The following is a 186034-nucleotide window of genomic DNA, read 5'->3' as shown; positions in this document are numbered from 1 at the left end:
CCCCGTCAACCGCGTCGACAACGCATACGGTGACAGAAACCTCATCTGCACATGCCCTCCAATGTCAGAATACGAAGAAGCCGCAGAGTAATACACAAACAAAAACCCGCCGGACTACCGGCGGGTTTTTCGCTCATCGGAAACCTCTGTTCCGATTCGATCCCCTTTAAGATGTCGTTTTTAACGGTCGATGGGTCTTTTTCGCTTGCTGCAGGTGCGAAGGAGCCATACCCCTTTCCGTGGGACACCCCTCCCCAACGAGGGGCGTGTATCTGGAAGGGTAATACAGATGACAATCGAACAACCGGCGACGCGGCCGGCGAATCCGCGTTTTTCTTCGGGCCCTTGTGCCAAACCCCCCACATTTGATCTGACCAAACTGGCGGACGCTGCCTTGGGTCGTTCGCATCGGGCTGCGGTCGGCAAGGACAAGCTGAAGGCAGCCATCGAAGGCACGCGTGAGATTTTGGGTATTCCAGCGGATTATCGCATCGGCATCGTACCTGCCTCAGACACCGGTGCGGTTGAGATGGCGCTGTGGTCGCTTCTGGGTGAGCGCAAGGTCGAGATGCTGGCCTGGGAAAGCTTTGGCGCGGGTTGGGTGACCGATGTGGTCAAGCAGCTGAAAATCGACGCGGATGTGAAAACTGCCGATTACGGGCAAATCGTCAATCTCGCGTCCGTCGATTTCGCCAATGATGTAGTGTTTACTTGGAACGGTACCACCTCGGGTGTGCGGGTTCCGAATGGCGACTGGATTGCCGATGATCGTCAGGGTCTTACGATCTGTGACGCAACCTCGGCGGCCTTTGCGATGGACTTGCACTGGGACAAGCTGGATGTGACCACGTTCAGCTGGCAGAAGATTCTGGGTGGTGAGGCGGCTCATGGGATGCTGATTCTGTCGCCGCGTGCGGTCGAACGCTTGGAGAGCTACACCCCAGCATGGCCCCTGCCCAAGATTTTCCGCCTGACCAAAGGTGGCAAGCTGATCGAAGGCATCTTCACCGGGGCCACCATCAACACGCCTTCGATGCTTGCGGTTGAGGACTACCTTTTCGCGCTGGATTGGGCGCGATCCGTCGGTGGCCTTGAAGGACTGATTGCCCGCGCGGATGCCAATGCTGGCGCCGTGCACGCGTTCTGCGACCAGAATGGCTGGATTGCAAATCTGGCGGAAGACGCGGCGAACCGGTCCAATACCTCGGTCTGCCTGAAGTTTACCGATGCGCGTATTCAGGATGGCGCGGCTTTTGCAAAGGCCGTGGCCAAACGGCTCGAAGCCGAGAACATCGCACTAGATATAGGTGCCTATCGCGATGCCCCAGCGGGTTTGCGCATCTGGTGCGGTGGTACGGTCGAGACCTCGGATATCGAGGCGATGTTGCCATGGCTCGCATGGGCCTTCGAGACCGAGATCGCGGCGCAGACTGAAGCTGCCTGATGTTATTGCCGGGCCACCCAAGGCCCGGAGCTTCCATACAATTCAAGGACCAAAGATATGGCCCCCAAAGTACTCGTATCTGACAAGCTCAGCGAAACCGCCGTGCAGATCTTCCGTGATCGCGGCATTGATGTGGATTTCATGCCCGATCTGGGTAAGGACAAAGACAAATTGGCCGAGGTGATCGGTCAGTATGACGGGCTCGCCATCCGTTCGGCCACCAAAGTCACGCCAACCATTCTTGATAAAGCCGACAAGCTGAAGGTCATCGGCCGTGCAGGGATCGGCACCGATAATATCGACAAGGATGCGGCTTCAAAAAAAGGCGTGATCGTGATGAACACGCCGTTTGGAAACATGATCACCACAGCCGAACATGCCATTGCGATGATGTTTGCGGTTGCACGGCAAATTCCCGAGGCCAGCACCTCGACCCATGCGGGCAAGTGGGAAAAGTCCAAGTTCATGGGGATCGAGCTGACCAACAAAACACTCGGCGTGATCGGCGCGGGTAATATCGGCGGCATCGTTTGCGAGCGTGCGCTGGGGCTAAAGATGAAGGTTGTCGCCTATGATCCCTATCTCGGCGAAGAGAAAGCCGCGCAGATGGGAGTGGAAAAGGTTGAGCTGGATGAACTGCTGTCGCGTGCTGATTTCATCACTCTGCACGTGCCTCTCACTGATCAGACTCGCAATATCTTGAGACGTGAGAACTTGGCCAAAACCAAGAAAGGCGTGCGCATCATCAACTGTGCTCGTGGCGGGCTGGTTGACGAAGACGCGCTGGCCGAGGCGTTGCAATCGGGCCATGTGGCCGGGGCAGCCTTTGACGTCTTTAGCGAAGAACCCGCCAAGGATAACGCGCTGTTCAATCTGCCCAATGTGGTGTGCACACCTCACCTTGGCGCTGCAACGACCGAAGCGCAGGAGAACGTGGCATTGCAGGTGGCCGAGCAAATTTCGAACTACCTGCTGACCGGCGCGGTAGAAAACGCGCTGAACATGCCCAGCGTTACGGCGGAAGAGGCCAAGGTCATGGGGCCGTGGATCAAGTTGGCTGGCCATTTGGGCAGTTTCATTGGTCAGATGACGGACGAACCGATCAAGGCGATCAACATCCTTTATGATGGCGTTGCGGCCGAGATGAACCTGGCGGCGCTGAACTGTTCGGTGATCGCTGGGATCATGAAGAAATTCAACCCAGAGGTGAATATGGTTTCTGCCCCGGTCGTGGCCAAAGAGCGGGGGATTCAAATCTCGACCACCAATCAGGATAAGTCCGGAGCCTTTGAAGGCTATATCAAGGTGACCGTCGTGACCGGGAAACGCGAACGTTCGATCGGGGGAACTGTGTTCAGTGACGGCAAGCCGCGCTTTATTCAGATCAAAGGCATCAATATCGACGCCGAGGTTGGCGCCCACATGCTTTATACCACCAACGAGGATGTGCCAGGCATCATCGGTGCCTTGGGGCAAACTATGGGCACGCATGGTGTGAACATCGCGAACTTTACCCTTGGTCGTGCTGAGGCGGGAGGCGAAGCGATCGCGCTGCTGTACGTCGACGAACCAGTTCCGGCTGAAGCGCGCGCGCAGCTGGCGGAAACCGGTCTGTTTACCCAGATCAAGCCACTGGAGTTTGAGGTGGCCTGAGTGTCGATGTTGAATTTCTGAAACAGATTGATGCCCGGGCTTATGCAAGGCGCGGGCATCGCCTTTTCAAAGAGTCGTATTTGCGTCAGAAGTGCAGCAATCGCAGATGCCCGAGGGGAACCAGATGACCAACCCGATCTACGCAATCGGTGATTTGCACGGGCGTGTGGACGAGTTTGACCGCGCATTGTCGCTGATCGAGCGCGATGGTGGTCAGGACGCCGAAATCGTGTTTTTGGGTGATTACGTCGATCGAGGCCCAGACAGCAGGGGCGTCATCGACCGTTTGATCGCGGGACGTGATGCAGGCAGGCGTTGGGTCACCCTGCTGGGCAATCATGACCGGATGTTTTCGTGGTTTTTGGAGGATGTGCCACGTCATGATCCGCATATGTTGGTGGGGTATCATTGGCTGCACGAGCGGTTGGGTGGTGTCGAAACACTTCAAAGCTATGACGTGTTCTTCGATCAGCAGACGCGCCTAGAGGATCTACATGCCATTGCACGGGGCGCGGTTCCTGTGGCGCATAGGATGTTTCTGCAGGGGCTCGTGGCCATGCATCAAACGCCAGAGATTGCGTTTGTTCACGCAGGCATCCGGCCCGGAATACCGCTGAGCGAACAACGGGAAAATGATCTGGTGTGGATCAGGCAAAGCTTTCACAATCACCGTGGCCCGCATCCGAAGCTTATCGTCCATGGACATACGCCTGTGGATCAGGCGACGCATTATGGTAATCGCATCAATCTGGATAGCGGTGCAGGGTATGGCCGCCCGGTAGGCGTCGCGGTGTTTGAAGGTCGGGATTGCTGGTTGCTGACGGACAAGGGCCGCGTTGCGCATTTGCCCTGACGATCAGGACTGTGTGAACAGGTCTTTGCAGCGGTCACGCAGGATGTTTTTTTGCACCTTGCCCATTGTATTGCGCGGCAGTTCGTTAAGCAGGATCAGTTGGCGGGGATGTTTAAAACGGGCCAAAGCACCCTGTATCGTATCCATGATCGCTTCGATATCAGGCGTCTGACCGGGGGTCGGAACCAGAATGCCAACCGGGGTTTCTCCAAAATCCGGGTGGGGTACGCCGATCACCGCGCTCTCTAGCACGCCGGGTTGTTCATCCAGCAGCAGCTCGATCTCTTTAGGGTAAATGTTGTACCCGCCTGAGATGATCAGGTCCTTCCCGCGTCCGACGATGTGGACATATCCATCCTCGTCGATCCGTCCCAGATCACCGGTGATGAAGAACCCATTTCCGCGCAGTTCGGCGGCGGTTTTTTCGGGCATTTGCCAATAGCCCTGAAACACGTTGGGGCCGCGTACTTCGATGATCCCGATTTCACCACTTGGCAGAGTCTCCCCCGATTCAGGGTCCGTGACCTTCAATTCGACATCTGGCAAGGGAAATCCAACGGTTCCTGCGCGGCGCTCGCCGTCGTATGGGTTTGACGTATTCATGTTGGTTTCGGTCATTCCGTAGCGTTCCAGAATGCGATGGCCGGTCCGGTCTTCGAATTGAACATGCGTGTCTGCAAGCAAAGGTGCCGATCCTGAAATGAACAGCCTCATATCCTGCGTCAGCTCCCGCGTGAACCGTTGGTCGCTCAGCAGCCGGGTGTAGAAGGTTGGTACGCCCATCATCGTCGTTGCTTGAGGCATCAGACGCAGCATGTCGTGTAGGTCGAATTTCGGCAGAAAGATCATCGATCCACCCGAGGCGAGCATGACATTGGTCGCAACAAACAGCCCATGGGTGTGAAAAATCGGAAGTGCGTGGAGCAGCACGTCGCTGTTGGCAAACCGCCACTCGTTTACCAGAGTCTCCGCGTTCGATAACAGATTGGCTTGCGTCAGCATCGCCCCTTTCGAACGTCCCGTCGTGCCCGAAGTATAGAGGAAAGCGGCCAGATCGTCCTCGGTCCGGCGGACCGGTTCAAAAGCAGGAAGCATCCCTAAGGCACGCCGTGTCAGGCTGCCCGAACCGTCCGCGTTCAGCGTCTCTAACCGGGCGTTGTTCTTTTGTGCAATATCAGCAAGCCCAGCCTCGTTGGTCGCGTCGCAGACCACCAGAGATGCGCCGCTGTTTTCGATGAAATAGCTCAGCTCTTGCGTCGTATAGCCGGTGTTCAGTGGAAGAAAGATCAGCCCGGCTTGCGCGCAGGCGGCATAAAGCGCCAGTGCTTCGGCGGACTTCTCCACCTGCACTGCGACACGGTCGCCCGGTTCCAGTTCCAGTCCGGTCAGCGCATTGGCCAAACGGGCTGCCGTGTCCAGAAACGCGGCATGGGTCAGTGTCTGACCATCGGCGAGATGCAGAAACGGCGTGTCCTTGCCCGCATGAATGCCAAACAAACGATCATAAAGCGGGTTGCCCATCCCGGTTTCCTTTCCATCCGACGCTGGAACTCTGTCTCGTAAATGGCAGGGGGTAAAGCCCGGAAAATCAGAATTCGGTGGTCATCCGGTAGCCCGCTGCAAAGTACATTTTGGCGAAGGTCACCGGCTGACCTTGCAGCCATGTGATGCGCTCGGCCGTAAAGACGGGCTCACCTTCGGGCACGTCCAAAAACCCAGCCAATGTGCCGTCGGCCCGGCTGGCCAGAAAGGTCAACTCGACATTTGTGAACGGGACAGTTTGCACCAGCCAGTCATTGGGACCAACGCCAGAGAAATCGGCCTGTTCCACTTGCGGTACGCTGTCGATCACGATCCAGCGGTCCTCAAACTGAAACGGTGTGTTGGTGGAAAAATGCATGCATCGCACATGCATGACTCGCTGATCCACGCGCAGGGCCAGACGAGCCGTCAGCCAATCGGGAGCGGTCTGTGTTTCATGCGATACCAGCGCATAGCGATAGGTGCCGCCCGCAGCTTCGATCTCATCACGGACCAGTGGAATGGTGAATCGTGCCTGACGCTGCGGAGCGCTGAGAACCCGGGTGCCTGCCTTTCGACGCCTTTCCAGAAACCCTTCATCCGCCAGTTCCCGCAGCGCACGGTTGACTGTGGTGCGGGTGCACGAAAATTCCACCGCAAGCTCTTGCTCATTGGGAAGCAGGGCATCCGGTTGCCATTCGCCGGATCGGATGCGTTGCAGGACGGTTTGCTTAATGTCTTTGTAGCTGGTGGTATCGCTGGTCTGGGTCATGATTCAAAGGTCCGCCAGCAGGTCACTCATCGCCGCGCGATAATTGATCAGGATCGCATCGCGGGCGATGTGCCGCCCGCCGCACACTTGATGTCGCCCGGCAGACCACAAATCGGACACAGTTCCGTCTGGCGCCGCAAAGCAGAGCCCGTCAAGCAGCTGATCGTCGCGCAGACTGCACAGAGTTGGGTGGCTGCGATCGATTGCTACCAGATCGGCAAGGTGACCCACAGCTATATTTCCAGCCGCGCGCCCAAGGGCTTGCGCTCCACCTCGTGCGGCCCCGGTATAAAGAGCCTGACCAACCGATCCTTCGCCGCGCACCAAAACCGTGCGCGCTTTGTCACGCAACCTTTGGGAATATTCCAGCGTCCGCAACTCCTCAGGCAGTGAAATGCGTACATTCGAGTCTGATCCGACACCAAAGGCACCTCCGGCGTCGGTATAGACAGCCCCATTGAAGATGCCATCGCCCAGATTGGCCTCGGTGATCGGGCAGAGACCGGCGACCGCTCCGGATTGGGCGAGGGCGCGGGTTTCATCTTCGGTCATGTGGGTGGCGTGGATCAGGCACCAGCGCTCGTTCACGTCCGCGTTGTTCAACAACCAATCCACCGGACGCTGACCCAGAGCGGCCTCGACATCCGCGACCTCCTTCTCTTGTTCCGAGATATGGATATGCACCGGGCCGTTAGGAGTTGCCTTGAGCACCTGCTGCAGGTCATCCGGTGAGGTCGCGCGCAAGGAATGCGGCGCGATGCCAATCTGACTATCTGCGTGGGGCAGAAGTGGTTGGCACTCTTCAGTAAGCTGCAAAAACCGATCCACATCATTGCTGAAGCGTAACTGACCACCTGCCAGCGGCTCTTGTTTGACGCCGCCATAGGTGTAGAGCACGGGCAGATGCGTCAGGCCAATCCCGGTTTGGCTTGCTGCCGAAAAGATGCGCTGGCTCAGCTCGGAAAGCTGCGTAAAGGGCGCACCGCCGGGTTGGTGGTGGACATAGTGAAATTCCCCGACCGAGGCATACCCGGCCTCCTGCATTTCCATGAAAACCAGTGCAGCGATGGCTTCGATGTGCTCTGGGGTGAGGCGATTCAGAAAGCGGTACATCAGGGTGCGCCAGGTCCAAAAGCTTTCGCGCCCGGCAGCGCGGGTTTCGGTCATACCGGCCATGGCGCGCTGAAAGGCGTGGCTGTGCAGGTTGGCCAAAGCGGGAAGCAGGACATCGACACGGGTGTCGCTTGGATGGGCGTCTTTCCCGTGTTCCAGCTTCGTGATCCGGCCGTGTTCGATTTCAACCCGAAGATCGCTAACCCAGTCAGAGCCTAACAGGGCCGTTTTGGCATGAACCGTCATCGCAATTCCATTTTGTGTAGACTTTATGAATTTACCCGTATACGAAAAAATCAAGCGCAGGGGGAGCCCAAAAGAATCGCCATGACAAAAAAAACCGTTCTTTGCTGTAAACAGGTGGCCACCATGGGGGGCGACCAGCCCTATGGGATGATTGAGGATGGCGCGATAGCCGTCGAAGGATCACAGATCGTCTGGGTGGGCAGTCAATCTGAAGTTCCAGCAGCTTATGCTAAATGGCAGCGTGTTGATTACGGTGACCGACTGATCACGCCCGGGCTGATTGATGCCCACACCCATGTAGTATTCGGCGGTAACCGCGCGGTAGAGTTCGAGATGCGCCTAAACGGAGCGACCTACGAGGAAATCGCGCGCGCGGGCGGGGGCATCCTGTCGACCGTAAATGGGACGCGGGCGGCAACAGAAGATGAGTTGCTTGCAGGCGCTTTGCCACGCGTGGATGCGCTGTTGGCCGAAGGGGCCTCCTGCATAGAAGTAAAGTCTGGCTACGGTTTGGATTCCGAAACCGAGCTTCGCATGCTGCGCGCCGCACGCTGTATCGCGCAGGAGCGGCCCGTTCGGGTTAAGACCAGCTTTCTGGGCGCACATGCCACTCCGCCGGAATATGCGGGCCGCGACGATGCCTATATTGATGAGGTCTGCATCCCGACCCTGCGCGCGGCCCATGCCGAAGGGCTGGTGGACGCAGTGGATGGGTTCTGCGAAGGCATTGCCTTTGATCCCACACAGATCGAACGGGTTTTTGTTGTCGCGCAAGAGCTTGGCTTGCCGGTGAAGCTGCATGCTGAGCAGTTGTCTAACCTCGGCGGGGCAAAGCTGGCGGCAGCCTACGGGGCTTTGTCCGCTGATCATATCGAGTATCTGGACGCCGACGGTGTTGCCGCCATGGCCACCGCCGGAACGGTTGCGGTCCTTCTGCCCGGCGCATTCTACACGCTGCGCGAGACGCAGATGCCGCCAGTTGAGATGTTGCGGCAGCAGAATGTGCCAATGGCGCTGGCGACCGATTGCAATCCGGGGTCATCACCGCTGACCTCTCTGCTTTTGACGATGAACATGGGTTGCACCTTGTTTCGCATGACACCCGAGGAAGCCCTGGCAGGTGTCACCCGCGTCGCGGCCCGCGCTTTGGGTCTGGATGATACGGGCATGATCGCACCCGGTTTGCGTGCTGATCTCGCTGTTTGGGACATCTCCCATCCGGCCGAACTGTCCTATCGCATCGGTTTCAACCCGCTGCACAAACGTATTTTTGGAGGTGAGGAATGACTCCCCTACCGCTCACTCCGGGCCAGGTGTCGCTGGATCAATTGGCTGAGATTTATTGGACCGAGGCCGCGATCTCGCTGGATGATGCCTGCCGACCCAAGGTAGATGCCGCTGCGGCTCGTATAGCGCAAGCCGCCGAAGGGACTGAGCCCGTCTATGGCGTGAATACCGGCTTCGGTAAGCTGGCGAGCCATAAGATTGCGGCCAAGGACACCTCGACCCTGCAGCGCAACCTGATCCTCAGCCATTGTTGCGGGGTGGGCCCTGCGGTGCCGCGTCGTCTGGCACGGCTGATGATGTCGCTCAAGCTGCTGTCCTTCGGGCGCGGAGCGTCGGGGGTTCGCTGGGAGCTTGTCGCATTGTCGCAACAAATGCTGGCCCGCGGTGTGACGCCCGTGATCCCGGCGCAGGGTTCGGTCGGCGCGTCAGGTGATCTGGCGCCCTTGGCGCATATGACCGCAGTGGTGATCGGGGAGGGCGAGGCAGAGGTAAACGGCACCGTCATGCCGGGTGCGGAGGCTTTGAAAACAGTTGGGCTAGAGCCGATTCAACTTGGCCCAAAGGAAGGTCTTGCGTTCATCAATGGGACACAATTTTCGACCGCCTTTGCGCTGGCCGGTTTGTTCGAAGGCTGGCGTTCGGCGCAAAACGCGTTGGTGATATCGGCGGCGTCAACGGATGCGATCATGGGCTCCACCGCCCCTCTGCAGCCCGAAATTCACGCATTGCGCGGCCATCGTGGACAGATCGAGGCAGCAGCGGCGATGCGGGCCACTTTGGACGGCTCCGAAATCCGCGAAAGCCATCGCGATGGGGATACGCGGGTTCAAGACCCATACTGCATTCGTTGCCAGCCTCAAGTGACCGGCGCGGCGATGGACGTGATCCGACAAGCTGCCGCAACACTGGTGATCGAGGCCAACGCGGCCACCGACAACCCACTGGTTCTGACCGATCCGGATGCCATTGTCTCGGGTGGGAACTTCCACGCCGAGCCGGTAGGCTTTGCCGCCGATATGATCGCACTGGCCCTGTCCGAAATTGGAGCAATCGCGCAACGTCGGATCGCGCTGATGGTCGATCCTGCGCTCAGCTTTGATCTGCCAACATTCCTGACGCCAGAGCCAGGGCTGAACTCGGGCCTGATGATCGCCGAGGTCACTACGGCCGCTCTGATGAGCGAAAACAAGCACCTGGCCAACCCCTGCGTGACAGACAGCACGCCCACATCGGCCAACCAGGAAGACCACGTCTCGATGGCTGCCCACGGGGCGCGGCGGCTGAGCCGGATGGTGGATAATCTGAACTATATTTTGGGGATCGAACTGCTCTGTGCCTCACAAGGCATCGAGTTCCGTGCGCCTCTGGCTACCAGCAAGTCGCTGATCAGCGTCGTTGGGCGTTTGCGCGAGGATATTCCGTCGCTAGGCGATGATCGCTATCTGGCACCCGAGTTGGAAACGGCGAAGTCGTTGGTCGAAAGCGGCGCTGTTCTACAGGCGGCTGCTCTGACTATGCCGGAGCTGTCGTGATGCAGGTTTTCAGTATTCAGAGTGGCGATGGGCCTATCGTTCTGGGGCAGCCGCATGGCGGCACGTTTGTACCCGACGACATCGCCGCGCGACTGAATGCGAACGGGCAAATTTTGACGGATACGGATTGGCACATCAACAAGCTCTACGATGGGTTGGTGGCCAATGCGACGGTCGTGCAATCTCATATCCACCGTTATGTGATCGACGCCAACCGAGACCCTGCGGGCGCATCATTGTATCCGGGGCAGAACACGACAACATTGGTGCCATTGACCGATTTTGACGGTCAGACGATCTGGGCAGAAGGGCAGGAGCCCTCAGCCGATGAGATTGAAGCGCGACGCATCGCCTACCACGCGCCCTACCACAACGCGCTTGAGCAAGAGCTTGAAAGGGTGCGTGCAAAACACGGGGTGGCGATCCTGTTTGACTGCCACTCGATCCGCAGCAAGATCCCGTTCCTGTTCGAAGGTACCCTGTCGGATTTGAACATCGGCACCGATGGCGGTGTGACCTGCGCCCCCGGCATTGAGGCTGCAGCCTATGAATTTTCGCATTCCTCCCCCTACAGCACCGTCCTGAACGGGCGGTTCCGAGGGGGCTGGACGACCCGCCACTATGGCCGCCCGAATGAAGGCCTGCACGCGATCCAGATGGAGCTGGCGCAATCCACCTATCTTTCCACCGAAACCCCTCCGTGGACGTTTGACGACAAGAAAGCCGAAGGCCTGCGTCGCTGGTTGGTGGATATTCTCGACGCCATCCAAGACACTGCATTGGAGCTTTGACATGACCGATCCTCGCAAGAATACCCGCGATATCTATCCGCCCACCGGCCCCGAACTGAACGCAAAAAGCTGGGTCACCGAAGCGCCATTGCGGATGATGATGAACAACCTGCATCCGGATGTGGCCGAAAACCCGCATGAGCTGGTGGTTTATGGAGGCATCGGTCGGGCGGCGCGGACATGGAACGATTTCGACCGGATCGTCGCAGGGCTGAAGGATCTCGAAGAGGATGAAACCCTGATTGTCCAGTCGGGCAAACCGGTGGCGATCATCCATACTCATAAAGATGCACCGCGCGTTCTAATCGCCAACTCGAACATCGTGCCGCATTGGGCCAATTGGGATCATTTTAACGAGCTCGATAAGAAGGGCTTGATGATGTACGGCCAGATGACGGCTGGGTCGTGGATCTATATCGGTACGCAGGGCATCGTTCAGGGCACCTATGAGACCTTTGCCGAGGCAGGTCGTCAGCACTATGGCGGTGACCTTACTGGCAAGTGGATTCTGACCGGTGGTCTGGGCGGCATGGGTGGCGCACAGCCTCTAGCAGCGGTGTTTGCCGGTGCCAGTTGTCTGGCAGTTGAGTGCAATCCAGACTCGATCGATTTCCGCCTGCGCACCAAGTATCTCGACGAAAAAGCCGAAACGCTGGACGAAGCGCTTGAGATGATCGACCGCTGGACAAAGGCGGGCGAGGCGAAATCTGTGGGTCTGCTGGGCAATGCGGCGGAGGTGTTCCCCGAGATTTACGCGCGGATGCAGGCCGGTGGCATGCGCCCCGATATCGTCACTGACCAAACCAGCGCCCATGACCCGATCAATGGGTACCTACCGATCGGTTGGAGCATGGCACAGTGGAAGGACAAGCGAGAGACTGAACCTAAGTCGGTTGAAAAGGCTGCCCGTGCGTCGATGAAGCAGCATGTCGCTGCGATGGTCGACTTCTGGAATGCGGGCGTTCCGACGCTGGATTACGGCAACAACATCCGACAGGTGGCTCAAGACGAAGGTCTTGAGAACGCCTTTGCGTTCCCTGGATTTGTCCCCGCCTATATTCGCCCGTTGTTCTGCAAAGGCATCGGCCCGTTCCGCTGGTGTGCCTTGTCTGGTGACCCCGAGGATATTTACAAGACTGACGCCAAAATGAAGGAATTGTTCCCCAAGAACGAGCACCTGCATCGCTGGCTCGACATGGCGCAAGAACGCATCGCGTTTCAGGGTCTTCCGGCACGTATTTGCTGGATCGGCCTTGGTGATCGTCATCGCGCCGGATTGGCCTTCAACGAAATGGTGGCCAATGGCGAGCTGAAAGCGCCAGTTGTCATTGGGCGAGACCATCTGGACTCGGGCTCGGTCGCCAGCCCAAACCGCGAGACCGAGGCGATGCTGGATGGCTCAGACGCTGTGTCGGACTGGCCGCTGCTGAATGCGCTGATCAATACGGCCAGCGGTGCGACCTGGGTTTCGTTGCATCATGGCGGCGGCGTGGGTATGGGCTTTAGCCAGCATGCAGGTGTGGTGATCTGTGCAGATGGCACCGATGATGCCGCACGGCGCCTGGAGCGGGTGTTGTGGAACGATCCCGCCTCGGGGGTGTGGCGCCACGCGGATGCGGGGTACGAGATCGCCAAAGACTGCGCCCGCGAACATGGGCTGCGGCTGCCAGGTATTCTGGGCTAGATCAAACTGCCTCTGGCGAAAATGCTGCACCTGCGATATCTCGCGGGTGTGCAAATCGGAGGCCTGACATGTACGTAGCCACTTTGCTGACCAACCCAGCGACCCCTTCGCTGGAGGCAACGCTGGTCGAGTCGTTGCGGAATGCTTGGGGCGGGGGTGAGGCGAATTGGCTGTGTCCCGATGAGGCGGCTGAGATTTTCTTGCCAGAAATTCCCGACAATCGCTGGGACGTATGGGCCGACTTGCAGCAGATGGGCGTCGACCTGGTCGTGCAAAAAGCCGAAGGTCGCCGGAAAAAGATGCTGTTGGCTGATATGGACAGCACCATGATCCAACAGGAATGCATCGACGAACTGGCTGATGAGGCTGGTGTGGGCGATCGCGTCAAGGACATCACCGCGCGCGCGATGAATGGCGAACTGGATTTCGAAGGTGCGCTGACCGAGCGCGTCGGCCTGTTGAAGGGGCTAGATGAAGGCGTGATCGGCAAGGTTCTTGAGGAACGGATCACGCTGATGCCCGGCGGTAAGGCCTTACTTTCCACGATGCGTGCGAATGGTGCCTACGCCGCTTTGGTATCGGGTGGTTTTACCGCTTTTACAGCCAAGGTCGCCGAAGAGCTTGGGTTCGATGAGAGCCGGGCGAATACATTGCTGGCAGAGGATGGAAAGCTTACCGGCTACGTGAAGCGGCCCATACTGGGGCGACAGGCCAAAATCGAGGCATTGGAGCAGATCACGGCCAGCCTTGGCATTTTAGAAAGTGATGCAATCGCTGTTGGTGACGGTGCCAATGATCTTGGCATGTTGAGCCTGGCCGGAACGGGTGTTGCGCTGCACGCGAAGCCCTCGGTCGCTGCCGAATGTGATGTCCGCGTAAATCACGGCGATCTGACGGCGTTGTTGTATCTGCAGGGCTACAGCAGGTCAGAGTTTCACGGCCTCTAAAAGGCTTTCTTTAATTTAACGTATATGTTAAATAAGGTCATGAACACGCTTCTGGCCACATTCTCCGCTTTGTCCGATGCCACTCGGTTCTCGATTGTCGAGCAACTGATGGACGATGGCGAGCTGCCCGTCGGCGACCTGATTGAAGGCAAGGGTATGTCAGGGGCTGCGATCTCGCGTCACCTGAAGGTCCTGCGCGAGGCCGGGTTGGTGCAACAACGGGTGCGCGGCACGCAGCGGATGTATTCGGTGCAGCCTGAGGGTCTACGCGCAATTGCCGAGTGGACGATTTCGAAACGACAATTTTGGGAAAGCAGCCTCGACCGTTTGGGCGAACTTATTGAAAAGGAGAACTCATGGCCGAGCTGAAACTGGAACGAGATTTTCCCGTCAGCCCCGAGGACCTGTTCGCATGGGTCAGCGACGGCGCAAAACTGCTGCAATGGTGGGGCCCCGAGGGTCTGCATGTGCCGGAACATGATCTCGATTTTTCGCGCATTGGTCCGTGGTATTCGGTGATGCAGAATGGCGAGGGCCAGCAATTCAAGGTTTCGGGGCACGTCACCCATATCGATCGGCCAAAATCGGTTGGATTTACATGGGCATGGCACGACGATCAGGATCAGCGCGGTGCCGAAAGCCATGTGACCTTCTCGGTCACTGCGACCGACAGCGGATCACGGCTGGTGGTCGATCATCGCGAGCTTGTTGATGCCGAGTCGGCCACGAACCACAACGAAGGCTGGACGTCTTCGCTGCGCAAGCTCGAAGCACTTTGCACATAGGTTTTCATCAGAGAGGAGCGATATGCCCCAATATTTGTTTGTTTATCACGGGGGCCACACCCCAACCGATCCCGCCGAGGTCGAGGCGACCATGGCCGCCTGGGGTGCATGGTTTCAGGACATTGGCGGTTCGCTGGAGATTCCCGGAAACCCCGTGGGTCAATCCTATACTGTCAGCAGTGGCGGGGTCGAAGACAATGGCGGCGCCAACCCGGCCTCGGGTTTCACGGTTGTAAAGGCGGATAGCATCGAAGCCGCAACTGCGATGGCCAAGGGCTGTCCGATGGTGGTGAACGGCTCAGGCTCGGTCGAAGTGGCCGAGGTGCACGAGATCGAGATGTAGCCCTACCCGGGGAATCCCGGCGCAGGTTTGATCACGCCGCATTCCAGCCCGCGACGGCTGTATTGTATGGCGTTCATGAATTTGCGGGTGGCCGGGTGATTGGCCGCTAGCACGCCCAAGTTTACCAGAATGGCCGCGATGGCGCATTCGCTGGCGCGGGTCGTGCCGTCCGTGATTTTCAGCGCAATACCCATTCTCTTCTCGGGAATGATGGCGACAAAAACGGCTTCGGCGCCTGTTTTGATCGCCACACGACCATGCATCGCGCGCATTAATTCGGTACAGGCGCGGGTTTCTCCGGCGACAAGTTCGGGGTGCTTCACCATCGCCGCCGTAAGCTGCGATGCTGCTTCGCTGGAGCGGTCTGACCGGTCAGCGGCTGACGCAAACCATGCCATTGATCGCGCAAGTCCCACCAGGGACGTCGCAAAATTCGGGGCTGAGCAACCATCGATCCCAAAGGTTGGGCTCGTCTCACCTGTGGTCTCTTCGATGGCAGACAGGCAGGCCTGCTGAACCGGGTGATCGATTTCAAGATATTCAGGCCCGGCCCCCATATGCTGGGCCAAAGTCAGGAATCCGCAATGCTTACCTGAGCAATTATTGTGTATTTGACAGGGCGTATCGTCCGCCAGGACCAGTCCGTCTCTGGCTGCCATGTCAGCGGGTTCCTGCGGGCCGCAGCGCAGATCGGGCTCGGACAGGCCGAGGTGATCGAGCCATGCGGACACGCGATCGGTATGGATATGCGCCCCGTTATGCGAGGCACAGGCCAGTGCCAGATGTTCGCTGTTCAAACCGTATTTCGCCGCCGCACCCGAGGTGATCAACGGCAGGGCCTGGATCATTTTGGCCGAGGATCGGGGGTAGATTATCGCGTTCGGATCCCCCCAACTGCGCACGATCTGACTACTATCGTCACAGATCACTGCGTGACCCAGATGCAGGCTCTCTAATAGCGATCCGCGCCAGAGTTCTGTCATCGGTACGGCTTGTGTCATGTCCACCCCATAAATCATGCGCAAAAATCTGCCAATCGCCCTTTCGCCTGTGGCGAAACCTGCGTTAGTGTGTGTATGTCGACAATCATCGGAATACGCAACTGAACAGACGAACCGGCAGGGTTCGCACGCATGTCCGATGGGTATGAGGTATTAGGTCGGGCTAGGAGGCTGGACAGATGGGACTAAAGCTCGTTCGCGTGATCGCGGGCCTGTGTATGGCAGGAATGGCGACAACGGCAATTGCTCAGCAGGCGACCAGTACGAACCGCGTCGCGGCAAAGACCGATTGGAGCGTGTTTGTCGAAGAAGACCCCACCGAATGCTGGAGCGTTTCCGCGCCCAAGGAAACAGTGAACACACGCGGTGGCCGCGTCGTTTCCGTGCGGCGCAGCGATATCCTGCTGTTTGTGTTCTACCGCCCAAATGCTGAGGTCAAAGGGCAAGTGACCTTTACCGGCGGCTATCCGTTTGCCTCTGGATCGACTGTCAATCTACTTGTCGATGGCAGCGAATTCGAACTGTTCACGGATGGCGAATGGGCGTGGCCTGCAACCGCCTCGGACGATGCCAAGATCGTCACGGCTATGAAGCGCGGAAGCGAAGCCGTGCTGACTGCCCGTTCGGAACGTGGAACACAGACCAAAGATACGTTCTCATTGCTGGGTTTCACGGCCGCGATCGAAGACGCTGAAAAGCGCTGCACGAACTAAAGTGCACACAGATATGACCTCGAAACCCCGCTATCCGGCGGGGTTTTCTACGTATGGGTAGATCTTTTGGGTTTATTGGAAATTTATCCAACGTCAGAATGTGTTTTTGATCCGTGTCAAAGCCGACTTCTCGAATTTCTGAACTAATCAGTTTAGATCAATTTGAGGAGTTGGCAATGAATCCAAACAAATATCTGTCCGCGCTTTTGGTGGCGTCTGCGGCGATCCTTGCAGGATGCGAGAAGGAAGCGGAAACTTATCCAATTACGGGTGAGCAATGTGGACCGGAAGATCCCGTAAAAACTCTGGATGCAGAAGATTGCTACATCCCACCTGCAGTAAACTGACAAAAATGGACCGCTGAGGTTTCTGCCTTGGCGGTCCAACTTGATTGGGCGTGGGTTTTGATCTGTGATAGACAGGTGTCTCTGTCAGGAGGATCGACGGATGCGATGGGCTATTGTTTTTCTACTGTTTCCCATGTCCGCAGTTGCGGACCCAACAATGGAGTGTATCGACGCCGGATCGCAGGTTGAGATTGGGTCTTGTGTTTCGGACATGGAAACGCGCGTGAATGCCGCGATAGACTCCAGCTATTCCTTGGCACTTGGCGCTGCAAAAGAACTGGATGACGTCACCGGTCGCGCTGTCGCCACGCCCGCGCTGGAGGCATCGCAAAACGCGTGGACAGCTTATCGCGATGCACAGTGCGAAGCGGTGAGTGCGTCGTTTGGTGGTGGATCAGGCACCGGCATTGCCATAACTGCGTGCCGCGTTGATCTTGGGCGGGCACGTGTTGACGAATTGCTGCGCTATGCAAATTGATGCACGATTTCTTTTGATCTTTGTGCGCGTTCCTATATAGAGGCGCATCCCAAGCCAGAATCCATTGAGATAGCCACATGTCGCCCAAAGCGCCGATCACTCAAGATGTCATGACCATCCCCCGCAAATTGCCCGAGGGGAAGGTGAACCTTGTTGGCCTCACCCGTGATCAATTGCGCGATGTGCTGATTGAGCATGGTACACCGGAAAAGCAGGCTAAGATGCGCACGGGCCAGATCTGGCAGTGGATCTATCAATGGGGCGTGCGCGATTTTGGTGAGATGACCAACCTCGCCAAAGCTTATCGGGCACAACTTGCCGAGAATTTCGTAATCGAAATCCCCGAAGTCGTGACCCGTCAGGTGTCCGAGGACGGCACACGCAAATACCTGTGTCGCATCGCGGGAGGGCACGAAGTAGAGGTCGTCTACATCCCCGAAGAAGATCGCGGTACGCTGTGCATCTCGTCTCAGGTCGGTTGCACGCTGACCTGCTCATTCTGTCATACGGGTACACAGAAACTGGTGCGCAATCTGACCGCGGCAGAGATCGTCGGGCAGGTCATGATGGCGCGGGACGATCTTGAGGAATGGCCGACACCCGGTGCCCCCAAGGACGAGACACGGCTGTTGTCGAATATCGTGCTGATGGGTATGGGCGAGCCGCTCTATAACTTTGAAAATGTCCGTGACGCGATGAAGATCGCCATGGACCCCGAAGGGATTTCCCTGTCGCGCCGACGTATTACCCTGTCGACTTCGGGTGTGGTCCCTGAAATTGAACGTACGGCCAAGGAAATTGGCTGCCTATTGGCGATCTCGTTCCACGCCACAACCGATGAAACCCGCGACGTGCTAGTGCCAATCAACAAGCGCTGGAACATCGAAGAACTGCTGCAGGCACTGGCTAGCTACCCCAATGCCTCGAACTCCGAGCGAATTACGTTTGAATACGTGATGCTGGATGGCGTGAACGACAGCGATGAGGACGCGCATCGACTGATCGAGCACATCAAGCGCCATAAGATTCCGGCCAAAATCAACTTGATTCCGTTCAACGAATGGCCCGGCGCGCCTTACAAGCGTAGCTCGAACAATCGCATCCGAGCCTTTGCCAATATCATTTATCAAGCGGGTTATGCCTCACCCATCCGCAAAACGCGCGGTGAGGATATCATGGCTGCCTGCGGGCAGTTGAAATCGGCCACCGAACGCGCCCGAAAATCGCGCAAGCAGATTGAGGCCGAGGCTGGCCTGAACCGCTAGATTCCGCAGATTGTCCGCCACTACGATAAACTTAATAAATTGAATGCTGTTTTGGCATTCAGAATTTGCTATGTTTAAGGGGCATCTGCTCTGGTTGGGGGGTCACTAGCAAACACAAAGTGGTGAAGTTGCTGGGGCGGTGCTAGCAACACTATTTAAGGCCGCTATCATTTTTCGAACTTAATGCGGCATTTCGGCGAACTGATCAGTCAGGGAGGCCATAGAATGATTACAAGACACCTGCCGATCGTTAAGATCGTGCTGTTTATTGCGGTGTTGGGGCTTATTTCTGTTGCGGGAAATGCACAGAACAACGATCAGGATGCTCATCTGGCCATTGAAAACCCGGCTAATCTGTCCAAGGAAGATGCTCAGGCTCATTACAAATCTCTGTCCCGGCGCATGGAACGAGGCTATGCCGCAGCCCAGTTGGACGTGCTTTTGAACTATCAAGCCTGGCCGCTTTTCAACGATGCGCCCTATATCTCGGCCACCCATGGGCAGCGCTATGTCAACAGCTACGCCAATCGCATGGCGCATAATTACGGAACCTTGCAGGAAGGTGAGGTTTTGCCTGTGGGCTCGGTTCTGGCCAAAGACAGCATGACCGTCACCGATGAGGGTAACGTGCATCCGGGTGCCTTGTTCGTGATGGAAAAACTACCGGCGGGTACCAACCCTGAGACAGCAGATTGGCGATACATCATGGTGATGCCGGATGGTTCGCTGTTTGGCGACACGATGGGATTTCGCGCGTCCGAGGTCGATTACTGCCATGTCTGCCACGAGGCAGTTGCTGACAGGGATAATACGTTTTACGTGCCTGAAGAGTATCGCGTCGAGAACTGAACTTCAGCTTGCTGGTAAGGTCAGTTCGGTGGCCTCACGGCGGCTAAGTTGCTCACCCTGCTTGCGTTTGGACAGAACCTCGCGTGCACGCGCGTATTTCTCATCCTGCCAGAAGATCAAACAGCCGTTGCAGCCTTTGCCGCAACACCCTTCGGTTCCGATGCGATTGGTTTTGAAGCGGCGTTTGTTGCCGTCTTCTCCGATTTTCTCAATCAGTTCATCGCGACGGCGCGCATAAGCTTTGGCGTTGTCAAGACCCGAGGTTTCCAGCCCTTGCACCAGCTTGTCGAACCGAATGCGGCTCCAGTGTTCGTCGGTCAGGGCGCGTTCCTTGCGCAGAACCGAGTAGACTGGGAAACGCGCGCGTAGATCTTCGATATCCTCGTGATCGAACAGCGTGAATGGTACGCGGATGATTGTCTTGGTGCTTCCATGCACCACGTCTAGTCTCGCGCCATCTTGGGCGCGTTCGAAGTTATAAACCCGTAACAACACGGTATCGCGTGAAATCGGAGAGACGAAGTCTAACACATCCCCAGGTTCCAGCTTGTTTTTCACCTCGACTAGAAAGGCATCCTCGGTCACTTCAGTGACGATTCCCGCATATTCCCACTGCGCGATAGACGCGGTGTGCTCGTAATCATGTGCGTAGTTTGTCAGTCGGCCTTCGTGGAAGGCAAGCGTGTAGCCTCGGTTCCCGACGGTTTCGAGTTCACGCATGTAAGGTTTCGGGTCCCAGTTCTCGGGGTCGGCGTGATAGTCGTCAATGGCCATACGATAGGCCCGTGCAACGATGGCGGCGTAGTATTCCGACTTGCCGCGCCCTTCGACCTTCAGGCTGTCGACGCCGATCTTCAGGTATTCATCCAGTTTCGGCATGATGCACAGATCGCGCGAGTTGAGGATGTAGGACCCCCGGTCATCCTCTTCGATGGGCATTAAATCGCCGGGGCGGCAGCCTTCTTCCAACAAGAACTCGAACAGGTCGGCGTTTTCGTCGGTAATGCGCAACTCCTGATGCGTACCGTCTTTCAGACGCAGTTTCAGACCATAATTCCAACGGCAGGAATTGGCACAGTTGCCTTGATTGGCCCCGCGTTCGGCCATGAAGTTCGATAGCAGGCAGCGGCCCGAATAGGTCATGCACATGGCGCCGTGGACGAAGGCTTCAAGCTTGATGTCGGGACATTTCTCGCGGATTTCGACCAGTTCGGGGTAGGAGACTTCGCGGGCCAGTACCACAAGCTCAGCCCCTTGATCCTGCCAGAACTTCACCGAAAGCCACGAACAGATATTGGCTTGCGTCGAGATATGCAGCGGCAGTTCCGGTGCCCGTTCGCGGACGTATTGGAACACGCCGGGATCAGCGATGATTAGCCCGTCGGGCTTCACCTTGCGGACGGTGTCGACGTATTCATCCAGCTTCGGGATGTCTTTATTGTGCGAGAACAAGTTCAGCGTCAGGTACGCGCGCCGGCCATGGCTATGGCAAAATTCGACCCCCTCGATCACCTCTTCCAGCGAGAACTCGGACTTTGTGCGCAGCGACATATCCGGTGTGCCCAGATAGACCGCATCCGCGCCATACAGGATGGCGAGTTTCAATTTGCGCAGATTGCCTGCAGGCATCAGCAATTCGGATCTGAACTGGGTCATAGGGATACCGGGCTAAGGATCAAGGGCGTGTTCTACGCCAAAACCCCTGTGCCCAAAACCCCGTTACCTGCGACGGAATCGCGCTGTGCCGATGACCTCGATCAGTTGTTTTCGAACAGGTTCTGGTTGCGCCTCGACCGCGTTTAGCACCTCGCGCAATTCGGCGCGCAGCCCATGCATCTGGTCGATAAGCGAGATCATCATCGACAGGGCATCGGCCTCCATGTCGTACTGGTCATGCAGTTCGCATGCCAGTTCCAGTCGGGCAACGTCGATGCGCTGATATCGCAGCCCTTGCTCCGATTGCTCGGGGATCACGATCTCAGCTGCCAGATATTCGGTAAGGCGATCCGAAGTCAGGCGGGCGATGGTTTCGATCAGTTCGGCTTCGGTCAATGTACGGCTCATGACGGCATTCCTTTGCGCGGATCATAGCTGTGGGTTTCGCGCCATGTCTCCATGAATTGCTTCAATTCATCGTCTACCTTGTCTGGCATTGCGACGGTCAATTCGATGAACTGATCACCCCTATCGGACGAACCGCGCTTCTTGACCCCTTTGCCACGCAGGCGCAGGGTTTTGCCGCTGCTGGTCCCTGCAGGGACACTGACATTGACGCCCCCGTCGATGGTGGGCGCTTGGACCTTGCCGCCCAGTACCGCTTCGTCAATGGTGATGGGCAAAGTAATGTGGATGTCATCGCCCTGACGGTCAAACACCGGATGATCCGCAACCGAGATGGTGACCAGTGCATCCCCGGGAGGGCCTTCGCCATATCCCGGTGCCCCTTTGCCACGCAGACGGATGGTTTGACCGGTCGTGATGCCCGCCGGTATCTTCACCTCAATCCGGTTCCCATCCGGTAGGGTCAGCTTTTGGCTGGCGCCGAATACGGCATCCAGAAAACTAATCTGCAGTGAGTAATTCAGGTTGTGCCCTGGCGCGTGGAACTCTTGTGTTCGTTGGCCATAACCACCCCGCCCGCGCATGAACTCGGCGAAGATGTCGGACATGTCGTCTTGCTCGGTCGAATACCCGCGATAGGGGTTGCCTGCAGCTTCGGCATAGTCCCGATAATATTGCTGCTGCGGACGTTCCTGACCCGACGCATCAATTTCGCCATTGTCATAGCGTTTGCGCGTTTCGGGGTCTTTTAACAGGTCATAAGCGGCGGCAGCGGCTTTGAACTTGGCTTCGGCTTCCGCATCACCCGGCTTAAGGTCCGGGTGACACTCCTTTGCGATTTTCCGATAGGCTTTCTTGATCTCGGCATCGCTGGCGTCTTTGGCGACACCAAGAACGGTATAGGGATCGTCGCTCATATTGCCTCTCGTTGATGTAGGTATGGTCTGGCCTTGATGAAGGTATTTTATCATGTGATTTCAACAGGTCAAAAAACCTTCGGAGTCGAATTACCTCGCAAATTCTGGTTGTTCTGCTAATATCTGCATGTTTCGAAGTGTTGATTGTCGGAGATCACCTTATGTCGCGCAGAATAAAATCCGCTCTCGCGTTACTAGCCGGGAATGCCATCGGGTTGTTGCTTGCTTCGCTGCTGCTGGCGGGCTTTGCAATCAAGCCGATCTCGTTCATCGTTGTAGTGATTGTCTTCACGCTGGTTCAGGTTGTGGCCGAACCGCTGATCCTGAAGCTGGGCGAGAAGAAGGCCCCGGCGCTGAAAGGTGGGATCGCACTGATTGTCACATTTGCGGGCTTGCTGGTGACCGATCTGATAACAGCGGGGCTAACAGTTGGAGGTATTTCCAACTTACTGGCAGCGACTTTGCTGGTATGGCTGGGCGCGTTGATCGCCAGCATCGTGCTGCCAATCTACGTGTTCACCGAGCTGCGTGAACCTAAGAAGAAATCATAACGCGTTCAGGCTGGCCTCGATCGCCCGCCACAGTTCTTCTACCGGCTCGCACCCGACAGACAAGCGGATAAAGGCAGGGTCGACCGCATCGCCCCAGCGGGCACGCCGCTCGGCTGAGCTGTGGACACCGCCGAAGGATGTGGCAGGGCGCAACAGGGGGCAGGCGTTGATGAACTGTTCGGCTTTCGCCTCAGACTCCAGCGTGATTGTCAGCAGAAAACCGAACCGAGCGGTTTGGGCAGCCGCCAATGCGTGTGATGGATCACCGGGCAGGCCGGGATAGCGAATGTGTTTCACGGCCGGGTGCGATGCCAACCGTTCGGCTAGAACTTGCGCCGAGTTACACATGCGATCAAACCGCACATCCAGCGTTTCAAGGCCACGGTGCAACAACCACGCCTCGTGCGGCCCAGGTATCGCACCTGAAACGCGGCGCCATTCCTCTACGCGTTCCATGATTTGCGCATCGCGGCTGGCGATATGGCCCATCAGCAGGTCCGAATGCCCGCCCATCGCCTTCGTATCCGAACTCACCACCACATCGACGCCAAGGTCCAGTGGGCGTTGGCCCAATGGTGTCATGGTTGTGTTGTCGGCAATCGTGATGCCACCAGCCTCGCGCACGGGCCTGGCGATTGCTGGCAGATCAAGCATATCCAGACCGGGGTTCGATGGGCTTTCCGAGAACACGACATCAATTCCATCAAAGCCACCTTCGGCAAAGGCAGTAGTTGGGCGTTCGACGATTGAAACGCCTAGATTCGACAGGAACCGGTCGGCCAGAAGCCGGGTCACATAATATCCGTCGGATGGGATCAGCAAACGAGACCCTGCTTTGACCGTGGCAAACAGCGCAGCCGAAATCGCCCCCATGCCAGAAGGAAAGCTGAGGCAAGGCGCGTTTTCGAGATGCGACAGGACGTGCTCCAGGTGAACCCAAGTCGGGTTGTCGACTCGGCCATAACTGGCGTGACCGTCTGGATCACCCGGCAAATGAAACATGCTGCTTTGGGTCAATGGCAGGGCCACAGGCTCGCCCTTGTCCAACGCGTTTCCGCGCAGGTGGAGCATCTCGCCGGTCTTGGGTCTAGTCATAGTTCAGCGTCCCGGAATTTGGTCACGCGGGGGAGCGGGCTCCCAGTTCTCGATAATCTCGACCGCCTCCTGCGCGGTGTCGACAAAGCGGAACAGGTCCAGATCTTCGTCTGAGATGGTGCCCGCGTCCGCCAGCGCCTCCCAGTTGATGACTCTCTCCCAGAACTCACGCCCGAACAGCAGGAACGGAACGCGTTCCATCCGTCCTGTCTGGATTAGGGTCAGGGATTCGAACAACTCATCCATGGTGCCGAACCCGCCCGGGAAAATAGTGATGGCGCGGGCGCGCATCAGGAAGTGCATTTTGCGGATAGCAAAATAGTGGAAGTTGAAGCTGAGATCAGGCGTTACATACAGGTTCGGGGCCTGTTCGTGCGGCAGCACGATGTTCAGGCCGATCGAACAGCCACCCGCATCCAGTGCACCGCGATTACCCGCTTCCATTACGCCGGGTCCGCCGCCGGTGACGATCACATTCTCACGGCAGCCGGTCTGGTTCGATTTCTCTGTCATCAGGCGCGCAAACTCGCGCGCCTCATCGTAGTATTTTGACAGCCCGGCCAAGGTCTCAGTCCGCGCCGTGTGTTTCTGGGCTGGTTCCGGGATGCGCGCACCGCCAAACATGACGATAGTCGAGGTGATCTCACGCTCGGTCATGATCATCTCGGGCTTGAGCAACTCCAGTTGCAGGCGAACGGGGCGCAGCTCATCCCGGCACAGGAAATCATCATCAGCGAAGGCAAGTCGATAGGCCGATGACCGCGTCTGCGGCGTGTCCGGCACTTCGCTTGCGGTCGAGCGGTCGGTCTGTGCGTCGCGAAAGGGGCTGAGGCGATCTTCTCTCATAAACGGGGTTCCCTGCTTGCGTGTTTCCAAAACAGCTATAGGGTTCGCGGGAAGAGTGCCAGTCACGGAAAGACAAGAATGGATTGGAAAAGTGAAATATTGGCAGCGCGGGATCGCATTGCCGGACATGCACAAATCACACCTGTGATGCAGAGCAATGCGCTGGGTTATCCGCTCGAGTTGAAGCTGGAGCATATGCAACACACTGGCAGCTTCAAAGCGCGCGGCGCGTTCAACACTTTGCTCAGCATGGATGTTCCTTCGGCGGGCGTGGTGGCGGCATCGGGTGGCAACCATGGAGCGGCTGCGGCTTATGCGGCGCATGCGTTAGGTCATCCGGCGAAGATTTTTGTGCCCGAGCTTGCAGGACCGTCGAAGATTTCCCTGATCGAACGGATCGGAGCCGATCTGAGCGTGGTTCCGGGGGAATATGCCAACGCTTTGACCATGGCTCAGGCACATGAGGCTGAATCTGGTGCAATGCAAATCCACGCCTATGACGCGCCCGCAACTGTTGCCGGGCAAGGGACGTGTTTTGCTGAATGGGACGCGCAGGGTTTGCAGGCAGATACAGTTCTGGTTGCTGTCGGTGGCGGCGGCCTGATTGCTGGGGCGCTGGCTTGGTTTCAGGGTGCGCGCAAGGTTGTGGCTGTCGAGCCGGAAACCTCCTGCGCGCTGAATGCTGCCTTGGCAGAAGGTGAGCCGGTTGATGTTTCGGTCTCAGGCATTGCAGCGAATGCGTTAGGCGCACGTCGAATTGGCGATATCTGCTTCGGTCTGGCACAGGGGATGACTTCGGTTTTGGTTCCCGATGAGGCGATAGCGCAGGCCCAGCAGACATTGTGGCAAGCTCATCGAATTTTGGTGGAACCAGCTGGGGCGGCAGCCATGGCTGCGCTGATCTCAGGTGCATATCAGCCCGAACCAGATGAGCGGGTTGCGGTTCTTATCTGCGGTGGGAATATTGCGCCGGACCCCCTGGCTGATTGAATTAACTGCTTGTGGAAACACGTTGTGAATTTTATCTATAATTTATGACTGCAACCATTGCCGACACGATATATCAAGCGCTGAGCCAGAAGATCATAACTGGCGACCTTGCCGCCGGTGAGAAGTTGCGTCAGGACCATATCGCGCGCGACTTTGAAACCAGCCATGTGCCGGTGCGCGAAGCGCTGCTGCGGCTTGAGGCACATGGATTGGCCAAAAGCGAGCCGCGAAAGGGCATGCGTGTCACTGCCTTGGACCCCGCCGAAGTGCGTGAGGTGATCGAAATGCGTGTCGCGCTTGAATCTCTGGCATTGCAGCATTCAGCGCAAAACATGACCCCAACCGCACTGAAATTAGCTGATCGGGCGCGAAAAGACTGCGATGAGGCTGACAGTATGCCGCAATGGGAAGCGCGGAACAGAATCTTTCACCGAGCTATCCTGACGCCATGCGGCCTACCTCGCCTGTTGCATGCGATTGATGATCTGCATATTGCCAGCGCGCGGCATCTGTTCGCGCACTGGCGACCAAAATGGATGCAGCGGATCGATACGGATCACGCGGCTATAATTCAGGCGTTAAAAAGCAAAGATGTGTCAGCGGCGACATCGATTCTGGTGCGCCACATTCGCCGCGCAAATTGAATTATTTCAGGCAGTTAAGTGCTATTTTTTCACCGCTGAAGATTTCACTTGATTTTTAATAGATAAAAATGATGATCATGAGTCAACTGGTCAATAATTATCTATAAAAGGAAACACAATGAAAACCATGCTGCGATCCGCCTTGCCGACTACCGGTGCGCTCAGCCCGGCGGGACAGATCATCCGTGTCGTGATGGGCATCCTTCTGCTGACAGCCAGCGCAAAAGTCCAAGTGCCATTTTGGCCGGTGCCGATGACCCTGCAGGTCGCTGCCGTCATGGCGATTTCTGCAGCTTTCGGGATGCGCCTCGGATCCGCAACTGTGATTGGCTACATGGTGGCTGGAGCCGTCGGTCTGCCGGTTTTTGCCGGGACACCCGAAAAAGGCATCGGACTGGCCTATATGATGGGCGGCACTGGTGGCTATCTGCTCGGCTTCGTTGTTGCCGCGGCCATCGTCGGATGGGTGGCGGATAATCTGCGCAAGCTGTTTTTGGTCCCGGCCATGTTAGCTGGACTTGTAGCGATCTACGCTCTGGGTCTGGGGTGGCTGGCCCAGTTTGTACCTGCGGACAAAGTGCTGGTTTACGGTTTCAGCCCGTTTATCGTAGGTGATCTTGTAAAGATCGCGTTGGCGGCCGTTATGGTGATTGGCCTGCCAACGGGTTTGATGCAGAAAATCCGCGGGTCGCAAGCGGATGCTTGATACCGGACAGGACATCCGCAGCAACTGGACCGTGGATGAGGTGGAGGCGCTACTGCGCCTCCCGCTGCTGGATCTGGTTGGCCGTGCAAACACCATCCATCGGACGTATCACGACCCGGAAGACATTCAGAAGGCCAGCCTGCTATCGATCAAAACCGGCAGCTGCCCGGAAGATTGTGCCTATTGCCCTCAATCCGCGCATCACCGCGAGGTCGAACTGACCAAAGAGAAATTGATGGACCCCGGGCATGTGGTCTCGCTGGCGAAACGGGCCAGGGATGCCGGGGCCGAGCGGTTCTGCATGGGGGCCGCGTGGCGCCAAGTGCGGGATGGGGAAGAATTCGACAATGTTCTGGAAATGGTTCGGGGCGTTCGCAATCTGGGGATGGAAGCCTGCGTGACACTGGGTATGTTGAAGCCGCATCAGGCCCAACGACTCGCCGACGCGGGACTAACTGCCTACAATCACAACCTTGACACCTCGCCGGAGTTCTATGGTGAGATCATCGGGACGCGCACCTATCAGGATCGGTTGGAAACACTCAGCTATTGCCGTGACGAAGGTATCGATCTGTGTTGTGGAGGTATCATCGGCATGGGTGAAAGTCTGCGGGATCGTGCTTCTCTATTGCAGGTTCTAGCGAGTTTTGACCCACATCCCGAAAGCGTTCCAATCAATGCTCTGATCCCGATTAAGGGCACTCCGCTGGAGCAACGAGAGAAGGTGAGCATCTTCGACCTGGTGCGCATGGTTGCGACCGCACGAACCACCATGCCAGCAACCCGCGTACGCTTGTCGGCGGGCCGGTCTGACTTTTCGACCGCAGAGCAGGCATTGTGTTTTCTAGCCGGCGCAAACTCGGTTTTCTACGGAGATGTTTTGCTGACCGCACCCAATGCCGGAACGCAAAATGACAGGGACATGTTTACAGTTCTTGGCGCAATAGCAGAAGATTGACGCATGTAGGGTTGCTTGCGTCGCATTGCGCCATGGTTTCACCTTGCGTATAGGCCACATCAACGTGAACAGATTCTCTAGGGAGACGCCTATGTCAAACGCGCAACTGGAAGCCGCTATCGAAGCCGCCTGGGACATGCGTGATACGATCACACCGGCCACGACGGGCGAGCAGCGTGAGGCCATCGAGGATACTCTGAATGCGTTGGACAGCGGTTCATTGCGCGTTGCCGAAAAGCAGGCAGATGGCAACTGGCACGTAAACCAGTGGGCTAAGAAGGCCGTTCTTCTGGGGTTCCGTATCAAGGATATGGAGATCCAAAATGGCGGCCCGCAAGCCGGTGGCTGGTGGGACAAGGTCGACAGCAAGTTCGCCGGTTGGGATGAGAACCAGTGGCGCGCTGCAGGTTTCCGGGCGGTGCCCAACTGCGTCGTGCGCAAGTCAGCCTATGTTGCACCCGGTGCGGTGTTGATGCCGTCATTTGTGAACCTGGGTGCTTATGTGGACGAAGGCACCATGGTCGATACCTGGGCAACGGTCGGCTCTTGCGCACAGATCGGAAAGAATGTGCACCTGTCGGGCGGTGTTGGCATCGGCGGAGTGCTGGAGCCAATGCAGGCTGGTCCCACCATCATCGAAGATAACTGCTTTATCGGTGCCCGTTCCGAGGTTGTTGAGGGCTGTATTGTCCGCGAAGGCTCGGTTCTGGGCATGGGCGTATTCATTGGCAAGTCGACCAAGATTGTCGATCGCGAAACCGGTGAGGTTATGTATGGCGAGGTTCCGCCCTATTCAGTGGTTGTTGCAGGCTCGATGCCGTCCAAGAACAACGTCAGCCTGTACTGCGCGGTCATCGTGAAACGCGTTGATGAAAAGACGCGCTCGAAAACCGGGATCAACGATCTGCTGCGCGACTGATCCTGAGCTGTTTATTTAAGATTTGGCCGCAGAATAGATGCTGCGGCCAAATCTATTATTGCTTGGGCATCAACCCTAGCACTGTCTGTTGAAAGAAATCTATTGCGGCCTCGCCGCCAGCGCCTATGGCGAGGGCGCCCACTTCGAAGCGCGGAGACTGCATGGATTTTTGCATCTTTTCGCAAACCCAGACATCTTCGGTTTGGAAATCGCCCGTTTCCAGCGGGTGTTTGGTCCAGTGCGAGGATTTTATCAGCCCTGTTTCGGCATCGTACCCGGGAATGTCAGCCGCGCGGTGCGTGTAAGTAAACCAGCCCTTAGGAGACCAGTTCCGCACCCTTAATCGCATCCTGTTTGCGCTTATGGGTTCCATCGTTGAAATCGAGAATCCCCAGGGATTGGGCGTCAGGATCGTGGTTGGGAACAGCATGTAGACCCCGCCATACCCCGGAGTTTCAGCATTTTTGACGGTTTTCAAACCTGAACCTTTGGCAGAGTTTTCAACGAATTGCGGAATCCTGTGTTTCACACCTTCGCGCTCGGTCGACCACCAAATCATATTTTGACCAAACACCTCCCACAGGTTTTTGTCATGGGTCGGCCCTCCCAGCGTGTCTTTGTGCAGATAGGCGAGATGATAGCCATCAATTGCGTTCTCGAAGAAGACCTTCCAGTTGCAGTCGATTTCATAAACCACGTTGTCGGGATTTTCCTGCAGCTCGGTCGAGTTCAGATCATGCGGCCAGGGAACCTGATCCAGCCCGCTCAGCCATTTGTCAAAATCCGCATCCGGGTCAGGATTAACGAAAACAAGATTGCGAAATACGCCCACAGCCGCCCCAAAAAGCGCATTGGATTTCTTGTCGAGATCAGGAAAGCACTCACGCTGGGCAGGAACTCCGCGCAAAGCACCGTCCAGATTGTAGACCCAGTTGTGATAGGGGCAGACAATGGTTTTGCCTGCATTGCCGCATCCTTCCAGAAGTTCTGTACCACGATGGCGGCAAAGATTGTGAAACCCGCGTAACTCACCATCGGCGCCTTTGATGACAATCACGGAATTTGCTCCGGCTTTGATCGTGCGAAAATCTCCGGGTTCAGGAAAATCCATTGTCACACCGGCAAAGGTCCAGCAGCGGCTGAAGATATGTGCTTGTTCAACCTGAAACCAATCCTCTGAAACATAGGCTTCTTGCGGTAGTTGGTTTTTCGGTTTGTCGGGTAGCGATGCCGGGGCTTGCATGTCACTTCCTTAGATTGTCAAAAATGATAATTGTCATTATTGACAATAATGTGATTTGTCCAGTATCCAATTTCAAGATTTCGACCGAGGGATAAGGCGGGCAGATGAAACCTGGAAACAGCCTAAGGCATCACAAATGGATGACTATCGCGGCTGTGCTGGTGCTGTTGGCATCAACACTGGCGGGGGTATATGCGATCTGGGGCGTGGTTTTTGTGTACTGGGGCGTTCTGGCAATTCGATCAGGGCAGGCCTTTCTTGTTGAAGCTATTGAGCGCAGAGAGAACCCGGTTTTATTCTGGGTGCTAACGGCGATGTGGTTCGGCTTCGGAGTACTTTACATCCTGACGGACCTTTTCCCCACTCAGACCGCCTGAATGATTAACTCATGCCCAGAACCAGTTTGAAAGATGTCCGTACGCAGGAAATACTGAGCGCATTTACCAGATGTGTCGCGCGTTATGGATTGGATGGCTCAACACTCGCCCGTATCTCTGAAGAAGCGGGGATCGCGCGGCCTCTGCTTCGTCACTACCTTGGCAATCGCGAAGAAATGATCCAGCGCCTGCTGGACCATGTTCTGAGTGATTTTGCTACGCGGACAAAAACCTTCTTCGATATGTTGCCAGCAACAGGGCGCATTGATGCTTTGATCGAAGCGTTGTTTGGACGCGTTGATTATTCTTCTGAAAGCGCCGCCGTTTTTGCGGCTTTGGTTGCGGCCTCGGAGCGGCACAAAGAAATTCGCCAACCCCTGTTGCGCTTCGTATACGAGTTTGAAGACCGTATCGCTGCTGAGATCCGCGCTGAGAATACAAGCGCTGATCCGAATCTTGTGGATGTCGCGGCTGCAGGGATCACAGCGATTTACTTCAATACAGATGCGGTAATGCCCTTGGTTCCAAAGGAAGGGTGGCGCGACAGGCAGCGCGCAGCCGCATTGGTTTTGCTGGAAGCGGCCTGCCAGAGCGGTCGGACCTGAGTTGACCCACACTCTGGGTCGGCGTATTGCGAGCCTCATGCAAAAGCAAAAGAAACCTTCGCGTCAGCAAGTCTATACTCTTCTGGTTCAGATTGGCCGGAAGGATGGAGATGGTTTGCCAAAAGACGCGACCGGAGCCGCGCTGATGTGCTTTGCCAGCGGTGTGGATGAGGCAGAAGCCGTGCGTGAAACGGTGGCGATTCTAAAACAAGCCGATACCGCTCCTCTGGATGTCACCGGCTACGGCACGCTTGCCGAGCGTGAAGCGCAGGGGCACGATATCGATCCGGATGAGCGGGCATTGATGCAGCGGGCGCTGGACGAAAACGCCGTCATAGTTGCGCAGATGACGCCATTCTTTGGAGACGAGAGCCCGGCTTAGTTTCGCGCTCCGAACCATTTGCGGTAGATTTCATCATAGGTACCGTCTTCGCGAAGAGAGAGAAGCGCCTGGTTGACGTCTTCAACCAAAGGCGAACCGGTTGGGAAGGCGATGCCATAATTTTCGCGTAGGAAAATCCCGCCGGTCATACTTGCCGTTCTTCGACCCTCATGACTGGCGTAATAGGACAGAATGGGCGCATCGAATACGACTGCATCCAGATCCTTGTCTTTGAACGCAGCCAGCATGTCCTGAAGGTCGGCATAGCCCGTGAACTCGATCTCGCGGCGGTTCAGAAAGTTGGCTGCTGTTGAATCAGAGATGGTTCCGACTTGCTTGCCATAGAGGTCATTAACCGAATTCACGCTGCCGGTGATCGCATCTACAGTCATCACCGATGTGATCCGGGCCGTAAACACCGATACGATGAACAGCGAGGAAACCACCAGCACAACCCCCAGAATGCGCCCGAACGGCGTGCGGGGCATCCGCTCTTCAAATCCGCCATTAACCACGAGGTTGAGCGCCCACCAGAAGGAAGGGAACCAAGCCTCATTCAGTTTCCGGTCAAAATAGGGCTGCGCGCGTTTCTCGAAACTCCACATCAGCATGCCGCCGCCCAGAAGAATGGCAAAGGCCAGACCAATGGCGATGAACAGCTCGCGCGACAGCAGGGCGTGCAGTAAAGACGGTTGGCGCGCTGCCTCGGACGGAACCATGATCTGTAGCCCGGCTTCAAAGATGGGCTGCGTAAAATCCATGCGGGTTTCACGCATGGCGGTGATCGAAATATTTGCGATGGCCAGATCGGCTGAACCATCCTGAACAGCCCCCAGCATTTCGCCAAAGCTCTCGACACGGTTGATCGAATACTCCCAGCCCAGCGATTCAGACAATGCTGCCAGCAGGTCCATCGAGAAACCGGTCTGGGCGCCATCCTCGACAAACGAGAACGGAGGGCGGGTCACAGTTGTAACTGTGAGGGTCTGAGCCTGGCTTTGCTGCGCGAGAGTCGCGAAAGTCAGGCAGATCAATGCGAAGAAGACGCGCTTCATTTGGAATCACCTGTTTCGCGGCCCTCTAACCTAGTTCGGGGCAACGCGGCAAGGCAGCCGCAGGGTCAAGGCTCATGTTTTATTGGGGTGCTAAAATCGAAGTCTTTGGATTTTGGATTGGAAATCTGACTATTCGGGGTTGGCAAGCTGGGCAATTCGTTGAATCTGTGCACGAACACCGGCATCCATCAGAACAAGAGGCCCGTTATGACCGATCCAGTTGAGCTGACCGCAAATCTGATCCGTTGCCCTTCGGTCACACCCGAAGAGGGTGGAGCACTGGTTTTACTACAACGTGAACTTGCGGATGCAGGTTTTGAATGCACCCGTGTTGATCGCGGAGGTGTCAGCAACCTATTTGCGCGTTGGGGGAAGAAAGGGCACGCTCGCAGCTTTGGCTTCAACGGCCACACAGATGTTGTTCCGTTGGGTGATGAGGCCGCTTGGACTGCGCCCCCATTCGGAGCAGAAATTCGTGATGGAGTAATGTATGGCCGTGGTGCAACGGACATGAAATCGGGTGTGGCGGCCTTTGCCGCAGCAGCCATTGATTTTGTGCGCAATACGCCTCCGGATGGTGCGGTGATTCTGACAATAACAGGTGATGAAGAGGGTGATGCGGTCGATGGCACTGTCGCCCTGCTGGATCACATGGATGCGACGGATGAGCGGATGTCGGTCTGTCTAGTAGGGGAACCAACCTGTCCGAATAAGATGGGTGAAATGATGAAGATCGGTCGGCGCGGCTCGATGTCAGCTTGGTTTACCGCGACCGGGGTGCAGGGGCATTCTGCTTATCCGCACCGGGCGAAAAACCCATTGCCAGCAATGGCGCGGTTGATGGATCGGTTGGCCAGTCGCGAGCTGGATCAGGGGACCGACCACTTTGATGCCTCAACATTGGCTGTGGTGACGATCGATACGGGCAATCCAGCGACGAACGTCATCCCGGCGCAATGCTCTGGAACAGTGAACATCCGGTTCAATGACCTGCACTCGGGCGCCGGCCTGAGCGACTGGTTGAAATCCGAGGCTGAATCAGTTGCCAAGGCGTTTGGAGTTGAAATCGAAACCAAGATCAAAATCTCAGGTGAGAGCTTTCTGACTCCTCCGGGTCCGCTCTCGGATCTGGTAGCGCGCGCCGTTGAGGCAGAAACCAATATTTGCCCCGAGCTTTCAACCACTGGCGGCACTTCGGATGCCCGGTTCATCAAGAACCATTGCCCAGTGGTCGAATTCGGGCTGGTCGGGCGCACGATGCATCAGGTTGATGAGTGCGTTGAGGTGGCACAAATTCATCAGCTCAAGGCAATATACGCGCGTATTCTATCGGATTATTTTTCCTGATTGATGCAAAAGACTTTGGTCATCATGGTGAAAGAGCCACGTCCGGGGCGGGTGAAAACCCGTCTGGGACGCGATATTGGCATGGTCGGTGCGGCTTGGTGGTTTCGACATCAAACGCGGTCACTTGTCCGACGCCTGCGCGATCCGCGCTGGCAGATTGTTCTGGCGGTTACTCCGGATCGGGAGGGGATGAACAGCCGTGTCTGGCCAGTCGATCTGCCGCGTAAGCCGCAAGGGCGCGGAAATCTCGGTGATCGTATGGGGCGGATGCTGCGCGGTGCCCCCGATGGGCCAGTATGTTTGATCGGTGCAGATATTCCGGGGATTACACGCGGACACATCGCGCGGGCCTTCGGCGCATTGGGCCGGGCTGAAATCGTGTTAGGGCCAGCCCCTGACGGGGGCTATTGGTTGGTCGGTGCGCAGCGTTACAGCGCGTTGCCGTCAGGGATGTTCAACAACGTGCGCTGGTCGACTGAGAACGCTTTGGCCGACACGCTGGATTCGTTAAAGGGACGTCGGGTGACGTTGTTGGATCACCTTCGCGATGTGGATACCGTGGCCGATCTGCACGGCTAACCCGACAGGCCGCTTTTTGGTCATGACGCGGTCGCATGCCCGTGCTAGGCCAAACTCATGACACGCATTCCGACCAAGCAAGAGGTCCTCGATTGGATCTCGGCGAACCCTACCCTGACCTCGAAACGTGATATCGCCAAGGCCTTTGGCATCAAGGGCGCAGATCGGATCGACCTGAAGCGCATCCTGAAGGAACTTGAGGCCGAAGGGCATCTGGAAAAGCGCAAGCGCAGCTATCGTGATCCTGACCGCCTGCCGCCGGTCAGCGTGTTGCAGGTCAAGGCTCCGAACGTGGATGGCGATCTGTTTGCGCGGCCGTTGGAATGGCACGGTGAGGGGGTCGAGCCCATCATTCTGCTCATCACCCGCGCCAGCGATCCGGCATTGGGCGAGGGTGACCGCATTCTGGCCCGGCTGACCGTCGTGCACGAGGAAGACCACAATTACGAGGCACGTCTGATCCGCCGTATCGGCACCAACCCACGCAAGGTTGTCGGCATCTTCCGCAAAGGGGCCGAGGGTGGCCGGATCGTACCTATCGACAAGGCTGGTTCCACTGAATGGCTGGTCGCGGGCGGGGCAGTTCTGGGCGCCAAGGACGGGGAGTTGGTCGAGGCCGAGCAGGCCGGACCCAAGAACCGCATGGGCCTGCCACGGGCGCGCATTGTTGAACGGCTTGGCGATCCGACCGCGCCCAAGGCTGTCTCATTGATCGCCATCCACCAACATGGCATTCCTGACGATTTCCCGGACAAGGTGATTGAAGAGGCCGACAAGGCCAAACCTGTTGGCCTGAAAGGGCGCGAAGACCTGCGGGATATGCCCTTGCTGACGATCGATCCTGCGGATGCACGGGACCATGACGACGCCTGTTATGCGCACGCAGACGATGACCCGAAGAATAAAGGTGGCCATGTGATTTGGGTCGCCATCGCCGATGTGGCCGCCTATGTGACACCCGGTACGGCGCTGGATTGCGAGGCGCGCAAGCGGGGCAACTCCAGCTATTTCCCGGACCGCGTGGTGCCGATGCTGCCGGATCGCCTATCCGGCGATCTGTGTTCCCTGCACGATGGTGTGCCGCGCGCTTGTATCGCGGTTCGGATGCAGATTGATACCGAGGGTAATAAGATCGGCCACCGGTTCGTGCGCGGCCTGATGCGCTCTGCCGCCTCGCTGAACTATACCGAGGTGCAAGAAGCGATCGATGGCAATCCGAACGACCGCACCGGGCCGTTGCTGGAGACCGTTCTGAAACCGCTCTATGCCGCCTATGCAGCATTGAAAAAAGCGCGGGCGGAGCGCCAGCCGTTGGAACTGGACTTGCCTGAACGTAAGATCGTTCTGAGCGACGCAGGCGAGGTGACCAGCGTCGCGTTCCGTGACCGGCTGGATGCGCATAAGTTGATTGAGGAGTTCATGATCCTCGCCAATGTCGCCGCCGCTGAGACCCTGATCTCCAAACGCCGCCCGCTGTTGTTCCGCGTCCACGAAGAGCCCGCACCTGAGAAGCTGGAAAGCCTGAGAGAGACGGCGCAAGCAGCAGGTTTGAATCTGGCCAAAGGGCAAGTGTTGCAGACCCGCCACCTGAACGCGCTGCTGAATGCTGCCGCGGGTACCGAAGATGCCGAGCTGATCAACCTAACCACTTTACGGTCGATGGCACAGGCCTATTACAACCCTGAAAACTTTGGACATTTTGGACTGGCTTTGCGGAACTATGCACATTTCACCTCACCCATCCGCCGCTATGCGGACCTGATCGTGCACCGCGCGCTGATCACGGCCCATGGCTGGGGCAAGGACGGATTGACCGAGGAGGAAATCGCGCGGCTGGAGGAAACGGCCACCCATATCTCGGATACCGAGCGCCGATCCATGATGGCCGAGCGCGATACGACTGATCGCTATTTGGCGGCCTATCTCAGCGAGCGGGTCGGCAATGAGTTCACCGGCCGTATCAGCGGCATCGCGCGTTTCGGGGCCTTCGTGAAGATGGACGAGACCGGAGCGGACGGTCTGGTGCCCGTGCGCTCGATAGGGCGTGAGTTCTTTCATTTTGACCGTGAAGCCGGGACGCTGATGGGTTCGGATACCGGCCTGATTATTGCCATTGGTCAGCGTGTCACCGTGCGGCTGACCGAGGCAACGCCTGTAACCGGCGGATTGGAATTGGAACTGCTCTCTATCGATGATCAAGCCCTGCCACGAGGACGCGGTCCAACCAAACGCGGGTCGCGGCGCAAGGCGGTCAGCACCAAGCGCAAGAAGGACAAAATCAAGCGCAAGGTCGAACGCAAACGCCGTCAGAGATGATAGGTTAGCGCGCGCGCAATCAGCCAGCCGTGGCGTGTGGGGTCGATCTGATCAGTCGTATTGAACAGAATGGCGCGATTGCCATCGATCTGATCCTCACCGGGAAAAGCGGAAGTGAAATCCCCCATCAGTCTGCTCTGGCAGTGCACGAACAACGCAAACCGAGCGGCTTTGTGTCCGCCGAGTCGGATCGTTGATCCCTTGGGTGCCAAATAGGCTGGCTGCCCCCACCGCAACGCTTCTTCCAGCGGCTGAGCCCGCGGTAGCGAGGCCGCAGTTTCGAAAATCAACTCGCGCAGCATAAGTGCTCCTGCGCGAGTTTCTTCTGGCAGCGCCTCGTAGGCTGCGGCGACTTTTGCATCCTCAAAGGGTGTCATAACAATGGGATCGCCTGTTCCATTCGATCGATATAACTGTTGAGCAACTTATCCTGTTTGATCCGGCGGGTCAGGGGGGTGTCAGACGGTGTCGCGCGCATCGCGGCCAGCATTGGACCGACGCTCATGTCCGCCGAGGTCGGTTCCTCGCCCATCAGGTAGGGAGATTGCCAAAGATAGGTCGATATCGCTTCAAGGTCGCGCTCTAACCGGTCCTGTCGCTCGGCGGGTGAGAAACGGGAAACTCCTTGAAAGGCCAACCCTTTGACAACGGATTTACGGATTGAGTTCGAAACCGGCTTGCGGATCAGTGCTGGAATGACTGTGAAGAACGTATCGCGCAGGATTGGCCAGACCTCATCATTGGCCCAACGATCCTGGACGACATGGAAGTAAAGATGTTCCTCGGCCATGCGGATTAGGGTACGGGATTGGGCTTTTTGCAGGCCATTTAAACCGGCATCGAAATCTGCACCCTGAGACTCGAGCCACTCGCGGATCAAGTCGCTGTCGGGGATCAGGCGCTCGGGTGTGCGCAGAACCGGCAGTTTCTGATGCGGCATCTTGCGGGGGTCCAAAAGGTCGGACCGCTGCCAGCGCTGTCCTGCCCGTTGAAGCATCAGGGCGGTTTTCACACAGAACGGGCTGGCACTGAACAGGCCGAACGCAGAGGGGAAAGTAAGAAGGGTCAGCATCATCAGCTCCATAATTGGGATGTCCGAGGGATACGCCTGACTAATGACAGTTTCTGACATTAGGTTTAGGTTAGTGTGCAGTATGTCTCGTACCACTCGCCTGTTTCAGTTAATGCAAGCCCTGCGTTCTGGCCCATCACCCAGAACGTCGGTCCAGCTGGCACAGGATTTGGGCGTTTCACCGCGTACAATACATCGGGACATCGATGCTTTGCGTGCTCTGGGGGCCGTAATAGACGGCGAGGCCGGGTTTGGGTTTACCCTGATCGAAGATGCAACTTTGCCACCACTGGGTTTTACCAATGACGAGCTTGAAGCGTTGGTATTAGGTCTACGAGAGGTGCAGTTGATTGGCGATCCGGCGCTGTCTGATGCGGCAAGCGAGGCCTTGCGAAAGCTGCAGGGCCGGTTGCCGCAGCGCCAATCCCACCGACTAAGCCATGCGGTTCTGACTGCCACGCGGTTTGACAGGCCAGCGGTGCCAACAATTGATGTTGCAGTCCTGCGCCAAGCAGCATGGGACGAACGCGCAATTGAGTTTGCTTATACCGATGCCAAGGGCGCGGAAACCCGGCGTCGGGTCAATCCACTAAGTATTGTCTACATGGATCGCGCCAGCGTTCTGCTCAGCTGGTGTCACTTGCGCGAGGATTTTCGCGTTTTCCGGCTGGACCGTATGCAAGACATGGATGTGTCCGACGAAAGTTTCCGCCCCAAGCGCGTGTCGTTACTGCGAGAGGCGATTGCCCGCATTCGTGCTGAACGCGAGGCACAGGAACAGGAAAGCTAATTTTCTACATTTTGAGAAATACCGATTGTGCGCTATCATTGAACCTGAGCAGTAATCAGGAATAATCGGAATGCGTAAGTGCGTAGGTGGCGTCATGACCGCCGCATTATGGGCATCCATCGTGCAGGCGGATACAACAGACAAATCAATACGGCCTCTGGCCCGACCATTGGTCGACAATATTCAACTGGCTTCGGCAGACGTGATGGTTTCGGTAAGGCCAGTATTGCGTCCTGAGGTCGAACATTATCGCGTATCTGCCGAAGGGAACGCGCGCTTTCAGGCTTGGCTTGGAGCGTTTCGCGAGCGGGCCCGCGCTCAAGGAATCTCGGCCCGGACGCTGGACAGAGCATTGGCCGGGGTGACCTATGACAGCAACATCATCAAACGAGATCGCAATCAGGCTGAGTTTTCAAAACCGATCTGGGAGTATCTGGATTCGGCAGTTTCAAAAACGCGGATTTCGAATGGACGCGCGGGCTTGGACCGGCATCGGGAAACTCTGACGCGGATAGAGGCGCAATATGGCGTTGAAAAAGAGGTTGTCACCGCTATTTGGGGGCTCGAAACCTCGTTCGGAACCTATCGGGGTGGCAAGCAAACTATCAGATCGCTCGCGACACTGGCCTTTGATGCACGGCGGGCGAGTTTCTTTGAATCCCAGCTTATCGCGGCCCTTCAAATCCTGCAGTCCGGGGACGTGGATGCTGTGAATATGGTCGGCAGTTGGGCCGGAGCGATGGGGCACACGCAGTTCATGCCGACCTCATTTCTGGATCACGCAGTAGATTTCGATGGCGATGGGCGGCGCGATATCTGGTCGGATGATCCAACTGATGCTCTGGCGTCAGCCGCCGCCTATCTGGCAAAGCATGGATGGACCAAAGGCCAACCATGGGGGGTAGAGGTCAAGTTGCCATCCGGCTTTGATTATGCAGATGCAAGACGAGACGTTACACTGACGCCGTCAGAATGGGCGGCCCGAGGAGTTCTGGCGCACACAGGCCAGGTGGTGCCCGACTATGGAAAAGCGGCAATTCTGTTACCAGCGGGCGGCCGTGGTGTTGCTCTGATGATTTTCGACAATTTCAAGGTGATCGAAGCATACAATGGTGCCGATGCTTATGTGATCGGGATCGGGCATCTGTCTGACCGAATTGCAGGCGGTGCTCCGTTTCAGGCCGAATGGCCACGTGGAGATCGCGTGCTGAGTTTTACCGAAAAGAAAGAGTTGCAGCGTCGGTTGACGCAGGCTGGGTTTGATACTCAAGGGATTGATGGTCGCACCGGACCGAATACGATCAATGCTGTCCGAGCGTTCCAGGTTGCTCAAGGGCTGGTTCCGGACGGGTACCCGTCGCTTAGTCTGCTGGAGCGGATGCGTTGAAAGTAAGGGCGGACCAAATGGGCCGCCCTTTGATCGTTATTAGGACGCGGATTTCATCAATCCCCTGTTGTTGATTTCTTCCAATGCTTCGTCCAGCGATTTGTTAATACGCACAAACATCTCATCGATGTCCTCGGGCGTCAGGATCAGGGGTGGCGAGATGATCATCCGGTCGCCCACGTGGCGCATGATCAGGTTGTTCGCAAAGCAGCGGTCGCGACAGATATACCCAATCGTGCCGGGTTCAGACGCAAATTTGGCGCGGTTGGATTTATCCGGTGTCAGCGCGATTGACGCCATCATTCCAACGATCTTGGCTTCGCCGACCAATGGGTGATCAACCAGTGCCTCCCATTTCTTCTTCAGATAGGGGGCCGCGACATCGCGGACATGGTCCACAATTCCTTCTTCTTCCAGAATGCGCAGGTTTTCCAGCGCAACCGCAGCAGCAACGGGATGGCCGGAATATGTGTAGCCGTGGTTGAATTCGGTATTGCCGATAACTTCGGCGATTTCATCATTTACAATAGACCCACCGATAGGCGCGTAGCCCGAGCTGAGGCCTTTGGCGATGGTCATGATGTGTGGTCTGATGCCGACAGTTTGTGACCCGAACCAATTCCCAGTCCGACCAAACCCGCAAATCACCTCATCTGCGATCAGCAGGATATCGTATTTGTCGCAAATACGTTGGATTTCCGGCCAGTAAGTGTCTGGCGCAACGATAACACCACCCGCACCCTGCACTGGCTCGGCGATAAAGGCTGCGACGCGGTTTTCACCAAGCTCTAGAATGGCCTCTTCCAATTCGCGTGCGCGGGCGAGGCCAAACTCTTCAGGGGCGAGGTCACCACCTTCGGCCCACCAGTTTGGTTGGTTAATGTGGTGAATATTTGGAATCGGGATGCCGCCTTGCGCATGCATTCCGGCCATACCGCCCAGCGATGCGGATCCGACCGAAGAACCGTGATAGGCATTCTTGCGGCTGATGATGATATTCTTGTCCGGCTGACCTTTCTCAGCCCAGTAGGTGCGAACCAGACGGATATTGGTGTCATTGGCCTCGGACCCGCCAGCGGCGAAGAACACGTTGTTCAGATCTCCGGGTGCAAGTTCAGCAAGCTTGGCGGCCAGTGCGATGGCCGGGATGTGGGTCGTTTTGAAGAACGTGTTGTAATACGGCAGTTCGCGCATTTGACGGGCGGCGGCGTCGGCCAGCTCATCGCGGCCATAGCCGATATTGACGCACCAGAGCCCGGCCATGGCATCCAGAATCTCTTCACCTTCGCTATCGGTCAGATACACGCCTTTGGCGCGGGTGATTACACGTGCGCCTTCCTCACCCAGCGATCCATTTGCCGAGAACGGGTGAATGTGATGCGCCGCATCCAGCGCCTGCAATTCGGCGGTGGGCATGTGATTGGTGATAGTGGACATCGGCGATTCTCCTACAAGCGTGATTGCAGGATAGAATATGATCAAATTTTACACTGTCAATCGAATCGCTGCATTCTAGGTGCCGGGCAGGGCATCGCCCATCATTCCCATACCTTGCTCAATGTCCTGTGCCGTTGCCAAAGCGGCCTTCTCCGCATCCTTATTGCGCAGTGCGACGATGATATCCTTATGTCTATCGGGTAGGCTTTGGGTGCCGAATCGACCGCAAACAATCCGCAATGAAGGGCCGAATCTCAACCACAGACGTTCGGCCAGGTCGACCAGAATCGGGGCATCGGCATGTGAATACAGGGCTTGATGAAAGGCGTGGTTTAATCGCAGATATCCGCCAACATCCCCATCTGCAATCATGAGGTCGAGCCGTTGATCCAGCTTCTCCAGATCGTCAATTTCGGTCGACGAAATGTTCCTGGTGGTACGCCTTGAAAGCTCTGTTTCTATTGATATTCTTGCAAAAATCATCTGTTCGATATCATTGGCAGATAATAAGGGCACGCTGACCCGTCGGTTGCCTTGAAAGATCAGGGCGCCGTCAGAAATTAGGCGTCGTATCGCCTCGCGCACCGGGGTCATGCCTACGCCCAACGAATCAGTCAGACCCTGAATCGTTACCGGCTGTCCTGGCACAAGATCACCAAACAGGATCTGCGATTTCAGAGTGCGATAGACCTGTTCATGCGCAGGGCGTTTTTCTTCATCATCCCGCTGTGTGCTCGCCTTATTTTTGATCAAATCCAAATGGTTTACCTCAATCCGCGCGTTTCTATCTTGTCTGAATTTACACCTGTTCCGACCATAGGTGAAACCACTGCAAAACGCAAAACTTGATCAAATCCAAAAAAAAGTGAAAATAGCCGCATAATCGCAGGGAGAAGACTATGAAACTAAAAACGCTGGGGATGACAGCGATCGTCGCATTGGGGACTTCGGCCGCTTTTGCCGAAGAAGTGCGCGTCTATAACTGGTCCGACTATATTGACGAGGAGTTGCTGAGCAAATTCGAAGAAGAGACAGGCCTGACCCTGATCTATGACGTGTTTGATAGCAATGAGGTTCTGGAAACCAAAATGCTGGCCGGTGGGTCAGGTTATGATGTGGTTGTGCCTTCGGGGACGTTTTTGCAACGCCAGATTCAAGCTGGCGCGTTCCAGGAACTCGACGCAGCCAAACTATCGAATGCAGGAAACCTGTGGGATGTGATTCAGGAGCGCACCGCAGGGTATGACCCCAACAACGCTTACTCGATCAACTACATGTGGGGAACCACCGGCATCGGCTTGAATGTTGACAAGGTCAAAGAAGTTCTGGGCGACGATGTTGCGCTCAACAGCATGGATCTGGTTCTGAAGCCAGAAAACATGGAAAAGCTGGCCTCGTGCGGTGTCCATTTCTTGGACGCTCCGGCAGAGATTATTCCGATGGTGCTGCAATATATCGGCGAGGACCCGGATAGCCATGACACGGACGTCATTGCGAAAACCGAAGAGGTCCTGACCGGTGTGCGACCTTATGTTCAGAAGTTCCACAGCTCGGAATACATCAATGCGCTTGCCAACGGCGACATCTGCGTGGCAGTCGGTTGGTCAGGGGACATTCTGCAAGCTCGGGATCGTGCCGATGAGGCAGAAAATGGTGTGGTCATCGAATACCATCCATTCGCGGAAGGCTCGCTGATGTGGTTTGACCAGATGGCGATACCTGTTGATGCACCAAATCCGGAAGGCGCACACAAGTTTCTGGACTTTATTCTGGATGCCAACAACATGGCTGCCGCGTCGAACTATGTTTACTACGCCAACGGTAACAAGGCTTCGCAAGAGTTCCTGGAAGAGGACGTAATCGGCGATCCGGCGATCTATCCGGATGATACGACGATGCAGAATCTCTATATCACCACGCCTTATCCGGCAAAAACCCAGCGGGTGGTGACTCGTCTCTGGACCAAGGTGAAATCAGGCACCTGATCTGATTGATGCGCAAGGCAGACAAACTGCCTTGCGCCATATTTATCCTGACCGATTACCGGGGGCCACTTTGAACACTGAAGTCTTTGCGCCGTGGGACGACCCGCAGGCGAAACCCTTGATCCAGTTCCAAAACGTCACCAAACGATTTGGCGCATTCACCGCAATCGATAACCTTTCGCTGGATATCTATGAGCGTGAGTTCTTTGCTCTGCTTGGTCCGTCGGGCTGCGGAAAGACCACGATGATGCGGATGCTGGCCGGTTTTGAAACTCCGACCGATGGCCATATCCTTCTTGGGGGTCAGGATATCGATCCGATCCCGCCCAATAAGCGGGCGGTGAACATGATGTTTCAGTCTTACGCCCTGTTCCCTCATCTGAGCATCTGGGACAATATCGCTTTTGGTCTGCGTCGGGACAACATGCCCAAGCGCGATCTGGAAGAACGAGTTGAAGAGATGCTGCGCCTGACCCGGCTCGAGCAGTTTGCGCGCCGTAAGCCGCATCAGATCTCGGGCGGTCAACGCCAACGCGTGGCGCTGGCCCGGTCATTGGCCAAAGCGCCAAAACTGCTTTTACTCGACGAACCCTTGGGGGCGCTGGATAAGAAGCTGCGTCAAGATACCCAATTCGAGTTGATGGACATTCAGGAAAAGACCGGCACGACCTTTGTCATCGTGACTCACGACCAGGAAGAGGCGATGACCGTTGCCAGCCGAGTGGCTGTCATGGATCAGGGCAAGTTGATGCAAGTGGCGACACCCGATCGCATCTATGAGACACCGAATTCCGTCTATGTCGCTGATTTTATCGGCGACGTGAACATCATCGAAGGGCGTGCCACGGCACAAGGGGATGAAAGATATCAGATCGATTGGGCCGAGGGGCAGCCTCCGCTCACAGCCTCAACTGCAACCCAATTGTCCAACGGGCAGGGCTGCCATCTGGCGATCCGCCCCGAGAAAGTCGCCATTTCAGCCGAGCGTCCCACAGATGCGATCAATGCGATCCAGGGCAAGGTGCATGACATCGCTTATCTGGGCAACCTGTCGACTTATCATGTTGAGCTGCCAAACGGCACGATCATCAAAGCACAAACGGCGAATACCCGTCGTATCTCGCGCCGCTCGTTTACTTGGGAAGACCCGGTCTGGCTGTCCTGGACAGCGACTGCCGCAGTCTTGTTGGAAAACTGATGCGTCGCGCTGTTCTGATCGCCATTCCCTATGTCTGGCTTCTGGCGCTGTTTCTGGTGCCGTTCTTTATCGTTCTGAAAATCTCACTTTCGGACACCGCGCTGGCCATTCCACCTTACACGCCGACATTGGATTTCTCTGAGGGCTGGACAGGCATTAAGAACTTCTTCAGCCAGCTTGATCTTGAGAACTTCGTTTGGCTGACCGAGGACGATCTATACTGGAAAGCTTACCTTTCCAGCGTCAAAATCGCCCTGATTTCAACAATTCTTACGCTGATTGTCGGCTACCCGATCGCCTACGCGATGGCGCGCGCGCCTGAAGAATGGCGGCCTACATTCATGATGTTGGTTATCTTGCCCTTCTGGACGTCATTCCTAATCCGGGTCTACGCGTGGATGGGCATTCTCAGCAATGAAGGTTATCTGAACCAACTGCTGCTGTGGACGGGCATTATCTCAACCCCGCTGACCATTCTTAACACCAATACGGCGGTCTATATTGGCATCGTCTACACTTATTTGCCCTTCATGATTCTGCCGATTTACTCGTCTCTAGAACGTATGGACGGGTCGCTGATCGAGGCCGCCGAAGACCTTGGGTGTTCGCGCATGCAGGCTTTCTGGTTGATCACAATCCCTCTGTCACGCCCGGGTATCATCGCGGGTTGTTTTCTTGTGATGATCCCGGTGATCGGTGAGTTCGTGATCCCGTCGCTTCTGGGTGGCTCCGGAACTCTGATGATCGGTAAGGTTCTTTGGGAAGAGTTCTTCTCGAACCGCGACTGGCCGGTCGCCAGTGCGGTGGCCGTGGTTTTGCTACTGATCCTTGTGATTCCGATTGTGCTGTTCCAGCGCAACCAGCAAAAGCAGACGGAGGCTGAACAATGAGCAGACTCAGCTGGTTCAACACGGTGTCGCTGACGTTGGGGTTCGCGTTCCTGTATATCCCGATGATCATCCTGATCATTTTCAGCTTCAACGAAAGCAAGCTTGTCACGGTCTGGGCCGGGTTTTCGACCAAATGGTACGGAGAGCTGGTTCAGAACGAGGCGTTCCTTGACGCGGCATGGGTTACAGTGCGGGTCGCTGTGTTCTCGTCGACTTTGGCGACGATCCTTGGCACGGCAGCGGCATATGTTCTGGTGCGTGGCGGGCGGTTTTTTGGACGCACGCTATTCTCGGGGATGATCTACGCCCCTCTGGTGATGCCAGAGGTGATAACAGGCCTGTCTCTGCTGCTGTTATTCATCGGGATCGGGTTGGATCGGGGGATCCTGACCATCGTTCTGGCTCATACGACATTTTCCATGTGCTTCGTTTCGGTTGTCGTCTCTTCGCGCCTTGTTACATTTGATCGGTCGCTGGAAGAGGCCGCGCTGGATTTGGGGTGCTCGCCGGCGCAGGCTTTTCGTCTAGTGACGTTGCCGATCATTGCGCCCGCCGTGGTTTCCGGCTGGTTGTTGGCATTTACCTTGTCGCTTGATGATCTAGTCATTGCGTCCTTCACCTCAGGACCATCCGCCACGACACTTCCCATCAAGATTTTCTCGGCTGTGCGTCTGGGTGTCAGTCCAGAAATCAACGCGTTGTCGACGCTTATGATCGCTGTGGTAACGGTGGGTGTCATCACCGCATCATTGGTGACCAAACGCGCGATGATGCGGCAAAAGCAGGATGAACAAGCCGCGGCGCGCACCGAATGAAGCGGATCTTTTCGGATTACGCCTACAGTGCGGCCCCTCGTTCAGGATGCTGGTGGGACGAGACGATCGCGGCACCTGATTGGCCCAAGCATCAAGGAGACTTGAAGGTCGATGTTGCCATTATTGGTGGCGGTTTCACGGGCATTTCTGCAGCGCTGCATTTAGCGAAAGAGGGCGTATCGGTTGCTGTGTTCGAGGCGAACTCTCCGGGCTGGGGCGCGTCAGGGCGAAACGGAGGATTCTGCTGTCTGGGTGGTTCGAAGCTCAGTGAAACCACTCTCAGACGTCGTTACGGTGCGATTGAGGCAGCAGGATATTCTCAGGCTGAAAAAGACGCAGTGTCGTTGGTTGCCGATCTTCTGGCGCGTCATGAAATCGATGCGGACAGGCACTCGCGGGGTGAAACTCAACTGGCCCATTCCAAGCGAGCGATGGCACGACTACGTCAAAGCGTCGCCTCAGAAGGCCAGCTGCATGAGCAGCATGAACTGGCAGATTTAGGGTTGGAAGGCGCGTTCTTTGGCGGATACACAACGCCTATAGGTTTTGGTTTGAACCCTCGTAAGTACCTTTTTGGTTTGGCCAACGCAGCGCAGACTGAGGGTGCAAAGTTGTACCAACACAGCCCGGTTCAGAAGATATGCAAAATCCCGCAAGGCTTTGATCTGCATACCCCCACCGGTCATGTTCGGGCTTCGAACGTGCTAACCTGCACAAATGGGTATTCCAGCGAGGATTTACCCCAGTGGATGGCTGCGCGCTATATGCCGACGCAATCGACGGCTTTTGTCACACGCGTTCTGTCCCAAGACGAATTACAGGCTCAAGGCTGGACTTCGGATCAGATCGCATATGACACGCGCAACCTGCTGCATTATTTCCGGTTGATGCCCGATAGGCGGTTTCTGTTCGGAATGCGTGGGGGATTGATGTCGTCACCCCGTGCCGAAACGCGCATTCGGCAAAAGGCGTTGCAGGATTTCAGACGCTTATTTCCTGCGTGGGCCTCGATTGACGTTACGCATATCTGGTCCGGTATGGTCTGCCTGTCCCGCGCCCTCGTGCCCTTTGCGGGTCCGGTTCCGAATCAAGCCGGGTTGTTTGCGGGCTTTGCATATCACGGCAACGGCGTCGCTATGGGGACATATTGCGGGCGCGCTCTCGCCCGGATGGTCCTCGGGCAACCAAGTGAGCTTCCTTTGCCGATCAAGCAACCGCCAGCCCGTTTTCCATTGGGAAGATGGCGTCGTGCCTTGATGCCGCCAGCCTATGCATTGCTTGGGCTTGCAGATCTACAAGGCTTGGACTTCCAATTCAAAGGCCCGAACATATTCAGGTGATCCGTTTTCGACCCGCCACAGACAATATGCCGCCATTCGCCAGCCATACCAAGAGCGCAGAGATAAGTATCGCGCAGTAACTTGGTGCCGATCATAGGCGGCTAGAAAGCTCGTTACCTCCGCCTCCGACAGAGGTGCACCGCGATAAAGCTGCTGCATCGCGGGCGATAAAAATATCGCTAAGTCTTCGCATGGGTCACCCGAGGCCGGACATTGCCAGTCGATTAGTGTCAGCCCGGCTGATGATTGCAGAATGTTGCCCGCCACCGGGTCACCATGGATCAGACATCGCTCGGCAAGAGGTGGTATTTGCCCCCGCGGTTTCAACGCGATCAGCCGCTGCGTCTCAGCGTTCTGGCAACTGCGCAAGATTTGCTCAGCATGGCATCTCAAATCCTCGCTGCCATTGCAGCCAGCGGGAAGGTTCAGATTTATCGAAAGACTGTGTAGTCGCCTTAGCAGAACAGCGACGTTCTCGACGCCTTCGCGCCATGGAATGCCTGGTGCATGATCGTAGTAAACCCAGCTCGCCTTCTCGAAAGACCCGGTTGCCCGAAGATTGGGCACGAAGCCGGTGCTGTTGAGTGCGCGCAAGCAGTTCGCCTCAAGTCTAGCGTCGTTGCGAAACAGCGGGTTCTGAAACGGTGTGCGATACAGCTTGAGGACCGCGTCGCTGTGATCCGACAGTACCTTCCACACCTGATTTGTACGCCCACCGTACAGCACCTGGAATTGGGCTAGAACATCAATCAGCCCTTGAGAATGTAGCTGGGCAACCAGCTTTGGCGGAGGTGGGATTTGGTCAGACAGGGAAGTTACCAGATTGAGCAGCGAGTCGATTTTGCCAAGCTTTGACCTGCGCCGCCCAACAGATCAAGCACCTGTTCGGATTTGAGTAACCTCATTCACAGGTACTTCTGCCCCGCTTTCAAGCGTTAACATGACCTCACCGTCACCAACTTGGGCCTCAACAACACGGCCAAAAGCTGCGGTGGGGGTTTCGGCCAGCAATTTGTCTCCCTTATAGCTCGCGAGAGACGCAGAGTAACTCCCTGCCAGAAACGCAGGGCCGGTACTGTCAACACCGTGCCATTCGAATTCTGTTTCATTGACGGGTACGGTAATTCGGTCGACCACGTCGCCCTGCGTGTTGCGGATGACCAGTTCAGCTCTGGTTGCATCAGGAGCTGCACTGGCAAAGAGCGTAACAGGCTGGTTTTCAAACTGAAATGGTGCGGCAACTTGAACATCCATACCAACCCAACTGGCAAGCTGATTCAGATTGACCGATCCCAACGTCAAAGCCAGACCAGATAAAAGTTCATTTGCTTTGACCTGTTGTTCGACCATCGAAAACTGCGCGAGCTGCGAGGCGTATTCTGACGAGTCCAATGGTTCCAGCGGATCCTGATTTCGTGCCTGTACCGTCAGCATGCGCAGGAATGTCTTGAAATCCGACGTCAGAGCAGAACGTTGCGCGTTGCTGGGTACACCTGAGGTGGCAATTGGGTTTGCGGTTGAACTCGACGGGGTGATCATCGCTCAAAGCCTCACATCAAGGCCACCACGCGGGCCGGATTGAACTATCGGTGCATTATGAGTCTCATCAACAGCGACCTCCGATGTGTCAGAGAACTGCTGCGCCTCGGGATCTTTTTCTTGCTCTGCTGTGTTACCGGACAGGCCCAGATCAAGTGACATACCTTGGTATCCAAGTTTCTCGAATTCAGCGGATAACAGCGTGATGTGCCGCCGCATCAAATCAAGCGTTTCTGGCCGTTCCGTCATGATCATCAGATGCAACCCGTCTTCACGGTTGGTTAATGTGATCGAGACGCGGCCCAGTTCCTCGGGGTTGAGGGCGATGTCTACGCCCTGAGCGCCAGGCCTTGCTGAGATGACGGCTGCCAATTGGCCCGCAATGGCGCGGGCATATTCGGCGCGATGGGGTATAAATGGTGTTGTGCCCATGGTTTCCCGCTGGATGGGCACAGATGTCGCTTCCTTTAGTGTTGGCATATCGAGAATCTCGTAGTCTGTTACGGGTTCGCGGATTGTATCTGCGGGAGTTATTTTTGTGGCTTGGGTCGATATCAGAACACTAGTGGCGCTAGCTGTTTGCTGCTGCGAGACTGCTTTAAGTACCGACGCGATCGGTGTGTCTAAATCCGGGCGGATGCCGACTTCGGCCGAATTTCGAGACTGAATTTGGCGTGCATTCGAATTCGGGCTGATCTCGGACCGACCTAGCGTCTGTGTGAGCATCCGTTTTTCAACTTTATCGGATTTTTGTTCCGGCGCTGGCGGGATTTCGGACGCTGCCGGGGCGGTCGAACTTATTGCTGTCGACCTATTTGTCTGATCGGTTGGTGAAGTGGATATGTTCTGATTAGACACTGGTCCTACAGCAGGCGAGGGTACTGCTATTTCCGATTGTCCCGGCACTTGCAATTCGCCGTCCGCAAGCGTCAACAGTTGCGGAGACGCAGCCTCGGGATTTGGCAACTCCTCATCACCGTTTTGGGATAGTGGTTCCTCATTAGTTCTAACAGAGTCGTTGATTTCGACATCCGGCTGTTCTTCTACTACGACTTTCTGTTTTGAAATTGTTTGCAAGCTCTCAGGATCGTTCAACTCGACCTCTTCGTTCATGACGTCCTCAAAGGCCCGAGCTCCCTTGTTCTCTCGCGCACCCCCGTGCGGGGCATCGGATTTGCTTCCTGTCGTGGTTGAGGCCGTCAAAACGGTCAGCGGGTTGGACATTTCATGCTCCGGCTGTGTTTGCCTGATCCGGACTCTGACCTCAGGAAGTTACAATTATTTTAACTGCTTTCCTGTTTGATCATGAAAGTTCGAAGCAATTTACGGAGAATCCAATGTCGATATCAGCAATTGGAGCAACGACGCCGGCCGCTCAAGCTTCAGATAAGCTTAGAGCTGCCTCAATCGAGCTTGAGGCAACCTTTCTCGCCGAGATGTTGAAATCCGCGGGCCTTGGGCAGGCGCGGAAATCGTTCGGAGGAGGCGCAGGTGAAGACCAGTTTTCTTCCTTTCTAATTCAGCAGCAGGCCCAGCAGATGGCCCGCGCTGGTGGAATTGGCCTGTCAGAGGTTCTCTTTAATGCAATGATGGAGAAGGCCGATGGATGAAAATCCGATAAAGGCGTTGGAAGATCTGCTGGATCAGGAGCGTAAGGCATTGATAGGCGGCGATCTTGACGACCTGAACCGATTGGCACCTGAAAAAGAAGACCTAATTGATGCTCTCAACGGCCTGAAAGTCATTGATAGCGACGACCTTGTTCGTGTTCAGATGAAAGTCGCGCGTAATCAGGCACTATTGACCAGTGCAGCCGAGGGCATCCGCGCCGTTGCTGAACGCATGTCGGAACTGCGTCGCGTGCGTCAGGAGTTCAGTACTTATGACGCGGCGGGTCAGCGGAATGGGTATTCGGTGCGCTTGCAGGCAAAGCTGGAGAAGCGTGCATAAGGCTGGGTTTGATTCAAATCCAAAGCTTTGGATTTATTCGTCTTAGCACTCCGTTAGGGGATCAGGGTCAAAGTTGGGATTGCACCTGGAACAGCAGGTGGCGCGAAGGCCACAGGGCGCGACGCAAAGGTCAGAACGACGGAATGCCCGCCGGTTCGGTGGGTCCAACATGGGCGTCGAAGGCGCTCGAACGCAAAGAGGATGACAAATATGTCCAGCATTCTGACGAACAATGGCGCAATGGTTGCGCTGCAAACTCTCAAATCCGTAAACAAGAACCTGGCGATGACGCAGAACGCGATTTCGACCGGTAAAGATGTGGCGACGGCCAAGGACAACTCTGCCGTCTGGGCTATTTCCAAAGTGATGGAATCGGACGTTAAGGGTTTCAACGCCATCAAAGACAGCCTGGCGCTGGGTGAATCCACAGTGGCAGTTGCACGGAACGCTTCGGAAACGGTTACAGATCTGCTGAACCAGATGAAAGGCAAGATTGTTGCGGCACAGGAAGACAATGTCGACCGTGGCAAGATCAATGACGATGTGACGGCATTGCGGGACCAGATCGCATCGGTCGTAGGCGCGGCGCAATTCAATGGTCTAAACCTAGTCGATGGGTCGGCAGGTACAGCATCCATTCTTGCGTCGCTGGACCGTGATAGCGCTGGAAACGTAAATGCATCATCAATTTCGGTCGCGAGCCAGGATTTGTCGACCGGCGGCTATGCGTCGAAGGGGGTTCTGGCGGGGTCGGATAACGTAACCACCGACAATGATGCAGCCGGGTTCACAATGGATAAGTCCGGTGGTTCGGGTGATATCGTTATCGACAGCTCGACTGACAACTTTGCTGCTGGTGACCAGGTGTCGATTACCATCGGTGACAAAGTTGCTTCCTATACGGTTCAAGCTGGAGATCTGGACCCGTCGGGCACCTACGACTCAGCTTATACTGATGCGATTGTCGCAGTTGGGTTGAAGAACCAGATTGATGCCTTGGGTATTACCGGTGTGGCTATCGACTATGACTCCAGCGCGGCGGGTACGCTCTCATTCGTTACCGGGACTGCGACAGCGGGTGCTGACGCAGATCGCGATGTGACCGTTTCGGCGCAATTCACCAATGCCGGAGCAGGCGGTTTAGGTGCGTTGTCGTCGATTGACGTATCGACCGATGCAGGTGCCGCGGCAGCATTAGGAACCATCGAGACACTGATCAACACCGCGATTGATGCATCGGCCGCATTTGGTTCGTCGCAGGGCCGGATTGAAACCCAGAAAGAGTTCATCTCGAACCTGGCGGACTCGTTCAAATCCGGTATTGGCTCATTGGTCGACGCCGACATGGAAGAGACGTCGGCCCGGTTGCAGGCTCTGCAGGTGCAACAACAGCTGGCGACGCAGTCTCTTTCTATTGCGAACCAGGCTCCGCAGTCCATCCTGTCGCTGTTCCGCTAATTCAGGAACTCAGCCGGGGCGCGCGCGCCGTGCTCCGGCCTTAACTGCCCGCTGATGGATAATCGGAAGGATTTCAAGTGACTCCGCAAACGCTCGCCCAACGCGCTTATGCGCAATCTGCTGCACCGACGCGAACGCCCCGGGATACGGAATATGAGGCGATATCCAAAATCACACATCGCCTAAAGTCTGCGTCGGCACGCATGGAAACGGATTTTACCGCCTTCGTCCAGGCATTGCATGAAAACCGCCGGTTGTGGAGCGTGTTGGCGACCGATGTTGCGGATGCTGATAATGCACTGCCGAACAATCTGCGGGCTCGAATATTTTATCTCGCTGAATTCACGGAACAACACAGCAGTCAGGTGTTGGGAAATAAAGCGACAGTAGAGCCGCTGCTTGAAATCAACATGGCAGTCTTGCGAGGACTGCGTCAAATGAGGGGGAATTGATGGGCGGTCTGGTGCTAAAGCTTGCTCCAAAAGAGCGGGTTCTGATCAACGGCGTCGTCATTGAAAATGGTGACCGCCGCAGCAGATTTTCCATCATGACACCGCAAGCCAATGTTCTGCGTCTGCGCGATGCAATTCACCCTGAAGAGGTGAACACCCCAGTGCGTCGTGTTTGCTATGCAGCACAGCTTGTGCTGTCTGGTGACACAAAACCCGATCAGGCGCGTCAGCTGTTGCTGCGACGCGTAGAGGAGTTAAGCCAAGTCTTTACAGATACCGATAGCCGCCGGGTGTTGGCCGATGCCACAGAAGCGTTGGTGGCTGAGCAATACTATAAGTGCCTAAAAGCGTTGCGCTCTCTATTGCCACGAGAAGAGCGGTTGATGGCGTATGAGCAATGACCTTTCAACCGGTTGTACCCACCGGTGGAATTGTGGGCTGGCGATTTCTTCAGCGGACGTATGACGCGCAACTGCAAAGTTTTTCGAACTCGTCGATTAATGAGCGTGAGACAGCGTATTTTCTGAAAAACATAGGAAATGTTCGCTCGGCTGAAGATCTGGTTGCTGATCGTCGCTTGCTACAGATCGCCTTGGGCGCTTTTGGCCTCGAAGATGATCTGAACAATCGGTTTTTCATTCAAAAGATCCTGTCGGACGGTACTCAGGCGGAGGATGCATTGGCGAATAGGTTGGCTGACAAGCGATATCGTGACTTTGCAAAAGCTTTTGGATTGGGGCCGGGTGAGATTCCCAAGACGAGTTTGGTCAGCGCGATGGAGAAGATCGCCGAAGATAATCTGACCGCTCGGTTCGAAATATCGGTTGGTGAATCCGATGAAACGATGCGTATCGCATTATTCACGCAGCACGCCTTGCGCGAGATAGCTCAACAAGGTGGAAGTGAGAACAGAATATGGTTCGTCCTTATGGGATTGCCACCGTTGCGCAATATGATGGAAACGGCATTAGGCCTGCCCAGATCATTTGCACAGTTGGATTTAGACAAACAACTTGAAGTCTTTAAGGATCGGTTGCATCGCGCCACCGGATCCTCGGATCTGGCGCAATTTACGGATATAGAAGCCGTCGAAAAATTGACAGATACCTATCTGACCCGCAGCCAGATCGCGCAAATCCAGAGTGTAACTTCACCTGCACAGACGGCTTTGATCCTGCTGGGTGGCGGGTTTTGATACTAAATTCCGGATCTCGGACGGAGTTCGATCTGGGTCAGAAATCACCAAAGCTCTGAAGCGTAAATTCGAATGTGGTAAAGACCAGGCTTCGGCAGCTAGGTGTTCAGATCTTTTGACGCGTCGTGTCCGCTGACAATATAAGTATCCGGTTAGATATCTGCAGAAGCTTGCAGTGCAAAAGAACTAATCGGTTGCGAAACGTTGTGCAGCTTGATCTCTCCCAATGGAATGGCCTGTTTGCAGGCGGGCTCGATATCGTGGGATACAACGATTCTGTGGCCAGCTGTTTTGCCATATTCCCCTAGTCTGGCGGCGATATTGGCCGCTTGTCCGATCACCGTAAAATCCAGCCGTTCTTGTGAGCCTACATTGCCGTAAGTAACACGACCATAGGCGACGCCTATTGAGCAGTCGCAATGATAGTCATTTTCGCCGTTGCGCAGCTCAGACAGTTTCTCGACGATCTCAATCGCGGAGAGCTGCGCGTTGGTCCGGGCATTAGCGGCGTCGTCCCCCGCCGGGAAAACAGCTAGTACCGCGTCGCCGATGAATTTCAACACTTCTCCATCATGGTCGTGCACGATCCCCGATACTGTTTCGAAGAACGCGTTCAGCAAATCGATGTATTCATCGCGGCCCAACGTCTCTTCGAGCGCGGTTGACTTGCGCAGATCACAGAACATTATGGCCGCATCGATATCATCGCCATCACCTCGGCGGATTTCACCGCCCAAAACCCGAGCGCCCGAGCGTTTGCCCACATAGGTCTCAAGCAGAACCTGAGCGTTTTCACGCTGCATGAAGACCTCGTAGAAGCGCGCGATTACGGAAGAGCACTCAAAAACCAGGCCAAGGTTTTCTGTTGTGAATCCATCTGGGTGATCACTGGTCAGAGTCAGGACGTTTATTCGCCCATCTGAAAAGGGTAGTGGCATGGCAACATAGTCTGTTGCCCCTTTCGCGCGCAGATCTTCGATGATCGGAAAGCTATTATGTGGATTGTCGTTGTTCAGGCGTTGGCGCACGCCGCCCAGGCCATTTGAGACGTGGCGCAGGGGGCTATTGGTAAAGGCAGGGTGATCGTGGATCTCGTAGGTCGGGGTGTGGGTCGAAATCTCGGCTGTGTCCTTTTCCCAGATGTAGTGTTTGCCTGCGATCAACGGGTGCAGCGACCAGACCAGGATGCTAAGGCGTTGTATTGCGATGCCGTGTTCCAGCATTTTCTCGGCCAGTGCTTTGGTGAAAGCATCAGGTGTTTCGATATCCGACGCTCCGCGCATCAACCAGTCGATCAAAGGCCCGCTGATGTTGCCGTCATCGGGTTGCCGAAGTTGGTTTTCTCCAAGGTCGATCCGCGTCGCCGTGTTGGGCATAAAGCCGATATGTCCTTGAATGGCTGCGCTTTCGGGAAAGGCATCTTCATAGGCCCAGATCGAATTTCTCAAGTGTTCTTCCGGCAGGCTGATGTCGTGATAAGTTGCGGTGCCCTTGAAGGGGCAGAATGTTTGCAACTCAGTCTCGGGGCTGAGTTCCACGCACAGATCTTCACGCGGGATGTAAACTGCAGGGGGCAGCCGCGTTTCATACATAACCTTGGCATTATGGCTTTCGGCTAGCAGGATATCACCACGGTAGATCGCAATCCGCCCTTTTAACGGTTCAACCGAAATACCATAGCCTTTGACATTTGGTGTGGCATGGACGTTCATCTGCAACCTCCCCTGGCCAAGCCCTTATATGATGGGCCTTCAAGGTGACGATTCCAAGATGTGTACACAGATTTTACCGCGGTGAAGCAGTCAGACCATCTGAATAACGTCTTTTTCGATCGACAACATGTAGCCTTTTTTTGCGATATTTTTCACCAGCAATTCACTGACCATCTGATTGCCGAGTGCGTCCCTTAGGCGTTTGATGCGGGTGGCACCAGCGGCTTCTTCGCAATCGATCACGTTCCGCCCTGAAATCATGGCTTCGATCTGCGCACCGGACAGAACTTCGTCATCCAGCCGGGATTCGGCTAGTACCGATAGGGTTTCCATTGCTGCGGGAGTCAGCCTGAAATCCATGTTGTTGAGGTAGACAGTGTTTTCCTCCCGGCTGATTAGCAGAGAGGTCACCTGAATCCCGGTCCGTTCAATCTGCGCCATGCGGCGATTCAGCAATACCAGCATAACCAGAAATACCAACGCAGTGATCAGCATCGCGGTTGCAAATACCAACAGGACAAAAATCACCATCCTATAGCTGGACAGCGTATCGGCGAATGCTGTGCCGGATTGGGCCAGTATTTCCAGCAGGCGGATTTCGGATTGTGAGGTCAGGTCAGACTCGACAAACAACCGCTCGACACGCGCGTTGAAAGCGTTCGCATCCGGTAGCGTCCAGAACAGGAAAACCGCTGCAGTCACCAGGATCGCGACGATTGCCGCTATCCCCAGACCAACCAGCCGAACCCCCGAGCGGCGTGCTTCAGTAACGGAGATAGAATTTTCCGGCATTGGCCTTCCTTTGATCCAATCCATTCGCCTCAAAAACGGTCATCACGTTCAGCAGGGTCCAGCCGTTTGATTTCAGCCGCTTTGCGACTTCGTTCCGGGCCGAGCCCTTATCGCAGCTTGAGACCTGCATAACGCCATAGTGCAGGCGCAAGGGATTGTCCTGCTTGGCTTTGTAGTCGGCAAAGCAATCTGCCGCGACGGCCTGCGACCCAACCGATATCAGGGCCGTCAGAGCCAGAGAAGAGAGGATCTGTTTCATGGGCTGCATCCTGCGCATGGGTTGGGCGGATATTCAATAACCTCAGGGGTTTTGAGGTGCTGATATTGGATAACAGATTGCCGTTATTGCTTGTCTGAAGGGGGAGGTCGCAATGTCGGGTCATCAGTTTTGCGGTCGTTAACAGGCCTGCCCCATTATCCGAAAGGACACGTATCATGCACCGGAAGTTCATTGCTCTGATCATCGCAACCGCCGTCGCCATCACCGGGATCTCAGCGTCACAGGCACGCGCGGCGGATACCCGAGATATTCTCGGCGGATTGGCTGCAATCGCGATCATAGGTGCTGCGGTCAACCACTATCATCAAGAGAAAAAGCGCGACGAAGAGGCAGAACGCCGCAAGCGTCATAAGAAGGCGGAAGCCAAGGCGAAGAAGGCCAAGAAAAAACATGCTGTACGCCCGTTGCCAAAGCGGGTGGCCCGTTATGATCTGCCGCAGCGCTGCCTGCGCACGTTCAATGCCTATTCGAGCAATCGTCCCTTGCTTGGGCCGAACTGCCTTAAGAAGCACTATAAACATGCCGATAGCCTGCCACACCAATGCAAGGTTGGTTTCTGGAATGGTAAAAGGGTAAAACGGGCATACGAACCCGCCTGCCTGCGCCAGAAAGGATACCGCGTCGTTTACCAGTAACCGGTTTCGAGCAGGAGTGGCGCCACAGAAGCGCCACGCGGGAGAGGGTGGCGCAAGCTGCCCTCTTCTTTTTTCTTGCGCCCGGCAAGGAAACGCGGTTTGCCAATTATATGACGACACCTGATTTCGAACTCGAACGGGCTTTGCTGGCGCGCGGATACACCCGAATTGCCGGGGTGGATGAGGTTGGGCGTGGTCCATTGGCCGGGCCGGTTGTTGCGGCAGCGGTGGTATTGAATTCGCAGGATATTCCGGACGGGCTGAACGATTCCAAAAAACTGACGGCCAAACGTCGCGTTGGTTTGGATGAGACATTGCGCAAACGGGCAGAGGTCGCGGTGGCCGAAGCCACAGTCGCCGAGATAGATGAGCACAACATTCTGCGCGCCTCACATCTGGCGATGGTGCGTGCGGTCGCGGCGCTCGACCCTGCACCGGATTTTCTGCTGATCGATGGAAACCTGATCCCGCGCGGGATGAAACTGCCCTCGCAGGCAGTGGTGAAGGGCGATGCACGGTCGGTGTCGATTGCGGCGGCGTCAATCATCGCGAAAATCTGGCGTGATCAGTTGATGGTGGATTTGGCGCAACAGCATCCCGGCTATGGGTGGGAGGCAAATGCCGGATATCCGACAAAACAGCACCGCGAGGCGCTGCAAAATCTTGGCGTGACCCCACACCATAGACGTTCGTTCAAACCGGTCCACAATATCTTGTATCAAGAGTAAATTGTAAGTTGCTGATTCAAAAAAGAAATTGACGGCGAATCATCTTTGACTCATCCTTGTCCCAACCAAATGAGCGCAAAAGCGCCGTGGAACTGAGGCAGTGATATGACCACAATCAAGACGAAGGGCGCAACCGCGCTCCCTTTAAACACGATTCTATCCGGGGACTGCATCGAGGTGATGAACAGTCTGCCCGAGGCGTCGGTTGATCTGATTTTTGCGGACCCCCCGTATAATCTGCAGTTGAAAGGCCAGTTGCACCGGCCAGACAACTCTCAGGTCGATGCGGTCGATGATCACTGGGATCAATTCTCAAGCTTTGGCGCCTATGACCAGTTCACGCGTGAATGGCTGAAAGCGGCGCATCGTTTGCTGAAGCCCAATGGTGCGATCTGGGTGATAGGGTCTTATCACAACATTTTCCGCGTGGGTTCCGCCCTGCAGGATGCGGGCTATTGGATTCTGAATGATGTGGTTTGGCGAAAATCGAACCCGATGCCGAATTTCCGCGGCAAGCGCTTCACCAATGCGCATGAGACGATGATCTGGGCCTCCAAACGTGAGGGTGCGAAATACACGTTTAACTACGAAGCGCTGAAAGCGCTGAATGAAGGCGTACAGATGCGCAGCGATTGGGTGCTGCCGATCTGCACAGGGCATGAGCGCTTGAAGGATGAAAATGGCGACAAGGCGCATCCGACACAGAAGCCAGAATCACTGCTGCATCGTGTTTTGATTGGCTCGACCAATCCGGGTGATGTTGTGCTCGATCCCTTCTTTGGTACTGGCACCACGGGTGCTGTCGCGAAAATGCTTGGGCGAGAGTTCATCGGTATCGAACGCGAAGAAAGCTATCGCAAGGTGGCTGAAAAGCGCATCGCCAAGGTCCGTAAATTCGACCGCGAGGCGCTGGAAGTCAGTGCCAGCAAACGCGCCGAGCCACGCGTGCCATTTGGCCAATTGGTCGAACGCGGCATGCTGCGTCCGGGTGAGGAGCTTTATTCCATGAACCAGCGCCACAAGGCCAAGGTACGCGCAGATGGGACGTTGGTAGGCGACAACGTCAAGGGCTCGATCCATCAGGTCGGCGCGCATCTGGAGAATGCGCCCTCCTGCAATGGCTGGACTTACTGGTGCTTCAAACGCGATGGCAAGACTGTGCCAATTGATGTGCTGCGTCAGCAGATCCGATCAGAGATGCATAGCTGATTTACTCAATACCGCCGGTGCCTGTGGCCTGACACAAGGCACTAAGCCTTGCCCCGCCGTTTAGGCGGGGTCTTTTGTTTTCCTCTATAGGATGATTGCATAGCGTAGCCCCTGACAGCGCATATGGGAGACCGATGCAATGACCGAGACAACCGCCAGTCAATCTCGTCTGAGCAGACTGTTCTTCACGCAGCCGGACAATTATGACCTAGACAACAAGTACACCGAAGCCGCGCTGGAACGAAATAAGCGTGAGGGTTTGGAGCTTGCAGTTCGGGCGCGTTGGATCGCAATGGCCTTTACAGCACTATTGCTGATTTACCTGAACCCCCACTGGGAGGTTCTCTGGTACCATTTCATTCTGTTGCTGATCTGCGCCAATGGTTGGCTGATCCGACGTGCGGGGCGCGTTGGTCAATCCCGAACAGAGCTATTTTTGATCTTCATTGATCTGCTGATCATGACACTGGGTATGATCGTTCCTAACCCATTCAGCGACGACGTGCGGCCGCTGGCAATGCAGTACCGGTTCGACAACTTCCAGTATTTCTTCATCATTCTGGCTGCAGGAACTCTTGCCTATTCCTGGCGTACCGTCATCGCGATTGGAACTTGGACGGCGTTCATGTGGACAGCAGGTTGGGTGATTGCATGGTGGGTCTCCATGCCGATACCGGGGATCAGCGAGCGCGTATCCGAGGCCTTGGCAGGTTATCCAGACGTCGCAGAATTCATGGATCCCAACAGTTTCATGCCGACGCTTCGTATTCAGCAGGTGATTGTTTTTGTCATGGTTGCAGTGACGCTTGGTGTTTCGATGCGGCGCCTCAATCGCTTGTTGATGTCGAATGCCGGGCTTGAACGTGAGCGCGCGAACTTGTCGCGCTATTTCTCTCCGAATGTGGTTGATGAGCTCAGCCAGAACGATGAGCCTTTGAAGCAGGTCCGCAAAGAAGACATTGCGGTTCTTTTCATCGACATCGTTGGGTTCACCAAATTTTCTGCGGGGCGCGATCCGTATGAGGTTATCGAGGTCTTGCGCGGGTTCCATGCGCGGATGGAGACAGAGGTGTTTCGCCATCATGGAACGCTCGACAAGTATCTTGGAGACGGATTGATGGCTACGTTTGGCACACCGTTGCCAAGTGAATTGGATGCGAGCAATGCATTGGCTTGTGCCCGGTCGATGGTCGATATGATCGACCGCTGGAATATTGATCGCAAACGCGCCGGCGAGGCAGAGATTCAGATCGGAGTAGGGGTTCACTATGGCTCAGTTGTCCTGGGTGATATCGGAGCGAACCGGCTGGAGTTCGCCGTGATAGGTGATGCGGTAAATGTTGCTGCAAAGCTTGAGGCCATGACGCGCGAATGCGCTGCCCGCATAATTGTCAGCGATGCATTGCGCACCCAAGCGTTGCAAGAAACACCGAACTCAGAAGACTTGATGGCAGGATTTGAACAGCGGCCGGATCAGACGGTGCGAGGTGTCGCCGCCCCGATGGATTTTTGGGTGCTCCAAAAATAGGGGCTCCCGCCTGTCAGAACCGCATCAAAGATGCGATCCTTCCTGTTGGGCGGAGCAGCACGCTGGCGCGTGCTGCGGTTAGGTGCGAGGCAGAGGGTTCTGCGCCTTGTTATAGGGCTGCCAGTCGGCGATCTCGGGATAGTATTTACGTCGCCACGCTCGGACCTTGGGGTTCATGATGCGTCGCCACAATGGTGGGATCATCGCAGCAATTGTCATGACCGGATACCCATATGGCAGTTGCGGGGCGGCGTCCTGAGAATGGTGTTGCAGCAAAGGGAACCTGCGGCTTGGTTTGTAATGGTGATCCGAATGGCGTTGCAGGTTGATAAGTAGCCAGTTCGACGCTTTATGCGACGCATTCCACGAGTGGCGCGGGTGGACGTGTTCGTACTTCCCGTCGCCAAGATATTTGCGCGTCAGGCCGTAATGTTCGACATAGTTGACCAATTCTAGCTGCCAGATCGCGGTACCTGCCTGCAGCAGGAACAAGCCTAGCCCGGCCCATCCTCCGAGCAGGTACGCCAGAAGCAGCATGGTCGATTGCAAGGTCCAATACCGCCAGAAGGGGTTCGTGGAAGCTGTCCAGGGGCAGTCTTTGCGGGCCAGTTTATTCGCTTCGGCGTGAAACGCCGATTTTAGACTTTGGCGCAGGACGCGCGGATAGAAACGGTGGAAGCCTTCGTTGTAGCGTGCGGTCACAGGGTCGCGTGGGGTGCCAACATAGCGGTGGTGGACCAGCAGATGTTCGGACCGGAAATGGGAGTAAAGCACCATCGACAGCAGGATATCCCCCAGCCATCGTTCCAGCTTGCCTTTCTGGTGCATCAACTCGTGGCTGTAATTGATTCCGATCGTGCCTGAAATAACGCCCATGCCGAAGAACACGCCGATTTTTTCGATTGTGGTCAGTCCCGTTGCGCGGGTCGTGTACCAGATCAGTCCGTAAAGCGTGAGGAACTGCACCGGAGCCCATGCTTTGGTCAGCCAAATATACCAGTCCAGCTCTTCATCTAGCGCATCCGGGTCGGCATTTTCCAAGTTAAGCCCCGTCAGTTGATCCAGCACAGCGAAGGCCCACCAAGTTGAAAGAGGCACAAGCAAGACCCACCAACCACCAGCAAAAGAAGTCATCCAAATGAGTGGGACCAGCAGGTATGAGACCCAAAATGGAACGGCAGATTGCCAGCGAGAGAGGGTGTCAGATGCAATCATCTTGGGGCTCCAAAACGTTGCCCGAACAGTAGACCGCTCTTTATGTTTTGCACAGCGGTCTATTGGCCGCGCCAGAGATCGAAACCCTTGCGCATAACGGTGGGTAAGTCGCTGGGTTTGAACTGGTGTTTGTCCATGATCATAAGATCGTCCGGAGTAAACCCATCGGGCAGTTTGGTCGTCCAGATACGCAGGATCAGGTGAAAATGGGTGAAAGTGTGCCGCACTTCGCCCGGTATTTCTTGCCAACGCGCCGGGAACGGAGGATTTTCTACAGGCGCGTCGGACCAGTCCGAGCCCGGCCAGCCCAACATGCCGCCCAGCAGGCCTTTGTCGGGGCGGCGTTCCAATAGCAGAGCGCCATCACTGCGTTGGGCGATATAGATATGGCCCAGCCGTGTAGGTTTCGGTTTTTTGGGTGTTTTTTGCGGTAATTCTGCCTGCGTACCCGCAGCCCGCGCCAGACAGGGCGCATAGAGTGGACAAATCCCGCAGGCTGGAGATTTAGGAGTGCAGATCGTCGCGCCTAAATCCATAACCGCCTGAGCATGATCCCCGGGCCGCAGAGGTGGTGTCAGTGACGCGGCCTTTTCTTTCAACAGGGGTTTTGAACCAGGCAGGGGATCGTGAATGTCAAATAACCGCGCCATGACTCGTTCGACGTTGCCGTCCAAAACAGTCTCGGATTGATCAAATGCAATCGCTGCAATAGCAGCAGCGGTGTAGGGCCCAATTCCCGGCAGTTTCAGTAATCCGTCGTATCTCTCGGGGAATCGACCATCATATTCAGCAGCGACAACGCGCGCGCATTTCAATAAGTTGCGCGCGCGGGCGTAATAGCCAAGGCCAGCCCACTCGCCCATGACCTGATCGTCTTGGGCCTGTGCCAAGGCTTTGACAGTGGGCCAACGGGTGGTGAATCTGATGAAATAGTCGCGCACAGCGGCTACGGTGGTCTGCTGTAGCATAACTTCGGAAAGCCAGACCCGATAGGGATCAGGCATGACACCGGCGGCGCGATCCACCGGGCCAATGCGCCACGGCATTTCCCGCGCGTGGCGGTCGTACCAGTCCAACAGCGTCTTGCTCAGGTCGATTTCGGTGCAGTCACGCAAGTTTTATGTAACTCCCTGTCGGGTTTCACTGGCGCACAGGTCGCAGCTTATTACAATAGTCGCGCAAGAGTTGGAAACCAGATGCAACGCAGACGTTCTTCGACCCGCGGGTTCAAGCGCACCGCCACTTTGCTGAATGACCGGATCAGGCAGGCCGGGGAAAGCCGGGGTTTTGCCGTCTCGCGCCTTTTGACCCATTGGGCCGAGATTGTGGGCCAGGACATCGCGTCGATCGCCCGGCCGGTGAATGTAGGATACGCCAAGGGCGGATTTGGGGCGACGCTGACGGTGCTGACAACCGGACCGCAGGCGCCAATGCTGGAGATGCAGAAAGAACAGCTCCGTGACAAGGTGAATGCCGTCTATGGCTACAACGCGATCAATCGGGTACGTATCACCCAGACCGCGCCGACCGGATTTGCCGAGGGGCAGGCGAGTTTCGATCATAAACCGAAACACACAAAACCTGTTGTTTCACCAGAAGTTGCAGCTGAGGCCGACAATGTGTCGCGCGCAGTTCATGATGAAGATTTGCGTGCAGCCCTTGAACGATTGGGCCGCAACGTTTTATCCAGACAGAAACGCTAAGAAAGGGCTGAGGAATGAGCCGGATTGCAACCGTAATATGTGCGGCTGTCGCCGTAGCCGCTGGCGGCTATTGGCTGACAACGTCGAGTAATACGATCCCTTCGAACCCGCTTGTCGGTACCGCCGAGGCGCAAGAGGCGGATCTGGACACGTCAACCATCGTTGAGATGGTGCAGGGGGCGGAAGACGCGCCAGTCGAGATCATCGAATATGCATCATACACTTGTCCGCACTGCGCGAATTTCCATCAGGGCGCGTATAAGCAGCTCAAGAAGGACTTCATCGACACGGGCAAGGTCAAGTTCACCTACCGCGAGGTGTATTTCGACCGCTATGGCCTTTGGGCATCGATGGTGGCGCGGTGTGCGGGCCCCGAGAAGTTCTTTGGCATTACCGATCTGCTGTATGAAGGTCAGTCCGAATGGACTCGCGCCGGAGGTCCCGCCGAAATCGTTGACGAGCTGCGCAAGATTGGTCGTCTAGCAGGTATCGACAATGATCAGCTTGAAGCCTGCTTGCAGGACGGCACCCGCGCGCAGACTCTGGTAGCCTGGTATCAAGAGAACGCTGAACGTGATGGAATTCAGGCGACACCCTCGTTCATCGTGAATGGCAAGAAGGTTGATAACCAGTCTTATGACGACTTCAAGAAGTTGATCGAAGACGAGCTGGGCAGCTAATCCCTGTTGGGCCAGCCTGTATCGGGCTGGCCATTCGTTCAGGGTGAGGGCGCGACTTTGGTTAACATCGCTTTGACCATTTCATCCTGATTGATGTGTAGCCGGACCGGAAGTGTCAGGACCTTACTTCGGAACGCCGCAGGTAAGCGCACGGCGTCCTTCTCGGTCGTAACCAATTGGGCGCTCAACGCTTTAGAGTCCTTCTCCAAGCGGCTCATAAGGGCGGTTGTCAGCGGCTGGTGATCGTCCAAAGCTTCGGCGCGCAGCAGTTTTGCGCCTTGTTGCCGCAGAGTTTCAAAAAACTTCTCGGGGTATCCGATGCCTGCAAATGCCAGAACAGAGGTATCGCTCCAGTCCATTCCGGTTTGCAGCGGTCGCATCTCACCCGTGGCGTGGGGCACCGAAAGGGCGTGGCTCCATCTTTCAGCGAAAATCGATTGCGCCTCGGAATCGCCAAGGGACAATACAAGATCAGCTCGCTTCAACCCCGCTTCCACAGGTTCTCGCAAGGGTCCGGCAGGAAGGCACAGCCCGTTGCCAAATCCCCGCGCGGCATCCACCACGATGATCGAAAAGTCTTTGTTGACGGAGGGATTTTGAAATCCGTCATCCAGTACAATTGCGGTCGCGCCCGCAGCTGCGGCAGCCTGTGCTCCGGCGGCACGATCCTTGGCAACCCAGACTTCGGCGAATGCGGCCAACAAAAGGGGTTCGTCGCCCACCTGCGCCGCGGTGTGTTTCCTTGGGTCAACCTGTACTGGGCCTTCCAGAGATCCACCATGTCCGCGGGTGACAACATGAGGCTGGTGCCAGATGCCCCTAAGACAATCCAGTACCCATATTACGGTTGGCGTTTTTCCGGTGCCGCCCGCGTTCAGGTTGCCGACGCAGATTACCGGTATCCCCGGTGAGAGGCTCTGCCCGCTCGCCACGCGGCGGGCTGTCGCGGACGCGTAGATGCGGCCGAGTGGTGCAAGTAATCTGGCCCGCAAGTCCAACTGATCGGGGGCCGAATTCCAGAAATCAGGGGCGCGCATGGTGGGCCCTCCGCCGGTCCAGCGTGTCTTGCACCATGTCGATCAGTTGATCCGCCTGTGGCGCGCCTTCGGTTACAATCTGCCAACCGGCCAATGCCATGTCTGCGGTACGGTCCGGAGCCAGCAACTCGACTACGCCATCGCCCAACTCAGTCGCCGATTTTATGGTTATGGCGGCGTTGGCTTGGTTCAACCTATCATAAAGGACCTGGTAATTGCCGACATGCGGGCCATTAATCACCGCCGATCCCAACGCGACTGCAATTAACGGGTCTTGACCACCTGCGTTGCGTTCCAACGAACTGCCCATGAATGTCACGGCTGAAACACGATGCCAAAGGCCCAGATCTTCGGGTTCTGATGTCACGATGACTTGCGTTGTATCCTCAATGGCATGACCTTCGTCCCAATTAGCGCATCGCAAGTCCATCGCCTCTAAACGTTTGTACAATGGCGCGGCCTCGGATGCATCGGCCACGTGTAGGACCATAGCAAGACGCGGTAACAATCGTAGTGCCTGGCGATGTGCACTGAGTACCGAAATAAACTCCTTGGCCTGAACCCACGCGGCCAGCCAAACTGGCCGACCGGCCAGAATGTGGTTGGTCTCGATCAATTCATCCTCGGGCCAAGGGGTTGGGTTGGGGCTGATATGAAGAGGAGGTTCGACCAAAATTTTTGCCGAGTTGACCCCCAACCTCCGGATTTGGCGTGCTGTTTCATCATTTGTGGTGAGGATGGTCGTAAAGCAATCCAGCGTATAACGGGTAATATCCGGGAGCCAACGCCCACCTCGCGCCGTCTTCACTTCAACCAATGCCTCAAGCAGTACGAGCGGGATTGACCGTTCCTGCGCACGGGTAATGATGTTTGGCATTAATCCACCGCCGAACCAAAGTCCCATATCGGGGCGCCAATGGTCCAGGAAAGCTCGTGCGGCACCGGTGTGTTCGGCCGGGAGCTTTAGAATTTGGCAGCTGCACTCTTCCCATTCTCCGATATCGGCGTCGGGAGGCGCTGTTAGAAGCAGCGACAAACCCGGTCGCGCGGACATCAAGCGGCGACAGAAATCATCAACGGCGCGCAGCCGGTATGGTGTGCTGACATGCACCCATAAAACTTCTCCCTCGGGACGCGCTATACCTGCAAAACTGGTGTTCTTGGGAACACCCCAAGAAAGGACCCGATAGGCCGCCAGGCTGAGAGATCGTGGTTTACTCATGCTGAGATGCCGATCCCGCGTGGGTCCAATCTGGAACGAAGATTTTCATGTACCTCTGAGCCCGCCGCTACAACGCCATTCAGGCGAGGGTGAGCATTATTGAACCGTAGTGGATGCCCTAACCGATCTGTACAGCGTCCGCCCGCCTCACGCAGGATAAGATCACCGGCGGCGATATCCCATTCCCAGCTGGGGCGCAGGGTCAGCATTCCGTCGAACCGTCCTTGTGCAACCAATGCCATCCGATAAGCGAGTGACGGCCGGTACACTCGGCGAAAGTCCGGGACAGCCTCAGACAGCCAATGGCGCGGATCAAGATTAGGTTTTGCGGCCAGAATCTCGGCGTCGGACAGCTGCACCCGCCCAGAAACGTATATGGGTCTGCCATTCAGCGTTGCGCCTTGCCCTTTTGCGGCGGCATAAAGCAGATCGCGCATTGGCAGATAAATGACCGCTGCCGTTACCTCCCCCTGCTCAGACACGGCCAGCGAATGCGCCCAGGTGCGTGATCCTTCGGCAAAACTGCGGGTGCCATCGATGGGGTCAATGACAAAGACCCGATTACGGGTCAGGCGATCAGGTGAATCCTCGGTTTCTTCGCTGAGCCAGCCGTAGTCCGGGCGGGCAGCCTGCAGTTCACGCTCGAGCATTGCATTGACGGCCAGATCAGCTTCGGTAACCGGTCCTGCGCCTTTGGGTTTGTCCCAGCGCTGGGCGTCAGGGCCCGAATAGCGCGTGGCGATCTTTCCCGCCTCAAGCGCGGCGTCGATCAGCAGGGACAGGTCAGTTGCCGGCAAGGGTCATCCCTTCAATCAGCAGCGAGGGCACAACGCGCGACAGGTAAGCCCGCGCATCGTTGGCAGGAATGATGCGCATCAACATGTCGCGCAGATTCCCCGCGATGGTGCATTCGTTGACAGGGTGCGTGATCTCACCGTTTTCGACCCAAAAACCCGATGCACCGCGGGAATAGTCGCCGGTATTGGGGTTGATGGTCGAGCCAATCATCGACGTAACCAACAGCCCTGTCCCCATATCGCGCAATAAGTCAGCACGTGTTTTGTCGCCCGGCGTCAGACTAAGGTTCCAGTTGCTGGGTGAGGGTGGCCCGGATACGCCGCGCGCGGCGTTCCCGGTAGAGCTCATTTCCAGTTTGCGCGCGCTGGACAAATCCAGCGTCCATCCAGTCAGCACGCCATCCTCAACGATAGCCCGCCTGTGTGTTGCAAGGCCTTCGGCGTCAAATGGGCGCGAGCCGGAGATGCGCGGGCGATGCGGATCCTCGATCAGCGACAGGTGTGACGGCAGAACTTGCTGCCCTAGGCTTTCCTTCAGCCAAGAGGCTCCGCGTGCAATAGCGGCGCCATTGCTGGCCGCCAGCAGATGGCCGATCAGGGACGAAGAAATACGCTCGTCGAAGACGACAGGGAAACTGCCGGTCTGCGGTTTGCGCGCACCCACGATCTGAACCGCGCGCTCACCCGCTGTTCGGCCAATCTCGGCCGGGCTGCGCAGATCTGACTGAAAGGTACGGCTGTCACCGTCATAGTCACGTTCCATCCCCGTGCCCGCGCCGGATATGGCAACGCATGAGGTTGAACGGCTGCTGCGCATGTAGCCACCCGAAAAGCCGTTTGTCGCGGCAAGATGGACCCGGTGAGTGCCATAAGCCGCCGCCGCGTCAGAAACCTGCGATACGCCCGCAACTTCCAACGCCGCTGCTTCGGCAGCCAACGCGTCCTGCATCAGAGCTTCGGCGCTGGGTTCAGGGGCCGTGTCAAAAAGTTCCAGTGCATCCATGTCCCAGTCGGTGATCAACTGGTCGGGTTCAGCCAAACCGGTAAACGGATCCTCCGGGGCTTCCCGGGCCATGGCAACAGCCCTTTCGGCCATCGCTTTGAGGGTCTCGGGACGGCTGTCTGAAGTGGAAACGATCGCCTGACGCTTGCCCAGAAAAACCCGCAGCCCCAGATCGGTTGCTTCCGAGCGTTCGGCATGTTCCAGCGCACCACCACGCACCTCGACAGAAACGGATGAACCATCAATAACAATGGCATCGGCCGCTTCGGCGCCAGCCCTGCGGGCTGCGTCCAGCAGTTCGTCGCTGATGTTCTGAGGTGTTCGGGTCATGAGGCCTCCGGTCTGGTTATACTGGACCTAGCCTCGGATCGTTCGTCCCGCAAGGCCTGCAGCACAATAGCGTAATGTGCCTCAGGCGGGAAAGGCCACGATTGCGGCCTTTCCCCATATGTTGATCACTTGATACGCTGACCGTTGGCCAGAATCTGTCCGTCCTCGGTGAACTCAATATTCGAATTCAACGTGTCGGGTTCTTCGCCTGGAACAGCCATCAGACCCATCATCATACGGGCACCCAGCGCGTCGTTTTCCGAGACAAAGCCCATGCCGATCAGCTTGTCGAGCAGAGCATTGGCCCCAACAAGTTTCAGATTGGCGACGCCCGACGGGGCGGGTAGACCATCAAACTCTTCGGTGTTGGAATTGTCGAACGTGAAGTCTCCGTTCCCGGTCAACTCTGCCCCGACCAGCGACACAAGCAGTTCGTTGATCTTCATTGAATGCAACTCGCCCGGAACCACATCAGATGTCTCAAGCTCTTCCACTGCTTCTGGGTCCATGAAATCAACCAGAACCTTGGCGGTGCCGGTCGTATCCAACGCAATGGTTGCCGGATCACGGGGCAGCGCGCCTGCAGGGTCAAACATGCTCCACAAAATGTCGGACATGGTGAAATCGGTCAGGTTTATACCAAACCCGAAGGGCTGGATCTCTTCCGACGCCTGAACGGGGAACTCAAATTTCAGCCCGGCATTGGCCATTGCCATTTCGATCGGGAACGGCAGGTCGGCCGTTGTGACCGCCAGCTTCGTGCCGTTCTGCGCAAGATCGTAAACAAGTCTCTGGGCATCGATGCTGCCGGTAAATCTGCCACCCTCGGAACTGCTGCTCAGCGAAAACGGTTCGCCCTCGGATGTACCCGCCATTTCGGTGCTACCCGAGGCATAGGTAAAGGTCCCTGACGCGGCAAACCCTGCCTTATAGATGTCTTCAATACTTGCGACATCCATGCCGGGTGGGATGATTGTATCACCGTTAAATTTCAGGTCATCAAGCTTGCCGCTGATCCGGCCCGTATCTTCGCTATCAGGCTCGTTAAAGGCGACGTCATAGGACAGACTGCCAGCGGTAAGTTGCTGCTCTATATTGCGCTTCTCGTTGATTTCCATCCGGGAAGCGCCAGCAATATCGTTCATCTGGACATTCAGGGCCAACATGTCATCTGGCGCAGTCTCACCGTCGAATTCCATCGAGTCCAGCGTCAGAGACAGGCTGTTCGCCGTATAGTCGTAAGTCATATTTTCGGGAGTACCCGACACGACCATTTCCAGAGCGTCATGAGAATAGACCAGATCGGCCGAGAATGTCTCCCCCTCAGCCTCACCCGAAATTGTCATTGGAAAGCTGGCAGGGAACCCGATATTGACAGTGCCGTCGCCATTCTCGGTCAGCGTCATCTCGGGGATGACCATATCAAATGTGCCTTCGGTATCCGGAATCGCCATTGCCATCGTCATGTTCGAGATGGTTGTGACGCTGCCCGATACGCTCTGCTCACCCGTTACGTCATAGCCCATCCCGCCCAGATAGGCCTGCCAGTCGGACCAGACATCATCGGCTGTTACATCTGCAAATGCGCCGTTTGTGGCAACGGCATATGCCAAAGCTGCACCGCAGCTGCGGCGAAGGAAAACAGTCATAAGAGAACCCTTCTTGATCAATTTGACGGCATCGTCGTGCCTGTAGCGATCAGCGTCAAGGGGGAAGGGGTGGACCAATTCCCCATTTGCGGGGTACGAGTTAAGACAATTTCAAATGCAGGGATTTAAGCGATGCATATGCAAGGGAAAACTGTACTGATCACTGGGGCCAGCCGAGGTATCGGCGCAGAAGCCGGGCGCGTTTTTGCCGCAGCCGGGGCCCATGTGGCTCTGGTCGCGCGCAGCCGTGATCAGATCGAAGCGCTGGCTGCGGCGCTGGGTGAAAATGTGATCGCATTGGCTTGCGATGTCAGCGATTTTGCGCAGGTAGAACAGACAGTTGCCGACTGCATTGATCGGTTTGGTGCGCTGGACGTGCTGATCGGGAACGCGGGTGTGATCGATCCGATTTTTCATCTGTCGAACGCGGATACACAGGCTTGGAGCCATGCGATCGATATCAATCTAAAAGGTATCTTCTATGGAATGCGCGCGGCTTTGCCCATCATGCGGGCGTCAGGCGGGGGCACGGTTTTGACCGTCTCGTCCGGCGCGGCGTCTAATCCGGTGGAAGCCTGGAGCCACTATTGCGCCTCCAAAGCTGGTGCCAAGATGTTAACGGAATGCGTGCATTTGGAAGAGGCGCATCATGGCATCCGCGCCATGGGCTTGTCGCCGGGGACCGTGGCCACCGATATGCAGCGGGTGATCAAGGCCAGCGGTATCAACCCGGTCAGCCAGCTGGATTGGGACGATCATATCCCCGCAGATTGGCCGGCTCGGGCGTTGATGTGGATGTGTTCGGCGGATGCGGATGAGTTTTTGGGGACCGAGATATCGCTGCGCAATGAAGAAATTCGCAAACGAGTTGGTCTGACGTGATTGATCTGACCCAAGAAGACGGGTTGTGGACGGTCACGTTGAACAACCCGGAAAAGGCCAATGCACTGACTTCAGCGATGCTGGGTGAATTGGTCCACATCGCAGAGACCGCAACTGAGGCCCGCGCGTTGATCTTGACCGGCGTAGGCCGGGTTTTCAGCGCAGGTGCAGATCTCGAGGAAGCGCGGGCGGGACTTGCAACCTCAGATCTGTGGGAACGACTTTCGGGTGCGATTGCTGCGTTGCCCTGCCTGACGGTGGCGGCGCTCAATGGCACGCTGGCGGGTGGGGCCAACGGTATGGTTCTGGCCTGTGATCTGCGTATCACAGTTCCGTCAGCCAAGTTTTTCTATCCAGTCATGAAGCTGGGTTTTTTGCCGCAACCCTCTGATCCGAAACGGATGGCCGCTTTGATTGGCCCATCCAGAACTAAAATGATCTTGATGGCCGGGCAAAAGATCTCGGCCGAAGAAGCGTACAACTTTGGGTTGGTTGATCGGGTTGTCGAGGCCGATCTACTGATGCCCACCGCGCGGGAGTTGGTAGCAGACAGTCTGTCTGCTGACCCAGCAATTGCAGCTGGTATCGCCGGATTGTGCCCATGAGAATGGCTGCACTGCGCTTGCGAGTGACAGATCCGGATGGGTTGGCCGCGTTCTATCGTGATGCGCTTGGTATGTCGGTTCAGGCCGAAGGTGCCAATCGCCGCGTGGGATACCCCGGCTTGGATGCCGATCTTTTACTGATGCCGGGTGGCGGCGGCTACCGCCACGACCGTGGTCAACGCTATTGGAAGATTGGGATCACGCTGCCGAATGTTGATCTTGCAGCGGACATCCTGCACCAGAAGGGTATCGCGGTCAGCGCGCCGGGACAGTTTTTGGACATTGGCTACATGTGCCATCTGAGTGATCCCGAGGGGTTTGTTATCGAACTGCTGCAGCATGATTTCGAGGGTAACCGACCCGACGAAGCCGCCAGCCCGGACACCCCATTTGCCGAGGCCCACATTGGTCAGATCACCTTGCGGACTGGTGACATCGCCGCTGAAGATGCGTTTTGCCGATCCCAGGGAATGACTTTGCTATCTATGCAAGATGTCGAACCTTACGGCTTTGATCTGCATTTCTATGCGTTTACAGCCGACGCGCCTCCTAACCCCGATCTCTGGGCAGTCGAGAATCGCGAATGGCTGTGGAAGCGCCCCTACACGACGTTGGAGTTCCAACATATCCCAAGTGCTCGGTTTGCGCCGGTGCCGGATTATCTTGGGATTGAGGTCGAAGGATTGGCAGATCCACAAGAGGATGCGTTTGGTGATCCATGGCTTCCGGGTGGTTAACGTCCACGCCGTTTACCGGGCACCTTTGAACGAAAACCCGGTGGGCGTTTACGCACCCAATCCAGAAACTTTTCCAGCCTTGGGTGCGTGCGCAGCGAATCGACCGTGTTGTAGTCGCGCGCCAATTCGGCCTCGGTGAGTGTTGCATGTACTTCTTTGTGACAGATCTGATGCAATAAAACGGTTGGCCCGCCCTTGCCTCCTTTGAGCTTTGGGATCAGATGGTGCAGGCTACCACCCCCTTCAGGGATCGGGCGGTTACAGAGCGGGCAGATCGGATCAGAATTTGCCATGAACTAACTTTGCGCCGAAGCGTGCATTGGGCAAGAGGGACACAATGGCGCAAACCGTTGTCATAGGAGCAGGACCAGCGGGATTGATTGCTGCCGAGCAACTTGCTGCTGCAGGGCATGAGGTTCTTGTGGCCGAAGCGAAACCTTCGGTGGCGCGCAAATTTTTGATGGCAGGAAAGTCTGGGCTGAACCTGACCAAAGACGAACCCTTTGAGACTCTTATTTCCGCATATGGGGAAGCTGCGAACTGGCTGCATCCGATGATCCAAGCGTTTGACGCGCAGGCGGTCATGTCTTGGGCCGGTGGTCTGGGGCAAGAACTTTTCACAGGTTCAACTGGCCGTGTATTTCCCAAAGCGATGAAGGCATCGCCCTTATTGCGGGCGTGGTTGACCCGACTTGATCGGGCTGGTGTCGAGATCAAAACCCGATGGCGTTGGAAAGGTTGGCAAAATGGTGCGTTGGTGTTTGCAACGCCCATTGGGGCGCAGTTTTGCACCCCAGACGCGACTATATTAGCGCTCGGCGGCGCCAGTTGGGCGCGGCTTGGATCGGATGGGGCATGGGCACCTTGGCTTGTAGAACAAGGTGTCAGCGTGGCCCCGTTCGCACCTGCAAATGCGGCTCTATCAATCGATTGGAGCCCGTATATGCAGCCTCATTTTGGTGCGGCCCTAAAGTCGGTGAGATGGTGGGCAGGTCAATTTCAAAGCCGAGGTGAGGCGACGATTTCCGCAAAGGGCCTGGAAGGTGGGGGACTGTATTCTCTGACGCCGGCACTTCGGAATGGCTTGCCGCTTTTTGTGGATCTGGTTCCGGATGTTTCGAAAGATGCGCTGCATGAGCGATTGAGTGCGAAGAAACCCAAGGCGACTTTGTCGCATTGGCTGAAGAATGGTTTGCGCCTGTCTTCGCAGAAGGTCGCTTTGTTTCATGAAATGACCAAAGGCAGCGATTTGGCACCTTCGCATTGGGCTGAGACCCTGAAGAACCTGCCTTTACACCATTCTGGCCTGCGCCCGATGGATGAAGCGATCTCTACTGCAGGTGGAATTGAGCGTCATGCTCTGAATGAAGGCTTGATGCTGACCGCTTTACCTGGCGTATTCTGCGCAGGCGAGATGCTGGATTGGGAAGCACCAACTGGCGGTTATCTTCTGACCGGCTGTCTGGCGACGGGTCGATGGGCTGGGCGGTCGGCAGTTGAATGGTTGAACCGCTAGGCTTCAGCCGGATCTGGCCAGCATTGCCAAGCGGATCATGGCCCTCTCCACCAGCGCCATTGCTGGTGCGGTTTGGCCAGCCGAGCGTAAGGACAGGTCAGTATCGGTCAGAACCGTTAATGCGGTCTGCAATTTCTGTGCCCCCCAACCCTGGGCTTGCCGTAAGATCCGATCGCGCCGTTTGCCATAGACCGGAGGGCGCAATTTGCCGATTCCATGTGCCGCCCCGCCTGGATCTGACGCACAGGCATAAAGAGTCCGGAAATGTCGCGTGGCACCGATACACAAGGTTACCGCGTTGGTACCCTGTGCCTGCAACCGCCGGATCAGCGGCCCGATCTCTTGCGCGCGGCCTTCGGCGATAACGTTCAACACATCATCCAGAGCAGCCTCAGTCGACCTTGGCGCGCATGCCTCGATATCTTCTATCGTCAGTTCGCTTGTGTCGCCACGCTTGTAAAGTGACAGTTTCTCAACGGTTTGCGTGAAATCACCGGGGCTCAGCGCCATGGCGAGCTCGCTGAGGGCCGACATCGAATCACGTGGAATACTTTGCAACCCGGCTTGCGCTAGAATTCGTTCCACCTCGGCCCGAGAGGGTGGATCATCATAGATACCAACGGCGTACGCTGCCGGGTTCGCCTCAAACGCTTTGCGGATTTTTGAGCTGGGTTTGAGCTGACCAGCGGTTACAACGATTTGTGCGTCGCCATGATCCCAGTCTTCCAAAGCGGCGAGAATCGCAGGCGCTGCCACATCTGTCGTGTCTTCGACAAATACCGCGCGGGGTCCGGGAAAAAACCCGACCGCCTTTACTGCGTCCAGCAACAAGGCCGGGTCGCTGCGCAGCTCACTTCCAGGGATTCGGGTCAGGCGCATTTCTTCTTCCGCGCCGGGTCCAAGCAGGGCGGCCAGTACCTGTTGGCGTTTCAGGGCAACCCGCATGGCGTCCGTGCCGTAGATCAGCAGACCCGCATTGCCCTCATCCGGCTTGGCAAAATATCCCTCAGCCTCGCGCGGGCTCAGCTTCATGCGGACAGGCCCGGTGTGGCATATAGACGATTTACGATCTGATCGGCCAGGATCACCATCAATCTCTCGGTCGCGTCGCGTTCATCAGCCAATGTTGAGACGGTCGAGCCAGCGGCAGAATAACCGACGAAATCTGTGACCCGTCCAGAGGCAAGGACCTGCCCGGTCGCGTTGGACTTCAACTCGTATCTGGCATTGCCATCAATCGTATAGCGATTGGTTTCATTTGCCGTCGTGATCGAGGCCCGGCGGGTGACCGTCGAAACCCCGACATCGAGTTTGTATTCATTGCCGGAGGTCGCGCTTCGGCCCAATTTACGCTCCAGATTTTGGACAAGCAGAAAACTTTCGACCGTATTCGGTGCTGATACCTCGACCTTGCCATCCAGAGCCGAGCCTGATCCTCCGGGCGCATAGACCGGCTCGAACCCGCAAGCGGCAAGCGCGAGCGGCATCAACAGCAAGGTTCTGCGATCAAACGACGACATTTACGATTCGGCCCGGAACAACGATCACTTTTTTCGGAGCAGCGCCATCCAGCGCCTTTTGCACAGCTTCGGTGCTGAGCGCGATTTTTTCAACCTCTGCCTTGTCCATGTCTTTCGGAACGCTGATTTCTGCACGGCGCTTGCCGTTGATCTGAATGGGCAGGGTGATGGTGTCATCGACCAGCATCGCTTCATCGGCCACAGGCCACGGTGCTGTTGCGACCAAACCTTCGCCGTCCAGCATCTGCCAAAGCTCTTCTGACAGGTGAGGGGTCATGGGCGACATAAGCTGTGCCAGCGTTTTTGCGGCCTCGCGCTTGGCTGCGGTGCCCGCCTTTGATTTCGCCAGCGTGTTGGTGAAGGCATAAAGCTTGGCGATCGAGGCGTTGAAGCCGAAGGATTCGACGCCGCCTGACACATCGTGAATGGCTTTGTGCATCTCGCGCAGTAGCGCTTCGTCCTCGGCATTGGCGGCCACGTCCGACCCGACGATTTCCGATGCGATCCGGTGCACCCGGCTCAGGTGCTTGAACGCGGCTTCAGCGCCGGACGCGGTCCATTCCACGTCACGTTCGGGTGGCGAATCGGACAGCACGAACCAGCGCGCGGTATCGGCACCGAAGGCCGAGATGATGCTTACCGGATCAACCACGTTTTTCTTGGATTTCGACATCTTGGCCGAGGGGATGATCTCGACCTCGGTGCCGTCGGCCAATTTGCCGTCGGTCACATCCTCGGGCAGGTGATAGACCGGTCGGCCCTTAGCATCGCGCGTCTGGTAGATCTCGTGCGTGACCATGCCTTGCGTGAACAACGCATTGAAGGGCTCGATGGCTTTTTTCGGCAGGTGGCCAGTGATGTTCATCGCCCGGGCGAAGAAACGGGAATAGAGCAGGTGCAGAATCGCGTGTTCGATCCCACCGATATACTGGTCGACATTCATCCAATACTCGGCTTCGGCAAGATCGGTAGGCGATTCCGCGCGCGGCGCAGTGAAACGGGCGAAATACCACGACGAATCGACGAACGTGTCCATCGTGTCGGTTTCGCGCTTGGCCGGTGCGCCGCAGGACGGGCAAGGGGTGTCACGCCAGTTGGGGTGACGGTCCAGCGGGTTGCCCGGGATCGAAAAGTCGATTGGTTCGCCGTTGCCACCGTCATAGGGCAGCTGAATCGGCAGATTCTCTTTCTTCTCTGGCACGGTGCCGCATTTGTCGCAATGGACAACGGGAATCGGACAACCCCAATACCGCTGACGGCTCAGACCCCAGTCGCGCAGGCGGTACTTAGTGACGCCTTCACCCCATCCTGCTTTTTCGGCGAAATCGACCGTCGCGTTAATCGCCTCATCACCGGTCGCCTCGGTCAGACCGGCAAAATGTTTCACCCAGCGGACCTTTTCGGTCTTAGGCGGCACAAAGGCGATTTTGTCGACCGGTGTGTCACTGTCCAGTGCGAAGAACGTGTCGATCACCGGCAGGTCGTATTTGCGGCAGAAATCCAGATCGCGCTGGTCATGGGCCGGGCAGGCGAAGATTGCTCCGGTGCCATAGTCCATGAGGATGAAGTTGGCGATCCAAACCGGCAGCTCCCAGTTCGGGTCCAAAGGGTGCTTGACGCGGATGCCGGTGTCGTAACCCAGCTTTTCGGCCGTTTCGATGGCTTCTTCGGTCGTGCCACCCTTGCGGCATTCGGCAACAAATTCAGCAACTTCGGGGTTTTCGGCCTCAAGCTGCTTGGCGATCGGGTGATCAGGCGAGATGCCTACAAAAGATGCCCCCAGCAGCGTGTCGGGACGAGTCGTATAGACGGTGATAGGCTCTTCGCCATCGGTTCGTTCGAACCCAAACTGAAGGCCGCGCGACTTGCCGATCCAGTTTTCTTGCATCAGGCGCACCTTAGCGGGCCAGTTGTCCAGCGTGTCTAGCGCGTCGAGTAGCTCCTCGGAATAATCCGAGATCTTGAAGAACCACTGTGTCAGTTCCCGACGCTCCACTAAGGCGCCCGAACGCCAGCCACGGCCGTTTTCCACCTGTTCATTGGCCAAAACGGTCATGTCGACCGGGTCCCAGTTCACTACGGCGTTCTTGCGGTAGACAAGACCGGCCTCAAGCATATCTAGGAACAGCGCTTGCTGTTGGCCGTAGTATTCCGGATCACAGGTGGCAAATTCACGGGACCAATCGATCGACAGACCAAGCGGTTTCATCTGCCCGCGCATGTCGGCGATGTTGCCGTAGGTCCAGTCTTTAGGGTGGCCGCCGATTGCCATCGCGGCATTTTCGGCTGGCATTCCGAAGGCATCCCAGCCCATCGGATGTAGCACGTTATGTCCGGTCGCCAGTTTATGCCGCGCGATCACGTCGCCCATCGTATAGTTGCGCACATGCCCCATATGAATGCGGCCTGAGGGATAGGGGAACATTTCAAGCACGTAGTATTTCGGCTTGTCCGCCTTGTGGTTGGCGGTGAAGATTCCGGCCTTGTCCCAGGCCTCTTGCCATTTTGCTTCGATTTCGTTGGCCGAGTAGCGCGACATGGTGCGGTCCTTCGTGAATGAAAACGCCGGGCATGAACCCGGCGTTGTATTATTGTGATTTCTTGCGGGTTGCTAGAACTTGTTGTCAGCAATCCGTAGCTGACGGGCCCGGGATAGGATTGCATCCTCAACCGCGCGAGAGGTTGCCGCACTGACCGGGGAACCGCCACTGGTTTGAAGCGCTACAGAAAGTGAGCGCGCCTCGAGCGCTGGATCACTAATATGTACCGTTGCGCGATACGACCGCCCGCCGCCGGGCGGCCTTCCGTAACCGGTAACGATCACACCTGTAAACGGATCAACCTCTTCAATGGGCAGGAAATTTAGCACGTCCAGGGACGCGGCCCAAAGATAGCGGTTTACCTGCGTGACCTGCTCGGATGTGTCCGGGCCGAAGATGTCCCATATCGTCGTACGATTCGGATCATTCAGCTCACGCTCTTCTGACGAGCTGCCGTCGACGGTCAAAACGCTGGCGTCTCCTGGCGGCAGTCGCCCACGACTACAGGCAGAGACAGTCGCCGTCACCATGATCAAACCCAGAATCGTTATCAGGCGCATCGTTGGAAGGTCCTGTTTTACTTGTTTTGTACTGTTTGAATGTCACTCCTAGACAAGGAGTGGTGCTGCAACAAGCCTATTCTTTACATATGGGCGTGAGTTGCCCACAGGACCTGGCGGAAAATCGACTGTGGCATCCTTGCACCAATTCGATCTGAATGACGGCAGAGCGTTTATGCCAAGCTTGCGCAACCGGGGTAAAAAAAGCGAAACGATGTCCGTGCTGAGACGCGTGCTTTGCATGTGTCGAGTAGAAATATCTTTGAAACCGAGGGAAACAAGATGAAAAAAGTTCTCTTCGCATCGACCGCTCTGATCGCAACCGCAAGTGTTGCAGCGGCCGACGTTAAATTCAGCGGTTATGGCCGCTTTGGTATTGGTTACCTGGAAGACCGTACCGGCACCGTTGATTCGATTGATGGCGGCACCGCTTCTGGCGTTGACACCGACAACACAATCCTGATCTCGCGTTTCCGTCTGAACATCGACGGCACCGCAGAAACCGACGGTGGTGTTGAGTTCTCGGCTCGTGTTCGTCTGCAAGCTGACGAAAACGCCGGCAACGGCGAAGCAGGCACAGCTCAGCTGAGCGGCGCGCGCTTCTCGGCAATCTACGGCGGTCTGCGTGTTGACGCGGGCAACGTATCGGGTGCCTTCGACAACCTGGCAAATTACTACGGTAACGAGCCTGGCCTGGAATTCTTCATCGGTCAGTATGCCGCTGTTGACTACAACTTCCTGGCATTCTCGTCGACCGGCGCAGGTTCGAACGCTGTGTTCTTCCAGTACGCAGTTGGCGATTTCGCCTTTGGCGCGTCGTATGACCAAGCCACTTTTGCTGAAACCGCAACTGCCGGTGCAGACACCGACAGCGGCGACCGCTGGGATATCAGTGCAACTTACACCTTCGGCAACGTAACAGCCGCTCTGGCCTATGGTCAGACCGACCGTCCGTTCGGTGGTGAGAAAGACACTCTGACTGTACTGACCCTGGGTGCTGACTTCGGCGACTTCAACGGTACCCTGTTTGTAGCTGACGATGACGTTGCAGACGATGCGCGCAACGGCACCGCGTATGGTTTCTCGCTGGCCTACAACTTTGGCGCGGCGACCACTCTGACCGCCGCATACGGTGACGGTAGCGCGGACGACGATGTCCAGGCGTACGGCATTGGCTTCATCCATGATCTGGGTGGCGGTGTGTCGCTGAAAGGTGGCCTTGGCCAGTCACGCTCCGGTGATGGCGACGAGCGCGTTCGCGCAGACTTTGGTGTCAACTTCAACTTCTAAGTTGATTTGAACCGCAAGGTTTAAGGGCAGGTCTTCGGACCTGCCCTTTTCTTTTTCGTCTACATGATGTTTTGCTGCAGCAAACGCAAAATGAGAGGCCGCATGTCGCTGCAAGATATCACCGACCGTATCGCAAAAGCGGAATACGCATCCGGGCGCGCCACTGGGTCTGTAAAGTTGATCGCGGTTTCCAAGGTTCAACCCAACGATCGGGTCGAAGCCGTTTTGCAACAGGGCCATCGGTGTTTTGGAGAGAACCGGGTTCAGGAGGCAGCGGGCAAATGGCCCGCGTTCCGGGAAATTTATCCAGATGTCGATTTGCATTTGATCGGACCGCTGCAGACCAACAAGGCACGGCAGGCGATCGAGCTTTGCGATGCGATCCATTCGGTCGACCGGCCCAAGCTTGCGAAAACGCTGGCGAGATTGGCGCAAGAGATGGGCAAGTGCCCGGATCTGTTCATTCAGGTCAATACGGGTGAAGAGGATCAGAAGGCAGGCGTACTTCCACTTGATGCGGACACATTTATCTCTGAATGCCGAGGCCTTGACCTGACCATTCGTGGATTGATGTGCATACCACCGGTCGAAGAAGAACCCGCGCTGCACTTCGCGCTTTTGGCAAAAATAGCCGAAAGGAACGGGTTGGACGGGTTATCGATGGGGATGAGCAGCGATTTCGAATCCGCAATTGCCTTGGGCGCGACTCACGTTCGCGTCGGATCAGCCATCTTTGGTGCGCGCGTTAAGCCTGAGGAATAATCAGCCGATTACCCGGTGCAATCTGCCGCGCGATCCATCGTAGATGGTCGCGCCGGAAGGCGATGCAGCCTTCTGTGGGATAGCGCGGTCGTCGCCACTGATGCAGGAATATGGCCGAACCTTGACCGGGTATCGAGTCAGGGTAATTCCAGTCGGTTATAAGTATCAGATCGTACAACGGATCGGGACGACGCAGTTTTTCGTGGCTGTAGCCGTGAGGCGCATGAACCAGATGATTATAGGCGGTGTCTTCTACGTCGTCTGACCATAAATCGTTTGTTCCGATAGGGCGCGCCCAAGAAGCGGGCCGCGACATTCGGTCAGCGCGGTAGAGCATCCCGACAATATGATGTGCGCCCACAGGTGTAGCCCCATCACCTTCCCGTTTGGTTCGACTCAAAGATCCCCTGCCTATCGCACAGGGGAACATGCGCCCCAGAAACCGTATGCCCCGAGGTGTTAGAACCAGATCGCGTGGTGTCACAGTAAATGACCCGATTTCGCCGCTTTGGTTGCAAGATATGAGCGGTTGAAATCGGTTTCGCCCACCTTCAGCGGAACGCGTTCAGTGACGGCGATTCCGGTTCGCTCCATCATCGCGATCTTAGCGGGGTTGTTGGTTAGCAGACGCACCGAACTGAACCCCAGAGACTTCAGGATGTCAGACCCCAGTCGAAAATCCCGCTCGTCATCTTCGAAACCCAATCGATGATTGGCTTCAACCGTATCAAAGCCCTGATCTTGTAAAAAATAGGCGCGCATCTTGTTGGCGAGTCCAATGCCGCGGCCTTCCTGATTCAGATAGAGCAGTACCCCCGCACCTTCGGCGCCCATCTGAGTTAGAGCTCCGCGCAATTGCGGACCGCAGTCGCATTTCAGGCTGCCCATAAGATCACCGGTAAAACAGGCTGAATGCAGCCGAGCGAGGACGGGTTTGTCTCGGTTTGGACGTCCGATCTCAATGGCGTAGTGTTCCTCTCCGCCGTCTTCAGGGCGGAATACGTGCAGGCGACCAGCCTCTGACACTTCCATCGGGAGACGCGCGGCGACGACAGGGTGCAACGCGCTTCGATCGGTTAGATGTGGTGCCGCGCGTGCATGATCGATACGGGTAAGCCCATGCGTTGTTGCAAACTCATGGCTCTCATCGATGGGAACAACCACAGTCGCGGGTAGAAGTTGGGCCGATTTGGCCAACGCAATCGCGATCCGGTGCAAATTTGCGCTGCCCTGCCGCTGGGTCATCAACGGCCCTTTCATGGGCGCGTTCAGATCGTCGGAGGGGTCTGCGACCGCCTGGACCCAGCTTAGCTCGGCATCCGCAGGGATCATGACCCGGGCCAGATCGCCGTCATACGCGCGCGCTTTTAGTGTTTCGGCGCGCCGCATTGTAATGGCCACAACCGGTTCTCCACCAAGGGTACGCAAGTCTGCCAGTCTCTGCGGGCTCAGCGTTTCCGTGGCGAACGCAAGAACACCGAATCCCAGTTCATCCGTTAGAACGACAGGAACGCCCATTCGCAGGTCGGCCCGCGCCCGCGCCAGCAGTTCAGTTATGTTGGGGACGAGACTCATGTATGTTACCCTATAACGATTTGTCTTTCTCCTACCCTGATCAATGGGAAATGTGAAACAATTCCTATGCGACAGACACGAGGCCGTGAGGCGACTGCAGTATATCTTGCTGATTGCATTCTCCGTACGCAAGTGATGGAAAAGGCTTAGGAGGACCGGACATGGCTCAGCTCAAGAAAATCCTGCTGGTGGATGATGACGAAGATTTGCGCGAAGCGCTCAGCGAGCAACTCGTGATGACCGAAGATTTTGATGTGTTCGAAGCATCAGATGGTCAGTCCGCAATGGAGCGTGCACGCGAAGCGATTTATGATCTGGTTATTCTAGATGTCGGCCTGCCCGATACCGATGGCCGCGAGCTGTGCCGCCTGATGCGCAAGCAAGGTGTCAAAAGCCCTGTACTGATGCTGACCGGGCACGACAGTGATGCCGATACGATCCTTGGCCTGGATGCAGGTGCAAACGACTATGTCAGCAAGCCTTTCAAATTCCCGGTTCTTTTGGCACGCATTCGGGCCCAACTGCGTCAACACGAACAATCCGAGGATGCAGTATTTGTTCTTGGCCCCTACACCTTCAAGCCAGCGATGAAGATGCTGATGACCGAAGATGATCGCAAGATCCGTCTGACTGAGAAAGAAACAAACATTCTCAAGTTTCTCTATCGGTCGACCGATGGCGTTGTCGCGCGCGATGTCCTGCTGCACGAAGTGTGGGGTTATAACGCCGGTGTTACGACGCACACATTGGAAACACACATCTACCGTCTACGTCAGAAGATCGAACCCGACCCGTCAAATGCGCGCCTTTTGGTCACAGAATCGGGCGGATATCGCCTTGTTGCTTGACTAATGGTGGATTGACTTGGATCAAAGTGATACCCTGTAGGTATCTTTAGATTACTCCCAACCCGCGCATGTCCGGGTTATGACATGCACCTCCCTGTTGGACTGCCGGGCCCCATGGCCCGGCTTTTTTTAACGCTCAGCCAATTGATCGCCTGAATTCTACTATGTTGTCACGATCAGAGATTGAGATGAAACTGACCTTTACACGCCTACCCGAGGTTGATCCGCAAGATATTCTTTCGCACATGTCTGATCCTCGCTTGGCTGAACATTTGCCTCTGTTAACAAGCGGATGGGACAACGTAGCCGTCGTCCAATTTGTTCAGGTCAAGGAAGAGTACTGGGTGCGTGACGGGCTTGGGCATTGGGCAATATTGCAGGGCGATACATACATAGGTTGGGGTGGGTTCCAAAAAGAAAGCGACGAGTGGGACTATGGTTTGGTTCTGAGGCCTGAATATTTTGGATTAGGCTCGCGGATCACGCGACAGGCAATTGAATTTGCTATTGCGGACCCGCGCATCCCGTTCGTGACGTTTTTACTGCCTCTATCGCGTCGAAAATTGGGGGCTTTGGCACGGTTGGGTGCGCATTATGTCGGTGAGATTGAGTATGAGGGTGCGAAGTTCAGAAAGTATCGTATTAAAACGGGCTAGGAGCCCAATACATGCTGTTTCGCGCAATGGGATCTGATTTGTCGGTCTTTTCCCATGGCGCCGCCTACAGGCGCGCGCTAACCTGCGCAGATCGAGACAAAGGAACTTTCCGATATGCCCTTTACCCTTGCCACATGGAACATCAACTCGGTCCGCCTGCGTGAGCCTATCGTGCTGAAATTGCTGCAGGAAGAGGCGCCGGATGTCCTATGCCTGCAGGAATGCAAGTCGCCGGTCGACAAGATCCCGACAGAGGGATTTGCCGAGCTTGGCTACACGCATATGATCGCGCGGGGGCAGAAGGGCTATAACGGTGTCGCCATCCTGTCCCGGTTACCGCTCGAGGAAGTGGGGGATAAAGATTTCGCGGGATTGGGTCATGCACGCCATATCGCGGGTCGGCTGGAAAATGGTGTGACCATCCATAATTTCTATGTTCCCGCCGGAGGTGACGTCCCGGATCGCGAGGTGAATGAGAAGTTTGGTCAGAAACTGGACTACCTGACCGATATGCGGGACTGGTTCCATGCAGAGAAGCCGGAAAAGTCCATACTGGTTGGCGATTTAAATATTGCCCCGCGCGAAGATGATGTCTGGTCGCACAAACAACTGCTCAAGGTGGTTTCGCATACGCCGATCGAAGTTGAAGCGCTGGCCGAGACGCAGGATGCGGGTGGCTGGGTCGATATTACCCGGCAGGATATCCCCGAAGGGCAGCTTTATAGCTGGTGGTCCTACCGGGCGCGGGATTGGGACGCGGCAGATAAGGGGCGCAGGCTGGATCATGTCTGGGCCACGCCTGATATCTCGAACGCTGGCCATTCCAGCCGAGTTTTGCGCGATGCGCGTGGATGGGAGAAACCAAGCGATCATGCGCCGGTTTTTGCGACATTCGACGTCTGATTGATGTAAAAACGCTCGACTCAGCCCTTGGTTTCTGAACTGCGGGGCTGCATATAGAGCGCAAATACGAACCTGAGAGTAAATACCATGGATCTTTTGAACGGCGCAGCCGGCCCTGATACCACTGATCTGATCAAGGATGGGACCGAGGCCACTTTCATGGCCGATGTGGTCGAAGCCTCGCAAGAGATGCCGATCATCGTCGATTTCTGGGCTCCATGGTGCGGTCCTTGCAAAACGCTAGGCCCGGCACTGGAAGAGGCGGTGACCGCAGCCAAGGGCGCGGTCAAGATGGTCAAGATCAACGTGGATGAGGCTCAGATGATCGCGGGCCAGTTGCGTGTGCAGTCGATTCCGACCGTCTATGCCTTTCATAAGGGGCAACCAATTGACGGATTTCAAGGCGCCTTGCCGGGGTCTGAGATCAAGGCATTTATTGATCGCGTGATCGAAGCCGCAGGTGGTGAGAGCCCCGGTAATCAGCTGGACGATGCGGTTCAGGCCGCAGAAGAAATGTTGACTGAAGGGGCGGCCGTTGACGCGGCGCAAACCTTTGCGGCTATTCTGGGCGAGGATGCCAACCACGCTGCAGCTTATGGCGGGCTAGTACGGGCGCATATCGCGCTGGGTGATCTTGATCAGGCTGAAGCCATCCTCAACGGTGCCCCGGCCGAGATTTCAACTTCGCCCGAGGTTGAAGCAGCCCATGCGCAGCTCGAACTGGCTAAACAGGCGGCGGATGCTGGGCCGGTTGGTGAATTGACTGCGGCGGTTGAGGCTGAACCTGACAACCATCAAGCCCGATTTGATCTTGCGCAGGCCTTGCATGCCAACGGTGATGTTGAAGAGGCGGTCGCTCAATTGCTCGAACTGTTCCGCCGCGATCGCGAATGGAATGAGGGCGCGGCCAAGGCTCAGCTCTTCACGATCTTCGATGCGCTCAAGCCCAATGATCCGATCGTGTTGAACGGACGGCGCAAGCTCAGCTCGATGATATTTGCCTAAATTCCGATCAGGGCTACACTCGTCTACATGATGCACCCCGCTGATCTGCCGGAAACGGTGTCTGTGTTTCCTCTGCCCGGAGCGCTGCTGTTGCCGCGCTCGCGCCTACCGCTGCACATTTTTGAGCCGCGCTATCTCCAGATGCTGGATGACGCTCTGAAAACGTCCGAGCGGCTGATCGGGATGGTGCAGCCGAACACCTGTCAGGGGGACGAGACCAAGCTGCATCAAATCGGTTGCGCTGGCCGCATCACGCAGTTTTCCGAGACTGAAGATGGTCGCTATCTGATCACTCTGACTGGTATATCGCGTTTTAGGGTCAAATCAGAACTGGACAGTTTCACCCCTTATAGGCGCGCCTCGGTGTCGTGGGATGGGTTCGACCGTGATTTGGGCAAGGCCGAAGTGGATGATGGTTTTGATCGAAACAGGTTCCTAAAACTACTGGAACGGTTTTTCTCATCGCGCCAGTTGTCGACCGATTGGGACACGATGAAAGACGCGGACGACGAGCTTTTGGTCAATTCGCTGTCGATGATGCTCGAATTCGATCCTGAGGAAAAGCAGGCCCTGCTTGAAGCCCCCTGCCTGCGTACCCGGCGCGAGACCTTGGTGACATTGATTGAGTTCGCCATGCGTGGCGGATCGAATGAGGAACATTTGCAATGAGCACACCCGAACACGCATTTGATCGCCACATGCTTGAGGCGTTGATTTGTCCGCAGACGCACACGACGCTGCACTATGATGCCGAGCGGCAGGAACTCGTTTCCAAAGCCGCCGGGCTAGCCTTCCCGATCCGCAATGGTATCCCGGTGATGCTTGTGGATGAGGCGCGCGAACTGGACTAAATCGGGCGCCCTTGCAGCAGTTTCGGCAGATCACCGGTCAGCCCGGCTGCCTCGCGCACAAAGCCCCGGCGCAGCCCGGGCAGAGATCCGACAATGCCCATACCGATATCCCGGCCCACGCGGAGTAGAGGGTTGTCGTTTGAAAACAGCTTGTTGAACACATCCGTCGCCATTGCGAGCGAGGCGGTGTCGAACCGACGCCACTCCTGATAGCGCTCCAGTACCAGCGTTGATCCGATATCTTCGCCACGTCGGCCAGCAAGAGTCAGGACCTCGGCCAAGGCCCCCACATCGCGCAGTCCCGCGTTCAGGCCTTGCCCGGCAATGGGGTGCATGCCGTGGGCGGCGTCTCCAACCAAGGCCAGTCGATCCGCTATGAAGGAATTGGCAATTGTCAGGTTCAGCGGATATGTGAACCGGTCGCCTTGCAGGTGGATGTCCCCAAGGAAATCACCAAAGCGCGGGCGCAGGATCTGCAGGTAATCTGCCTCGGGCAGGGCATTGATCTGTTTGGCCGTCTCACTGCGTTCGCTCCACACGATGGAACTACGGTTCCCGGTTAGAGGCAGAATCGCCAGCGGGCCGGGGGGCATGAAGAATTGATGGGCAATTCCGTGATGGGGCAGTTCGTGTTCTATGGCGCAAACCAAAGCAGTCTGGCCATAGTCCCATCCCGTGCGCTTTATCCCAGCGCGCATTGCAGTCCCGCTGCGACGACCATCACAACCGACCAAAAGATTGCCAGACAGAGTCGAACCATCGTCTAGCGTCAGCGTCGCTCCGAGTGCTGTGATGTCCTGAGATACAACCGTTTTGCCGCTGATTTCAGTGATCCTGGCATGCTCGGCCATGGCTTCCAGAAAGGCGCGCCGAAGGTGACGGTCTTCGACCATATAGCCCATTGGACCTTCTTCGATCTCAGCATGATCGAAATGCATGAAGAACGGGGAAGGTCCACCACCGGCGTGGCCGTCGGTAACCTTGATCTCCAGCATCGGCTGGGCGTGCTCTTCCACCTTTTCCCAAACGCCGATTGCGTCCAGAAGACGTTGCGAGGCCAGCGCCAGTGCGTAAGCACGCCCATCAAAGGCCGCGTTCTTGCGCACCTTCTCTGCCAGAGCATCAACTACGGTGACTGAATGCCCGGTCTGAGCCAGCGCCAGCGCAAGAGCGGGGCCATTCAGGCCACCGCCAACGATCAGGATGTCGGATCTGTGTTCCATGTGCTGCAATATGCGTGCCCATTCGGGATTGTCCATGTGCGGTCCTGTCGCTACCGTCCGGACACGGAGTTAACTGGAGGGGACCGGATGCAAGACTGGCTGACCATGACGGCATGTGATTTGGGCCGTGGTATCGGAATGGGGCAGATCGATCCGGTAGAGCTGACCGAAACCTACCTGGCGGCGATTGACGCTCACCCTCATCGCGATCGCATTTACGCCTGTGTTACCCACGATCGCGCCCGCGCCGAGGCACAAGCAGCGCAAGAGCGGGTCAAACTTGGCCTGCGTCGATCATTGCTTGATGGAGTTCCGATCAGCTGGAAAGACCTGTTTGACACGGCAGGCGTCGGAACCGAGGCAGGTTCGGCCCTGCTAAAAGGCCGCGTGCCCGATTCTGACGCGCAGGTGGTACGGAACGCGACCGCGATGGGCACGGTCTGTTTGGGTAAAACGCATATGAGCGAATTGGCGTTCTCGGGTTTGGGCCTCAACCCTGTGACGGCCACACCTCCGTGTGTGAACGACGAAGAGGCCGTACCCGGAGGTTCATCCTCAGGGGCAGGGGCCTCGGTAGCATGGGGTCTTGCAGCTGGCGGTATCGGATCAGACACAGGCGGATCGGTACGCATTCCTTCTGCATGGAACGATCTTGTGGGGCTCAAAACCACGGCGGGGCGCGTTAGCCTCGAAGGCGTCGTACCGCTTTGCCTGAAATTCGATACGGTTGGGCCTTTGACAAGGTCTGTTGAGGATGCCGCTCATATGCTGGCTACGCTGGAGGGCACAGCCCCGGCTGATCTGCGCGGGGCCTCTTTGAAAGGTCGCCGCTTTGCTGATTTGCAGAACGTGGCCAAAGATGATCTGCGCGAGGCACCTGCCAAGGCCTATGATGAGGCGCTAGTGCGTCTGAAAGAGGCCGGGGCCGAGATTGTTCCGCTTGAAGTGCCCGAGTTGAACGATGCGATGGGACTTTCAGGTGTGCTTTATACGACCGAAGCCTATGGTCTGTGGCGCGACCTGATCGAAGCGAACCCTGAAGCGATGTATCCCGAAATCCTGGAACGGTTCCGCATGGGCAAAGCATATACCGGCCCGGATTACGTGGCTGCCTGGTCAAAGCTGACTGCCTGCCGTCAGGCCTGGGACGCGGCGACCGCCGGGTTTGACGCGGTGCTTGCGCCGACGGCGCCGATCCTACCGCCCAATCTCGACCGGCTGATGAATGATCATGACTACTATGTCACTGAAAATCTCTTGGCCCTCCGAAACACAAGGATTGGAAATCTGATGGGGCTTGCTGCGCTGACTCTGCCCACGGGAACACCCGGTTGCGGGCTGATGATGCTGGGCTATCCGGGGTCGGAAGAGGCCCTGTTACGGCTCGGATCAGCCGCCGAAGGTGCTTTGACCTGAATGCCACAATCCCCTGATTCGGAACCTCTTTGTCTGGACGAGACCCGGGTCGATCTGTAATCTGCCAAGAAACGGGGCGCAAAATGACCCCGATATTGAGGCAGTATGATGAATTACCCCGAGCGGTTTTCGAACCTACCGGAATATGCATTCCCGCGTCTGCGCGCCCTGTTGGATCATCATCAACCGGGTGGCGATATCGTTCACATGACCATTGGCGAGCCCAAGCACGATTTCCCGCCCTGGGTAACCGACGTGATCATGGAAAACGCCGCCGGATTTCAAGGCTATCCGCCAAACGAGGGCTCGCCCGAATTGCGCGCTGCAATCGCTGACTGGGTCAACCGCCGCTATGGCGTGTCGATGGATGCAGATACCAATGTGATGGCTCTGAACGGCACCCGCGAGGGGTTGTACAATGCCGCGATGGCACTGTGCCCTGAACAGAAGAACGGCCAGCAGCCGATCATTCTGTGCCCTAACCCATTTTATCAGGTCTATATGGTCGCCTCGATCTCGGTCGGAGCGCAGCCCTATTTTGTGTCCGCAACCGCTGCGACCAGCCATTTGCCAGACTACACCAGTTTGCCCGAAGAGGTGCTGAATCGCACGGCCGTCGCCTATATCTGTTCACCCGCGAACCCTCAGGGGGCGGTCGCATCGCGAGACTATTGGGCTGAACTGATCCAATTGGCCGAGAAATACGATTTTCGCATCTTTGCCGATGAGTGTTACTCCGAGATCTACCGCGACACCGCTCCGGTCGGTGCGCTGACCGTTGCACAGGAGCTGGGTGCTGATCCCGAGCGGGTTACTCTGTTCAACTCACTGTCCAAGCGATCAAATCTGGCCGGATTGCGGTCCGGGCTTATCGCGGGTGGGCCTGAGACAATAAAACAGGTCAAGCTGTTGCGCAGCTATGCAGGTGCCCCCTTGCCTGCACCGTTGCAGGCCGCCGCTGCCAAAGTCTGGGCCGATGAGGTGCATGTGCAGGAGAACCGCGCTCTCTATCAGGAGAAATACGCCATCGCGGATGAGGTCTTTGCAGGTGTGCAGGGTTACATGCCGCCTGAGGCCGGGTTCTTCCTGTGGCTGCCGGTCGAAAACGGCGAAGAAACCGCATTGAAGCTTTGGCAGGAAACCGGCGTTCGGGTTCTGCCGGGCGCATATCTTTCCCAAGGTGATCCGGGGCAAAACCCGGGCGAGCAATTTATCAGGGTCGCTATGGTGGCCCCAAAAACAGAGATGAAGCGCGGGTTAATTACACTCCGCGACTGCGTCTATTCGTGAGGTACGAGGGCAAAATGGCATCATTGAACGCGCGCAACCGTGACCCGCTGCTGGACAGCACCACGCAAGCCGCCATCGAACGGCGCAGTAAGGAACTGATCGGGATCGCTCTGATCTTGTTGGGGCTCGCAGCCGCCGCGATGGTATGGTCCTATACGCCTGACGATCCGAACTGGATGGTATCGACCGACGCACCTGTGCAGAATTGGATGGGGCGCATCGGGGCCTCGATCGCCGCACCGTTGTTCATGATCGTGGGGTGGGGCAGCCTAGGTGTCGCGCTGGTATTGGTCACATGGGGCGTGCGCTTTGCTGGCCATTTTGGCGAAGATCGCGCCATTGCCCGTTTGATTTTTGCTCCGATCTGGATTGCAGTTCTGGCCGTATACGCAGCGACGCTGGTGCCGGGGGCTGAGTGGCGCGCTACGCATAGCTATGGGTTGGGCGGTCTGTTTGGTGACACGGTGATGGGCGCTTTGTTGACGCTGTTGCCGATCTCTTCCCATTTTCTTGTCAAGCTGATGTCGCTCGCGATGGCGGTTGGGATGCTGGCGCTGGGCGTTTTCGTGTTGGGTTTTACCAAAGTCGATGTGCGCAATGGTTTCCGGGCCTTCTTGTTGGGGCTGGTCATGGCTTATGACTTGCTGATGAATGCGCTGGGCCGAGGGGCGACCGCGACCGCGCAGGCCGCGCGCGATCGAAAGGCGCAGTGGGCCGAGCGTAAAGCAGAACGCTCAGTAGCGGTGCAGGCGGATTTTGATGATGATCTGGCCTATGCAGATCCTGTTTTTGAAGACCCTGAGCCTGAAATTCAGGAGCCCGCAGCTAAGACAGGTCTTCTGGCGCGGATGCCATCGCTGATCCGCCGCCCCGAACCGATGCCCGAGCCCGAGTTGATCGAAAACGTCGCTGTCGAAGGCTATTACGATATGCCCGGCGAGGATCGTATTCGGTCCAAGATTTCGGCTGCGGTACGCAATCGTAAGGTCGCGGCAGGGGAGCTGACGCCTGAACCTGATCCGAGCCTGCCATTGACCAAAGGGCGGGGTAGGGGCCCGGATCCGCTGATATTGAACTCTGGCGTAGCAGATGACTTGCCACCTGAGCCTCCGATGACATCTGCCGGTTTGCCGCCCGAACCGCCGATGACTGCTGGTTCTGAGTCGTCTTATTTGGCCCAGGATAATTTTGTGGCCGAACCGGACTATGAAGACGAGGCAGTGTTTGAGGATGCTCTTGAACATGCGCCGCAACCACGACAGGCGGTTAAGATACCGGTGGCAGAACCGCGTAAGCCCGTAGTGGCTCAGCCGGTTCGCCGCACTCCCCCGCCTTCGCGCCGGGCGCAGGCCGAGGCGCAGCCGACACTTTCATTTGAGGAGCGGCATTCCGATTTCGAACTGCCACCGCTGGGCTTGTTGTCTAACCCGGCCAGCATTCAGCGTCATCACCTGAGTGATGAGGCGCTGGAGGAAAATGCGCGGATGCTGGAAAACGTGCTGGATGACTATGGCGTCAAGGGTGAGATTGTAAGCGTCCGCCCCGGCCCCGTGGTCACCATGTACGAACTTGAACCGGCTCCGGGCTTGAAAGCCAGCCGTGTGATTGGTTTGGCGGACGATATTGCGCGCTCGATGTCGGCCCTGTCGGCGCGGGTGTCGACTCTGCCGGGGCGTTCGGTGATCGGTATCGAACTACCCAATGAAAACCGTGAAATGGTGGTGCTGCGCGAAATCCTCGCCAGCCGGGATTTTGGTGATGGCAATCACGCCCTGCCACTGGCGTTAGGCAAGGATATCGGCGGTGAGTCCGTGGTGGCAAACCTCGCGAAGATGCCTCACCTGCTGATCGCGGGTACGACTGGCTCAGGTAAGTCAGTGGCGATCAACACGATGATCCTGTCTTTGCTGTATAAGCTGACGCCAGATGAATGCCGCCTGATCATGATTGACCCGAAGATGTTGGAACTGTCCGTTTATGACGGTATCCCGCATCTGCTCTCACCCGTTGTGACTGACCCGAAAAAGGCGGTCGTGGCCCTAAAATGGGTCGTGGGCGAGATGGAGGATCGCTATCGCAAGATGTCCAAGATGGGCGTGCGCAACATCGCGGGCTACAATGGCCGCGTGAAGGACGCACTGGCCAAGGGAGAGATGTTCAGCCGCACGGTCCAGACCGGATTCGACGATGAATCTGGTGAGCCGATGTTCGAGACCGAGGAATTCGCGCCTGAGGCAATGCCTTATATCGTCGTCATCGTCGATGAGATGGCCGACCTGATGATGGTCGCAGGTAAAGAGATTGAGGCCTGCATCCAGCGTCTGGCACAGATGGCGCGTGCCTCAGGTATTCACTTGATCATGGCCACGCAACGCCCCTCGGTCGATGTGATCACCGGCACGATCAAAGCGAACTTCCCGACACGGATTTCATTCCAGGTAACTTCGAAAGTCGACAGTCGCACCATTCTGGGCGAGATGGGCGCCGAACAGCTGCTGGGGCAGGGCGACATGCTGTATATGGCGGGCGGCGCCAAGATTACCCGTTGCCACGGCCCGTTTGTCTCAGATGAAGAGGTCGAGGAAATCGTCAATCACCTGAAACAGTTCGGCCCGCCGGATTACATGAGCGGCGTAGTCGATGGCCCGGCCGAGGAAAAGGCTGACAATATCGACGCCGTTCTGGGCTTGAATACCGGTGGTAACACCAACGGAGAAGACGCCCTTTATGATCAGGCGGTGGCGATTGTGATCAAGGATCGCAAATGTTCAACCTCGTACATTCAGCGGAAACTCGCCATTGGCTATAACAAAGCGGCGCGGCTTGTTGAGCAGATGGAAGACGAAGGCGTTGTTTCCGGGGCAAATCACGTAGGCAAACGTGAAATCCTCGTCCCCGAGCAATAGGATATTTAATAACAAGGGCAGAACGCTTATCTGGGGCGTATGAAACAGATTGCTTTTGCCCTTGCTCTGACACTGGCCGCACCTGCCGCATGGGCGGCGGACAAGCTGCCGCTGTCGCAGATCTCTAACTATCTGAATCAGTTGAAAACGGTTCAGACCACCTTCACGCAAGTAAATGATGATGGCTCGTTGAGCACCGGAAAGCTGTGGTTGCAGCGCCCGGGTAAGATGCGGTTTGAATATGATCCGCCAAATGACGCGGTGGTTTTAGCACGGGCCGGAACGGTGCAGATATTCGACCCCAAATCGAACCAACCGCCCGAGCAGTACCCTTTGAAACGTACTCCGCTGTCTCTGGTCTTGGCGCGCAATGTCAATCTTGCACAAGCCAACATGGTTGTGGGTCACGACTTTGACGGAACAGCTACGATTGTCACGGCTCAGGACCCCAAGAACCCTGAAAGCGGCCGGATCGAACTGATGTTTACTTCCGATCCGGTTGAGCTGCGCAAATGGGTGATACACGACAACGCAGGCAGTCGGACGACCGTTCTGCTTGGGCCTCTGACCGAGGGGGGGACCCTCGATTCAAATGTATTTTCTAACAAAGCCAGAATCGGGTCAAGCAATCGCTGACCCGACAGGTTCAATATCGGCAATTCGCCAACTGGGCCTGATACAGCTCTGCGCGGGCGTCCACATCACTCGCCACATTCAGCAGCCATGACTTGCTGTTGTAGCTGCCGCGCGCGTAACCCGTATGACCTTCGTGATAGGCCAGATACTGGTTGCGCGTGTCGCTGGGGTGGATGCCGTTCCGCTCATAGCTTTTGTTCATGTACCAGCCGATGAAATCTGACGCATCGCGAATACGATCCCGCTTGGCGCGGCGTTTTCCCGTTTCGCGCTGATACTGCTCCCAGGTGCCATCAAGCGCCTGGCCATAACCGTAGGCGCTGCTTTGACGACCCATAGGAATAACACCCAGCACATATTTGTGCGGGGTGCGTGCGTCGTGCCTATACCGGCTTTCCTGGTAAATCGTTGCCATCTGAACGTGGACCGGAACGCCCCATTTGCGCTCGGTGCTTTTGAAGGCCTTGATATAGTCGGGCTTTTCGCGCGCAATGCTGCACGCGTCATTCAGTCTGCTTGGCGGCTGCTTCGACCCGCCACCACAGGATGCCAAAAGCAGCACCCCGAAGAGTACGAAAAGAAATCTGCTCATGTGCCTCGTGCCTTTTTTTCTTTATTCTAGCGCAGATTGAGCATTTTGGAAATCACAATCGTTACAGAATAATAGCGAGAATTAGAGGTAGTGCTGCAACAGACAACATCGTCGAGACCATAACCATGCCGGCAACGGCGTCGGAATCAGCCTTGAACCTTTCCGCCAGCAGGTATGATGTCACGGCGACTGGCGTGCACATCTGCAAGACCAACACTCCAAAAGCCACAGGCCCCAACCCAAAACCGGCGGCAAAAGCCCAGCCGAGCCCGAAGCACACAGAAAGCTTGAGCAGAGAAAGCCAAATCGCCTGTTGCAGTTTTTGGGTTGTCAGTCGGGCAATCGCTACGCCAAGTGTAATCAGCATCATCGGAATTGCCATCTGGCCCAGCAATTCCAGCGTGTTGGTCAGAAACAGAGGTGTTTGCCACCCGCGCCAAAGAAATAAGGCCCCCAGCAACGTGGCCCAAACCATGGGTTCGCGCAGAACCTTGCCAAATGCTCCGCGCCCGGCGACCAGATAGATTCCGTAGGTGAATGAGAACAGAGCGGTCACTGCCAAAAAGATCACCGCATAACCCAATCCTGCCTGACCAAATGCAAATATGCAAAGCGGTAGCCCAAGATTGCCGGTATTTCCAAAGATAAGCGGTGCCAGATAAGTGCGTTGCTCCATTCCGGTCATTCGCACAAAGGCCCAAAACACTGCTGCCAGCGCGATATGGGCCGCAATTGCCGCTATAGTGAACCGGGTCAGATCCCCACCCGGAATATTGGTCTGCATCAGGGCGACAAAAATCAGACTGGGCACCGCAAGTGTGACCGCAAGACGCGTTACAAACTGTAGCCGATACTCAAATCCAAGCCTAACCCATGCGAACCCGATCCCAGCCAAAAGGAACACAGGGGCCACGATTTCGAACACTGTCAGTAGTAGGTGCACAGACTGTTTCCCCGAATTTCCACTCAATGATTGGCTTTTCCACCCGAAAAGAGGTAGTAACCTCTTTGGGGGCCGAAACAATGTTAAAGACACAAGCTAAGTACCGCCTGGGACAGGTGGTTCGACATAAAAGACACCCTTTTCGAGGGGTAATTTTTGATGTCGATCCGGAATTTTCGAATTCAGAAGAATGGTATCAAGCCATCCCCGAAGATAGCCGCCCTCTGAAAGATCAGCCGTTCTATCACCTGCTAGCTGAAAACGACCAATCCTTCTATGTGGCTTATGTTTCAGAACAAAATCTGATCGAAGACCAATCGGGTGAGCCCGTTGATCACCCCGACATCCCCAATATGTTCGGCCCGTTTCAGGACGGATCATACCCGTTACATTTTCAGTTGAACTGAATTCAGTAGCTGTATTGTAAGTGCTTAGTATCCAAGAGCGCAGCCGTCTTTACGTGGGTCACTTGCACCTATCAAGATGCCTGTGTCACAGATTCGAATGGCTTGCGCGCCCCCAAGGGGTGTTTCCAGAATTTCAATGATGTGCCCCATATCGGATAATTGTTGTTTGATTGGGTCAGAATAGCCGCGCTCCATTTTTAACACACCTCCATCCGCAAACGCGCGGGGGGTGTCTATGGCCTGCTGCATCTCCATCTTGAAATCCGTCAGGTTTGATACAAGCCGGGCATGGCCGGTCGGTTGATAGGCACCACCCATGACGCCAAAGGGCATCGTTATCCGGCCATTTTCACGCAAAAGGCCGGGAATGATGGTGTGCATAGGACGCTTCCCACCTGCCAACTCATTCGGATGTCCAGGTTCAAGATTAAACCCGGCCCCCCTGTTCTGCAGCAATATTCCGAACTTCTCGGAAGCAATGCCCGACCCGAACCCATGGTAGATCGAATAGATCAGCGAAACCGCCATGCGATCCCGATCTACAACCGTGATATAGACGGTGTCCTTGTGTACGGATTCAGTTAGAGGGGCGGCTGCGGGCATAGCGCGTTTCGGGTCTATGAGGGCAGCCAGGCTTGCAGCGGTTTCTGGGGCAAGGAAATGCGCCATCCGGCTGCTATGATCGGGGTCGGCAATGAACCGGTTGCGGGCGTCATAGGCCAGTTTGGTGGCCTCGGCCTCGATATGCACCCGCTCGGCCCCCAATGGGTCGAGTGCTGCCAAATCAAAATGTTTCAGGATGTTTAGCAAAAGGATTGCGGTGGCGCCCTGACCGTTTGGAGGATGTTCGTACAGATCGACACCTGCGTAATCTCCACGAACAGGCGACGCTTCGTCACTCTGAACCGCCGCGAAATCTTGTACTGTGTGTGTGCCTCCAAGTTCGGACAAGACCGCCAGCATGTCTTCGGCAATCTCACCTTTATAAAACGCGTCATGCCCGTGTCGTGCCACACGGCGCAGTACCTCTGCCTGGCCCGGTGTCCGAAAAATCTGACCGGTTTGCAGGGGTTTGCCATCCTTCAGATAGTGATCCCGTGCGGCACCTTGCAGGGTCGCGGCGCTGTTTTGCCAATCAAAGGCTACGCGCGGCGCAACTGGTACGCCAATTTCAGCATAGTGGATGGCCGGTCGCAGAATCGCTTCCAGCCCCAATCGCCCCTCCGATTGTGCCAATCGGCAAAAGGCCTCAACGGCGCCAGGAATAGTCACCGCATCGGCGCTGGTCAGAGGCACGGAGCTTAGTCCGCGATCTCGCAATGCCCCTGCATCAGCATCCGCCGCGGCACGACCTGAGCCGTTTAGTGCGCGCACGGTGTTCTCACCTGCGCGGTTATACAGAACAAAGCAATCGCCACCCAAGCCGGTCATCTGTGGCTCGCAAATGCCCAAAAGCACAGCACCCGCAATGGCGGCATCCATCGCATTGCCACCTTGTTCAAGAATGTCCAAAGCTGTTTTGGCAGCCAGTGGATGTGATGTGGCACACATTCCTTCGGTTGCCAGAACTTCAGACCGTCCGGGCTTGTGCAGATCGCGCATAGCGTACCTCTTCCTTAATCAGGCCGAGATTAGGGCTTGGGATAAAATTGTCCAACAATTTCAGGAAGGAGGTTCCTCGGCGCCGTTCACTGGGTGGGGGCTGTGACGCTAGGCGCCGAGGGAAGCTATCTGAGCTACCCCTTGTTTATGATCTTTGTTTGCGGCGCGACAATGGTTCGATCTGGGCGTTATTGTGGCCATTTGGTGCCGATCAGCGTGGCGTGTCAAAGTTGAAGCGAAGGTAGAGCAGATTAACTCCGTCTTTGCGCTCATACTGAATGTCGCTGCTAAGTCGGTGAATCAGGTACCAGCCAAAGCCGCCTTCAGGAAGGTTCTCCAAATCTGTGTCGACGGGTGCCGGTTGGCTGCTTGGCACACGCAAACCGGGCATTGGATCGCCGGAGTCAAAAATTTGGACTATCAGTTCTTTTGCGCACAAAGAGCAATCAATTCTAATGTCAGTCGGGGAGATCTCGGCATAGGCGTGTTCAACCACATTGTTTATGGCTTCGGTGAGCGCAATTCTAACATCGTCAGCTTTACTTTCTGGCAAGCCGTGTTTTGCCAGTCGAGCACTTAAAATAGCTATCCCTTCGGAGGCCTGACCCTGAGTCGCAGGAAAGCTCAAATTGAGACAATCTTGTTTGCAATTGGCGCCCACGGCGATTTACTCCTGCCGGTCGTCAATCCGCCTCTGCGCATATCGCTTCATCCAGCGAAGCGAACAACCTGAAAACGGTGTCCATACGCGTAAGACGAAACACTTTTTGAACAATCGGGCGCGGTTCTGCCAAGTCCAGGCGTCGCCCGTCGCCCAGTTGTTTCATTGAGGCGACAATGGCCCCCAGGCCACTGGAGTCTATGAATTCTACCGATGACAAATCCAGGACAATTCGTTTCGCACCGGTTTGTGTTTCTGCCCGCATGTCTTCTTTGAATTGAATCGCCATTGCGGCATCTATGCGGTCGCAGTGAACGGATATTACTTGTGTCTCGCCGGTCGTGTCGCTGCTGAGCCCCATGGTTAACCGCCCTTCGTATTGCAATTTGATCGTAGAAATACGCTAGACGGTAATTCTTACCATTCGGTATCCATGCTCGGGAAAGCACGAAGGAGATTCCGGATGAACGAAGTTGTGATCGCGGGGGCCGCACGCACGCCAATGGGTGGATTTCAGGGAATGTTTGACGGCGTCACTGCTGCGGATTTGGGTGGTGCTGCAATCCGTTCCGCGTTGAAAGGTGCAGGGGCTGAGACCGTTGACGAAGTGCTTATGGGCTGCGTCCTTCCAGCGGGTCAGGGCCAAGCCCCTGCGCGCCAAGCGGGATTTGCGGCAGGGTTGGGTGAAGAGGTGCCCGCCACAACGCTTAACAAAATGTGTGGCTCCGGCATGAAGGCCGCAATGATTGCGTTTGACCAGATCGCTTTGGGCCATACTCAGACAATGGTCGCTGGCGGGATGGAGAGCATGACTAATGCACCCTACCTTCTGCCCAAGATGCGCGGCGGGGCACGGATCGGGCACGGGCAGGTGGTTGATCACATGTTTCTGGACGGGCTTGAGGACGCCTATGACAAAGGCCGCCTCATGGGCACTTTCGCCGAAGACTGCGCCGAATCCTACCAGTTCACGCGCGAGGCGCAGGACGAATATGCTCTGCGATCGCTTTCGAACGCTCTGTCAGCGCAGGAAAATAATGTCTTTGATCAAGAGATTACCTCTGTCTCGATTCAAACCCGCAAGGGAGAGGTCGTGCTGGATGCAGATGAGCAACCACAGTCGGCGCGGCCCGAGAAGATACCCACGCTGAAACCAGCCTTTCGCAAGGATGGAACGGTAACGGCGGCCAATTCTTCTTCGATCTCGGATGGTGCAGCCGCCCTTGTGCTTGCTTCGGCTGAGGCGGCTGAAAAGCAGAACCTGACCGTGCGTGCGCGAATCCTTGGTCACGCCAGCCATGCTCAAACGCCGGGGTTGTTCACAACTGCTCCGGTCCCGGCCGCGCAGAAATTGTTGGATCGTATCGGTTGGAAGAAAGAGGATGTCGATCTGTGGGAAGTCAACGAAGCCTTCGCTGTAGTGCCCATGGCCTTCATGCACGAAATGGGCTTGTCCCGTGAGATCGTGAACGTGAATGGCGGCGCATGTGCGCTTGGTCATCCGATTGGCGCCTCCGGGGCCCGGATCATGGTTACGCTGCTCAACGCGTTGGAAAAACGGGACCTCAAGCGCGGTGTCGCGGCAATCTGCATCGGTGGCGGAGAAGGGACGGCCATAGCAATAGAACGCGTTTGACGCTTTGACTTTTTGCAAATACTCCGGGGAATTGGCGGCAGCGCCCGCAGTTCCCCGGATGCAAGGTCCATCAACATGACAGCCGATTACGACACACTCGCCAAAACCATTGCCGCCTTGACCGAAGGTGAAACCGACGAGGTTGCGCTGATGGCCACGGTGGCATGCGAAGTGCATCACTCTGACGACCGTTTCGACTGGACAGGGTTTTATCGCGTGACCGAGCCCGAGGTATTGAAAATCGGACCCTATCAAGGTGGGCACGGCTGCCTTGTGATCCCTTTCGAACGGGGCGTTTGTGGCGCGGCTGCCCGGACAGGGCAGACTCAATTGGTCCCGGATGTCGACGCCTTCCCGGGCCATATTGCCTGTGCATCTTCCACACGATCCGAGTTGGTGCTGCCCGTGCGGGATGCTAACGGAGACGTTATCGCAGTGTTTGATATCGACAGCGATCAACCTGATGCGTTTACCGAGGATGACGCGGTTGCGCTTGGCTCCGTTCTTGCGGATGTTTTTGCGCGCTAGGAATCTGCATCTATTGCAATAGCGCCCCGAGGTCGTGAGAGACGATCAGATAGCAAAGCCCGGCGTGACACGCGGTAATGGCATAAAGCCACGTAGAAAATCCGCGCTTGCGTGTCTTGTGTTCAAATATCCAGCGCCCAAGAAGCGCAGCCAGACTGCCGCCCAGAGCTGCCAACCACAACAAGCGCCGCTCAGGAATGCGCCGCTTTCTGCGGCGTGCACGCAACTTGTCCCAACCAAAGATCAATATGGTTAGGGCGTTAATGGCCCAAAGATAGATTACGGCAATCCACATGGACCGTGCATAGCCAACTATTTTTGCGGACCCAAGTGAAAAAATGCTTGGAAATTTCACCGATTCGAGGCACCGTGAAAAAGTAAGAAAAAATTTCACGCCAACTCGGAGCGCAAATTGAACTCTCAGGCCCCCCACAGCGCAACACTCGGTGCCGACCTGCGCGCGCTGCGTAAGGCGCGCGGGTTGACGCTGACAGAAATCGCTAATCGATTGGATCGGTCCGTAGGCTGGCTCAGCCAAGTCGAAAGAGACATGTCCGAGCCTTCAATCTCGGATCTACGACAGATTGCCGAGTGTTTAGGCGTGCCGATGTCGATGCTGTTTGCTCATTCTGCAGCCCCAGCGGATGAGCAAGGATATGTCGTGCGGGCCGGATCACGTCGTCCGATGGGCTCGGGTGAAGAAGGTCTGATTGAAGAATTGCTTTCGCCTGACCTGACCGACGATTTCGAGATGGTGCATTCAACATTCGAGCCGCATTCGCAGATGCAGACGCCAGCAAACCGGCCGACACAGGAAGTCGGCTATATGGTGTCAGGCCGTCTGGAACTGACGATTGGTACGCGCAGTTTTCAGGTTGGTCCTGGTGACAGCTTCCGGATCAAGTACGAACCCTACACATGGTCCAACCCCTTTGACGAACCCGCGGTGGCCATCTGGGTCATAGCGCCTCCGGTGTACTGATGAGTTTTGAAGCCTGGACCATATTCGCTCTGTTCTGGGTGGTGTTTGTGACCACTCCGGGGCCGAATGCGGTCAACTGCATCTCAAATGGTATGAGCCTGCCATTAACCAAAGCTATGCTGGGCGTGCTCGCCATTCTGACACAGGCAAGCGCGTTCCTGATCCTCTCGGCAGTGGGGATTACTGCGTTGATTGCCGCATCGCCAATGGGGTTCTTTATCGCCAAGTTGATCGGGGCCGGGTTTCTGATCTGGATGGGCGTTCGCGGTTGGATGAACGCTGCGAAGCCTGCTCCAGCTTCTGAGCGTCCGGCGCGGCATGTTTACTTTCACGCGTTGGCCGTCGCCACGATCAACCCCAAAAGCATCGCCGGATACCTTGCGGCGTTTTCGCAGTTTGTGCAGCCGGATGTACCCATCTGGCAGCAGATGGCTGTGATCATGCCGACGGCACTGGTCATCACGACACTCAGCTATACCGGGTTCACCTTGCTGGGGGCACTGATGGGCAAGGCCGCACTGGGGGCGGTGTTCAATATCTGGGTACGCCGCGTGATGGCGACCTGTTTCATCATCTATGGCGTTTTGCTGGGGGCCAGCTCTACGCCGACAGCGAGGGGATAAAGACATGCATACCGGTTCCTGCCTTTGCGGCGCGGTCGCTTTTGTTGTTGACGGAGACCTCACGCCACCAAATGCCTGCCATTGCGGGCAGTGCCGCAAACAGTCGGGGCATTTGTGGGCCTCGACCGTCACGCATCAGGACAATCTCAACTTTACCGCCAGCGAAACGCTGGGCTGGTATCGCGCCTCTGACATTGCCAAGCGCGGTTTCTGCCGCGCTTGTGGCTCGTTCCTCTTCTGGCAGCACAATGACGAGGACACGATCGCAATTTCCGTGGGCTCATTGGATGAGTCGACCGGGTTGAAACTCGCCCAGCACATCTTTGTCGCGGACAAGGGCGATTACTATGACATCAAAGACGACCTGCCCCAGCGGGCACACTAATAGGGAACCAAACACATGAGTGATTTTCCAACCAAGGCCCGTGTGGTCATCATCGGCGGTGGCGTTGTCGGCTGCTCATCGCTTTATCATCTGGCCAAGAAGGGCTGGACGGATTGTGTTCTGTTGGAAAAGAACGAGCTGACGGCAGGCTCGACATGGCACGCAGCGGGTAACGTGCCGACCTTTTCGACCTCGTGGGCGATCATGAACATGCAGCGCTACTCGACCGAGCTGTATTCGCGCCTCGCGGACGAGGTCGACTATCCGATGAACTATCACGTTTCTGGGTCGATCCGACTGGCGCACAGCAAGGAACGTATGCAGGAATTCGAGCGCGCCATGTCCATGGGCCGCTATCAGGGTATCCCGATGGAGATGTGGACGCCGGAGGAGGCCAAGGAACGCTATCCCTTCCTTGAGACTCATGATCTTGAAGGCGTGCTCTATGACCCGACCGATGGCGACATCGATCCGGCGCAGCTGACCCAGGCTCTGGCCAAAGGCGCGCGCGATATGGGGCAGAAGATCATCCGCTTCTGCCCGGCAACAGGTGTGACCCAGCATGATGACGGCACTTGGACCGTGCATACCGATAAGGGTGACATCGCCTGTGACTATGTGGTGAACGCCGCTGGTTACTATGCCCAGCGCGTAGGGGAATGGTTCAAACCTTTTGGCGGCCGCACCGTGCCCGCGATGGTGATGAGCCACCAGTACCTGTTGACCGACGAAATCCCCGAGATTGAAGCGTGGTCAAAAGAAAGCGGCGGCAAGCTGCCGCTGCTGCGCGATGTGGATATCTCATACTATCTGCGGCAGGAGAAGAACGGCTTCAACCTTGGTCCCTACGAACCCAACTGTAAGGGCCACTGGATGACCGAGGATGACCCGATGCCCGAGGATTTCAGCTTCCAACTGTGGAACGACGATCTGGACCGCATCGAAGATATCGTCACAGATGCGATGGAGCGGGTGCCGCTGATGGCAACCTCGGGCGTTGGTCGTGTCATCAATGGCCCGATCCCCTACGCGCCGGACGGCTTGCCTCTGATTGGCCCGATGCCGGGTGTGTCAAACGCGTTCGAGGCTCATACATTCACCTTTGGCATCGCCCAAGGTGGCGGCGCTGGCAAGGTGCTGGCCGAATGGATCGTCGATGGTCACACCGAATGGGACATGTGGGCCGTCGATCCACGTCGTTACACCGACTACACCGATCAGGATTACTGCAACCAGAAAGGCATGGAAGTCTATGGCAACGAATACGCCATGCACTTCCCTCATCACGAATGGCCCGCTGCGCGCGACAAGAAGGTTTCACCCGTGCACGCCAAGGTCAAGGAACTGGGCGGCGTCATGGGGGCCTATAACGGCTGGGAACGCGCCAACTGGTTCGCGCAACCCGGCGACGACACCTCTCTGGAGGCTACACATACTTGGGGACGTTCAGGCCCATGGGAACAGCGGGTCAAAGAAGAATGCGAAGCCGTGCGCGATCACTGCGGCGTGCTGGATCTGCCCGGGTTCTCACGGTTCTGGATACAAGGGGATGGTGCGGATGACTGGCTGCGAGGCTTCTGCACCGGAGGTATACCCAAAGCCGGGCGCATGAACCTGATCTATGTCTCGGATGAAAGAGGGCGCATTCTGACCGAATTGTCCTGTATCCGTCTGGCTGAGAACAACTTCGTCTTGATCACCGCCGCGACGGCGCAGTGGCATGATGGGGATTTGATCCGGAATTCGGTGCCCGAAGGTGTGACTGTTCGCGAAACCACTACCGAGCGCGATACGCTGATCGTGACGGGGCCGATGTCGCGGAATGTGTTGTCCGGCATCACGGATGCGGATCTGCAGCAAGGTTGGCTGACCCATCAGTTTGCCAAAGTTGCCGGGCAGGAGGCCTTTCTGATCCGAGTATCTTTCGCGGGCGAGTTGGGCTGGGAAATCCACGCTGAAAACGATGCGATGCCAGCCATCTACGAAGCCGTGCTGGCTGCCGGGGCCAAACCCTTTGGCATGTATGCGCTGAACTCTTTGCGGATCGAGAAAGGTTATCGCGCTTGGAAGGGCGATCTGAGCACGGATTACTCTTTGCTTGAAGGTGGTTTGGGTCGTTTTGTCAAACTCGACAAGCCGCAGGATTTTGTTGGCAAAGCGGCCATTCAGAACGAAAAGCAGCAAGGCGTTAAGAAATCCTTTGTCACTCTGATCGTGGACGCTGGCGAGGTCGATGCGCCTTACATGTCTTGCATCTGGAGCGGCGATGAGATCGTGGGTGAAACGACCTCAGGTGCGTGGGGGTATCGCATCGGTGCTTCCGTCGCGCTTGGCATGGTGCGTGCAGATCAGGCCGTGCCAGGAACTGAGCTGGAGGTTGAAATCTACGGTCAAAAATGCCGTGCTGTTGTGCAGGAAGACCAACCGCTTTGGGATCCTTCGAATGAACGGTTGAGGGCCTGACGACATATATAGAAAGGAACACAAATGACCCGGCAGATGCATGGCGTATATCTGAATGGCCACGGTGGACCCGAGGTGTTGGAATGGCGGGACGACATCCCGGTTCCAAACCCTGATCCGGGGCAGGTCCTGGTCCGCGTTGCCGCTGCCGGGGTGAACAACACTGACATTAATACGCGGATCGGCTGGTATTCCTCGGACGTCACGGGTGCAACGGATGCGGTAGATCAGCAGGTCGAAGCAGGTGGTTGGGGAGGTGCGCTGCACTTTCCCCGGATCCAGGGTGGCGATCTTTGTGGAATTGTCGAAGCGGTTGGTTCGGGTGCGGCGTTCAAGCCTGGTCAGCGGGTCACTTGCCCGATCAATTTGCCGCGCCCGGTTCCTGGCCGACCACAGGGTTTTATCGTGCTCGGTTCAGAAATTGACGGGGCCTTTGCCCAATATTGTCTGATGGAAAGTGATGACCTGTACGACGTGACTGACTCGCCTTTGTCTGACGTTGAAATTGCCGCGGTTCCCTGCGCTTTTGGTACGGCCGAAGGCCTGCTGACTCGTGCCGGTGTCATCGCAGGTCAAAAAGTGCTGATCACAGGGGCGTCGGGCGGTGTGGGCCTTGCCGCCGTCCAGCTTGCAGCGCTGCGCGGGGCGACGGTCTGGGGCGTTAGCAACGCCGCCAAGTCTGAGGTGGTCAAGTCACAGGGCGCAATCGGGACTTTTGAGCGCGACGCGGCTTTGCCGGAAGACATGTTCGATGTCGTTATAGATGTGGTCGGAGGTCCGGCTTGGCCAGATCTGATACTTGCGTTGAAACCCGGCGGCCACTATGCCGTAGCTGGCGCGATCGCAGGTCCCATTGTCAGCGCGGATTTGCGGGATATCTATCTGCGCGACATCACGATCCATGGGTGCACCTATCAGCCACCGGACGTTTTTGACCGCCTTGTTGCATTGATGAATGCAGGTCAGATCAAGCCCTTGGTCTCAAAGACCTATTCGTTGCGCGACATTGTTCAGGCGCAAGAGGATTTCCTGTCCAAGACTTTGCCCGGAAAGCTGGTTCTGGTGCCGTGAAAGAGGGAATAAATGGCTGATATTACGCTTTTGGATGGTTCGATCGGGCAGGAGTTGGTGAAGTTGAGCGGTGACAAGCCGACGCCACTTTGGTCAACACGCGTGATGATCGACAAACCCGAACTTGTGGCGGAGGTTCACGCCGCCTATTTCCGCAGCGGTGCAACGATCGCTACGACAAACACCTACGCAATACACCGCTCACGTTTGGTTCGTGAGGGGATCGAAGATCAGATGCCCAATCTCATTGACGCTGCCTTGTCACAGGCCGAACTGGCGCGCTGTGGCACCAGCGGGCGGATCGCAGGCGCGCTTGGCCCGTTATTGGCCAGCTATCGGCCCGATCTGAACCCCGACCCCGCAGATGCCGCCGCGAAATTCGCCGAGCTGGCTGCAATGATGTCGGACCGGGTCGATTTTTTTCTGATCGAAACAGTATGCTCGGTGCAGGAAGCCGAAGGTGCGCTGCGTGGAATCGAGAACTGTGGGAAACCCGTCTGGCTTGCCCTGTCGGTTATGGACGAGGACGGAACCCGCCTGCGTTCAGGTGAACCACTGGGGGACATTGCCCCTCTTGTTACGCGCTATGCACCCGAGGCGTTGCTGATCAACTGTTCACGCCCCGAAGCGATTCCGGCGGCTTTGGATGTCATCGCAATGTTCGATCGCCCGTACGGGGCCTATGCCAACGGATTTACAGGCATCACAGATGGCTTTCTGGAAGATGCCCCGACGGTTGATGCCTTGGAGAGCCGCCATGACCTGGGCCCTGATGCCTATGCACGGCACGCGATGGGTTGGGTGGCGCAGGGCGCTACGATCGTTGGTGGTTGCTGCGAAGTCGGGCCGGAACACATCAAAACCCTCGCCGAGAATTTACGTGCGGCCGGACACAAAATCGTCTGAGGGACCTAGATGCCTGTCCGGACCAAATCTGACCAACAGCAGGATCGCGTCCAGTACCATTTTGACATTCTGGTTGCGTCGGGTTTCGTATTGCTCGAACTGGCCTCGCTGGTTGAGGTTTTGCGCTTGGCGAACCGTGTGTGTGCCCACCCGCCGTTCACGTTCACTTATCAGTCGCGACAAGGAGGGCCGGTGGAAAGCAGCAGCGGAGCAACAGTATCGACCGACACTGTCCCGGCGCAACCGAATGCGAATTATCTGTTTGTAATCGGAAACTCAGACCCGGATCAGCCCGAACTTTCTCTTGGCCGTGTCGTGCGCGACTATACGTTTCGGGGCGCCCAGGTATTTTTGTTGGCTGAAGCTGCAAGCCGGTATATCGACGAAAATAGCGCCGATCATATGGCAACCCATTGGGAAAATGCCTCTTTCCTGCGCGAACGTGGTGCTCGGTTTGAGGCCAAGCTATCTATCGCCACCGAGCAAGGTTCGGTTGTCACCTGTGCCGGCATGGAGGCAACCACAGATATCGCGCTGGCCGTGATTGGGCGGCATATCTCGGGTGCGGCCAAGATGACGGTTGCCGACATTATGCTGCATGAAAACATCCGTGACTTTTCATCCATGCAACCTTTTTCCGGCGCCCGGATAACGGCCACTGGTGACGAGAAATTGGACCAGTGCATCAAGCTGATGCAGGCAAACATCGAGGAACCTCTGCCGATCAAACAGATCGTTGACATATTGCACGTATCGAACCGCTCTCTTGAGCGAAAATTCAAAGCAATTTTCGGAACCACGCCGAACGGTTTCTACCGGGAAATGCGACTGGCCAAAGCTAACAACCTGCTTCTGAATACGACGATGAGCGTGCGGGAAATCGGGCTGGTTTGCGGTTTTCCAAACGGATTTTCATCCGTCTACAAAAGTTTTTTTGGCATCACACCGTTTGTTCTGAGACGCCAGAAAAGACGCCCGGAATATCGGTGATTTTTGTATTTAAGCTGACGCTTTTGATGCTTTTATTGTCGATCCTTCGTGGCATTTTGCAGAAAACCTGAATCAGCGGAGACGTCAGGATGGTTGATCTTCCCACCAAGGCCCGAGTGGTCATCATCGGCGGCGGCGTCATTGGATGTTCGGTTGCGTATCATCTGACCAAGAAAGGTTGGGGCGATGTCGTTCTGTTGGAACGCAAGCAACTGACCAGCGGTACGACATGGCACGCGGCGGGACTGATCGCGCAGCTGCGCGCGACGGCGAACATGACCAAACTGGCCAAGTACAGCCAGGAACTATACGGCTCGCTTGAAGAAGAGACCGGTGTTGCCACTGGGTTCAAGCGCTGCGGATCGATCACGGTCGCTTTGACCGACGAGCGTAAGGAAGAGATCTATCGTCAGGCCGCTATGGCCCGCGCTTTCGGGGTTGAGGTCGAAGAGATCGGCAATGACCGTGTGCAAGAGCTGTATCCCCATCTTAACCTGGAAGGGGTTAAAGGGGCAGTTTACCTGCCATTGGACGGGCAAGGTGATCCGGCAAATATCGCTCTGGCTTTGGCCAAAGGCGCGCGTCAGCGCGGTGGTATCGTCAAGGAACGCGTGAAAGTCACCGACATCGTCAAGCAAGGCCGTCAGGTGACAGGCGTTGATTGGGTCGCAGATGATGGCAGCGCTTCGGGCCATATCGAGTGCGACATGGTGGTGAACTGCGCAGGGATGTGGGGCCACGAGGTTGGCAAGATGGCAGGTGTGAACGTACCGCTTCACGCTTGCGAGCATTTCTATATCGTCACCGAGGGGATCGACGGTCTGACCCAATTGCCCGTGCTGCGCGTGCCGGACGAATGCGCCTACTACAAAGAGGATGCAGGGAAAATCCTGCTGGGTGCGTTTGAGCCGAATGCCAAGCCCTGGGCAATGAACGGCATCCCTGACAGTTTCGAATTTGACCAATTGCCTGAAGATTTCGACCATTTTGAACCGATACTCGAAGCAGCCTGCAATCGGATGCCAATGCTGGCCGAGGCCGGGATTCACACGTTCTTCAATGGTCCTGAATCCTTTACACCGGACGACGCCTATCATCTGGGCCTCGCACCCGAGATGGACAATGTCTGGGTCGCGGCCGGGTTCAACTCAATCGGTATTCAGTCGGCGGGCGGGGCTGGCATGGCACTGGCCGAATGGATGGATTCGGGTGAAAAGCCATTTGATCTGGGCGATGTGGACATCAGCCGCATGCAGCCCTTTCAGGGTAATAAAAAATACCTCTTTGAGCGTTCGAAAGAAACGCTTGGCCTGCTTTACGCTGACCACTACCCCTACCGCCAAAAGGCTACCGCACGGGGCGTCCGTCGGACACCATTTCACCATCATCTGCTGGAACAGGGTGCGGTCATGGGCGAAATTGCCGGGTGGGAGCGCGCCAACTGGTTTGCCAATGACGGACAGGAACGTGAATACCAATATAGTTGGAAGCGTCAGAACTGGTTTGAAAACGCGGCCGCAGAACACCGCGCAGTGCGCGAAAATGTAGGCATGTACGACATGTCGTCCTTCGGCAAAATCCGTGTCGAAGGACTGGATGCCGAGAAATTCATGAACTATATTGGTGGCGGCGATTATTCGGTGCCCAATGGTAAGATCGTCTATACCCAGTTCCTAAACCGCGCTGGTGGTATCGAAGCCGACGTGACCGTCACGCGCCTGACCGAGACGGCTTATCTGGTCGTCACCCCAGCGGCGACCCGTCTGGCGGATCAGACCTGGATGATGCGTTATGCGGTCAATTTCAACGTCGTCGTCACGGATGTCACCTCAGGCGAAGGCGTTCTGGCTGTCATGGGGCCAAATGCCCGCGCACTTCTGGAAAAGGTTTCACCAGCGGATTTCTCGAACGCGACCAACCCCTTTGGCACCGCGCAAGAGATTGAGATCGGTATGGGCCTCGCCCGTGCCCACCGCGTGACATATGTGGGCGAGCTTGGGTGGGAGATCTATGTTTCATCCGACATGGCGGGTCACGTGTTCGAAACGCTGCATGAGGCCGGTCAGGATATGAACCTGAAGCTTTGTGGTATGCACATGATGGACAGCTGCCGTATCGAGAAGGGCTTCCGCCATTTTGGCCATGACATCACCTGTGAAGATCACGTGGTCGATGCAGGATTGGGCTTTGCCGTCAAAGTGGATAAGGGCGGTGATTTCATTGGGCGTGAGGCGGTTATAGCCCGCAAAGAAAGCGGGCCTCAAAACCGTTTGGTCCAGTTCAAGCTGACCGACCCCGAGCCGCTGTTGTTCCACAATGAGCCGATCATACGCGATGGAGAATATGTGGGGTATCTCAGTTCTGGCAACTATGGGCATACACTCGGCGGCGCGATTGGTCTGGGCTATGTACCCTGCCAAGGCGAGAAAGCGGCAGATGTTCTGGCTTCGAGCTATGAAATAGACGTTTGCGGCGTGAAAGTGAAAGCTGAGGCATCACTCAAACCGATGTACGACCCAAAGTCCGAACGCGTAAAAGTATAGCCAAACTGTCGGGGCGCTGTGGCGCCCCGAATTGTTTGTTTGGCCTGCCTGTTTCAGATGAAACATATCAGGATTCCTGATGACCGGCTTCACAGTTTTGATGGTTCCCAAGCCCGTCTGATTTGCCGTAGAGAAATACAGTATCAGTCGGAGACCCATCGTGGCAGAGACCCCTGTAACGCCAAACAACACGGATACACCCAAAGGGCTTTTGCTGGCCGTATTGGCCTATGTCCTTTGGGGCTTCCTGCCGCTGTACATGAAGGCGATGGAACATATCGGCCCGATAGAGGTCGTTGCACATCGCGTCATCTGGTCGGTTCCGGTGGCTGGGTTGCTGTTGGTTGCGCTTGGGCGTACCGGTGATCTTAAAGCTGCACTTCGCAATCCGAAGATGTTGGGCATGGCAGCGCTGACTGCGGCTTTGATTTCGGTGAACTGGGCGATTTATGTTTGGGCGATTTCATCTGGCCACGCGCTGGATGCGGCACTTGGCTACTATATGAATCCTTTGTTCAGTATTGCGCTCGGGGCGATCCTGCTACGCGAACCCTTAACCCGTACACAATTGGTCGCAGTCGGGCTGGCCGCATTGGGCGTGTTGGTTCTAGTGTTTCAAGCCGGAAGCCTGCCTTGGGCTGCTTTGGGATTGATGGTCAGTTGGGGATTCTATGCATTCTTCAAACGCTCTCTTCCGATTGGACCCAATCAGGGATTTTTGCTTGAAGTCCTGATCCTGCTTATCCCGGCTTTGGCCTATGTTACATGGTTGGGCGCAAGTGGAACGGGGCATTTTGGGGCGGCTGCGTCAGACACTTTGTTGCTGGCAGGTGCGGGTATCGTAACAGCCGTACCCTTGTTGATCTATGCAAACGGGGCAAAACTGGTACGCCTGTCGACCATGGGCATATTACAGTACATCGCGCCCACTATGATCTTTATCACTGCGATCACCCTGTTCGGAGAACATATTGACCAGGCAAGAATGATTGCCTTCCCTTTGATTTGGTCCGGGTTGGTCGTGTATTCGATTCCGATGATCCGGCAGATACGGTCTCAGGCCTGACGAATAAGTCGAGTGATTTCGGCAGCCCAGATCGCATAGGTTTTAGGGCTTGGATGGTACCCATCCGGGGCGGCGAGGGACGGATCGTCGGGCAGATTCAATGACAGATGGGAAACCTGCGGGAAACCAGCAGCGACCTTTTGCAATCCTCGGTCCAACCGCGCGGCCTGTTGCCCCAATACCCATGCCAAGGGCTGAGGCAAAGCTGGGAATCGCGCCATCTGGGGAACGGCCGTCACGATTACATTTCGGGCTCCGATTCGCCCGGTCAGCAAGGCCAGAAGGCGTGATTGCTGATCTTCAAAGCGTTGTGCGGTCACGGCACGGGTCACGTCATTCACGCCAAGGGCCGTCACCACCACATCAAATTGGTCTTTTAGTCTCTGCAATCGGTCGATTGTATCTTGCGTGGTATATCCGGTCGTAGCTTCCAACCGCCATTCTACGGTGTGGTGTGTTGCCAGTAGGCTGACCAATTGCCCCGACAGCGCTTGTTTTTGCGTGCCTGCGCCTACACCGGCGGCCGAGCTGTCCCCGGCAATCAACAAGCGCAATCGTGGACCGCGCCCTTCACGCCCTTCGCGAGGACCTTCTGGTTCAGGCAGCAAGCGAGCATTGCGTCGCACAGCGTGGCCCTGAACAGCCAGTACGGGAAATAACGGGACGCGGAGAATTTGGTCCGCAGCAACAGGGAAAGGCATCTTCAGTTCAGCGCATCCTTGAATTTCAGAAAACGCGCATCTTTCATGACCCGCGCCATCATGGCTTCACGCAGGGCGCCGACACTCTTGTAAGGGCGCATGACAACTTCGAAATCTTGAATGAGGCCATCTGCGTTCAAAGTGATCAAATCAACCCCGACTGCGTCCAGATCTCCGACCTTGCATTGAAACTCCAACGCCCAATCGTTGCCGTCACCCATGATCCGGCGATACCGAAAATCCGAGAATACCTGACTTACATGACCCAGAACCGCCGCAACCGGTTCGCGCCCTGTCCAGGTGCTATAATAGGTTGGGGGCAAAAACCGCACGTCCTCTGCCAGCAATTCGTGGATCAGGCTTTCATCGCCTTTGGCGACAACGTCCTGCATTCGTTTGATCGTCGGGTGCATGCCATGTTCCTTCTTGTTGACCCGAGAGTTGCTGAACCGTTTCGTTCAGGCAAGGACGACGTTGCGGGAGGTGACGTGCTGGGATAGGCAGGCGCGCATGAGCGAGACCTATGATCCCCCGCAAACACCTCTGGACGTGCTGTATGAAGACACACAGTTGATCGTGGTGAACAAGCCATCGGGTTTGCTGTCTGTGCCCGGACGGGGGGAGCATCTGGCCGATTGCCTGCTGACCCGTGTCAAGGCCGCGTTTCCTCAGGCTCTGCTGGTGCACCGTTTGGATCGGGACACATCGGGTGTCATGGTTTTTGCCCAGACACCGCATGCGCAGCGACATCTGGGGCTGCAGTTTGAAAACCGTCAGACCCGTAAGACCTATATCGCCCGTGTTTGGGGACAGGTCGAAGCGAAAACGGGGACTGTGGATTTGCCTTTGATCGTTGATTGGCCCAATCGCCCACGCCAGATGGTGTGTCACGATACGGGAAAGCCAGCGATCACCGAATGGCGTGTTGTAAAATACGAAGGTCAGTCGACCCGTATCCGTCTGTTTCCCAAAACCGGGCGATCGCATCAATTGCGTGTACATATGCAGGCGCTGGGCCATCCGATCCTAGGTGATCCATTTTACGCGGACGGCGCAGCGCGCGATTTTCCGAGGCTAATGCTGCATTCCGAAGAATTGCGACTCAAAAACCCAGAAGGCGGTGTATCAATGAAATTCCGCGCTCCAGCTGAGTTTTAAAGTTAGGCGGTGCTAGTCCACAGCATTTTCAGATTACCTAAAGAAAACCGCTTGGTACGCTTGATGGGTCGCGCGGCTTTGCATTCTCGGGCAGCAGCCAGTTCGCGCTCGATTTCGAAGCCGCGTAATACGTGATCCTGAGACCAGCGATCCAACTTCAGGGTCAACATGATGTGATTGTCGAGGTAAGGCATGGGCAATCTCCTGATTGGTGTTTGACCTATCTTCGCTCAACACTCCTGACACCACCTTGTCAGTGGGGTGTGCTAAGTTGTCAGCAGATCGCAAGGAGCTTCTGATGCGTCGTTCAACCCGTCTGTTCGAAATCATACAGATTTTGCGTGCTGCCGAGACACCTGTGACTGCCGATGCGCTGGCTGCAAAGCTCGAGGTGTCGGTGCGTACTGTCTACCGTGATATTGCGGCGTTACAGGCGCAGCGCACGCCCATCGAAGGTGAGGCGGGTGTCGGATATCTGATGCGGCGGGGATATGATTTGCCGCCACTGAATTTTGACGCCGAAGAGGTTGAGGCCCTTTGGGTCGGTCTTTCGATGTTGGCGCGTACGGGCGACAGCACCTTGCAGCAAGCCGCAGACAGGGTGTGTCGCAAGATCGAAGCGTTACGGGTTCCTGCGGATTGGCTGCAGGTTGCTCCATGGGGGGCTCCTATGGATGATCCTGAAAAGGGCTGTGTGCCAGTCGTAAACTATCGAGAAGCGATCAGGGCTGAACAAAAGATCCGCATCACCTATGTGAATTCGGAAGGTGAACGCAGCGAACGAACGGTGCGACCCGTTGCCCTGATCTACCACATAGAATGCACAATGTTGGCCGCCTGGTGTGAGCTGAGAAATGGGTTCCGCCACTTCCGCACCGATCGGATTTGGGCCTGCGAATTGACGGAAGATCACTTTTGTGGGCAGGGAGAGCCATTGCGCGCGATCTGGCAGGAGCAAAATCACTGGAGCGACCCTGTCGGAGCGGCCTAAATGGCGAGTATTCGCCGATCTCACCCAATTGTTGCTTGAGGCCCATTGTTCTCACCATGTTATACTGCGCGCAACGAGGCAAACCCGGTGAACGGGTACGTGAGCAGAAGGTGAATTTATGACGATTTCCAAATGTGTACTAACAGCCGGGCTGTGTTCGGCGTTTTTTTTGGCTGCGTGTACCGACCCCGCCACTCTATCCGTGCAAGAAGATCCCAATAAGAATGCGAAACAAGGCGCATTGCTTGGGGGTCTGATCGGTGCGGGTGTGGGCGCAATCGCTAATGATTCAGATCCGTTGCTGGGGGCGCTGGCCGGCGGTGCGATCGGTGCCGCAGGCGGTGGCGTGATCGGCAACCAGCTTGACCGACAGGCGGCTGAGTTACGGCAACAGCTGGCCAATGACGGCATCACTATCGTCAACGCGGGTGACCGCCTGATCGTTACGGTACCGAATGATATCACCTTCGATACAGATAGCTCCACCGTGCGTCCGGCCCTCCGCGCCGATCTGGTGAAGGTGGGGCAGAACCTGGTTAACTACCCGAACTCGAACGTGCAGATTATCGGTCATACCGACAGTGACGGAGAGGCGTCATACAACCTGGGTCTGTCCGAGCGTCGCGCGAATGCTGTCGCCGATATTCTGCAGGCCAACGGTGTCAGCTTTTCCCGCATCACGACCGTGGGGCAGGGTGAAAACAATCCGATTGCGTCGAACCTGACACCGGAAGGAAAAGCCCAGAACCGACGGGTTGAGATTGTGGTCGTTCCCAGCGGCAATACCTGACCGGATGTTTAGCGCACAGTGACTGCGCGTCACGTGGGCTTTGGTTCAGGATCATCCCGGTCTAACAAGAGGGAAACACCACAGCGGAGTTTCCCCATGTCCGAACCGATCCTTCTTGGCCTTTCCGGCTCACTGCGAAAAGATGCCACCAATCGCAAACTTCTTCGCGAGGCTGCGCGTTTATTTGATGCCGGTACGTTCATCGAGGCAGATTTGAATCTGCCTCTTTATGACGGCGATGTTGAGGTTGGTGAGGGTATCCCCGAAGCGGTACATGTGTTGGCTGATCTGATTGCGCAGGCTCATGCGGTGATCATTTCGACGCCGGAATACAACAAGGGGCCCTCGGGTGTTCTGAAAAACGCGCTGGATTGGGTTAGCCGGACCAGCGGCAGGCCTTGGATGGATAAGCCTGTGGCAGTGATGTCTGCTGCAGCCGGTCGTGCCGGCGGTGAGCGGGCTCAGATGATCCTGCGGTCTTTCATGGTTCCTTTTCAGCCTCGCATTCTGCAGGGGCCTGAATTGCATTTGGCCGACAGTTCCAACGAATTCGATAGTGAAGGACGATTGTCTAATGAGCGCTACGAAAACACACTGAACGCGCTGATGAAGAAGCTGCGGGCCGAAGCCGGGTTTTGAACTTCAGCCCAACCTTTTTTGCATGGTAATTGAGGTCGGCCGATCAAAGCCCGGATGGGCCGTCTCACCGGTCTTTGAGAATCCAAGCCGGGCAAAAGTCGCGTGGTTTTCGACAAGCTCAACCCTGGACTGTAGTTCCAGTATGTCAAACCCGTACCTGCGTGCTTGGACCTGAGCTTGTTCGATTAGTATACGGGCCAGACCGCGATCGCGCTGCCGAAGGTCTACAACCAGTTTGCTAAGATATAATCGACCCGGTTTGGGTGTCAGAAAAACAACAGCGTCGGGGCGGTCTCCGATCAACCAAATCTCGCCCTCATCGATCTGCCTGCGCAGACTGTCCAGAGTTAGGCGGTGCATTGAAGAAGGCGGATCAATACGACCTTCCATGTACGCAAAGCTTTCACGGATCAGGCGTAATATCTCAGGCAGCATATGGCTGTCGCGGTTCAGTCGTCTAGGTTTAGGGTATGCGGCGTTCACAGCGACGCCTCGGGGCGAAAACCATCTGGAATTGCATCGCGATTGTCGAGAATCAGATCGGCGATGACCTCAGCTACCTTCGGGGCCATGCCAAAGCCGATTTTGAAGCCACCATTGGCGATAAATTGTCCTTTGTGCAACGGATGTGCACCCAGCATTGGCGTGCGGCTCTTGCTGCGCGGGCGAACACCGGCCCAACGCTCAATCACCTCGGCCCCGTGCAACACCGGCACTGCCCGCATCGCACGATCCAGCAGCTCTTCCAATGCCGCATCCGTGCTGGTTGGGTCATCATACTCACGCTCGGACGTTGAACCGATGGCGAGTGTGCCATCCGTATGGGGTACAAAGTGAATAGCATCAGCAAACAGCTGCGGGACGGCACCCGCATCAAATCGCAATAGCGCCGCCTGTCCCTTGACGCCATTACCGACTGTTTTGCCAAATGCTGCGCTGAGTTCCAGCAGGCCTGCAAGCCCTGTCGCGTGGACGACTTGCCCTTTGTCGGGAGCATCTGTGGTGACCTCGACTCCCATTACCGCGAGCGCCGCAACCAATGCGGCGCAGGCACGCCGAGGGTGCATGCGCGCACTAAGCGTATCATGAATAACAAATCCTGTCGGGCTGGGCGGGCACCACGCGCCGATCTTTTCCAACGCTCTGACGTTCCAGTCGGCTTGTCCCTGCCAGAGTTCCTTGGCCGTCAGTTCGCGTGCGCGGGCCAAGTCCAATGTCCGAGCGTCTGCAATGGGTTGCAGCCTGCCAAGCCGCGCGTATCCTGGTGACACCCCGCCTGTGGCCTCGACATGCTTCCAGAACGGTTCGGCCATGATGAGGCTTTCGAACTGAAACGCTTTTTTAGCGTTCCAGTTTTCGGGGACGTGTGGGGCCAACGCGCCGACCAAGCCGCCGCTGGAGCCCGCCCCGGGGCCAAAGGGATCAACGATCTGGACTTTGGCGCCGCGTCTTGCGCAGGTCCAGGCGATCGATAGGCCAAATATCCCTGCGCCGCGCACCGTCACATCGACCATTGCCAATCCCCTTTTCCTTGTTCAGTGTCGCGCCGCTTAGCTACAGGATTCCCCGATGGCAGACCAGCGTGCCGAACTCACTTGGACAGAGGATCAGATTCCGGTCTCTGATCGGTTCGATGATCCCTACTACTCGTTGCAAAACGGGTTGGAAGAAACGCGACATGTGTTTCTGGCGGGCAATGACCTGCCTGCGCGCTTTGCACCGGGATTTCATATCGCCGAGCTGGGCTTTGGCACCGGGCTGAACCTGTTGACCGTCTGGTCGGCCTGGGAAGCAGCGGGTCAGACCACACCTCTGCGGTTCACGAGTTTCGAAGCCTATCCGATGGCGCCCGATGATATGGCGCACGCTTTGGCGGCCTTTCCCGAGGTGACGCCGTGGGTTGAGCGCTTTCTGAATGCCTGGAATGGGCAGAAATGCGTGCTGGATACATTGCATCTTGAGGTCATGGTCGGAGATGCACGTCAGACATTGCCCAATTGGGATGACACTGCAGATGCGTGGTTTCTGGATGGCTTCTCACCGGCGAAGAACCCCGAACTGTGGGGCGCTGACCTGATGCAGCAGGTTGCTGATCACACGGCCCAAGATGGCACTGCGGCAACGTATACCGCCGCCGGTTTTGTGCGTCGCGGTTTGTCTGATGCCGGGTTCGAGGTGACACGCACCCCCGGTTTTGGTCGCAAGCGGCATATGACGCGGGCGGTGAAGACATGAGTCAGAAAAACAACGTTAACGCTGGCATTGCCTTGATGATCGCAGCAACAATTGTCTTTGCGTTACAGGACGGGATCTCACGGCATCTGGCGGGCACCTACAACACCTACATGGTTGTGATGATCCGGTACTGGTTCTTTGCTGCTTTCGTGATTGCCGTGGCTGCAAGGTCAGCCGGGGGACTGCGGACGGCGGCGAAAACCGAGCAGCTCGGGCTGCAGATTTTCCGTGGCCTTTTGCTGGCCGGTGAGATTTGCGTGGCAGTTTTCAGTTTCACCATCCTGGGGCTTATTGAAAGCCAAGCGGTGTTCATCTGCTATCCGCTGCTAATAGCCGCCCTCAGCGGCCCTGTTTTGGGCGAGAAAGTCGGCTGGCGCCGCTGGGCCGCTATAGGTGTCGGTTGCATCGGCGTCCTGATAATCCTCCAGCCCGGTGCGGGAGTGTTCAACCCCTGGGCCGTGGTGCCATTGATCTCGGCATTCATGTTCGCGGTCTACGGCCTTCTGACTAGGTACGCTGCACGGCGCGACAGTACCGCGACCAGCTTTTTCTGGACCGGCGTGGCTGGCGCAGCCGCAATGACGGCTGTTGGAGTGTGGTTCTGGGAACCGATGGCCAGAACCGACTGGCTATGGATGGGTTTGCTCTGCATCACAGGCGCGTTGGGGCATTGGCTGTTGATCAAATGCTATGAGATGGCCGAGGCCAGCGCAGTGCAACCTTTCGCCTATTTCCATCTGATGTGGAGCGCCATTCTGGGCATCACGATCTTCCACGAAACGCTGCGCCCTGAGGTGGTTCTGGGCGCAGCAATTGTGATTGCCGCGGGTCTGTTCACCCTATGGCGCGAAAGACGAAAGAGTCGAGCCGGTTAACTCCTGTGAGAATGGCACCGGGAGCGCTGGCTGACCTAGCCGCGCGCGATAGACCGGCAGGCTTTCAGCGACGCGCATCACATAGTTGCGCGTTTCCTTGAACGGGATGGTTTCGATCCAGTCGATCACGTCCACCTGACCCCGACGCGGGTCGCCGTAGCGTTCCATCCACGAGATTGGACGCCTTGGCCCGGCGTTGTAACCAGCGGCCATCATCACAACATTTCCGTTAAAGTCCTCGGCCAGTGTCGCAAGATAATTCGCCCCCAGTTTGGCGTTATACTGCCAGTCCGAGGTCAGACGCCCTGTCTTGTGCCCGCCAAGAATGCCCAGATCCTGCGCCACAAGTTTGGCAGTGGCTGGCATGACCTGCATCAATCCGCGCGCGCCAGCGCCGCTGATAACAACTGGATCGAACTCGCTTTCACGTCGGGCAATTGCAAGTGTCATCTCCTTCGCCATGGGCAGACCCATATCAGCCACCGGATGCACCGGGTAATATGCGGCAGGCAAAACCATGCCGGTGGTCGCAGCTCGTTTGGCGATCATAACGGCCAGATGCGGCTCATTCAGTTCGATTACGAGATCACCTAACTGAGCGGCTTGCGTTTGATCAAGGCTCTCTACCAGATGGGTCAGGAACCGCTCAGACAGGTTACCCTCGCCAGCGCGCAGCAATAGCAACCCAGCCTCAAGCACGCTGGAGTCCGCAAACGCGGCCTGTTTCCAATGCGGTGCACGGCGCGGATTAGCCAATTCGCTGTCAAACGGACGGCCGATCTGCTCTGCAGCGAGCAATCCGTAGAACGAGGTCTGATATTTTGCGCCTTCTGCATAGGCCTCGTGCGCCTTGTCCGCATCCCCTTGCGCCGCGTAGGCACGACCCAGCCAATATCCACCGCGACCCTTCGAGATCGGCGATCGCACCGCTCCCGAGAAATTCTGGAAATGCCGCACAGCTGTGGCCGGATCATTCAGTTTGCGCAGGGCCAGAAATCCGGAAAGCCATTCCAGATCTGCATAGCCATAGCCCATTTCAGGCGTCATGTGATGATTTGCAGCAATCGCATAGGCGCGCTCTGCATCACCGGTACGCACCTCGAGTCGCGCCAGCCGACGCCGGCCTTCCGCCCATTTGTCAGGCTCGCCCAGCGACTTTGGTCCGGTCGAACGCGTCAGCATCAGATCAATGGCACTGTCGTCCAGTTCCTTTCGATCCCGCCACACGAAACGATCAAAGGCCAGACCGGGATCCTTGGCCAGTGCCTTAGGTACGGCAGCGACCTTGCTATCCACGCCGTTCTGGCGTTTTTGCAGGGCAATACGGGCCTGGGCCAGTTTGCGATAGTCGGCATCGACAAGGGGCAGCATCTGCCCCGCACTGACCAAATGCCCGTCCCACAGCATCCGGTCCAACCGCGCCTCGTGATGCAGTTTCAGGAGTTTGCTAAAGTTCTCCAGGTAGCTCTTTTGCAGACCTGACCCCATCGGCATTGTCCGCCACGCCGTTACAATGTCGGCTTCGGCCTCACCGTTGCGGCCTTTGCTTTTCAATGCCACGGCATAGTTCAACGCGCCTTCGGCGGTTTGCGGAGGCATCCCCTCGTAGAAATTCAGAACCCGATCCGGATCGGCTGCGGTGAACGATGGTTCGCTCTTACGGCGCAGCCAGGCCAGACCGGGCCAATCCGGACGCCGCTCCAGAAATACCAGCACGTCACCAGAGCTGCCAAAACCCTCGCGCAACCAATGCCAGACAATGATGTCCCGCGCCACCGATCCACGTTGACCTGCCACGCGCAGCGCGGCATTCCAGTCGCCCTTGCGCATCTCATAGAGCCCCGCGCGCAAATCCTGCGTCGCATCCGCCCGTGTGGCATGCGGCTGTAGCACCAACGCCAGAATCATCGCTATTCCAAGCGACAGAATACGTCTCATCCCTTGCATTCCCCAACAAACCAAGGATACAGCCATGCAGGATAAACCTTGCGCCGCCGGGATCAACTCACAAACCCTCAATCGTGACGGACCGGTGCGCAAAAACACCTAAGGAGCGTTCCATGTTTAAAGGCTCAATGCCAGCCCTGGTCACCCCGTTCAGCAACGGCGCGTTGGACCTGGATACGCTCAAACACTTGGTCGAATGGCAAATTCAGCAAGGTTCGACCGGACTGGTACCGGTTGGTACGACCGGCGAAAGCCCGACGCTCAGCCATGAAGAGCATGAAACGGTGATTGCCGAGGTGGTCAAAGCCGCCGCAGGTCGCGTACCTGTCATCGCTGGTGCCGGGTCCAACAACACGGTCGAGGCCATACGGTTCGTTCAATTCGCACAGAAAATCGGTGCGGATGCGGCGCTGGTTGTAACACCCTATTACAACAAGCCGACCCAGAAGGGGCTGCTGGCGCATTTCCAAACTCTGCATGACAGCGCCGATATCCCGATCATCATCTACAATATTCCGGGTCGTTCGGTCATCGATATGACCCCTGCAACGATGGGTGAGCTTGCAAAGCTGCCGCGCGTCATCGGGGTAAAGGACGCGACCGGTGATCTTGCGCGCGTCAGCCAGCAGCGCGCGAGCTGCGGGGCCGATTTCTGTCAGCTGTCCGGGGAAGACGCGACAGCACTGGGCTTCAACGCTCATGGCGGTGTTGGTTGCATTTCTGTTACGGCGAACGTGGCCCCGAAGCTCTGCGCCGAATTCCAGCATGCTACGTTGGCAGGCGACTATACAAAGGCTCTGAATTATCAGGACCGGCTGATGCCGCTGCACGAAGCGATCTTCATCGAGCCTGGCTTGGTCGGCGCAAAATACGCGCTCAACAAACTTGGCCTATGCAGCACCGAAGTGCGTTCGCCTTTGACCGAGCTGGAAGACAGCACCAAAGCCGCTATCGAAGCCGCAATGGCGCATGCTGGACTAATCTAAAGTCAACACACAGAATCGAAAGGGCGGCCTCGAAGATCGAGTGCCGCCCTTTTCAATTCGGGATACAAACTTCATCTGGCTAAAAATATCTCGGGGGAGGCGCGGCTTGCCGCGACGGGGGCAGAGCCCCCATCAGCGCTTGCCGTAGTACAACCCAACCACATGCTCTGCTTGTGCAAAGAACAACCAGCGTGAAACTGCGACGCCAGCCAGATGTGACATGACAGCAAACAAAGCCAGGATGTGTTTCAGGACAACGCCTTCAGCCGGAAGGATAAGCAGCAGGATCGGCAAAACGAAGGCCAGCGCGAAAGAGATGGTCCGCAGCTTTTGCGCGTGTTTACGCCCGACCACATGCACAAATTCCCGCAGCAGATAGTTTGTACCGGTATGTGGCGGCTCGAACGAACGCACCGTGCCACGATTGCCAAGGCCGGTTGCGGTGCCCAGATCGGTACCAGCGTTTTGAAACGCATTGTCGCCCATGACCCAGTAAATCAGTTGCACAATGGCGGCGACGACCAGCAGCGTGGGTGCAATACTTTCCGCACCAGCGAGCAACGCGCCGCCGGCAAGGCTGAAAGTAATGAACATCGCCGGGGTCGCCCACATATTCCAGCGCGGGATGGTTTTGAGCTGGGTGTAAATCATCGAGGTCGCGAAGACCGTTGCGAGACTAAGGATGGAGCCGACAACCCCGAGAAGCGTCCACTGCTGCCCAAGAAATATCACGCCGATGGCATAAAGGCCCATTACCGACAAAGCCGCAACGGCGCAGACGCCTTCTCGGCTGAGCCAACTTGTTTTCCACTGGCTAAAGGCTTTCCATGCCCTTTCCGGGTGGCCGAGGTGGAAAGTAGAGGCCAGCAGCCCACCGATGGCCAGCGCAAAGGCGATGGCGAAGAACACGAAAGCGGTGATGCCCGAGACGTCAGGGGTGCCAAAACCCAGAAAGTACAGCAGGCCAAAGCCGAGGCCGGACAGTGTGGTAAAGATAATAACGGAAGGTGCCGGGTGCATCAGAGCTTCTCCAGGGTCTTGTCGAGCCAGCCAAGGAAACCCTTGGGCTCTTCGGCGACCGGGGCCAGCAGAGGGGCCAGAATGTCGATCTGCTCCTCAATCTTGTCCTTGGGTCGGGGGGGTAGATATTTGTTGACGGGTTTGGTGCCCATTTCGGGCATCAGGTCCATACCGTCGCGTTCGGCGACCAGCTTGCTGACATCGCTGTCAGGATCCCCGAGGTCTCCAAAATGACGCGCGCCCGCCGGGCAGGTGCGCACGCAAGAGGGTACACGATCCACTTCGGGCAGGTTCTCATTGTAGATCCGATCGACGCATAGGGTGCATTTTTTCATCACACCTTCGGCCTGATCCAATTCGCGCGCACCATAGGGGCATGACCAGGCGCAAAGGCCACAGCCGATACAGTCGCTTTCGTTAACGAGAACGATACCGTCCTCAGCCCGCTTATAGCTGGCGCCGGTTGGGCAGACCGTGACGCAGGGCGCGTCTTCGCAATGCAGGCATGATTTGGGGAAGTGGATCAGTTGGGCGTGCCCTTCCGCTGGCTGCACCTCGTAGGAATGCACGCGGTTGAGGAAAGTACCCGAGGGGTTTGCGCCATACGCATCCTGATCTGAAAGAGGTGCACCATAATTTTCGGTGTTCCAGCCTTTGCAAGAGATCACACAGGCATGGCATCCGACGCAGGTGTCCAAATCGATGACCAGACCCATTTTGCGGTCGGTAGATGTGGGGAGTTGGGTCATTTTCCTACCTTCCACGCAAGATTTTTGGGACCGGTGCCAACCGGGGATTTTATCGGATCGAACTCGGGTTGGCTTTCGGAGTCGCTTGGAGCGGTGGCTTTTTCGATCTTTACCTTCAGATCGAACCAGGCGGCCTGACCGGTGATCGGATCAGAGTTTGCCCAGCGCAGGCCGTCACCTTTAGGAGGCAGCAGCTCATGGATCAGGTGGTTTAGCAGGAAACCCTTTGTGGCCTCAGGCGCATCTTCCTGAAGTGCCCAAGCGCCTTTGCGCTTTCCGATGGCGTTCCAAGTCCACACGGTATTGTCATTTAGTGCTGCCATTTCCATGACCGGCACCGTAATTTCACCGTGCGGAGAGCTGACTTTGGCCCAGTCGCCGTCTTCCAGCCCATGTTCACGCATCAACTTGGTCGGAACGTAAAGTGGGTTGCGTCCGTGCAATTGCCGCAGCCATGCGTTTTGGGTGCCCCAGCTGTGGTACATCGCCATGGGGCGCTGCGTCAGGGCGTTGACGGTGAAGCCTTCATTGCCGGTCTGGTCGGTCTCGTACCAGATCGGCAGCGGGTCCATAGTCTCTTGAATCCGCGCGCGCAGGTGATCTGGGGGTTGGCGTTCCCCGTGACCTTCGGCGGCCAGTTGGAATTTGCGCATCGGCTCGGAATAGAGCTGGAAGAGGTAGGGCTGCGGGCTGTCATAGATACCCATGCCAACAGCCCAATCCTGATAGGCGTTGTTCCAGGGCTTATAATAGTCGGCCCCTTCGGGGATATGGGCCACGTAGAAACCGCCGTTTTCGATATAGCGGTCCAACTGGTCCGGGTTGACCTCGCCACGGCCTTCCTTGTCGCCGATTTCGCCCCGGAAACCAGCCAATGGCCCGATGCCGGGTTTGCGTTCGTGATTCACAATGTAATCGGCGTAATCCACCCACTTGGCGCTGCCGTCTTCGTTGGTAAAGCCGGGCAGGCCCATGCGGTTGGCCAGATCGATCAGAACTGACTGGAAGCCGCGCACGTCGCGGTCGGGTTCAATCACCGGCCAGCGGATCGCGTCTGCGGCTGCCTCGGCTTCGCAGATCGGGCGATCCAGCAGCGAGATACAGTCGTGCCGTTCCAGATAGGTGGTGTCGGGCAGGATCAGATCGGCATAGGCCACCATTTCCGAACTGTAGGCGTCGGAATAGATGATGTGCGGGATCACGTATTCGCCATTCTCATCCTTATCCGTCAGCATCTCCATGACACCTTTGGTGTTCATGGTCGAGTTCCAGGACATGTTCGCCATGTACATGAACAGCGTGTCGATCTTGTAGGGATCGCCTGCATGGGCGTTCGAGATCACCATATGCATCAGCCCATGGCTGGACATCGGGTTTTCCCATGTAAACGCCTTGTCGATCCGCGCTGGGCTGCCGTCTTCTTTAAGCGCGAGGTGCTCGGGGCCGCGGACAAATCCTAGATGCGGCCCGTCCAGAGGTGTATTCGGCGTCACCTTACAGTGCGGGGTCGGATGCGCTTCGACCGGCTTGGGGTAGGGTGGCTTGAAGCGGAAACCGCCGGGGACTTCGACGGTCCCAAGCAGGATCTGCAACACATGCAGGGCGCGGCAGGTCTGGAAGCCGTTCGCGTGGGCCGAGACGCCGCGCATCGAGTGCATCGCGACGGGGCGACCGATCATCTTCGAGTGTTTTTCGCCCCGGAAATCGGTCCATTCATGGTCCAGTTCGAAGGCTTCATCAAAGGCCACACGGGCCAGTTCGGCTGCGATCGCTCGAATACGGTTCGCTGGTACGCCGCATTTATCGGCGATTGCCTCGGGTGCGTATTCGTCGGCCAGATAGCGTTCGGCCATCTGGTGGAAAACCGGACGGTGCGTGACCCCATCTTTCTCGTAGGTTGCCGAGAGATCAGGCCGCACGCCCGGTTTGTCGAACGCAGTCAACTCGCCGGTTTTGCGATCAATGACCAGCGGTTTGCCGTCGTCGTCTTTCAGGAACAGACCTTTTTCCGGGCTTTCGGATGCGTTGATCAAGACCGGTGCGTTGGTGTAGCGGCTGAGATAATCCAGATCGATTTTACCGGCCTTCATCAGCACATGGATCAGTGACATGATGAACAGGCCATCGGTTCCGGGGGTGATGCCGACCCAATCATCAGCCACTGCATTATAGCCACTGCGGATTGGGTTGACTCCGATCACACGCGCGCCGCGGGCCTTGATTTTGCCGATACCCATCTTGATAGGGTTTGAGTCGTGGTCTTCTGCAACACCAAACAGCATGAACAGCTTGGTGTGATCCCAGTCGGGCTGACCGAATTCCCAGAATGCGCCGCCCATGGTGTAAATGCCGCCTGCGGCCATATTCACCGAGCAGAATCCGCCGTGCGCCGCGTAATTGCATGTTCCGAAATTCTGCGCCCAGAAGCTGGTGAAACTCTGACTTTGGTCACGGCCTGTAAAAAAGGCCAGTTTCTCGGGATTGTCTTCGCGGATCGGTTTTAGCCAACCGACAGCGATCCCCAGCGCCTCGTCCCAGCTGATTTCCTCGAACTCACCCGAACCGCGCGGCCCTACCCGTTTCAGTGGTGCGCGCAGCCGCGACGGTGCGTTCACCTGCATGATCCCTGCGCTGCCTTTGGCGCAAAGCACCCCTTTGTTCACCGGATGATCCCGGTTGCCTTCGATATAAGCGACCTTTCCATTCTTCATGTGCACGTTGATGCCGCAGCGGCAGGCGCACATGTAGCAGGTGGTGCGGCGAATCTCATCTGACACAGGCGGGGATAGGTTGAGGTTTGGTTGTTGGTTCACGTTATCTCTCTCCCTGTGGCGAATCGCCTTGGTGCCTGCGCGTGTTGGACGCTCTGGGGCGTAGGAACGCGGGGCTTAACCACTCAGAGGAAGAGAGCGCGAAAGCCTCTTCCTCTGCTTTTGTTTGACGGACCGGTTGAACCCGGTCCGGACTTTGATTTTACAGCGATCAAACCTGCTGTGGTCGCATGTCGGCCGCGTCGATTCCGGCAACTTCAACTGGCTTCTTCATCGCGTCACGGCGGAAGGGTTCACCCAGTTCCTGGTTGATCATTGCTTCGATCAGTGTGGTGATGCCGTTCTTCTGGTCTTCGACCGCCTGGCTCAGCGCAGCGGTTAACTCGTCCTGAGTGCGTGCGATGACGCCTTTCAGGCCGCACGCATTGGCGATGCCAGCATAAGACACTTTGGTGTCCAGCTCTGTGCCGACGAAGTTGTCATCGAACCACAGGGTTGAGTTACGCTTTTCCGCACCCCACTGATAGTTGCGGAACACAACCTGCGTGATGGCGGGCCATTCTTCGCGACCGATGGCGGTCAGTTCGGTGACTGCGATGCCGAAGGCACCATCACCCGAGAAACCGACAACAGGTACATCCGGGCAGCCGATCTTGGCGCCGATGACCGAAGGCAGACCATAGCCACAGGGGCCGAACAGGCCGGGGGCCAGATATTTGCGGCCTTCTTCGAACGAAGGGTAGGCGTTGCCGATGGCGCAGTTGTTGCCGATGTCGGACGAGATGATCGCCTCTTTTGGCAGAGCGGACTGGATCGCGCGCCATGCTTTACGGGGGCTCAGCCAATCCGGCTTGGCAGCGCGTGCGCGTTCGTTCCAGGTGGTACCCGGATCGTCCTGCTCGTGATCCATCGAGGTCAGTTCTTGCGCCCAGCGCGACTTGGTTTCAGCGATCTTCGCTTTGCGCGCATCACGACCTTCGTCACCGGCTGTATCAGACAGCTGATTCAGAATGTTGGTGGCAACAGTTGCCGCATCGCCCACGATACCAACCGAGACCTTCTTGGTCAGGCCGATACGGTCAGGGTTGATGTCGACCTGAATGATCTTCGCGTCTGCCGGCCAGTACTCCATGCCGTAACCCGGCAGGGTCGAGAACGGGTTCAGGCGGGTGCCGAGGCACAGAACAACGTCTGCTTCCTTGATCAACTGCATACCGGCTTTCGAGCCGTTATAGCCCAGCGGGCCAGCGAAAAGCGGGTGCGAGCCGGGGAAGGCGTCGTTGTGCTGGTAACCAACGCAAACCGGAGCGTCCAGACGCTCGGCCAGTGCTTTCGACGCTTCGATGCCACCATTCGACAGAACTGTGCCTGCACCGTTCAGGATGACAGGGTTCTTTGCGTTCGACAGCAGCGCGGCAGCTTCGGACACAGCCGTTGCGCCACCCGAAGGCAGCTCGAATTCAACAACAGCAGGCAGATCGATGTCGATGACCTGAGTGAAGAAGTCGCGCGGGACGTTTATCTGCGCAGGGGCCGACGCGCGTTTGGCGTTCATGATGACGCGGCTCAGCACTTCGGCCATACGGCTGGGGTCACGCACTTCTTCCTGATAGCAAACGCAGTCTGCGAACATGCGCATCTGCTCCATCTCCTGGAAACCGCCCTGACCCATGGTCTTGTTGGCGGCCTGCGGGGTGACCAGCAGCAGCGGGGTGTGGTTCCAGTAAGCAGTCTTAACAGCGGTGACAAAGTTGGTGATGCCGGGGCCGTTCTGGGCGATCATCATCGACATTTTGCCGGTCGCGCGGGTGTAGCCATCAGCCATCATTCCGCCCGAACCTTCGTGCGCGCAATCCCAAAAAGTGATACCAGCTTTCTCAAAAATGTCAGAAATTGGCATCATCGCAGAACCGATGATTCCGAACGCATGTTCGATGCCATGCATCTGCAGGGTTTTTACAAAGGCTTCTTCGGTGGTCATCTTCATCTGCGTAATCTCCGATCATAGATGGCGGGACCAGGGTTAGGGACCCGGTTTTCTGGTCGGTTTTGGCGTACGGGTGTCTGTGGCGTTAGGGCCAGAACTGGTGGTGACTTAGGTCCAGTACGCCTCAAGACTGACGAATAGTCTCAGCGATTTGCTGGATGCCGGGTCCGATGCGCGCTGACGAAATTGCGGAATATCCCAATCGATAGTAGTTCTTCGGTCGGTTCGGGCCGGAAAAGAATGGCTCGCCCGGTTCAATGTGGACGCTTTGACGCTGCAGATCGCTTGCCAGTTTCGTCGTGTCGATACGTTCTGGTGCCTGCATCCAGATCGAAGAGCCGCCAAGCATGCCGCGACCTGCCACCGTCAGGCCATACTGCTTGATCGCTTCTTCAATTGCTTCTCGTCGGCGTTGCAGTGTTTTGGACATACGCCTGATCTGCGCGTCGTAGTGACCGAGCGACAGAAAATAGGCTGCTGTGCGCTGCATGTGGCCAGGAGGGTGACGCAACACGAGTGACCGGAGTGCCCGGGCTTCACGGATAAAGGGCTCGGAACCGACCATGTAACCCAGACGAAGCCCCGGAAACAGAGATTTTGAGAAGCTGCCCACATAGATCACCCGCCCGTCCCGATCCATCGATCGCAGCGCTGGCGACGGGGCACCCAGGAATGACATCTCGAACTCATAGTCATCCTCGACAATCATTGCGTCCAATTCCCGGGCGCGGCTCAACAGGGCATTGCGGCGATCAACCGGCATCGTTGCGGTGGTAGGGCACTGGTGGCTGGGAGTGGTGAAAATTACGTCAGTATCATCCGGTATCGTATCTGGGAGCAAACCCTCACGATCAACCTTCAGATAGGATAGCTGGCAGTCTGAGTGGATCAGAAGATCACGCAAGGCGTAATAGCAGGGATCCTCAATCGCGGCTCTTCGATTCCGGTTAAGCAAAATGCGTGAGGCCAGCCAAAGTGCGTTCTGAGCACCCAGAGTGATCAGAATTTCCTCGGGCCGAGCCACGATGCCTCTGCGTGGCAGAGTGTGTCTTGCAATGAATTCAAGCAGCAGAGGATCATCCTGGTCGACATAGTCTCCGGTCAATGAATGGAAATCTTTGTGTCCAAGCGCCCTTACTGCACAGAGGCGCCAGTTTGCGTGGTCGAACAGTTTTCTGTCGACCTGACCATAGATGAACGGATAGCGGTAATCGCGCCAGTTGCTAGGCTTGGTCAATACATCGCCATCCGAAAAACGGCGGGCAAAGGCACGGTCCCAGTCTACATTCTCGTTATCACGCCGAACCGGGGCATAGGTTGGCGGCACCGGAGCGTTTTCCGACACATAGTATCCCGACCGGCCTTTGGCGGTCAGATAATCGTTTGCCAGAAGCTCAGTGTAGGCAAGGGTAACGGTAATCCGGCTGACACCCAGATGAGCCGCAAGTTTGCGGGACGAGGGCAGTTTCTCGCCAACATGAAAACGCCCTGAAAGAATGCCTTCGGCGATCAGCTGCTGAAGCTGCGCCTGCAACGTGCCTTGCCCGTTGCGCTCAAGAAAGAATGTGTCGACCGAAATGCCCATGGCGTCGTTATAGGCTGGACTTAAGTTGGAAGCAATCTGGACTTATAGCCGTTCGCATCTGTTTGGTTGACGTTGGTTGGTTATTGAGCTAAATAACTAGAAAACTAGTTATATGGAGAAAGCTTGTGTGGGAAGAAGCCGCTGCCGGTTTTTCGGCCATGGGGTCCGAAGCCCGGCTGAAAGTTCTGAAAACGTTGGTGCGCGCCGGCGAGACCGGGCTGACTGTCGGAGAAATCCAGTCTCGTACGGGCATCGCGCCGTCGACATTGGCGCATCATCTGCGGTTTCTCGCTGCTGGTGGTGTTGTTGAACAAGAAAAGATCGGGCGCACTACAATCAATCGGGCGTGCTTTGATGAGTTGAGAAATCTTGCGCAGTTCATCCTCAGCGAATGCTGTGCAGATGAGGTAGAAAAGGCCGCGAACGATGGCTGAGTTGACCCAAAACCCCAAACCCTCGGCGAGAAATCTGGTCAGTCTGATCAAAACGCCGTGGGCGCTGATCGTGGTCATCCTGGTGCTGGTGGCCGTTCTTGACCCAAGTAACTGGGCCGAAATCGTGACATTTGCCGGTAAGGCACTTGCGCATACAGGGCAATACATCCTGTTTGCCGTTTTGCTGCTGTCCTACCTCAAGGCAACCGGAGCTGAAGTGATGGTAGCCCGTGCGTTTGAAGGGCGTGAGACGCGGATGATCTTTCTTGCTGCCTTGTTTGGCGGACTGGCGCCCTTTTGTTCCTGCGAAGTCATCCCGTTCATCGCGGGATTGTTGGCCCTGGGTGCGCCCTTATCTGCAGTCATGGCATTCTGGCTCAGTTCCCCGCTTATCGACCCGCCGACATTGCTTATCACAGCTGGTGCGTTGGGCTGGCCATTTGCGATCGGCAAAGCCGTGGCCGCCGTTGCCTTGGGGCTGTTCGGCGGATTCGCAGTACGCGCCCTGATGAAGGGCGGCGCGTTCGCACAGCCGTTGCGCGAATACAAACCAGCGGGATGCTGTGGATGCGGACCAAAGAAGGATGACAAGCCCGTATGGCAGTTCTGGAAGGAGCCTGAACGCCGCTCGCGTTTTCGGGCTGAGTTTGTTCACAACGGTCTATTCCTGCTGAAATGGCTGGCATTTGCTTACGTACTCGAAGCACTGCTGGTCAGCTATGTTCCAGCGGACCTGATTGCCAGAGTTGTCGGCGGTGAAGGCGTTGTTCCCATCGTTGTCGCAGCATTGGTCGGAATGCCAGCCTATCTGAACTCTTACGTAGCGCCACCGCTGCTGGCTGGCCTTATGGAACAAGGTATGAGCGCTGGTGCTGCGATGTCATTCATGGTGGCTGGAGCCGTCAGCTCAATCCCCGCAATGGCGGCGGTGTGGTCGCTGGTCAAACCTCGCGTATTCGCAACCTATCTGGGGCTGGGCATCAGCGGGGCCATCATCGCAGGCATCGCATTCCAGATGATCTGAATGGAAAACCGCCCGGTGCAGACACCGGGCGGTTTTGCTTTACTAACCTGCTTCGCAGTACCGCGGCAGCTTGAACCTGTATCTCGGCTCACCGCTCGCCACGTACACACGTTTTTCGATGCAGGCCTCAGTGCCCACTGAACGCGCAATAGGGCTTTCTGTAGACGTAATCGAAGTTGCCGAACCATCAGGCAGGCGCACCGATGCAATAACCCCGTTTTTGAGGTCTCCATTGATCGGCGTCGCTGACAAAACGGCAACGGTTAGAAACGCTTCGTGCTCGTGCTTGCCGTCGTCATTCAGCAACAATAAGCCTGCAACGATGGCAATCATCGCGATGGCGCCGGTGATCGGCAACCACCAGGATTTCAGGAACACATAGATCGATACGGCGCGGTGCGGTCCAAAAACTGCTGACAGAATGCTAAGCATCAGTTTCCCTTGGGAATGTGACCCCGATTATTGGGTATCGGGGCCGTTAGCGTCTCAGGGGCGCAGATCGTCTTCGTCTTCTTCGTCGCCGCCACCTTTGGGCAGGTTGAAGAAGCTATCGGCATCAACGATTGGCTCATCGTCTTCTTTGTCTTCAGGCTCGTCGGACAGCGAGAACGTCTCTAGGCCTTCAATCGCGGTCGGGATCTTTGGTGCAGAATCCATTTCCAGCGATTGCTCGGTCGACACCAGCTTGCGACGCTCATCATCGCTCATAACGCCGCCTTCAGCAGCTTTCTTGGCCGCAGCCTTCTGCACGATGGCATCCAGTTCGGACTGTTTGCACAGACCCAGAGCAACCGGATCGATTGGCTGCATGTTCGAGATGTTCCAGTGCGTCCGCTCGCGGATCGACTGGATGGTCGGCTTGGTGGTGCCAACCAGCTTGGCGATCTGACCATCGCTGAGTTCCGGGTGGAACTTGACCAGCCACAGGATCGAGTTCGGACGGTCCTGCCGCTTGGACAATGGGGTATACCGCGGGCCGCGGCGCTTTTCTTCGCCCGAAGCGGCTGGGTTGAACTTAAGTTTCAGCTTGTGCAGCGGATTGTTCTGCGCGGTATCAATCTCTTCCTGAGTCAGCTGGTTGTTGGCAATCGGGTCAAATCCTTTGACACCAGCAGCCACATCACCATCCGCGATGCCCTGCACCTCCAGCTCGTGCATCCCTACGAAATCCGCGATCTGCTTGAAGCTGATCGTGGTGTTGTCCACCAGCCATACGGCGGTTGCCTTGGCCATAAGCGGTTTTGCCATCAGCCCGTCTCCTATAAATACATCTGTCCCGTCGCCGGAATGCGGCGGCCCCGAGGCTTTGGGGCAGGTTTCCGTTGTCGGGGAACTTGGGGCTTATATAGTCGCGACAGCTAAAGAAGGGAAGAGGCGAATGCGCCAAGGTATTCTGGGGCTGGTATTGTGGTTCTTCAGCGCGATGGCAGCGCTGGCCGATGGCGAGCAAGCGGGAGAATTCGACTACTATGTCCTGTCGCTCAGCTGGTCACCCAACTGGTGCGCCCGCGAGGGGGATGCGCGAGGATCGGATCAATGCGATGCCCGGCACGATCACGGATGGATCCTGCACGGGCTATGGCCGCAATATCACCAGGGCTGGCCCTCTTACTGCCGCACGGTCGAGACTCCGCCATCACGCCGTATGACGCGGGAAATGGAGGACATTCAGGGCTCATCCGGGCTGGCATGGCATCAATGGAAAAAGCACGGAACCTGCTCGGGTCTGAGTGCGCCAGACTATTTTGCGCTGTCACGAAAGGCCTATGGAGGCGTCACGCGACCCGACGTGTTTCGTAAACTCGATGCGTCGGTCAAATTGCCTGCTTCGGTGGTGGAAGAAGCATTTCTCAAGGCCAACGCCAATCTGGAACCAGACATGATCACGATCACCTGCAAGCAGGGATATATCGAAGAGGTCCGCCTGTGCCTGTCCCGCGATCTCAAACCCATTCCATGTGGCCGGGATGTTATCCGCGACTGCACCGCCAAAGACGCCGTGTTTGATCCGATTCGTTAAAGCTTTTTGTTCTGGCAATCGCGCGCATATTCCAGCGCTTTGGCCGTGCCTTTCAGATCAATTGCCATGACAGTCTGACCCTCTGGGTTGTAAACGGTCATGGTCTTGTTCTGCGCAATCGAGGTGACGAAGCTCCGGTCGGTGAAGAACACTGTCGCGCCGGGCACGCGATCCTGTTTGAACCCGATGGCGGTGGCGTCAAAGCTCTTGCCGTCCAGATCAAACCGGATCGGATAGCTCTGCCCTGGTTTGATGTCGCCCCAAGCCTTGTTGTAAACGGTGAAATACCCACGATTGTCCAGCGCGTCATAGCCCAGCCGCACCACCGAGAGATCCTGATAGATCGTCTGGATCAGGCACCCATTTCCGAGGTTGGGGTCCATCATGATGTTCCAGCCTTCGACAAAGCCCTTGTCGATGAGTTCCTGCGACAGGGCGGCGGTGGCGCTGAAGGCGGCCAGGGTCAAGGCAAAAAGTCGAGACATCAGATCATTCCAAATCGTAAGTGATACTGACCCTTAGTAACCGCAAACCATTCTCTTCCAAAGAGAATTCGAGAGATTCAAACTGCAGAGTGATTCATCCTTTTATTTTACCAGTTGATTAATTAACCATATGGTTTATTAATGGGATTATGACTGACGACAAAAAATTGGATTTTGCATTTGCCGCTCTTGCGCACCCTGCGCGTCGTGCCATGCTGGCGCGATTGGCACAAGGAGAAGCAACTGTAAAAGAACTGGCCGAGCCGTTCGATGTAAGCATGCCGGCAATCTCTAAACATCTTCGTGTTTTGGAAGAGGCCGGGCTGATTGAGCGTTCAAGAAACGCTCAATTCCGACCCTGCAGACTAAACCCGGAGCCTTTGGAATCGATTGCAAACTGGACTGACCAATATCGTCATATTTGGGAGGTTCGGTTTGAAACGATGGAAAAACTACTTAGCGAAATAAAGGATTTGAATGATGAGTGACTCAGAAAACTGGGTGCGAATTGTGCAGGAATTCCAGGCTCCGGCGAACCGGATCTGGCGTATGTGGACCGATCCGGCGCTTTTTCAGAAATGGTATGGGCCCAAAGGGTTCTCAGTTCCAACTGCAGAGATCGATTTGCGTGTCGGAGGTATACGAAAGGTATGTATGGAAATGAAAACGCCGGATACCACCATGAGGATGTGGTTTACTGGCGTTTATAAAGAAATCTCAGAACCGTCCCGGTTGGTCTATACCGAGAGCATGTGTGACGAGGATGGGAATATTCTTTCGCCAAAAGATATGGGGATGCCCGAGGGAAGCCCAGACATAACCGAGGTGATTATTGATCTTCTCGAACAGGATGGTAGGACACGCATGACCATGGTCCATCGGGGTGTGCCTGCCGGAAGTGCAGGCGAAGGCGGATGGAAGCAAGCATTCGAGAAGCTGGGTGCTGTTCTCAATGAAAGATGATGCTTCGGCTTTGGTCTGACGGTCTAAAGTTCCTTCCTTGCCCTAAGCGCTGCTGTGATCGTCCCATCGTCCAGATAATCCAACTCACCTCCAATCGGGACGCCCTGCGCTAGGGAAGTCAGACGAACCTGTCCCTCCAACTGATCGGCGATGTAGTGTGCGGTGGTTTGGCCATCAACGGTGGCGTTTAGGGCGAGGATGATCTCGTTGATACCCTCGGCCAGAACCCGATCCTTTAGCCGAGGAATACGTAATTCATCCGGGCCAACGCCATCCAGTGCTGACAATGCGCCGCCCAAAACATGGTAGCGACCCTTGAAAACCCCGGCGCGTTCCATCGCCCAGAGGTCGGCGACGTCTTCTACGACGCACAGTTCCCCGGTTGCACGGTCTTCGCTATTGCAGATGTCGCAGATATCGGTTGTGCCCACATTGCCGCAGTTTAGGCATTCACGGGCAGTGACAGCCACCTGCTGCATGGCATCTGAAAGCGGCGTTAGAAGCAGGGCGCGTTTGCGGATCAGGTGCAGGACGGCGCGTCGGGCCGAGCGAGGGCCGAGGCCGGGCAGCTTGGCCATAAGGTCGATCAGATTGTCGATGTCGCTGTTCGAACTCACCGCGAAGCTCCTGCAAAGAGGCCGGGTAAGTAAGCCCCGGCCATTGATCCGTCAGGAGGGTGTATCAGAACGGCAGCTTGATGTCTGCGGGCAGACCCATGCTTTCGGTCAGCTTGGCCATTTCAGCCTGCGAGCGCTCCTGCGCCTTGGTCTGGGCGTCCTTGATCGCAGCGAGGATGAGATCCTCGACCACTTCCTTGTCATCGCCGTTGAAGATCGACGGGTCGATATCCAGACCTTTTAACTCACCCTTGGCAGTCGCGGTGGCTTTGACCAGCCCGGCGCCAGATTCACCGACAACCATCAGGTTGTTCAGCTCTTCCTGCATCTCGGTCATCTTGCTCTGCAAGTCCTGTGCAGATTTCATCATTTTGGCCATGTCACCCAGGCCGCCGAGTCCTTTAAGCATCGGTAATCTCCTGTCACTCGATTTGAGGCCTAGATACGAAGCGTAACCGCGCGACACAAGAGGTCAGGACACTCCCGCCCGTCGTCAAGACCTTTGACAAGACCTTTCCTCGGTTTGGCCCGGGCAGGATCGTCGGCGTCAGCCGAGGAGCCGTGGCGGCACGGGAGCACCTGGCTGAATTGAGGAGATCGCTTACAGGATCAGTCTTCCTCGAACGGATCCCATTCGTCATCTACTTCGGGCAGGGCTTCAGTTTCGACCTGAGCAGCGCGTTGCTCGGCTGTTTCGATGCTTCTGATCCGCGCTTTCGGGAAATGACTCAGAACCGCTTGCACCAGTGGATGCTTTTCCGCTTCGGCTTTGAGAGCCAGATCAGCAGCATCCCGAACTTCCGCAATTGTCGGAGCGTCGCCTTCTGAGACAATCGATACTGCCCAACGGTTACCCGTCCAGCGCTGCAGCGATGCACCCAACCGTTGAGATAGATCGGTCGGGGCATTGTCGGTCGGGGTAAATTCAATCCGTCCCGGTTGGTACGACACGAGGCGTACCCCGTTTTCGACCTCGACCAACAGTTTCACATCCCGGTTGGCACGGATTAATTCAACCATATGTTCAAAAGTGGGATACCGCGCTAGTGCTGCCTGTACGTCCTGAGCCAGAGCAGCACTCGGTCCGCCTGCATTCCCACCGATGGCTGAAGAGGTATAGGCCGGTCGGGCAGAGGCCTGTGGCGCAGGGCTCGCCTGGCCTGGCACTCCGATGCCCGATCCTGGCCCGCCATTGGGGGGTGGAGGTGCATCCTTTAAGCGCTTGATCAGTTCTTCCGGACTTGGCAGGTCGGCCACATGGGTCAGGCGGATCACAGCCATTTCTGCAGCCATCATGGCGTTGGGTGCAGCCGAGACCTCTTCCAGAGCTTTGAGCAGCATTTGCCACATGCGGGTCAGAACACGCATTGGCAGCGCTTCGGCCATCTGTTGGCCTCGGGCACGTTCGTCGGGTGAAACGGTTGGATCTTCGGCGGCATCAGGGGTGATTTTGACCACCGAAACCCAATGGGTGATCTCAGCCAGATCGCGGAGCACAGCCAGAGGATCAGCACCTTCTGCATATTGTCCGCTAAGTTCGGTCAAAGCACCGGCCGCATCACCGCGCAGGATCATGTCCATCAGATCCAGCACCCGACCCCGATCCGCCAACCCGAGCATGGCGCGCACCTGATCTGCGCTGGTTTCACCCGCACCGTGCGAAATCGCCTGATCCAACAGCGAGGTTGCGTCACGGGCGGATCCTTCGGCGGCTCGGGTGATTAGCGCCAATGCGTCATCGGCGATCTGTGCTTTCTCGGATTCAGCGATCTTGCGCAACAGGCCGATCATATCTTCGGGTTCGATCCGCCTCAGATCGAAACGTTGGCAGCGCGACAAAACCGTGACCGGGACCTTGCGGATCTCGGTCGTGGCGAAGATGAATTTCACATGCTCGGGTGGTTCCTCAAGCGTCTTGAGCAGCGCGTTGAAAGCGCTGGTCGATAGCATGTGGACCTCGTCGATAATGTAAATCTTGTAGCGTGCGCTGGCGGCACGGTAGCGGACACTGTCGATGATTTCACGGATGTCGTTCACACCAGTCCGGCTGGCGGCGTCCATCTCCATCACATCGACGTGGCGGCCTTCCATGATGGCTATGCAATGCTCGCACTGACCGCAGGGTTCTGTGGTGGGTTTACCTTCGCCATCAGGCCCGATGCAATTCATCCCCTTCGCGATGATCCGGGCTGTGGTTGTTTTACCGGTGCCACGGATGCCGGTCATGATAAAGGCCTGAGCGATCCGGTCCGCCTCGAACGCGTTTTTCAGTGTGCGTACCATCGCGTCCTGACCGACCAGATCGGCAAAGGTTTCAGGACGGTATTTGCGGGCAAGAACCTGGTAGGCGGGGCTTGGCGTATCGGTCATGTCTGCTCTGTCGGATTCGAGTTACGCCGCAGCGTAGAGGCCCCCGCTGCCCGCGTCCACAGCAAGCCGCGAGGATTTTCATTTTGGATTGCCGGCCGACGCGGTTAATATCGTACAGTCTAAGACCAGCCAGAAAGATTTTCTGATCAGCGTTTCGGGGGGAGCGTAGAATGGCTCAGATTGTTATCCATGCACTTCAAGTGGGCGGGGGCACGCTTGCGTTAACTTCAATGCCAGGGCGAGGAGGAGACTATTCCGGTGATCTTGATGCGGTTACCGGATGGAAGCCCGGCCTTATTCTGTCAATGACTACCGAGGTCGAGATGATCCTTGATGGCGCCAGGGATTTTGGGGCCGATGTTCGCAGCCGCGCTTGTCGCTGGGTTCATCTGCCAGTCGAGGATTACGGTATACCCTCCGACGACATTGATATGCGCTGGGTGGATGCCAGCGAGTCCGCTCGCCACGCATTATCGGGTGGAGGCCGGGTACTAATCCACTGCAAAGGCGGATGTGGCCGCTCTGGTATGGCTGTATTACGCTTGATGGTCGAGTGTGGAGAGCACCCGGACGAGGCATTGAAAAGGTTGCGAGCGATACGCCCATGTGCAGTTGAAACCGACGCGCAGCTGCGCTGGGCGACTGCGCCTGCCAGTGTCTTGGTAGCCGAATAGCGATCAAGCCGACGGACGGTATTCAGCCTGCGCCCGAGTACTTCCGCCCAGGGTTAACACTTCCAGCATCGCGCAAGGCGGTCGGGACAAGGTGCCTGCAGGGATGGGGTGCGAGTCCGTGCCAAACATCAGGTCTGCATAGCTGTCCAGATGGTCGATCGCGACGTCTGAATCCGCATCACAGAACACTCGGGTTTCTTCGGGACCGGAGCGAAATCGGGCGGTGCACCCACTAGCGCAATGAGTCAAATCGCAGCTTCCTTCGATTCCGAATCCTGCGGTGGTAGTGGGGCCAGCTTTTCCAACCGAAGTGGCCAGTGCCCGTGCCATTCGTGCCAAAGCGGGGCAGTTTTTCCCGGTCCGTTGGCAAATTGTTGCCGAGAATTTATGCGTGTTGGTCTTCCAGATCATTCATGCGCCCTCCGCGCAGGGCAGGGGCATCAATCAGGAGGGACAGCATGCATGCGGTCTTGCCCTGCCCGGACACCCCGCCCGAGTTTCAGTTTCGATTTGATGGCAGGTCTCCTGACTTGCGGGTCATTGCTTTGCCGACCTTCCCGACCTTCAAGGCCAGTGGCATTTCGACATCGCTCTCCGCTTACAGTTGCGGGGGCAGTCTCGGACTGGGTTCGTTCCGGTTTTATCCGGGCAGAACCGCACCGTGTTCCCTTTTCATCCCGGCCCAGTTGGGCGCGAGAACCATCACGTCATCGCTAGCGGTACAATCGTTCGGGAGTCAAGAAGATTGATGATGGCATGTGACGCACGGTCCAGCCACGTCAACCTTGACTCGGCGCGCCTTGGGTGAACTGATCGGTTCAGTTGATTTCAGAGGGCACCATGTTGGACACACAGCAAGCGGTTGTCACCGAGGACATTCAGTTTCAGTCCGGCCCGGCAATACTGTCGGCACGGCTCTATCACCCTGTCGCAAAACCAGACAAAGTTGTTGTGATCAACGGCGCAACCGGTGTGCCCAGAGATTACTACCAGCATTTCGCAAGTTGGCTTGCAAAAGCGCACGGCATGGCCTGCCTTACCTATGACTACAGGGATTTTGGTCACTCTCTGACAGGCTCACAAAAGCAATCGCGTGTCACCATGGCGGATTGGGCGCTGATCGACATTCCGGCTGCACGGACCGAAATGCGGCGGAGGTTTCCACAGGCTAAGCTTTGGAGTATCGGGCATTCTTTGGGCGGGATGTTTGGTCCGGTCCAACCCGATATCGATCAGATCGACAGGATGATCTGTGTCTGTTCCGGTCTGGTAACGCTGAAGGATCATCCTTGGCCTTACCGCGCTTTGGCGACGTTGTTCTGGTACGGTCATGCGCCCCTGGCGGTAAATGCGCTCGGGTATTTGCCTGGGAAGGCTTTGGGTTTTGGAACAAATCTGCCTTCCCAAGTTTACTGGCAATGGCGCAAATGGTGCACAGCGCCCCAAAGCTATGTACCCGAAATCGGAGATACCTTGCCGGCTAACCGCTGGGCCGACATGGGCAGGCAAGTTGACATATTCGCCTTTGAGGATGATCAGGTTGTGCCCCCCCAGGCGGTTTGGCGGCTTGCCGATCTCTATGTTTCAGGTGCGCGGCGCCATCTGCTTTCGGCAAATGAATTCGGGTTATCCGAAGTCGGCCATATCGGCGCGTTTGCCCGGCGAAACGCTGCCGTTTGGCCCCGGTTGATCTCCTGAAAAGCTGGGCACCGGTAACCGGTGCCCAGAAAGGTCAAAGTCCCTTGCGGGATTTTTTCTCGTGCATCACGCTGCGCACCATTTTTCCAAACGCTTTATCGCGTGAGCGTGCCTGCGCCACCGAAGCCGAATTGTGCTGATCTTCGCGACGCAGCTTGCGCCATCGGTCCAGCCGTGCGGGATCAAGTGCCCCGGTTTCGATTGCAGCCTGTATCGCACAGCCGGGCTCGGTGTTGTGCTGACAATCTGAGAATCGACAGTTCATGCTCAGGTCCGAGATATCAGAGAACACCTCGTCCACACCCTCTTGCGCGTCCAACAGGCGTAACGCACGCATGCCGGGTGTATCGATCAACCAACCTCCGTTGCTCATTCGATGTAGCGCACGCGCTGTTGTTGTGTGCCTGCCACGCGCATCATCTTCGCGAATGCTTGCGGTGGCTTGATCCTGCCCGGTCATCCCGTTGGTGAGTGTCGTCTTGCCAACGCCAGAAGATCCGACCAGGGTGCTGGTCTGTCCTTTCGGGCACCACGACAGGACCTGTTCGATATCGGACTGATCCAAGGCATTTACGGCCAAAACTGTCAGAAACGGGGCCAGTGACTGGGCCTGTTCGACATAAGCAATAGCGTTGTCGCAGGTGTCCGACTTGGTCAGAACGATCACCGGATAGCTGCCTGCCTGATGGGCCAGCGCAAGATAGCGCTCTAGTCGGGGCAGGTTGAAGTCGGCATTGCAGGAACTGACGATGAACAGCACATCCACATTGGCCGCGATTAACTGTGCTGCGACGCCTGTGCCCGCAGCCCGGCGCTGCAGCAGGCTGCGCCGTTCCAGAACACTGCGTATGCGTTTGTTTTCATCGGTCAGCACCCAATCTCCGACGGCAAAAGCACCAGTTGGTTGGTCTGGACAGAGTAGGGGAGTCTCGCCTTCTGGACTCAACCCGATCAACCGATCCCGGTGAACGGCTGCGATGCGAAAGGGGAGAAGAGACGGCTCAGCCGCATGCTGAGCTGCAAAATGAGAGGACCATCCGAGGTCCGATAAGGAAAGTGACATGTGTCTGCCTGTAATCAGAAACAACAATCCTGTCGAATGGCGAACGCGCATTCGCAGGTGAGGTATTCAGGCAGTCAGCTGGAAAAAAGAATCAGAACCGGTCTGCCCGAAGGGTCATTGCTACAATCATAAACACCCTCCTACGGCTAATGGGTTCAAAGTGAGAGGTTGGACATCGACCCAAGCGGGGCTCGTTGTGGCTGCTTCCTTCCGGACCTGACCAGGTTGGCGAGGCGCTCGCCCGCGCCAACCTCTCGAACATCGATATAGGCCTCCGGCTGTAAAATGGCAACCCGTCAGAAGGTCAGATGAATACGCATAAACCCATCGGTATCACGGGGCAGTATCTGGGGATCATAATCCGCCAATTCTTCCAGGTATTTGTCCGCGCCGGGACCGGTGGTCAGAATTGCTCCACGGCTTTGGGTCGGCACAAACGAAAACGGCTGAGGAGCTTGTTCCAGTGGGTCGAGGGGTGATCTTCCTGAGATGTAATCGCACAGGATTTCGTGAATGCGCAGCGACGGCAGGTTTATCTGATCTGCTTGAAAGTCGACAGGAAAATGACCGCCCCCGCTGGCGCGATAATTGTTGAGTGCAACAACAAACCTTTGATCGGGGGCGACAGGCAACCCTTGAAATGTAAGATCGCGAACGCGGCTATGGCCGGGATCTGTGATCCGTCCGGTTGCATCGAAACGAGCGGGTTGAGACAGGTCGAACCGGCAGGTCACGCCATGCAGTACATCAAAATAATACCCCGCCCGCAGAGGATCGATGAGGTTGACGGGATCATTCAGCGAAAGCTGATTGAACAGTCCGGCGGACATCTCAAGCCAGTCACGAACCTGTTCCCCGGTGATCAAAGTGGCGCGCAACTCGTTTGGAAACACGCACAGATCAGCCACATTGCGTACCGAAATTCTTCCCGCCGGGACATCGGTATAAAATCGAGTGCCTGCGCGGCCTCCGAATTTGGTCGGGGCGGCGGCTGACAGGACGGGATAGTCTGCCCATTCAGTACTCAATAGGTACGGCCGAAGCGCTGCAGCTTGAGCGCTTGCGATAAGCGCCAACCCACGATCAGGGGCGCAGAACGAAAAATAGCTGTGTAAAGGGTGTGGGACATTGCCGACGGGCTTGGCTGCGCGGACGCGTGTTGCTGTGTGGCCTTGGGCAAACAACTGCGCCAACTCCGGGCAATCGGTCACCGACGATTTTGCTTGATTGACTGCGCGTAATTCGGCTTCGCTCTTGATGATGTGCCAGCCGTCAATATCTCGACCCAGTGTCAAATCAATGAGGCCGAGGTGTGAGCCTCCCCAACCCGGCATCACCACCGGTTTGCCATTTACAAGTCCGCGATTGCTGTCGACATGTTTCAAACCGACATGCGCCGCGCTCGGCAGAGTCAGGTGTGTATGGCCAGCAACGATTGCATCAATGCCTGTCAGAGCCGCAAGCGGAACAACGGCATTTTCCAGTTCTGGCTGTGCCTCTGCCGAACCGAGGCCTGAATGAGCCAGCGCGACGACCAAATCGCATCCATCTTTGCGCAGTTCTGCTGCTGTACGTTGTGCTGCGGTTAGGATATCGGCAATTTGCACGTCATCCCGCAGCATATGCGCCTCCCACCGCGCGGTCTGAGGTGGCAGGACAGAAAGAACACCTATGCTAATAGGAACATCTTCTCCACCGATACTGATTGTGCGCTGCAGAATTGCTTGGGACACCCAGCCCTGTTCGGAAGTGTTGCTTTTCATGTTGCTGCAAACAACCGGACACTCGAACTGACCTGTGATGCGATTGATGAACTTTAGTCCAAATCCAAAATCGTGGTTGCCCAATCCGACTGCATCATACCCCAGGATATTGAACGCCTTGGGCAAAGGGTGTTGGGCCGGCATGGCTTCGGCCGCCCAGTCGCCAAACGGGGTACCTTGCAGGCTATCGCCATTGTCGAATAGCAAAACCAGCGCCCCGTTGCGTTCCGCCTGTTCTTGGGCGACCCGGATCATGCTTGCGGTGCGGGCGAGGCCGACATCAGGATCGGGGCGATCGGCATAATAGTCGTATGACGTCATGTGCATATGAAGATCAGAGGTCGCCAGGATCCGAAGGTGCGCGCGACCTTTGAAATCTCGATTTTGAGGCGGGAAAACTTCGGCTTTCAATATTTTTACTTCTGGATGATTGTGTAACGCAAACTTCACTATGAGTTGTATTTAGTGCAAATTCCGAGGCATTGCTGCGGTCTTTCGACGGCGTAAGAAATATTGATCTGTGAATACCCCGTTGCACCGGTGGTCAAGACATGGCAGCCCTTTGCGCAAATACAGGAATGACAGGCATGAAACGCGCAGAACAGGTAACTTTTGGCGGCTCTGGGCTGGACCGGGCAGGATTGCTGCGAGGCGATGCGGACAAATTGGCGCAGGCCCATGCTGACCCATCAGCGACATGTGTTCTGCTGTGGCGCGGCAAAATTTTGGCTAAGGGTGACGCTGTGGATCAGTTGGCGCTGCTCCCCATGTCCCATGATATTCTCAAAAATGGTCCAGGTGGCGTGATCGAAATGCCCGTACTGCTTGGGGGTATGGACGACGGATCGCCACTATTTGCCTTGGATATATCTGATTGGGCGGCCGAGGGGCTAGACCTCTCTGCCGTCGGGCAGTTTGTGGATGGTAGCGAACAACAGCACCCCGACCTGCCCAAAGGACATGTGTTTGTCGAGCTACGCCGGATCATGGCACGGCTGAATCCGCGTGATGCAGAGTTGGCAGCAACCGCCAAGGCGGTGATCGGCTGGCATGAAACGCATCAGTTTTGCGCCCAGTGCGGTGCACATAGTGAGATGGTTCAAGCTGGATGGCAACGCAGCTGCCCTTCCTGTGGCGGGCAGCATTTCCCGCGCACAGATCCGGTTGTTATCATGCTGATAACGAACGGAAATTCTGTTCTGATGGGCCGTTCTCCTGGCTGGCCTGAGGGGATGTATTCACTTTTGGCGGGCTTCGTTGAACCCGGCGAAACGCTCGAAGCCGCAGTACGGCGCGAGGTGATGGAAGAAGCCGGAGTACCCGTGGGCGAGGTGCGCTATCTTTCCAGCCAGCCTTGGCCCTTTCCTGCATCCCTGATGTTTGGCTGTGCAGGCGAAGCCCTTTCGCGCGATATTCAGATCGACCCGGTTGAAATCGAAGATGCGATGTGGGTCACCCGGACCGAGATGATGCAGGCCTTTGCCGGGGACCACCCCAAGCTCCTGCCAGCCCGAAAGGGCGCGATTGCACATTTTTTGTTGCAACACTGGCTTGCAGACACACTGGACTGACGAGAAACTGGACTCAATCAAGGGTAGAGTAAAACGAACATGCAGTTTTCAGCGCAGGAAGATATCGAATTACCGATTGATACGGTCTTCACCATGATTTCTGATTTCGAGCGCTTTGAACGCATGGCCTTGCGGCGCGGGATTGAAGTGAGGAGAATCGCAGATTCTGCGGTGCCACAGACCGGAACCGCATGGGAGACCGAGTTCAAGATACGCGGTAAACCACGTCAGATTGCCATAGAGATGACGGAATATGACAGCCCGTCTCTGATGCGCTTTCAATCCAGTAGCAAGGGAATGAACGGTGATACGGTTGTCGAGCTTTTGGCACTGTCTCAACGTCGGACACGTTTGCGGATCGAAACATCGCTGGGCGCAAAAACCCTTCCCGCACGGCTATTGCTACAGTCTTTGAAGCTCGGGCAATCCAGGTTCCGCCGACAGTTTCAGACGCGGCTCAGTGAATTTGCGCGGGACATGGAAGAACGGCACCTGCATGGTGCCTGAATATGAGGGAGTCGATGAGCAGATTGGATCAACCGATCATCCGCGAAGCTGTTGAGGCTGATGCTGATGGAATTGCCAAGGTGCTGACTGAGCTCGTGGCTGCCGGTAAGCGAAGCAAAGACAGCAACGCTGCTTTTGCTTTGGGGCATTACATCAGCGATCCCGAACGTATTCGGTGTAGTGTTGCTGTCACGCCGAACGGAGAAATTTTGGGATTCCAATCGCTGAAACTTGCCACCGAAAACAACCTCTATGAGGTTGCGGTCGGCTGGGGCATCATCGGCACACATATTCGGCCGTCTGCTGCGCGACGCGGTGTGGGGCGGGCACTATTTGAATCGACGCTTGAGGCCGCTCGGCATAAGGGTCTACCTGCTATCGACGCGACGATTGGGGCTGCCAATCCCGAGGGGCTTGGGTACTATGAAGCTATGGGATTTCGAGAATATCGCCGGATGGAAGGTGCAGTATGCAAGATCTTTCATGTTCCCAAAGTCTGAGCCTGGAAACACCCAAACGATAAGCCCGCCCTAAAATATGTCGCAGATCATCTTTCTTCACGGTGCATCCAGCAGTGGGAAAACGACACTGGCACAGGCATTGCAAAGGGCGGCAGAGGTGCCATTTTGGCACATCTCGATTGATCATCTTCGGGACACTGGCGTTCTGCCCATGCGGCGCTTTCAAAGCAGAGAATTCGATTGCTCGATCGAGCGTGGCAAGTTCTTTGATGGTTTCCATGCGTCTTTGGCGGCCTATGCAAATGCAGGAAACAATCTGATCATTGAACATATTCTGGATACGCCTGAATGGGCAGAAATGCTAAAGCGGCATCTGGCAGGTCATGATGTATTGTTTGTGGCTGTGCATTGCCCCACCGACCTCCTAATCGAAAGAGAAATGGCGCGCGGTGACCGCGAACAAGGCAGCGCGGTGAGTGACCAACAGGTCATTCACATAGGCAGGGTCTATGATCTGAAAGTCAATTCGATGGATGACATCGATGGGAATGTCGATCTCATCCTCGATGCTTGGCGCAATGGGACGCGGAGCTCTGAGTTTGCCCCGCAGGAGGGGTAGCGACAGCGAAATGTTACCCGCGGGGCTGCGCCGCCGGGTAGACGCCAAGCACCTCAACATTGGTGGTGAAATGCTCTAGTTCATCCATCGCCAATTTTACATTGCGATCATCCGGGTGGCCTACGATATCCGCATAGAACTGCGTCGCAGTGAATGAGCCGTCGACCATGTAGCTTTCCAGCTTGGTCATGTTGATGCCATTGGTGGCAAATCCACCCATTGCCTTGTATAGCGCGGCCGGGATGTTACGGACCTGAAAGACGAAACTGGTGATCATTCCATGTTCGCCACGACGCGAATCGTCTACCTCTCGCGACATCACTAGAAACCGAGTCGTATTATCTCCCTGATCTTCAATATGTCGCGCCAATACGTTGAGGCCGTAGATTTCGCCTGCCAGTTCACTGGCCAAAGCTGCGGAATGCTTGTTACCAGCCTCAGCAACTTCTCGCGCGGCGCGGGCATTGTCAGGGCTGACCCGTCCGCGAATTCCGTGCTCTCGCAGAAATCCTGCGCATTGTGGCAGCAAAACAAGGTGTGAATGCGCTTCGGTGATGTCTTCCAACTTGGCGCCGGGTACGGAAAGCAAATTGATATGCACCCTCACAAATGCCTCATCGATAATATGCAGCCCGCTATGGGGAAGCAGGCGGTGGATATCCGCGACGCGGCCATAGGTGGTGTTTTCAACCGGCAACATTGCCAGATCAGCTTCGCCCGAACGCACCGATTCGATCACATCTTCGAATGTACGGCAGGGCAGTGCGTCCATATCCGGGCGCGCGTTGCGGCAAGCCTCGTGGCTATAGGCGCCGGGTTCTCCCTGAAATGCGATGCGATTGGTCATTTGGTCGTTTCCGTGCAACAAGTTCTTGAATTGGGCGTTTAGTCGCGGTGTCTATACCTTGCCTCTTGTCAGGGGAAGCCTTAGACACCCGGAAGACAGCTAAAGTGGACTCGCGATCAATGTTCGACACGATGACAGTTACCAAGGCCGCAGCAGGCCTGTTTGGCACCTTCCTGGTGCTGCTTCTGGCAAAATGGGGGGCGGATGTCCTCTATAGCAGTGATAGCCATCATGCCGAGGCTGCCTACGTTATCGAATCCGAAAGCTCGGGCGAAAGTGCCGACGGTGAAGAGGTGGTCTTCGAAGAGATTCTGGCAGCAGCCGATCCTGAAAAAGGAGCAAGAGTGTTCCGTAAATGCACCGCTTGCCACAAATTGGAAGACGGCGCGAACGGAACTGGCCCCTACCTGTACGCTATCGTAGATCGCCCTGTGGCTTCGGCAAAAGGGTTTACCGGCTATTCTGCAGCTATGCAGGCACATGGCGGCAACTGGACGCCTGAAGCGCTTGATGCCTTCCTTACCCGACCCAGCAGCTATATCTCGGGCACCTCGATGAGCTTTGCGGGCCTGAAAAAACCACAGGATCGCGCCGACTTGATTGCTTACCTGCAGACCATCGGCAACTGATCTTTTGATCATTACGCAAGAATTCAAAGCCGCTGCGCCAAGCAGCGGCTTTTATTTTTTACGTGAGAAAAACTTCACAAAGCGCTCACGCATTCTAAACTTGCAACTGACAGTGCTGGACCTTTAGCTGGCTGGCACAACAATGAAGATGACAGATATTCAGAGGACGAGCCCAATGAAACCCCTTCTGCCTGCGATGCGCTTTACTGGAATTCATTCTTGGACTGCGGCGTTAGGAATTTCGGCAGTGGTTGTTTTCGGGGGTATTCAAGCCAGCGCGAGCGAGGATGGTATCACTCGAACCCACGGCTATTCTTACTTTGGAAACCTGGATTACCCGGCGGATTATCCGCACCTGAATTATGTCAATCCCGATGCGCCAAAAGGTGGAGAGCTGTCGCTGGCGGGATCAGGTACGTTTGATTCCCTGAACCCCTACTCGCGAAAAGGTCGCGCGGGCGCGTTGACGACGATTCAATATGACCCGCTGATCGAAAGCACATCAGACAGTGTTGGCCAATACTACGGTGTTGTCGCCGAAAGCATGGAGTATGACGAAGGCCGCAACTACGTGATATTCCATTTGCGCCCCGAGGCGATGTTCTGGGATGGAACCCCAGTGACGGCCGAGGATGTAGTCTATAGCCACCGCCTGTTTATCGAGCAGGGCTTGCCATCTTATGCACAGGCAGTCGGTCGGATGGTCACGGGTGCCGAAGCGCTGGATGATCACACCGTCAAATTTACCTTCAGCCCGGATGTCACACGTCGTGGGCTAATCGAAACAGTTGGTTCAACTCCGGTCTTCTCGAAGGCTTGGTTTGAAGCTGATGAAAACCGCCGCCTTGATGAACCTCGCCTTGAGGTCGCCGTAGGGTCCGGCCCGTACAAGCTGGACAGCTACGACATCAATCGCCGCATCGTTTACAAGCGTCGTGATGACTATTGGGGCAAGGACTTGCCGATCAATGTTGGTCGCAACAATTACGACATCATTCGGATCGAATATTTCGCTGATCAAACTGCCGCATTTGAGGGTTTCAAGGCTGGTGAGTACACCATGCGTGTCGAAAGTGATCCGAAGCAGTGGGCCTCGAGTTACGATTTCCCGAAGCTCGACGAAGGGTATGTTGTGCAGGATGAGATCGTTGACGGAAGTCCTCCGACACCATCTGGGTTTGTGTTCAATCTGGGAAAACCGCAGTTTGCCGACAAGAATGTGCGCAAAGCACTAGCGCTGGCGTTTAATTTCGAATGGGCAAATGAGTCGCTGATGTTCGGACTGAACACGCCTCGGAATTCGTTTGTGCAAGGCACTCATCTCGAGGCGACAGGTGCGCCAGAAGGCGCGGAACTGGCGTTCTTGGAAACACTGGGCGATATCGTCCCGGCCGATGTCTTAAGCGAGCCCGCGCTTGTTGTTCATGAATCCAACCCGGCCCGCCTGAACGATCGTCGCAATCTGCGGAAAGCGTCGAAACTGCTGGATGAAGCCGGATGGCCGGTCGGTGAAGGCAATCTGCGCCGCAATTCCGAAGGGCAGACGCTGAAAGTGAATATTCCTTACGCGTCCAGTATTCCCACCTCGACTTCGACGATGATCGAGACCTACGTCCAGAACCTGCAGTCAATTGGTGTGGATGCTTCTGCAGAGAAAGTTGACCCCTCTCAGTTCACGCTGAGGCGTCGTGAGCGGGATTACGACATGGTGTATTCGAACCGATATGGCTCATTCCTATCCACCGGTGGCGGCCTGAGCCAGATGTATGGATCGGAAGAGGCTGCATTCAGCCTGTTCAACCCGGCGGGTCTTGCCAGCCCTCTTGTGGACGCGGTGATCGAAGCGTCCTTTGATACCACAAATCAGGCAGAGCAGGATGCCGCATTGATGGCGTTGGACCGTGTGCTGCGCTATGAGTTCTTTGTCATACCCGATGGGTATGTGGCGGACTACTGGACTGCTTACTACGACATGTATGAATACCCTGAAAATCTACCTCCATTCTCGCTGGGGTATCTCGATTTTTGGTGGATCAACCCTGAGAAAGAGGCTGACCTGAAAGCCAAAGGCGCACTGCGGTAACATGGGCGCCTATATTCTAAGACGCCTATTGCTGGTCATACCGACCCTTCTGGGCATCATGATCGTCAATTTCACGCTGGTGCAATTTGTGCCCGGCGGACCGATCGAACAGATCATCGCGCAGATCGAAGGTCAGGGCGATGTCTTTGCAGGATTCGCCGGTGGTGGCGATGCCGGGGCAGGCGCCGAACCTGCTGGAGGTGCCTTTGACGACAAATACGTCGGTGCGCGTGGGTTGCCGCCTGAGTTCATCGCTGAACTGGAAAAAGAGTTTGGATTCGACAAACCGCCACTCGAACGTTTTCTAGGCATGATGGGCAATTACTTGACGTTGGATTTTGGTGAGAGCTACTTCCGCTCGATCAGCGTGATCGATCTGGTGCTGGAAAAAATGCCCGTTTCGATATCGCTGGGTCTTTGGTCGACATTGATTGCTTATTTGGTTTCGATCCCGCTGGGTATCCGCAAGGCGATCAAGGACGGTTCAAGTTTCGACACTTGGACCAGTGGTGCGATCATTGTGGCATATGCGATCCCCGGGTTCCTGTTTGCCATTTTGCTGTTGGTGTTGTTTGCCGGTGGGTCGTATTGGCAGATATTCCCGCTGCGCGGCCTGACCTCGGACAACTGGGAAAGCCTCAGCCTGTTTGGCAAGATCGCCGACTATTTCTGGCACATCGCGCTTCCGATCATCGCGCTGACGATCTCGGCCTTTGCGACGCTGACACTGCTGACCAAGAACTCGTTCCTGGATGAGATCAAAAAGCAATACGTCATGACCGCCCGCGCCAAGGGTCTGAGCGAGCGCAAGGTGCTGTACGGCCATGTCTTCCGCAACGCGATGCTGATCGTGATTGCAGGGTTTCCGGCAGTGTTCATCGGCGTGTTCTTCGGTGGCTCGATCATCATCGAGACCATTTTCTCGCTTGATGGTCTTGGGCGACTGGGCTTTGAGGCCGCAGTGGCGCGCGACTATCCGGTGATTTTCGGTACGCTCTTCATCTTTGGCCTGATGGGTCTGGTTGTCGGCATCATCAGCGACCTGATGTACGTGCTGGTCGACCCGCGCATCGACTTTGAAAAGCGGGAGGGATAATTGGCACTTTCCCCTCTTAACCAGCGCCGCTGGCGCAATTTCCGGCGTAACGGCCGTGCCTTCTGGTCGCTGATCATCTTCTCGATCCTGTTTGGCCTCTCGCTGTTTGCCGAGTTCATCGCCAACGACAAGCCGATCCTGGTGAAGTACCGGGGCGAATTCTATACGCCGGTCTTCAACTTCTACGCCGAGACCGAATTCGGCGGCGATTTCCAGACCGAGGCGATTTATCGCGACCCCGAGGTCATGTGCCTGATCGACAGCGGAGGGCTAGATCAGTGTTTCGATGATCCTGAAGGGATTATCGAAGAGATTCAGGCTGGTACATTCGAGGCCGACGGCTTCGAGCGCGGCTGGGCTATCTGGCCACTGATCCCTTATTCCTTCAACACCAGCGTGGACCGACCGGGTGCTGCACCGCTGCCGCCCAATAGTCAAAACCTGCTGGGCACGGATGACACCAAGCGAGATGTGCTGGCCCGCGTGATATATGGCTTTCGCCTGTCGATCCTGTTCACGCTAATTGTGACCGGGGCTGCCAGTTTGATCGGCATCTTCGCAGGGGCCATTCAGGGCTTTTTTGGCGGCTGGCTCGATCTGATCTTTCAACGGATTATCGAAATTTGGTCATCAACTCCCTCGCTCTATGTGATTATCATCATGTTTGCCATTCTCGGCCGAAGTTTTTGGTTGTTGGTGGCTCTGATGATTCTCTTCGGTTGGACCGGGCTGGTTGGCGTTGTACGGGCTGAGTTCCTGAGGGCTCGAAATCTGGAATATGTTCGTGCCGCGCGCGCGCTAGGCGTGGGTAACATGACGATCATGTTCCGCCACATGCTGCCCAATGCGATGGTTGCCACGCTGACCTTCATGCCGTTCATCGTAACCGGCACGATTGGCGGACTGGCGTCGCTGGACTTCCTTGGTTTCGGCCTTCCGTCTTCGGCCCCATCGCTCGGCGAGCTGACCTTGCAGGCAAAACAAAACCTGCAGGCTCCGTGGCTGGCCTTCACCGCCTTTTTCACCTTTGCCATCATGCTGTCGCTGCTGGTCTTCATATTCGAAGGCGTGCGTGATGCGTTTGATCCCAGAAAGACCTTTTCATGAGCCTGCTGGATGTGAACAACCTCAAAGTCTCCTTCCGGCAGGACGGGCAGGTTTCTGCGGCGGTGAAAGGTGTGTCCTTTACCGTGGACCGGGGTGAAACGGTTGCTCTGGTAGGGGAATCGGGCTCAGGCAAGTCCGTGACCGCGCTCAGCACTGTGTCACTGCTGGGCGATAGTGCGATCGTCGAAGGCTCAGTCACCTATGACGCTCAAGAGATGATTGGCGCGTCCGAGAACAAGCTGATGGAAGTGCGTGGCAACGACATCAGCTTTATTTTCCAAGAGCCGATGACCTCGCTCAACCCGCTTCATACGATCCAGAAGCAGATGGCCGAGTCTCTAGCATTGCACCAGGGGCTGGCTGGTGATGCGGCGCGAAATCGGATTATTGAACTGCTGAACAAAGTTGGCATCCGAGACTCGGAAGAACGTTTGGACAGTTATCCGCATCAGCTGTCGGGTGGGCAGCGTCAGCGCGTGATGATCGCTATGGCGCTGGCCAACAAGCCGGACATTCTGATCGCGGATGAGCCCACGACAGCGCTGGATGTGACCATTCAGGCGCAAATTCTGGAACTGCTGGCTGAACTGCAAAAGTCTGAAAACATGGGAATGCTGTTCATCACCCATGACCTTGGCATCGTCCGGCGCATCGCCGACCGGGTCTGCGTAATGAAGGATGGTGAGATCGTCGAAACCGGCGTGACCTCCGAGATTTTCGACAACCCGCAGCATCCTTATACGCGCAAGCTGCTGGCGGCTGAGCCGTCAGGACACCCCGATCCGGTGGCAGCTGATGCCGAAGAGGTCGCGCGCACCGATCACCTGAAGGTCTGGTTTCCGATCCAACGGGGGTTTCTGAAACGTACAGTCGGGTATGTAAAAGCCGTCAATGACGCGACGCTCAGCGTCCGTGCCGGGGAAACGCTTGGAATCGTAGGCGAGAGTGGATCGGGCAAGACGACACTGGCCCTGGCCATGATGCGTTTGATCGCCTCCGAGGGCGGGATCACTTTCCGCGATCAGGACGTTCGCCGCTGGTCAACGCGTGAACTCAGACGGCTGCGCAAAGATATGCAGATCGTGTTTCAGGACCCGTTTGGCAGCCTCAGCCCCCGTATGACCTGTATGCAGATCATCGCCGAAGGGTTGGCTATCCACAATGTCGACCCCCATCGTGCCCCGCGTGAATTGGTGGCCGAAGTGATGACCGAGGTCGGGCTGGACCCCGCCGCGATGGACCGTTATCCACATGAGTTTTCAGGTGGGCAACGCCAGCGGATCGCCATCGCGCGCGCCATGGTGTTGCGGCCCAAGCTTCTGGTTCTGGATGAACCGACCAGTGCGCTGGACATGACCGTGCAGGTGCAGATTGTTGATCTGTTGCGGGACCTGCAAAGGAAGTACGGGCTGGCTTATCTGTTCATCAGCCACGACCTGAAGGTCGTGCGCGCGATGTCCCATAACGTCATCGTCATGCGCAACGGGGATGTGGTCGAGATGGGCGCAGCTGAGGATTTGTTCGAACACGCCCAAACCGACTACACGCGTGAATTGATCGCGGCAGCGGGCTGACGAGCAGCCCGCCCCCCTAGCCTCAGGCCATTTCCTTGTTCTTTGCAGAGGCAGGAATAGGGCCGCGCAGTTCTTCATAATGATCGAACTGCAGTTTGACCCAACCGGTGCCACGGGTGGCGCTGGCAAGGGTTCGGTGCAGTTCATCCTCGGCAACGGCCGGAAGCTGCGCGTTGAATATCTCCCAACCCGAAGCGTTCGGATTACCCTCGAAACCTAGCACCTGACCCTGCAAAGAACTGATCGTGGGGACTAGATCACCGACGAAGGTTGACGGCAGATGGATCTCGGCATTCAGGATCGGTTGCAGGACGACGGGTTTGGCCTCGGGTAGCGCTTCACGCACGGCGTTCTTGCCAGCGGTGCGGAAGGCATAGTCCGAACTGTCCACGTTATGGTGCTTGCCGTCGCTGAGCGTCACCTTAACGTCCACGACAGGGAAACCTTCAGGGCCTTCGACCAGTGCGTCCTTGGCCCCGTGTTCAACCGAAGGAATGTAGTTCCGGGGTACGGCCCCGCCTTTGACTACTTCTTCGAACTGGAACCCCGATCCGCGCGGTAGTGGCGCGATTGAGATCACCACATCAGCAAATTGACCTGCGCCACCGGATTGCTTGCGGTGGCGGTGACGATGATCGACTTTGGTGCGGATGGTTTCGCGATAGGCTGTTCCGGCGGCCTCGGCTTCAATCTCGATCCCAAAATCTTCGTCTAGTTTAGCTGTCACGCGGCGCATGTGTTGTGGGCCTTGCGAACTTAGAATGGAATGACCGCTTAACTCGTCCTGTTCCAGATGCAGTCCGGGATCGATTTCAACCAAACGGGTCAGCGCGTTCGACAGACGCACATCATCGCGTTCATGCGCGGGTGAGACAACCTGACGATGCGCAGCGGGATGCGAAGAGGCCCATTCCGGCAGCGGTGTAGCAGCAGCGCTGTCATATATGAAACCAGGGTTGAGATGATCGGATTTGACGGCCAGACCAATTTGTCCAGCCTCAAGCGCACCGATCTGGGTTTTGGCGTCGAGTGTGGTCAGGTTCCCAACGGTTTCACCGCCCAGAGGCTCGTGCGCTTTGACGCCATCGCCCAGTCCGCGCAATACGGTGATCTTACCAATATGCTTCTTTACATCCGCAAAGCCTGCGATGGCGCGCGCTGAATCTTCGGCCTCGTCCCTGTCTGCCGCGATGTTGAATTCCGGCGCCTCATGGCGCAGTGCTTTCATCAAGCGCGTCAGGCCATTGCCATGGCTGGCAGCACCCAGGCAGGCTGGGATCAGCTGGTGGTTCTGCAAAACCTGCGCAGCCAACTCGTAGACTTCCTCGCTGGGTGGCTGCTTGTCTTCGATCAGTTGCTCCAGCAAATGGTCATCAAAATCTGACAGGGTCTCGAGCAACTCGGTGCGCGCTTCCTGTTCGCGATCCTCCACCGATTGCGGCAGCTCGATCAAGGCTGAGGGCTGGCCTTCTTGATACTTCCACGCACGTTCCGAGATCAGGTCGACGGCCCCGATGATGTCTTCTCCTTCGCGAATCGGAACTTGACGCAAAGCGATGTGGTGACTGCAATAGGTCTGAAGCGCTGCTACGATGTCGCGTATGCGGCCATTGGGGCTGTCCATGCGATTGATGAAGAGGAAACTGGGAATACCTGCTTCCTCAACCAGTCTTAGATAAGGGGCACAAAGGACTGCGGCGTCCGGATCGGGGGGAACCACAACCACTGCTGCGTCTGAAATGGCCATCGCCGGGCCGACATAGGCCAGCGCATCGCCGCCTCCGTCCACGTCCACCGCGCACCACGGTTCGTCTAAATAAGAAAAACCGTGCAAATGCACGGTTCCGGAAACATCGAATGTTGTAGGCCGCCCGTCGAGGCGGCTGATCGCTTCGACCAAGGTGGATTTGCCCGATTGACTGGGGCCGAGGACGGTGAAAACGCGCATGAGTGCTGTCCCTGTTTCAGTTGCAACTTGGCTGCACGAAAAGGGCTGTCGAACGCATGCGCGTCGGCAAGAACTGTCTGCGTTTGCCTGCCTCAGGCTGTGAAGAGGCGGTCCTCTCCACCCCTTGAGTGTGGAGAAAACCAACGGCATGCGTCAAGCCCCCGTGCCGGTTTGGTAGGGTGGGTCGCGAAAAACGACCTACCAAAGAGTGTTCAGATCGCCGAACTGTGCCCAGCTTTGCTCAGGTCGTAGGCATCAAAGCTGCGCGCGATCATACGGGTAAGTGCGCGCGCTTCGAGCGGGATGAACAAGCCGTTTTCATCAACGCGCAGCAGTCCGTCAAAGGCTGCATTCGCCTTGGCGTACATCTGCTGCAGCTCAGCGGCCGAGATGTCGTAGTCGCGTAGAATCTCGTTCGAATTGATTTGGAAATCACACATCAGCGCCTCGATCAGGCGCGACCGCAGGATATCTTGACCTTTGAATAAGTGCCCACGCGACGTCGAGAACCGCCCTTCGCGAATGGCCTTCGTGTGGGCTGATGTTGCCGGAGCATTCTGCGCGTAGCCCTGCGGGAAACGTGAAATTGAGCTTGCGCCTAGGCCAATCAGGATCGGGGCCTGATCGTCCGTGTAACCCTGAAAATTCCGTTTCAGTCGGCCAGCGCGCAGCGCATGGGTCAGACCATCATCCTGTGTCGCAAAGTGGTCGATCCCAATTTCAGCGTAATTGTCCCACAGAAACAGTCGCCGGGCAGTTTCGAACAATTCCAGTCGCTGCTCTGGCGTGGGGAGCGCATCTGATGGAATCAGTTGCTGGCGCTTGGCCATCCAGGGCACGTGCGCATAGCCATAAAGTGCGACTCGATCCGGGTTCAGGGAAAGTAGCTTTTGCACGCTTTCGGTCATGCGCGCTTTGGTCTGGTGGGGCAGACCATATAGGATATCCGCGTTCAGGCTGGCAATTCCACGTGCGCGGATCATCTCGGCCGCTTTGCGAGTGGTATCGTAGCTTTGAATGCGGCCGATGGTTTTCTGGATTTCATCATCGAAATCCTGCACGCCGATCGAGGCGCGGTTCATCCCGGCCTCGGCCAGCGCATCCAATCTGGCTTCGTCGATCTCATTCGGATCTATTTCAACCGAGAATTCCGCATCTGGACCCAATGGGACAACCTCAAGAATCCGTCCTGCCAACTCGCGCATCAGGTCCGCATTCAACAGGGTCGGCGTGCCGCCACCCCAATGTAGCCGAGACAGCGTAACACCCTCGGGCAAACGCGCGGCCAGCAGGTCCAATTCGGCTTTCAGAACGTCCACATAGGCAATAACAGGGTTATCCGTCTGGGTGCCTTGGGTCCGGCAGGCGCAAAACCAGCACAGCCTGCGGCAGAAGGGTACGTGGATATAAAGCGAGATCGAACTGCCGGGGGCAATCCCGGAAATCCAGTCGGCAAACAAGTCAGCCCCCACGTCATTGCTAAAGTGGGGGGCGGTGGGATAGCTTGTGTAACGCGGTACTTTCGCGTCAAAAAGTCCAAGCCGTGCCAATTGAGGTTTCAGTGTCATGGCGATATGACTATAGCGGGAGGGCCCAGGGTACTTTGACCGAAATCAAATGGAAACGCGAATGACACTCAAGGCCCAATTCGACCACACAAATTGCGCAGAATGCCCGATACGGCATCGCGCGGTGTGCGCGCATTGTGAAAAGGATGAGCTGGAGGAACTTGAGAGCATCAAGTACTACCGCAGCTTCGAGGCCGGGCAGACAGTCATCTGGTCCGGAGATCCGATGAACTTTGTCGGTTCTGTCGTATCCGGAATTGCGTCTCTGACACAGACGATGGAAGACGGGCGCACACAGATGGTGGGCTTGCTCTTACCTAGTGATTTTGTTGGTCGACCCGGGCGTGAAAACGCGCCGTATGACGTTGTTGCGACGACCGATCTGGTGATGTGCTGCTTTCGGAAAAAACCTTTTGAAGAACTGATGGTGACGACACCGCACATAGCGCAGCGCCTGTTGCAGATGACTCTGGACGAGTTGGATGCCGCGCGTGAATGGATGCTGGTGCTTGGGCGCAAAACGGCGCGGGAAAAGATTGCCAGCCTTCTCTCGATCATTGCGCGTAGGGATGCGTCACTTCATTCGTCCGGCACTGTCAGCCCGATTGTATTCGACCTTCCTCTGACACGAGAGGCGATGGCAGACTACCTAGGCCTGACACTTGAGACTGTTAGCAGACAAATCTCAGCCCTCAAGAAGGACAAGGTCATCTTGTTGGAAAGCAAACGCCATGTCACGATCCCAGATATGGGGCGTTTGATGGAAGAGGCGGGTGACGATTCGGATGGCGGATTTCTGGTCTGATATCCAATGATCTGACTAAGGTCCCAAAACAAACAGGAGCCAAAAATGGAATTCAGCGGCGTATTGGCCATGTTGTTCATCGGCGCGATTGCCGGGTGGCTGTCCGGAAAGATCATGGAAGGACGCGGGTTCGGCCTGATCGGCAACATCATCGTCGGAGTCGTCGGCGCATTTTTGGCCGGCACGATTTTTCCCGCTTTGGGCTTTGGCGTCGGTGGTGGGCTGCTCTCTTCGATTTTCTTTGCGACGGCCGGCGCAGTGATTCTTCTGTTCCTAATCGGCCTGATCCGCAAGGCTTGAGAAAAAACCGCCCCGATAGGGCGGTTTTTGCAATTTGATCAATGCGCCAGAAAGACCGGCACTTCGGATTGTTCAAGCATGTTCCGAGTCGCACCGCCCAGAATGGCCTCGCGAAAGCGCGAGTGCCCGTAGGCGCCCATTACGATCATGTCGGCCTCGGTATCGGCAGCGTGACGATTAAGAATATCCGAAACGCGTGTCATGGTTTTACTCAGCACATCAATCTCGCATTTCACGCCGTGCCGCGCCAACATTTGAGACAACAGCCCACCCGGGTCCGAGCGATCGGGCCCATGACGTGGCGGGTCAATGACGACAATCCGTGCAAGCTCGGCCTGCTTCAGGAAGGGAAGGGCGCAGCGGATGGCGCGCATCGCTTCGATGCTTTCATTCCAGCCTACCATTATGGTTTTGGGTGAGGAGATCGGCTCAATTTCGTCCGGTACCAGTAACACCGGGGCGTGGCCCTCGAACATGGCGGCCTCAACAATCGGTTCGGCCTCGGCGTCGCGATCCTTTCCGTATGGGCGCGGCAATATCACTAGATCTGAAAAACGCGCGCGGCGGGCGACGTGTCGGCCAATATCGGCAATCTGTGCTACCCCATTTTCAGCCGACCAACGCACCCCCGATTTGCCAAGATAGTCCTGAGCAAATTTGAGGATTTCATCCGCCTCGGCGTTTGCGCGACTCAGGGTTTCCTGCAGGATCATTGCATTGGCCCCGGCGTAGTAATACCCGGTCTGACTGCGGTCGACCCCAAGGCACAGCGCTTCGGCATGGGCGTCTTGCCCGTCGGCCAAGGCGATCATCTGTGCCAGAGCCGTTTGGGAAATCTTGGTTTCTGTCATGACCGTAAGCAGGGATTTATATGCCATGTCGACCTCATTATTCCGACGCTCCTTATTGCGGAACGTGTGTTTGTCTCTGGAAAACACCTCTCACAGAAAACAGGGGGTTGTCTTGACACAGATCAAAGCAGCACAATTGGCATCACTGCATTACGACACGCAGTCAAAAGGTTTCCGTGTGGCATGAAGAATCGCGCGGGGCATGGCAAAGGGACGCAATATGTCAAATTACATCAAGCTGATCGTGCTTGGGCTGGTTGTGCTGTTCGCAGCCATTGGGTCCAATTATGCACGGGATTTGGCGTATCAGGTGCACGCAATTCTGGTGATGATCATCGCTGCCGGATTGTTCATTTGGACGCTTAGAAACACCGATGAGCCAGATATTCTTGTAGATCGCTCGGCGGAATATATGGATGGCGTGATCCGCTATGGCGTGATCGCAACCGCCTTTTGGGGTGTGGTCGGGTTCCTTGCGGGGACTTTCATTGCGTTCCAGCTGGCCTTTCCGTCGCTAAACTTCGAATGGGCGCAAGGGTATATGAACTTTGGACGTTTGCGGCCATTACACACGTCGGCGGTTATCTTCGCCTTTGGTGGTAACGCGCTGATCGCAACCTCGTTCTATGTCGTACAGCGCACAAGTGCCGCTCGTCTGTGGGGTGGAAACCTGGCCTGGTTCGTGTTCTGGGGCTATCAGCTGTTTATCGTTCTGGCGGCGACCGGTTACCTGCTGGGTGGAACCCAGTCGAAAGAATATGCGGAACCTGAATGGTATGTCGACCTATGGCTGACCGTTGTCTGGGTTGCTTATCTGGCTGTCTATCTGGGCACGATCATAAAACGGAAAGAACCCCACATCTACGTGGCCAACTGGTTCTATCTGGCATTCATCGTGACCGTCGCCATGCTGCATCTGGTCAATAACATGACCATTCCAGTCAGCATCTGGGGTTCGAAATCGGTCATCGTCTGGTCAGGTGTCCAAGACGCGATGATCCAATGGTGGTATGGCCACAACGCCGTGGGCTTCTTCCTGACCGCAGGCTTCCTGGGCATGATGTACTACTTCATCCCGAAACAAGCCGAGCGTCCGGTGTTCAGCTACAAACTGTCGATCATCCACTTCTGGGCGCTGATCTTCCTGTATATCTGGGCCGGTCCGCACCACCTGCACTATACCGCGCTACCGGATTGGGCCTCGACGCTGGGCATGGTTTTCTCGGTGATCCTGTGGATGCCTTCGTGGGGTGGTATGATCAACGGTCTGATGACCCTGTCCGGCGCATGGGACAAGCTGCGTACAGACCCTGTGATCCGGATGATGGTCATCTCAGTCGGCTTCTACGGCATGTCCACTTTCGAAGGTCCGATGATGTCGATCCGCGCTGTGAACAGCCTGTCTCACTACACCGACTGGACTATTGGTCACGTGCACTCGGGTGCGCTGGGCTGGAACGGAATGATTACCTTCGGTGCGCTGTACTATCTGGTGCCCGTCCTGTGGAAACGGGACCGCCTGTATTCGCTGCAGATGGTCAGCTGGCATTTCTGGCTCGCCACAATCGGTATCGTGCTCTACGCCGCGTCGATGTGGGTCACTGGTATCATGGAAGGTCTGATGTGGCGTGAAGTGGATGCCAACGGCTTCCTGGTGAATTCGTTTGCTGACACCGTGGCTGCCAAGTTCCCAATGTACGTTGTACGTGGTTTGGGTGGCGTGATGTTCCTCGCTGGCTCGCTGATCATGTGCTACAACCTGTGGATGACTGTGCGGAAGGCACCGGCCAAAGAGGCCAGCCTGACCGTTGCGGTCCCGGCTGAATAAGGAGGGCCGGAGCAATGGCAATTCTCGACAAACACAAGATCCTCGAGACCAACGCGACCCTCCTGCTGATCTTCAGCTTCTTGGTCGTAACCATCGGTGGCATCGTTCAAATCGCGCCTCTGTTCTATCTTGAGAACACCATCGAGAAGGTGGAGGGCATGCGCCCTTACACCCCTCTGGAATTGGCTGGGCGTGACATCTACATCCGCGAAGGTTGCTATGTCTGCCACAGCCAAATGATCCGCCCGATGCGGGACGAGGTCGAACGCTATGGCCACTATTCTCTGGCGGCCGAGTCGATGTATGACCATCCGTTCCAGTGGGGATCGAAGCGTACCGGACCTGATCTGGCACGTGTCGGCGGCCGATACTCGGATCAATGGCAAGTCGATCACCTGCGTGATCCGCAGTCGGTGGTCCCGGAATCGGTGATGCCCAAGTATGGTTATCTCGAGCGTCGCAAGATCGACGGTAAGTACATCGGTGATGTCATGGCCGCGAACGCAATGGTCGGCACGCCTTACACTGATGAGATGCTGGAGAACGCGCTGGCAGACTTCCGTGCTCAGGCGGATCCGGACAGCGACTACGACGGTCTTTTGGAGCGCTATGGTGACAAGGTGAACGTGCGCAACTTTGATGGTCAGCCCGAACTGACGGAAACTGACGCGTTGGTCGCCTATCTGCAGATGCTGGGTACATTGGTCGACTTCTCGACGTTTACGCCAGATGCAAGCCGCTAAGGAGGGATAAGATGGAAGAATACACTCTCCTAAGACAGTTTGCGGATAGCTGGATGCTGTTGCTGCTGTTTACGTTCTTTCTGGGCATCGTAATCTGGGTTTTCCGCCCCGGTGCCAGCAAGGAATACAAGGACACGGCCAATATCCCGTTCCGACATGTGGATGCCCCTGCACCTCAGCAAGACAAACCCGCCACATCCAAGGAGGCGCGGCAATGAGCAAGACACCTGAAAAACAGCCGGGCGATCCAAACACCACGGGTCACAGCTGGGACGGTATCGAAGAGTTCGACAACCCGATGCCGCGTTGGTGGCTGTGGACTTTCTATGCGACCATTCTCTGGGGCGTGATCTATACGATCATGTATCCAGCGTGGCCTCTGGTCCAATCGGCAACCGCCGGTGTATTGGGCTGGTCTTCGCGCGAGCTGGTGCAGCAGGAAATGGTCGCTTTTGAAGAAGCGAACGCGCCGTGGAATGCCAAGCTGGTGGAGACACCGCTGGAAGAGATTTCGGCGGATGCAGAGCTTCAGCAATACGCTGTTAACTCTGGCGGTGCCGTGTTCCGGACCTGGTGCGCGCAGTGCCATGGCTCAGGTGCGCAAGGCGCGCCGGGCTTCCCGAACCTGCTGGATGACGCCTGGCTGTGGGGCGGTACGCTCGAAGATATCGAGTATACCATCGCCCATGGTATCCGGAACGAGGAAAGCGACGATGCGCGCTATTCTGAGATGCCAGCCTTTGGTGAGATCCTCGAGCGAGACGATATCACTCAGGTAGTCCAATACGTCATGTCTCTGACAAATGCGCAGACCGATGATGCGGCGGCGCAGGCGGGCAAGGTTGTGTTCGAGGATAACTGTGCATCGTGCCACGGTGAGGATGGTAAAGGAGACGTCACGCAAGGTGCACCAAACCTGACGGATGCGATCTGGCTTTATGGTGGCAATGAAGAGGCTCTGACTGAAACGGTCACCTACAGCCGCTTTGGTGTGATGCCCCCATGGGAAAATCGTTTGACTGACGCGCAAATCCGCGCCGTTACGTCCTATGTCCACCAGTTGGGTGGTGGTCAGTAGAGGCTAAAAGAACACCTCCGGGCGGTTTTCCGCCCGAAGGCTGAGGCACCGGCTGTTCAATCTGTTCGCGCGTTTCCAGAACAGCCGGTGCCGATTTTCCAAACAATAGGGCCGCGTCAGGCTGCGGTCTAGTGTGGGGATCTAAGACGCCATCAGAGGTTGTTCAGATCCACCCCGCGCGGGCTTTCTCTCCACCAATGACTCTCGGGCAGCCACCGGCGCTTACGGAGACCCGGCTTAGGAGCCTCTCGAATGTGCGGAGCGTCGATGCGGGTCGCGTTCATGAAAGATCGGGCAAATACAGTCAACATGGCTTGCCTCCTATGGGGCGTTGTTTCTGCCAAATAGATTGACCTTTGATGCCGAAAATGCGACTCAATAACCATTCCAACATGTAAGCATGGATTACATATGGATTGGCTCAAACTTCCTCCACTTGCCGCGTTGCGCGCCTTTGCTGCCTTTGCTGAGAAGCGCAATGTTGTCGAAGCCGGGGCCGCGCTGAACGTCAGTCATGCCGCCATCAGCCAGCAGTTGCGCGTGCTGGAAAAGTATCTTGGCGCAGCCCTGTTGGATCGCAGCGGCAAAGCATTGACGCTGACAGCGGACGGAGAGCATCTGGCCCGCGCCTTGCAACTTGGCTTTGGTGCGATCGAGGCTGCAGTTGGCGATCTGGCCAGATCCGGCCTGGATCGCCCAGTTCATGTATCACTGACTTCCTCTTTCGCGGCCTCATGGCTGATGCCACGCCTTCCGGCGTTTCGCGAATCCCACCCCGAGGTGAATCTGATCCTCGACCCGTCCGCCGAAGTGGTTGATTTGCGCCCAGGCGGAGTGGACATTGCGATCCGCTACGGCCCCGGAGGTTGGTCGGGGGTTCATTCAGAAATGCTGTTGCAATCGCCGGTGGTGATTGTCGCCGCGCCGAAACTTCTGGGGGGCAAGACGTCATTGACCCCGTCGGAGCTGGCCCAGTTGCCGTGGTTGGAAGAGGTTGGCACCACCGAGGCAACGTCTTGGCTTGCCGAGCACGGCGTCGGTCCAGAACGCGGTGCAGGTCGGACTCAGCTGCCTGGCAATCTGGTTCTGGAAGGATTGCGCGCCGGGCAGGGGGTCACGGTGACCGTGCGACATTTCGTCGAGCAAGACATCAAAGCTGGGCGCATTGTGGAACTCTACGCTGAGCCCGATGCGCGCGGATACCATATTGTGACGGCAAATTCGGCACTTAGGCCTGCTGTCAGAACTTTTGCTGGCTGGCTTAGACGTCAAGCACGTGAAACGTGATAAAAGGTATCTGTACGATGCGCGTTTTGACCCATGTCAAAGTCCCTATGCTTGTGATCTGGAAGAACGCACACTCAGAAGAGCCAGTCCCGGAGCCAGCCTGTGAGCGATTCCAACCCGACCCCCAGCCTTTACGCCGCCAGAGAACCAATTTTCCCAAGACGGGTATCCGGTCCATTCCGGAACCTTAAGTGGATCATTATGGCGGTGACACTGGGCATCTACTATGTAACGCCGTGGATCAGATGGGATCGAGGACCAAGCCTTCCTGATCAGGCTGTGTTGCTGGATCTGGCGAACCGACGTTTTTATTTCTTCTGGATCGAAATCTGGCCGCACGAGTTCTATTTCGTTGCGGGGCTTTTGATCATGGCAGGATTGGGGTTGTTTCTTTTTACCTCAGCGTTGGGCCGGGTTTGGTGCGGATATGCTTGCCCTCAGACAGTGTGGACCGACCTCTATATTCTTGTTGAACGCTGGATCGAAGGCGACCGCAATGCGCGTCTGCGCCTGCATCGCCAAAAGAAGCTGGATTTCCGCAAAGCGCGTCTGCGACTGACCAAATGGGTGGTCTGGTTTTTTATTGGACTGGCAACCGGTGGCGCGTGGGTTTTCTATTTTGCGGATGCCCCAACGCTGGCGCGTGATTTGGTCACCGGGAACGCGCACCCCGTCGCCTACACGACAATGCTGATCCTGACGGGTACAACCTTCTTCTTCGGCGGCTTCGCGCGCGAACAAATCTGTATCTATGCATGCCCATGGCCGCGCATTCAGGCCGCGATGATGGACGAGGATACCCTGGTCGTCGGCTACCGTGAATGGCGGGGTGAACCGCGTGGCAAGGGCAAACGCACCGCTGACAGCGAGCTGGGCGATTGCATTGATTGTATGGCTTGCGTCAATGTCTGTCCGGTAGGGATCGATATCCGCGACGGTCAACAGCTGGAATGCATCACCTGCGCGCTTTGCATTGATGCCTGCGACGACATGATGGCCAAGATCGGCAAGCCACGTGGCCTGATCGATTATATGGCGCTAAGTGACGAAACGCGTGAACGCGAAGGCCATCCGCCCAAGAATGTGTGGAAACACATCCTGCGTCCGCGCACGATCCTTTATACCTCTTTGTGGTCGCTGGTCGGTTTTGCCTTGCTCTTCGCCCTGTTCATCCGGTCGGATATCGACCTGACTGTGGCTCCAGTACGGAACCCGACTTTCGTAACCCTTTCCGATGGTACGATCCGCAATACCTATGATGTACGCCTGCGTAACAAGCATGGCGAGGAACGTGCTTTTAAATTGTCGCTTGCCGGTGATCCGTCGCTGCAGATCAAAATTGAGGGCGTCGAAGGTGACACTGTAAATGTCACGGCAGATACGGCACAATTAACGCGCGTATATATTACAGCAACGAAAGACACCGGGCCCGCAGCGGTTGACAGCACATCGGTTCGCATCTGGGTCGAAGATCTGGAAAGTGGTAAGCGCGCATACAAAGACACCACGTTCAATGGGCGAGGAAACTGACAATGGCAGAGCGTCAATTCACTGGCAAACACGCACTGGCGGTATTTGTCGCGGCCTTTGGCGTAATCATCGCGGTAAACCTCGTCCTCGCCTATAGCGCGGTAAAGACGTTCCCGGGGTTGGAAGTCAAGAACTCCTATGTTGCCAGCCAGGAGTTCAACGAACGCTTGCAGGAACAGCAGGCGCTGGGCTGGGATATCAAGGCTGAGTTGACCGGTGGTTTGCTGGTATTGCGCATCACCGATCAGACCGGTTCACCAGTTGAAGTGGCAGAATTGCAAGCCGTCGTCGGGCGCGCCACCCACGTGAAAGATGACTTCTCACCTGACTTCACCTTTGACGGCATCACCTATGCCGCCCCAGCTGCGCTGGGTAAAGGAAACTGGAACATTCGCCTTGTGGCCAAAGCTAAAGACGGTGCCGAGTTTGCGCAACGCGTGCCGCTTTATGTGAAGGGTTAGAGGGATGACAGCGCAAGTCACCCCAGCTCGGGCAGCTTGTCCCGGTTGTGTCGCGACCGCGGCGGAACCGGCCCGGCCAGTCCCCGAGGACGTGCAAATCGCGCTGTCGCTGCCGGGTATCCATTGCTCGGCCTGTATCTCCACTGTCGAGCGCGAGTTGAATGCTCATCCCGGTGTGGAGGGTGCGAGGGTCAATCTGACGCTGAAACGCGCGATGATTAAAGCGAAACCCGATACACGTGCGGCTGATCTGATACCAGTGCTGGAACGTGCCGGTTTTGAAGCACACGAACTGGATCCGGGTGCCCTATCGGCCACGCAATCGGATAAGGCCGGGCGCGATCTTTTGATGCGGCTCGCGGTTGCCGGATTTGCCTCGATGAATGTGATGCTGTTGTCGGTTTCGGTCTGGTCCGGTGCCACTGATGCGACGCGCGACATGTTCCACTGGATATCAGCAGCGATTGCGTTGCCTGCGATTGCATTTTCGGCCCAACCTTTCTTTGCCAACGCCTGGAGCGCGCTACGCGTGCGTCGGTTGAATATGGATGTACCGATTGTTTTGGCGATCCTGCTGGCGCTGGTCACCTCACTTTGGGAAACCGCGCTCAGCGGTGAACATGCCTATTTTGATGCGGCCTTGACGCTGACATTCTTCCTTCTGGCGGGCCGGTATCTTGATTATCGCACGCGCGCCGCTGCGCGATCGGCTGCCGAAGAGCTTACAGCGCTGGAAGTCCCCCGCGCCATTCGTCTGGTGGATGGTTCAGAACAGGAGGTCGCCGTCGCTAACCTGCGCGTGGGTGATCTGATCTTGGTTCGTCCCGGCGGGCGTATGCCGGTGGATGGCGAAATTACCTCGGGCCGGTCCGAGCTGGACCGTTCGCTGCTGACCGGGGAAACCCTTCCTGTCTTTGCCGAAGCTGGGCTGCGTGTCAGCGCAGGCGAGGTCAACCTGACCGGCCCCTTGACCATCCGTGCGACCGCGGTCGGCGAGGATACCTCGCTGCACCGTATGGCCGATCTGGTTGCCATCGCAGAGTCGGGCCGGTCACGCTATACCTCGCTGGCAGACAAGGCGGCCAAGCTTTATGCGCCAGGGGTGCACATCCTTTCGGCGCTCAGCTTTTTAGGATGGTATATTTATTCCGGCGATATTCGCACCGCGCTGAATATCGCAGCGGCGGTTTTGATCATCACTTGCCCCTGCGCATTGGGGCTGGCGGTGCCAGCAGTAACCACAGCGGCCTCGGGCCGGTTATTTCGGAACGGGATGCTGATCAAACACGCCACCGCCCTTGAACGCCTTGCCGAGGTGGACACGGTGGTGTTCGACAAGACCGGTACGCTCACTTCAGGGGCGCCCGAGCTGACCAATCTCGGCGATCATTCCCGCGCTGATCTGGAAGTCGCGCTGGCATTGGCTGAGGCCTCTTCCCATCCGCTGTCGATTGCTCTTGCAAAGGCGGCGCGTGGGGCCGGGATAAAGCCTGCGACATTGCGTGATGTGGTTGAGGTGCCGGGCTATGGCACGGAAGGCATGTATCATGAACAGCGCGTCCGGCTGGGTCGTGCAGCCTGGGTTGGAGGCAAAGATTGTGAGCAAACCGCAGCTTGGCTGGCGATAGGTTCGCAAACCCCTTCGCGCTTTACGTTTACGGACAGCCTGCGCGCGGGTGCCGCCGAAGCCATCGCCGCGTTTCGGAAGGCGGGAAAAGACGTCATCCTGATATCCGGCGACACGCACCCCGCAGTTCAGGCCTTGGCTGACAAGCTTGGCATCCAGAACTGGATTGCCCAAGCCTTGCCTCAGGACAAAGCCACCAAGGTGCAGGAACTGAGTGATCAGGGTCGACATGTTCTGATGGTCGGCGATGGGCTGAACGATACAGCGGCGTTGGCTGCAGCGCATGTATCGATCTCTCCGGCCAGCGCCTTGGATGCCGCGCGGGTGGCGTCGGATATCGTGCTTCTGGGCAACGATCTGTCCCCGATTGCCGAGGCCTGCGAAACTGCCGTCAAGTCGACGCGCCGGATTCGCGAGAACTTCCGCATTGCCACCGTCTATAACGTGATCGCTGTTCCGCTGGCCGTCGCCGGATTGGCAACCCCTCTGATCGCAGCCTTGGCGATGTCGACCTCGTCGATTACGGTGTCACTGAACGCCTTGCGGCTGAGGTAACCCCGATGGAAGTGCTTGCTTATCTGATCCCGATTTCGCTGCTTTTGGGCGCAGTTGGTCTTATCGCATTTATCTACACCGTGCGCTCGAACCAGTATGAAGATCCCGAAGGTGATGCGCGTCGCATCCTCAGCGACGAATGGGATGACAAGCCCAAGCCCTGACGCGGTGCCAACAGCCCTTGAAATTGCCGCAATGCCCGGCTATGTCCGGCCCATCCGCAAGCAGAGAGATTGTAGCCTCATGGCAACCACAAACCCGATCCAGTTCATTCAGCAGGTCCGAGCCGAAGTTGCAAAGGTCGTCTGGCCGACCCGTCGCGAGGTGCTGTTGACCACGGTCATGGTGTTCATCATGGCAGCGCTGACTGCCGTGTTTTTCGCACTGGTCGATCTGGGCATTCGCGGTGGTCTGCAACTGGTCCTGGGCGCGTTCAGCTAAGCCCGTTCGGGGCGGGTGGAAACGCCATTGCCCCTTGCACAGCGCGCCGTGTCAGAGTAGGTGACACGGAACTATTCGGAATGGGCGTGCGGCGATTCGAGCTGCGCGCCGCTTTTTATTCCGGGTGACGTGATAGAATTTCAATGACGGTGCTTCGCCTGGTTCGAACGCGCCAAAGGCAAACAAGGACGACAGGTTCATGGCGAAACGGTGGTACTCGGTCAGCGTTCTTTCGAATTTCGAAAAGAAGATCGCAGAGCAGATCCGCACGTCGGTGGCTGAACAGGGCCTTGAGGACGATATCGACGAAGTTCTGGTGCCCACCGAAGAGGTGATCGAAGTGCGCCGGGGCAAGAAGGTCACCACCGAACGCCGGTTCATGCCCGGCTACGTGTTGGTGCATATGGAAATGTCGGATCAGGGCTATCATCTGGTCAACTCGATCAACCGTGTCACCGGATTCCTGGGCCCGCAGGGCCGCCCAATGCCGATGCGCGATGCCGAGGTGAACCAGATCCTCAACCGCGTTCAGGAAGGCGAAGAAGCGCCCAAGCTGATGATCACCTTTGAGGTTGGCGAGAAGGTTAAGGTCAACGACGGCCCGTTCGAGGATTTCGACGGCATGGTCGAAGGTGTGGACGACGAAGCCCAAAAGCTGAAAGTCTCGGTCTCGATCTTTGGCCGCGAAACCCCGGTCGAACTGGACTTTACACAGGTTACCAAGCAGAGCTGATTGGTTTCTTTGAACCACTGGATGGGGTGCCTTATCGGCACCCTTTTTTGCGTTTACAGGCCACTCACCTGCCAAACGGTTTGATCTTCGCCAAACCCCTTAAGTGACACGGTCCCGACCGGTTCGCAGAGTTTCGGCAAAAACGCTGCGGCGGTTTCGGATAGGACGTGATCACAATTCAGTTCTGTCGCCGCCGACACAAGTCTGGCTGTTAAATTGACATCGGGGCCGATGGCCGTGAAGTCCAGCCGATCACCGCCACCTATATTGCCATAGTGGAAACGACCGTGATGGATTGCAGTCCGTACGCCAAGCTTGTGCTGGAAATTGGCATTGGTCAGCGACGCCAAACCCTCACGGACTGCTGCAATGGCGGCTGTGATCTGTGTGCTCGGGGTAAGGTCCGAGTTGGTTGGGAAGATGGCAAAAAAGCCGTCGCCCATGAATTTCAGAATCTCTCCTCCCTGATCCATTACCGAAGGAACAAGGCAGTCAAAGCTGTCATTCAGCAGCCTAACCAGTGCATCGCCGGATACAGAATTTGAAAGATGTGTGAATCCCTTGAGGTCTGCAAACAGAATAACGGCATCGATTGTGCTGCCATCACCGCGATGCACCTTGCCATCGAGTATCTGCGCGCCGCTGTTACGGCCAACATAGGTCGACAGCAGGTAAGTCGCGTCGAGCCGCAGCATATAGGTCTCGGTCAGGCGCGCGAGCGGACCGCGAACCCGGTTCAGGATCGCCAGATCTCGCTCTGAAAACCCTCCGGGTGTAGCACTTGACCAAGTGCAGACATGGGTATCGCCATTGAGATAGATCAGCGGCTGCGCCAGGTAGTCAGTGAATCCCTGCTCGCGCAGCTCGCTGACGATAATGTAGTCCAGAGTGCAGTTTGGATCTTCCAGATGGCGACGGATGGATTGCTGACGCTCGATCACGTGCGGCAAGGGGTTGTCGGTATAAATAGCCGTAGTAAACAGTTGTGACGGCGCATCGACCCTGTCGACGCCAGCGCCCGCTTTCCACAGGAAACGCCGGCCCATCAGATTGGGGTGCAGCGTCCAAATGAACAAACCGAACCGATCAATGGCCACATCAGCGTCCAGCAGACGCGTGCAGATACCTTCAATAATCTCGACCGCATTTCCAGCTGGTCGGGCTCCGTCAACCATCCACTCGATCAGAGCATCAACCTTGTTCTGTTGCTGGTTCGCTTCGGATGCTGGGGGCAACATAAGCCTCTCGCGATAGAATGCTGGGTCAGGTTCGTTCCGCGTTAGATAAAATTGTGGCGGTCTTAGTCTGAGACTGCAAGTAGCACGCGAAGATGGCGCTGTGACTAATGGAGTAGACTATCAGGGACTGGTACGTGATCGAACCGGTCTCAAAATCGATTTTTGACCAAAAAACCCAAACATATTGGGGTCTCCGTAGGCTGCCGCGCCTGTTCGGACTCTGCCTGAGAATATTAAAAGCGGTGCCCGAGGGTGCCGCCTGTTTCTGCTATCGGTTAAGCCATTCGTTCAGACTGGCAAAAAAGGCATCCTGCTGTTCTATGAATGGGTAATGGGCAGATTCTTCGAAAACCACGACAGTGGCGTTGGGCATCAATGAGCCAATTCTTTCGGCCCCAGGACCGGGAGGCGTAATGCCATCATGCTGACCAGCCATCGCAAGAGTAGGCACAGTCACATCAGGCAGTTTATCCAGCATGTTGAATGTGCCCAGAAGAGGGCCAGCGGCATTCCAGGCCTGATATTCATAGACGGTTCGATCATCCAGATCCGCGCCAGTATCTTCTTGGTATTGCTTGAAGTAGAGCTTCACGACTTCGCCCCAAGTTGACCGCCAATCGTCGTTGTCGGCCATGGGTTGGCTGAACAACTTCCCAAAAGCCGCCATTTGCTCGTCTGGCCCGGAGTCGTTGGCGCATAGTCAAACGCGGGGACCGTATTGATCAATACAAGCCCCTCCAGCCGATCCGGATGTCGAGTGACAAAATCCTGAGCGACAAATCCACCATAGGAATGACCGATCAGCGTGAAATTATCGTACCCCAGATGATCCATCAGCCCGGCGGCATCTGATACCAGGCGGTCAAAGGTCATTTCAGAGTAATCGTCGGGTCTGCCCGAGCGACCATTGCCAAAATGGTCATAGTAAATAACCGTATGCGTATCGGACAAGGTATCGAAATAGGGTCTCAGGTAATCATGGCTCAGGCCAAGGCCGCCGTGCATCATCAGAATTGGCGGCCCGTCTCCGACGGTTTCATAATAGATATCAGACCCATTGATCTCGGCGGTTTCTCCGTGCGCGGTGCCGACCGAGGCTGCCAGCACGGCAATTGCCATTGCTCTGCCTGTCGTATTCATCATTGATTTCCCCTTTTCGGGCTGTTGTCGGCTCAGCACTTTGGATGGACAATCGATAGCACAATATTCCACAAAAGACGCTTGGCTATTTGAAAAGCGGGTGAATGTATCAAAACTCCGCCCCAAGGTACTCCGCGTTAAGCGTAGTTGCGGTCACAATAATTGTGGAGAGGCTCTCATCCCAGATTGAAAGGCGCGCGATCACGAGTTGGGCCATGCTACGCGACCGAAATAAACGCCGCAACGCAGCTAGCGACGCGGCGCTTTTTGAACCCTTCAGGGCCAGATATCGTATTGCATATCGTCTTATTGCGACTGGATCATAGCCGCGCGCAAAAGTTGTGGACGGTCGGTCTGGGACGGCAGGAAGACAGCCTGCGAACCGGCATCCAGTGCCGAAAGGCTCGCATCATACCACTGCATCGCAAGATCGCGACGCTCCTGTACGCCAAAGCCCTCGCGCAAGTGATGGCCCACCAACTCTCCATAGGCGGGTTCACCCATCGCAACCAGCATGAGCGCAGAGCCAACGGCAGTATCCATGTTGTCCTGACGGTAGCCCATCGCCAGACAGACCTTGCTCGTCGCAGCGAGATCTGCGGGGCTCAATCCAGAGTCCAGCGCCATTTTGCGAACCTGGGTTTCAGCTTCTGTTTTTGAGCTGATAGACAGAGCGTCAACTTGAGGTGCCAGCATCTCACCATACGAGGCACATTGGGCAGATACCTGATCGGGTGTCAGACCCTGGATATCCTGCATCAGATCCTCACCGCGCGCCATCGCATAGCTGCGGGCAAGGCAAAATTGCTCGCTGAGCGCAAAATCAGGATCAGACATGTTCGACAGGGTCGTATAGCCGCCATTGGTCGAGGTTTGCAGCATCACTCCGCTGCAGCGATTTGCCAGCGACGGCCCCCCGGTGCCGCCCGAAAACAGGCTCGGCAGGCTCGCAGACGTTGTTTCAGTGGTGTTCGCTGCGGGTTCGGTATCTTGGGGCTTGATAACCGGAATAGCTTGAGCCGGAGACTGAGGTGCCGCAGCCAGAGAAGATCCTGATTGAACCTGTCGGCGGTACTCCATCAACAGCGGTTGACCCGAGAGCTGCGTGGCTGCCTGTCCACCGCTTGTCGCCCAGTAATAAGCCTGCTGCAGGAAGTCATATTGATAAGGCTGAAAGTCATGCCCATTTACGGGATAACCCATTGAGGCCTGATAACGTTCGATGGCGGAGCGCGTGCCACGCCCGACCTGACCGTCAACACGACCGGCATTGTAGCCAAAGTAATTCAGTGCCGTTTGGGTTTGCGCCCCTTGAGTGGTGGATGGGATACCTTGCCGGTAGGTTCGGGTCGCTGTCGATGACTGTGTCTTCTTTTTTTGCTGATCTTTGCCAATAAGATATCCAGCGACCCCTCCGACGACAGCACCGCCGATGAAATCCCCAGCGTCAGCGCGCGCATTCTGAGGGGCTATTGCTGCAATAGATATAGCGATACCCAACGATAGAATAATACGAACGATCATAATTAACCTCCACTCAAAAATCACTAATTTCGCTGAGTATATCACAGCTAAGCACGCGCGGGTGAAACCGGCGACAATTGGCTGATTGTGCGTGGAGTATCTGGAATTTCTGTTGAGCTATGGGATAGTTAGCTGTTCACGCGACGTTGGTGGCGAGGCCGCTCATCCATGGAACTCACTCTCGATGCTGCGAAGCGCGATTCGATATGGCCCAATTGGTCGTCGGCCACTTGCCAACGTCTTCGTTCCACTGTAAACGCCGCCACTATCGTCTTCGGGCGAGATTCTCTCGTGGGAGGTTACTGAGATCGCGATCTTGGGCCGGACCACGCAACATAATCTGGGTGGGACGCGTTCTACCTAAGTTGAAAGGAAAACCAAATGGCCAAGAAGCTTGCTGGTACAATGAAACTGCAGGTTCCTGCAGGTCAGGCGAACCCGTCGCCGCCAGTTGGTCCGGCGCTGGGTCAGCGCGGCATCAACATCATGGAATTCTGCAAGGCGTTCAACGCCAAGACCGCAGACATGGAGCCCGGCGCTCCGTGCCCGACCGTGATCACCTACTATCAGGACAAGTCCTTCACCATGGACATCAAGACGCCGCCTGCGTCTTATTACCTGAAAAAAGCGGCTGGTCTGAAGCCGGTTGGCAAGCGTAACCGCCCCCGCGGTGCGGAAAACCCAGGTCGCGAGACCGTGGCAACCGTGACCTCGAAGCAGGTTCGCGAAATCGCCGAAGCCAAAATGAAAGATCTGAACGCCAACGACGTGGAAGGCGCGATGCAGATCATCCTGGGCTCGGCCCGCTCTATGGGCATCGAGGTGAAGTAAGATGGCAAAACTCGGTAAACGTACCCGCGCTGCGCGCGAAGCTGTCGCTGGCAAGGAAAACCTGTCGGTTGAAGAAGCTGTTTCCCTGGTCAAAGGCAACGCAACTTCGAAATTCGATGAGACCATCGAAATCGCTCTGAACCTGGGCGTTGACACCCGTCACGCAGACCAGATGGTTCGCGGCGTTGTTGGCCTGCCGAACGGCACCGGTAAAGCGATGCGCGTTGCTGTTTTCGCTCGCGGCCCGAAAGCTGACGAAGCAAAAGAAGCTGGCGCAGATATCGTTGGAGCGGAGGACCTGATGGAAACCATTCAGGGCGGCACCATCGAATTCGATCGCTGCATCGCAACCCCGGACATGATGCCGATCGTCGGCCGTCTGGGTAAAGTGCTGGGCCCCCGCAACCTGATGCCGAACCCCAAAGTTGGCACCGTGACCATGGACGTGAAAGCGGCCGTGGAAGCAGCCAAAGGTGGTGAAGTTCAGTTCAAGGCGGAAAAAGGCGGCGTTGTGCATGCTGGTGTTGGCAAAGCGTCGTTCGACGAAGCCAAGCTGGTCGAAAACGTTCGTGCCTTCATCTCGGCTGTGGCCAAAGCCAAGCCGTCGGGCGCTAAAGGTACATACATGAAGAAAATCGCACTGAGCTCGACGATGGGCCCGGGTGTAACTTTGGACGTGGCGGCTGCTGCGGGCGAATAAGTTCTTCGAAATACTCTCAGAAAACCCGGCCAACAGGTGTTGGTCGGGTTTTTTTGTTCCGCGTTGCCGCTGCATTGATGTCACAAATAATGCCGACAAGTTGGGAGATGGTTTCGCTATTAGACATTTGCGCTAGAAAAGGTCCAAATTTCGGTTCTATCAAGAGCGTTCCATGCGTCCGAGCAAATCTCCAAAAGAATTGCGGCAGTTAAAGCGTCAGATCGTCCAGTATCGGAGGGACATAGGTAACCAACTATTTAAGGAACGTGGTGGATACGTCATGGGCGGCTGCCTTTGCGGTTTCCGGTTGCTTGAAGAAAGCAGTTGGGGGCAAGCAGATTTGTTCACGAAATTGCTGGGGATCTACGAACAACAAAATCAACCTATTTTCGTGGAAAGCACAAAGCCGATACTCGTCGATCTTGGGGCGGCAGATGGCTATTGGGGCGTTGGTTTGGTGCAAGCGGGCCATTTCGAGCGAAGCCTATGTTTCGAACAAAGACGCAAAGCTCGACAGATCATCCGAAAGACCCTGCACGCGAATGGTGTTCGCGACAGGGTCGAGATTGCTGCCACCGCTACGGACACTTCAATTCGCGAGCTGGTGTCTAGTAGGTATCAGCCTCAGGATTTGTTTTTCTTGATTGATATCGAAGGCGGTGAGTTCGAACTTTTAACCTTCGAATTTCTTAGTGAATTCAAGTCTTCAGAGTTTCTGATCGAGTTGCACTCCAGTGGCGTTTGGTTGGGCAACGAAAAAGAAGAAAGGCTAATTCGCGACGCACAGGTCTTATTTGATGTCGAATTGGTTGACGATACAAAACGCGATCTTTTGCAGCTTCGGAATGAGTTGCAAATGCCAGACGATTTGACTTGGGTGCTTGCATCCGAGGGACGTAGATACCCAATGCGTTGGCTGCACTTAAAGCCAAAGAGAGAACCAAAGAATGCCGCGTTGCCCAAGAAGCGAAGCGAGCAAAAGAAGGACCAAAAATTTGGGACGCTCTGGATGGGGGGAGAGCCGGGAAAACTGGAACGTGCTTGCCTCAATTCCATGAAGGACTTTGGTTATAATCCTATTGTCTTTTCTTACGAGCCGATCCGAAACCTGCCAGAAGGGGTGGAGTATTTTGATGCGAGAGAAATATATGAGCCAGGCAGGGTCATTCGGCATGTAAGGCACAAAAGCCCGGCGATACACGCAGACATATTCAGGTATCATTTGATTAGTAAGACCGGCATGATCTGGCTTGATACCGATATGTACATGGTCGCTTCGGCCGAGAGGCTCATGGCTTCGGCTGAATCTCGTGCTGGTTTTTGTGTTGGATGTGTTTTTCCGGATCTTCCACGGCATCAAACGTATCATTCACTCGTGAATAATGCGGTTTTTGGGCTTCCGGCGCATAGTAAATCGCTCGCCCTATTGGGAGAGGTGTTTGAGGAGGACCAGTTGGTCTCTGAGGCCTGGAAGGATTCGCCTGCACTTTTGGGATTGAACGCGGCGGTTGAGGCGCAACGCGAGAAACCTTTTGGGCGCTTGCGTTGGGGGTCAACTGGCCCAAGAGCTTTGACAACTGCATTGAATATGTCTGGCGAACGAAAATACGCTCATGACAGCACCGCATTTTACCATATTTCCAGTCGAGAAATACCTGCGTTGTTTCAAGCAGGAACCCGGCTTTCAGATTTTGTGACACCCACCACATTTGGGTTCCATTTGTGGGGTCGAGATTTCCGCTCTGCTTTGTCCGAGCTTGATCCAAATGTTCAACAGTGCGCTGCCCGCGACATACTGGAGTCAGCTGTTTGACGGAACGATTAGCGGCCATCCACGCTATTCTACAAAATGGCGATCTGTCTTTGGCGCTAATTGCGGGATGTTTGTTATGTTTAGATCTTTCGATATGGAGGCGGGTACAACCTGATAATGGTTTTGATTTTGCACCACGATCACAAAAACCATGACAGATACCGGGCAATTGCCTAGAAATGTTAATTAAGTTTACGATTGAAGCCCGGTGACCCCTGTGGAGCAATTGGCATTTACCTATGAGATGGCCGTGGTGTCGGGGCTTTTGGCGTTCACGGTTTTCTTGTTTGTGTCTGAAATCGTCCGGATCGATCTTTCCGCTATTCTCGTTTTGGTCATTGTCGGTCTGCTGAGCTATGCGCCCGGCCTTGAGAATCTGGCGGATGTACCGCATCTGTTTGACGGATTTGCGTCGAATGCGGTCATTTCGATCATTGCAGTGATGATCGTTGGTGCGGGGCTGGACAAGACAGGGCTGATGAACAAAGTCGCCTCGGTCATCCTGAAATATGGTGGCAAGTCGGAAGGACGGGTTTTACCCATCATTTCGGGCACGGTCGGTGTGATTTCGTCATTCATGCAGAATGTCGGTGCCGCGGCTTTGTTCCTTCCTGTGGTTAGCCGGATCTCATCTCGATCAGGGATCCCGCTGTCGCGATTGCTAATGCCGATGGGGTTTTGCGCCATATTGGGTGGCACAATGACTATGGTGGGCTCTTCTCCGCTGATCCTTCTGAATGATCTGATTCAAACTGCGAATGAAGGTTTGCCTGAAGCACAGCGTATGGAGCCTTTTGGGTTGTTCTCGGTCACGCCCATAGGTGCGGTGCTGATTTTGACGGGTATCGCGTATTTCCTGTTGCTTGGGCGATGGGTTTTGCCGGGTGATTCAGGTTCTGAAAGCACCGGTACCGGGCGCGGGACGCAGGAATATCTTCAGCGGGTTTATGGGCTGAAAGCCGACGTGTTTGAGGTTGTTGTACCGGCCGACAGCCCGCTGGTCGGGCAGATACTGGCCGACATCAACTTTGAAAATCACCTCTATATCATCTCGACCTTTTATCGCGGCAAGACTTCGATGGTTCAAGTGCTGACAGCCGAGATCGCCGCGCCATGCCGATTGGCGATTGTGGGGCGGCGTTGGGTTGTCGAAGAATTTGCTGAAAAGTACGGGCTGACCGTTCTGCCGGATCTGGATGTGTTTGTCGAAGAGTTTGCACCCACAAATGCCGGGGTCGCAGAGGTGGTCGTGACGCCCGAGAGCAAGCTGATCGGCAAATGCCCGAGGGAGTTGCTGTTTCGGAAAACTTACGGAATGTCTCTGCTCGCCATCCATCGGGGGGAGGAAACGCTAAGCCATGTCGAAACAGAGACACACGAATCCACGCAAATCGGTCTTGAGAAGTTCAAGGCCGGTGACATGTTGGTTGCCCATACCCGTTGGGACAACCTGATGCGGATCAAGCGTGACCCGGATTTTGTTGTGGTCACATCAGACTTCCCGCAGGACGAATTGCGCCCGCAAAAGGTTGGCTGGGCGCTTTTGTTTTTCGTGATTTCTTTGTCGCTAATTCTATTTACAGATATCCGGTTGTCACTTTGCCTGCTGACGGGTGCTGCGGGTATGATGCTGACCCGCGTGTTGAGCGTGGACGAGGCCTACCGCGCGGTCGGGTGGAACACGGTCTTCCTCTTGGCCTGCCTGATCCCATTGGGGCAAGCGGTGCAGAATACGGGAACTGCGGCATGGATTGCGCAACAGATCATGATCATCCTGGACGGATGGCCAATCTGGGCGCTTCAGGCTGGAGTCGCCATTCTGGCGACAGCGTTTTCGCTGGTGATGTCGAATGTCGGGGCCACAGTTCTGCTGGTGCCCCTTGCGGTTTCAATCGCGGTTGCCGCCGGTGGCAACCCCGCTGTCTTTGCGCTGACCGTCGCGATTTCGACCTCGAACAGTTTCATTATCCCGACCCACCAGGTCAACGCGCTGATCATGGGGCCCGCAGGGTACAAGGTTATGGATTTCGTGCGTTCCGGCGGCGTCATGACGATCATATTTCTGATCGTCTCGCTGTTGATGCTGAACGTGATCTTCTAACCCTGATGGTCATCCTTTTAGGCTGATTGTTTGGCCTTGCTCCGATGCTTGTTGCGCCGCAAGACCGATGCGTACGGCCCAAATCCCATCGCGCAGTGAGACCTCGGGTTTGGCGCGTTCACCCCGGATCAACTCCAGAAAACCTTTGTGCTGATAATAAGTGGAGCCATTGTGGTCGCCAGCCGCCAATAACTCGGGATCAACCGGGATCTCTCTCTGGATTGGGCCTTTCGGTGCGCGGGGGCTGATGATCAGCTGTGGTACCGGAGCGTCGCCCAGATGTTCGGGCCAGAACCGGCCCGGGCCGGGCACAAGCGCTTCGATCTTTGCATTGGGCCCAATGGCCGAGATTTCTTCCTGATACCGCGACCCCTCGGCGAACATGCAAAGCTCGAGCATCGCGCGCGCGCCTGAGGCGAAATCGATTATGACAAAGCCGTGGTCCAGAATATCCGGCGTATTGCCGTCATAGTCCTCGTCCAAATGATTGACAGCTTGGCCGCCACTCGCCGAAACCCGAACTGGGTCCGATTGCAGGATCAGGCGCATGAGATCGAAGAAGTGGCAACACTTTTCAACGAACGTACCGCCGGTGTTGCGATTGAACCGGTTCCAGTTGTCGACCTTTTCAAGAAACGGGAAACGGTGTTCGCGGATCGAGAGCATTTTGATCCCACCACTGGCGGTCGCTGCTTCCTCGATCAGCGCTGCGATAGGGGGCATATAGCGATATTCCATCGCTACCCAGATCGGGTGAGGGTAAATGCGTTCCAGTTCCTCAAGCCGGGCAAGATCGGCGGGGTCGGTGAATAACGGTTTCTCGATCAACAGGGGCAGAGGGCGGGTTTCCGCAATCTCGACCAGTTGATCGACATGCAGGTGGTTGGGGCTGGCGATGACCAGACAGTCCAAATCACTGACCGCCAGAAGGTCCTGAATGGAAGACACCATCTTCGCATTGGTCGCAATCGCCTGCGTCTTTTGCGCCATCTCCGGGTCAGGTTCGAAGATTGCGGCGACGCGTGTGCCCTCAAGCAGAGCAATGTTGTGCAGGTGTTCCTGCCCCATCATGCCGCATCCGATCAGCCCGTAGTTGGTGGTCCGGGTCATGCGCAGTTCCTTTTACTTCAGGCGTTGAACGTATTTGGCCCGATCCGGATCGAACCATGTTTTTGAAAACTCGACAGGTTCGGCTTTCTCAGACCAGCTGAACCGTTCGATGTAACCGACCGTGTGTCCGGCAGATTTGGTGAAGCCTTCAGGCGTCCAGTCGGGCAATGAACCGATGGAAACGCGATCCTCAGCCCGTGTAATCCAGAAGCCAAGCTGTTGCTGGTAATAGCGATAAAGTGAGTCGGACAGCAGGTTCTGGTCGATGGTCCCAGCCGATTCGTCCAGCCAGATTTCCTCGACCGCGATGATTGTGTCATTCAAATAGCGCATCCGGCGCACCCGCGAACCGTGATCAGACAGGCCGAATTCCGGCAGGTCTGCGGGCTTTTGCAGATGATCAACCGATAGGATATCAGCGCGCGGCAACCCGCCGCCTTCGGGTAATTCCAGCCGGAACATCGCATAGACGCTGTTCTGCGTTCCAGTCTCGCGGATGTAGTTGCCCGAACCCTGAATACGCTCCAACATGCCTTTTTTCTCAAGCTCGGCGAGGGATTTCCGCAAGGTCCCGACCGAGACATTCAGGTTCGAAGCCATGTCTCGTTCGGGCGGAAGACGCTCACCATCAATCAGGCGACCCGCCGCGATATCGCGGATCAGCAGCTCTGAGATCTGGACATAGATCGGCAGGGCATTTGGGTTGCGGCTGTTGGAGGACATTGAGGGCGCTTCACTCGGTCGCAGGAAAAATTGATACACTATTGATCTACATCAATGCGCTTGCTACGCAAGAGGAAAGTCAAAGATGTACGGAGCGTGAATCAAATGACCATCGTCCCCATCACATCCCCCGACCTGGATGCGGCCGAGGTTTCGTGGTTTGCAGCGCTCTGCTCGGATGACTACCAGTTTCTGGGTGTGCCCGATGGTGATCTGCGATCCAGTTGGGAGCATTGCTCGGGCATCGTGAAAGAGGCCGAGGCGCAAGGGTTTCGCAACATCCTTTGCCCATCGTCATATCAGGTCGGACAGGACACCTTGAGCTTTGTCGCAGGGTGCGCGCCGATTACTGAAAAAATCAACCTACTGGCCGCCGTGCGCTGTGGTGAGATGCAGCCCATCATGCTGGCCCGTACCATCGCGACGCTGGACCACATGCTCAAGGGGCGGTTGACGGTCAACATAATCTCGTCCGATTTCCCGGGCGAGAAAGCCGACAGTGCGTTTCGCTATCAGCGTTCGCGCGAAGTGGTTGAGATTCTGAAACAGGCCTGGACGCAGGATAAGATTAACCATGCGGGCGAGGTCTACAATTTTTCGAGCCTGACTACGGACCCGGCCCGGCCTTACCAGGCTGGTGGCCCACTTCTGTATTTTGGCGGCTACTCCCCGTCTGCTTTGGACCTGTGCGGCGAGCATTGCGATGTCTATCTGATGTGGCCAGAAACCAAGGATCAGTTGGCCGAGAGGATGAAAGCCGTTCATGCCGTTGCCGAGAATTACAATCGTACTCTGGATTACGGTCTGCGCGTCCACATGATTGTTCGCGATACCGAGGCTGAGGCACAGGAATACGCCGACTACATCGTTTCGAAACTGGATGACGAATACGGTCGCGCGATCCGCGAGAGGGCGTTGGACGCGACATCGTTGGGTGTGGCGCATCAATCCAAGAACCGTGATCTGGCGGATGAATATGGCTATGTCGAACCCGGCCTGTGGACCGGCGTCGGTCGCGCGCGTTCGGGCTGTGGTGCTGCGCTGGTCGGTTCGACCGATCAAGTTATGTCTAAGATTGAAGAGTATCAGAAGCTGGGCATCCGCGCCTTCATCTTCTCGGGCTATCCGCACATGGACGAAGCCAAGCATTTTGGCGCCCGCGTGATGCCCAACCTGAAAACCTGCTCGCTTCCCGAAGCCTACGGACGCGTGCCAGCAACCACCCCGGCGACCCCGCTGGGCAACGGAGTTCGTCGCTAATGCAACGTGTGAAACTATCTGACACGCTGGAAATGAGCCGCCTTGTCTATGGCATGTGGCGCTTGGGTGATGACAGTGACACCTCGACAGCGCATGTCGAGGCCAAGATACAGGCTTGTCTGGATCAAGGGATCACCACCTTCGACCAGGCAGATATCTACGGTGGATACGCAGCCGAAGCTGTTCTGGGCAACGCCTTGCGCGCCAATCCCAGCCTGCGCCAGAAGATGGAGATCGTCACCAAATGTGACATCGTCGCGCCAATGGGTCGCTATGCGGAGGCCAAGGTCAAATACTACGACACGTCGCGCGCGCATATTCTGAAATCGGTGGATACGTCTCTGTCGGAAATGGCGATTAACCACATCGACCTGCTATTGATCCACCGCCCTGATCCAATGATGGACCACAATGAAACCGGTGCAGTGCTGGACGAGGTGGTTGCCAGTGGCAAGGTCGGGGCTGTAGGCGTGTCAAACTTCCGCCCTTGGGATTGGTCTCTGCTGCAGTCGGCAATGAAAACCCAGTTGGTCACCAATCAGATTGAAATCTCGCTTGGAGAAATCGGCCCGTTCACTAACGGTGATCTGGCGTTCCATCAGCAGCATGGACATCCGCTGATGGCGTGGTCCCCGCTTGGCGGCGGCCTTTTGATGGCCGGGAACCCTCCGGTCGGTGTTGTAGCGGATGAGATCGCCGCAGAATTCGGCGTGGACCGAGCGGCAGTGGCCGTTGCCTTCCTGCTCGCGCATCCGGCAAACATCCTGCCGGTTCTGGGCACAAATAATCTGGGCCGCATCAAGCGCGTCTCGGATGCTTTGAAGGTCAAGCTGGATCGTGAAAGCTGGTACCGCCTGTATGAGGCGGCGCTGGGACATGAGGTGCCCTGATGAATGCAATCTCGCGCGATATGAACCATACATTCGTCCCGCATAAAGACGACACGCGCACCCTGCGCGATGCCTTTGGTCGCTTTGCCACCGGTGTTACGGTCGTGACCTGCGACAGTGGGGATGGCCCGATCTGCATTACGGCCAACAGCTTTTCGTCACTGTCGCTGGACCCACCACTGGTGATGTGGGCGGGCGATCGTAATTCGCGCCGGTTCCGGTATTTTAACACGGCACGCCATTTTAGCGTGCATGTCCTGTCTGCTGAACAGGCCGAGCTGTGCTTTGGCTGTTCAAAAGACGCCCATGCGCTGCGTGATATCGAACATGACCGTTGCGAAAACGGCACCCCGTTGTTGCCGGGCAGTCTTGCCCGGTTCGAATGCGAGCAGCACGCTTATCACGATGCGGGCGATCATGTGATCGTCGTGGGCAAAGTTCTGAAGGTCAGCATGGCGGATGGAGACGCGCTGACCTTCTTTGCCGGAAAACTCGGCCAATTCGCGCAAAGCTAAGCGCGATATGACGATTGCGGGGCAAACCCGCAGCTGAACAAGGGAGGATCCGCATGGGCGGACTGGCATCGGCGCTAGCGCCGATTGCATTCGTGAACGAAACCGTGCTGCGATTGGGCCGCGCGGTTGGCGTCGTTGCGATTGCAGTTATGGTGATCGCAATCCTGATTCAGGTGTTCTTTCGATACGTTCTGGGCAACGCCCTGCCGTGGCCGGATGAGGCTGCGCGGTTCTGCATGCTCTGGATGACGGGGCTGATGGCCCCCACCGCTTTCCGTCGCGGAGGGTTTGTCGCCATCGACATGCTCGCACGTTTCCTGCCGCGTGCGCTTGGCCTTTCGCTCAATCTGTTCCTGCTGCTGATATCGCTGGTCGTGCTGTTGGTTGCTGTCAATATTGGCTGGTCCGAGGTCACAGGTTTTGGCGGCAAGTTTGCCACCGCGGCCCTGTATCTGCCCACGTCTTTTGGATTCGATGAATGGTACCGCATCCCGCGCAGTTGGATGATGGCTTCGCTGCTGGTGGGGATCATCCTGCTGATCTCGGTGAATATCGAACTGATCTTGCGATCCATAGTGACCATGCTGGGCGGAGCGCATCTTCTGCCCGAAATTCCCGAAGCTGCGGTGGGGGCTGAATAGATGCTGATTTGGTTCCTGCCTACATTCCTTGTCTTCCTGCTGATCGGCCTGCCGGTCTTTTTCGCGCTACTGGCTGCACCCGGTATCTTGCTGTGGTTGAGTGGCCAAACCAACGACATCACGCTGCTCTATCGCAATGTCTATAACGGCATGGACAGCTTCCCGCTGATGGCCATTCCGTTTTTCATGCTTGCCGGAGAGCTGATGAATCGCGGCGGTATCACCATCCGCCTCGTCGAGTTCAGCCAGGCCCTGATGGGCCACCTGCGGGGCGGCCTTGCGCATGTGAATGTGCTTAGCTCGATCCTGTTCGCGGGTCTGTCCGGCTCTGCCGTCGCCGACACATCGGCGCTTGGATCTATGCTGATCCCGGCGATGGAGAAGCAGGGCTATACCCGCAAATTCGCCGCAGCGATCACGGCGGCCAGTTCAGTGATCGGGCCGATCATCCCACCCTCGGGCATCATGATCATCTATGCCTATGTCATGGGCGAAAGCGTGGCGGCCCTGTTCCTAGCAGGTATCGTGCCCGGTGTGATGGTTGGCGTTGGCCTGATGCTTATGATCAAGGTCATGGCCGATCGTTATGACTTCCCTGTCGCGAGCCGTAAATACACTTGGCCCGAACGCCGTCAGGCCAGCCTTAAGGCCTTCTTTCCGCTGATGACACCAGTGATCATTCTGGGTGGTATTCTCGGCGGTATTTTCACCCCCACCGAGGCCGCCGCGGTGGCCGTGGGATACGCTTTCATTATCGGTTTCTTTGTTCTGCGCACTCTTACCTTGAAGGAAGTTCCCGAAATACTTAGCAACGCGGGAATGACCTCGGCGGTCGTCTTGCTGTTGGTGGGCGCGGCAATGGCGTTTAAGACGGTGGTCAGCCTCAGCCATGCGCCGGAGCAGTTGGCCTCGCTAATCCTCAGCCTATCGGAAAACCCGCTGATCCTGCTGTTCCTGATCAACCTGCTTTTGTTCATCGTGGGTATGTTTCTGGACGCAGGTCCGGCGATCATCATCCTTGGCCCGATCCTTGGTCCGATCTTCACCAGCCTCGGTGTGGATCCGATCCATTTCGCCATCATCATGAGCGTCAACCTGACCGTTGGTCTGGCCACACCGCCAATGGGCCTGGTTCTGTTCGTAGCCGCCGCAGTGTCGCGGGAGCGGGTAGAAACCATCGCCAAAGCCATCCTGCCGTTTCTGGCAGTCGAAATCATTGTGATCTTCCTGATCACATACATTCCCGCACTATCCATGACGATCCCGAGGATAACGGGATTTGCAAACTAACTGAGACCCATAGGGAGGAAACGCATGCTCAGAAGATTTATCAAAACCGCAGCGGTGGCCACATCGTTGGTGGCTGCATCCGCGATTGCCGCGACAGCCGCC

At 56.4% G+C, this 186034-nt stretch carries 194 protein-coding genes, 1 other RNA gene and 1 riboswitch (1 of these 196 running past the window's edge); of the genes, 121 read left to right on the top strand and 74 right to left on the bottom strand.

The window, feature by feature from the left end:
- Positions 1-289: 289 nt before the first annotated feature.
- The 3 genes from ACR0MQ_RS12315 (at position 290) to ACR0MQ_RS12305 (ending at position 3950) form a co-directional block, all read left to right on the top strand.
- Positions 290-1444, top strand: coding sequence for a phosphoserine transaminase (locus tag ACR0MQ_RS12315; protein WP_480608498.1), 1155 nt, complete (start codon positions 290-292; stop codon positions 1442-1444).
- Between the two features lie 57 nt (positions 1445-1501).
- Positions 1502-3097 carry a phosphoglycerate dehydrogenase gene (gene serA / locus ACR0MQ_RS12310; RefSeq protein WP_170771672.1) on the top strand — a complete coding sequence of 532 codons (1596 nt, stop codon included), beginning with the start codon at positions 1502-1504 and terminating at the stop codon, positions 3095-3097.
- A 124-nt stretch (positions 3098-3221) separates the two neighbouring features.
- On the top strand, positions 3222-3950 hold the full coding sequence (locus ACR0MQ_RS12305) for a metallophosphoesterase family protein (RefSeq protein WP_480608496.1): 729 nt from the start codon (positions 3222-3224) through the stop codon (positions 3948-3950).
- A gap of 3 nt (positions 3951-3953) precedes the next feature.
- Here the strand turns inward: ACR0MQ_RS12305 and ACR0MQ_RS12300 are convergent, their stop codons facing one another.
- From ACR0MQ_RS12300 to ACR0MQ_RS12290, 3 genes are all read right to left on the bottom strand, one after another.
- A complete protein-coding gene (locus tag ACR0MQ_RS12300; RefSeq protein ID WP_480608494.1) occupies positions 3954-5471 on the bottom strand; it encodes a malonate--CoA ligase in 1518 nt (505 codons plus the stop codon).
- A gap of 67 nt (positions 5472-5538) precedes the next feature.
- Positions 5539-6243, bottom strand: a complete 705-nt coding sequence (locus ACR0MQ_RS12295) for a GntR family transcriptional regulator (protein WP_170771665.1) — start codon at positions 6241-6243, stop codon at positions 5539-5541.
- Between the two features lie 3 nt (positions 6244-6246).
- Entirely contained in the window at positions 6247-7602 is a 1356-nt protein-coding gene (locus tag ACR0MQ_RS12290) for a formimidoylglutamate deiminase (RefSeq protein WP_480608491.1), read from the bottom strand.
- Positions 7603-7683: 81 nt separating this feature from the next.
- Between ACR0MQ_RS12290 and hutI the strand changes: the two genes are divergently transcribed.
- The 8 genes from hutI (at position 7684) to ACR0MQ_RS12250 (ending at position 14971) form a co-directional block, all read left to right on the top strand.
- Positions 7684-8889: an imidazolonepropionase gene (gene hutI, locus ACR0MQ_RS12285; RefSeq protein ID WP_480608489.1), complete on the top strand. Its 1206-nt coding sequence runs from the start codon at positions 7684-7686 to the stop codon at positions 8887-8889.
- Positions 8886-10421, top strand: a complete 1536-nt coding sequence (gene hutH, locus ACR0MQ_RS12280) for a histidine ammonia-lyase (RefSeq protein ID WP_480608487.1) — start codon at positions 8886-8888, stop codon at positions 10419-10421. Before hutI ends, hutH begins: the two co-directional genes overlap by 4 nt.
- Positions 10421-11212, top strand: a complete 792-nt coding sequence (gene hutG / locus ACR0MQ_RS12275; protein WP_480608485.1) for an N-formylglutamate deformylase — start codon at positions 10421-10423, stop codon at positions 11210-11212. The genes hutH and hutG overlap by 1 nt, the downstream gene beginning before the upstream one ends.
- A 1-nt stretch (position 11213) precedes the next feature.
- Entirely contained in the window at positions 11214-12896 is a 1683-nt protein-coding gene (hutU, locus tag ACR0MQ_RS12270; protein WP_480608483.1) for a urocanate hydratase, read from the top strand.
- A 68-nt stretch (positions 12897-12964) separates the two neighbouring features.
- Entirely contained in the window at positions 12965-13843 is an 879-nt protein-coding gene (serB, locus tag ACR0MQ_RS12265; protein WP_170771653.1) for a phosphoserine phosphatase SerB, read from the top strand.
- Between the two features lie 39 nt (positions 13844-13882).
- Positions 13883-14212 (top strand): metalloregulator ArsR/SmtB family transcription factor, encoded by a 330-nt coding sequence (locus ACR0MQ_RS12260; protein ID WP_170771651.1) that lies wholly within the window; start codon positions 13883-13885, stop codon positions 14210-14212.
- Entirely contained in the window at positions 14200-14628 is a 429-nt protein-coding gene (locus tag ACR0MQ_RS12255; protein ID WP_480608481.1) for an SRPBCC family protein, read from the top strand. The genes ACR0MQ_RS12260 and ACR0MQ_RS12255 overlap by 13 nt, the downstream gene beginning before the upstream one ends.
- 22 nt (positions 14629-14650) lie before the next feature.
- Positions 14651-14971, top strand: coding sequence for a YciI family protein (locus tag ACR0MQ_RS12250; protein WP_170590088.1), 321 nt, complete (start codon positions 14651-14653; stop codon positions 14969-14971).
- 2 nt (positions 14972-14973) lie between these two features.
- Here ACR0MQ_RS12250 and ACR0MQ_RS12245 read toward each other — a convergent pair whose 3' ends face one another.
- A complete protein-coding gene (locus tag ACR0MQ_RS12245) occupies positions 14974-15972 on the bottom strand; it encodes an asparaginase (protein WP_170771647.1) in 999 nt (332 codons plus the stop codon).
- 179 nt (positions 15973-16151) lie between these two features.
- Between ACR0MQ_RS12245 and ACR0MQ_RS12240 the strand changes: the two genes are divergently transcribed.
- The 5 genes from ACR0MQ_RS12240 to ACR0MQ_RS12220 all read left to right on the top strand — a co-directional run bounded on the left by ACR0MQ_RS12240 (position 16152) and on the right by ACR0MQ_RS12220 (position 19624).
- The gene (locus ACR0MQ_RS12240) at positions 16152-16685 is read left to right on the top strand and encodes an invasion associated locus B family protein (protein ID WP_010440673.1); all 534 of its coding nucleotides are present in this window, start codon (positions 16152-16154) and stop codon (positions 16683-16685) included.
- Between the two features lie 176 nt (positions 16686-16861).
- Complete coding sequence (locus tag ACR0MQ_RS12235) at positions 16862-17032, top strand: hypothetical protein (RefSeq protein WP_170476416.1); 171 nt, start codon at positions 16862-16864, stop codon at positions 17030-17032.
- A gap of 100 nt (positions 17033-17132) precedes the next feature.
- On the top strand, positions 17133-17510 hold the full coding sequence (locus ACR0MQ_RS12230; RefSeq protein WP_480608478.1) for a lysozyme inhibitor LprI family protein: 378 nt from the start codon (positions 17133-17135) through the stop codon (positions 17508-17510).
- 77 nt (positions 17511-17587) lie between these two features.
- Positions 17588-18775, top strand: coding sequence for a dual-specificity RNA methyltransferase RlmN (gene rlmN, locus ACR0MQ_RS12225; RefSeq protein WP_480608476.1), 1188 nt, complete (start codon positions 17588-17590; stop codon positions 18773-18775).
- Between the two features lie 225 nt (positions 18776-19000).
- Complete coding sequence (locus ACR0MQ_RS12220) at positions 19001-19624, top strand: cytochrome P460 family protein (RefSeq protein ID WP_480608474.1); 624 nt, start codon at positions 19001-19003, stop codon at positions 19622-19624.
- 3 nt (positions 19625-19627) lie between these two features.
- On the opposite strand, the gene ACR0MQ_RS12215 is transcribed toward ACR0MQ_RS12220, so the two are convergent.
- From ACR0MQ_RS12215 to ACR0MQ_RS12205, 3 genes are all read right to left on the bottom strand, one after another.
- On the bottom strand, positions 19628-21280 hold the full coding sequence (locus ACR0MQ_RS12215) for a U32 family peptidase (RefSeq protein WP_480608472.1): 1653 nt from the start codon (positions 21278-21280) through the stop codon (positions 19628-19630).
- A gap of 63 nt (positions 21281-21343) precedes the next feature.
- On the bottom strand, positions 21344-21688 hold the full coding sequence (locus tag ACR0MQ_RS12210) for a hypothetical protein (RefSeq protein ID WP_170771640.1): 345 nt from the start codon (positions 21686-21688) through the stop codon (positions 21344-21346).
- Positions 21685-22602 (bottom strand): J domain-containing protein, encoded by a 918-nt coding sequence (locus tag ACR0MQ_RS12205; RefSeq protein WP_170771638.1) that lies wholly within the window; start codon positions 22600-22602, stop codon positions 21685-21687. Before ACR0MQ_RS12205 ends, ACR0MQ_RS12210 begins: the two co-directional genes overlap by 4 nt.
- A gap of 161 nt (positions 22603-22763) precedes the next feature.
- On the opposite strand from ACR0MQ_RS12205, the gene ACR0MQ_RS12200 reads away from it, so the two are divergent.
- Positions 22764-23153 (top strand): hypothetical protein, encoded by a 390-nt coding sequence (locus ACR0MQ_RS12200; RefSeq protein ID WP_480608469.1) that lies wholly within the window; start codon positions 22764-22766, stop codon positions 23151-23153.
- On the opposite strand, the gene ACR0MQ_RS12195 is transcribed toward ACR0MQ_RS12200, so the two are convergent.
- Positions 23148-24248, bottom strand: a complete 1101-nt coding sequence (locus tag ACR0MQ_RS12195; RefSeq protein ID WP_480608467.1) for a cystathionine gamma-lyase — start codon at positions 24246-24248, stop codon at positions 23148-23150. The two genes, ACR0MQ_RS12200 and ACR0MQ_RS12195, sit on opposite strands and share 6 nt — an antisense overlap.
- A 3-nt stretch (positions 24249-24251) precedes the next feature.
- Positions 24252-25094: an LOG family protein gene (locus ACR0MQ_RS12190; RefSeq protein ID WP_480456553.1), complete on the bottom strand. Its 843-nt coding sequence runs from the start codon at positions 25092-25094 to the stop codon at positions 24252-24254.
- Between the two features lie 78 nt (positions 25095-25172).
- Between ACR0MQ_RS12190 and ACR0MQ_RS12185 the strand changes: the two genes are divergently transcribed.
- From ACR0MQ_RS12185 to dapD, 5 genes are all read left to right on the top strand, one after another.
- Positions 25173-26084, top strand: a complete 912-nt coding sequence (locus tag ACR0MQ_RS12185) for a threonine/serine dehydratase (RefSeq protein ID WP_010440690.1) — start codon at positions 25173-25175, stop codon at positions 26082-26084.
- Positions 26085-26128: 44 nt separating this feature from the next.
- The gene (locus ACR0MQ_RS12180; protein WP_480608464.1) at positions 26129-26728 is read left to right on the top strand and encodes a GntR family transcriptional regulator; all 600 of its coding nucleotides are present in this window, start codon (positions 26129-26131) and stop codon (positions 26726-26728) included.
- A 118-nt stretch (positions 26729-26846) separates the two neighbouring features.
- Entirely contained in the window at positions 26847-27434 is a 588-nt protein-coding gene (locus ACR0MQ_RS12175; protein ID WP_170545364.1) for a biotin transporter BioY, read from the top strand.
- Positions 27427-28392 (top strand): biotin synthase BioB, encoded by a 966-nt coding sequence (gene bioB, locus ACR0MQ_RS12170; protein WP_480608462.1) that lies wholly within the window; start codon positions 27427-27429, stop codon positions 28390-28392. The genes ACR0MQ_RS12175 and bioB overlap by 8 nt, the downstream gene beginning before the upstream one ends.
- Before the next feature lie 91 nt (positions 28393-28483).
- A complete protein-coding gene (gene dapD / locus ACR0MQ_RS12165; protein WP_170771626.1) occupies positions 28484-29311 on the top strand; it encodes a 2,3,4,5-tetrahydropyridine-2,6-dicarboxylate N-succinyltransferase in 828 nt (275 codons plus the stop codon).
- 55 nt (positions 29312-29366) lie between these two features.
- On the opposite strand, the gene ACR0MQ_RS12160 is transcribed toward dapD, so the two are convergent.
- Complete coding sequence (locus ACR0MQ_RS12160) at positions 29367-30554, bottom strand: aromatic ring-hydroxylating oxygenase subunit alpha (RefSeq protein ID WP_170771624.1); 1188 nt, start codon at positions 30552-30554, stop codon at positions 29367-29369.
- Positions 30555-30658: 104 nt separating this feature from the next.
- On the opposite strand from ACR0MQ_RS12160, the gene ACR0MQ_RS12155 reads away from it, so the two are divergent.
- Genes ACR0MQ_RS12155 through ACR0MQ_RS12145 form a run of 3 tightly spaced genes read left to right on the top strand, consistent with a single transcriptional unit; the run spans position 30659 to position 31918 of the window.
- Positions 30659-30931, top strand: coding sequence for a hypothetical protein (locus ACR0MQ_RS12155; RefSeq protein ID WP_480608460.1), 273 nt, complete (start codon positions 30659-30661; stop codon positions 30929-30931).
- An 11-nt stretch (positions 30932-30942) separates the two neighbouring features.
- On the top strand, positions 30943-31536 hold the full coding sequence (locus ACR0MQ_RS12150) for a TetR/AcrR family transcriptional regulator (RefSeq protein WP_170771622.1): 594 nt from the start codon (positions 30943-30945) through the stop codon (positions 31534-31536).
- Between the two features lie 37 nt (positions 31537-31573).
- Complete coding sequence (locus ACR0MQ_RS12145; protein ID WP_010440705.1) at positions 31574-31918, top strand: hypothetical protein; 345 nt, start codon at positions 31574-31576, stop codon at positions 31916-31918.
- Here ACR0MQ_RS12145 and ACR0MQ_RS12140 read toward each other — a convergent pair.
- The gene (locus ACR0MQ_RS12140) at positions 31915-32973 is read right to left on the bottom strand and encodes a transporter substrate-binding domain-containing protein (protein WP_170771620.1); all 1059 of its coding nucleotides are present in this window, start codon (positions 32971-32973) and stop codon (positions 31915-31917) included. The two genes, ACR0MQ_RS12145 and ACR0MQ_RS12140, sit on opposite strands and share 4 nt — an antisense overlap.
- Positions 32974-33180: 207 nt before the next feature.
- Between ACR0MQ_RS12140 and dapE the strand changes: the two genes are divergently transcribed.
- Genes dapE through rnr form a run of 3 tightly spaced genes read left to right on the top strand, consistent with a single transcriptional unit; the run spans position 33181 to position 37215 of the window.
- The gene (gene dapE / locus ACR0MQ_RS12135) at positions 33181-34320 is read left to right on the top strand and encodes a succinyl-diaminopimelate desuccinylase (protein ID WP_480608457.1); all 1140 of its coding nucleotides are present in this window, start codon (positions 33181-33183) and stop codon (positions 34318-34320) included.
- 3 nt (positions 34321-34323) lie between these two features.
- A complete protein-coding gene (locus tag ACR0MQ_RS12130) occupies positions 34324-34899 on the top strand; it encodes a TIGR04282 family arsenosugar biosynthesis glycosyltransferase (protein ID WP_480608455.1) in 576 nt (191 codons plus the stop codon).
- A 57-nt stretch (positions 34900-34956) separates the two neighbouring features.
- The gene (gene rnr / locus ACR0MQ_RS12125; RefSeq protein WP_480608453.1) at positions 34957-37215 is read left to right on the top strand and encodes a ribonuclease R; all 2259 of its coding nucleotides are present in this window, start codon (positions 34957-34959) and stop codon (positions 37213-37215) included.
- Here the strand turns inward: rnr and ACR0MQ_RS12120 are convergent.
- Positions 37206-37592: a DUF1801 domain-containing protein gene (locus tag ACR0MQ_RS12120; protein ID WP_170703625.1), complete on the bottom strand. Its 387-nt coding sequence runs from the start codon at positions 37590-37592 to the stop codon at positions 37206-37208. The two genes, rnr and ACR0MQ_RS12120, sit on opposite strands and share 10 nt — an antisense overlap.
- Positions 37589-38287: a glutathione S-transferase family protein gene (locus ACR0MQ_RS12115; RefSeq protein ID WP_260023312.1), complete on the bottom strand. Its 699-nt coding sequence runs from the start codon at positions 38285-38287 to the stop codon at positions 37589-37591. Before ACR0MQ_RS12115 ends, ACR0MQ_RS12120 begins: the two co-directional genes overlap by 4 nt.
- A gap of 82 nt (positions 38288-38369) precedes the next feature.
- Here ACR0MQ_RS12115 and ACR0MQ_RS12110 point away from each other — a divergent pair, with 82 nt between their 5' ends.
- Both ACR0MQ_RS12110 and ACR0MQ_RS12105 read left to right on the top strand, forming a co-directional pair.
- The gene (locus ACR0MQ_RS12110) at positions 38370-39077 is read left to right on the top strand and encodes a helix-turn-helix transcriptional regulator (RefSeq protein ID WP_170771610.1); all 708 of its coding nucleotides are present in this window, start codon (positions 38370-38372) and stop codon (positions 39075-39077) included.
- 70 nt (positions 39078-39147) lie between these two features.
- Complete coding sequence (locus tag ACR0MQ_RS12105) at positions 39148-40464, top strand: lytic murein transglycosylase (RefSeq protein WP_480608451.1); 1317 nt, start codon at positions 39148-39150, stop codon at positions 40462-40464.
- Between the two features lie 39 nt (positions 40465-40503).
- Here the strand turns inward: ACR0MQ_RS12105 and ACR0MQ_RS12100 are convergent, their stop codons facing one another.
- Both ACR0MQ_RS12100 and ACR0MQ_RS12095 read right to left on the bottom strand, forming a co-directional pair.
- Positions 40504-41901 carry an aspartate aminotransferase family protein gene (locus ACR0MQ_RS12100; RefSeq protein ID WP_170771606.1) on the bottom strand — a complete coding sequence of 466 codons (1398 nt, stop codon included), beginning with the start codon at positions 41899-41901 and terminating at the stop codon, positions 40504-40506.
- A 75-nt stretch (positions 41902-41976) separates the two neighbouring features.
- Positions 41977-42660 carry a GntR family transcriptional regulator gene (locus tag ACR0MQ_RS12095; RefSeq protein WP_170771604.1) on the bottom strand — a complete coding sequence of 228 codons (684 nt, stop codon included), beginning with the start codon at positions 42658-42660 and terminating at the stop codon, positions 41977-41979.
- 140 nt (positions 42661-42800) lie between these two features.
- Between ACR0MQ_RS12095 and ACR0MQ_RS12090 the strand changes: the two genes are divergently transcribed.
- From ACR0MQ_RS12090 to ACR0MQ_RS12070, 5 genes are all read left to right on the top strand, one after another.
- On the top strand, positions 42801-43886 hold the full coding sequence (locus ACR0MQ_RS12090; protein WP_010440724.1) for a polyamine ABC transporter substrate-binding protein: 1086 nt from the start codon (positions 42801-42803) through the stop codon (positions 43884-43886).
- 70 nt (positions 43887-43956) lie between these two features.
- The gene (locus ACR0MQ_RS12085) at positions 43957-45084 is read left to right on the top strand and encodes an ABC transporter ATP-binding protein (RefSeq protein ID WP_170771602.1); all 1128 of its coding nucleotides are present in this window, start codon (positions 43957-43959) and stop codon (positions 45082-45084) included.
- Positions 45084-45974, top strand: a complete 891-nt coding sequence (locus ACR0MQ_RS12080; protein WP_010440728.1) for an ABC transporter permease subunit — start codon at positions 45084-45086, stop codon at positions 45972-45974. The genes ACR0MQ_RS12085 and ACR0MQ_RS12080 overlap by 1 nt, the downstream gene beginning before the upstream one ends.
- Positions 45971-46789: an ABC transporter permease gene (locus ACR0MQ_RS12075; RefSeq protein ID WP_480608448.1), complete on the top strand. Its 819-nt coding sequence runs from the start codon at positions 45971-45973 to the stop codon at positions 46787-46789. The genes ACR0MQ_RS12080 and ACR0MQ_RS12075 overlap by 4 nt, the downstream gene beginning before the upstream one ends.
- Positions 46786-48129: an NAD(P)/FAD-dependent oxidoreductase gene (locus ACR0MQ_RS12070; protein WP_480608445.1), complete on the top strand. Its 1344-nt coding sequence runs from the start codon at positions 46786-46788 to the stop codon at positions 48127-48129. The genes ACR0MQ_RS12075 and ACR0MQ_RS12070 overlap by 4 nt, the downstream gene beginning before the upstream one ends.
- Here the strand turns inward: ACR0MQ_RS12070 and ACR0MQ_RS12065 are convergent.
- From ACR0MQ_RS12065 to ACR0MQ_RS12055, 3 genes are all read right to left on the bottom strand, one after another.
- Positions 48082-48828, bottom strand: coding sequence for a phosphotransferase family protein (locus tag ACR0MQ_RS12065; protein ID WP_480608442.1), 747 nt, complete (start codon positions 48826-48828; stop codon positions 48082-48084). The two genes, ACR0MQ_RS12070 and ACR0MQ_RS12065, sit on opposite strands and share 48 nt — an antisense overlap.
- A gap of 174 nt (positions 48829-49002) precedes the next feature.
- Positions 49003-49668: a flagellar hook capping FlgD N-terminal domain-containing protein gene (locus ACR0MQ_RS12060; RefSeq protein ID WP_480608439.1), complete on the bottom strand. Its 666-nt coding sequence runs from the start codon at positions 49666-49668 to the stop codon at positions 49003-49005.
- Positions 49669-49671: 3 nt separating this feature from the next.
- Positions 49672-50892, bottom strand: coding sequence for a flagellar hook-length control protein FliK (locus ACR0MQ_RS12055; protein ID WP_480608437.1), 1221 nt, complete (start codon positions 50890-50892; stop codon positions 49672-49674).
- A 113-nt stretch (positions 50893-51005) separates the two neighbouring features.
- Here ACR0MQ_RS12055 and ACR0MQ_RS12050 point away from each other — a divergent pair, with 113 nt between their 5' ends.
- The 6 genes from ACR0MQ_RS12050 (at position 51006) to ACR0MQ_RS12025 (ending at position 54723) form a co-directional block, all read left to right on the top strand.
- Positions 51006-51278: a rod-binding protein gene (locus tag ACR0MQ_RS12050; RefSeq protein ID WP_170771593.1), complete on the top strand. Its 273-nt coding sequence runs from the start codon at positions 51006-51008 to the stop codon at positions 51276-51278.
- Positions 51271-51618 (top strand): flagellar export chaperone FlgN, encoded by a 348-nt coding sequence (locus ACR0MQ_RS12045; protein ID WP_170771592.1) that lies wholly within the window; start codon positions 51271-51273, stop codon positions 51616-51618. Before ACR0MQ_RS12050 ends, ACR0MQ_RS12045 begins: the two co-directional genes overlap by 8 nt.
- A 210-nt stretch (positions 51619-51828) precedes the next feature.
- The gene (locus tag ACR0MQ_RS12040) at positions 51829-53076 is read left to right on the top strand and encodes a flagellin (RefSeq protein WP_170545302.1); all 1248 of its coding nucleotides are present in this window, start codon (positions 51829-51831) and stop codon (positions 53074-53076) included.
- Between the two features lie 77 nt (positions 53077-53153).
- A complete protein-coding gene (gene flaF, locus ACR0MQ_RS12035; protein ID WP_170545299.1) occupies positions 53154-53528 on the top strand; it encodes a flagellar biosynthesis regulator FlaF in 375 nt (124 codons plus the stop codon).
- Entirely contained in the window at positions 53528-53929 is a 402-nt protein-coding gene (gene flbT / locus ACR0MQ_RS12030) for a flagellar biosynthesis repressor FlbT (protein WP_480608431.1), read from the top strand. Before flaF ends, flbT begins: the two co-directional genes overlap by 1 nt.
- Entirely contained in the window at positions 53926-54723 is a 798-nt protein-coding gene (locus ACR0MQ_RS12025) for a DUF1217 domain-containing protein (RefSeq protein WP_480608428.1), read from the top strand. Before flbT ends, ACR0MQ_RS12025 begins: the two co-directional genes overlap by 4 nt.
- 152 nt (positions 54724-54875) lie before the next feature.
- Here ACR0MQ_RS12025 and ACR0MQ_RS12020 read toward each other — a convergent pair whose 3' ends face one another.
- The 3 genes from ACR0MQ_RS12020 to ACR0MQ_RS12010 form a co-directional block, all read right to left on the bottom strand.
- Positions 54876-56435, bottom strand: a complete 1560-nt coding sequence (locus ACR0MQ_RS12020) for a DUF427 domain-containing protein (RefSeq protein ID WP_480608425.1) — start codon at positions 56433-56435, stop codon at positions 54876-54878.
- Positions 56436-56525: 90 nt separating this feature from the next.
- A complete protein-coding gene (locus ACR0MQ_RS12015) occupies positions 56526-57227 on the bottom strand; it encodes a helix-turn-helix domain-containing protein (protein WP_170476330.1) in 702 nt (233 codons plus the stop codon).
- Complete coding sequence (locus ACR0MQ_RS12010; RefSeq protein ID WP_170476327.1) at positions 57199-57486, bottom strand: hypothetical protein; 288 nt, start codon at positions 57484-57486, stop codon at positions 57199-57201. The genes ACR0MQ_RS12015 and ACR0MQ_RS12010 overlap by 29 nt, the downstream gene beginning before the upstream one ends.
- A gap of 176 nt (positions 57487-57662) precedes the next feature.
- Between ACR0MQ_RS12010 and ACR0MQ_RS12005 the strand changes: the two genes are divergently transcribed.
- The 4 genes from ACR0MQ_RS12005 (at position 57663) to ACR0MQ_RS11990 (ending at position 61607) form a co-directional block, all read left to right on the top strand.
- The gene (locus ACR0MQ_RS12005) at positions 57663-58142 is read left to right on the top strand and encodes a hypothetical protein (RefSeq protein ID WP_170771585.1); all 480 of its coding nucleotides are present in this window, start codon (positions 57663-57665) and stop codon (positions 58140-58142) included.
- A 110-nt stretch (positions 58143-58252) separates the two neighbouring features.
- Entirely contained in the window at positions 58253-58870 is a 618-nt protein-coding gene (locus ACR0MQ_RS12000) for a ribonuclease HII (protein ID WP_170771716.1), read from the top strand.
- Between the two features lie 105 nt (positions 58871-58975).
- Positions 58976-60079: a site-specific DNA-methyltransferase gene (locus ACR0MQ_RS11995; RefSeq protein ID WP_170545279.1), complete on the top strand. Its 1104-nt coding sequence runs from the start codon at positions 58976-58978 to the stop codon at positions 60077-60079.
- 139 nt (positions 60080-60218) lie between these two features.
- Positions 60219-61607: an adenylate/guanylate cyclase domain-containing protein gene (locus ACR0MQ_RS11990; protein WP_480608420.1), complete on the top strand. Its 1389-nt coding sequence runs from the start codon at positions 60219-60221 to the stop codon at positions 61605-61607.
- Between the two features lie 78 nt (positions 61608-61685).
- On the opposite strand, the gene ACR0MQ_RS11985 is transcribed toward ACR0MQ_RS11990, so the two are convergent.
- Both ACR0MQ_RS11985 and ACR0MQ_RS11980 read right to left on the bottom strand, forming a co-directional pair.
- A complete protein-coding gene (locus ACR0MQ_RS11985; protein ID WP_480608417.1) occupies positions 61686-62822 on the bottom strand; it encodes an alkane 1-monooxygenase in 1137 nt (378 codons plus the stop codon).
- A gap of 59 nt (positions 62823-62881) precedes the next feature.
- Positions 62882-63868, bottom strand: coding sequence for an A/G-specific adenine glycosylase (locus ACR0MQ_RS11980; RefSeq protein WP_480608506.1), 987 nt, complete (start codon positions 63866-63868; stop codon positions 62882-62884).
- A gap of 150 nt (positions 63869-64018) precedes the next feature.
- Here ACR0MQ_RS11980 and ACR0MQ_RS11975 point away from each other — a divergent pair, with 150 nt between their 5' ends.
- Together ACR0MQ_RS11975 and ACR0MQ_RS11970 are read left to right on the top strand one after the other, a co-directional pair.
- Entirely contained in the window at positions 64019-64525 is a 507-nt protein-coding gene (locus tag ACR0MQ_RS11975; protein WP_480608414.1) for a DUF721 domain-containing protein, read from the top strand.
- A gap of 14 nt (positions 64526-64539) precedes the next feature.
- Positions 64540-65205 carry a DsbA family protein gene (locus ACR0MQ_RS11970; RefSeq protein WP_170771577.1) on the top strand — a complete coding sequence of 222 codons (666 nt, stop codon included), beginning with the start codon at positions 64540-64542 and terminating at the stop codon, positions 65203-65205.
- Positions 65206-65243: 38 nt separating this feature from the next.
- On the opposite strand, the gene lpxK is transcribed toward ACR0MQ_RS11970, so the two are convergent.
- The 5 genes from lpxK to ACR0MQ_RS11945 all read right to left on the bottom strand — a co-directional run bounded on the left by lpxK (position 65244) and on the right by ACR0MQ_RS11945 (position 71243).
- Positions 65244-66242 (bottom strand): tetraacyldisaccharide 4'-kinase, encoded by a 999-nt coding sequence (gene lpxK / locus ACR0MQ_RS11965; protein WP_170771575.1) that lies wholly within the window; start codon positions 66240-66242, stop codon positions 65244-65246.
- Positions 66229-67464 (bottom strand): 3-deoxy-D-manno-octulosonic acid transferase, encoded by a 1236-nt coding sequence (locus ACR0MQ_RS11960; RefSeq protein ID WP_480608411.1) that lies wholly within the window; start codon positions 67462-67464, stop codon positions 66229-66231. The genes lpxK and ACR0MQ_RS11960 overlap by 14 nt, the downstream gene beginning before the upstream one ends.
- On the bottom strand, positions 67461-68261 hold the full coding sequence (locus tag ACR0MQ_RS11955) for an inositol monophosphatase family protein (RefSeq protein ID WP_480608408.1): 801 nt from the start codon (positions 68259-68261) through the stop codon (positions 67461-67463). Before ACR0MQ_RS11955 ends, ACR0MQ_RS11960 begins: the two co-directional genes overlap by 4 nt.
- Positions 68248-69594, bottom strand: coding sequence for a TldD/PmbA family protein (locus ACR0MQ_RS11950; RefSeq protein ID WP_480608405.1), 1347 nt, complete (start codon positions 69592-69594; stop codon positions 68248-68250). Before ACR0MQ_RS11950 ends, ACR0MQ_RS11955 begins: the two co-directional genes overlap by 14 nt.
- Positions 69595-69719: 125 nt before the next feature.
- The gene (locus ACR0MQ_RS11945) at positions 69720-71243 is read right to left on the bottom strand and encodes a DUF2125 domain-containing protein (protein ID WP_480608402.1); all 1524 of its coding nucleotides are present in this window, start codon (positions 71241-71243) and stop codon (positions 69720-69722) included.
- A 132-nt stretch (positions 71244-71375) separates the two neighbouring features.
- Here ACR0MQ_RS11945 and ACR0MQ_RS11940 point away from each other — a divergent pair, with 132 nt between their 5' ends.
- Genes ACR0MQ_RS11940 through ACR0MQ_RS11930 form a run of 3 tightly spaced genes read left to right on the top strand, consistent with a single transcriptional unit; the run spans position 71376 to position 73467 of the window.
- Complete coding sequence (locus tag ACR0MQ_RS11940; RefSeq protein WP_010440783.1) at positions 71376-72125, top strand: SDR family oxidoreductase; 750 nt, start codon at positions 71376-71378, stop codon at positions 72123-72125.
- Positions 72122-72730 carry an enoyl-CoA hydratase/isomerase family protein gene (locus tag ACR0MQ_RS11935; protein WP_010440785.1) on the top strand — a complete coding sequence of 203 codons (609 nt, stop codon included), beginning with the start codon at positions 72122-72124 and terminating at the stop codon, positions 72728-72730. Before ACR0MQ_RS11940 ends, ACR0MQ_RS11935 begins: the two co-directional genes overlap by 4 nt.
- Positions 72727-73467 carry a VOC family protein gene (locus tag ACR0MQ_RS11930; RefSeq protein WP_480608399.1) on the top strand — a complete coding sequence of 247 codons (741 nt, stop codon included), beginning with the start codon at positions 72727-72729 and terminating at the stop codon, positions 73465-73467. Before ACR0MQ_RS11935 ends, ACR0MQ_RS11930 begins: the two co-directional genes overlap by 4 nt.
- On the opposite strand, the gene ACR0MQ_RS11925 is transcribed toward ACR0MQ_RS11930, so the two are convergent.
- Positions 73464-73760 carry an HNH endonuclease gene (locus tag ACR0MQ_RS11925; protein ID WP_480608397.1) on the bottom strand — a complete coding sequence of 99 codons (297 nt, stop codon included), beginning with the start codon at positions 73758-73760 and terminating at the stop codon, positions 73464-73466. The two genes, ACR0MQ_RS11930 and ACR0MQ_RS11925, sit on opposite strands and share 4 nt — an antisense overlap.
- A 44-nt stretch (positions 73761-73804) precedes the next feature.
- Here ACR0MQ_RS11925 and ACR0MQ_RS11920 point away from each other — a divergent pair, with 44 nt between their 5' ends.
- Positions 73805-74983 carry a TIGR03862 family flavoprotein gene (locus ACR0MQ_RS11920; protein WP_170771559.1) on the top strand — a complete coding sequence of 393 codons (1179 nt, stop codon included), beginning with the start codon at positions 73805-73807 and terminating at the stop codon, positions 74981-74983.
- A 3-nt stretch (positions 74984-74986) separates the two neighbouring features.
- Here ACR0MQ_RS11920 and holA read toward each other — a convergent pair whose 3' ends face one another.
- The 4 genes from holA to ACR0MQ_RS11900 form a co-directional block, all read right to left on the bottom strand.
- Positions 74987-76015 carry a DNA polymerase III subunit delta gene (holA, locus tag ACR0MQ_RS11915; RefSeq protein WP_170771557.1) on the bottom strand — a complete coding sequence of 343 codons (1029 nt, stop codon included), beginning with the start codon at positions 76013-76015 and terminating at the stop codon, positions 74987-74989.
- On the bottom strand, positions 76012-76503 hold the full coding sequence (gene lptE, locus ACR0MQ_RS11910; RefSeq protein WP_480608394.1) for an LPS assembly lipoprotein LptE: 492 nt from the start codon (positions 76501-76503) through the stop codon (positions 76012-76014). The genes holA and lptE overlap by 4 nt, the downstream gene beginning before the upstream one ends.
- Positions 76490-79042: a leucine--tRNA ligase gene (gene leuS, locus ACR0MQ_RS11905; RefSeq protein ID WP_480608391.1), complete on the bottom strand. Its 2553-nt coding sequence runs from the start codon at positions 79040-79042 to the stop codon at positions 76490-76492. The genes lptE and leuS overlap by 14 nt, the downstream gene beginning before the upstream one ends.
- Positions 79043-79114: 72 nt before the next feature.
- Positions 79115-79603: a DUF3576 domain-containing protein gene (locus ACR0MQ_RS11900; RefSeq protein WP_010440798.1), complete on the bottom strand. Its 489-nt coding sequence runs from the start codon at positions 79601-79603 to the stop codon at positions 79115-79117.
- Between the two features lie 282 nt (positions 79604-79885).
- Between ACR0MQ_RS11900 and ACR0MQ_RS11895 the strand changes: the two genes are divergently transcribed.
- Both ACR0MQ_RS11895 and ACR0MQ_RS11890 read left to right on the top strand, forming a co-directional pair.
- Complete coding sequence (locus tag ACR0MQ_RS11895; RefSeq protein ID WP_170771551.1) at positions 79886-80893, top strand: porin; 1008 nt, start codon at positions 79886-79888, stop codon at positions 80891-80893.
- 102 nt (positions 80894-80995) lie between these two features.
- Entirely contained in the window at positions 80996-81655 is a 660-nt protein-coding gene (locus ACR0MQ_RS11890; RefSeq protein WP_170771549.1) for a YggS family pyridoxal phosphate-dependent enzyme, read from the top strand.
- On the opposite strand, the gene ACR0MQ_RS11885 is transcribed toward ACR0MQ_RS11890, so the two are convergent.
- Both ACR0MQ_RS11885 and ribA read right to left on the bottom strand, forming a co-directional pair.
- On the bottom strand, positions 81639-82139 hold the full coding sequence (locus tag ACR0MQ_RS11885; protein WP_029621876.1) for a L,D-transpeptidase family protein: 501 nt from the start codon (positions 82137-82139) through the stop codon (positions 81639-81641). The genes ACR0MQ_RS11890 and ACR0MQ_RS11885 overlap by 17 nt on opposite strands.
- Positions 82136-83230, bottom strand: a complete 1095-nt coding sequence (gene ribA, locus ACR0MQ_RS11880; protein WP_480608386.1) for a GTP cyclohydrolase II — start codon at positions 83228-83230, stop codon at positions 82136-82138. Before ribA ends, ACR0MQ_RS11885 begins: the two co-directional genes overlap by 4 nt.
- A gap of 161 nt (positions 83231-83391) precedes the next feature.
- On the opposite strand from ribA, the gene ACR0MQ_RS11875 reads away from it, so the two are divergent.
- The 6 genes from ACR0MQ_RS11875 to ACR0MQ_RS11850 all read left to right on the top strand — a co-directional run bounded on the left by ACR0MQ_RS11875 (position 83392) and on the right by ACR0MQ_RS11850 (position 87493).
- Positions 83392-84078 carry a response regulator transcription factor gene (locus ACR0MQ_RS11875; protein ID WP_008756096.1) on the top strand — a complete coding sequence of 229 codons (687 nt, stop codon included), beginning with the start codon at positions 83392-83394 and terminating at the stop codon, positions 84076-84078.
- A gap of 188 nt (positions 84079-84266) precedes the next feature.
- On the top strand, positions 84267-84734 hold the full coding sequence (locus ACR0MQ_RS11870; protein ID WP_480608383.1) for a GNAT family N-acetyltransferase: 468 nt from the start codon (positions 84267-84269) through the stop codon (positions 84732-84734).
- A gap of 114 nt (positions 84735-84848) precedes the next feature.
- A complete protein-coding gene (locus ACR0MQ_RS11865; protein ID WP_480608380.1) occupies positions 84849-85637 on the top strand; it encodes an exodeoxyribonuclease III in 789 nt (262 codons plus the stop codon).
- An 87-nt stretch (positions 85638-85724) separates the two neighbouring features.
- A complete protein-coding gene (locus ACR0MQ_RS11860) occupies positions 85725-86642 on the top strand; it encodes a tetratricopeptide repeat protein (RefSeq protein ID WP_480456600.1) in 918 nt (305 codons plus the stop codon).
- A gap of 27 nt (positions 86643-86669) precedes the next feature.
- Positions 86670-87311 (top strand): LON peptidase substrate-binding domain-containing protein, encoded by a 642-nt coding sequence (locus ACR0MQ_RS11855; RefSeq protein WP_010440815.1) that lies wholly within the window; start codon positions 86670-86672, stop codon positions 87309-87311.
- Positions 87308-87493, top strand: coding sequence for a Trm112 family protein (locus ACR0MQ_RS11850; RefSeq protein ID WP_010440817.1), 186 nt, complete (start codon positions 87308-87310; stop codon positions 87491-87493). Before ACR0MQ_RS11855 ends, ACR0MQ_RS11850 begins: the two co-directional genes overlap by 4 nt.
- On the opposite strand, the gene ACR0MQ_RS11845 is transcribed toward ACR0MQ_RS11850, so the two are convergent.
- Positions 87490-88752 (bottom strand): FAD-dependent monooxygenase, encoded by a 1263-nt coding sequence (locus ACR0MQ_RS11845; RefSeq protein WP_480608376.1) that lies wholly within the window; start codon positions 88750-88752, stop codon positions 87490-87492. The genes ACR0MQ_RS11850 and ACR0MQ_RS11845 overlap by 4 nt on opposite strands.
- Before the next feature lie 51 nt (positions 88753-88803).
- Here ACR0MQ_RS11845 and ACR0MQ_RS11840 point away from each other — a divergent pair, with 51 nt between their 5' ends.
- From ACR0MQ_RS11840 to ACR0MQ_RS11825, 4 genes are all read left to right on the top strand, one after another.
- Positions 88804-90132 carry an amidase gene (locus tag ACR0MQ_RS11840; RefSeq protein WP_480608373.1) on the top strand — a complete coding sequence of 443 codons (1329 nt, stop codon included), beginning with the start codon at positions 88804-88806 and terminating at the stop codon, positions 90130-90132.
- Positions 90133-90240: 108 nt separating this feature from the next.
- Positions 90241-91422 (top strand): aminotransferase class I/II-fold pyridoxal phosphate-dependent enzyme, encoded by a 1182-nt coding sequence (locus tag ACR0MQ_RS11835; protein ID WP_170771711.1) that lies wholly within the window; start codon positions 90241-90243, stop codon positions 91420-91422.
- A 14-nt stretch (positions 91423-91436) separates the two neighbouring features.
- On the top strand, positions 91437-94328 hold the full coding sequence (locus ACR0MQ_RS11830) for a DNA translocase FtsK (RefSeq protein WP_170771539.1): 2892 nt from the start codon (positions 91437-91439) through the stop codon (positions 94326-94328).
- A gap of 39 nt (positions 94329-94367) precedes the next feature.
- Positions 94368-94964, top strand: a complete 597-nt coding sequence (locus ACR0MQ_RS11825) for a LolA family protein (RefSeq protein ID WP_170545217.1) — start codon at positions 94368-94370, stop codon at positions 94962-94964.
- A gap of 10 nt (positions 94965-94974) precedes the next feature.
- Here the strand turns inward: ACR0MQ_RS11825 and ACR0MQ_RS11820 are convergent, their stop codons facing one another.
- Together ACR0MQ_RS11820 and ACR0MQ_RS11815 are read right to left on the bottom strand one after the other, a co-directional pair.
- On the bottom strand, positions 94975-95556 hold the full coding sequence (locus ACR0MQ_RS11820) for a transglycosylase SLT domain-containing protein (protein WP_010440829.1): 582 nt from the start codon (positions 95554-95556) through the stop codon (positions 94975-94977).
- Positions 95557-95617: 61 nt separating this feature from the next.
- Complete coding sequence (locus ACR0MQ_RS11815; protein WP_480608368.1) at positions 95618-96499, bottom strand: AEC family transporter; 882 nt, start codon at positions 96497-96499, stop codon at positions 95618-95620.
- An 80-nt stretch (positions 96500-96579) separates the two neighbouring features.
- Between ACR0MQ_RS11815 and hspQ the strand changes: the two genes are divergently transcribed.
- Positions 96580-96906 carry a heat shock protein HspQ gene (gene hspQ / locus ACR0MQ_RS11810; RefSeq protein WP_010440833.1) on the top strand — a complete coding sequence of 109 codons (327 nt, stop codon included), beginning with the start codon at positions 96580-96582 and terminating at the stop codon, positions 96904-96906.
- A 24-nt stretch (positions 96907-96930) separates the two neighbouring features.
- Here the strand turns inward: hspQ and ACR0MQ_RS11805 are convergent, their stop codons facing one another.
- From ACR0MQ_RS11805 to ACR0MQ_RS11795, 3 genes are all read right to left on the bottom strand, one after another.
- Positions 96931-98508 carry a gamma-glutamyltransferase family protein gene (locus ACR0MQ_RS11805; RefSeq protein WP_480608365.1) on the bottom strand — a complete coding sequence of 526 codons (1578 nt, stop codon included), beginning with the start codon at positions 98506-98508 and terminating at the stop codon, positions 96931-96933.
- Positions 98509-98719: 211 nt separating this feature from the next.
- The gene (locus ACR0MQ_RS11800) at positions 98720-99169 is read right to left on the bottom strand and encodes an ATP-binding protein (protein ID WP_480608361.1); all 450 of its coding nucleotides are present in this window, start codon (positions 99167-99169) and stop codon (positions 98720-98722) included.
- A gap of 22 nt (positions 99170-99191) precedes the next feature.
- The gene (locus ACR0MQ_RS11795; RefSeq protein ID WP_170771531.1) at positions 99192-99530 is read right to left on the bottom strand and encodes an STAS domain-containing protein; all 339 of its coding nucleotides are present in this window, start codon (positions 99528-99530) and stop codon (positions 99192-99194) included.
- Between the two features lie 102 nt (positions 99531-99632).
- On the opposite strand from ACR0MQ_RS11795, the gene ACR0MQ_RS11790 reads away from it, so the two are divergent.
- A complete protein-coding gene (locus tag ACR0MQ_RS11790) occupies positions 99633-100805 on the top strand; it encodes a thiolase family protein (protein ID WP_480608356.1) in 1173 nt (390 codons plus the stop codon).
- A gap of 75 nt (positions 100806-100880) precedes the next feature.
- A complete protein-coding gene (locus tag ACR0MQ_RS11785; RefSeq protein WP_170771527.1) occupies positions 100881-101333 on the top strand; it encodes a GAF domain-containing protein in 453 nt (150 codons plus the stop codon).
- Between the two features lie 10 nt (positions 101334-101343).
- Here ACR0MQ_RS11785 and ACR0MQ_RS11780 read toward each other — a convergent pair whose 3' ends face one another.
- Positions 101344-101628, bottom strand: coding sequence for a DUF1294 domain-containing protein (locus tag ACR0MQ_RS11780; RefSeq protein ID WP_480608353.1), 285 nt, complete (start codon positions 101626-101628; stop codon positions 101344-101346).
- Between the two features lie 117 nt (positions 101629-101745).
- Here ACR0MQ_RS11780 and ACR0MQ_RS11775 point away from each other — a divergent pair, with 117 nt between their 5' ends.
- From ACR0MQ_RS11775 to rarD, 9 genes are all read left to right on the top strand, one after another.
- A complete protein-coding gene (locus ACR0MQ_RS11775) occupies positions 101746-102315 on the top strand; it encodes an XRE family transcriptional regulator (protein ID WP_170771523.1) in 570 nt (189 codons plus the stop codon).
- Entirely contained in the window at positions 102315-102938 is a 624-nt protein-coding gene (locus tag ACR0MQ_RS11770) for a LysE family translocator (RefSeq protein WP_170545202.1), read from the top strand. The genes ACR0MQ_RS11775 and ACR0MQ_RS11770 overlap by 1 nt, the downstream gene beginning before the upstream one ends.
- Before the next feature lie 4 nt (positions 102939-102942).
- On the top strand, positions 102943-103323 hold the full coding sequence (locus tag ACR0MQ_RS11765; protein ID WP_480608349.1) for a GFA family protein: 381 nt from the start codon (positions 102943-102945) through the stop codon (positions 103321-103323).
- A 15-nt stretch (positions 103324-103338) separates the two neighbouring features.
- The gene (locus tag ACR0MQ_RS11760) at positions 103339-105786 is read left to right on the top strand and encodes a GcvT family protein (RefSeq protein WP_480608346.1); all 2448 of its coding nucleotides are present in this window, start codon (positions 103339-103341) and stop codon (positions 105784-105786) included.
- A 24-nt stretch (positions 105787-105810) separates the two neighbouring features.
- Positions 105811-106857: an alcohol dehydrogenase family protein gene (locus ACR0MQ_RS11755; protein WP_480608344.1), complete on the top strand. Its 1047-nt coding sequence runs from the start codon at positions 105811-105813 to the stop codon at positions 106855-106857.
- A 12-nt stretch (positions 106858-106869) separates the two neighbouring features.
- Positions 106870-107763 (top strand): homocysteine S-methyltransferase family protein, encoded by an 894-nt coding sequence (locus ACR0MQ_RS11750; protein ID WP_480608341.1) that lies wholly within the window; start codon positions 106870-106872, stop codon positions 107761-107763.
- 9 nt (positions 107764-107772) lie between these two features.
- Positions 107773-108753 (top strand): helix-turn-helix domain-containing protein, encoded by a 981-nt coding sequence (locus ACR0MQ_RS11745; protein ID WP_170771512.1) that lies wholly within the window; start codon positions 107773-107775, stop codon positions 108751-108753.
- Positions 108754-108842: 89 nt separating this feature from the next.
- Positions 108843-111296: a GcvT family protein gene (locus ACR0MQ_RS11740; RefSeq protein WP_170771510.1), complete on the top strand. Its 2454-nt coding sequence runs from the start codon at positions 108843-108845 to the stop codon at positions 111294-111296.
- Between the two features lie 160 nt (positions 111297-111456).
- On the top strand, positions 111457-112362 hold the full coding sequence (rarD, locus tag ACR0MQ_RS11735; RefSeq protein WP_170771508.1) for an EamA family transporter RarD: 906 nt from the start codon (positions 111457-111459) through the stop codon (positions 112360-112362).
- Here rarD and ACR0MQ_RS11730 read toward each other — a convergent pair.
- Both ACR0MQ_RS11730 and ACR0MQ_RS11725 read right to left on the bottom strand, forming a co-directional pair.
- Positions 112353-112988, bottom strand: a complete 636-nt coding sequence (locus ACR0MQ_RS11730) for an SGNH/GDSL hydrolase family protein (protein ID WP_480608335.1) — start codon at positions 112986-112988, stop codon at positions 112353-112355. The two genes, rarD and ACR0MQ_RS11730, sit on opposite strands and share 10 nt — an antisense overlap.
- 77 nt (positions 112989-113065) lie before the next feature.
- Positions 113066-113476 (bottom strand): nuclear transport factor 2 family protein, encoded by a 411-nt coding sequence (locus ACR0MQ_RS11725; protein ID WP_170771504.1) that lies wholly within the window; start codon positions 113474-113476, stop codon positions 113066-113068.
- Positions 113477-113573: 97 nt separating this feature from the next.
- Here ACR0MQ_RS11725 and ACR0MQ_RS11720 point away from each other — a divergent pair, with 97 nt between their 5' ends.
- Entirely contained in the window at positions 113574-114221 is a 648-nt protein-coding gene (locus tag ACR0MQ_RS11720; protein WP_170771503.1) for an RluA family pseudouridine synthase, read from the top strand.
- 2 nt (positions 114222-114223) lie between these two features.
- Here ACR0MQ_RS11720 and ACR0MQ_RS11715 read toward each other — a convergent pair whose 3' ends face one another.
- Positions 114224-114415, bottom strand: a complete 192-nt coding sequence (locus tag ACR0MQ_RS11715; protein ID WP_480608331.1) for a hypothetical protein — start codon at positions 114413-114415, stop codon at positions 114224-114226.
- Positions 114416-114519: 104 nt separating this feature from the next.
- Here ACR0MQ_RS11715 and ACR0MQ_RS11710 point away from each other — a divergent pair, with 104 nt between their 5' ends.
- The 3 genes from ACR0MQ_RS11710 to ACR0MQ_RS11700 all read left to right on the top strand — a co-directional run bounded on the left by ACR0MQ_RS11710 (position 114520) and on the right by ACR0MQ_RS11700 (position 116641).
- On the top strand, positions 114520-115212 hold the full coding sequence (locus ACR0MQ_RS11710) for a helix-turn-helix transcriptional regulator (protein WP_170476214.1): 693 nt from the start codon (positions 114520-114522) through the stop codon (positions 115210-115212).
- A gap of 118 nt (positions 115213-115330) precedes the next feature.
- Positions 115331-116002: a YiaD family glycine zipper/OmpA-like lipoprotein gene (locus ACR0MQ_RS11705; RefSeq protein ID WP_480608328.1), complete on the top strand. Its 672-nt coding sequence runs from the start codon at positions 115331-115333 to the stop codon at positions 116000-116002.
- A gap of 96 nt (positions 116003-116098) precedes the next feature.
- Positions 116099-116641, top strand: coding sequence for an NAD(P)H-dependent oxidoreductase (locus tag ACR0MQ_RS11700; RefSeq protein ID WP_170771499.1), 543 nt, complete (start codon positions 116099-116101; stop codon positions 116639-116641).
- Positions 116642-116644: 3 nt separating this feature from the next.
- Here ACR0MQ_RS11700 and ACR0MQ_RS11695 read toward each other — a convergent pair whose 3' ends face one another.
- Together ACR0MQ_RS11695 and ACR0MQ_RS11690 are read right to left on the bottom strand one after the other, a co-directional pair.
- A complete protein-coding gene (locus tag ACR0MQ_RS11695; RefSeq protein WP_480608324.1) occupies positions 116645-117124 on the bottom strand; it encodes a GNAT family N-acetyltransferase in 480 nt (159 codons plus the stop codon).
- On the bottom strand, positions 117121-118155 hold the full coding sequence (locus tag ACR0MQ_RS11690) for an NAD(P)/FAD-dependent oxidoreductase (RefSeq protein ID WP_480608321.1): 1035 nt from the start codon (positions 118153-118155) through the stop codon (positions 117121-117123). The genes ACR0MQ_RS11695 and ACR0MQ_RS11690 overlap by 4 nt, the downstream gene beginning before the upstream one ends.
- Before the next feature lie 55 nt (positions 118156-118210).
- Here ACR0MQ_RS11690 and mnmC2 point away from each other — a divergent pair, with 55 nt between their 5' ends.
- A complete protein-coding gene (mnmC2, locus tag ACR0MQ_RS11685) occupies positions 118211-118876 on the top strand; it encodes a tRNA (5-methylaminomethyl-2-thiouridine)(34)-methyltransferase MnmC2 (RefSeq protein WP_170771495.1) in 666 nt (221 codons plus the stop codon).
- Positions 118873-119751, top strand: a complete 879-nt coding sequence (locus ACR0MQ_RS11680; RefSeq protein WP_170771493.1) for a DMT family transporter — start codon at positions 118873-118875, stop codon at positions 119749-119751. The genes mnmC2 and ACR0MQ_RS11680 overlap by 4 nt, the downstream gene beginning before the upstream one ends.
- On the opposite strand, the gene ACR0MQ_RS11675 is transcribed toward ACR0MQ_RS11680, so the two are convergent.
- Positions 119716-121689: a lytic transglycosylase domain-containing protein gene (locus tag ACR0MQ_RS11675; protein WP_480608316.1), complete on the bottom strand. Its 1974-nt coding sequence runs from the start codon at positions 121687-121689 to the stop codon at positions 119716-119718. The genes ACR0MQ_RS11680 and ACR0MQ_RS11675 overlap by 36 nt on opposite strands.
- 122 nt (positions 121690-121811) lie before the next feature.
- Between ACR0MQ_RS11675 and dapA the strand changes: the two genes are divergently transcribed.
- A complete protein-coding gene (gene dapA / locus ACR0MQ_RS11670) occupies positions 121812-122684 on the top strand; it encodes a 4-hydroxy-tetrahydrodipicolinate synthase (RefSeq protein ID WP_170771489.1) in 873 nt (290 codons plus the stop codon).
- A 132-nt stretch (positions 122685-122816) separates the two neighbouring features.
- Here the strand turns inward: dapA and ACR0MQ_RS11665 are convergent, their stop codons facing one another.
- The 5 genes from ACR0MQ_RS11665 to pdxR form a co-directional block, all read right to left on the bottom strand.
- Positions 122817-123704: a dimethyl sulfoxide reductase anchor subunit family protein gene (locus ACR0MQ_RS11665; RefSeq protein ID WP_480608312.1), complete on the bottom strand. Its 888-nt coding sequence runs from the start codon at positions 123702-123704 to the stop codon at positions 122817-122819.
- Complete coding sequence (locus ACR0MQ_RS11660; protein WP_170545147.1) at positions 123704-124453, bottom strand: 4Fe-4S dicluster domain-containing protein; 750 nt, start codon at positions 124451-124453, stop codon at positions 123704-123706. The genes ACR0MQ_RS11665 and ACR0MQ_RS11660 overlap by 1 nt, the downstream gene beginning before the upstream one ends.
- On the bottom strand, positions 124450-127266 hold the full coding sequence (locus ACR0MQ_RS11655) for a molybdopterin oxidoreductase family protein (protein WP_480608309.1): 2817 nt from the start codon (positions 127264-127266) through the stop codon (positions 124450-124452). The genes ACR0MQ_RS11660 and ACR0MQ_RS11655 overlap by 4 nt, the downstream gene beginning before the upstream one ends.
- Before the next feature lie 169 nt (positions 127267-127435).
- Positions 127436-129211: a sulfoacetaldehyde acetyltransferase gene (gene xsc, locus ACR0MQ_RS11650; RefSeq protein ID WP_170771483.1), complete on the bottom strand. Its 1776-nt coding sequence runs from the start codon at positions 129209-129211 to the stop codon at positions 127436-127438.
- 124 nt (positions 129212-129335) lie between these two features.
- Positions 129336-130796, bottom strand: coding sequence for a MocR-like pyridoxine biosynthesis transcription factor PdxR (gene pdxR / locus ACR0MQ_RS11645; protein WP_480608305.1), 1461 nt, complete (start codon positions 130794-130796; stop codon positions 129336-129338).
- Between the two features lie 125 nt (positions 130797-130921).
- On the opposite strand from pdxR, the gene ACR0MQ_RS11640 reads away from it, so the two are divergent.
- Together ACR0MQ_RS11640 and ACR0MQ_RS11635 are read left to right on the top strand one after the other, a co-directional pair.
- Positions 130922-131230 (top strand): ArsR/SmtB family transcription factor, encoded by a 309-nt coding sequence (locus ACR0MQ_RS11640; protein WP_170476167.1) that lies wholly within the window; start codon positions 130922-130924, stop codon positions 131228-131230.
- Positions 131223-132254 carry a permease gene (locus tag ACR0MQ_RS11635; protein ID WP_480608301.1) on the top strand — a complete coding sequence of 344 codons (1032 nt, stop codon included), beginning with the start codon at positions 131223-131225 and terminating at the stop codon, positions 132252-132254. The genes ACR0MQ_RS11640 and ACR0MQ_RS11635 overlap by 8 nt, the downstream gene beginning before the upstream one ends.
- A 42-nt stretch (positions 132255-132296) precedes the next feature.
- On the opposite strand, the gene ACR0MQ_RS11630 is transcribed toward ACR0MQ_RS11635, so the two are convergent.
- Together ACR0MQ_RS11630 and ACR0MQ_RS11625 are read right to left on the bottom strand one after the other, a co-directional pair.
- Positions 132297-132686, bottom strand: a complete 390-nt coding sequence (locus ACR0MQ_RS11630; protein WP_170771480.1) for a hypothetical protein — start codon at positions 132684-132686, stop codon at positions 132297-132299.
- A gap of 54 nt (positions 132687-132740) precedes the next feature.
- Positions 132741-133502, bottom strand: coding sequence for a DUF1013 domain-containing protein (locus ACR0MQ_RS11625; RefSeq protein WP_170476161.1), 762 nt, complete (start codon positions 133500-133502; stop codon positions 132741-132743).
- A gap of 130 nt (positions 133503-133632) precedes the next feature.
- Between ACR0MQ_RS11625 and ACR0MQ_RS11620 the strand changes: the two genes are divergently transcribed.
- On the top strand, positions 133633-134274 hold the full coding sequence (locus tag ACR0MQ_RS11620; protein WP_170771479.1) for a ribonuclease T2: 642 nt from the start codon (positions 133633-133635) through the stop codon (positions 134272-134274).
- Here the strand turns inward: ACR0MQ_RS11620 and ACR0MQ_RS11615 are convergent.
- The gene (locus ACR0MQ_RS11615) at positions 134271-134759 is read right to left on the bottom strand and encodes a hypothetical protein (protein WP_170545130.1); all 489 of its coding nucleotides are present in this window, start codon (positions 134757-134759) and stop codon (positions 134271-134273) included. The two genes, ACR0MQ_RS11620 and ACR0MQ_RS11615, sit on opposite strands and share 4 nt — an antisense overlap.
- 149 nt (positions 134760-134908) lie before the next feature.
- On the opposite strand from ACR0MQ_RS11615, the gene ACR0MQ_RS11610 reads away from it, so the two are divergent.
- The gene (locus ACR0MQ_RS11610) at positions 134909-135247 is read left to right on the top strand and encodes a metalloregulator ArsR/SmtB family transcription factor (RefSeq protein WP_170545127.1); all 339 of its coding nucleotides are present in this window, start codon (positions 134909-134911) and stop codon (positions 135245-135247) included.
- Positions 135240-135722: an SRPBCC family protein gene (locus tag ACR0MQ_RS11605; RefSeq protein WP_480608295.1), complete on the top strand. Its 483-nt coding sequence runs from the start codon at positions 135240-135242 to the stop codon at positions 135720-135722. Before ACR0MQ_RS11610 ends, ACR0MQ_RS11605 begins: the two co-directional genes overlap by 8 nt.
- A 23-nt stretch (positions 135723-135745) precedes the next feature.
- On the opposite strand, the gene recR is transcribed toward ACR0MQ_RS11605, so the two are convergent.
- From recR to ACR0MQ_RS11590, 3 genes are all read right to left on the bottom strand, one after another.
- Complete coding sequence (gene recR / locus ACR0MQ_RS11600; RefSeq protein WP_170771476.1) at positions 135746-136339, bottom strand: recombination mediator RecR; 594 nt, start codon at positions 136337-136339, stop codon at positions 135746-135748.
- Positions 136340-136403: 64 nt separating this feature from the next.
- Entirely contained in the window at positions 136404-136748 is a 345-nt protein-coding gene (locus ACR0MQ_RS11595) for a YbaB/EbfC family nucleoid-associated protein (protein ID WP_170545118.1), read from the bottom strand.
- 200 nt (positions 136749-136948) lie between these two features.
- Positions 136949-138709, bottom strand: coding sequence for a DNA polymerase III subunit gamma/tau (locus ACR0MQ_RS11590; protein ID WP_170771475.1), 1761 nt, complete (start codon positions 138707-138709; stop codon positions 136949-136951).
- A 170-nt stretch (positions 138710-138879) separates the two neighbouring features.
- Between ACR0MQ_RS11590 and ACR0MQ_RS11585 the strand changes: the two genes are divergently transcribed.
- Positions 138880-139383, top strand: coding sequence for a phosphatase domain-containing protein (locus ACR0MQ_RS11585; RefSeq protein ID WP_170771474.1), 504 nt, complete (start codon positions 138880-138882; stop codon positions 139381-139383).
- 3 nt (positions 139384-139386) lie between these two features.
- Here ACR0MQ_RS11585 and ACR0MQ_RS11580 read toward each other — a convergent pair whose 3' ends face one another.
- Positions 139387-139794 carry a hypothetical protein gene (locus tag ACR0MQ_RS11580; RefSeq protein ID WP_170771473.1) on the bottom strand — a complete coding sequence of 136 codons (408 nt, stop codon included), beginning with the start codon at positions 139792-139794 and terminating at the stop codon, positions 139387-139389.
- A gap of 87 nt (positions 139795-139881) precedes the next feature.
- A riboswitch (cobalamin riboswitch) is annotated at positions 139882-140102 on the bottom strand.
- Between the two features lie 121 nt (positions 140103-140223).
- On the opposite strand from ACR0MQ_RS11580, the gene ACR0MQ_RS11575 reads away from it, so the two are divergent.
- Positions 140224-141081, top strand: coding sequence for an alpha/beta hydrolase family protein (locus ACR0MQ_RS11575; protein WP_480608290.1), 858 nt, complete (start codon positions 140224-140226; stop codon positions 141079-141081).
- A 34-nt stretch (positions 141082-141115) separates the two neighbouring features.
- Here the strand turns inward: ACR0MQ_RS11575 and rsgA are convergent, their stop codons facing one another.
- From rsgA to ACR0MQ_RS11560, 3 genes are all read right to left on the bottom strand, one after another.
- Positions 141116-142144, bottom strand: coding sequence for a ribosome small subunit-dependent GTPase A (rsgA, locus tag ACR0MQ_RS11570; protein ID WP_480608287.1), 1029 nt, complete (start codon positions 142142-142144; stop codon positions 141116-141118).
- Between the two features lie 158 nt (positions 142145-142302).
- Positions 142303-142401, bottom strand: an RNA gene (ffs, locus tag ACR0MQ_RS11565) — signal recognition particle sRNA small type.
- Between the two features lie 39 nt (positions 142402-142440).
- Positions 142441-144357, bottom strand: a complete 1917-nt coding sequence (locus ACR0MQ_RS11560) for a bifunctional 2',3'-cyclic-nucleotide 2'-phosphodiesterase/3'-nucleotidase (protein ID WP_480608284.1) — start codon at positions 144355-144357, stop codon at positions 142441-142443.
- Positions 144358-144494: 137 nt separating this feature from the next.
- Here ACR0MQ_RS11560 and nudC point away from each other — a divergent pair, with 137 nt between their 5' ends.
- The 4 genes from nudC to ACR0MQ_RS11540 are packed head-to-tail and all read left to right on the top strand — an operon-like array spanning position 144495 to position 147065.
- Positions 144495-145478, top strand: a complete 984-nt coding sequence (gene nudC / locus ACR0MQ_RS11555; RefSeq protein ID WP_480608281.1) for an NAD(+) diphosphatase — start codon at positions 144495-144497, stop codon at positions 145476-145478.
- A 39-nt stretch (positions 145479-145517) separates the two neighbouring features.
- Positions 145518-145985 (top strand): SRPBCC family protein, encoded by a 468-nt coding sequence (locus ACR0MQ_RS11550; RefSeq protein ID WP_480608278.1) that lies wholly within the window; start codon positions 145518-145520, stop codon positions 145983-145985.
- Between the two features lie 14 nt (positions 145986-145999).
- On the top strand, positions 146000-146485 hold the full coding sequence (locus ACR0MQ_RS11545) for an N-acetyltransferase family protein (RefSeq protein ID WP_480608275.1): 486 nt from the start codon (positions 146000-146002) through the stop codon (positions 146483-146485).
- A gap of 37 nt (positions 146486-146522) precedes the next feature.
- Positions 146523-147065, top strand: coding sequence for a chloramphenicol phosphotransferase CPT family protein (locus ACR0MQ_RS11540; protein ID WP_480608272.1), 543 nt, complete (start codon positions 146523-146525; stop codon positions 147063-147065).
- A 13-nt stretch (positions 147066-147078) separates the two neighbouring features.
- Here the strand turns inward: ACR0MQ_RS11540 and ACR0MQ_RS11535 are convergent, their stop codons facing one another.
- Complete coding sequence (locus ACR0MQ_RS11535; RefSeq protein WP_170476131.1) at positions 147079-147912, bottom strand: prephenate dehydratase; 834 nt, start codon at positions 147910-147912, stop codon at positions 147079-147081.
- A gap of 119 nt (positions 147913-148031) precedes the next feature.
- Between ACR0MQ_RS11535 and ACR0MQ_RS11530 the strand changes: the two genes are divergently transcribed.
- The 5 genes from ACR0MQ_RS11530 (at position 148032) to ACR0MQ_RS11510 (ending at position 154401) form a co-directional block, all read left to right on the top strand.
- Entirely contained in the window at positions 148032-148541 is a 510-nt protein-coding gene (locus tag ACR0MQ_RS11530) for a c-type cytochrome (RefSeq protein WP_029621890.1), read from the top strand.
- Between the two features lie 175 nt (positions 148542-148716).
- On the top strand, positions 148717-150624 hold the full coding sequence (locus ACR0MQ_RS11525; RefSeq protein ID WP_480608268.1) for an extracellular solute-binding protein: 1908 nt from the start codon (positions 148717-148719) through the stop codon (positions 150622-150624).
- 1 nt (position 150625) lies between these two features.
- A complete protein-coding gene (locus tag ACR0MQ_RS11520) occupies positions 150626-151720 on the top strand; it encodes a microcin C ABC transporter permease YejB (protein ID WP_170476127.1) in 1095 nt (364 codons plus the stop codon).
- Positions 151721-152827 carry an ABC transporter permease gene (locus ACR0MQ_RS11515; RefSeq protein WP_170476125.1) on the top strand — a complete coding sequence of 369 codons (1107 nt, stop codon included), beginning with the start codon at positions 151721-151723 and terminating at the stop codon, positions 152825-152827.
- Positions 152824-154401, top strand: coding sequence for an ABC transporter ATP-binding protein (locus ACR0MQ_RS11510; RefSeq protein ID WP_480608264.1), 1578 nt, complete (start codon positions 152824-152826; stop codon positions 154399-154401). Before ACR0MQ_RS11515 ends, ACR0MQ_RS11510 begins: the two co-directional genes overlap by 4 nt.
- Before the next feature lie 22 nt (positions 154402-154423).
- On the opposite strand, the gene ACR0MQ_RS11505 is transcribed toward ACR0MQ_RS11510, so the two are convergent.
- Both ACR0MQ_RS11505 and hemN read right to left on the bottom strand, forming a co-directional pair.
- Positions 154424-156349, bottom strand: coding sequence for an elongation factor G (locus ACR0MQ_RS11505; RefSeq protein ID WP_480608261.1), 1926 nt, complete (start codon positions 156347-156349; stop codon positions 154424-154426).
- Positions 156350-156561: 212 nt separating this feature from the next.
- Positions 156562-157917, bottom strand: a complete 1356-nt coding sequence (hemN, locus tag ACR0MQ_RS11500; protein WP_170545074.1) for an oxygen-independent coproporphyrinogen III oxidase — start codon at positions 157915-157917, stop codon at positions 156562-156564.
- A 61-nt stretch (positions 157918-157978) separates the two neighbouring features.
- On the opposite strand from hemN, the gene fnrL reads away from it, so the two are divergent.
- Both fnrL and ACR0MQ_RS11490 read left to right on the top strand, forming a co-directional pair.
- Positions 157979-158722: a transcriptional regulator FnrL gene (gene fnrL, locus ACR0MQ_RS11495; RefSeq protein ID WP_480608257.1), complete on the top strand. Its 744-nt coding sequence runs from the start codon at positions 157979-157981 to the stop codon at positions 158720-158722.
- A 45-nt stretch (positions 158723-158767) separates the two neighbouring features.
- The gene (locus ACR0MQ_RS11490; RefSeq protein WP_010440953.1) at positions 158768-159022 is read left to right on the top strand and encodes a GlsB/YeaQ/YmgE family stress response membrane protein; all 255 of its coding nucleotides are present in this window, start codon (positions 158768-158770) and stop codon (positions 159020-159022) included.
- Positions 159023-159060: 38 nt separating this feature from the next.
- On the opposite strand, the gene ACR0MQ_RS11485 is transcribed toward ACR0MQ_RS11490, so the two are convergent.
- On the bottom strand, positions 159061-159900 hold the full coding sequence (locus ACR0MQ_RS11485) for a universal stress protein (RefSeq protein WP_480608254.1): 840 nt from the start codon (positions 159898-159900) through the stop codon (positions 159061-159063).
- 193 nt (positions 159901-160093) lie between these two features.
- Here ACR0MQ_RS11485 and ccoN point away from each other — a divergent pair, with 193 nt between their 5' ends.
- From ccoN to ccoP, 4 genes are read left to right on the top strand one after another with little or no spacing between them, the layout of a single operon-like run.
- Positions 160094-161701, top strand: coding sequence for a cytochrome-c oxidase, cbb3-type subunit I (ccoN, locus tag ACR0MQ_RS11480; RefSeq protein ID WP_010440957.1), 1608 nt, complete (start codon positions 160094-160096; stop codon positions 161699-161701).
- Between the two features lie 14 nt (positions 161702-161715).
- Positions 161716-162444, top strand: a complete 729-nt coding sequence (gene ccoO / locus ACR0MQ_RS11475; RefSeq protein ID WP_170476112.1) for a cytochrome-c oxidase, cbb3-type subunit II — start codon at positions 161716-161718, stop codon at positions 162442-162444.
- 11 nt (positions 162445-162455) lie between these two features.
- Complete coding sequence (locus ACR0MQ_RS11470) at positions 162456-162662, top strand: CcoQ/FixQ family Cbb3-type cytochrome c oxidase assembly chaperone (protein ID WP_010440962.1); 207 nt, start codon at positions 162456-162458, stop codon at positions 162660-162662.
- Positions 162659-163522, top strand: a complete 864-nt coding sequence (gene ccoP, locus ACR0MQ_RS11465) for a cytochrome-c oxidase, cbb3-type subunit III (RefSeq protein ID WP_170545064.1) — start codon at positions 162659-162661, stop codon at positions 163520-163522. The genes ACR0MQ_RS11470 and ccoP overlap by 4 nt, the downstream gene beginning before the upstream one ends.
- 152 nt (positions 163523-163674) lie before the next feature.
- Here ccoP and ACR0MQ_RS11460 read toward each other — a convergent pair whose 3' ends face one another.
- Positions 163675-163833 (bottom strand): hypothetical protein, encoded by a 159-nt coding sequence (locus ACR0MQ_RS11460; RefSeq protein WP_158005269.1) that lies wholly within the window; start codon positions 163831-163833, stop codon positions 163675-163677.
- Between the two features lie 100 nt (positions 163834-163933).
- Here ACR0MQ_RS11460 and ACR0MQ_RS11455 point away from each other — a divergent pair, with 100 nt between their 5' ends.
- From ACR0MQ_RS11455 to nusG, 7 genes are all read left to right on the top strand, one after another.
- Positions 163934-164809, top strand: coding sequence for a LysR family transcriptional regulator (locus ACR0MQ_RS11455; protein WP_170545062.1), 876 nt, complete (start codon positions 163934-163936; stop codon positions 164807-164809).
- A 102-nt stretch (positions 164810-164911) separates the two neighbouring features.
- Positions 164912-166339 (top strand): cytochrome c oxidase accessory protein CcoG, encoded by a 1428-nt coding sequence (gene ccoG / locus ACR0MQ_RS11450; RefSeq protein WP_170771447.1) that lies wholly within the window; start codon positions 164912-164914, stop codon positions 166337-166339.
- A gap of 2 nt (positions 166340-166341) precedes the next feature.
- Entirely contained in the window at positions 166342-166800 is a 459-nt protein-coding gene (locus ACR0MQ_RS11445; protein WP_170476102.1) for a FixH family protein, read from the top strand.
- Positions 166801-166804: 4 nt separating this feature from the next.
- The gene (locus ACR0MQ_RS11440) at positions 166805-168982 is read left to right on the top strand and encodes a heavy metal translocating P-type ATPase (RefSeq protein ID WP_170771446.1); all 2178 of its coding nucleotides are present in this window, start codon (positions 166805-166807) and stop codon (positions 168980-168982) included.
- A gap of 5 nt (positions 168983-168987) precedes the next feature.
- The gene (gene ccoS, locus ACR0MQ_RS11435) at positions 168988-169146 is read left to right on the top strand and encodes a cbb3-type cytochrome oxidase assembly protein CcoS (RefSeq protein ID WP_010440972.1); all 159 of its coding nucleotides are present in this window, start codon (positions 168988-168990) and stop codon (positions 169144-169146) included.
- Between the two features lie 79 nt (positions 169147-169225).
- Positions 169226-169423: a preprotein translocase subunit SecE gene (secE, locus tag ACR0MQ_RS11430; protein ID WP_010440974.1), complete on the top strand. Its 198-nt coding sequence runs from the start codon at positions 169226-169228 to the stop codon at positions 169421-169423.
- 199 nt (positions 169424-169622) lie between these two features.
- Entirely contained in the window at positions 169623-170156 is a 534-nt protein-coding gene (nusG, locus tag ACR0MQ_RS11425; protein WP_010440977.1) for a transcription termination/antitermination protein NusG, read from the top strand.
- A gap of 53 nt (positions 170157-170209) precedes the next feature.
- Here nusG and ACR0MQ_RS11420 read toward each other — a convergent pair whose 3' ends face one another.
- From ACR0MQ_RS11420 to ACR0MQ_RS11405, 4 genes are all read right to left on the bottom strand, one after another.
- Entirely contained in the window at positions 170210-171394 is a 1185-nt protein-coding gene (locus ACR0MQ_RS11420) for an adenylate/guanylate cyclase domain-containing protein (RefSeq protein WP_170771444.1), read from the bottom strand.
- Between the two features lie 268 nt (positions 171395-171662).
- On the bottom strand, positions 171663-171986 hold the full coding sequence (locus tag ACR0MQ_RS11415; RefSeq protein ID WP_480608243.1) for an alpha/beta fold hydrolase: 324 nt from the start codon (positions 171984-171986) through the stop codon (positions 171663-171665).
- On the bottom strand, positions 171983-172537 hold the full coding sequence (locus ACR0MQ_RS11410) for an alpha/beta fold hydrolase (protein WP_480608240.1): 555 nt from the start codon (positions 172535-172537) through the stop codon (positions 171983-171985). Before ACR0MQ_RS11410 ends, ACR0MQ_RS11415 begins: the two co-directional genes overlap by 4 nt.
- Before the next feature lie 303 nt (positions 172538-172840).
- Complete coding sequence (locus tag ACR0MQ_RS11405; RefSeq protein ID WP_170771440.1) at positions 172841-174058, bottom strand: peptidoglycan-binding domain-containing protein; 1218 nt, start codon at positions 174056-174058, stop codon at positions 172841-172843.
- Positions 174059-174439: 381 nt separating this feature from the next.
- Here ACR0MQ_RS11405 and rplK point away from each other — a divergent pair, with 381 nt between their 5' ends.
- From rplK to ACR0MQ_RS11385, 4 genes are all read left to right on the top strand, one after another.
- Entirely contained in the window at positions 174440-174889 is a 450-nt protein-coding gene (gene rplK, locus ACR0MQ_RS11400; protein ID WP_010440985.1) for a 50S ribosomal protein L11, read from the top strand.
- Position 174890: 1 nt separating this feature from the next.
- Positions 174891-175589 carry a 50S ribosomal protein L1 gene (gene rplA / locus ACR0MQ_RS11395; RefSeq protein ID WP_010440987.1) on the top strand — a complete coding sequence of 233 codons (699 nt, stop codon included), beginning with the start codon at positions 174891-174893 and terminating at the stop codon, positions 175587-175589.
- 307 nt (positions 175590-175896) lie between these two features.
- The gene (locus ACR0MQ_RS11390; RefSeq protein ID WP_480608236.1) at positions 175897-177402 is read left to right on the top strand and encodes a glycosyltransferase family 32 protein; all 1506 of its coding nucleotides are present in this window, start codon (positions 175897-175899) and stop codon (positions 177400-177402) included.
- Between the two features lie 244 nt (positions 177403-177646).
- On the top strand, positions 177647-179503 hold the full coding sequence (locus tag ACR0MQ_RS11385) for an SLC13 family permease (protein WP_480608503.1): 1857 nt from the start codon (positions 177647-177649) through the stop codon (positions 179501-179503).
- Between the two features lie 9 nt (positions 179504-179512).
- On the opposite strand, the gene ACR0MQ_RS11380 is transcribed toward ACR0MQ_RS11385, so the two are convergent.
- Both ACR0MQ_RS11380 and ACR0MQ_RS11375 read right to left on the bottom strand, forming a co-directional pair.
- Complete coding sequence (locus ACR0MQ_RS11380) at positions 179513-180613, bottom strand: Gfo/Idh/MocA family protein (RefSeq protein WP_480608233.1); 1101 nt, start codon at positions 180611-180613, stop codon at positions 179513-179515.
- 12 nt (positions 180614-180625) lie between these two features.
- Positions 180626-181336 (bottom strand): GntR family transcriptional regulator, encoded by a 711-nt coding sequence (locus ACR0MQ_RS11375; protein WP_010440994.1) that lies wholly within the window; start codon positions 181334-181336, stop codon positions 180626-180628.
- Between the two features lie 105 nt (positions 181337-181441).
- On the opposite strand from ACR0MQ_RS11375, the gene ACR0MQ_RS11370 reads away from it, so the two are divergent.
- The 6 genes in view from ACR0MQ_RS11370 to ACR0MQ_RS11345 are tightly spaced (at most 53 nt apart) and all read left to right on the top strand, a layout consistent with a single transcriptional unit that may run on beyond the window.
- The gene (locus ACR0MQ_RS11370) at positions 181442-182596 is read left to right on the top strand and encodes an LLM class flavin-dependent oxidoreductase (RefSeq protein ID WP_480608230.1); all 1155 of its coding nucleotides are present in this window, start codon (positions 181442-181444) and stop codon (positions 182594-182596) included.
- Complete coding sequence (locus ACR0MQ_RS11365) at positions 182596-183486, top strand: aldo/keto reductase (protein WP_480608227.1); 891 nt, start codon at positions 182596-182598, stop codon at positions 183484-183486. Before ACR0MQ_RS11370 ends, ACR0MQ_RS11365 begins: the two co-directional genes overlap by 1 nt.
- A complete protein-coding gene (locus ACR0MQ_RS11360; protein ID WP_480608224.1) occupies positions 183486-184001 on the top strand; it encodes a flavin reductase family protein in 516 nt (171 codons plus the stop codon). Before ACR0MQ_RS11365 ends, ACR0MQ_RS11360 begins: the two co-directional genes overlap by 1 nt.
- Before the next feature lie 53 nt (positions 184002-184054).
- Complete coding sequence (locus tag ACR0MQ_RS11355; protein WP_170780772.1) at positions 184055-184642, top strand: TRAP transporter small permease subunit; 588 nt, start codon at positions 184055-184057, stop codon at positions 184640-184642.
- Entirely contained in the window at positions 184643-185932 is a 1290-nt protein-coding gene (locus ACR0MQ_RS11350; protein WP_170476074.1) for a TRAP transporter large permease, read from the top strand.
- Between the two features lie 24 nt (positions 185933-185956).
- Positions 185957-186034: the 5' end (the start) of a TRAP transporter substrate-binding protein gene (locus tag ACR0MQ_RS11345; RefSeq protein WP_170476072.1), read on the top strand. It continues 984 nt past the right edge of the window; only the first 78 of its 1062 coding nucleotides appear in the window; the start codon lies at positions 185957-185959; its stop codon lies beyond the right edge, outside the window.

Source organism: Ruegeria sp. AN6 (assembly GCF_056540425.1).
The sequence above is the reverse complement of the archived record's forward strand: the minus strand, read 5'-3'. Positions and strand labels throughout refer to the sequence as shown.

Bases quoted from the DNA above. Each gene is read 5' to 3' on its own strand.
- serB (WP_170771653.1), top strand. From the start codon at position 12,965: ATGTACGTAGCCACTTTGCTGACCAACCCAGCGACCCCTTCGCTGGAG.
- ACR0MQ_RS11605 (WP_480608295.1), top strand. From the start codon at position 135,240: ATGAGTGACTCAGAAAACTGGGTGCGAATTGTGCAGGAATTCCAGGCT.
- ACR0MQ_RS12230 (WP_480608478.1), top strand. From the start codon at position 17,133: ATGCGATGGGCTATTGTTTTTCTACTGTTTCCCATGTCCGCAGTTGCG.
- ACR0MQ_RS12025 (WP_480608428.1), top strand. From the start codon at position 53,926: ATGACCTTTCAACCGGTTGTACCCACCGGTGGAATTGTGGGCTGGCGA.
- ACR0MQ_RS12195 (WP_480608467.1), bottom strand. From the start codon at position 24,248: ATGACTAGACCCAAGACCGGCGAGATGCTCCACCTGCGCGGAAACGCG.
- secE (WP_010440974.1), top strand. From the start codon at position 169,226: ATGGCAACCACAAACCCGATCCAGTTCATTCAGCAGGTCCGAGCCGAA.
- ACR0MQ_RS11990 (WP_480608420.1), top strand. From the start codon at position 60,219: ATGACCGAGACAACCGCCAGTCAATCTCGTCTGAGCAGACTGTTCTTC.
- ACR0MQ_RS12260 (WP_170771651.1), top strand. From the start codon at position 13,883: ATGAACACGCTTCTGGCCACATTCTCCGCTTTGTCCGATGCCACTCGG.
- ACR0MQ_RS11980 (WP_480608506.1), bottom strand. From the start codon at position 63,868: ATGCCGTGGCGCATTGGCCCGGTGGATCGCGCCGCCGGTGTCATGCCT.
- pdxR (WP_480608305.1), bottom strand. From the start codon at position 130,796: ATGGGCATTTCGGTCGACACATTCTTTCTTGAGCGCAACGGGCAAGGC.
- ACR0MQ_RS12020 (WP_480608425.1), bottom strand. From the start codon at position 56,435: ATGAACGTCCATGCCACACCAAATGTCAAAGGCTATGGTATTTCGGTT.
- dapE (WP_480608457.1), top strand. From the start codon at position 33,181: ATGACCGATCCAGTTGAGCTGACCGCAAATCTGATCCGTTGCCCTTCG.
- ACR0MQ_RS12105 (WP_480608451.1), top strand. From the start codon at position 39,148: ATGCGTAAGTGCGTAGGTGGCGTCATGACCGCCGCATTATGGGCATCC.
- ACR0MQ_RS12045 (WP_170771592.1), top strand. From the start codon at position 51,271: ATGGATGAAAATCCGATAAAGGCGTTGGAAGATCTGCTGGATCAGGAG.
- ACR0MQ_RS11995 (WP_170545279.1), top strand. From the start codon at position 58,976: ATGACCACAATCAAGACGAAGGGCGCAACCGCGCTCCCTTTAAACACG.
- ACR0MQ_RS12010 (WP_170476327.1), bottom strand. From the start codon at position 57,486: ATGAAACAGATCCTCTCTTCTCTGGCTCTGACGGCCCTGATATCGGTT.
- ACR0MQ_RS11850 (WP_010440817.1), top strand. From the start codon at position 87,308: ATGAGCACACCCGAACACGCATTTGATCGCCACATGCTTGAGGCGTTG.
- ACR0MQ_RS11855 (WP_010440815.1), top strand. From the start codon at position 86,670: ATGATGCACCCCGCTGATCTGCCGGAAACGGTGTCTGTGTTTCCTCTG.
- ACR0MQ_RS12235 (WP_170476416.1), top strand. From the start codon at position 16,862: ATGAATCCAAACAAATATCTGTCCGCGCTTTTGGTGGCGTCTGCGGCG.
- ribA (WP_480608386.1), bottom strand. From the start codon at position 83,230: ATGAGTCTCGTCCCCAACATAACTGAACTGCTGGCGCGGGCGCGGGCC.
- ACR0MQ_RS11845 (WP_480608376.1), bottom strand. From the start codon at position 88,752: ATGGACAATCCCGAATGGGCACGCATATTGCAGCACATGGAACACAGA.
- ccoP (WP_170545064.1), top strand. From the start codon at position 162,659: ATGAGCAAGACACCTGAAAAACAGCCGGGCGATCCAAACACCACGGGT.
- ACR0MQ_RS11520 (WP_170476127.1), top strand. From the start codon at position 150,626: ATGGGCGCCTATATTCTAAGACGCCTATTGCTGGTCATACCGACCCTT.
- ACR0MQ_RS11805 (WP_480608365.1), bottom strand. From the start codon at position 98,508: ATGCGCGATCTGCACAAGCCCGGACGGTCTGAAGTTCTGGCAACCGAA.
- dapD (WP_170771626.1), top strand. From the start codon at position 28,484: ATGTCAAACGCGCAACTGGAAGCCGCTATCGAAGCCGCCTGGGACATG.
- ACR0MQ_RS11785 (WP_170771527.1), top strand. From the start codon at position 100,881: ATGACAGCCGATTACGACACACTCGCCAAAACCATTGCCGCCTTGACC.
- leuS (WP_480608391.1), bottom strand. From the start codon at position 79,042: ATGTCGCGCTACTCGGCCAACGAAATCGAAGCAAAATGGCAAGAGGCC.
- ACR0MQ_RS11575 (WP_480608290.1), top strand. From the start codon at position 140,224: ATGTTGGACACACAGCAAGCGGTTGTCACCGAGGACATTCAGTTTCAG.
- ACR0MQ_RS11375 (WP_010440994.1), bottom strand. From the start codon at position 181,336: ATGTCCTCCAACAGCCGCAACCCAAATGCCCTGCCGATCTATGTCCAG.
- ACR0MQ_RS12160 (WP_170771624.1), bottom strand. From the start codon at position 30,554: ATGCAAGCCCCGGCATCGCTACCCGACAAACCGAAAAACCAACTACCG.
- ACR0MQ_RS11595 (WP_170545118.1), bottom strand. From the start codon at position 136,748: ATGCTTAAAGGACTCGGCGGCCTGGGTGACATGGCCAAAATGATGAAA.
- ACR0MQ_RS12290 (WP_480608491.1), bottom strand. From the start codon at position 7,602: ATGACGGTTCATGCCAAAACGGCCCTGTTAGGCTCTGACTGGGTTAGC.
- ACR0MQ_RS11790 (WP_480608356.1), top strand. From the start codon at position 99,633: ATGAACGAAGTTGTGATCGCGGGGGCCGCACGCACGCCAATGGGTGGA.
- ACR0MQ_RS11610 (WP_170545127.1), top strand. From the start codon at position 134,909: ATGACTGACGACAAAAAATTGGATTTTGCATTTGCCGCTCTTGCGCAC.
- ACR0MQ_RS11920 (WP_170771559.1), top strand. From the start codon at position 73,805: ATGGCGCAAACCGTTGTCATAGGAGCAGGACCAGCGGGATTGATTGCT.
- holA (WP_170771557.1), bottom strand. From the start codon at position 76,015: ATGAAGCTGAGCCCGCGCGAGGCTGAGGGATATTTTGCCAAGCCGGAT.
- ACR0MQ_RS11840 (WP_480608373.1), top strand. From the start codon at position 88,804: ATGCAAGACTGGCTGACCATGACGGCATGTGATTTGGGCCGTGGTATC.
- hutG (WP_480608485.1), top strand. From the start codon at position 10,421: ATGCAGGTTTTCAGTATTCAGAGTGGCGATGGGCCTATCGTTCTGGGG.
- ccoN (WP_010440957.1), top strand. From the start codon at position 160,094: ATGTCAAATTACATCAAGCTGATCGTGCTTGGGCTGGTTGTGCTGTTC.
- ACR0MQ_RS11545 (WP_480608275.1), top strand. From the start codon at position 146,000: ATGAGCAGATTGGATCAACCGATCATCCGCGAAGCTGTTGAGGCTGAT.
- ACR0MQ_RS11750 (WP_480608341.1), top strand. From the start codon at position 106,870: ATGGCTGATATTACGCTTTTGGATGGTTCGATCGGGCAGGAGTTGGTG.
- ACR0MQ_RS11460 (WP_158005269.1), bottom strand. From the start codon at position 163,833: ATGTTGACTGTATTTGCCCGATCTTTCATGAACGCGACCCGCATCGAC.
- ACR0MQ_RS11715 (WP_480608331.1), bottom strand. From the start codon at position 114,415: ATGCCTTACCTCGACAATCACATCATGTTGACCCTGAAGTTGGATCGC.
- ACR0MQ_RS11975 (WP_480608414.1), top strand. From the start codon at position 64,019: ATGCAACGCAGACGTTCTTCGACCCGCGGGTTCAAGCGCACCGCCACT.
- ACR0MQ_RS11370 (WP_480608230.1), top strand. From the start codon at position 181,442: ATGACCATCGTCCCCATCACATCCCCCGACCTGGATGCGGCCGAGGTT.
- ACR0MQ_RS11455 (WP_170545062.1), top strand. From the start codon at position 163,934: ATGGATTGGCTCAAACTTCCTCCACTTGCCGCGTTGCGCGCCTTTGCT.
- ACR0MQ_RS11710 (WP_170476214.1), top strand. From the start codon at position 114,520: ATGCGTCGTTCAACCCGTCTGTTCGAAATCATACAGATTTTGCGTGCT.
- ACR0MQ_RS11720 (WP_170771503.1), top strand. From the start codon at position 113,574: ATGAGCGAGACCTATGATCCCCCGCAAACACCTCTGGACGTGCTGTAT.
- ACR0MQ_RS11795 (WP_170771531.1), bottom strand. From the start codon at position 99,530: ATGGGGCTCAGCAGCGACACGACCGGCGAGACACAAGTAATATCCGTT.
- ACR0MQ_RS12205 (WP_170771638.1), bottom strand. From the start codon at position 22,602: ATGAGCGACGATCCCTATACCGTTCTTGGTGTCGCCAAAGACGCCAGC.
- ACR0MQ_RS11405 (WP_170771440.1), bottom strand. From the start codon at position 174,058: ATGATCGTTCGTATTATTCTATCGTTGGGTATCGCTATATCTATTGCA.
- ACR0MQ_RS11580 (WP_170771473.1), bottom strand. From the start codon at position 139,794: ATGATCTGGAAGACCAACACGCATAAATTCTCGGCAACAATTTGCCAA.
- ACR0MQ_RS11525 (WP_480608268.1), top strand. From the start codon at position 148,717: ATGAAACCCCTTCTGCCTGCGATGCGCTTTACTGGAATTCATTCTTGG.
- ACR0MQ_RS11635 (WP_480608301.1), top strand. From the start codon at position 131,223: ATGGCTGAGTTGACCCAAAACCCCAAACCCTCGGCGAGAAATCTGGTC.
- ACR0MQ_RS12210 (WP_170771640.1), bottom strand. From the start codon at position 21,688: ATGAGCCGTACATTGACCGAAGCCGAACTGATCGAAACCATCGCCCGC.
- ACR0MQ_RS11890 (WP_170771549.1), top strand. From the start codon at position 80,996: ATGTCGCTGCAAGATATCACCGACCGTATCGCAAAAGCGGAATACGCA.
- ACR0MQ_RS11660 (WP_170545147.1), bottom strand. From the start codon at position 124,453: ATGACCCAACTCCCCACATCTACCGACCGCAAAATGGGTCTGGTCATC.
- ACR0MQ_RS11825 (WP_170545217.1), top strand. From the start codon at position 94,368: ATGAAACAGATTGCTTTTGCCCTTGCTCTGACACTGGCCGCACCTGCC.
- ACR0MQ_RS11985 (WP_480608417.1), bottom strand. From the start codon at position 62,822: ATGATTGCATCTGACACCCTCTCTCGCTGGCAATCTGCCGTTCCATTT.
- ACR0MQ_RS11420 (WP_170771444.1), bottom strand. From the start codon at position 171,394: ATGTTGCCCCCAGCATCCGAAGCGAACCAGCAACAGAACAAGGTTGAT.
- ACR0MQ_RS11940 (WP_010440783.1), top strand. From the start codon at position 71,376: ATGCATATGCAAGGGAAAACTGTACTGATCACTGGGGCCAGCCGAGGT.
- fnrL (WP_480608257.1), top strand. From the start codon at position 157,979: ATGACACTCAAGGCCCAATTCGACCACACAAATTGCGCAGAATGCCCG.
- ACR0MQ_RS12090 (WP_010440724.1), top strand. From the start codon at position 42,801: ATGAAACTAAAAACGCTGGGGATGACAGCGATCGTCGCATTGGGGACT.
- ACR0MQ_RS11590 (WP_170771475.1), bottom strand. From the start codon at position 138,709: ATGACCGATACGCCAAGCCCCGCCTACCAGGTTCTTGCCCGCAAATAC.
- ACR0MQ_RS12300 (WP_480608494.1), bottom strand. From the start codon at position 5,471: ATGGGCAACCCGCTTTATGATCGTTTGTTTGGCATTCATGCGGGCAAG.
- ACR0MQ_RS12050 (WP_170771593.1), top strand. From the start codon at position 51,006: ATGTCGATATCAGCAATTGGAGCAACGACGCCGGCCGCTCAAGCTTCA.
- ccoO (WP_170476112.1), top strand. From the start codon at position 161,716: ATGGCAATTCTCGACAAACACAAGATCCTCGAGACCAACGCGACCCTC.
- hutI (WP_480608489.1), top strand. From the start codon at position 7,684: ATGACAAAAAAAACCGTTCTTTGCTGTAAACAGGTGGCCACCATGGGG.
- ACR0MQ_RS11615 (WP_170545130.1), bottom strand. From the start codon at position 134,759: ATGTCTCGACTTTTTGCCTTGACCCTGGCCGCCTTCAGCGCCACCGCC.
- ACR0MQ_RS12185 (WP_010440690.1), top strand. From the start codon at position 25,173: ATGGATTGGAAAAGTGAAATATTGGCAGCGCGGGATCGCATTGCCGGA.
- rplK (WP_010440985.1), top strand. From the start codon at position 174,440: ATGGCCAAGAAGCTTGCTGGTACAATGAAACTGCAGGTTCCTGCAGGT.
- ACR0MQ_RS11470 (WP_010440962.1), top strand. From the start codon at position 162,456: ATGGAAGAATACACTCTCCTAAGACAGTTTGCGGATAGCTGGATGCTG.
- mnmC2 (WP_170771495.1), top strand. From the start codon at position 118,211: ATGGCAGACCAGCGTGCCGAACTCACTTGGACAGAGGATCAGATTCCG.
- hemN (WP_170545074.1), bottom strand. From the start codon at position 157,917: ATGACACTGAAACCTCAATTGGCACGGCTTGGACTTTTTGACGCGAAA.
- ACR0MQ_RS11760 (WP_480608346.1), top strand. From the start codon at position 103,339: ATGAGTGATTTTCCAACCAAGGCCCGTGTGGTCATCATCGGCGGTGGC.
- rnr (WP_480608453.1), top strand. From the start codon at position 34,957: ATGACACGCATTCCGACCAAGCAAGAGGTCCTCGATTGGATCTCGGCG.
- ACR0MQ_RS11485 (WP_480608254.1), bottom strand. From the start codon at position 159,900: ATGGCATATAAATCCCTGCTTACGGTCATGACAGAAACCAAGATTTCC.
- ACR0MQ_RS12305 (WP_480608496.1), top strand. From the start codon at position 3,222: ATGACCAACCCGATCTACGCAATCGGTGATTTGCACGGGCGTGTGGAC.
- ACR0MQ_RS11530 (WP_029621890.1), top strand. From the start codon at position 148,032: ATGTTCGACACGATGACAGTTACCAAGGCCGCAGCAGGCCTGTTTGGC.
- ACR0MQ_RS11780 (WP_480608353.1), bottom strand. From the start codon at position 101,628: ATGTGGATTGCCGTAATCTATCTTTGGGCCATTAACGCCCTAACCATA.
- ACR0MQ_RS11925 (WP_480608397.1), bottom strand. From the start codon at position 73,760: ATGGCAAATTCTGATCCGATCTGCCCGCTCTGTAACCGCCCGATCCCT.
- ACR0MQ_RS12295 (WP_170771665.1), bottom strand. From the start codon at position 6,243: ATGACCCAGACCAGCGATACCACCAGCTACAAAGACATTAAGCAAACC.
- ccoS (WP_010440972.1), top strand. From the start codon at position 168,988: ATGGAAGTGCTTGCTTATCTGATCCCGATTTCGCTGCTTTTGGGCGCA.
- ACR0MQ_RS11690 (WP_480608321.1), bottom strand. From the start codon at position 118,155: ATGGTCGATGTGACGGTGCGCGGCGCAGGGATATTTGGCCTATCGATC.
- ACR0MQ_RS12115 (WP_260023312.1), bottom strand. From the start codon at position 38,287: ATGCTGACCCTTCTTACTTTCCCCTCTGCGTTCGGCCTGTTCAGTGCC.
- ACR0MQ_RS11490 (WP_010440953.1), top strand. From the start codon at position 158,768: ATGGAATTCAGCGGCGTATTGGCCATGTTGTTCATCGGCGCGATTGCC.
- ACR0MQ_RS11675 (WP_480608316.1), bottom strand. From the start codon at position 121,689: ATGAGACGTATTCTGTCGCTTGGAATAGCGATGATTCTGGCGTTGGTG.
- ACR0MQ_RS12315 (WP_480608498.1), top strand. From the start codon at position 290: ATGACAATCGAACAACCGGCGACGCGGCCGGCGAATCCGCGTTTTTCT.
- ACR0MQ_RS11765 (WP_480608349.1), top strand. From the start codon at position 102,943: ATGCATACCGGTTCCTGCCTTTGCGGCGCGGTCGCTTTTGTTGTTGAC.
- ACR0MQ_RS11585 (WP_170771474.1), top strand. From the start codon at position 138,880: ATGGCTCAGATTGTTATCCATGCACTTCAAGTGGGCGGGGGCACGCTT.
- ACR0MQ_RS11770 (WP_170545202.1), top strand. From the start codon at position 102,315: ATGAGTTTTGAAGCCTGGACCATATTCGCTCTGTTCTGGGTGGTGTTT.
- ACR0MQ_RS11355 (WP_170780772.1), top strand. From the start codon at position 184,055: ATGGGCGGACTGGCATCGGCGCTAGCGCCGATTGCATTCGTGAACGAA.
- rsgA (WP_480608287.1), bottom strand. From the start codon at position 142,144: ATGTCACTTTCCTTATCGGACCTCGGATGGTCCTCTCATTTTGCAGCT.
- ACR0MQ_RS11380 (WP_480608233.1), bottom strand. From the start codon at position 180,613: ATGACCCGGACCACCAACTACGGGCTGATCGGATGCGGCATGATGGGG.
- flbT (WP_480608431.1), top strand. From the start codon at position 53,528: ATGGGCGGTCTGGTGCTAAAGCTTGCTCCAAAAGAGCGGGTTCTGATC.
- ACR0MQ_RS12255 (WP_480608481.1), top strand. From the start codon at position 14,200: ATGGCCGAGCTGAAACTGGAACGAGATTTTCCCGTCAGCCCCGAGGAC.
- ACR0MQ_RS11620 (WP_170771479.1), top strand. From the start codon at position 133,633: ATGCGCCAAGGTATTCTGGGGCTGGTATTGTGGTTCTTCAGCGCGATG.
- ACR0MQ_RS11895 (WP_170771551.1), top strand. From the start codon at position 79,886: ATGAAAAAAGTTCTCTTCGCATCGACCGCTCTGATCGCAACCGCAAGT.
- ACR0MQ_RS11860 (WP_480456600.1), top strand. From the start codon at position 85,725: ATGGATCTTTTGAACGGCGCAGCCGGCCCTGATACCACTGATCTGATC.
- ACR0MQ_RS11550 (WP_480608278.1), top strand. From the start codon at position 145,518: ATGCAGTTTTCAGCGCAGGAAGATATCGAATTACCGATTGATACGGTC.
- ACR0MQ_RS12150 (WP_170771622.1), top strand. From the start codon at position 30,943: ATGCCCAGAACCAGTTTGAAAGATGTCCGTACGCAGGAAATACTGAGC.
- ACR0MQ_RS12250 (WP_170590088.1), top strand. From the start codon at position 14,651: ATGCCCCAATATTTGTTTGTTTATCACGGGGGCCACACCCCAACCGAT.
- ACR0MQ_RS12100 (WP_170771606.1), bottom strand. From the start codon at position 41,901: ATGTCCACTATCACCAATCACATGCCCACCGCCGAATTGCAGGCGCTG.
- ACR0MQ_RS12000 (WP_170771716.1), top strand. From the start codon at position 58,253: ATGACGACACCTGATTTCGAACTCGAACGGGCTTTGCTGGCGCGCGGA.
- ACR0MQ_RS11705 (WP_480608328.1), top strand. From the start codon at position 115,331: ATGACGATTTCCAAATGTGTACTAACAGCCGGGCTGTGTTCGGCGTTT.
- ACR0MQ_RS11505 (WP_480608261.1), bottom strand. From the start codon at position 156,349: ATGCGCGTTTTCACCGTCCTCGGCCCCAGTCAATCGGGCAAATCCACC.
- ACR0MQ_RS12140 (WP_170771620.1), bottom strand. From the start codon at position 32,973: ATGAAGCGCGTCTTCTTCGCATTGATCTGCCTGACTTTCGCGACTCTC.
- bioB (WP_480608462.1), top strand. From the start codon at position 27,427: ATGCTTGATACCGGACAGGACATCCGCAGCAACTGGACCGTGGATGAG.
- ACR0MQ_RS12155 (WP_480608460.1), top strand. From the start codon at position 30,659: ATGAAACCTGGAAACAGCCTAAGGCATCACAAATGGATGACTATCGCG.
- ACR0MQ_RS11960 (WP_480608411.1), bottom strand. From the start codon at position 67,464: ATGAGTAAACCACGATCTCTCAGCCTGGCGGCCTATCGGGTCCTTTCT.
- ACR0MQ_RS12015 (WP_170476330.1), bottom strand. From the start codon at position 57,227: ATGCCGGAAAATTCTATCTCCGTTACTGAAGCACGCCGCTCGGGGGTT.
- ACR0MQ_RS11680 (WP_170771493.1), top strand. From the start codon at position 118,873: ATGAGTCAGAAAAACAACGTTAACGCTGGCATTGCCTTGATGATCGCA.
- ACR0MQ_RS12055 (WP_480608437.1), bottom strand. From the start codon at position 50,892: ATGTCCAACCCGCTGACCGTTTTGACGGCCTCAACCACGACAGGAAGC.
- ACR0MQ_RS12200 (WP_480608469.1), top strand. From the start codon at position 22,764: ATGTCGCGCAGAATAAAATCCGCTCTCGCGTTACTAGCCGGGAATGCC.
- ACR0MQ_RS11870 (WP_480608383.1), top strand. From the start codon at position 84,267: ATGAAACTGACCTTTACACGCCTACCCGAGGTTGATCCGCAAGATATT.
- lptE (WP_480608394.1), bottom strand. From the start codon at position 76,503: ATGTCGTCGTTTGATCGCAGAACCTTGCTGTTGATGCCGCTCGCGCTT.
- ACR0MQ_RS12070 (WP_480608445.1), top strand. From the start codon at position 46,786: ATGAAGCGGATCTTTTCGGATTACGCCTACAGTGCGGCCCCTCGTTCA.
- ACR0MQ_RS12220 (WP_480608474.1), top strand. From the start codon at position 19,001: ATGATTACAAGACACCTGCCGATCGTTAAGATCGTGCTGTTTATTGCG.
- ACR0MQ_RS11510 (WP_480608264.1), top strand. From the start codon at position 152,824: ATGAGCCTGCTGGATGTGAACAACCTCAAAGTCTCCTTCCGGCAGGAC.
- ACR0MQ_RS12120 (WP_170703625.1), bottom strand. From the start codon at position 37,592: ATGACACCCTTTGAGGATGCAAAAGTCGCCGCAGCCTACGAGGCGCTG.
- ACR0MQ_RS11630 (WP_170771480.1), bottom strand. From the start codon at position 132,686: ATGCTTAGCATTCTGTCAGCAGTTTTTGGACCGCACCGCGCCGTATCG.
- ACR0MQ_RS12005 (WP_170771585.1), top strand. From the start codon at position 57,663: ATGCACCGGAAGTTCATTGCTCTGATCATCGCAACCGCCGTCGCCATC.
- lpxK (WP_170771575.1), bottom strand. From the start codon at position 66,242: ATGCGCGCCCCTGATTTCTGGAATTCGGCCCCCGATCAGTTGGACTTG.
- ACR0MQ_RS11900 (WP_010440798.1), bottom strand. From the start codon at position 79,603: ATGCGCCTGATAACGATTCTGGGTTTGATCATGGTGACGGCGACTGTC.
- ACR0MQ_RS11830 (WP_170771539.1), top strand. From the start codon at position 91,437: ATGGCATCATTGAACGCGCGCAACCGTGACCCGCTGCTGGACAGCACC.
- ACR0MQ_RS12190 (WP_480456553.1), bottom strand. From the start codon at position 25,094: ATGAGAGAAGATCGCCTCAGCCCCTTTCGCGACGCACAGACCGACCGC.
- hutH (WP_480608487.1), top strand. From the start codon at position 8,886: ATGACTCCCCTACCGCTCACTCCGGGCCAGGTGTCGCTGGATCAATTG.
- ACR0MQ_RS11385 (WP_480608503.1), top strand. From the start codon at position 177,647: ATGGCCGTGGTGTCGGGGCTTTTGGCGTTCACGGTTTTCTTGTTTGTG.
- ACR0MQ_RS11350 (WP_170476074.1), top strand. From the start codon at position 184,643: ATGCTGATTTGGTTCCTGCCTACATTCCTTGTCTTCCTGCTGATCGGC.
- ACR0MQ_RS11930 (WP_480608399.1), top strand. From the start codon at position 72,727: ATGAGAATGGCTGCACTGCGCTTGCGAGTGACAGATCCGGATGGGTTG.
- ACR0MQ_RS11665 (WP_480608312.1), bottom strand. From the start codon at position 123,704: ATGCACCCGGCACCTTCCGTTATTATCTTTACCACACTGTCCGGCCTC.
- ACR0MQ_RS11700 (WP_170771499.1), top strand. From the start codon at position 116,099: ATGTCCGAACCGATCCTTCTTGGCCTTTCCGGCTCACTGCGAAAAGAT.
- ACR0MQ_RS11970 (WP_170771577.1), top strand. From the start codon at position 64,540: ATGAGCCGGATTGCAACCGTAATATGTGCGGCTGTCGCCGTAGCCGCT.
- ACR0MQ_RS11820 (WP_010440829.1), bottom strand. From the start codon at position 95,556: ATGAGCAGATTTCTTTTCGTACTCTTCGGGGTGCTGCTTTTGGCATCC.
- ACR0MQ_RS12075 (WP_480608448.1), top strand. From the start codon at position 45,971: ATGAGCAGACTCAGCTGGTTCAACACGGTGTCGCTGACGTTGGGGTTC.
- ACR0MQ_RS11865 (WP_480608380.1), top strand. From the start codon at position 84,849: ATGCCCTTTACCCTTGCCACATGGAACATCAACTCGGTCCGCCTGCGT.
- ACR0MQ_RS11875 (WP_008756096.1), top strand. From the start codon at position 83,392: ATGGCTCAGCTCAAGAAAATCCTGCTGGTGGATGATGACGAAGATTTG.
- ACR0MQ_RS11945 (WP_480608402.1), bottom strand. From the start codon at position 71,243: ATGACTGTTTTCCTTCGCCGCAGCTGCGGTGCAGCTTTGGCATATGCC.
- ACR0MQ_RS12060 (WP_480608439.1), bottom strand. From the start codon at position 49,668: ATGATCACCCCGTCGAGTTCAACCGCAAACCCAATTGCCACCTCAGGT.
- hspQ (WP_010440833.1), top strand. From the start codon at position 96,580: ATGTTAAAGACACAAGCTAAGTACCGCCTGGGACAGGTGGTTCGACAT.
- ACR0MQ_RS12110 (WP_170771610.1), top strand. From the start codon at position 38,370: ATGTCTCGTACCACTCGCCTGTTTCAGTTAATGCAAGCCCTGCGTTCT.
- ACR0MQ_RS12040 (WP_170545302.1), top strand. From the start codon at position 51,829: ATGTCCAGCATTCTGACGAACAATGGCGCAATGGTTGCGCTGCAAACT.
- ACR0MQ_RS11440 (WP_170771446.1), top strand. From the start codon at position 166,805: ATGACAGCGCAAGTCACCCCAGCTCGGGCAGCTTGTCCCGGTTGTGTC.
- ACR0MQ_RS12130 (WP_480608455.1), top strand. From the start codon at position 34,324: ATGCAAAAGACTTTGGTCATCATGGTGAAAGAGCCACGTCCGGGGCGG.
- xsc (WP_170771483.1), bottom strand. From the start codon at position 129,211: ATGAAGATGACCACCGAAGAAGCCTTTGTAAAAACCCTGCAGATGCAT.
- ACR0MQ_RS11740 (WP_170771510.1), top strand. From the start codon at position 108,843: ATGGTTGATCTTCCCACCAAGGCCCGAGTGGTCATCATCGGCGGCGGC.
- nusG (WP_010440977.1), top strand. From the start codon at position 169,623: ATGGCGAAACGGTGGTACTCGGTCAGCGTTCTTTCGAATTTCGAAAAG.
- ACR0MQ_RS12145 (WP_010440705.1), top strand. From the start codon at position 31,574: ATGCAAAAGCAAAAGAAACCTTCGCGTCAGCAAGTCTATACTCTTCTG.
- ACR0MQ_RS12180 (WP_480608464.1), top strand. From the start codon at position 26,129: ATGACTGCAACCATTGCCGACACGATATATCAAGCGCTGAGCCAGAAG.
- ACR0MQ_RS11540 (WP_480608272.1), top strand. From the start codon at position 146,523: ATGTCGCAGATCATCTTTCTTCACGGTGCATCCAGCAGTGGGAAAACG.
- ACR0MQ_RS11725 (WP_170771504.1), bottom strand. From the start codon at position 113,476: ATGCACCCGACGATCAAACGAATGCAGGACGTTGTCGCCAAAGGCGAT.
- ACR0MQ_RS11950 (WP_480608405.1), bottom strand. From the start codon at position 69,594: ATGACCCGAACACCTCAGAACATCAGCGACGAACTGCTGGACGCAGCC.
- ACR0MQ_RS11365 (WP_480608227.1), top strand. From the start codon at position 182,596: ATGCAACGTGTGAAACTATCTGACACGCTGGAAATGAGCCGCCTTGTC.
- ACR0MQ_RS11745 (WP_170771512.1), top strand. From the start codon at position 107,773: ATGCCTGTCCGGACCAAATCTGACCAACAGCAGGATCGCGTCCAGTAC.
- ACR0MQ_RS11835 (WP_170771711.1), top strand. From the start codon at position 90,241: ATGAATTACCCCGAGCGGTTTTCGAACCTACCGGAATATGCATTCCCG.
- ACR0MQ_RS12215 (WP_480608472.1), bottom strand. From the start codon at position 21,280: ATGACCCAGTTCAGATCCGAATTGCTGATGCCTGCAGGCAATCTGCGC.
- rplA (WP_010440987.1), top strand. From the start codon at position 174,891: ATGGCAAAACTCGGTAAACGTACCCGCGCTGCGCGCGAAGCTGTCGCT.
- rlmN (WP_480608476.1), top strand. From the start codon at position 17,588: ATGTCGCCCAAAGCGCCGATCACTCAAGATGTCATGACCATCCCCCGC.
- ACR0MQ_RS11625 (WP_170476161.1), bottom strand. From the start codon at position 133,502: ATGGCAAAACCGCTTATGGCCAAGGCAACCGCCGTATGGCTGGTGGAC.
- ACR0MQ_RS11360 (WP_480608224.1), top strand. From the start codon at position 183,486: ATGAATGCAATCTCGCGCGATATGAACCATACATTCGTCCCGCATAAA.
- ACR0MQ_RS12240 (WP_010440673.1), top strand. From the start codon at position 16,152: ATGGGACTAAAGCTCGTTCGCGTGATCGCGGGCCTGTGTATGGCAGGA.
- dapA (WP_170771489.1), top strand. From the start codon at position 121,812: ATGTTTAAAGGCTCAATGCCAGCCCTGGTCACCCCGTTCAGCAACGGC.
- ACR0MQ_RS11535 (WP_170476131.1), bottom strand. From the start codon at position 147,912: ATGACCAATCGCATCGCATTTCAGGGAGAACCCGGCGCCTATAGCCAC.
- nudC (WP_480608281.1), top strand. From the start codon at position 144,495: ATGAAACGCGCAGAACAGGTAACTTTTGGCGGCTCTGGGCTGGACCGG.
- ACR0MQ_RS12245 (WP_170771647.1), bottom strand. From the start codon at position 15,972: ATGACACAAGCCGTACCGATGACAGAACTCTGGCGCGGATCGCTATTA.
- ACR0MQ_RS12080 (WP_010440728.1), top strand. From the start codon at position 45,084: ATGCGTCGCGCTGTTCTGATCGCCATTCCCTATGTCTGGCTTCTGGCG.
- ACR0MQ_RS11755 (WP_480608344.1), top strand. From the start codon at position 105,811: ATGACCCGGCAGATGCATGGCGTATATCTGAATGGCCACGGTGGACCC.
- ACR0MQ_RS11410 (WP_480608240.1), bottom strand. From the start codon at position 172,537: ATGATGAATACGACAGGCAGAGCAATGGCAATTGCCGTGCTGGCAGCC.
- ACR0MQ_RS11445 (WP_170476102.1), top strand. From the start codon at position 166,342: ATGGCAGAGCGTCAATTCACTGGCAAACACGCACTGGCGGTATTTGTC.
- hutU (WP_480608483.1), top strand. From the start codon at position 11,214: ATGACCGATCCTCGCAAGAATACCCGCGATATCTATCCGCCCACCGGC.
- ACR0MQ_RS12175 (WP_170545364.1), top strand. From the start codon at position 26,847: ATGAAAACCATGCTGCGATCCGCCTTGCCGACTACCGGTGCGCTCAGC.
- serA (WP_170771672.1), top strand. From the start codon at position 1,502: ATGGCCCCCAAAGTACTCGTATCTGACAAGCTCAGCGAAACCGCCGTG.